The sequence below is a fragment of the Kribbella rubisoli genome, assembly GCF_004217145.1.
Lineage (GTDB): Bacteria > Actinomycetota > Actinomycetes > Propionibacteriales > Kribbellaceae > Kribbella > Kribbella rubisoli.
Window position 1 is genome coordinate 169319 of sequence record NZ_SHKR01000011.1, and the last position, 228326, is coordinate 397644.

General features: G+C 67.6%; 219 protein-coding genes and 1 tRNA gene (1 of these 220 cut by a window edge). 116 read left to right on the top strand and 104 right to left on the bottom strand.

Features of this window, described 5'->3' with window-relative positions:
- Window positions 1-251 precede the first annotated feature (251 nt).
- The 6 genes from EV645_RS03430 (at window position 252) to EV645_RS03455 (ending at window position 9662) form a co-directional block, all read left to right on the top strand.
- Complete coding sequence (locus tag EV645_RS03430; protein ID WP_130439646.1) at window positions 252-2534, top strand: sigma-70 family RNA polymerase sigma factor; 2283 nt, start codon at window positions 252-254, stop codon at window positions 2532-2534.
- A 264-nt stretch (window positions 2535-2798) separates the two neighbouring features.
- A complete protein-coding gene (gene aspS / locus EV645_RS03435; RefSeq protein ID WP_130439648.1) occupies window positions 2799-4082 on the top strand; it encodes an aspartate--tRNA(Asn) ligase in 1284 nt (427 codons plus the stop codon).
- Between the two features lie 7 nt (window positions 4083-4089).
- A complete protein-coding gene (locus tag EV645_RS03440) occupies window positions 4090-4947 on the top strand; it encodes a phosphotransferase family protein (RefSeq protein ID WP_130439650.1) in 858 nt (285 codons plus the stop codon).
- Window positions 4948-4965: 18 nt separating this feature from the next.
- Window positions 4966-6189 (top strand): M20/M25/M40 family metallo-hydrolase, encoded by a 1224-nt coding sequence (locus EV645_RS03445; RefSeq protein WP_130439652.1) that lies wholly within the window; start codon window positions 4966-4968, stop codon window positions 6187-6189.
- 6 nt (window positions 6190-6195) lie between these two features.
- Window positions 6196-8757: an ATP-binding protein gene (locus EV645_RS03450; RefSeq protein WP_130439654.1), complete on the top strand. Its 2562-nt coding sequence runs from the start codon at window positions 6196-6198 to the stop codon at window positions 8755-8757.
- Between the two features lie 125 nt (window positions 8758-8882).
- Window positions 8883-9662, top strand: a complete 780-nt coding sequence (locus tag EV645_RS03455; RefSeq protein WP_130439656.1) for an alpha/beta fold hydrolase — start codon at window positions 8883-8885, stop codon at window positions 9660-9662.
- 48 nt (window positions 9663-9710) lie between these two features.
- Here EV645_RS03455 and EV645_RS03460 read toward each other — a convergent pair whose 3' ends face one another.
- From EV645_RS03460 to EV645_RS03480, 5 genes are all read right to left on the bottom strand, one after another.
- Window positions 9711-10934, bottom strand: coding sequence for a serine hydrolase domain-containing protein (locus EV645_RS03460; RefSeq protein WP_130439658.1), 1224 nt, complete (start codon window positions 10932-10934; stop codon window positions 9711-9713).
- A gap of 33 nt (window positions 10935-10967) precedes the next feature.
- A complete protein-coding gene (locus EV645_RS03465) occupies window positions 10968-11636 on the bottom strand; it encodes a DUF4097 family beta strand repeat-containing protein (RefSeq protein ID WP_130439660.1) in 669 nt (222 codons plus the stop codon).
- Between the two features lie 102 nt (window positions 11637-11738).
- Entirely contained in the window at window positions 11739-12194 is a 456-nt protein-coding gene (locus EV645_RS03470; protein WP_130439662.1) for a hypothetical protein, read from the bottom strand.
- Between the two features lie 125 nt (window positions 12195-12319).
- Complete coding sequence (locus EV645_RS03475) at window positions 12320-14596, bottom strand: ATP-binding protein (RefSeq protein WP_130439664.1); 2277 nt, start codon at window positions 14594-14596, stop codon at window positions 12320-12322.
- Between the two features lie 28 nt (window positions 14597-14624).
- Window positions 14625-15467 carry an aminoglycoside phosphotransferase family protein gene (locus EV645_RS03480; protein WP_130439666.1) on the bottom strand — a complete coding sequence of 281 codons (843 nt, stop codon included), beginning with the start codon at window positions 15465-15467 and terminating at the stop codon, window positions 14625-14627.
- 70 nt (window positions 15468-15537) lie between these two features.
- On the opposite strand from EV645_RS03480, the gene EV645_RS03485 reads away from it, so the two are divergent.
- Genes EV645_RS03485 through rsgA form a run of 4 tightly spaced genes read left to right on the top strand, consistent with a single transcriptional unit; the run spans window position 15538 to window position 19236 of the window.
- Complete coding sequence (locus EV645_RS03485; protein ID WP_130439668.1) at window positions 15538-16269, top strand: DsbA family oxidoreductase; 732 nt, start codon at window positions 15538-15540, stop codon at window positions 16267-16269.
- A gap of 58 nt (window positions 16270-16327) precedes the next feature.
- A complete protein-coding gene (locus EV645_RS03490) occupies window positions 16328-16906 on the top strand; it encodes a DoxX family protein (protein ID WP_130439670.1) in 579 nt (192 codons plus the stop codon).
- A 45-nt stretch (window positions 16907-16951) separates the two neighbouring features.
- On the top strand, window positions 16952-18223 hold the full coding sequence (gene aroA / locus EV645_RS03495) for a 3-phosphoshikimate 1-carboxyvinyltransferase (protein WP_130439672.1): 1272 nt from the start codon (window positions 16952-16954) through the stop codon (window positions 18221-18223).
- On the top strand, window positions 18223-19236 hold the full coding sequence (gene rsgA, locus EV645_RS03500) for a ribosome small subunit-dependent GTPase A (protein ID WP_130439674.1): 1014 nt from the start codon (window positions 18223-18225) through the stop codon (window positions 19234-19236). Before aroA ends, rsgA begins: the two co-directional genes overlap by 1 nt.
- Here the strand turns inward: rsgA and EV645_RS03505 are convergent.
- Window positions 19229-19705, bottom strand: coding sequence for a DUF2231 domain-containing protein (locus tag EV645_RS03505; protein ID WP_130439676.1), 477 nt, complete (start codon window positions 19703-19705; stop codon window positions 19229-19231). The genes rsgA and EV645_RS03505 overlap by 8 nt on opposite strands.
- Window positions 19706-19853: 148 nt before the next feature.
- On the opposite strand from EV645_RS03505, the gene hisN reads away from it, so the two are divergent.
- Window positions 19854-20633, top strand: coding sequence for a histidinol-phosphatase (gene hisN / locus EV645_RS03510; RefSeq protein WP_130439678.1), 780 nt, complete (start codon window positions 19854-19856; stop codon window positions 20631-20633).
- Window positions 20634-20720: 87 nt separating this feature from the next.
- On the opposite strand, the gene EV645_RS03515 is transcribed toward hisN, so the two are convergent.
- Window positions 20721-21917, bottom strand: coding sequence for an RNA polymerase sigma factor (locus EV645_RS03515; protein ID WP_242000185.1), 1197 nt, complete (start codon window positions 21915-21917; stop codon window positions 20721-20723).
- Between the two features lie 16 nt (window positions 21918-21933).
- The gene (locus EV645_RS03520; protein ID WP_242000186.1) at window positions 21934-22281 is read right to left on the bottom strand and encodes a YciI family protein; all 348 of its coding nucleotides are present in this window, start codon (window positions 22279-22281) and stop codon (window positions 21934-21936) included.
- 115 nt (window positions 22282-22396) lie between these two features.
- Between EV645_RS03520 and EV645_RS03525 the strand changes: the two genes are divergently transcribed.
- Together EV645_RS03525 and EV645_RS03530 are read left to right on the top strand one after the other, a co-directional pair.
- Window positions 22397-23695: a M16 family metallopeptidase gene (locus tag EV645_RS03525; protein WP_130439682.1), complete on the top strand. Its 1299-nt coding sequence runs from the start codon at window positions 22397-22399 to the stop codon at window positions 23693-23695.
- Complete coding sequence (locus EV645_RS03530) at window positions 23692-25041, top strand: M16 family metallopeptidase (protein WP_130439684.1); 1350 nt, start codon at window positions 23692-23694, stop codon at window positions 25039-25041. The genes EV645_RS03525 and EV645_RS03530 overlap by 4 nt, the downstream gene beginning before the upstream one ends.
- 47 nt (window positions 25042-25088) lie before the next feature.
- Here the strand turns inward: EV645_RS03530 and EV645_RS03535 are convergent, their stop codons facing one another.
- Window positions 25089-25514 carry a CBS domain-containing protein gene (locus EV645_RS03535; protein ID WP_130439686.1) on the bottom strand — a complete coding sequence of 142 codons (426 nt, stop codon included), beginning with the start codon at window positions 25512-25514 and terminating at the stop codon, window positions 25089-25091.
- Window positions 25515-25652: 138 nt separating this feature from the next.
- Here EV645_RS03535 and EV645_RS03540 point away from each other — a divergent pair, with 138 nt between their 5' ends.
- The 3 genes from EV645_RS03540 (at window position 25653) to EV645_RS03550 (ending at window position 28140) form a co-directional block, all read left to right on the top strand.
- Window positions 25653-26150, top strand: a complete 498-nt coding sequence (locus EV645_RS03540; protein WP_130439688.1) for a GyrI-like domain-containing protein — start codon at window positions 25653-25655, stop codon at window positions 26148-26150.
- Between the two features lie 84 nt (window positions 26151-26234).
- Complete coding sequence (locus EV645_RS03545; protein ID WP_130439690.1) at window positions 26235-27446, top strand: MFS transporter; 1212 nt, start codon at window positions 26235-26237, stop codon at window positions 27444-27446.
- A gap of 19 nt (window positions 27447-27465) precedes the next feature.
- On the top strand, window positions 27466-28140 hold the full coding sequence (locus tag EV645_RS03550; RefSeq protein WP_130439692.1) for a hypothetical protein: 675 nt from the start codon (window positions 27466-27468) through the stop codon (window positions 28138-28140).
- A 39-nt stretch (window positions 28141-28179) separates the two neighbouring features.
- Here the strand turns inward: EV645_RS03550 and EV645_RS03555 are convergent, their stop codons facing one another.
- Window positions 28180-28779 (bottom strand): CGNR zinc finger domain-containing protein, encoded by a 600-nt coding sequence (locus EV645_RS03555; RefSeq protein WP_242000187.1) that lies wholly within the window; start codon window positions 28777-28779, stop codon window positions 28180-28182.
- A 102-nt stretch (window positions 28780-28881) separates the two neighbouring features.
- On the opposite strand from EV645_RS03555, the gene EV645_RS03560 reads away from it, so the two are divergent.
- Complete coding sequence (locus tag EV645_RS03560) at window positions 28882-29733, top strand: SDR family NAD(P)-dependent oxidoreductase (protein WP_130439694.1); 852 nt, start codon at window positions 28882-28884, stop codon at window positions 29731-29733.
- A gap of 128 nt (window positions 29734-29861) precedes the next feature.
- Here EV645_RS03560 and EV645_RS03565 read toward each other — a convergent pair whose 3' ends face one another.
- From EV645_RS03565 to EV645_RS03580, 4 genes are all read right to left on the bottom strand, one after another.
- Window positions 29862-30689 (bottom strand): carbohydrate ABC transporter permease, encoded by an 828-nt coding sequence (locus EV645_RS03565; protein WP_130439696.1) that lies wholly within the window; start codon window positions 30687-30689, stop codon window positions 29862-29864.
- Window positions 30686-31531 (bottom strand): carbohydrate ABC transporter permease, encoded by an 846-nt coding sequence (locus tag EV645_RS03570; RefSeq protein ID WP_242000188.1) that lies wholly within the window; start codon window positions 31529-31531, stop codon window positions 30686-30688. Before EV645_RS03570 ends, EV645_RS03565 begins: the two co-directional genes overlap by 4 nt.
- A gap of 99 nt (window positions 31532-31630) precedes the next feature.
- Complete coding sequence (locus EV645_RS03575) at window positions 31631-33031, bottom strand: extracellular solute-binding protein (RefSeq protein WP_198681444.1); 1401 nt, start codon at window positions 33029-33031, stop codon at window positions 31631-31633.
- A 190-nt stretch (window positions 33032-33221) separates the two neighbouring features.
- Complete coding sequence (locus EV645_RS03580) at window positions 33222-34217, bottom strand: ABC transporter permease (protein WP_130439700.1); 996 nt, start codon at window positions 34215-34217, stop codon at window positions 33222-33224.
- Window positions 34218-34318: 101 nt separating this feature from the next.
- On the opposite strand from EV645_RS03580, the gene EV645_RS03585 reads away from it, so the two are divergent.
- The 3 genes from EV645_RS03585 to EV645_RS03595 all read left to right on the top strand — a co-directional run bounded on the left by EV645_RS03585 (window position 34319) and on the right by EV645_RS03595 (window position 38251).
- Window positions 34319-34915 carry a TetR/AcrR family transcriptional regulator gene (locus EV645_RS03585; protein ID WP_130439702.1) on the top strand — a complete coding sequence of 199 codons (597 nt, stop codon included), beginning with the start codon at window positions 34319-34321 and terminating at the stop codon, window positions 34913-34915.
- 88 nt (window positions 34916-35003) lie between these two features.
- Window positions 35004-35789: an ABC transporter ATP-binding protein gene (locus EV645_RS03590; protein WP_130439704.1), complete on the top strand. Its 786-nt coding sequence runs from the start codon at window positions 35004-35006 to the stop codon at window positions 35787-35789.
- Window positions 35786-38251 carry an ABC transporter permease gene (locus EV645_RS03595; RefSeq protein WP_242000189.1) on the top strand — a complete coding sequence of 822 codons (2466 nt, stop codon included), beginning with the start codon at window positions 35786-35788 and terminating at the stop codon, window positions 38249-38251. Before EV645_RS03590 ends, EV645_RS03595 begins: the two co-directional genes overlap by 4 nt.
- Here the strand turns inward: EV645_RS03595 and EV645_RS03600 are convergent.
- Genes EV645_RS03600 through EV645_RS03610 form a run of 3 tightly spaced genes read right to left on the bottom strand, consistent with a single transcriptional unit; the run spans window position 38241 to window position 40419 of the window.
- A complete protein-coding gene (locus tag EV645_RS03600; RefSeq protein WP_130439706.1) occupies window positions 38241-39026 on the bottom strand; it encodes a class I SAM-dependent methyltransferase in 786 nt (261 codons plus the stop codon). The two genes, EV645_RS03595 and EV645_RS03600, sit on opposite strands and share 11 nt — an antisense overlap.
- Before the next feature lie 41 nt (window positions 39027-39067).
- Window positions 39068-39685, bottom strand: a complete 618-nt coding sequence (locus EV645_RS03605; RefSeq protein WP_130439708.1) for an NADPH-dependent FMN reductase — start codon at window positions 39683-39685, stop codon at window positions 39068-39070.
- 59 nt (window positions 39686-39744) lie between these two features.
- Window positions 39745-40419, bottom strand: coding sequence for a DedA family protein (locus tag EV645_RS03610; RefSeq protein ID WP_130439710.1), 675 nt, complete (start codon window positions 40417-40419; stop codon window positions 39745-39747).
- Between the two features lie 112 nt (window positions 40420-40531).
- Here EV645_RS03610 and EV645_RS03615 point away from each other — a divergent pair, with 112 nt between their 5' ends.
- Window positions 40532-41269 carry a 6-phosphogluconolactonase gene (locus EV645_RS03615; RefSeq protein WP_130439712.1) on the top strand — a complete coding sequence of 246 codons (738 nt, stop codon included), beginning with the start codon at window positions 40532-40534 and terminating at the stop codon, window positions 41267-41269.
- On the opposite strand, the gene EV645_RS03620 is transcribed toward EV645_RS03615, so the two are convergent.
- Window positions 41249-41992 carry an SDR family NAD(P)-dependent oxidoreductase gene (locus EV645_RS03620; RefSeq protein WP_198681445.1) on the bottom strand — a complete coding sequence of 248 codons (744 nt, stop codon included), beginning with the start codon at window positions 41990-41992 and terminating at the stop codon, window positions 41249-41251. The two genes, EV645_RS03615 and EV645_RS03620, sit on opposite strands and share 21 nt — an antisense overlap.
- A 33-nt stretch (window positions 41993-42025) precedes the next feature.
- Between EV645_RS03620 and EV645_RS03625 the strand changes: the two genes are divergently transcribed.
- From EV645_RS03625 to EV645_RS03635, 3 genes are all read left to right on the top strand, one after another.
- Window positions 42026-42586, top strand: coding sequence for a TetR/AcrR family transcriptional regulator (locus EV645_RS03625; RefSeq protein ID WP_130439716.1), 561 nt, complete (start codon window positions 42026-42028; stop codon window positions 42584-42586).
- Between the two features lie 38 nt (window positions 42587-42624).
- Window positions 42625-42930, top strand: a complete 306-nt coding sequence (locus tag EV645_RS03630; RefSeq protein WP_130439718.1) for an ArsR/SmtB family transcription factor — start codon at window positions 42625-42627, stop codon at window positions 42928-42930.
- 63 nt (window positions 42931-42993) lie between these two features.
- Window positions 42994-43749, top strand: a complete 756-nt coding sequence (locus EV645_RS03635) for an AlkZ-related protein (protein WP_130439720.1) — start codon at window positions 42994-42996, stop codon at window positions 43747-43749.
- Between the two features lie 36 nt (window positions 43750-43785).
- Here the strand turns inward: EV645_RS03635 and EV645_RS03640 are convergent, their stop codons facing one another.
- The 4 genes from EV645_RS03640 to EV645_RS03655 form a co-directional block, all read right to left on the bottom strand.
- Window positions 43786-44133, bottom strand: a complete 348-nt coding sequence (locus EV645_RS03640; RefSeq protein ID WP_130439722.1) for a VOC family protein — start codon at window positions 44131-44133, stop codon at window positions 43786-43788.
- A gap of 3 nt (window positions 44134-44136) precedes the next feature.
- A complete protein-coding gene (locus tag EV645_RS03645; protein WP_130439724.1) occupies window positions 44137-44952 on the bottom strand; it encodes a MerR family transcriptional regulator in 816 nt (271 codons plus the stop codon).
- 129 nt (window positions 44953-45081) lie between these two features.
- Window positions 45082-46449, bottom strand: coding sequence for a chitinase (locus EV645_RS42550; protein WP_130439726.1), 1368 nt, complete (start codon window positions 46447-46449; stop codon window positions 45082-45084).
- Window positions 46446-48308, bottom strand: coding sequence for a ricin-type beta-trefoil lectin domain protein (locus EV645_RS03655; protein WP_130439728.1), 1863 nt, complete (start codon window positions 48306-48308; stop codon window positions 46446-46448). Before EV645_RS03655 ends, EV645_RS42550 begins: the two co-directional genes overlap by 4 nt.
- A 235-nt stretch (window positions 48309-48543) precedes the next feature.
- Here EV645_RS03655 and EV645_RS03660 point away from each other — a divergent pair, with 235 nt between their 5' ends.
- A complete protein-coding gene (locus EV645_RS03660; RefSeq protein WP_130439730.1) occupies window positions 48544-49770 on the top strand; it encodes a glycoside hydrolase family 16 protein in 1227 nt (408 codons plus the stop codon).
- Here EV645_RS03660 and EV645_RS03665 read toward each other — a convergent pair.
- A complete protein-coding gene (locus EV645_RS03665; RefSeq protein WP_130439732.1) occupies window positions 49767-50945 on the bottom strand; it encodes an ROK family transcriptional regulator in 1179 nt (392 codons plus the stop codon). The two genes, EV645_RS03660 and EV645_RS03665, sit on opposite strands and share 4 nt — an antisense overlap.
- A gap of 232 nt (window positions 50946-51177) precedes the next feature.
- Here EV645_RS03665 and EV645_RS03670 point away from each other — a divergent pair, with 232 nt between their 5' ends.
- The 7 genes from EV645_RS03670 to EV645_RS03700 all read left to right on the top strand — a co-directional run bounded on the left by EV645_RS03670 (window position 51178) and on the right by EV645_RS03700 (window position 59681).
- Window positions 51178-52209, top strand: a complete 1032-nt coding sequence (locus EV645_RS03670; RefSeq protein ID WP_130439734.1) for a LacI family DNA-binding transcriptional regulator — start codon at window positions 51178-51180, stop codon at window positions 52207-52209.
- A 207-nt stretch (window positions 52210-52416) separates the two neighbouring features.
- Window positions 52417-54099, top strand: a complete 1683-nt coding sequence (locus EV645_RS03675; protein ID WP_130439736.1) for an ABC transporter substrate-binding protein — start codon at window positions 52417-52419, stop codon at window positions 54097-54099.
- A gap of 57 nt (window positions 54100-54156) precedes the next feature.
- Window positions 54157-55170: an ABC transporter ATP-binding protein gene (locus EV645_RS03680; protein WP_130439738.1), complete on the top strand. Its 1014-nt coding sequence runs from the start codon at window positions 54157-54159 to the stop codon at window positions 55168-55170.
- Complete coding sequence (locus EV645_RS03685; RefSeq protein WP_130439740.1) at window positions 55167-56147, top strand: ABC transporter permease; 981 nt, start codon at window positions 55167-55169, stop codon at window positions 56145-56147. Before EV645_RS03680 ends, EV645_RS03685 begins: the two co-directional genes overlap by 4 nt.
- A gap of 1 nt (window position 56148) precedes the next feature.
- Window positions 56149-57192, top strand: coding sequence for an ABC transporter permease (locus EV645_RS03690; RefSeq protein WP_198681446.1), 1044 nt, complete (start codon window positions 56149-56151; stop codon window positions 57190-57192).
- A complete protein-coding gene (locus tag EV645_RS03695; RefSeq protein ID WP_130439742.1) occupies window positions 57189-58202 on the top strand; it encodes an ABC transporter ATP-binding protein in 1014 nt (337 codons plus the stop codon). Before EV645_RS03690 ends, EV645_RS03695 begins: the two co-directional genes overlap by 4 nt.
- Window positions 58203-58283: 81 nt before the next feature.
- On the top strand, window positions 58284-59681 hold the full coding sequence (locus tag EV645_RS03700) for a GH1 family beta-glucosidase (protein WP_130439744.1): 1398 nt from the start codon (window positions 58284-58286) through the stop codon (window positions 59679-59681).
- Here EV645_RS03700 and EV645_RS03705 read toward each other — a convergent pair.
- Window positions 59647-60534, bottom strand: coding sequence for an alpha/beta fold hydrolase (locus EV645_RS03705; RefSeq protein ID WP_157996997.1), 888 nt, complete (start codon window positions 60532-60534; stop codon window positions 59647-59649). The genes EV645_RS03700 and EV645_RS03705 overlap by 35 nt on opposite strands.
- Before the next feature lie 481 nt (window positions 60535-61015).
- Here EV645_RS03705 and EV645_RS03710 point away from each other — a divergent pair, with 481 nt between their 5' ends.
- On the top strand, window positions 61016-62608 hold the full coding sequence (locus EV645_RS03710) for a beta-N-acetylhexosaminidase (protein WP_198681447.1): 1593 nt from the start codon (window positions 61016-61018) through the stop codon (window positions 62606-62608).
- Between the two features lie 429 nt (window positions 62609-63037).
- On the opposite strand, the gene EV645_RS03715 is transcribed toward EV645_RS03710, so the two are convergent.
- From EV645_RS03715 to EV645_RS03735, 5 genes are all read right to left on the bottom strand, one after another.
- Complete coding sequence (locus tag EV645_RS03715) at window positions 63038-65101, bottom strand: NPCBM/NEW2 domain-containing protein (protein WP_130439750.1); 2064 nt, start codon at window positions 65099-65101, stop codon at window positions 63038-63040.
- Between the two features lie 31 nt (window positions 65102-65132).
- Window positions 65133-67109 (bottom strand): alpha-galactosidase, encoded by a 1977-nt coding sequence (locus EV645_RS03720; protein ID WP_130439752.1) that lies wholly within the window; start codon window positions 67107-67109, stop codon window positions 65133-65135.
- Window positions 67106-67921, bottom strand: coding sequence for a carbohydrate ABC transporter permease (locus tag EV645_RS03725; RefSeq protein WP_242000190.1), 816 nt, complete (start codon window positions 67919-67921; stop codon window positions 67106-67108). Before EV645_RS03725 ends, EV645_RS03720 begins: the two co-directional genes overlap by 4 nt.
- Window positions 67918-68772 carry a carbohydrate ABC transporter permease gene (locus EV645_RS03730; RefSeq protein ID WP_198681448.1) on the bottom strand — a complete coding sequence of 285 codons (855 nt, stop codon included), beginning with the start codon at window positions 68770-68772 and terminating at the stop codon, window positions 67918-67920. The genes EV645_RS03725 and EV645_RS03730 overlap by 4 nt, the downstream gene beginning before the upstream one ends.
- A gap of 86 nt (window positions 68773-68858) precedes the next feature.
- Window positions 68859-70142 carry an ABC transporter substrate-binding protein gene (locus tag EV645_RS03735; protein WP_130439754.1) on the bottom strand — a complete coding sequence of 428 codons (1284 nt, stop codon included), beginning with the start codon at window positions 70140-70142 and terminating at the stop codon, window positions 68859-68861.
- Window positions 70143-70359: 217 nt separating this feature from the next.
- Between EV645_RS03735 and EV645_RS03740 the strand changes: the two genes are divergently transcribed.
- Genes EV645_RS03740 through EV645_RS03755 form a run of 4 tightly spaced genes read left to right on the top strand, consistent with a single transcriptional unit; the run spans window position 70360 to window position 73761 of the window.
- On the top strand, window positions 70360-71082 hold the full coding sequence (locus tag EV645_RS03740; RefSeq protein ID WP_130439756.1) for an SDR family NAD(P)-dependent oxidoreductase: 723 nt from the start codon (window positions 70360-70362) through the stop codon (window positions 71080-71082).
- An 11-nt stretch (window positions 71083-71093) separates the two neighbouring features.
- On the top strand, window positions 71094-71819 hold the full coding sequence (locus EV645_RS03745) for a FadR/GntR family transcriptional regulator (protein WP_242000191.1): 726 nt from the start codon (window positions 71094-71096) through the stop codon (window positions 71817-71819).
- Window positions 71816-72961, top strand: a complete 1146-nt coding sequence (gene dgoD / locus EV645_RS03750) for a galactonate dehydratase (protein ID WP_130439760.1) — start codon at window positions 71816-71818, stop codon at window positions 72959-72961. The genes EV645_RS03745 and dgoD overlap by 4 nt, the downstream gene beginning before the upstream one ends.
- A complete protein-coding gene (locus EV645_RS03755) occupies window positions 72955-73761 on the top strand; it encodes a hypothetical protein (RefSeq protein WP_130439762.1) in 807 nt (268 codons plus the stop codon). Before dgoD ends, EV645_RS03755 begins: the two co-directional genes overlap by 7 nt.
- A gap of 2 nt (window positions 73762-73763) precedes the next feature.
- Here the strand turns inward: EV645_RS03755 and EV645_RS03760 are convergent, their stop codons facing one another.
- A complete protein-coding gene (locus EV645_RS03760) occupies window positions 73764-75557 on the bottom strand; it encodes a sialidase family protein (RefSeq protein WP_130439764.1) in 1794 nt (597 codons plus the stop codon).
- A gap of 127 nt (window positions 75558-75684) precedes the next feature.
- Between EV645_RS03760 and EV645_RS03765 the strand changes: the two genes are divergently transcribed.
- Both EV645_RS03765 and EV645_RS03770 read left to right on the top strand, forming a co-directional pair.
- Complete coding sequence (locus tag EV645_RS03765; RefSeq protein ID WP_130439766.1) at window positions 75685-76305, top strand: bifunctional 4-hydroxy-2-oxoglutarate aldolase/2-dehydro-3-deoxy-phosphogluconate aldolase; 621 nt, start codon at window positions 75685-75687, stop codon at window positions 76303-76305.
- Between the two features lie 96 nt (window positions 76306-76401).
- Window positions 76402-77355, top strand: coding sequence for a sugar kinase (locus EV645_RS03770; protein WP_130439768.1), 954 nt, complete (start codon window positions 76402-76404; stop codon window positions 77353-77355).
- Between the two features lie 40 nt (window positions 77356-77395).
- On the opposite strand, the gene EV645_RS03775 is transcribed toward EV645_RS03770, so the two are convergent.
- The gene (locus EV645_RS03775; RefSeq protein ID WP_198681449.1) at window positions 77396-78322 is read right to left on the bottom strand and encodes a GlxA family transcriptional regulator; all 927 of its coding nucleotides are present in this window, start codon (window positions 78320-78322) and stop codon (window positions 77396-77398) included.
- 135 nt (window positions 78323-78457) lie between these two features.
- Here EV645_RS03775 and EV645_RS03780 point away from each other — a divergent pair, with 135 nt between their 5' ends.
- Window positions 78458-79372 (top strand): dienelactone hydrolase family protein, encoded by a 915-nt coding sequence (locus tag EV645_RS03780; protein ID WP_130439772.1) that lies wholly within the window; start codon window positions 78458-78460, stop codon window positions 79370-79372.
- A 39-nt stretch (window positions 79373-79411) separates the two neighbouring features.
- On the opposite strand, the gene EV645_RS03785 is transcribed toward EV645_RS03780, so the two are convergent.
- Entirely contained in the window at window positions 79412-79939 is a 528-nt protein-coding gene (locus EV645_RS03785) for a helix-turn-helix domain-containing protein (protein WP_130439774.1), read from the bottom strand.
- A gap of 55 nt (window positions 79940-79994) precedes the next feature.
- Here EV645_RS03785 and EV645_RS03790 point away from each other — a divergent pair, with 55 nt between their 5' ends.
- The 4 genes from EV645_RS03790 to EV645_RS03800 all read left to right on the top strand — a co-directional run bounded on the left by EV645_RS03790 (window position 79995) and on the right by EV645_RS03800 (window position 82701).
- Window positions 79995-80921, top strand: a complete 927-nt coding sequence (locus EV645_RS03790) for an alpha/beta hydrolase family protein (protein WP_198681450.1) — start codon at window positions 79995-79997, stop codon at window positions 80919-80921.
- 90 nt (window positions 80922-81011) lie between these two features.
- Window positions 81012-81206 carry a hypothetical protein gene (locus tag EV645_RS42140; RefSeq protein WP_198681451.1) on the top strand — a complete coding sequence of 65 codons (195 nt, stop codon included), beginning with the start codon at window positions 81012-81014 and terminating at the stop codon, window positions 81204-81206.
- 275 nt (window positions 81207-81481) lie between these two features.
- Complete coding sequence (locus EV645_RS03795) at window positions 81482-82393, top strand: hypothetical protein (RefSeq protein WP_130439778.1); 912 nt, start codon at window positions 81482-81484, stop codon at window positions 82391-82393.
- A gap of 35 nt (window positions 82394-82428) precedes the next feature.
- Complete coding sequence (locus tag EV645_RS03800; RefSeq protein ID WP_130439780.1) at window positions 82429-82701, top strand: hypothetical protein; 273 nt, start codon at window positions 82429-82431, stop codon at window positions 82699-82701.
- 530 nt (window positions 82702-83231) lie between these two features.
- On the opposite strand, the gene EV645_RS43095 is transcribed toward EV645_RS03800, so the two are convergent.
- From EV645_RS43095 to EV645_RS03815, 3 genes are all read right to left on the bottom strand, one after another.
- Window positions 83232-84698, bottom strand: a complete 1467-nt coding sequence (locus EV645_RS43095) for an ATP-binding protein (protein WP_130439782.1) — start codon at window positions 84696-84698, stop codon at window positions 83232-83234.
- Window positions 84698-86359 carry an FAD-dependent oxidoreductase gene (locus EV645_RS03810; RefSeq protein ID WP_130439784.1) on the bottom strand — a complete coding sequence of 554 codons (1662 nt, stop codon included), beginning with the start codon at window positions 86357-86359 and terminating at the stop codon, window positions 84698-84700. Before EV645_RS03810 ends, EV645_RS43095 begins: the two co-directional genes overlap by 1 nt.
- A 103-nt stretch (window positions 86360-86462) precedes the next feature.
- Entirely contained in the window at window positions 86463-88220 is a 1758-nt protein-coding gene (locus tag EV645_RS03815; protein ID WP_130439786.1) for a chitinase, read from the bottom strand.
- A 107-nt stretch (window positions 88221-88327) separates the two neighbouring features.
- Here EV645_RS03815 and EV645_RS03820 point away from each other — a divergent pair, with 107 nt between their 5' ends.
- Both EV645_RS03820 and EV645_RS03825 read left to right on the top strand, forming a co-directional pair.
- Entirely contained in the window at window positions 88328-88774 is a 447-nt protein-coding gene (locus tag EV645_RS03820; RefSeq protein WP_130439788.1) for a class I SAM-dependent methyltransferase, read from the top strand.
- A 147-nt stretch (window positions 88775-88921) separates the two neighbouring features.
- Window positions 88922-91906 carry a S8 family serine peptidase gene (locus EV645_RS03825; RefSeq protein WP_198681452.1) on the top strand — a complete coding sequence of 995 codons (2985 nt, stop codon included), beginning with the start codon at window positions 88922-88924 and terminating at the stop codon, window positions 91904-91906.
- Here EV645_RS03825 and EV645_RS03830 read toward each other — a convergent pair.
- Window positions 91903-92643 carry a helix-turn-helix transcriptional regulator gene (locus EV645_RS03830; protein ID WP_130439792.1) on the bottom strand — a complete coding sequence of 247 codons (741 nt, stop codon included), beginning with the start codon at window positions 92641-92643 and terminating at the stop codon, window positions 91903-91905. The two genes, EV645_RS03825 and EV645_RS03830, sit on opposite strands and share 4 nt — an antisense overlap.
- Window positions 92644-92740: 97 nt before the next feature.
- A complete protein-coding gene (locus EV645_RS03835; protein ID WP_130439794.1) occupies window positions 92741-93109 on the bottom strand; it encodes a hypothetical protein in 369 nt (122 codons plus the stop codon).
- 165 nt (window positions 93110-93274) lie between these two features.
- On the opposite strand from EV645_RS03835, the gene EV645_RS03840 reads away from it, so the two are divergent.
- The 3 genes from EV645_RS03840 to ligD (EV645_RS03850) are packed head-to-tail and all read left to right on the top strand — an operon-like array spanning window position 93275 to window position 96544.
- Entirely contained in the window at window positions 93275-94393 is a 1119-nt protein-coding gene (locus tag EV645_RS03840; protein ID WP_157996998.1) for a helix-turn-helix domain-containing protein, read from the top strand.
- Window positions 94394-94442: 49 nt separating this feature from the next.
- Entirely contained in the window at window positions 94443-95552 is a 1110-nt protein-coding gene (locus EV645_RS03845; protein WP_130439798.1) for a branched-chain amino acid aminotransferase, read from the top strand.
- Window positions 95553-95587: 35 nt separating this feature from the next.
- Window positions 95588-96544, top strand: coding sequence for a non-homologous end-joining DNA ligase (ligD, locus tag EV645_RS03850; RefSeq protein WP_130439800.1), 957 nt, complete (start codon window positions 95588-95590; stop codon window positions 96542-96544).
- Here ligD (EV645_RS03850) and EV645_RS03855 read toward each other — a convergent pair.
- Window positions 96541-97143 (bottom strand): TetR/AcrR family transcriptional regulator, encoded by a 603-nt coding sequence (locus tag EV645_RS03855; RefSeq protein WP_198681453.1) that lies wholly within the window; start codon window positions 97141-97143, stop codon window positions 96541-96543. The two genes, ligD (EV645_RS03850) and EV645_RS03855, sit on opposite strands and share 4 nt — an antisense overlap.
- Before the next feature lie 83 nt (window positions 97144-97226).
- Here EV645_RS03855 and EV645_RS03860 point away from each other — a divergent pair, with 83 nt between their 5' ends.
- Both EV645_RS03860 and EV645_RS03865 read left to right on the top strand, forming a co-directional pair.
- Entirely contained in the window at window positions 97227-98573 is a 1347-nt protein-coding gene (locus tag EV645_RS03860) for an FAD-dependent monooxygenase (RefSeq protein ID WP_130439802.1), read from the top strand.
- Window positions 98574-98582: 9 nt separating this feature from the next.
- Window positions 98583-99212 carry a nucleoside/nucleotide kinase family protein gene (locus tag EV645_RS03865; protein WP_130439804.1) on the top strand — a complete coding sequence of 210 codons (630 nt, stop codon included), beginning with the start codon at window positions 98583-98585 and terminating at the stop codon, window positions 99210-99212.
- Here EV645_RS03865 and EV645_RS03870 read toward each other — a convergent pair.
- Window positions 99199-99948: a TetR/AcrR family transcriptional regulator C-terminal domain-containing protein gene (locus EV645_RS03870; protein ID WP_242000192.1), complete on the bottom strand. Its 750-nt coding sequence runs from the start codon at window positions 99946-99948 to the stop codon at window positions 99199-99201. The genes EV645_RS03865 and EV645_RS03870 overlap by 14 nt on opposite strands.
- 82 nt (window positions 99949-100030) lie before the next feature.
- On the opposite strand from EV645_RS03870, the gene EV645_RS03875 reads away from it, so the two are divergent.
- From EV645_RS03875 to EV645_RS03900, 6 genes are all read left to right on the top strand, one after another.
- On the top strand, window positions 100031-100930 hold the full coding sequence (locus EV645_RS03875; RefSeq protein ID WP_130439806.1) for an ATP-binding cassette domain-containing protein: 900 nt from the start codon (window positions 100031-100033) through the stop codon (window positions 100928-100930).
- A gap of 10 nt (window positions 100931-100940) precedes the next feature.
- Window positions 100941-101699 (top strand): ABC transporter permease, encoded by a 759-nt coding sequence (locus EV645_RS03880; protein ID WP_130439808.1) that lies wholly within the window; start codon window positions 100941-100943, stop codon window positions 101697-101699.
- A gap of 244 nt (window positions 101700-101943) precedes the next feature.
- Window positions 101944-102141, top strand: a complete 198-nt coding sequence (locus EV645_RS03885) for a hypothetical protein (RefSeq protein WP_130439810.1) — start codon at window positions 101944-101946, stop codon at window positions 102139-102141.
- Window positions 102142-102234: 93 nt separating this feature from the next.
- Window positions 102235-103191: a proline racemase family protein gene (locus tag EV645_RS03890; protein WP_130439812.1), complete on the top strand. Its 957-nt coding sequence runs from the start codon at window positions 102235-102237 to the stop codon at window positions 103189-103191.
- 78 nt (window positions 103192-103269) lie between these two features.
- Window positions 103270-103593 carry a putative quinol monooxygenase gene (locus tag EV645_RS03895; RefSeq protein WP_130439814.1) on the top strand — a complete coding sequence of 108 codons (324 nt, stop codon included), beginning with the start codon at window positions 103270-103272 and terminating at the stop codon, window positions 103591-103593.
- Window positions 103594-103887: 294 nt separating this feature from the next.
- Complete coding sequence (locus tag EV645_RS03900; protein WP_198681454.1) at window positions 103888-104577, top strand: S8 family serine peptidase; 690 nt, start codon at window positions 103888-103890, stop codon at window positions 104575-104577.
- On the opposite strand, the gene EV645_RS03905 is transcribed toward EV645_RS03900, so the two are convergent.
- Window positions 104578-105219: a GPR1/FUN34/YaaH family transporter gene (locus tag EV645_RS03905; protein ID WP_130439816.1), complete on the bottom strand. Its 642-nt coding sequence runs from the start codon at window positions 105217-105219 to the stop codon at window positions 104578-104580.
- A gap of 225 nt (window positions 105220-105444) precedes the next feature.
- Here EV645_RS03905 and EV645_RS03910 point away from each other — a divergent pair, with 225 nt between their 5' ends.
- On the top strand, window positions 105445-106503 hold the full coding sequence (locus EV645_RS03910) for a zinc-dependent alcohol dehydrogenase family protein (RefSeq protein WP_130439818.1): 1059 nt from the start codon (window positions 105445-105447) through the stop codon (window positions 106501-106503).
- A 48-nt stretch (window positions 106504-106551) separates the two neighbouring features.
- Here the strand turns inward: EV645_RS03910 and EV645_RS03915 are convergent.
- Window positions 106552-106628, bottom strand: a tRNA-Met gene (locus tag EV645_RS03915).
- A gap of 104 nt (window positions 106629-106732) precedes the next feature.
- Between EV645_RS03915 and EV645_RS03920 the strand changes: the two genes are divergently transcribed.
- Entirely contained in the window at window positions 106733-107698 is a 966-nt protein-coding gene (locus EV645_RS03920; RefSeq protein ID WP_242000193.1) for a GNAT family N-acetyltransferase, read from the top strand.
- 116 nt (window positions 107699-107814) lie between these two features.
- A complete protein-coding gene (locus EV645_RS03925) occupies window positions 107815-108384 on the top strand; it encodes a hypothetical protein (protein WP_130439820.1) in 570 nt (189 codons plus the stop codon).
- 87 nt (window positions 108385-108471) lie between these two features.
- Here the strand turns inward: EV645_RS03925 and EV645_RS03930 are convergent, their stop codons facing one another.
- From EV645_RS03930 to EV645_RS03950, 5 genes are read right to left on the bottom strand one after another with little or no spacing between them, the layout of a single operon-like run.
- Complete coding sequence (locus EV645_RS03930) at window positions 108472-111474, bottom strand: UPF0182 family membrane protein (RefSeq protein WP_130439822.1); 3003 nt, start codon at window positions 111472-111474, stop codon at window positions 108472-108474.
- The gene (locus EV645_RS03935) at window positions 111471-112088 is read right to left on the bottom strand and encodes a PPA1309 family protein (RefSeq protein WP_198681455.1); all 618 of its coding nucleotides are present in this window, start codon (window positions 112086-112088) and stop codon (window positions 111471-111473) included. Before EV645_RS03935 ends, EV645_RS03930 begins: the two co-directional genes overlap by 4 nt.
- A 46-nt stretch (window positions 112089-112134) precedes the next feature.
- Window positions 112135-113169, bottom strand: coding sequence for a YlbL family protein (locus EV645_RS03940; protein WP_130439824.1), 1035 nt, complete (start codon window positions 113167-113169; stop codon window positions 112135-112137).
- The gene (locus EV645_RS03945; RefSeq protein ID WP_130439826.1) at window positions 113166-113417 is read right to left on the bottom strand and encodes a hypothetical protein; all 252 of its coding nucleotides are present in this window, start codon (window positions 113415-113417) and stop codon (window positions 113166-113168) included. The genes EV645_RS03940 and EV645_RS03945 overlap by 4 nt, the downstream gene beginning before the upstream one ends.
- Window positions 113418-113447: 30 nt before the next feature.
- Complete coding sequence (locus tag EV645_RS03950) at window positions 113448-113873, bottom strand: molybdenum cofactor biosynthesis protein MoaE (RefSeq protein ID WP_130439828.1); 426 nt, start codon at window positions 113871-113873, stop codon at window positions 113448-113450.
- Between the two features lie 286 nt (window positions 113874-114159).
- On the opposite strand from EV645_RS03950, the gene EV645_RS03955 reads away from it, so the two are divergent.
- A complete protein-coding gene (locus EV645_RS03955; protein WP_130439830.1) occupies window positions 114160-115476 on the top strand; it encodes a zinc-dependent metalloprotease in 1317 nt (438 codons plus the stop codon).
- 30 nt (window positions 115477-115506) lie between these two features.
- Window positions 115507-116052: an NUDIX hydrolase gene (locus tag EV645_RS03960; RefSeq protein ID WP_130439832.1), complete on the top strand. Its 546-nt coding sequence runs from the start codon at window positions 115507-115509 to the stop codon at window positions 116050-116052.
- 754 nt (window positions 116053-116806) lie between these two features.
- Here the strand turns inward: EV645_RS03960 and EV645_RS03965 are convergent.
- The 10 genes from EV645_RS03965 to EV645_RS04010 form a co-directional block, all read right to left on the bottom strand.
- Window positions 116807-117448, bottom strand: coding sequence for a response regulator transcription factor (locus tag EV645_RS03965; protein ID WP_130439834.1), 642 nt, complete (start codon window positions 117446-117448; stop codon window positions 116807-116809).
- A 98-nt stretch (window positions 117449-117546) separates the two neighbouring features.
- On the bottom strand, window positions 117547-119499 hold the full coding sequence (locus EV645_RS03970) for a hypothetical protein (protein WP_130439836.1): 1953 nt from the start codon (window positions 119497-119499) through the stop codon (window positions 117547-117549).
- Complete coding sequence (locus tag EV645_RS03975; RefSeq protein ID WP_242000194.1) at window positions 119496-120122, bottom strand: PulJ/GspJ family protein; 627 nt, start codon at window positions 120120-120122, stop codon at window positions 119496-119498. The genes EV645_RS03970 and EV645_RS03975 overlap by 4 nt, the downstream gene beginning before the upstream one ends.
- Window positions 120113-120547, bottom strand: a complete 435-nt coding sequence (locus EV645_RS03980; protein WP_130439838.1) for a type II secretion system protein — start codon at window positions 120545-120547, stop codon at window positions 120113-120115. The genes EV645_RS03975 and EV645_RS03980 overlap by 10 nt, the downstream gene beginning before the upstream one ends.
- Window positions 120547-121752: a type II secretion system F family protein gene (locus tag EV645_RS03985; RefSeq protein WP_130439840.1), complete on the bottom strand. Its 1206-nt coding sequence runs from the start codon at window positions 121750-121752 to the stop codon at window positions 120547-120549. The genes EV645_RS03980 and EV645_RS03985 overlap by 1 nt, the downstream gene beginning before the upstream one ends.
- Complete coding sequence (locus EV645_RS03990; protein ID WP_198681456.1) at window positions 121749-123332, bottom strand: GspE/PulE family protein; 1584 nt, start codon at window positions 123330-123332, stop codon at window positions 121749-121751. Before EV645_RS03990 ends, EV645_RS03985 begins: the two co-directional genes overlap by 4 nt.
- Window positions 123329-124426 carry a type IV pilus twitching motility protein PilT gene (locus EV645_RS03995; RefSeq protein ID WP_130439842.1) on the bottom strand — a complete coding sequence of 366 codons (1098 nt, stop codon included), beginning with the start codon at window positions 124424-124426 and terminating at the stop codon, window positions 123329-123331. The genes EV645_RS03990 and EV645_RS03995 overlap by 4 nt, the downstream gene beginning before the upstream one ends.
- Window positions 124427-124516: 90 nt before the next feature.
- Window positions 124517-124915 (bottom strand): type II secretion system protein, encoded by a 399-nt coding sequence (locus EV645_RS04000; protein ID WP_130439844.1) that lies wholly within the window; start codon window positions 124913-124915, stop codon window positions 124517-124519.
- 242 nt (window positions 124916-125157) lie between these two features.
- The gene (locus EV645_RS04005) at window positions 125158-125772 is read right to left on the bottom strand and encodes a DUF2064 domain-containing protein (protein ID WP_130439846.1); all 615 of its coding nucleotides are present in this window, start codon (window positions 125770-125772) and stop codon (window positions 125158-125160) included.
- On the bottom strand, window positions 125769-126176 hold the full coding sequence (locus tag EV645_RS04010; protein WP_130439848.1) for a winged helix-turn-helix transcriptional regulator: 408 nt from the start codon (window positions 126174-126176) through the stop codon (window positions 125769-125771). The genes EV645_RS04005 and EV645_RS04010 overlap by 4 nt, the downstream gene beginning before the upstream one ends.
- 102 nt (window positions 126177-126278) lie before the next feature.
- On the opposite strand from EV645_RS04010, the gene EV645_RS04015 reads away from it, so the two are divergent.
- Window positions 126279-127199 carry an NADP-dependent oxidoreductase gene (locus EV645_RS04015; RefSeq protein WP_130439850.1) on the top strand — a complete coding sequence of 307 codons (921 nt, stop codon included), beginning with the start codon at window positions 126279-126281 and terminating at the stop codon, window positions 127197-127199.
- On the opposite strand, the gene EV645_RS04020 is transcribed toward EV645_RS04015, so the two are convergent.
- The 3 genes from EV645_RS04020 to EV645_RS04030 are packed head-to-tail and all read right to left on the bottom strand — an operon-like array spanning window position 127188 to window position 131014.
- Window positions 127188-128960: a helix-turn-helix domain-containing protein gene (locus EV645_RS04020; RefSeq protein WP_130439852.1), complete on the bottom strand. Its 1773-nt coding sequence runs from the start codon at window positions 128958-128960 to the stop codon at window positions 127188-127190. The two genes, EV645_RS04015 and EV645_RS04020, sit on opposite strands and share 12 nt — an antisense overlap.
- Before the next feature lie 4 nt (window positions 128961-128964).
- Window positions 128965-130266 carry an MFS transporter gene (locus EV645_RS04025; RefSeq protein WP_130439854.1) on the bottom strand — a complete coding sequence of 434 codons (1302 nt, stop codon included), beginning with the start codon at window positions 130264-130266 and terminating at the stop codon, window positions 128965-128967.
- A gap of 19 nt (window positions 130267-130285) precedes the next feature.
- Complete coding sequence (locus EV645_RS04030; RefSeq protein ID WP_130439856.1) at window positions 130286-131014, bottom strand: 3-hydroxybutyrate dehydrogenase; 729 nt, start codon at window positions 131012-131014, stop codon at window positions 130286-130288.
- Between the two features lie 146 nt (window positions 131015-131160).
- Between EV645_RS04030 and EV645_RS04035 the strand changes: the two genes are divergently transcribed.
- A complete protein-coding gene (locus EV645_RS04035) occupies window positions 131161-133422 on the top strand; it encodes an FdhF/YdeP family oxidoreductase (RefSeq protein WP_130439858.1) in 2262 nt (753 codons plus the stop codon).
- Here the strand turns inward: EV645_RS04035 and EV645_RS04040 are convergent.
- Window positions 133397-134569 (bottom strand): MFS transporter, encoded by a 1173-nt coding sequence (locus EV645_RS04040; protein ID WP_130439860.1) that lies wholly within the window; start codon window positions 134567-134569, stop codon window positions 133397-133399. The genes EV645_RS04035 and EV645_RS04040 overlap by 26 nt on opposite strands.
- Window positions 134570-134631: 62 nt before the next feature.
- Between EV645_RS04040 and EV645_RS04045 the strand changes: the two genes are divergently transcribed.
- The gene (locus tag EV645_RS04045) at window positions 134632-135228 is read left to right on the top strand and encodes a CGNR zinc finger domain-containing protein (protein WP_130439862.1); all 597 of its coding nucleotides are present in this window, start codon (window positions 134632-134634) and stop codon (window positions 135226-135228) included.
- Here the strand turns inward: EV645_RS04045 and EV645_RS04050 are convergent.
- The 3 genes from EV645_RS04050 to EV645_RS04060 form a co-directional block, all read right to left on the bottom strand.
- Complete coding sequence (locus tag EV645_RS04050; RefSeq protein WP_198681457.1) at window positions 135218-135883, bottom strand: nucleoside/nucleotide kinase family protein; 666 nt, start codon at window positions 135881-135883, stop codon at window positions 135218-135220. The two genes, EV645_RS04045 and EV645_RS04050, sit on opposite strands and share 11 nt — an antisense overlap.
- Before the next feature lie 66 nt (window positions 135884-135949).
- Window positions 135950-138139 carry an MMPL family transporter gene (locus EV645_RS04055; RefSeq protein ID WP_130439866.1) on the bottom strand — a complete coding sequence of 730 codons (2190 nt, stop codon included), beginning with the start codon at window positions 138137-138139 and terminating at the stop codon, window positions 135950-135952.
- A 183-nt stretch (window positions 138140-138322) separates the two neighbouring features.
- Window positions 138323-138859, bottom strand: a complete 537-nt coding sequence (locus tag EV645_RS04060) for a M48 family metallopeptidase (protein ID WP_130439868.1) — start codon at window positions 138857-138859, stop codon at window positions 138323-138325.
- A 523-nt stretch (window positions 138860-139382) separates the two neighbouring features.
- Between EV645_RS04060 and EV645_RS42145 the strand changes: the two genes are divergently transcribed.
- Window positions 139383-139541: a DUF5679 domain-containing protein gene (locus tag EV645_RS42145; RefSeq protein ID WP_012922897.1), complete on the top strand. Its 159-nt coding sequence runs from the start codon at window positions 139383-139385 to the stop codon at window positions 139539-139541.
- 94 nt (window positions 139542-139635) lie between these two features.
- Entirely contained in the window at window positions 139636-140949 is a 1314-nt protein-coding gene (locus EV645_RS04065) for an ABC1 kinase family protein (protein WP_130439870.1), read from the top strand.
- Here the strand turns inward: EV645_RS04065 and EV645_RS04070 are convergent.
- Window positions 140936-142402 (bottom strand): MFS transporter, encoded by a 1467-nt coding sequence (locus EV645_RS04070; RefSeq protein ID WP_130439872.1) that lies wholly within the window; start codon window positions 142400-142402, stop codon window positions 140936-140938. The genes EV645_RS04065 and EV645_RS04070 overlap by 14 nt on opposite strands.
- Before the next feature lie 86 nt (window positions 142403-142488).
- Between EV645_RS04070 and EV645_RS04075 the strand changes: the two genes are divergently transcribed.
- Entirely contained in the window at window positions 142489-143274 is a 786-nt protein-coding gene (locus tag EV645_RS04075; RefSeq protein WP_130439874.1) for a DUF899 domain-containing protein, read from the top strand.
- 1 nt (window position 143275) lies between these two features.
- Here EV645_RS04075 and EV645_RS42150 read toward each other — a convergent pair whose 3' ends face one another.
- A complete protein-coding gene (locus tag EV645_RS42150) occupies window positions 143276-143443 on the bottom strand; it encodes a hypothetical protein (protein WP_198681458.1) in 168 nt (55 codons plus the stop codon).
- 18 nt (window positions 143444-143461) lie between these two features.
- Here EV645_RS42150 and EV645_RS04080 point away from each other — a divergent pair, with 18 nt between their 5' ends.
- Complete coding sequence (locus tag EV645_RS04080) at window positions 143462-143986, top strand: NUDIX domain-containing protein (RefSeq protein ID WP_130439876.1); 525 nt, start codon at window positions 143462-143464, stop codon at window positions 143984-143986.
- Between the two features lie 320 nt (window positions 143987-144306).
- Here the strand turns inward: EV645_RS04080 and EV645_RS04090 are convergent, their stop codons facing one another.
- The 3 genes from EV645_RS04090 to EV645_RS04100 form a co-directional block, all read right to left on the bottom strand.
- Window positions 144307-144594, bottom strand: coding sequence for a WhiB family transcriptional regulator (locus EV645_RS04090; protein WP_130383944.1), 288 nt, complete (start codon window positions 144592-144594; stop codon window positions 144307-144309).
- Window positions 144595-144743: 149 nt separating this feature from the next.
- Window positions 144744-144941, bottom strand: coding sequence for a hypothetical protein (locus EV645_RS04095; RefSeq protein WP_130439878.1), 198 nt, complete (start codon window positions 144939-144941; stop codon window positions 144744-144746).
- Between the two features lie 360 nt (window positions 144942-145301).
- Window positions 145302-147419 carry an ATP-dependent DNA helicase UvrD2 gene (locus tag EV645_RS04100; RefSeq protein ID WP_130439880.1) on the bottom strand — a complete coding sequence of 706 codons (2118 nt, stop codon included), beginning with the start codon at window positions 147417-147419 and terminating at the stop codon, window positions 145302-145304.
- A gap of 100 nt (window positions 147420-147519) precedes the next feature.
- Between EV645_RS04100 and EV645_RS04105 the strand changes: the two genes are divergently transcribed.
- Together EV645_RS04105 and EV645_RS04110 are read left to right on the top strand one after the other, a co-directional pair.
- Complete coding sequence (locus EV645_RS04105) at window positions 147520-147759, top strand: mycoredoxin (RefSeq protein ID WP_130439882.1); 240 nt, start codon at window positions 147520-147522, stop codon at window positions 147757-147759.
- Between the two features lie 93 nt (window positions 147760-147852).
- Complete coding sequence (locus tag EV645_RS04110) at window positions 147853-150204, top strand: NHL repeat-containing protein (protein WP_242000195.1); 2352 nt, start codon at window positions 147853-147855, stop codon at window positions 150202-150204.
- Here EV645_RS04110 and nudC read toward each other — a convergent pair whose 3' ends face one another.
- On the bottom strand, window positions 150205-151128 hold the full coding sequence (nudC, locus tag EV645_RS04115; protein WP_130439884.1) for an NAD(+) diphosphatase: 924 nt from the start codon (window positions 151126-151128) through the stop codon (window positions 150205-150207).
- Window positions 151129-151167: 39 nt separating this feature from the next.
- On the opposite strand from nudC, the gene deoD reads away from it, so the two are divergent.
- The gene (deoD, locus tag EV645_RS04120) at window positions 151168-151881 is read left to right on the top strand and encodes a purine-nucleoside phosphorylase (protein WP_130439886.1); all 714 of its coding nucleotides are present in this window, start codon (window positions 151168-151170) and stop codon (window positions 151879-151881) included.
- A gap of 38 nt (window positions 151882-151919) precedes the next feature.
- Complete coding sequence (locus tag EV645_RS04125; protein ID WP_130439888.1) at window positions 151920-152462, top strand: hypothetical protein; 543 nt, start codon at window positions 151920-151922, stop codon at window positions 152460-152462.
- Between the two features lie 3 nt (window positions 152463-152465).
- Here the strand turns inward: EV645_RS04125 and EV645_RS04130 are convergent, their stop codons facing one another.
- Window positions 152466-153107 carry a TetR/AcrR family transcriptional regulator gene (locus tag EV645_RS04130; RefSeq protein WP_242000196.1) on the bottom strand — a complete coding sequence of 214 codons (642 nt, stop codon included), beginning with the start codon at window positions 153105-153107 and terminating at the stop codon, window positions 152466-152468.
- Window positions 153108-153292: 185 nt separating this feature from the next.
- Here EV645_RS04130 and EV645_RS04135 point away from each other — a divergent pair, with 185 nt between their 5' ends.
- Window positions 153293-154099 carry an SDR family NAD(P)-dependent oxidoreductase gene (locus EV645_RS04135; RefSeq protein WP_130439890.1) on the top strand — a complete coding sequence of 269 codons (807 nt, stop codon included), beginning with the start codon at window positions 153293-153295 and terminating at the stop codon, window positions 154097-154099.
- 37 nt (window positions 154100-154136) lie between these two features.
- On the opposite strand, the gene EV645_RS04140 is transcribed toward EV645_RS04135, so the two are convergent.
- Window positions 154137-155354 carry an RNA-guided endonuclease InsQ/TnpB family protein gene (locus EV645_RS04140; RefSeq protein ID WP_242000197.1) on the bottom strand — a complete coding sequence of 406 codons (1218 nt, stop codon included), beginning with the start codon at window positions 155352-155354 and terminating at the stop codon, window positions 154137-154139.
- Window positions 155355-155416: 62 nt separating this feature from the next.
- Between EV645_RS04140 and EV645_RS04145 the strand changes: the two genes are divergently transcribed.
- Together EV645_RS04145 and EV645_RS04150 are read left to right on the top strand one after the other, a co-directional pair.
- Window positions 155417-156559 (top strand): DUF5938 domain-containing protein, encoded by a 1143-nt coding sequence (locus EV645_RS04145; protein WP_242000198.1) that lies wholly within the window; start codon window positions 155417-155419, stop codon window positions 156557-156559.
- 10 nt (window positions 156560-156569) lie between these two features.
- Window positions 156570-158135, top strand: a complete 1566-nt coding sequence (locus EV645_RS04150; protein WP_130439892.1) for an acyl-CoA synthetase — start codon at window positions 156570-156572, stop codon at window positions 158133-158135.
- On the opposite strand, the gene EV645_RS04155 is transcribed toward EV645_RS04150, so the two are convergent.
- Both EV645_RS04155 and EV645_RS04160 read right to left on the bottom strand, forming a co-directional pair.
- Window positions 158121-158801 (bottom strand): GOLPH3/VPS74 family protein, encoded by a 681-nt coding sequence (locus EV645_RS04155; protein WP_130439894.1) that lies wholly within the window; start codon window positions 158799-158801, stop codon window positions 158121-158123. The two genes, EV645_RS04150 and EV645_RS04155, sit on opposite strands and share 15 nt — an antisense overlap.
- 67 nt (window positions 158802-158868) lie before the next feature.
- A complete protein-coding gene (locus EV645_RS04160; protein WP_157996999.1) occupies window positions 158869-159792 on the bottom strand; it encodes a sigma-70 family RNA polymerase sigma factor in 924 nt (307 codons plus the stop codon).
- Between the two features lie 124 nt (window positions 159793-159916).
- On the opposite strand from EV645_RS04160, the gene EV645_RS04165 reads away from it, so the two are divergent.
- From EV645_RS04165 to EV645_RS43105, 5 genes are all read left to right on the top strand, one after another.
- Window positions 159917-160504, top strand: a complete 588-nt coding sequence (locus tag EV645_RS04165; protein WP_130439898.1) for a GNAT family N-acetyltransferase — start codon at window positions 159917-159919, stop codon at window positions 160502-160504.
- Complete coding sequence (locus EV645_RS04170; protein WP_130439900.1) at window positions 160504-162231, top strand: IucA/IucC family protein; 1728 nt, start codon at window positions 160504-160506, stop codon at window positions 162229-162231. Before EV645_RS04165 ends, EV645_RS04170 begins: the two co-directional genes overlap by 1 nt.
- Before the next feature lie 39 nt (window positions 162232-162270).
- Window positions 162271-162792 (top strand): Uma2 family endonuclease, encoded by a 522-nt coding sequence (locus EV645_RS04175; protein ID WP_242000199.1) that lies wholly within the window; start codon window positions 162271-162273, stop codon window positions 162790-162792.
- A gap of 66 nt (window positions 162793-162858) precedes the next feature.
- On the top strand, window positions 162859-163161 hold the full coding sequence (locus EV645_RS43100; RefSeq protein ID WP_277876975.1) for a Uma2 family endonuclease: 303 nt from the start codon (window positions 162859-162861) through the stop codon (window positions 163159-163161).
- Complete coding sequence (locus EV645_RS43105) at window positions 163145-163396, top strand: Uma2 family endonuclease (protein WP_277876976.1); 252 nt, start codon at window positions 163145-163147, stop codon at window positions 163394-163396. The genes EV645_RS43100 and EV645_RS43105 overlap by 17 nt, the downstream gene beginning before the upstream one ends.
- 1 nt (window position 163397) lies before the next feature.
- Here the strand turns inward: EV645_RS43105 and EV645_RS04185 are convergent, their stop codons facing one another.
- On the bottom strand, window positions 163398-163907 hold the full coding sequence (locus EV645_RS04185) for a cysteine dioxygenase family protein (RefSeq protein ID WP_130439902.1): 510 nt from the start codon (window positions 163905-163907) through the stop codon (window positions 163398-163400).
- Between the two features lie 75 nt (window positions 163908-163982).
- Here EV645_RS04185 and EV645_RS04190 point away from each other — a divergent pair, with 75 nt between their 5' ends.
- On the top strand, window positions 163983-164849 hold the full coding sequence (locus tag EV645_RS04190) for a LysR family transcriptional regulator (RefSeq protein ID WP_130439904.1): 867 nt from the start codon (window positions 163983-163985) through the stop codon (window positions 164847-164849).
- Window position 164850: 1 nt separating this feature from the next.
- On the opposite strand, the gene EV645_RS04195 is transcribed toward EV645_RS04190, so the two are convergent.
- Together EV645_RS04195 and EV645_RS04200 are read right to left on the bottom strand one after the other, a co-directional pair.
- Window positions 164851-168087 (bottom strand): ATP-dependent DNA helicase, encoded by a 3237-nt coding sequence (locus EV645_RS04195; RefSeq protein WP_130439906.1) that lies wholly within the window; start codon window positions 168085-168087, stop codon window positions 164851-164853.
- On the bottom strand, window positions 168087-171305 hold the full coding sequence (locus EV645_RS04200) for an ATP-dependent helicase (protein WP_130439908.1): 3219 nt from the start codon (window positions 171303-171305) through the stop codon (window positions 168087-168089). The genes EV645_RS04195 and EV645_RS04200 overlap by 1 nt, the downstream gene beginning before the upstream one ends.
- Window positions 171306-171467: 162 nt before the next feature.
- Between EV645_RS04200 and EV645_RS04205 the strand changes: the two genes are divergently transcribed.
- Window positions 171468-172379 (top strand): hypothetical protein, encoded by a 912-nt coding sequence (locus EV645_RS04205; RefSeq protein WP_242000200.1) that lies wholly within the window; start codon window positions 171468-171470, stop codon window positions 172377-172379.
- A gap of 3 nt (window positions 172380-172382) precedes the next feature.
- Here EV645_RS04205 and EV645_RS04210 read toward each other — a convergent pair whose 3' ends face one another.
- From EV645_RS04210 to EV645_RS04225, 4 genes are read right to left on the bottom strand one after another with little or no spacing between them, the layout of a single operon-like run.
- Window positions 172383-172679 carry an MGMT family protein gene (locus tag EV645_RS04210; protein WP_130439910.1) on the bottom strand — a complete coding sequence of 99 codons (297 nt, stop codon included), beginning with the start codon at window positions 172677-172679 and terminating at the stop codon, window positions 172383-172385.
- Between the two features lie 4 nt (window positions 172680-172683).
- On the bottom strand, window positions 172684-173523 hold the full coding sequence (locus EV645_RS04215; protein WP_130439912.1) for a TIGR03560 family F420-dependent LLM class oxidoreductase: 840 nt from the start codon (window positions 173521-173523) through the stop codon (window positions 172684-172686).
- A gap of 39 nt (window positions 173524-173562) precedes the next feature.
- A complete protein-coding gene (locus tag EV645_RS04220; RefSeq protein WP_130439914.1) occupies window positions 173563-173919 on the bottom strand; it encodes a hypothetical protein in 357 nt (118 codons plus the stop codon).
- Between the two features lie 9 nt (window positions 173920-173928).
- Window positions 173929-174195: a DUF2277 domain-containing protein gene (locus EV645_RS04225; RefSeq protein WP_130439916.1), complete on the bottom strand. Its 267-nt coding sequence runs from the start codon at window positions 174193-174195 to the stop codon at window positions 173929-173931.
- 85 nt (window positions 174196-174280) lie between these two features.
- Here EV645_RS04225 and EV645_RS04230 point away from each other — a divergent pair, with 85 nt between their 5' ends.
- On the top strand, window positions 174281-174934 hold the full coding sequence (locus tag EV645_RS04230; RefSeq protein WP_198681459.1) for a TetR/AcrR family transcriptional regulator: 654 nt from the start codon (window positions 174281-174283) through the stop codon (window positions 174932-174934).
- Window positions 174924-175718 (top strand): maleylpyruvate isomerase family mycothiol-dependent enzyme, encoded by a 795-nt coding sequence (locus EV645_RS04235; protein ID WP_157997000.1) that lies wholly within the window; start codon window positions 174924-174926, stop codon window positions 175716-175718. Before EV645_RS04230 ends, EV645_RS04235 begins: the two co-directional genes overlap by 11 nt.
- Before the next feature lie 4 nt (window positions 175719-175722).
- Here EV645_RS04235 and moeZ read toward each other — a convergent pair whose 3' ends face one another.
- From moeZ to EV645_RS04250, 3 genes are all read right to left on the bottom strand, one after another.
- Window positions 175723-176913 carry an adenylyltransferase/sulfurtransferase MoeZ gene (gene moeZ / locus EV645_RS04240; RefSeq protein ID WP_130439923.1) on the bottom strand — a complete coding sequence of 397 codons (1191 nt, stop codon included), beginning with the start codon at window positions 176911-176913 and terminating at the stop codon, window positions 175723-175725.
- A 174-nt stretch (window positions 176914-177087) separates the two neighbouring features.
- Window positions 177088-179832: a Calx-beta domain-containing protein gene (locus tag EV645_RS04245; RefSeq protein ID WP_242000201.1), complete on the bottom strand. Its 2745-nt coding sequence runs from the start codon at window positions 179830-179832 to the stop codon at window positions 177088-177090.
- A gap of 92 nt (window positions 179833-179924) precedes the next feature.
- On the bottom strand, window positions 179925-180857 hold the full coding sequence (locus tag EV645_RS04250) for an alpha/beta fold hydrolase (protein ID WP_130439927.1): 933 nt from the start codon (window positions 180855-180857) through the stop codon (window positions 179925-179927).
- A 42-nt stretch (window positions 180858-180899) separates the two neighbouring features.
- Between EV645_RS04250 and ligD (EV645_RS04255) the strand changes: the two genes are divergently transcribed.
- The 5 genes from ligD (EV645_RS04255) (at window position 180900) to EV645_RS04275 (ending at window position 183503) form a co-directional block, all read left to right on the top strand.
- On the top strand, window positions 180900-181826 hold the full coding sequence (ligD, locus tag EV645_RS04255; RefSeq protein ID WP_130439929.1) for a non-homologous end-joining DNA ligase: 927 nt from the start codon (window positions 180900-180902) through the stop codon (window positions 181824-181826).
- A 13-nt stretch (window positions 181827-181839) separates the two neighbouring features.
- Window positions 181840-182019 (top strand): hypothetical protein, encoded by a 180-nt coding sequence (locus EV645_RS04260; RefSeq protein ID WP_130439931.1) that lies wholly within the window; start codon window positions 181840-181842, stop codon window positions 182017-182019.
- 82 nt (window positions 182020-182101) lie between these two features.
- Entirely contained in the window at window positions 182102-182731 is a 630-nt protein-coding gene (locus tag EV645_RS04265) for a TetR/AcrR family transcriptional regulator (protein WP_130439933.1), read from the top strand.
- 123 nt (window positions 182732-182854) lie between these two features.
- A complete protein-coding gene (locus tag EV645_RS04270; RefSeq protein WP_130439935.1) occupies window positions 182855-183082 on the top strand; it encodes a DUF3107 domain-containing protein in 228 nt (75 codons plus the stop codon).
- Window positions 183083-183227: 145 nt separating this feature from the next.
- On the top strand, window positions 183228-183503 hold the full coding sequence (locus EV645_RS04275; protein ID WP_198681460.1) for a GlsB/YeaQ/YmgE family stress response membrane protein: 276 nt from the start codon (window positions 183228-183230) through the stop codon (window positions 183501-183503).
- A 326-nt stretch (window positions 183504-183829) separates the two neighbouring features.
- Here EV645_RS04275 and EV645_RS04280 read toward each other — a convergent pair whose 3' ends face one another.
- The gene (locus EV645_RS04280) at window positions 183830-184510 is read right to left on the bottom strand and encodes a ferritin-like fold-containing protein (protein WP_130439937.1); all 681 of its coding nucleotides are present in this window, start codon (window positions 184508-184510) and stop codon (window positions 183830-183832) included.
- A gap of 304 nt (window positions 184511-184814) precedes the next feature.
- On the opposite strand from EV645_RS04280, the gene EV645_RS04285 reads away from it, so the two are divergent.
- Both EV645_RS04285 and EV645_RS04295 read left to right on the top strand, forming a co-directional pair.
- The gene (locus tag EV645_RS04285) at window positions 184815-186728 is read left to right on the top strand and encodes a DEAD/DEAH box helicase (protein WP_242000202.1); all 1914 of its coding nucleotides are present in this window, start codon (window positions 184815-184817) and stop codon (window positions 186726-186728) included.
- 86 nt (window positions 186729-186814) lie between these two features.
- Window positions 186815-187723, top strand: coding sequence for a DUF4349 domain-containing protein (locus tag EV645_RS04295; RefSeq protein ID WP_130439941.1), 909 nt, complete (start codon window positions 186815-186817; stop codon window positions 187721-187723).
- On the opposite strand, the gene EV645_RS04300 is transcribed toward EV645_RS04295, so the two are convergent.
- A complete protein-coding gene (locus tag EV645_RS04300) occupies window positions 187717-188469 on the bottom strand; it encodes a ParA family protein (RefSeq protein ID WP_130439943.1) in 753 nt (250 codons plus the stop codon). The genes EV645_RS04295 and EV645_RS04300 overlap by 7 nt on opposite strands.
- 106 nt (window positions 188470-188575) lie before the next feature.
- Between EV645_RS04300 and EV645_RS04305 the strand changes: the two genes are divergently transcribed.
- Window positions 188576-189409: an alpha/beta fold hydrolase gene (locus tag EV645_RS04305; protein ID WP_242000203.1), complete on the top strand. Its 834-nt coding sequence runs from the start codon at window positions 188576-188578 to the stop codon at window positions 189407-189409.
- Here EV645_RS04305 and EV645_RS04310 read toward each other — a convergent pair.
- Window positions 189406-190440, bottom strand: a complete 1035-nt coding sequence (locus EV645_RS04310; protein ID WP_130439947.1) for a hypothetical protein — start codon at window positions 190438-190440, stop codon at window positions 189406-189408. The genes EV645_RS04305 and EV645_RS04310 overlap by 4 nt on opposite strands.
- Entirely contained in the window at window positions 190437-190961 is a 525-nt protein-coding gene (locus EV645_RS04315; RefSeq protein WP_130439949.1) for an RNA polymerase sigma factor, read from the bottom strand. Before EV645_RS04315 ends, EV645_RS04310 begins: the two co-directional genes overlap by 4 nt.
- Before the next feature lie 341 nt (window positions 190962-191302).
- Between EV645_RS04315 and EV645_RS04320 the strand changes: the two genes are divergently transcribed.
- Both EV645_RS04320 and EV645_RS04325 read left to right on the top strand, forming a co-directional pair.
- Window positions 191303-191974 (top strand): hypothetical protein, encoded by a 672-nt coding sequence (locus EV645_RS04320; protein ID WP_130439951.1) that lies wholly within the window; start codon window positions 191303-191305, stop codon window positions 191972-191974.
- Window positions 191971-192285, top strand: a complete 315-nt coding sequence (locus tag EV645_RS04325; RefSeq protein ID WP_130439953.1) for a hypothetical protein — start codon at window positions 191971-191973, stop codon at window positions 192283-192285. Before EV645_RS04320 ends, EV645_RS04325 begins: the two co-directional genes overlap by 4 nt.
- 7 nt (window positions 192286-192292) lie before the next feature.
- On the opposite strand, the gene EV645_RS04330 is transcribed toward EV645_RS04325, so the two are convergent.
- The 7 genes from EV645_RS04330 to EV645_RS04360 form a co-directional block, all read right to left on the bottom strand.
- Window positions 192293-193246 carry an ABC transporter ATP-binding protein gene (locus tag EV645_RS04330; RefSeq protein ID WP_130439955.1) on the bottom strand — a complete coding sequence of 318 codons (954 nt, stop codon included), beginning with the start codon at window positions 193244-193246 and terminating at the stop codon, window positions 192293-192295.
- 1 nt (window position 193247) lies between these two features.
- Window positions 193248-194063, bottom strand: a complete 816-nt coding sequence (locus EV645_RS04335) for an ABC transporter permease (protein ID WP_242000204.1) — start codon at window positions 194061-194063, stop codon at window positions 193248-193250.
- Window positions 194056-194853 (bottom strand): ABC transporter permease, encoded by a 798-nt coding sequence (locus EV645_RS04340; protein WP_130439957.1) that lies wholly within the window; start codon window positions 194851-194853, stop codon window positions 194056-194058. Before EV645_RS04340 ends, EV645_RS04335 begins: the two co-directional genes overlap by 8 nt.
- Before the next feature lie 244 nt (window positions 194854-195097).
- On the bottom strand, window positions 195098-195937 hold the full coding sequence (locus EV645_RS04345; protein WP_198681462.1) for an alpha/beta fold hydrolase: 840 nt from the start codon (window positions 195935-195937) through the stop codon (window positions 195098-195100).
- Between the two features lie 77 nt (window positions 195938-196014).
- Window positions 196015-196884 carry a RecB family exonuclease gene (locus tag EV645_RS04350; RefSeq protein WP_198681463.1) on the bottom strand — a complete coding sequence of 290 codons (870 nt, stop codon included), beginning with the start codon at window positions 196882-196884 and terminating at the stop codon, window positions 196015-196017.
- Between the two features lie 22 nt (window positions 196885-196906).
- Window positions 196907-197524: a MarC family protein gene (locus EV645_RS04355; protein WP_130439963.1), complete on the bottom strand. Its 618-nt coding sequence runs from the start codon at window positions 197522-197524 to the stop codon at window positions 196907-196909.
- A complete protein-coding gene (locus EV645_RS04360) occupies window positions 197521-198402 on the bottom strand; it encodes a PHP domain-containing protein (RefSeq protein WP_130439965.1) in 882 nt (293 codons plus the stop codon). The genes EV645_RS04355 and EV645_RS04360 overlap by 4 nt, the downstream gene beginning before the upstream one ends.
- A 104-nt stretch (window positions 198403-198506) precedes the next feature.
- Between EV645_RS04360 and EV645_RS04365 the strand changes: the two genes are divergently transcribed.
- Window positions 198507-198905: an NUDIX hydrolase gene (locus tag EV645_RS04365; protein ID WP_130439967.1), complete on the top strand. Its 399-nt coding sequence runs from the start codon at window positions 198507-198509 to the stop codon at window positions 198903-198905.
- Between the two features lies 1 nt (window position 198906).
- On the opposite strand, the gene EV645_RS04370 is transcribed toward EV645_RS04365, so the two are convergent.
- Window positions 198907-199617 (bottom strand): helix-turn-helix domain-containing protein, encoded by a 711-nt coding sequence (locus EV645_RS04370; RefSeq protein WP_130439969.1) that lies wholly within the window; start codon window positions 199615-199617, stop codon window positions 198907-198909.
- Window positions 199618-199702: 85 nt separating this feature from the next.
- Between EV645_RS04370 and EV645_RS04375 the strand changes: the two genes are divergently transcribed.
- Both EV645_RS04375 and EV645_RS04380 read left to right on the top strand, forming a co-directional pair.
- Window positions 199703-200524: an NAD(P)H-binding protein gene (locus tag EV645_RS04375; protein WP_130439971.1), complete on the top strand. Its 822-nt coding sequence runs from the start codon at window positions 199703-199705 to the stop codon at window positions 200522-200524.
- A gap of 17 nt (window positions 200525-200541) precedes the next feature.
- On the top strand, window positions 200542-201294 hold the full coding sequence (locus EV645_RS04380) for a GNAT family N-acetyltransferase (RefSeq protein ID WP_130439973.1): 753 nt from the start codon (window positions 200542-200544) through the stop codon (window positions 201292-201294).
- On the opposite strand, the gene EV645_RS04385 is transcribed toward EV645_RS04380, so the two are convergent.
- Window positions 201270-201680 carry a DUF4267 domain-containing protein gene (locus EV645_RS04385; RefSeq protein ID WP_130439975.1) on the bottom strand — a complete coding sequence of 137 codons (411 nt, stop codon included), beginning with the start codon at window positions 201678-201680 and terminating at the stop codon, window positions 201270-201272. The two genes, EV645_RS04380 and EV645_RS04385, sit on opposite strands and share 25 nt — an antisense overlap.
- A gap of 89 nt (window positions 201681-201769) precedes the next feature.
- Here EV645_RS04385 and EV645_RS04390 point away from each other — a divergent pair, with 89 nt between their 5' ends.
- Entirely contained in the window at window positions 201770-202363 is a 594-nt protein-coding gene (locus tag EV645_RS04390) for a TetR/AcrR family transcriptional regulator (protein ID WP_130439977.1), read from the top strand.
- 77 nt (window positions 202364-202440) lie between these two features.
- A complete protein-coding gene (locus EV645_RS04395) occupies window positions 202441-203421 on the top strand; it encodes a hypothetical protein (RefSeq protein WP_130439979.1) in 981 nt (326 codons plus the stop codon).
- Between the two features lie 25 nt (window positions 203422-203446).
- Here the strand turns inward: EV645_RS04395 and EV645_RS04400 are convergent, their stop codons facing one another.
- Window positions 203447-204043 (bottom strand): histidine phosphatase family protein, encoded by a 597-nt coding sequence (locus tag EV645_RS04400; protein WP_130439981.1) that lies wholly within the window; start codon window positions 204041-204043, stop codon window positions 203447-203449.
- A 95-nt stretch (window positions 204044-204138) separates the two neighbouring features.
- Between EV645_RS04400 and EV645_RS04405 the strand changes: the two genes are divergently transcribed.
- From EV645_RS04405 to EV645_RS04430, 6 genes are read left to right on the top strand one after another with little or no spacing between them, the layout of a single operon-like run.
- A complete protein-coding gene (locus tag EV645_RS04405; protein ID WP_130443495.1) occupies window positions 204139-205182 on the top strand; it encodes a LacI family DNA-binding transcriptional regulator in 1044 nt (347 codons plus the stop codon).
- 11 nt (window positions 205183-205193) lie between these two features.
- Window positions 205194-206489, top strand: a complete 1296-nt coding sequence (locus EV645_RS04410) for a sugar ABC transporter substrate-binding protein (protein WP_130439983.1) — start codon at window positions 205194-205196, stop codon at window positions 206487-206489.
- Window positions 206490-206493: 4 nt separating this feature from the next.
- Window positions 206494-207435: a carbohydrate ABC transporter permease gene (locus EV645_RS04415; RefSeq protein WP_130439985.1), complete on the top strand. Its 942-nt coding sequence runs from the start codon at window positions 206494-206496 to the stop codon at window positions 207433-207435.
- Window positions 207435-208247, top strand: a complete 813-nt coding sequence (locus EV645_RS04420; RefSeq protein WP_130439987.1) for a carbohydrate ABC transporter permease — start codon at window positions 207435-207437, stop codon at window positions 208245-208247. Before EV645_RS04415 ends, EV645_RS04420 begins: the two co-directional genes overlap by 1 nt.
- Before the next feature lie 10 nt (window positions 208248-208257).
- Window positions 208258-209832 (top strand): glucoamylase family protein, encoded by a 1575-nt coding sequence (locus EV645_RS04425; protein ID WP_130439989.1) that lies wholly within the window; start codon window positions 208258-208260, stop codon window positions 209830-209832.
- Between the two features lie 12 nt (window positions 209833-209844).
- Window positions 209845-211641, top strand: a complete 1797-nt coding sequence (locus EV645_RS04430; protein ID WP_130439991.1) for a GH39 family glycosyl hydrolase — start codon at window positions 209845-209847, stop codon at window positions 211639-211641.
- Here EV645_RS04430 and EV645_RS04435 read toward each other — a convergent pair.
- A complete protein-coding gene (locus tag EV645_RS04435) occupies window positions 211553-212350 on the bottom strand; it encodes a FadR/GntR family transcriptional regulator (protein ID WP_130439993.1) in 798 nt (265 codons plus the stop codon). The two genes, EV645_RS04430 and EV645_RS04435, sit on opposite strands and share 89 nt — an antisense overlap.
- A gap of 189 nt (window positions 212351-212539) precedes the next feature.
- Here EV645_RS04435 and EV645_RS04440 point away from each other — a divergent pair, with 189 nt between their 5' ends.
- The 4 genes from EV645_RS04440 to EV645_RS04455 are packed head-to-tail and all read left to right on the top strand — an operon-like array spanning window position 212540 to window position 216919.
- Window positions 212540-213814, top strand: coding sequence for an ABC transporter substrate-binding protein (locus tag EV645_RS04440; protein WP_157997001.1), 1275 nt, complete (start codon window positions 212540-212542; stop codon window positions 213812-213814).
- Complete coding sequence (locus EV645_RS04445) at window positions 213814-214755, top strand: carbohydrate ABC transporter permease (RefSeq protein ID WP_130439997.1); 942 nt, start codon at window positions 213814-213816, stop codon at window positions 214753-214755. Before EV645_RS04440 ends, EV645_RS04445 begins: the two co-directional genes overlap by 1 nt.
- Window positions 214745-215593 (top strand): carbohydrate ABC transporter permease, encoded by an 849-nt coding sequence (locus EV645_RS04450; RefSeq protein ID WP_130439999.1) that lies wholly within the window; start codon window positions 214745-214747, stop codon window positions 215591-215593. The genes EV645_RS04445 and EV645_RS04450 overlap by 11 nt, the downstream gene beginning before the upstream one ends.
- Before the next feature lie 18 nt (window positions 215594-215611).
- The gene (locus tag EV645_RS04455) at window positions 215612-216919 is read left to right on the top strand and encodes an alpha-L-fucosidase (protein ID WP_130440001.1); all 1308 of its coding nucleotides are present in this window, start codon (window positions 215612-215614) and stop codon (window positions 216917-216919) included.
- Between the two features lie 162 nt (window positions 216920-217081).
- Here EV645_RS04455 and EV645_RS04460 read toward each other — a convergent pair whose 3' ends face one another.
- Window positions 217082-217636, bottom strand: coding sequence for a MaoC family dehydratase (locus EV645_RS04460; RefSeq protein WP_338419127.1), 555 nt, complete (start codon window positions 217634-217636; stop codon window positions 217082-217084).
- 46 nt (window positions 217637-217682) lie between these two features.
- The gene (locus EV645_RS04465) at window positions 217683-218213 is read right to left on the bottom strand and encodes a YflT domain-containing protein (protein WP_130440005.1); all 531 of its coding nucleotides are present in this window, start codon (window positions 218211-218213) and stop codon (window positions 217683-217685) included.
- Between the two features lie 75 nt (window positions 218214-218288).
- On the opposite strand from EV645_RS04465, the gene EV645_RS04470 reads away from it, so the two are divergent.
- On the top strand, window positions 218289-219395 hold the full coding sequence (locus EV645_RS04470; protein WP_242000206.1) for a magnesium and cobalt transport protein CorA: 1107 nt from the start codon (window positions 218289-218291) through the stop codon (window positions 219393-219395).
- A gap of 175 nt (window positions 219396-219570) precedes the next feature.
- On the top strand, window positions 219571-220587 hold the full coding sequence (locus tag EV645_RS04475) for an ArsR/SmtB family transcription factor (protein WP_130440007.1): 1017 nt from the start codon (window positions 219571-219573) through the stop codon (window positions 220585-220587).
- Window positions 220588-220666: 79 nt separating this feature from the next.
- On the opposite strand, the gene EV645_RS04480 is transcribed toward EV645_RS04475, so the two are convergent.
- Complete coding sequence (locus tag EV645_RS04480) at window positions 220667-221857, bottom strand: acyl-CoA dehydrogenase family protein (protein WP_130440009.1); 1191 nt, start codon at window positions 221855-221857, stop codon at window positions 220667-220669.
- A 106-nt stretch (window positions 221858-221963) separates the two neighbouring features.
- Window positions 221964-223412 carry a serine/threonine-protein kinase gene (locus EV645_RS04485; RefSeq protein WP_130440011.1) on the bottom strand — a complete coding sequence of 483 codons (1449 nt, stop codon included), beginning with the start codon at window positions 223410-223412 and terminating at the stop codon, window positions 221964-221966.
- Window positions 223413-223544: 132 nt separating this feature from the next.
- On the opposite strand from EV645_RS04485, the gene EV645_RS04490 reads away from it, so the two are divergent.
- Together EV645_RS04490 and EV645_RS04495 are read left to right on the top strand one after the other, a co-directional pair.
- Entirely contained in the window at window positions 223545-224201 is a 657-nt protein-coding gene (locus EV645_RS04490) for a peptidylprolyl isomerase (protein ID WP_130440013.1), read from the top strand.
- Window positions 224202-224242: 41 nt separating this feature from the next.
- Window positions 224243-224854: a VOC family protein gene (locus tag EV645_RS04495; protein ID WP_130440015.1), complete on the top strand. Its 612-nt coding sequence runs from the start codon at window positions 224243-224245 to the stop codon at window positions 224852-224854.
- On the opposite strand, the gene EV645_RS04500 is transcribed toward EV645_RS04495, so the two are convergent.
- Window positions 224851-225813 (bottom strand): HpcH/HpaI aldolase/citrate lyase family protein, encoded by a 963-nt coding sequence (locus tag EV645_RS04500; RefSeq protein WP_130440017.1) that lies wholly within the window; start codon window positions 225811-225813, stop codon window positions 224851-224853. The two genes, EV645_RS04495 and EV645_RS04500, sit on opposite strands and share 4 nt — an antisense overlap.
- Before the next feature lie 96 nt (window positions 225814-225909).
- On the opposite strand from EV645_RS04500, the gene EV645_RS04505 reads away from it, so the two are divergent.
- A complete protein-coding gene (locus EV645_RS04505) occupies window positions 225910-226437 on the top strand; it encodes a hypothetical protein (RefSeq protein WP_130440019.1) in 528 nt (175 codons plus the stop codon).
- On the opposite strand, the gene EV645_RS04510 is transcribed toward EV645_RS04505, so the two are convergent.
- Window positions 226438-227406, bottom strand: a complete 969-nt coding sequence (locus tag EV645_RS04510) for a transcriptional regulator TrmB (protein ID WP_130440021.1) — start codon at window positions 227404-227406, stop codon at window positions 226438-226440.
- A gap of 88 nt (window positions 227407-227494) precedes the next feature.
- On the opposite strand from EV645_RS04510, the gene EV645_RS04515 reads away from it, so the two are divergent.
- A protein-coding gene (locus EV645_RS04515) for a magnesium transporter MgtE N-terminal domain-containing protein (RefSeq protein WP_130440023.1) crosses the window boundary here: on the top strand, window positions 227495-228326 show its 5' portion. It continues 446 nt past the right edge of the window; 832 of the gene's 1278 nt are visible here — the first part of the coding sequence; its start codon is at window positions 227495-227497; its stop codon lies off the right edge, out of view.

Sequence of the window (228326 nt, forward strand, 5' to 3'; positions counted from 1 at the left end):
CGACCGGTCGGCCGGAAGCGTCGTACGCCGAAGAGACAGGCTGTGACGCGGTTCATGACGCGGATTCGCAGAAGTTTTTTCGCGTAACTTCTGCCCTGGTGATCTCGTCAGACAGGGAGCACGGTTTCGCGTCAGGAAGGGTGCGCCGAAATAGTGCGCACAGCCCGTCTCACGTGGGAGCCTTGTCTCCGGCAACAAAGTGACGGACCGTCACGTTGCTGCACAGACAGTCAGAACCCACGGGGAGATCGATGGACACGCCGCCAGGCCAGCCGGATGTAGCCGGCGACGCCGAACTGATCGCGCGCGTCCGCAACGGCGACCTGGAGGCGTACGGCGAGCTCTACGCGCGGCACCACCACGCGGCCGAGCGGATGGCCCGGCAGCTCGTCCCGGCCAACGACGCCGACGACCTGGCCAGCGACGCGTTCGCCAAGGTCCTGGACGCGCTCCGGGCCGGCGGCGGACCGGACATCTCCTTCCGCGCCTACCTGCTGACGACGGTACGGCGGGTGCACGTCGACCGGATCCGCTCCGGTAAGAAGGTGCAGTCCACCGACGACATCGCGTCGTACGAGCGGGAGCCGGAGACGTTCGACGACCCGACTGTCACCGGCTTCGAGAGCGGTGCGGCGGCAAAGGCGTTCGCCAGCTTGCCCGAGCGCTGGCAGGCCGTGCTCTGGCACACCGAGGTCGAGGGTGAGAAGCCGGCCGCGATCGCGCCCCTGCTGGGCCTGACCGCGAACGGCGTGTCCGCGCTGGCCTACCGAGCCCGTGAGGGTCTGCGCCAGGCGTATCTGCAGCAGCACCTCGCCGACGTTGCCGGCGACCGTTGCCGTTGGACGACCGAGCGCCTCGGCGCTTATGTCCGCGGCGGCCTGACCAAGCGCGAGAACCGGAACGTCCGCGAGCACCTGGACGACTGCGCGAAGTGCACCGCGGTGTACCTCGAGCTCGTCGAGGTCAACAGCGCTCTGCCGGCACTGCTCGCCCCGGCTCTGCTGGGCACCGCGGGCCTCGGCTACCTGGCCGCTGCGTCCGGCGCGAAGGTCGGACTGGTCGGCTTCGTCGTCACCGGCTGGAAGAAGGCCACCGAGAACAGCACCCGCACCGCGGTCGGCGCCGGTGCCGTGGTGGTCGTCGCGATCGCCGCCGTACTCGCGGCAATGGCGCTGACCGGCAACGACAAGCCCCAAGCAGCGATCGAGAAGCCGCCGACACAGCAGCCGACGCAGCCGCCCGGGCAGAAGCCGACGGTCCCGCCGGTCGTGCCGCCCTCGGTGAAACCCCCGTCGACCCAGCCGCCGGCGTCCAACCCGACGACGGCTCCGACCACTGCACCGACCACTGCTCCCACGACGGCCCCGACGCAGCCCAGCCAGACGCCCACGCCGACGGCGACCACACCGGTCCCGACGACGCCCACTCCGACGCCCACCGAGCCGACGCCGACGACTCCGGTGCTCGACGAGGCCCTGGTGACGATCAGCATGCCGGGCGGCGGCGGTAGCCCGGCCAACCGGGAGACCGCGGGCGCTGCCAGCGGGATCCGGTTCGTGATCACGATCAAGACCCCGGCCGCCAACGCGAACCCGGTGGTGATCGGACTCAAGTACGGCGCTGAGCTCGACTGGCCGCTGACCGGCAACCCGCCGGGTTGGACCTGCAACGCGACGGCCGGCACGTGTACGGCGAGCAACCCGGCTGCGCCCGCACCGCTGCCGGTGACCTTCGACGCTCCGACCGGTGGATCGGCCGCGGACCGTACGTTCACGGTCTCGGCCAAGACCGGCCGGCTGTACGACGACGACTCGGCGACCGTGCAGGCCCAGCCCAGCACCGACGAGAACCTGCTGAAGATCCTCGCCGGCAAGGCCGACCCGGACGTTCACCACCGGATCATCACCGTTGCCCCGCGCACCGACCGGACCAAGGTGACGCTGAAGCTCAGCTACGGCTCGGAGCTCGAGTGGCCGATCGCCGCGAACCCGGCCGGCTGGAAGTGCTCCTCGTCGACCAAGACGTGTACGGCGCTGAACCCGGACAAACCGGCCCAGCTGCCGGCGAACTTCGACGTACCCGATGACTCGTCGACCGCGGCGCGGACGTTCACTGTCGCCGCGACGGCGGACCTGGTCAGTGACACCGACTCCGAGGTGCTGCCGGAGGTCCAGCAGGACGAGTCGCTGCTGCAGATCCTCACGCCGACGCCGCAGACCGACCCGAACCCGTTCGTCTACAACCGGTTCCTGCAGGTCAACGGCGCCACCGGGCGGAAGGTGACCCTGGACATCTCGTGGGGCCGCAACCTGGTGTTCCTGCCGTCGTGGGCCAACGGCTGGACGTGCGACCGGACCACCGACATCCGGCGCGCGACCTGCTGGACGAACAACTACAAGAAGCCGCTCAACTCGGAGTGGAACGCGTGGCTGCCCGGCACCGGCTCGAACAACGCGATCACTGTCCACGCCCGGCTCGGCGGCCGCGAGGACACCGACAGCGTCCAGATCCCGCCGACCACGTCCCGCCGGTGAACAGTGCTGTTGGCGAAATGGGGTTGCCCGATCCCTTATTCTGGGTTTGTTCGCGCTGACGGAACCGAGTAGCGCCGTACACCACGTTCGAGAGAGTCGCCGGTAGCTGTGAAGGCGACACGTGGAGCGGTGGCGAAGACACTCCCGAGCGACTGTTGTGCAAGAGGCCGGGCCCGTCGGGTCTGGTGAAGGTGTGGTGGCACCGCGAGATTCCCCTTCGCCCACACCTCCGGGGTTCGAGACAAACCTGGAGGTGAAACAGCAATGCGCATTCTCAGCCATGAGATCCCCTCAGCAGTAGGCCAGTCCGTCACGGTGGCCGGCTGGGTGCACCGAAGACGACGGCTCGCAGCCGTCAGTTTCCTGATCCTGCGCGACCGGTCCGGCCTGGCCCAGATCGTCGTCAAGGGTTCTCCGGAACAGCTGGACGAGCTGAGCGAAGAAACAGTCGTGCAGGTGACCGGTACGGTCGCCGCCAACCCGCAGGCTCCCGGCGGCGCGGAGATCGTCGACCCAGTGATCGTTGCGTTGACAGAACCGGCCGCGACACCGCCGATCGAGCTCTGGCGGCCGACGGTCGGCGCGGGGCTCCCCGTCGTACTGGACAACGCACCGGTTGCTCTCCGGCATCCGGTCGTGCGAGCCGGGTGGGAGATCGCCGCGGCCGCTCTGCACGGGTTCCGCGAGGCGTTGAGCGGTCAGGACTTCACGGAGATCCAGACGCCGAAGATCGTCGGTACGGCGACCGAGTCCGGAGCGAACGTCTTCGCGCTGGACTACTTCGGCGGCCCGGCGTACCTGGCGCAGTCGCCGCAGTTCTACAAGCAGCAGATGGTCGGGGTGTTCGAGCGGGTCTTCGAGGTCGGTCCGGTGTTCCGGGCCGAGCCGCACGACACGGTCCGGCACCTTGCGGAGTACGTGTCGCTGGACGCGGAGTTCGGCTTCATCACCGACCATCGCGACGTGCTGGTCATGCTGCGCTCGGCGGTCGCCGGAATGCTTCAAGCGGTCGGTGAGCGAGCCGGCGGCGCGCTAGAGCGGCTGGGCGTTGCGTTGCCGGAGATCCCGGTCGACGTACCGGTCGTGCACTTCAGCGAGGCGCTGAAGATCGCCGGCGCCGACCCGGACGAGCCGGACCTGGCGCCCGCCGACGAGCGTGCGATCGGCGAGTGGGCACGGCGCGAGCACGGCAGCGAGTTCGTCGCGGTCGAGGGCTACCCGATGGTGAAGCGGCCGTTCTACACGCATCCGCAGCCGTCGGACCCGCGGTGGTCGAACTCGTTCGACCTGCTGTTCCGCGGGGTGGAGTTGGTCACGGGCGGCCAGCGTCTGCACCGGTACTCCGAGTACGTCGCGGCTCTCGAGGCACGCGGCGAGTCCGCGGAGGCACCGGCGTACAGCTCGTATCTGCAGGCGTTCAAGCACGGGATGCCGCCGCACGGCGGGTTCGCGATCGGGCTGGAGCGGTTCGTCGCGCGGCTGACCGGTGCGGAGAACGTCCGTGAGGTCACGCTGTTCCCCCGCGACCTGCACAGGTTGACGCCGTGATGTCGTGATGGACACCACCGAGTCGGTTGTCGCCGAGCTGAACGTTGCCCTGGGCGCCGATTATCGGCTTGTCCGGCAACTGACCGGTGGGTTCCAGTCGGGCGCGTTCGAGCTGACCGACGGCGTCGTCCTCAAGTGGACCGACGACCCCGGATGGGCAGCACGGGTACGGCGGGCGGCCGAGCTCGTCCGTCGCGCCCGTGCGGTCGGCTATCCGACACCTGCCTGGTTGACCGTCGGCACGACGGCCGCGGGGTCGCCGTACCAGTTGCAGGAGTTCGTGTCCGGTACGCCGGTACGCGACTACTCGGTCGTCGACGAGGCACTCGCCCGCGAGCTGATCGCCGTGTGCGAGTTGCAGCGCGATCTGGTGCCCGAGTCCGGGATCAGCTGGTCGGCATGGTCGCGCGGCGTCGTCCTGGAGGGCTGGGACGGAGTGTGGGAACGCGTCAGCAAGTACGGCGGTGAGACCGACGAACTGCTCCGCCGCTACGAGTTGCTGTGCCGGCCGTACCGCGACGAGGTCCTGCCGGACGACGACTTCGTCCACGGCGACCTGAACCTCGGCAACCTGATCGTCGAGGACGGACGGATCACCGGGATCATCGACATCGAGGCGGCCGGCGCTGGTTCCCGGGCGTACGACCTGGTCTCGCTGGCGACCTCGGCGGCACGGGACGGCGCCGCACACGGTGTCGATGAGCTGTTCGTGGAGGCGGCGCTGAAGGCCGCGGGACGGGCGACGGTCGCGCTCTGCGCCGGGGCTGCGTACGTGAGCATCGCCGAGTTCGTCCATGACCGGGTGGGATCGGCCGAACTGATCGAGTACGGCGCTCGGAGGGTGCTTGACCTGCTCAGTGCATGAGCTGGGCATGATGTGCGCATGACGAGTGAGGCCGAGCGGGCTGTACTGGGGGCGATCGACGACGAGCGGATCGTCGCGGATCTGCGCGAGCTGGTGCAGATTCCTAGCATCGACGGGACTGCGGCCGAGGGCGTCGTACAGGCGTGGTGTGCTGACCGGCTCGGGGCACTCGGAGTGTCGGTTGATCACTGGCGGCTGGATCTGGAGGGGTTGACGTCCGACCCGGAGTTCCCGGGGATGGAGGTCGAGCGGGACGAGGCGTGGGGATGTGTCGGCGTACTGGGTGGGGACGGGACGCCGGGTTTGATCTTCAACGGGCACGTGGATGTGGTGCCGGGGGACGCCTTCGACGCGCGGATCGAGGAAGGCGTGATGTGGGGGCGCGGGACGTGCGACATGAAGGGCGGTGTCGCGGCGATCCTCGGCGCGGTGGCAGCGATTGTTGCCTCCGGCATCCAGTTGCGCAAGCCGCTGGCCGTGCACACGGTGATCGGCGAGGAGGACGGCGGGCTCGGTGCGTTCGCGACGCTGCGGCGCGGTCATCGGGGCGAGGCGTGCCTGATCGCGGAGCCGACCGCCGGTGCCGTGATCCCCGCCAACGCGGGCTCGCTGACGTTTCGGCTGGAGGTGCCAGGGCTGGCGACGCACGGCTCCACGCGCAGCCGCGGGGTGAGCGCGATCGAGAAGTTCACCGTGATCCAGAGCGCGCTGCAGAAGCTGGAAGCCGCGCGCAATTCCGATCCGCATCCGCTGCTCGCTCACCTCGACCTCGCGAACCCGCTGTCCGTCGGCACCATCTCCGCGGGCGATTGGGCGAGCACCGTGCCCGACCGGCTGATCGCCGAGGGCAGGTACGGCGTACGCCTCGGCGAGCCGGTCGATGAAGCGCGCAAGGCATTCGAGGACGCAGTCGCCGGGATCGAGGACGACTGGCTGCGCGATCACCCGGTGATGGTGAGCTGGCCGGGCGGTGCGTTCGCGTCGGGGGTCCTGCCGGATGGTGACCCGTTGCTCACCGATACCGTGCAGACTGTGATCGACACCGGTAAGCCGGCTCCGGAAGTCCGGGGCGCGCCATACGGCTCGGACCTCCGGCTGTACGCCGCGGCGGGCATCCCGACCCTGCAGTACGGGCCTGGCGATGTTCGGTACGCCCACGCCGCGGACGAGCACGTTGCGCTGGCCGACGTACTGCACGCTGCCCGGACCTACGCCCTCCTCGCTGTCCGTCGCTGCGGCTGATCCACGGTGGCGCCGCTGCGAGGACGGTCTCAGGAGCTCGGACAGCTCCTGGACGCACTGCGCTCGGCCGGCAACGGTCGCGCCTCGCTGGCCGTCGTCAGCGGTGAACCCGGGATCGGCAAGTCGGCGCTGCTGGCGGCCACGGTCGAGCAGGCCGAGCGGCAGGGCTTCCTGGTCGCCAGTGCCGCCGCGCACCAGAACGACAACATCAGTCCGCTCGCGTCCCTCGCACCTGCTCTGCGCGCCGGACCGGAGCCGCTGATCGGCACCGACGACTTCCTCGAACTGGCCTTACTCAACACCCAGCCACTCTGGCTCGCCGAACGCCTCGCAGACCTCATCGGCCGCCGCCTGGCCGGCAGCCGCACGCTGATCGTCCTGGACGACGCCCAGTGGTCAGACCCGCTCACGGCCTTCGTACTGCGGGTCGCGATCGCTCGCCTCTCGGCCACCAAGCTGCTCTGGCTGCTCGGCAGCCGTCCGGGCACCATGGCCGACCAGCTGATCGAGGCGGTCGGCGACCAGGTCCCGGTCCACCATCTCCCGCTTCAGCCCCTGACCGCCGACGCGATCCAGGACCTCGCCGCGGACCGGCTGAATCACTCGGTCGACCCAGCTCTCGCCGTCCAGCTCGCCGGTGTGCAGGGCATCCCGTTCCTCGCCGAGCAACTGGTCGCCGGTCTGTACCTGAGCGACTCCAACGCTTCTGGTCCGCTTCCCGCCGGTCTGGTCGAAGGCGTACGTCGTCGGACCGGCGGCCTGTCCGAGCTGAGCCGTGATCTCGTGCGAACCGCTGCGGTCTTCGGCAGCGAGTTCCGCCTCGAGGACGTCGCCGTACTGATGGCCACGCCAGTCGCCCGGCTGGCAGCGTCTTTGGAGGAGGCGATCCAGGCAGGTCTGCTCACGGACGCAGGTTCGGTACTGCGGTTCCGCCACGAGCTACTGCGGTCCGCCGCACTGGCCGACGTACCGCCATCTGCTCAGCGGGCCTTGCACGGTGCGATTGCCAACCAGCTGATGTCTGCGGGACGTGGTGCGGCTGCTGCGGCGCCGCATGTGCTCGCGGTCGCGCAGTCCGGTGATGTGGCTGCCGTGGAGACACTCCGCGAGGCGGCTCGCGACCTCCTGGCCACGATGGCGACCACAGCCGCGGAGATCATCCACGACGCGTTCGACCTGACGCGCGTGGACGATCCGCTGCGTGCTGAGGTCGGTGTGGAGGTGGTGAGCATCCTGCTCGCCGCACGGCAGTACGACCGTGCCAAGGCGTTCGCCGACGACCTGCTCAGCGGTACGGCGCTGTACCTCGGGCCGATTACCCCAGAGCTGCAGGCGACGGTCCAGCTACACCTCGCGCCGTACCAGTGGGCTAGTCGGCGTCTCGACGTACAGGAGCTCGTCGGCGCTGACCCGCGGCTGGCTGCCTACCGCGCGCTAGCTGGAGCAGAGGTTTCAGAGCCATCAGACGACCCGGTGGCGCAGGCGGTTCTACAGGTGGCTGCGGCGGAGCGGGCGCGTACTGAGGGGCGGTACGCCGACGCCCGCGACCTGTACGTCGCGGCGCGGCAAGCGGAGACCGGTCTGGGGAGCTTGCCCGACACCCTGGTCGAGGTGGGTGAGCTCTACTGCCGGGCCGAGGCTGACGAGCTGCCAGCTGCTCTGGAGCGAGTCCGCGAGCTGATGACCGCAGGCGAGTCCTGGTGGGCGCCGCAGCTCGCGGTCCTGCGTGCCCGACTCGAGTACTCCGCCGGCAACCTGCAGGAGGCGGAGAGCGCCGCCAACTCCGGTCTGCGCTGGATGGATCAGTTGCACGACCGGACACTGGCTCCGGCAGCGGACCAGGTGCTCGCTCTCATCGCACTGGCTCGCGGTCACCTGACGCAGGCCAGAAAGCTGGCCGGGAGCGATCCGACCATCATCACCTTGCTGGCGATCGCGGACGGTGATGCAAACGCCGTACGCCGCCTGGCTGTCACCCGGCAGGACTTCCCCGACCGGATCACGCTGTTGCTGCAGGCCGATGCCGCAGACGAATTGGCACGGCTCAGTCCGTCCGCAGCAAGCCGCGGCGCACTCGCGGTCGTGGCTGCGGGCAACGATGTCACTGAATTGCTGGAGGCTGTTGAAGTGGTACGTACTGCGAACCGACCCCTGCTGCTCGCCCTGGCCGAAGAACGCCTGGGCCGAGCAGCTTTGGCGGCCGGTGATCGCCAGACCGGTGTCCCGGCGCTGGAGCGGGCACTGGACAGGCTGACTGCTCTGGGCGCCACCGCACCGGCCGGGCGGATCCAGGCGGTGCTGCAGGCAGCCGGAGTACGGCGACGACGATGGGCCGCCGTACCGCCGCGAGCGCAGGAGGGGTGGGAGGCGCTCACTCCGATGGAGCGCCGCGTCGCACTGCTGGTGGCCGAGGGGCACACCAACCGGTCTGCTGCCGAAGAGCTGGTTCTGTCGGCCAGCACGGTCGGGACGCACCTGCGGGCCGTGTTCGGCAAGCTGGGGGTCAATTCGCGGGTCCAGCTGACCCGTCTGGTGCTGGAGCGGTTCGCCCCTCCCCCAAACGCATGAGAATCGGGTGCACCGGCGGCGCTCAGGACGTGATCCGGCGCCGACAGGTTCACCTGTTCGCTCGATCCGGCAGGTAGGCGTTCAGCGGTTTCCTTCTACCAAGCAACCACGAAGGGAACCCCGAAATGAAACTCCGTCACCTGATCGCCGTCGCCGCCGCGGCGGTCGTCACGCTCACCGGCGTCACGACCGCGAGCGCTCAGACCGAGCACAAGCCGAAGCCGACCATCGTTCTGCTGCACGGCGCGTTCGCCGACGCGGCGAGCTGGTCCGAGGTAGCCGGCCGGCTCCAGCGCGACGGGTACACCGTCGTCGCGCCCGCCGTACCGCTGCGTGGGGTCGCCACGGACACGGCGTACCTGCAGGGTGTCCTGAACTCCATCCCCGGTCCGAAGGTGCTCGTCGGGCACTCGTACGGCGGTGCACTGGTCAGCGAGCTGGCCGGGACGAGCGGGGTCAAGTCGCTCGTGTACGTCGCCGCGTTCATCCCGCAGGCCGGCGAGACGATCGGGGCGCTGAACGCGCAGTACCCGGGCAGTGAGCTCGGTCCTGACACGACAAGCACGATCGCCTACCCGGGCGGTGTGGACCTGGTCGTGAAGCCGGAGTCGTTCCACGAGGTGTTCTCGGCCGACCTGCCTGCGCGGCAGGCCGCAGTACTCGGTGCGTCGCAGCGGCCGATCAACGCGGCGGCGTTCGACGAGAAGGTCGCGACGACGGCGCCCGCCGGGCTCCCGAAGTACGCCGTGATCCCGACCGGTGACCACGCGATCGCACCGGCCGCCGAGCGCTTCATGGCCCAGCGCGCGCACGCCACGATCGTGGAGGTGCCGGGCGCCTCGCATCTGGTCGCCCTGTCCCACCCGAGCACCGTCGCCCGCGTCATCGAGCAGGCAGCCCGCTGAAACAGCCGTCGGCCGGACCGCTTACCTCAGCGGTCCGGCCGGCTCTGCTCAGATTGCCTGGTAGAGCGTGGTCCAGAAGTCGTTCATGAGGTGGACCGACGACGGCACGGTCATGCCGACCTGCGTGAGCAGGACTCCGACGATCCCGTTGACCGGGTCGGCGTAGGTCGACGTACCGGCGCCGCCGTCCCAGCCGAACTGACCGATAGGCGCGTAGTCGCCCCGGTAGGTGCGCACAGCCATCCCGAAGCCCCAGCCGCCCTGCTGTCCCTGGCCGAACGAGATGTGCACGTTGTCCCGGGCCAGAGCCTCGCGTGACGCCAGCACCTCCGGTGTGAGGCTGTTGCTGGTCATCAGCTCCACTGCAGGCTTCGACAGGATCCGCTCGCCGTTGTGCACGCCGTGATTCAGCAGCATCCGGAAGTACGCGTTGTAGTCGTCGGCGGTGGAGTTCAGCCCGCCGCCACCGCCCTGGAACGCCGGCGGAGCGCTGTGCCGGCCGCCCTCCGCCTCGTCCCACACCTGGAACTCGCCGGTTGCCGGGTCCGGCGCGTACAGCGGAGGCAGGCGGTCGATCTGGTCGCCCGGCACCCAGAAGCCGGTGTCCTTCATCCCGAGCGGCGCGAAGATACGCTCGCGCAGGAACTCGTCGAACGACTGCCCGGTGACCCTGGAGACGAGGACGCCGATCAGGTCGCTGCTGATCTGGTACTGCCAGCGCTCGCCCGGCTGGTACATCAGCGGAAGTGTGCCCAGCCGGCGCATCCACTCGTCCTGCTCGGGCATCGGCACCGGCCCGTTGGGCGTGATGCCCTGCTCGAACAGGGCGGCCATGATCGGCGTACCGATCATCGTCATGTCCATGCCGAGCCCGAACGTCGAGGTGAGCACGTCCCGGACCGTGATCGGCCGCTTCGCCGGCACGGTGTCGTCGACCGCGCTGTCGATCCGCTTCAGCACCTGCCGGTTCGCGAGCTCGGGCAGCCACTGCTCGACCAGGTCGTCGAGCCGGATCCTGCACTCGTCGAGCAGCACCATCGCCGCCGCGATCGAGACCGGCTTGGACGTCGACGCCATCCGGAAGATCGTGTCGCGCCGCATCGGGGCGCCGCCGTCGTGGCGCATCGTCCCGAGCGTCTCGACGTGCGGCTCACCGTCGCCCCGGCTGACCAGGGCGACGACGCCGGGGATCTTCCCGGAGTCGACATGCCGGGCGAGTACGTCGTGCAGCCGGCGTAGACCCGCTTCGGTGAAGCCGTTGGAGGTGGACATCGTGGTGTACTCCTTCGATCGAGAGGTGGAAGATCAGAGGCTGCGGGCGACGATGTCGCCGACGGTGGTGGTCGCGTGGATGGTGAGCTGGGCGCCGGCGCCTTCGGCGTTCTTGAGCGCGTTGTCGATCCGGCCGGTGGTGGTGCCGGCGTTGAGGGAGCCCGAGACGCCGGCGGCGGCGCCGACCTCGATCTCGCCGACGTCGGTGCGCAGTTCGAGCGCGCCGCCGGCGGCCTCGGCGATCCGGATGTCGCCCTTGCTGGTGCGGATCTCCGCGGAGCCGTGGAGGCGGCCGACCGAGACGTCACCGGCGGTCAGGCTGAGCCGGGCGCTCGCGACGTCCTCGAGGTCGATCGAGCCGTGCGCGCTCTTGATCGCCACGTCGCCGAGACGCCCGGTGGACCGCAGCTCGGAGCTGGCGACCTTCACCTCGACCTGGGAACCGGCCGGCAGCTGGACGGTGACGGCAACGGAGCCGGACGGACCGAAGTACTGGTTCTTGGCCGGGATCTCGACCCGCAGGACGCCGGCGTCGTACCCGACCTGGGCCGACTCGGCCGCCTTCACGTCACGGTTCTTCGAGGGGTCGGCAGGCACAACCTCGACGGTGGTCTCGGCCTGGTCGCCGGCGACGAACCGGATCGGGCCGGCGGGGATGTCGAGGATTGCGGAGATCGGCTCGGGGGTGTTGAAAGTAGACATTGTCGTGCCTTTCGGATTCGTTGTGTTTGTTCGACTGGGACCAGCTTCGAAGACCGCCCTGACACCGGGCCGCCGTAGCCCTGACACGGGCACTGACACGTGTCAGCAGCCCAGGCGGTCGGCGATGACAGCAAGTACCTGCTGCAGATCACGTGCCATCCGGGTCCGCATTCCGAGCTCGGCGATGCCAGGCGCGAACCCGGGATGCTCCGGTAGGACCCGCTGCACACGGTGGACGACTCGGGTGCCGGTCGAGCAGGCAGTGACGGCGTGGACACCGCCGTACCAGCTCTGTACTGCGAGCCTGGAGCCGTCCACCTGGATCTCCACCGGCTCGACGAGCCCTGCCAGCTCGGCCCGGAACGTGTGTCCGGCACCTACAACGGTCATCGCACCCTGGCGTGCGGCCGAAGCCCTGGCCAGAACCAGCAGGTTGTCGTCGCCGACCCGACCCGTGGTCACGGCCAGGAGCAGCTCGGCGACCGCTGCGACGGGCGCGGCGACCGTGCCTTGCACCTCCCACAGCGTGGGCAGTGCGTCCAGTTCGTTGAGCAGCATGGTGGAGAGACTGGTCGAGGCGCTCGGCCCGGACCACCCACAGATGTCCCGCCGGGACGCTGAATCGACGGCTGACCTGCGCTTTTGCAGGATCGATGAGCTGTCCCGGGACGGGACGGGACAGCTCAGGACGCACGCGACAAGCCGGAGCGGGCCTCAGGCGCCAGGTAGTCGAGCCCGTGAGCGGTCGCGAGCTCCAGAGCCTTCTGGAAGTGCCGAGCAGCAGTGTCCTGGTTGCCGGTGGCCAGGCATGCCTCCGCGTACGGGAGGTGAACGCGCGCCAGCCGGTCCGGCTCGGCGGCCAGTTCGAGGATCGCGATCGCCTCGGCCTGCCTGGCCGCGGCCTCCTCCGGGCGTCCGAGGTGGAGCAGCGCCACGGCTACGTCGGCGAGGCTGATCGCCTCGAAGAACGCATGGTGGGTCTCCCGGTTGATGTCGACGGCCTGTTCGGCGAGGTCGAGCGCGGTCTGCGCGTCGCCAAGGTCCAGTGCGGCCTGGCTGAGCACGTCCAGGCACATGCGGGCGGTCTGCCGGTCGGTCTCCCGAGTCGTCTCGAGTACGTCGGCAGCAATCTCACGGGCCGCGACATAGTCGCCGTGGCTCAGCAGAGCATGACTGAGGCTGGCCCGCAGTCGCGCGCGTACGGCGACCTCGTGCGGCGGCACCACGGCCACCGCACGCTCCAGGAGCTGCACGGCGCCTCCGGCGTCAGCGAGCTCCCCCCGGACCTCACCCTGCTGGAACAGGCACATGGCTTCGCCGACGGCGTCGCCATCTGCAGCCATCAGGTCGCGGCCGGCCTCGAGTCGGGACATCGCCTCGTCCAGCCGGCCCATGCGCAGCAGCAGACTGCCCAGCAGGTACTGGTGGGAGGCCAGCACGCGGCGGTCGCCGAGCCGTTCTGCGACGGGCAGGGTGACCTCTAGACCTTCGCGCAGCTGCTCAGAACCGCCGCGTCGCGCATGAGCCATCGTAGCGAGCTGTGCAAGTCCGACCGCCGCTGTGTCGACGCCCAGCTGCACCGTGAGTGCGAACGTCACCATGAGGTTGTCCCACTCGGTGTCCAGCCACTTGATGGCCGTGTCGTGCTCGCACAGGTCTGGAAGCGATGGCGGCGGTTGTGACACGGTCGTCGGGAGCGGGATCAAGATCCGGATCTGCTCCTTCACAGCGAGCATGCAGCTCAGGTAGTAATCGGCCAGCCGGGTGATCGCCGGAGCCGGATCGGCAGTCGGGTCGTCTGCCCGAGCGGCCTGTCGCAGCAGGTCGTGCATCCGGTAGCGGCCGGCCGACGGCTCCTGGACCAGATGGACGTCGACGAGGTCTTCCAGCAGCGAGCGCGCGTTCGCCAGGGGGATGCCGGCCAGTGCGGCCGCGGCGTACGCGTCGATGTCCTCGCCGGGAACCAGGCCGAGCAGGCGGAACATGCGGCGCTGCGCTGGGTCCAGCTGCCGCAGTGACATCTCGAAGACGTCCGACACCGCCAGTTCGCCCTCGCGCAGCCGCTCCACCAGAGTGTCGAGCGTCCACGCGGGCCGGTGCCGGAGTCGCGCCGCAGCGACACGGATTGCCAGGGGCAGGTTGCCGCAACGACGCAGTACTTCGTTGACGTCGCCGGGCCGTGCTCCGCCCGCGGACTCGACGAACAGCTGTGCGGCATCCTCACTGGGCAGGACATCCAACGAGATCGGCTGTGCGCCGTCCAGCTCCACCATGCGGCGTCGGCTCGTGATGACGACGAAGATCTGACCGGCACCGGGCAGCAGATCCCGTACGTGGCCGGCGTCTGCGGCGTTGTCCAGCAGTACGATCGCGCGCCGCGTCGCCAACTCCGACCGCCACAGCGCGGCCCGCTCCGCGAGCCCTTCGGGTATCCGGCCCGGCGGCAACCCCAACGCAGACAGGAGCACCCGCAGCGCCTCGGCCGGCTCCACCCGCTCTCGTCCCGGAGTGAACCCGTGCAGGTCCAGGTAGAACTGCCCGTCAGGGAACTCCGCCGTCAGCAGGTGCGCAGCGTGTACTGCGAGCGCGGACTTCCCCACTCCGCCCATTCCGTCGATCGCCACGACCTGCGTGGTCCGGGCAGCACCAAGAAGCGCGTCCAGCTCAGCCCGGCGTCCGGTGAAGGCAGTGACGTCGTGCGGAAGGTCATTGCGTACAGGAGCTGCCGGAGCCGTCTGCGGTCCCTCCTTGGCGCGCTCCCAGATCTCGCGCAGTGGTCGCGGATCCCGACCCGCTGCTTTACAGAGCGCAACGACCGTCGGCCAGGGCGGTACAGCCTGACCGGAGAAGTACCGCGAGAGCGAGGAACTGCTGGCGTCGATGTCGCGTGCGAGCTCGCGCAGGCTCCGTCCGGTCAGGTCGCGCAGCTGTGACAGCTGCCCCGCCAACTCATCGCGCACCCTCAACCCTTCTCCGGAATTCCCCGTATTACAGCAGGCGTTCGAGTGCCGCCTGGCCGGCCGGTCCCCAATGGGTCTTGCCGCCCGGAATGCCTTTCTCGCCGTTGATACCCATTGCGATCAGGAACAGCGCCCGCGTCACAGCCCACCCGCGGGCTCGCCGTACCGTAGCGTCGTCCGCGCCGTAGCGCTCGAAGAAGCGGTCGGCGGCTCCGTCCGGGAGCAGGATCCAGGCGGCCGCGAGGTCGTTGGCCGGATCCCCCGCGCACAGCTCCTCGAAGTCCACGACGCCGGTAAGCGTGCCATCGGCAACGACCACGTTGGCAGGGTGCAGGTCGCCGTGGATCCACAGCGGCGGCCCGCTCCACGCCGGTGCCGCGGCCGCGTCCTCCCAGACCGCGCGGAGCTCGTCGCGGCGGCCGACGTACTCCTGGACCTCCGGGAAGCCCAAGCCCCGCGGCAGACCGGTCCGCTCGCTGACCGGTGCGTCCGCCGGCGCCTCGGTGTGCAGTGCCAGCAGAAAGTCGGCCAGTACGTCGGCTGCGGCTGGGTCCGTGATCGGTGCGTGCTCCGCAGGTACTCCGTGGACCCAGGTGGTGATCAGCCACGGGTTGGGGAAGCGGTCCGACGGTTCACAGAGACGGACCGGGGTTGGGACGGATAGCGGAAGGCGGGTGGCGAGGTCCGGCATCCAGCGGTACTCCTTGCGGAGCAGCTCGGGCGATCCGTGCTCGCGGGGCATCCGGACCGCCAGGTCCTCGCCAAGGCGCCACATCTGGTTGCCCCAGCCGCCGACGACTTCCTCCAGCTCCAGGTCGGCCAGATCCGGGTGCTGCTCTTTCAAGAGGGTCCGCACGAGTTCGTCGTCCATGGGGCGTCAGACGCGTCACACCAGTGCCTGGTTGGGAATAGGTCCGGAGAGTGGTCAGTTGCCGACAGTTATGCGTATTGATGTGTGGTCCGATGTCGTCTGCCCGTGGTGCTACATCGGGAAGCGTCGGCTCGAGGAGGCTCTGACCTCCAGCGGCGAGACCACGACGGTCGTCTGGCACAGCTTCCAGCTCGACCCCTCGTCGACGAACGAGGACCCGCGGGACCTGGCCACCCGGCTGGGCGAGAAGTACGGCCGCGGCCGCGACTGGGCCCTGCAGGCGAACGCCCACGTAACCGGGATCGCCGCGGAGGTCGGTCTGGAGTACCACCTCGACCAGGCGAAGCCGGCCAACACCGTCGACGCGCACCGGTTGCTCCACCTCGCTCGTGACCTCGAGGAGGCCGGTGAGGTTCCCGCGGAGACGCAGGGCCGCCTCAAGGAGCGCCTGCTCAAGGCGTACTTCACCGACGGCCTCCCGGTCGGTGACCACACCACGCTGACCGAGCTGGCCACCGAGGTCGGTCTGCCCACGGAGCAAGTGCGTGAGGTCCTGGCGAGTACGACGTACACCGACGACGTCGCCGCGGACCAGGCGCAGGCCCTGGCGTACGGCGCGAACGGCGTACCGTTCTTCGTCATCGACGAGAAGTACGGCGTGAGCGGTGCGCAGCCCGTGGAGGTCTTCCAGGAAGCACTGCGCCGGGCGAGCGCGGACCGCAAGCCGGTGACGCTGATCACCGCCCCGGGTGCCACGACCGACGGTGACGCCGCGTGCGGTCCGGACGGCTGCCCGATCTGAGCATCCGCATCAGCGGTGGGTACCGGTAGTCGTACAAACCGTGGTGTATGAAGGAGGCATGACTGTCGTGCGCGCACTGGCCAGGCCGTTGCTGTCCGTCATTTTCGTCGCCCAGGGCGCGAACGCGATCCGGAACCCGGAGCCGCTGGTGCCGAAGGCGCAGCCCGTCACCGACCGGCTGGTGCCGATGGTGAAGCGGGTCGCGCCGCCGCAGGTCAGCGACCGGCTCCCTGACACGACCGCCAATCTGGTCCGGCTGAACGGCGCGGTCCACGTGCTCGGCGGTCTCGCACTGGCGACCGGCAAGGGCCGTCGCCTCGGAGCGTCGCTGCTGGCGGCTTCGCTGGTGCCGACGACGCTCGCCGGCCACCCGTTCTGGCTGGAGAAGGACAAGACCGTCCGCAACCAGCAGCGCATCAACTTCATGAAGAACCTGGGCCTCATGGGCGGTCTGCTGCTCGCCGCGGTCGACACCGAGGGCAAGCCGGGCGTCGCCTGGCGGGCAACGCACGGTGCGAAGGCGGCGAAGCGTGAGACCAAGCGCGGCGCGAAGACCGCCAAGCGCGAGGCCAAGCACCTGGCCCGCGAAGCGAAGCAGGCCGCCAAGCTGGCGAAGGCGGAGCTCCCGTTCGGCTGAATGCCCTAGGCTCAGGGCTGTAGACACCTGAGCTGAGGGAGTGGGATGAGCGAGCAACACGGCTGGCCGGCACCGCGGGCCGAAGGTGCTGTGACCGGTACGGTCACGGTCCCCGGATCGAAGTCGATCAGCAACCGTGCCCTCATCCTCGCCGCACTCGCCGACGGCCCGTCACACCTGACCGGCCTGCTGGCGGCTCGCGACACCTCGCTGATGCGGTCCGCGCTGGTCTCGCTCGGCGTCGGCATCACCGAGAGCGGTACGACCGTCACCGTCACCCCGGGCTCGCTCAAGGGCCCGGCCAACGTCGACTGTGGTCTGGCCGGCACCGTGATGCGGTTCGTGCCGCCGGTCGCCGCGCTGGCTGACGGCGTGGTGGCCTTCGACGGCGACGAGTACGCGCGGGAGCGTCCGATGGGCGTGATCCTCGGCGCGCTGCGGACCCTCGGCGTACAGATCGAGGACGGCGGCACCGGGCGGATGCCGTACACGGTGTCGGGTACCGGATCGGTCCGAGGCGGAAAGGTGACGCTGGACGCGTCCGGGTCGAGCCAGTTCGTGTCGGCGTTGCTGCTGGCCGGCGCGCGGTACGACGAGGGCGTCGACATCCGGCACGACGGGAAGCCGGTGCCGTCCCAGCCGCATCTGGACATGTCGGTCGGGATGCTGCGCGAGCGCGGCGTCCAGGTCGACGACGCCGAGCCGAACCGGTGGGTCGTTGCCCCGGGCCCCATTCGCGCGCTGGACACGGCGATCGAGCCGGACCTGTCGAACGCGGCGCCGTTCCTGGCCGCGGCCGTCATCACCGGCGGGACCGTGACCGTCACCGGATGGCCGACCCGGACCACGCAGCCGGGCGGTCAACTGCCTGAGATCTTCACCCGCTTCGGAGCCTCGGTCACCCGGACCGACGACAGGCTCACCGTCAGCGGCACCGGCCGGGTCGCCGGTGTGGACCTCGACCTGAGCGAGGTGGGCGAGTTGTCGCCGGTGATCGCGGCGGTGGCTGCCTTCGCCGACGGGCCGTCGTACCTGCGGGGTATCGCGCACCTGCGCAACCACGAGACCGACCGGCTCGCGGGGCTCGAGACCGAGCTCAACGCGCTCGGCGGGGACGTCACGCAACTGGAGGACGGTCTGGCGATCCGGCCGAAGGCCTTGCACGGCGGGCTTTTCCACACCTACGACGATCACCGGATGGCGCACGCCGCCGCCGTACTCGGCCTGCTCGTCGACGGCCTGGAGATCGAGAACATCGGAACCACGGCGAAGACCCTGCCGGAATTCCCCGATATGTGGTCGGGGCTCGCCGGCTGATGTCGCGGTACGACGAGGAGGCCAAGTACGACCGGCCCAAGCGCCGGACCCGGCCGCGGACCAAGGACCGCCCCTCGTACGACGACGCCGTGATCGGGTTCGTCTTCACCCGCGACCGCGGGCGGTACGCCTGCTGGGTCGACGATCCGGACGGCGGTCGCGAGGTGACCGCGATGAAGGCCCGTCAGCTCGGCCGCACCGGCGTGATCGTCGGCGACCGGGTCAAGCTCGACGGCAACGCCACCGGTGACGAGGGCTCGCTGGCCCGGATCGTCGAGGTCCTCCCCCGTACGACGCTGTTGCGCCGCTCCGCCGATGACGACGACCCGGTCGAGCGCCCCCTGGTCGCGAACGCGGACCAACTCGTCATCGTCGTCGCGGTGGCGAACCCCGAGCCGCGGACCGGGCTGATCGACCGCTTCCTGGTCGCGGCGTACGACGCCGGTATGCGACCGCTGCTCTGCCTGACGAAGACCGACCTGGCCGACCCGGATCCGCTGCTGTCGATCTACCGCCCGCTCGGCGTCGAGTCGGTGGCGACCCAGCAGGCTGGTGACCTGAGCAAACTCCGGGAGCAGCTCGACGACCGGACGAGTGTTCTCGTCGGCCACTCCGGTGTCGGCAAGTCCACGCTGGTCAACGGCCTGATCCCGGGTGCGGATCGGGCCATCGGCGTCGTCAACGAGGTGACCGGCCGCGGGCGCCATACGTCGACGAACACGCTCGTCCTACGCCTACCCGAGGGTGGGTGGATCATCGACACCCCGGGCATCCGCTCCTTCGGCCTGGCCCACGTCGAGCCGGATCAGCTGATCAACGCCTTCCCGGACCTCGCGGAGATCGCCAGGACCTGCCCGCGCGGCTGTACCCATACCGCCGACGCCCCCGACTGCGCGCTGGACGAGGCCGTTGCCGCGGGCCGCGCCGATCCGGCCCGGGTCGACTCGTTCCGCCGACTGCTGGCCAGCCGCGAAGGCCGCGAGCTCCACGACGCCTCCGACGAGACTACTTAGGCGGCAGCTGGCCGCCCCAGACCGCCTTCGCGCCGGCGTCACCGGTACGAACGGTCTGCCAGATGACGAGCACCGCGATCACGACGACGGCTGCCTGGGTGACGAGCTCCAGCGGACGGCTGTTCGTTGCCTTGTCGCCCTTCACGCCGGCCAGCAGGAGGAAGGCCGCGACGGCGACGATCGCGAAGATCAGGCAGTACCAGAACAACAGGTTGCCGCGCTTCTCGTGCAGCGCGACCGCCTTCGCCAGCGTCGGCACCGCGTTGAGGAACGCCCGGCCGCTCTCCTTCGCCACGAACGCACACACCAGCGCCCCGACGCCGAGGATCAGAGCCGGCCAGCGCAGCAGCCGGCGCCATTTCGGCACCACGGCGAACGCGATCAAGGTCAGCGCGGCCACCGGTAGCAGCACCACGGTCAGATGGATCACCAGCACGTGTAGCGGCAGGTCCCCGAAGCGCTCGAACATGGACAGGCCTCCATGGCAGTCGTATGACGTGGTCAGACACTAATGGCACGTTCAACGACCTCGTTCGGTTCAATCTGCGCCGCAACCGATCCGCAACACTTCGCGGACGGCTGAACCGCTCGAGCGGCGCTCAGGTTAGCCTTCCGGCATGCCTTCGCACACGGATGACCTGCGGCTCGCCCACATCCTGGCCGACGATGCGGACTCGACCACGATGGACCGCTACAAGGCGCTCGACCTGCACGTGGCCACCAAGCCCGACCTCACCCCGGTGAGCGAATCGGACAAGAAGGTCGAAGATGTGATGCGCAAGACGCTCTCCCGGGCCCGGCCGCGGGACGCGTTCGTGGGCGAGGAGGACGGCACCAGCGGCTGGGGCGTACGCCGCTGGGTGGTCGACCCGATCGACGGCACCAAGAACTACATCCGCGGCGTCCCCGTCTGGGCGACGCTGATCAGCCTGATGATCGAGGACCAGGTCGTCGTCGGCGTGGTCTCCGCCCCCGCGCTCCAGAAGCGCTGGTGGGCGTCGTACGGCGACGGCGCCTGGACCGGCCGCGCGCTGCACTCGTCGCAGCCGTGCCGGGTCAGCGACGTGAGCAAGATCGAGGACGCCTCGCTGTCGTACGCGTCGCTCAAGGGCTGGGAGAAGCTCGGCAAGAAAAACCAGTGGGCCGACCTGATGGACTCGGTCTGGCGGACCCGCGCGTACGGCGACTTCTGGTCGTACATGCTGGTCGCCGAAGGTGCGGTCGACATCGCCGCGGAGCCGGAGCTCAACCTGTACGACATGGCCGCGCTGGCCATCATCGTCGACGAGGCCGGCGGCAAGTTCACGTCGGTCGAAGGCGCTCCGGGCCCCAACGGCCCCAACGCCGTAGCCACCAACGGCCGCTTGCACGACGAGGTCCTCAAGCGCCTCGAGTAATGCGAGGGGATATCCCCTGGCATGAGGGGTTCTCCCCTGGTGTACCAACGGAGAACCCACAACGCGAGGGGATATCCCCTGAGCGGATTAGGTGGACGTGTCGATTCTGCGGTGCAGGAACTGCGCTTCGACGGGGTTGCTGGTGAAGGCCAAGGCTTCCTCGTAGGCCACTCGGGCCTCGTTGGTGCGGCCCAGGCGGCGGAGGAGTTCGGCGCGGGTGGAGGCCAGATACGGGTACGTCGTCAGCGCCGGGTCGTCCGGTAGTTGATCGAGGGCCGCGGCGGGACCGGCTACGTAGCTGAGCGCCACCACCCGGTTCAACGCCACCACCGGAGACGGCCAACGCTCGAGCAGTACGTCGTACAGCTCAAGGATCTCGCCCCAGTCCGTATCCTCCCAGCGCGTCGCCTCCGCATGGACCGCTGCGATCGCGGCCATCACCGCGAACCGCCCGACGGTCGCCCCCGCTTCCGGCCGGGCGGCCAGTGCCTCCGGCACCAGCTCCAGCCCTTCGGCGATCAGTCCCCGATCCCACCGCGACCGGTTCTGGTCCTCCATCAGCACCAAGCGGCCGCCCTCGACCCGCGCTCCCTCTCGCGCCTGCGTGAGCAACAGGAGCGCGAGCAGACCCGCCGTCTCCGCGCTGTCCGGCAGCAGCATCCGCATCATCCGCGCCAGGTCGATCCCCCGCCGGGCGAGGTCCGGCCGGGTCAGCTCATCGCCGTCCGCTGCTGTGTGCCCTGCCGTGTACACGAGGTGCACCACGTCGAGCACGGCCTCGATGCGCTCCGGGAGTTCCGGCGTACGGGGAATGCGGTAGGGGATGCCCGACCGCGAGATCTTCTGTTTGGCGCGGGTGATGCGGGCCTGCATCGTGGCTTCCTTGACCAGGAACGCCTTGGCGATCTCGGCCGACGACAACCCGCACACCAGCCGCAGTGTCAGTGCGACCTGGGCTTCCTGCGCCAGGGCCGGGTGGCAGCACGTGAACACCAATCGCAACCGGTCGTCCGGAAACGTCCCGTCCGGAACGTCTTCGACCGGCACCAGCAACGGCAGCTTCCGGCGAGCCACGTCGGCCCGCCGCCTCAGCTCCAGCGCCCGCCGCGTGGCGACGGTCGTCAACCATGCGCCTGGCTTTCGCGGTACGCCCTGTTCCCGCCAGTGCACCAGCGCCTTCGCGTACGCGTCCTGTACACAGTCCTCGGCCAGGTCCAGGTCCGCGGCGACGCGTGCGGTCGCGGCGAGCACGGAGGCCCACTCGTCACTGTGAGCCTCCGCCACTGCCTGCAGAACCTGATCAACCACCATTGACCAGCGGGCGGACCTCGACACCACCCATCGGCGACGGCACCTGCTTGGCGATCGCGAGCGCGTCGTCCAGGTCGGCCGCCTCGATGATGTAGTACCCGCCCATCACTTCCTTGGTCTCGGCGAAGACGCCGTCGGTGACGACGTACCCGCCGTTGCCGTCGGAACGGATCGAGGTCGCGGTCTCACTCCCGTCGAGCTGCCCGCCGCCGCGGATCGCGGATCCGTTGGCCTCGGCAAACGCTTGATGGTTCTTGTGGTTCTGCTCCATCACCGATCCGTCGTCCGCGGCCCACTTCGCCTCGTCGTCGTAGATCATCACCAGGTACTTGCCCACTCGGGGTCACCTCTCTCGTCCGCTGCCGGTTACAGCATCTACCACTCCGATGCGCGACCCGAGCCGGAATCGACACGACCTGCCGCGAATTTCGCGAGCACGTATGGTGGCCGGTATGCCCTTGACGTACCCCATCGCGGAGCAGACGCTCGACAACGGCCTCCGGGTCGTCGTGAGCTCGGACCGTGCCGTCCCGATCGTCGCCGTCAACCTCTGGTACGACGTCGGGTCGCGCCATGAACCACCGGGTCTGACCGGGTTCGCGCACCTCTTCGAGCACCTGATGTTCCAGGGGTCGCGCAACGTCGCGTCCGGTCAGCACTTCAGCCTGCTGGAGACCGCCGGCGCCAGCCTGAACGCGAGCACGTTCTTCGATCGCACCAACTACTTCGAGTCGCTGCCCAGCGGCGGTCTCGACCTCGCGCTGTGGCTCGAGGCGGACCGGATGGGCTACCTGCTCGACGCGGTCAACCAGGAGAACCTCGACAACCAGCGCGACGTGGTGAAGGAAGAGAAGCGACAGAGCTACGACAACCGCCCGTACGGCGATTCGTACGAGCGGCTCGTCCGGCTCGCGTTCCCCGAGGGCCACCCGTACGCGCATATGACGATCGGGTCGATGGCCGACCTCGACGCCGCCTCGCTCGAGGACGTGCACGCGTTCTTCCGCAAGTACTACGGCCCGAACAACGCCGTCCTGACGATCGTCGGAGACGTGTCCGAGGACGACGCGTTCGACGCCGCCAAGCGGTACTTCGGCCACCTGCCCGCGATCCCCACCCCGCCGCCGGCTCCGGACGGGACGATCGGGCCGATGACCGACGTACAGCGTGACGACGTGGAGTCCGACGTACCGTCCGACCTGATCACGATGATGTTCCGGCTGCCGGTCGACGGTACGCCGGAGCTCGACGCGGCCGGGCTCGCGCTCGACATCCTCGCGGCCGGGCAGAGCGGCCGGCTGAACCGGCGGCTGGTCCGCGACGAGCAGATCGCGCAATCGGTGTCCGGCGGCGCGCTGCCGCTGATCGGTGGCGTCTCGTTCGGCACGCTGACCGGGATCGCGTCGGACGGCATCGATCTGCAGAAGGTCGAGGACGCACTGCTCGAGGAGATCGAGAAGCTGGCCACCGAGGGCGTCTCATCGGAGGAGCTGGCCACTGTGCAGGCGCAGGCCGAGCGGGACTGGCTGGAGCAGCTCGCCACGTGCGCCGGCCGGGCCGACGAGATCTCGCATCACGCATTGCTGTTCGGCGACGCGAACCGGATCAACAACCGCATCGACCAGGTCAAGGCCGTGACCGTCGAGCAGGTGCAGGCGGCCGCCTCGAAGTGGGTCCGAGCGGCCGGACGGGTGCAGGTCAGCTACCGCCGTCAGGAGTCCGCGGCATCCACGGCAGGAGAGCAGGAATGAGTCAGGTTCTGACCACCCCACCGGCAGTCGGCGCACCGCGTCCGTGGAAGTTCCCGGAGGCCGTGACCACGCGGACCAGCGTCGGTGCGCCGGTGCACGTCTTCGACCGCCCCGGGCAGTATGTCGCCACCGTGCGCGTCACGATCGCGATGCCGTTGATCGCGGAGCCACGTGAGCTCGAAGGCGTCGCGACGATCATGTCGCGGACGCTCGACGAGGGCACCGAGCTGCATTCGGCCAACGAGTTCGCGGCCGCGTTGGAGCGGCACGGAGCGGCGTACGGCGTGGATGTCAGCTCGGACGCGCTGCACGTGGAGATCTCCGTGCCGGTGTCGCATCTCGCGCCGGCCGTCGCGCTGCTCGCCGAGGCGATCACGCGGCCCGCGTTCAACCAGGCCGATGTCGGCCGGCACGTGACGATCCGGCTCGGCGAGATCAACCAGGAGCGCGCCAACGCCGGGTACCGGGCGCGCGAGGCGTTCGCATCGCATCTGTTCGACTCGGCGACGCGTCGTTCCCGCCCGACCGCGGGTACGCCGGACACGATCCGGCCGCTGACGAACGTCGAGGTCGCGGACTTCTACCGCCGGAACATCGGGCCGGAGCGGGCCGAGATCCTCTTCGCCGGCGACGCGACCGGGGTCGACGCGGCCGCGATCATCGACGAGGCCTTCGCGGGTTGGACCTCCGGCGCGGGACCGGTGGGCGAGACGCCAGAGCCGATCTACCTTCCGGGCAACCGGGTCGTGCTCGTCAACCGGCCGGGCTCGGTGCAGAGCCAGCTGCTGATCGGGTGCGCCGGTCCGGATCGGCGGGACCCGGGCTGGGGTTCGGCCGCGGTCGCGAACCACGTGGTCGGCGGGACGATCACCTCCCGCGTGGACACCGTGCTGCGCGAGGAGAAGGGCTACACGTACGGCACGCGGACCAGCTTCGCCGCGCCGCGCAAGGGCGGGACCTTCAGCCTCGGCGGCGCCGTACGCACCGAGGTGACCGGCGCCGCCATCGGTGACGCGCTCCGGATCCTGCGCGAGGCCCGCGACGGCCTCACCGAGCAGGAGGTCCAGGAGGCGAAGGACAGCCTGATCCGCACCGCTCCCCTGCGCTACGAGCAGGCTGATTCGGTCGCCCAGCAGGTCGGCAGCAACATCGCCAACGGCGTACCGATCGACTTCGCCGACACCTACCTGAGCCAGATCGCAGCAACCACCGCCGCCGAGGCGACCGACGCCTACCGCCGCTACGTCGGAACCAACGGTCTACTGGTCGTGATCGTAGGAGAAGCCAAGGACGTCCGCCCCCAACTGGAGGGCCTCGACCTCGGCGACCTGATCGACCTGGGCTGAGCTTCGTCCTCTGCCCCGGGACACGTCCGGGGCAGAGGGTCTTCGGGTCAGCTGCTGATGTAGTTGGAGAGTTGTTCCGTCTCGAACTCGAGTTCGCCGATCCGGGACTTGACCACGTCGCCGATGCTGACCAGCCCGGCGAGGTTGCCGTCGACAACGACCGGGACGTGCCGGATCCGGCGGTCCGTCATCAGTCGCATCAGGTTGTCGATCAGGTCGTCCGGCGTACAGGTGTGTACCTCGGCCGTCATGATCGCGCTCACGCGCACGTCGCCCGCGTCCGGCGTACCGTTCCAGAGCCGCACAACGTCACGCTCCGACACGATCCCGGACACCGTCGACCCGTCCGCACTGACCACCACCGCGCCGATGTTCTTCTCGGCCAGCAGTGCGAGCAGCTCGGTGACAGTGGCTTCTGGGGAGATGGTGACGACCTGATTGCCCTTACCGCGCAGTACGTCATTGATCTTCACGGAGCCTCCTGCAGATCGAGGACCAATACCCCAAGGTAGCGGCATTCCCCCCATCACACCCAGTGACAACGAAGGACATGTAGGTGCAGAGGATTACCTACGCAGCCTGCGTATAGTCGAGCGACGAAGGAGGCGAGCGTGGACCTACTCGAAGTACAGCGGGTGGTTGAGCGACCGGAGCAGCAGTACCTCGGCATCCGGGTGATTACGCCGTTCCGCGGCATGTTGTCCAAGCGGAACGAACTGCTCGACGAGTTGTTCGGTTGGCTCCGGACAACGGGTGTCGACGACTCCGGCATGTTCTTCCTCCGTCTGCATGTGATCGACATGGCCGGGCCGATGGATCTCGAAGTAGGCATGATGACGCCGGAAGCGCTGCCCGGAGACGACCGGGTCCGCCCGGCCACGCTGCCGGCCGGGCGGTACGCGACGCTCACTTACCGCAACCACTCGATGAGAGCCAACCGCGCCCTCCTCGACTGGGTCGCCGACCAACAGCTGGTTCTCGATCGCCGCGAGGTCCCCGAAGGCGATCTCTTCGCGTGCCGGTACGAGGCGTTCCGCACAGATCCCCGCACCGAACCGCGCAAGACCAAGTGGGAGGTCGAGCTCGACTTCCGCCTCGCCGACGCCTAGGTCGCTCTGCTCTCCGAAAACAGCAGGTCAGGCTAGACCGCCAGCCCATAGGATCGCTGGGTTCGGCATGGTGGAGGGGGCGCAGTGGGGTTCCGGCAGGACTTGGCCGTACTGCGGCATCGGGACGTGCGGGTGTTCATCTCCGCGCGGTTCATCTCGATCCTCGGGTCGACGATCGCACCCGTGGCGCTGGTGTTCGCAGTACTGGATGTCTCCGACTCCGCCAGCGCGGTCGGCATCGTGCTCGCGGCGCGCAGCATCCCGAACATCGTCTTCCTGCTGATCGGCGGCGTCATCTCCGACCGGCTCCCGCGCCACCTCGTGCTGGTCGTCGCGAACACGGTCAGCGGACTAACACAGGGTCTCGCCGCGGCGCTCGTACTCTCCGGCCACGCGACCATCTGGCAACTCGCCGCGATCGAGGCTGTCAACGGGATCGCGGCCGCGTTCGTGATGCCCGCGATGACCGGCATCCTCCCGTCGATCGTGGACCGCGGCGAACTCCCGCAGGCGAACGCGATCGCCGGCTTCGCCCGTTCGAGCGCGATGATCGGGGGCGGCGCAGTCGCGGGCGTGATCGTCGGGCTGACCGGCCCGGGCGTCGGACTCGCGGTCGACGGCGCGACGTTCCTGATCGCCGCCGCACTGCTGTCCCGCCTGACCATCCCGCGGATCGAACGCGCCGCCACGTCGATGCTGACCGACCTGCGCGACGGCTGGAGCGAGTTCGTGTCCCGGCAGTGGATCTGGGTGATCGTGCTCGCGTTCGGCCTGCTGAACCTGATCTTCACCGCCTGCTACCAGACGCTCGGCCCGGTGATCGCGGACCGTACGTTCGGGCGCACCGGCTGGGGTCTCGTCAGCGCCTGCTTCGGCGCCGGACTAGTTGCCAGCGGCATCATCATGCTCCGCCTCAAACCTCGCTACCCGCTGCGGACGGGCATGCTCGGCATGCTGCTCACAGTCCCGGTCATGCTCTGCCTGGCGCTCTTGCCGTACACGTGGGCGATGGCGATCGCGGCGTTCCTCCTCGGCGTCGGCTTCGACATCTTCGGCATCAGCTGGGAGACCGCCCTCGGCCAACACGTACCGATCGAGAAGCTCTCCCGCGTCTCGTCGTACGACATGCTCGGCTCGTTCATCGCCGGCCCCGCGGGCCAGCTCACCGTCGGGTACGTCGCTGCGCTGGTCAGCGTCAAAGCCGTCGAACTGTACGGCGCTGCCCTCTTCGTGCTCATCACCGTCCTCACCCTGATCGTCCCCTCCGTCTGGAACCTGCGTCGTCTGGACATCTGAACGTGCGTAGGGTGGAGGGGTGAGCTCAATCGTTCCGGGTCCGCAGAAGAAGCTCGAGCAAGAAATCGACGCGGCCCGCTCCGGCGCCAAGCCGCTGCAGGCGGGCGACCTGAACACGTCGGCGCCACCGCAGGAAGAGCTGGTCGGGCTGGAGGACTGGCCCGAGTCGCTGCGTTCGGCGGTCGAGGCAGAGCACGCCCGCGTCATCGCCCTGGCCACGAACCGCCGAAGGACCGCCGACCGCGTACTCCCCGACGTGGTCCGCGGACTCGACGGACTGTTGGGCGAGATCGCCGACCGTCTTCAGGCCGACAAGCCGCGCCTGTTCGGCAAAGCCGCTCCCGCTGAGCCGCTCAACGACATTGCCGACGTCCTGGGCATCCCCGACGACGAGCTCAGCCCGTCAACCGGTCGGGGCGAACACCGCGCGGCCCTCCGCACGATCAAGCAACTCCGCTCGCAACTGCAAGAGCTCGAGACATCCCACGAGCATTCGAAGCTCACCCGCCTGGTCACCTTCGTCGTCCGCCTGGCCGTAGTCACCGACAGCGCACCAGAATCAACAGCCACGCTGGCGCCGATCGCACTCGACCGGTACGCCAAGTCCTCGCCGGACACCCAATGGGACTGGACTTTCGACCAGAAATTCGCCTTCTGGAAGCAAACCCGCACCGCCCTCACCCCGAACACGTAGCCAACGAGAGGACGGGGGCGGATCCTGAGTCTTTCAGTCCTACTTGTCGTCGGTGTAGTTCGACGTGCCGCCGGCGAGCGCTTCCTTCCTCCGGGCACGGTAGGCGCGCATCGACGCCTGGCTCGAGCACTGGGTGCTGCAGTAGCCGGCCGAGGTGTTCTTGCTTCGGTCGAAAAACGCGAAATGACAAGGCTCGTTGCGACACGCCTTGATCCGAGCCCATTGACCTGACAACGCAAGTTCGGTCGCTGCGGCCAGCACGCCTGCGAACGCGCCTGCCACTCCGCCGCATCCTGGACCAAGACGTGCCTCTGCGCCACTCAGCCGCACGGCGACCGGACATTTGTCGCCCGCTCTCTCGAGTATTGCCTCAGCAGACCGGACCGCCGGGTCCGAGGTAGCCGGGTCATTCGAGTGCGAGAGCAGCACCGTCACCAGCGCGTCCCGAAGCTCTCGCGCCTCGACGACGTCTGAGTCCGCGACGGTTCTAGCCGGCTCGGCCCCGCCCCAGGCCACTTCGCCCAGCCAAGTCGTCAATCCTTCAGTGTCCGTGAACCGCTCTACGCGGTCGCCGGCGTCTGCATGCGTGTTCGCGAACGCCAGCACCAACTCGAGCGCGGGCAACGTCGAAGTACTCACGCTGCACTCCTCTCCGGCGGTTGTGGTCACTCGCACTTCAACCATAACAGAATCTCCTCAAGCCAGCTTGACGTTAGGAGTGAAGCTGTTATGGTCCTAACCATGACGAACTCCTTCGACACCCCGTCCACCCGCACCTGGTTCATCACCGGTGCCTCATCCGGAATCGGCCTCGCTCTGGCCGTCCGCGCGGCAGAACGAGGCGACAACGTGATTGCCGTCGCCCGTCGCGCCGAAGGCCTGACCCAGCTCACCGAGAAGTACGGCGACCAGGTCCTCTCCGCCAGCGCTGACGTCGCCAGCCTCAGCCAGCTGCAGAGCGCCGTCAACGCCGGCCTCCAGCGGTTCGGTCGTATCGACTTCGTCGCCAACAACGCCGGCTACGGCGTCTTCGGCGCCGTCGAGGAAGCGACCGATGCACAGGTCCGCGCGATCTTCGACACCAACGTGCACGGCGTCCTGAACGTCCTTCGCGCAACGTTGCCGACGCTGCGCGCCCAGAAGTCGGGCCACATCCTGCAGGGATCCTCCTACTTCGGGCAGATGGCGCACGCGGGCGTCGGCATGATCGCGGCTACCAAGTACGCCGTCGAGGGTCTGACCGAAGCCCTGTTCGGAGAGCTCGACCCGCTGGGCATCAAGGTCACGCTCGTCGAGCCCGGCCTCACGGCGACGTCCTTCCTGGCCAACCTGGACCACGTCGAGACCATCAGCGACTACGACCAGACGGTGCGCGAAGTCCTCAAGACGATCGGCGGCCTGCCGCCGACGGCGTTCAACACTGCCGACCGTGTCGTGGACGCGATCATCGCCGCCACCGAGGCGAACACCGCGCCGCACCGCATCGCGACCGGCAGCGCCGCCGTCCAGGACATCCGCACCGCACTGGTCGCCCGGATCGCAGAACTCGACGAGTGGGCCCCGGTGAGCAACGCGGTCGACAGCTCCAACTGAACATTCACTCGAGACGGACAGGATGAGCAAACCGGTCCCTGGCAATCGCTACGGGCCGCGGCGAAGCCGGCCAACAGAACAGCCGCCGCGAAACGGTGTCCGTTTCGCGGCGGCTGGTTGTTGGAAAGTCAGCCCTTGATTGCTCCGCCCAGGGCGAAGGCGCCGCCGAGCTTGCGGGAGAGGAGCAGGTACAGGAGCAGGACGGGCGTCGTGTAGATCAGGGAGTACGCCGCCAGTTGTCCGTAGTTCGGTTCGCCGTACTGGCCGAAGAACGTGAAGATGCTGACCGACGCCGGCAACCGCTCCGGCGACAGCAGCAGCATGAAGGGGACGAAGAAGTTGCCCCACATGCCGATGAACGTGAAGATCAGCACGACCGCGATCCCCGGCCACATCAGCGGCAGCACGATCGCCCACAGCGCCCGCATGTTCCCGGCGCCGTCAACCCACGCCGCTTCCTCCAGTGAAAGCGGTACGCCGTCCATGAACGTCTTGGTCAGCCAGATCGCAAACGGCAACGCCGACGTCGCCATGAACATGATCGTGCCGCCCAGCGTGTCCACCAGGTTCAGCTGCACGAACAACCCATACACAGGCACCATGACCGCAGTGATCGGCAACCCCGTGCAGAACAGCACCGTCAACAAGAACGGCCGGTTGAACCGCGTCTTGAACCGCGACAACGGATAAGCCGCCAGCACCGCGCAGATCATCGTCAGCAACGCCGCCCCACCACACAGCACGATCCCGTTCAGAACGGGACGGTACGTCGTGTCGGTGTTCAGCACCGCCTTGAAGTTCCCCAACGTCGCGTGCGTCGGGAACTCGACCCGCAGCCCCGCCGTCCGGTTGATCGATGCGAACAGCACCCACAGCAACGGCAGGACGAACAGTACGCCGATGGCCAACAGCACCAGGTTCGACGCGAGCTTGCTCATCCGGTCGCGGGCAATCATGCTGCCTCCGAGTTCAGTCCACGCAGGTAGATCAGCGAGAAGACCGCGCCGATCGCCAGCATCACCAAAGCGATCGCTGTCCCGTAGCCGATCTGGGAGAAGCTGAACGCCTGCTCGTACATGTACAGCGGCAACGTCTGACTCTTGGTCCCCGGGCCGCCCCGGGTCATCGCGTAGATGAGGCCGAACACGCTCAGCGTCTGCAGCGTGATCAGCATCAGGTTGGTCATCACCGCACGGGTGATCATCGGCAGCGTCACGAACAGCAGTCGCCGCCAGCCGCCGGCGCCGTCCATCTCGGCGGATTCCTCGATCTCCTTGGGGATCTCGCTCAGCGCGGCGGAGTACACCAGCATCGAGAACGCCGTACCGCGCCAGATGTTGGCCAGCGACACAGCGATGATCGGTGCCCCGTACAACCAGTCCTGGCCGGGCAGACCGACGGCGTGCAGCATCACGTTCAGCGTGCCGTCGTCGTTGAAGAACGCGCTCAGCAGGTACGCCGCGACGATCTCGGGCAGCACCCACGCGCCGATGACCGCCGTACCGACGAAGTTGCGGACGACCTTGGTGGACTTCCGCATCAGCAGCGCGAGTCCGAGGCCGAGCGTGTTCTGGCCGATGATCGCGGAGATCAGCGTGAACACGAGCGTCAGCCAGATCGAGTTCGTGAACGCGCCGCTGGAGAACGCCTTGCGGAAGTTGTCCAGGCCGACGAACTTCACGTTCGCGGCGCCGGGGCCGGTGAGCGCCATGTTCGTGAACGCGGCGTACACGCAGTAGATGATCGGGCCGGCCAGGAAGACCAGCATCAGTCCGATGGCCGGCGACAGCGGCAGCATCTTGACTAGTTTGGCCCCCCGCGGCCGCCGGCTGGGGGTACCAGCGGCGGCCGTGGAGGACGGAGCGACAGTCGTCGTCACAGGGGAGAATCCTCCGAGCTACTGGCCAGTGCTCTTCGTCGTCGTACTGTCCTTGCCGCCGACGATGCCCTCGACCGCCTGGTCGTAGTTCTTCGCCGCCGCATCAGGCTGGGACTGACCCGTCATCACCGATTCCATCGCGGTGATGATCTCGTTCGAGACCTTCGGGTACTCCGGCAGCGCCGGCCGGTACACGGTGACCGAGACGAGGTCGGTGAAGAACTGCGTGCTCGCCGAGGAGGACTTGTACGCCGCGTCCGAGGCGACGTCCTTGCGGACCGCGATCTGCGCGCCGTCGGTGGCGTACTTGGCGGCGTTCTTCTGCGTCTGCAGGGTCTTGATGAAGTCCCAGGCCGCGTCGGGGTTCTTCGACTTGGCCGGGATCGCCCAGGTCCAGCCGCCGGAGAGGCTGACCTTGCCCTTGCCGCTGCCGTCCTGCGTCGGCATCGCGGTCTGGCCGAGCACCGTGCTCCACTGCGGCCACGGCTTGGCGCCGGACTTCAGCCAGTTGCCGTAGATCCAGGACCCGTCGAGGTCGATCGCCAGCTTCTGCTGCGGCAGCAGCTCGGTGCCGACCTTGCTGCCCATGTTCGGGCTCAGCGCGTCCTTCGGCGACGGCGCCAGGCCCTCGGAGAAGACGGTCTTGACGAAGTTCAGCGAGTCCTTGAAGCCCTGGCTGCCGACGACCCACTTCTTCTGGTCGTAGTTGTACAGGGTGTCCTTGGTGCCGTAGAGCAGCATCTCGAAGCCCTGCATGGCCGAGGCCTCACCCATCGGCTTGCCGGAGTACATGTTGAACGGGATCACGCCCGGCACCTTCTGCTTGATGGTGCGCGCCGCGCTGAGTACGTCGTCCCACGTCTTCGGCTGCCAGTCGGCCGGCAGACCGGCCTTCTTGAAGATTTCCTTGTTGTACCAAAGTGCCCGAGTGTCCGTGCCGTCCGGTACGCCGTAGGTCTTGCCGTCCTGGCCACGCGCCGCGCCCTTGGCGGTGTCCTCGAACTGGTCCCACTGATCCCACTTGCCGATGTAGTCGTCGAGCGGCTTCAGGTACCCCGCGGTGATGTCGGAGTTGATCAGGAAGGTGTCCTCGTAGACGATGTCCGGCGCCGTGTTGGGCGAGCGCATCATCAACTGGATCTTGGTGTAGTAGTCGTTCTCGCTGGCAACGACCGGAACGATCTCGACCTGGGATCCCGGGTGCGCGGCTTCGTACTCGGTCTTCACGCCGGTGAGGAAGTTCTTCATCACCACGCCCGGACCCCACTGCTGGTACGCGATCTTGATGTGCGCGGGTCCGGAGCTCTGCGAGCTGCCGGCGTCCGGCTGCTTGGTCGTCGAACCTTGACTACAGGCCGAGACCCCCAGCAGCAACGCGCCCGCGGCGGCCGCTGCTATGAAACGTTTCCTTGTCACCATCAGGTCCACCTTCGGGCGATCGTTGTCATACCGGTACCCCAGCCCAAATGCAGCGGGCTTTCCCGCGACCGTAGGAGCCTCGAGCAACCGAAGTCAATGCTTGACAGACAACGTTGTCGCAGCAGTAAGGCGGAAACGCGGTGACCGGGGTGTAACGATCCGATCACCGCGCTGTCATACCTTCACTTTGTCAGGCTGCGACCGCCGAGGCCTCCTGTCGAGCCGGTACGGCGCGTCCTCGCGTGCGGAGTGATCCGAGCGCGCACAGCGCCAATCCGCCGACCAACCAGCAGGCCAGTACGACGAGTGGTCTGGCCGCTCCGGCACCGTCGAAGAAGCTCACGGAACGTAGCGCCGTACCCGCGGCTCCCGGCGGGAGCAGCTGCCCGAGAGTGCTCCAGCCGTTCGGCAGCATCTCCGGTGCGCTCGTCATCCCGGAGAGCGGATTGCCGAGCAGCATCATCGTCGCGCTGCCGAGGGCGAGTCCCGCAGTACCGATCAGCCACTCGAGTCCGAGCAGGGTGAGGCTGATCGCGCCGATCGACAGTGCGATCACGCCCGCGTTGCCGAGGTAGCTGCCTTCGAACGAGCCGAGCCAGAACTGCAGTACGGCGGCCAGCGCGAGCCCACCGGTGATCGCGAACGCAACAGCGCCGATCACCCGCTTCGCCCCGGGCCGCACCAGCTGGGTCAGCGCGGCAGCCGCAATGATCCCGCCGAGGACGAGCGGAAGCGCACCCGCAGCCAGCCCGGCGCCCCGCGGATCGTCCTTCGGCAGCGGGACGATATCCGTGACCTTGGCCCGGCCGTCCAGCTGACCGGCCAGTTGCGTCAGGAGTTGCGCCACGACCGGCCCGCCCGCGGATGCAGTGAGCACCTCAGGTTGTGCCGAGTCCAGCACGATCGCGCCGTACACGTCCCGGTCCTCGATCTGTTGTACGGCGGCCTGCCGGTCCGGTACGGCGGTGATCTCGAAGCCGCCCGGTACCGCCTGGTCGAGCCGGGTCCTGACCTGCTCGACGGCCGGCGTCGGACCGGACACCGCGATCGGGACGTTCCGCGGTTCGGACCGGGCCGACGGCCAGGCGAAGGCGATCAGGAACACCGTGAGGACCGCGGTCAGCAGCACGATGACGGCGATCAGGGGCGGCCGGCGACGTTCGGCGGCGTGCGCCTCAGTGGTCATGACGGAACTCCTTCAACAAAGAAAACCGAATGTCCGTTCTTTATAGACTCCTCAAGGCTCGGCAGCTTGTCAAGAACGGACATTCGTTTTATGTTTCAAGCGTGCCGAAGGTCACCGAGGAGCACCGCCTGGCTCGCCGCGAGCAGATCGTCGCGGCGGCCCGTGTCTGCATGAACGCGGAGGGCTTCCACAAGACGACGATGGCCGACGTGATCCGCGAGTCCCAGCTGTCGGCGGGCGCTGTGTACGGCTACTTCAAGAGCAAGGAAGAGATCGTCGCGGCGATCGCCGAGGACGCGCTCAGCACGGTCGACGAGCTCTTCGAGAACCTGCTCGCCTCCGACGAGCCGCTGACTCCGCTGGCCGCGCTGGAAGCCACCGTCGACCAGGTGGTGCGGGTCGCGGGTGCGCCGGCCGGGGATGTCACCCGGATCGCCGTACAGGCCTGGGCCGAGGCCCTGCGCAACGAGGAGATCCGCGAGATCGCGAAGGGCAAGTACTGCAAGCTTCGCGGGCATTTCCTGGTGATCGCCCGCCGCGCGCAGGCCGACGGGACGCTCGACCCGGACGTCGATCCCCAGCACGTCGCCCAGGTCATGTTCAGCATGATCCCCGGCTTCGTCCTGCAGCGGCTGCTGATCGGCGACGTCACCCCGGCCACCTACAAGGCCGGCCTGCGAGCCCTGCTGCGCTCGTAAGGCCCTCATCCGGGGTGGAGTTTCACCCACCCCGTACGGTGGTCCAGCACCATGGGGCGGTACGCCGTTGCTCCGTAGCGTCGACGGCATGAGAAAGCCGAAGCAGGAAGCAGTCGACGGGACCGGATACTCGGTCGTCCTGCAGGACGTACGACGGGTCTACGGCCGTGGCGGGAACACCGTCACCGCCCTCAACGGGATCTCGATGAAGTTCGCCCCCGGCACCTTCACCGCGGTGATGGGGCCGTCGGGTTCGGGCAAGAGCACGTTCCTGCACTGTGCGGCAGGGCTCGACCGGCCGACGTCGGGCACGGTGCTGATCGACGGCCTGCCGCTGGCCGGGCTGAGCGAGCGCAAGCTGACCGAGCTCCGCCGCGAGCGGATCGGGTTCGTGTTCCAGTCCTTCAACCTGCTGCCCGCGCTGACCGTCTGGCAGAACGTCACCCTTCCGCAGGAGCTCGACGGCCGACGCGTGAACAAGGCCGCGGTCCGCCAGGTCCTCGAACGCGTCGGCTTGTCTGACAAGCAGAGGAGTCGCCCGGGTGAGCTGTCCGGCGGCCAGCAGCAACGCGTCGCGATCGCCCGCGCCCTCGTGGCCCGTCCGGCCGTGATCTTCGCCGACGAGCCGACCGGCGCGCTGGACACGCAGACAGCCGCCGACGTACTCGAACTGCTCCGCGAGCCGGTTCGCACGCAGGGGCAGACAGTCGTGATGGTCACCCACGATCCGGTCGCGGCGTCGTACGCCGACCAGGTCGTCTTCCTGGCCGACGGCGTACTGGCCGGCAGCCTGACCGCGCCGACGGCCGAGCAGGTCGCCGACCGGATGACCCACCTCGGCGCGCGGTCCAACCTGCAGGTGGTGGCGGGATGATGCGCCAAGCCATCCGCACCTTGCGTCATCGCAAGAGCGGATTCATCGCCACGTTCGTCGCGGTCGTCTTCGGTACGGCGATCGTGATGGCGTGCGGCGGCCTGATGGAGACCGGCATCCGCTCCAACGTCGAGCCCCAGCGCCTGGCCGGCACCGCACTGGTTGTCACCGGCAAGCAATCCCACCTCCGGCCCGGCGAAGAAGACGCCACTCCCCTGCCGGAACGCGTCGGCGTCCCGGTAGACGCACTGGCGAAAATCCGTTCCACAGAGGGCGTTTCGTCCGCCATCGGCGACTACACCTTCCCCGCGATCGGTCCGTCGGTTACTGAAGGCCACAACTGGTCCAGCGCCTCTCTGGCCCCCTACGACCTCAGCACCGGGCACGCACCAGGCTCCGGTCAGGTAGTTGTTTCCTCCGGCAAGCCCGGCGATCACCTCACCCTCATCGTCAACGGCGACCCGAAGACCTTCACCGTCAGCGGAATCGCCCCGACAGCAACCAGCAACGCCTTCTTCTCCGACCGCGACGCCACCCAATTCGCCCGCAACCCGGAGCGTTTCGCCGACGTCGGCGTACTGCTTGCCCCTGGCGCCAACCTCGACGACGTGAAGGACCGGCTGAAGGCAATCGACAGCAATCTCACCGTTCGCGAAGGTGTCGACCGCGGCCTGGCCGAGCACCCCGACGCCGAGTCACACAAGACCGCACTGATCGCGGTCGCCGGCTCGTTCGGCGGCATCGCAACCATGACGATGATGTTCGTCGTCGCCTCGACGCTGGCCCTTGCCGCACAGCATCGCGAGCGCGAGTTCGCCCTGCTCCGCGGCATCGGTACGACGCCTGGACAGGTCCGCCGGATGATCCTCGGCGAGGCGCTCCTGGTCTCGCTGCCGGCGGTCGCGGTGGGCGTCATCCCAGGCACCTTCCTAGGGCGATTCCTCTTCGATCAGCTCAGCACGCACGGCGTCGCGTCGCCGGTGATCGAGTTCTCGCAAGGCTGGATCCCGTTCGCGGCCGGCGCCGGTGCCGCCGTACTCGCGGCCATCGGTGCAGGGCTGATCGCGGCCCGCAAGTCCGCGAAGATCCGTCCGATCGAGGCGCTGGTCGAGGCCTCGCTGCAGCGGAAGTGGTTCAGCTGGGTGCGGCTGCTGTTCGGTCTGCTGTTCCTCGGTGGTGGACTCGCGCTGCTGATCGTCACCGCCACGGTGATGACCGGACCGCTCGCCGCCTCCACTGCCGGCCCGTCGATCCTCTGCTGGGCAATCGGTGTCGCACTGCTCGGCCCCTTCTGGACAAAGGCTGTGCTCGCGTTCTGGCGGTGGCCGGTGCAGGCACTGACCCGGGTCAACGGTCGCCTCGCGATCCGCAACCTGTCGGCGCGATCGGTCGCGATGTCCGCCGCGGTGATGCCGGTAATGCTTGCCGTCGGCATCTCGACGGCCAACCTGTACATGCAGACGACGCAAGTACACGCGTCCTCCGAGGCGTTCACCCGGGATCTGCGCGCAGACGCCGTAGTGGTCTCGGATGCCGGTCTGTCGCCGGCGCTGCTTCAGCAGGTCCGCGGGGTACCGGGTGTTGCGAGTGCGTCGGCGTACGTCCGGAGCATCGGTGCGGTTGACGACCCGCGCAACTCGCCGTTCGACGAGGACGGTGCGCCGGTGATCGGCGTGGACGCCCAGGGCGCGAACGGTACGGCGCCGGTCCGGCTGACGAACGGATCGCTCGCCGGGCTGACCGGTTCGACCGTCGCGATCCCGGACTATATGGCCACGAAGACGGGTCGCGGGGTCGGGTCCGAGATCGCGATGACGCTGGGCGACGGGACCCCCGTGAAGCTGCGGGTGGTTGCGACCTTCGCGGCGGAGCGCGGGTACGAGACGATCATCATGCCCGCATCGTTGGTGGCCGCTCACACGACGGACGGCCTGACCAAGCAGATCCTCGTCCGCGCCACACCGGGTGCCGACGTACGACCGGGGCTGGCCAAGCTTGCGGCGGCTCATCCGACTGTCCAGGTCGCAGACCGCAGTACGTTGGTCGCCGCGAATGCGGAGGATCTGCAGACGCAGGCGTGGGTCAACTACATGCTCGTCGGAATGCTGATCGCGTACACCGCGGTCTCGGTCGTCAACACGCTCGTCTCGTCGACCCTGCGCCGCCGCCGCGAGTTCGCCCTCCAACGGTTGACCGGCTCGACCCGACTACAGGTCCTGCGGATGTTGTGGACCGAAAGCACCCTGGCCACCCTCGCCGGAGTCACGCTAGGCACCGCGGTCGCCCTCGCCTGCCTGCTCCCCTTCTCCGCGAAGGTTTCAACCAGCGCGCTCCCCACCGGCCCACTGTGGATCTACGGCGTCATCGTCGCAGCCGCCACCATCCTCACCTTCGGCTCCACCCTCCTCCCCGCAACCACAACCCTCCGCCACGCCCCCACCCAACCCAACTTCAGCGACTAGCCAGACACGTCACCAACAGCGGCAGCGGATCCCCCGGCAGATGCCAGAACCCATCGGCGTCCTGCACCATCTCCGGGCTCCGCTGCCGCAGATCCACAGGCAACTCGTCCAGCCGCTCGATCCGCAGACCGGCTCCGCTCAGCGCATTCACCAATCCACTGACCGTCCACGGCCAAGTGGTCTGCACATGCTCCTTCATCTCTTGCCCGGTGTAACTGCTGGCCACCTGACGATCGACTGCCCCCGTCCGGAAGTACGACGTACGCACCCGGAGCTCTCCATCGACCATCGACAGCATCGGATGGAACTCGGCAAGGAACAGCACCCCGCCGGGCCGGAGCATCCGCGCCACCACCCGGGCGAACTCGTTCAGATCCGGCAGCCAGACCAGCACCCCGTACGTCGCCACCACCACGTCGTACGACGCAGGCTCGAGTACGTCGGCCACGTCGTACACATCCGCCTGTACGAACCGCGCCGGCAGCCCGACCTCATCCGCCAGCCGCCGCGCCGCCGCGACTGCCTCCCCGGAGAAGTCCACGCCGGTGACCTCGGCGCCGAGCCGAGCCCACGACAACGTGTCCAGCCCGAAGTGACACATCAGGTGCAGCAGCCGCTTCCCGCGTACGTCGCCGAGCGCCTCGACCTCGAACTTCCGCAACGAACTGCGCCCGCCGCGGAACCCGTCGACGTCGTAGAACTCCGACGAGACGTGCGCCCCCGCCCGCAGATCCCAGGCGGTGCGATTTCGCTCGACGCGCTCCCGATCGTCCATCCAGCGACGATAGGCGGCGAACGGCCGTCGGCGCGCCGGGTTTACCGTGCAGGCGTTGGTTCGGCCACCGGCTGCAGGGCGATTGTGGTTGCCTGGATGATGCCCGCGTTGGCGCGGATCCAGCTGGAGAGGACTACCTGGAGGTCTTCGAGGTCACGCTCCTCGAGGATGACGCCGGGGACGGGCACGCTGGCGCCGAGTTCGGCGAGGACCGGGCGGAGGTGGTGGTCGGCGAGCAACTTGTGGCTCGGGGCCGCGGATACGGTGACCGGTACGACGACCGCGCCGGCCAGCGCCCCAGGCCGCAGTACGTCGAGGAAGCTCTTCAGCAGACCGGTGTAGCTGCCTTTGTAGACCGGCGTCGCGAGGACGATCACCGAGGCTGAAGACACCAGGTCGATCGCCTGATCCAACGCCGCACGATCGGCGGCACTCTCGAAGATGGCCGGCGCGAACGTCACCAGGTCGATCAGCTCGTCGATCCGGTACGGCGTACCGAGCTCGGAGGCCAGCAACTCCGCGACCGACGCCGCGGCGGCCGCCGTCCGCGAACCCGCCCGTGGATTGCCGACCACCGTGACCACGGACTGCGGCCAGACCGGCGCGTCCTCGGACACGACCTGGGGCACGACCTGCGACTCGAACGCGACTGAGGGCATCTGACCCAACTCCTGAGACATCGGCAGTGATACCTCGAGCGTAGTCAAAGTCGAGCGCGTTACTTGACTTTCTCAGGATCTGAACGCCCGCGCAGCTTCACGACCACGAACCACGCCACCGCGGCGACCGCACCGGCGATCACCAGCTTCTGGAACACCCCGACCGACGACTCGACCAGATGCCACCGCTCACCGAGCTGGTAACCGGCCAGGATCAGCAACGAGTTCCACACCAGGCTCCCGAGTGCGGTCAGCGGCACGAACAGCGCGACCCGCATCCGCTCCACCCCGGCCGGCACCGAGATCAGGCTCCGCACGACCGGGACCAGCCGCCCGATCAGCACCGCCTTGGCACCGTGCCGCAGGAACCACTCCTCGGCCTTGTCGATGTCGGCCACCTTCACCAACGGCAGCTTCTCGGCGATCGCGCGCGTCCGATCGCGGCCGAGCACCCCGCCCACGCCGTACAGGGCGAGCGCACCGACGACCGACCCCAGGGTGGTGAACACGATCGCGCTGATCAGCCCGAGATCGCCCCGGGCCGCCGCGAAGCCGGCCAGCGGCAGGATCACCTCGCTCGGCAACGGCGGGAAGAGATTCTCGAGCGCGACCGCCAACCCGGCACCCGCCGGACCCATCCGCTCCATCAGATCGATCGCCCACCCGGCCACTCCACCGGTCGGCTCCTGCGTCGCCTGCAGCGCGGTCATCATCACCTGATTCGTCGTCATCATGGGTGCGACGCTAGGTCCGCGGACACGCCCCACACACTGGAGCCACCCACCGTACCGACCGGGGGAAAACCCCCGCTGTGCGAGCATTTGCCACCAATAGAAAGGGTTTTGGATGACAGTCGAGCACGCCCCCCGGACCAGCACGTACCCGTCGCGCGAGGAGCTCGGCCGGGCCGCGGGCACCGCAGCCGCCGAGCAGATCCGCGCGGCGATCGCGGCGACCGGACGTGCGCGGATCATGCTGGCCGCCGCGCCGAGCCAGACCGCGACCCTGGCCGCGCTCGCCGTGCAACCGGACATCGACTGGAGCCGGGTCGAGTGCTTCCACATGGACGAGTACGTCGACCTGTCGCCGGACGCCCCGCAGTCGTTCCGGAACTGGCTGCACCGGAGCTTCCTCGATCAGGTGCCTCAGGCAACTTTCCACCCGCTCGCACCCGAAGCCGGCCCGGACAGCTACGCGGAACTGATGGGCGACGAGCCGTTCGACCTCGTCCTGTTCGGGCTCGGCGTCAACGGCCACCTCGCCTTCAACGACCCGCCCGCCGACTTCGACGATCCGCGCGCCGCGAAGATCGTCGCGCTGGATGAGACCAGTCGCCGCCAGCAGGTCGACGAAGGCAACTTCGCCGCGATGGACGACGTACCCACCCACGCCGTCACGGTGACGATCCCCCGCCTGCTCAAAGCACGAGCCCTGGTCGGTTCAGTGCCCGGATCGGTCAAGCGACAGGCCGTCCACGACACGCTGACCCAGCCGATCAGCCCGGACTATCCGGGTACGGCGCTGCGCACCCACGCCGACGTACAACTCTTCCTTGACACAGAATCAGCCGACGCCGAGGTGTAGGCCGCCGGAGGCATCCACGACCTGACCCGTGATCCACCGGGCTTCGGGTGAGGCGAGGAACGCGACCACCTCGGCGACATCCTCACCCGTGCCCAGCCGGCCGAGCGCGGTCTGCGCGACAATCAACTCCGACAGCCCCGGCGTCTCGAAGATCGCGCCGTTGGCCTCGGTCCGCGTCGCGCCAGGCGCCACCGCGTTCACGGTGATGCTTCGCCGGCCAAGCTCCTGCGCCAGCGTGCGCGTCATCGTCTCGACCGCACCCTTGGTCATCGCGAACGAGGTCTGCGTCGGGTTGGCCATCCGGGTCGCGACCGACGAGACCGAGATGATCCGGCCGCCGTCGGCCACCATCGGCAGCAGCCGCTGGATCAGGAAGTACGGCGCCCGCACGTTCACCGCGATCAACCGATCGAACGCCTCCTCCGAGTCCGTTCCGATCGGACCGGCCGGCTGCGCGGCCGCGTTGTTGACCAACACCTCCAACTGACGACCGGACAGCCCCGCGGTCAGTTGCTCGACCACCGCATCGACATCACCCGGGACGCCAAGCTCGGCGCCGATCACGAACCCACGACCGCCGATCCGGTCGAGCGTCTCCTCGGCCCCAGCCTTGTCCTGGTTGTAGTGCACCGCGACGTAGCTCCCCGCCGCAGCCAGCCGCTCCGCGATCGCCCGCCCGATGCCACGCGACGCACCCGTCACCAACGCAACCCTGTCGTTCATGTTAGAAACTATCATGTTGTTAGTATCTACCACATGAGCTTGAGGGACCGCCAGCGCGCCGACACCCGGCAACGCATCCAGCGACAGGCACTCCGCCTGTTCAGCGACCAGGGGTACGACGCAACCACGGTCAACGAGGTCGCCGACGCGGCCGGCGTCTCGGCGATGACCGTCTACCGGAACTTCCCCACCAAGGAAGACCTCGTCCTGTACGACGACTTCGACGAGCAGGCCGCGGCGTCGATCGCCGAGCTCCCCTCAACCGGTTCCCTCACCGATCGCATCGGCCGCGCCGTACTCGCAACCATCGAGCGCGCGAACACCGACCTGCTCCTCGTCCGGCTCCAGCTGATGATCTCGACCCCCGCCCTCCAGGCCCGCCACCTCGACAGCCAGTTCCGCCTGCAAGAGGCGTTCGTCCAAGCGATCTGCGCCGACGATCGAACCGTCGAGTACGCCGCCCGCGCAGCCGCGAGCGCCTGCCTGGGCGTGACCCACACCGCCCTCCTCCGCTGGGCCGCCGACAACGGCAAACCCAACCTCCCCACCCTCTACAGCGAGGCCTTCACCGCAGTCTTCGGCCACGCGCCCTGAGAGGCGTGAAAAGTGAGGAATCGGGTTATATTCCTGGTATGGCAACTACGTTCGAGGTGTTGGCGGAGCCTCGGCGGCGGGACATCCTCGATCTGTTGCGAGCCGGTGAGCGGCCGGTCGGCGAGCTTGTCGACGCGCTGTCGCTCAGCCAGCCCGCGGTGTCGAAGCACCTGAAGGTACTGCGCGACGCCGGGCTGGTGGAGGTCCGTCACGACGCGCAGCGCCGTTGGTACCGCCTCCGCCCGGCGCCGCTCGCCGAGGTCGACGCCTGGCTGGCGCCGTACCGCGACCTGTGGCACAACCGCCTCGACGCCCTCGAAGCCCACCTCGACCAGATGGACTAGGTCAGGTCAGTTCGGGTGCTCCGCCCGGGACACCGACGCAAGAACCGGTGATTGACTGTCCCGATGACAGAACTCGGGCAGGCGCGGGCCGCGCGCTGGTGGGTGCGGGGACGGCGGATCGGGTCGATCGAGCGGGCCCGCGCATTCATCGACGATGTCGGATTCGCCTTGTTGTTTCCGGCACCGCGTGCCGTCGTACCGTCACTGTGGGAGGCGGTCGCCGGCGAGGACGAGGAGCCGTTCGGCTCGGGGATGGGGAAGAACGAGCAACGGGTCTGGACCTGGAAGGACGAACTGCCTCGCCGCGGCCTCGCCTGGTACGGCGCCTACCTCGGCGGCCGTGGAACGTTCCTGTCGCCGGACCTCCTCACCGCGCTCTACCCGGCCGCGGGCCACCCGAGTGACCACCAGTCGCTGGAGCTGTCGCCGGCGGCCCATGAGATCGCCGAGGCCATCGCCGGCGAACCATTGCCGAGCGCAACGCTACGAGCACTGATCGGTGATCGGAGCCGCTACCAGCGCGCGATCACCGAGCTCCAGCGTAATCTCCTGGTCACCACGGCCGGCGTCCACGAGAGCGGTTCCGGCTGGCCCGCGGCGCGGATCGCCTTGACCTGCGAGCAGTTCGAGGTCGGCGGCGGCACCGACCACGCACTCGCGACCGAGCGGTTCCTGGCCACGATGCTGGAGACCACGCCAGGCGAACTCGGCCGCGCCTTTCGCTGGCCCGTGGCGCACGCACGAGCCCGCCTGGACGAGTTGGCCGAGAACGGCCGGGCAAGGGCCGATGGCACCCGGTACTCTCGCAACCACCCCTGAGACGGGGCCGAAGACACTCGACCCCGGTTTAGCGGATCAGTGCTCGGCGACGTCGAAGACGTTGCCTTCCGGGTCGGCGAGGGTGATCCAGTGCGTGCCGTACTCGTTGTGCTCGTCGACGCGCTTGGCGCCGAGTCCGACGAGGCGGTCGACCTCGGCGGCCCAGTCGGTGGCGGCGAGGTCGACGTGCAGGCGGTTCTTGCCGTTGCGCGGCTCGGGGACCTGCAGGAACATCAGCGTCGGCCCGTCCGCGGCGCGGTTCACGGTCGCGAAGAACTGGTTGCCATCAGCATCGACCTCGGTGGAGAGCACGCCGGCCCAGAAGCCGGCCAGCGCTGCAGCGTCGGTGCAGTCGAAGGCGATGTTCTCAAGGGAAATAGACACGTTTCAGCCTTTCAGTACAGGGATCCGCTGGATCGGCCAGCAGACTTCGGTTCGATAGTCAGCCGCATCGGGTACGTCACCCGGGCTGATGTGGTAGAGCTCACGGATCGGTCCGGGTGCGACCTCGCAGTACTCCGCGACGTGGCTGCCCAACGCGCCGTAGGTGCGGTCGAAGTCGGCCATCGGACCGGCGTGGACGGCGATCGCGAAGTACCCGCCGGGCAGGTCGACGAGCTCGACCCCGTCGGCCGGCGCCTGGTCCGGCGCGACCGGATGGAAGGCGACGACCGCACCCTTGTCGTCGGCGAAGAACTCGTCGCTGTACGTCGCTCCCGAGGTCCCCGGGATGTGACCGGCCACCTCGTCGAGCCGGCCGAAGGCGAATTCGCACCACGGTCCGATCTCGTCCCGCAGCACCTGTCCGCGCACGCCGTACGCACGGAACGGCGGGATGAACCGGTACTCGATGTCGAGCACGGGCCGGCCCGGCGTCAGCAGCTCACGCAAGGACACGACCACTTCGCGGGTATGCGCGAGCTCCTGCTCCATCCGCTCGAGATGCGCCCGCAGCCGCTCCTCCCGCGCCGCACCGTCGCCAGCGTCGACCACCGCCTGCACGTCGGCCAGCGGCATCCGCAGTTCGCGCAGCCGCCGGATCAACTGCGCCGTGTCAACCTGCGCAGTGCTGTACCGCCGGTACCCCGACGATGCATCAACCGAGACCGGCGCCAACAGCCCGATCTCGTGATAGTGGTGCAGGCTCTTAACACTCAGATGCGTCAGGCGGGAAAACTCCCCCACCGTCACCGTCGCCGTCATGCGACAAGCTTCCACCCTCCGGTAACCGGAGGGTCAAACCGGATCTCCAGGCCATCACAATCGTCGGTCCGCGACGAGCGCACACGTACGCGCGCCGTCGCGGGCCGATTGTGATGGCCTGGGGATCCCCTACCCCCGGTAGCGCCCGATCACCTTGGTGAAGTCCCACGGGTTCTGGGAGATGCCGGAGCAGCTGTCGGCGCTGCCGCCGGTGCAAGGACGGTCGCGGTTTGTGGACCAGTAGGTGAAGCGGGCCAGGTGGTGCTGTGACGCGTAGGACAGCATCGTCTCGAAGTCGGAGACGTTGACCCGCTCGGCGTTGTCGGTGATGCCGTTCATCGACGAGATGCCGATCTTCCGGTACGCCGCGTCGTCGCTCAGGCCGTACGCCGACTTCACCTGGTTCTTCAGCCCCTCGGCCGCCTGTACGGTCAGCGAGCCCATGTTGGTGGTACCGCCGCCGAAGTCGAACGGCATGATCACCCAGCCGTCGAGGTTCAGCCCGGAGGCCGCACCGCGCCGGATCAGGTCCTGACCGTTCCCGTCCGGACCGGACGTGGTCGTCCCGAAGGTCAGGTACGTCGTGATCCCGGGGTTGTTCTGCTCGATGATCTTCAGCGCGTCGATCACCTTCTGCCGCGGACCGGCCTGCGCGATCTCCTGGTCCTCGATGTCGATGTCGATCGCCTTCAGCGACAGCGCGTTGATCACCTTCTGGTACGCCGCCGCGAGCTCACTGGCCGACCCGCAGCTCTGACCGAGCTTGTTGCCCGACCAGCCACCGATCGACACCACGACATCGCCGCCGTTGGACCGGATCGTGTTGATCGCCTGCTGGTCCACGCCACCGGTCAACGGCCGGCCGCCGTCCCACTGCGGGTTGCAGTACCCGTTGGACAGGATGAACGCCATCGTGAACCACTTCACCCCGGACGCGTTCATCACCGTCGCCGGGTTCGGCGGGTCACCCCAGCCTTCATACAGGTACGGCGCGGCCGCCATCGGCGCACCACCCGCCGGCGGAGGTCCGTCGTCCCCGGCCGGAGCGTTCCACTTCTGGTTCGCCGCGCCCGTGCAACTCCACAGCTGTAGCGGCGTGCTGTTCGCGGAGTTGTTGCCGGTGACATCGAGACACTTGTTCGCCTGCGGGTTCACGAGGTCCCGACCAGACGTGTAGGTCCACTGCTGGGCACCTGACCCGTTGCAGGTCCACAACTGGACGCGAGCGCCGTTGGCCACGGATCCACCCGACACATCGAGACACTTGCCGAGGGCACGCAACGTCCCGTCGCTCGAACGACTCCACTGCTGCGCACCACTCCCGTTGCAGTCGTACAGCTGGACCGGCGTACCGTCCGCGCTGTCCGCCGCCGCCACGTCGACGCACTTGCCGGCCAACCCCGTGATCGCTCCGGTCGCCGCCTGCGCAGGAGTTGCCGTGATCAACAGACCGGCGCCGAGCACCAAGGCTCCGGCTACCGCCGCCACGCGCTTCATGACACGGTCCACTTCTGGTTCGCGGCACCGGTGCAGCTCCACAGCTGCAGCGGCGTACCGTTCGCAGAGTTGTTGCCCGTGACATCGAGACACTTGTTCGCCTGTGGATTCACCAGATCTCTCCCGCTCGTATAGGTCCATTGCTGGGCGGCACTGCCGTTGCACGAATAGAGCTGCACCTTCGCCCCGTTCGCGACGGAGCCGGCGTTGACGTCGAGGCACTTGCCGAGGGCACGAATCGTCCCGTCACCCGGCCGGTCCCACTGCTGGGCCGTCGTACCGTTGCAGTCGTAGAGCTGCACCGCCGTACCGTCCGCATTGTTGGCGCCGGCAATGTCCATGCACTTGCCGGCCAGGCCGGTGATCTGCCCCCCGCCACCACCGCCGCCGCTTTGCGTGCCGGACCAGGTGAAGGTCGCCGAGGTCTTGGTCGGCAGCGTGTAGGTGAAGGACTGCGAGCCCCAGTTCACCCGCACCGACTGCGAACTACCGGTGGTGTTGAAGGCGATCAGTGACTTCGAACCGTCCGGGTTCTTCCAGGCCACGTTCTTCACCGAGCTGTTCGCGGTCGAGTCGATCCGCAGGGCGCCCGGCTTCACGAACTTGGTCAGGTGGCCCATCGTGTAGTACTCGACGGTCTTGGTGACCTGTCCGCGCTGGCTGTCGTTGCGGTGCACGGTGACAAGTCCGGTGCAGACGTTGCAGCCCGCGCCGACGAACGGCAGGTGGTCCTCGTCGAGCGCGATGCCCCACTTGACCCACGACTTGTCCCAGTTGCGGGTGTAGTCGATCAGGTTGTTCATGTCCTCGACCTGCTGGTTCGGGATCCAGGTGCCGCCCGAGTGCTCGGTCATGTACGCGTTCACGTTCGGGTACTGGTTGTGGATCTGCGTCTGCAGGTTCACGTCACCGCCGTACCCGTGCCAGGCGATGCCGCCGAAGTTCGGATCGTTGCGCAGCGCAGCATCCGCGATCGGGACCGACCCGAGGTCGTTGTAGTTGCCCCAGTTGTAGTCGAGGATCAGCACCTTGGTCGTCAGGCCGGCGGCGTGCAGCGCCGGCATCAGGTTGTTCTTGGTGAACTCCAGCAACCCCGAGCCGTTCCAGTTCATCGACGCGTAGCCGGTGTTGTCGTTGCCGCAACACGTCGGCTCGTTCTGCACCGAGATGTAGTCGATGTGGTTGCCCTGGGCCTCGTTCTGCTGCAGGTACTTGACGAAGTACTGCGCGTACATCGGGTAGTACTGCGCCTTGAGCCAGCCGCGGTGGACGAAGTCGTTGTTGTCCTTCATCCACGCCGGCGCACTCCACGGCGAGCCCATCACCTTGACGGCCGGGTTGAGCTGCCGGGCCTGCTTGGTCAGCGGTACGACGTCGGCCAGGTCGTGCTGGATGCTGAAGTCGTTCAGGTCGCAGCACGTGTCGTCGTAGGAGTAGTTGAACCGGGCAAGGTCCGAGGCGCCCATCGGGTTGCGGATGAAGGCCAGGCCGATCCCGTCGACCGGGTCGAACAGGTCCTTCATCACCTGGTTGCGGGTCGCGGCCGAGATCGTGTTGCTGCTGTTCAGCAGCCAGGCGGAGCTGTCGGCGAACGACGCACCGCCGCCTTCGAAGGACTGGTACGTCGTGTTCTCGTTGACCGTGATCGTCTGGTTGGCCGATCCGCCGGCCGGGCCGAAGCTGACCGGGGTCTGCTGCTGCAGGCCGCGGGTGACGTTCTGGCCCGCGCTGTCGTTGGTGGTGGTCAGCCAGATGTTGACCTGCTCGCCGGCGGCCTGCGCCGGTGGAGCTGTGCCGATGCCGAGGCCGGCGGCGGCCGCGCAGAGCGCAGCGACCACGAGCGGCAGGAAGCGTTTCATGGGGCGGTTCTCCCTTTGTATAAAGGAGTTTGGGGCGGTGTAGTTGCCGGCGTCTGCCCGCGCCGCAACTGGTGGTCAGCAAGAGGTAACCATCCGTGCAAACCGGTGTCAACGTCGAAACCGAGACTTTTTTCAGATCTTTTATTTAGTCCCGGGGTTGACCTGAGAGCGTTCTCACGGCACGCTGCGGTCCAATTCCTGCCCTCATTCAGACGCCCCCGGAAATGAGGTACTCATGAAGCGTCCCCGCATGCTCGCGTTCCTCGCGATCGGTGCCGCACTCGCCGGCACCGCCCTCCTCCAGCCTGCCGCCACAGCGCATCAGCAGGCCGCTGCCGCAACCACGGCAACGGTCTGGGAGGACAACTTCGACGGCCCCTCCGGTCAGGCCCCCGACCCCGCCAAGTGGCGGTACGACATCGGCGGCAGCGGCTGGGGCAACGACGAACGCGAGTACTACACCAACAGCACTCGCAACTCCGCCCTCGACGGCAACGGCAACCTGGTGATCACGGCCCGGCAGGAGAACGCCGGCTACCAGTGCCACTACGGCCCGTGCCAGTACACATCGGCCCGGCTGCTCACCGCCCAGACCTTCACCCAGACGTACGGACGGTTCGAAGCGCGGATCAAGATCCCGCGCGGACAGGGGATCTGGCCCGCGTTCTGGATGCTCGGCGGCGGCAACTGGCCGAACGACGGCGAGATCGACATCATGGAGAACATCGGCAAGGAGCCGGCCACCGTGCACGGCACGATCCACGGACCCGGGTACTCCGGCGCGAACGGTATCGGTGCCGCGTACAACCATCCGAACGGCTGGTCGTTCGCCGACGACTTCCACACGTTCGCGGTCGACTGGGCCCCGGACTCGATCACCTGGTACGTCGACGGCGTGCAGTACGAACGCCGTACGCCGGCGGACCTGAACGGCAACACCTGGGTCTTCAACCACCCGTTCTTCATGATCCTGAACCTGGCCGTCGGCGGCTACTGGCCGGGCTACCCCGACGGTACGACGCAGATGCCGCAGACCATGACCGTCGACTACGTCCGCGTCTCCACCCTCGGCAGCACCGGCGGCGGTGGCTCGCAGATCACCGGCCTGGCCGGCAAGTGCCTGGACGTCGCCGGAGCGAACGCGGCGGACGGCACGACGGTCCAGCTGTACGACTGCAACGGTACGAACGCTCAGAAGTGGACCCGCCCCGGTGACGGCACGATCCGGGCCCTCGGCAAGTGCCTCGATGTCGCGAACGCCGGAGTTGCCGACGGCACCAGAGTCCAACTGGCAACGTGCAACGGCAACGCGGCACAGCAATGGACCTACACAGGCGGGCACGACCTGGTGAATCCGCACGCCAACAAGTGCCTCGATGTCACCGGCAACAACTCCGCCAACGCCACCCCGACCCAGATCTGGACCTGCACGGGCGGAGCGAACCAGAAGTGGACTGTCTAACGCGGGAGCGCGCCACCGTCGCGTAACAACCGCACCACGGGGAGGGTCGCGGCGCCGAGTGCTACGGCGTCGCGGCCCAGTTCGCAGAGCACGATGGACACTTGGGCGTACGGCCGCCGGAGGGCGTGTTTGCCGACCTCCGCGCGCAGTTCATCCAGGTGGTTCTCGCCGAGCAGTAGCCCGGCCCAGCCACCGAGCACGATCCGCTCGGGGTTGACGAGGTTGACCAAGTTCGCGAATCCCGCGGCCAGGTAGCCGATCGTGTCCGCGACGATGGTTGCCGCCGGCTCCGAAGTCGACGAGAGCAGCTCGACGAAGGCTGTCTCCTCGTCTCCCTCGACCAGCCCGCCTGCCTCCCGGTACCGGTCCAGGATGCCTTCCGCGCCGACGTACGCCTCGAGGCAGCCCAGCGCGCCGCAGCGGCACTGGCGGCCGCCGTACACGATCGTCATGTGGCCCCACTCGCCTGCACTGCTGCGGGTGCCGCGGTAGCTGGATCCACCCGCCACAAGGGCGGAGCCGACACCGGAGCCGACGAGCGCCACGACTGCATCGGTCGCGCCGCGGCCCGCGCCGAAGTACATCTCGGCCTGGCCGAGCATGTTGGCCCCGTTGTCGACATGCACCGGGATATCGGTGCCCTCAGCAAGCATCTCGGCGAGCGGAACAGCTTCCCAACCGAGCGTCTGCGCGTCGACGACCGCGTTGTCCTCGACCACGCCGGCGACCGCGACACCGAGCCCGAGCACCTGCTGGGGCTGTACGCCGGACGACGCGATGACGGTGGAAAGCCCTTCCAGTACGTGCTTCACGACCTCCGCCGGGGTCGGCGTGCTGATCGGGTGATCGGCGCGGGCGAGCACATTCATCGCCATGTCGAACAGCTCTACCCGGACCCGCGTCTCACCGACCTCGGCGCCCACGACGTACCGGAACGTCGGCGCGACCCGCAGCAGTACGCGCGGCCGACCGCCCTCGGACTCGACCGAGCCGGCCTCCTCGACCACGCCCTCGGCGATCAGCTCCGCGACCAGGTTGCTCACGCTCGCGGCGCTGAGCGACGTCCGCACAGTCAGCTCCTGGCGGCTCAGCGGGCCCTCGCGGTAGATGCTGGTGAGGATCACCGAGCGGTTGGACCGGCGCATGTCACGCACCGTGGTCCGGCGTACTTCCATCCTTACCTCACCCTGCCCGGCCCCGGGCGGGCCATTCGATCCGAGTCCATCATGCCGCCCCGGCACACGGAAGAGCTCCCTTCTTCCAGGTCGTGAACTAAGACCCGATTCGTTACCGCTCCGTGATTGACGGTGACTTGCGCTCTCGGCTTTGATCTACGGAACCGCTTCCGAAACCGGTTCCGACCGCTACACCGCCCAGCACCCCCAACCGCCCGAGGGGAGATTCAGCGTGTCCATCACCATCGCCGATGTCGCCGCCCGCGCCGGTGTCAGCAAGACGACCGTGTCGCGTGTCCTCAACGGCAAGGGCGAGCTGGACCTGCGGACGGCCGAGCGGGTCCGGCAGGTGATCGACGAGCTCGGGTACGTGCCGAGCGCCCGCGCCGTCGGCCTGGCCCGCGGCCGGACCCGGATCGTCGGAATGCTCGTCCCGTCGCTCACCTGGCCCTGGATGGGCGAGGTGCTGCAGGGCGCGGTCGACGTGGTCGAGAGCGAGGGGTACGGCCTGCTGCTGTTCACCTTCAACCGGGGTGCGGAATCCATGCAGCAGTTCGCCTCCCAGGTCTCGTCGCAGTCGTTCGACGGCCTGCTGGTGATCGAGCCCGAAGGCACGCTCACCTTCATCGAGCAACTCCACGCGCGTGGTCTGCCGGTGGTCCTGATCGACGACCGCGACAAGCGCCCGCAGTTCCCGTCCGTCGCCACCACGAACTACGCCGGCGGCGAGTCCGCCGCCCGGCACCTGCTGGAGCTCGGTCGCCGCCGGCCACTGGTGATCACCGGCGTCGAGCGCTTCGGCTGTACCCACGAACGCCTGGACGGCTTCCGCGACACCTACGCGGCCGCCGGCATCGAGCTCGACCCGAGACTCGTGTTCGAAGGCGATTTCACCCATGAGAGCGGACGCCGCGGCGTCCAGTACGCGCTCGACGAACGACTCGACTTCGACGCGGTCTTCGCACACAACGACCTGTCCGCCGGCGGCGCCATCCAGGCGGTCCGGGAGACCGGGCGGAACGTGCCGAACGACGTGTCGGTGGTCGGGTTCGACGACATCCCGTACGCCGAACACACCGAGCCGCCGCTGACCACCGTGCATCAGCCGATGCGCCAGATGGGTCAGGCCGCGGCCCGGATGCTGATGGGCTACTTCGGCGGCACGCCGCTGCCGGATACCCCGCACGTGCTGCCGACGACGCTGATCGTCCGCAGCTCAACCGCCCCGAAACCCGCCCCTCACCCGTTACGTCCGAAGAAATGAGGGCTATAGCCCACAGATCTTCGGACGCAACGGGGTTCTGAGAGCTCCGGCGGCGGGGCAGCTGCCCCTGTTCCGCCGCCGGCGTACTCCCCCGAGATCTATCCGTTAAGGCGTCCGCTCTTCCCATGAGAGCGTTCTCACGCCACGATGCACCTGCTCACGCGGCTCAGGCGTGAGCATCCGCCAACAGATACACAGGAGGAACCGATGCGAGCACGACGTACCGTCGCGCTGGCCCTCACGGGCTTGCTCGCGGCAGCCACGCTGGCTGCCTGCAGTAACGGGGACGGGAAGACCGAAAGCAGCGGGTCGAGCAGTGGCGCGACCGTGCTGAACATCGGTATGCCGAACGGGCCGCAGACCGAGAACCACAACCCGTTTCTCGGCTCCTCCGCCGGCGCCTCCTTGGGCTACCGCTGGATGATCTTCGAGCCGCTGGTGATGATCAACGGGATCAAGCCGACCGAGCCCGGCAAGCCGTGGCTGGCGACCGAGTGGAAGTGGGACGCCAACTACACCAAGCTCTCGCTGACCATCCGGGACGGCGTGAAGTTCTCCGACGGCCAGCCGATGACCGCCGACGACGTCGCGTACTCGTTCGAGCTGCGGAAGAAGTACGACGGCCTGAACCAGGACGCGATCCCGTACGGCACGATCGCCGCGTCCGGCAACAAGGTGGACCTGACCTTCACCCGGTCGCAGTTCACCAACCAGAACAAGATCCTGACCGTCTTCGTGGTCCCGAAGCACCAGTGGTCCACGCTCAAGGACCCGACCCAGGACACGCTGAAGAACCCGATCGGCACCGGCCCGTACACGGTCAAGTCGTTCACCCCGCAGACCACCACGCTGACGCTGCGCGACTCGTACTGGCAGGACCTCCCGAAGGTCAAGGAGCTGCGGTACACGTCGTACAACGACAACAACGCGCAGACCACCGCGCTGGCCAACGGCTCGTCGGAGTGGAGCTTCGTCTTCGTCCCGAACGTGAAGGCCGTCTACCAGGACAAGGACCCGAAGAACCACAAGCTCTGGTTCCCGGCGAACCTCGGTATCCACGGTCTGTGGATCAACACCACCAAGAAGCCGTTCGACAACCCGGCCCTGCGGCGCGCGATGAACCTGGTGATCAACCGCGACGACATCTTCAACCAGGGCGAGGCCGGGTACTTCTACCCGAAGGTCGAGTCGATCACCGGGATCCCGACCCCGGCCGGTGACTCGTTCATCGCCCCGGAGTACAAGGACAAGAAGCACGCGGTCGACGTCGACGGCGCGAAGAAGGAGCTCACCGACGCGGGCTTCAAGCTCGAGGGCGACGTACTGAAGGACCCGACCGGCAAGCCGGTGACGATCACGCTGACCGACCCGGCCGGCTGGTCCGACTACATCACCGACCTGGAGATCATCAAGGACAACCTGTCCACGATCGGCATCAAGGCGACCGTCGACAAGGCCAACCAGGACGCGTGGTTCAAGAACATCGACGAGGGCAACTTCGACGCCGCGATGCACTGGACCAACGGCGGCGCGACGCCGTTCGACATCTACCAGAACATGATGGACGGCAAGATCCTGAAGCCGGTCGGCAAGGGCGGTGTGAGCGGCAACTACGGCCGGTTCAACAGCCCGGAGGCGACCAAGGCTCTGGACCAGTACGCCAACGCCGCGGACGACGCGACCCGGACCACGGCGCTGAACACGCTGCAGAAGATCATGGTCGAGCAGATGCCGATCATCCCCACCTCGGCGTCCAACGTCGGCGGTCTCTACAGCACGAAGAACTGGGTCGGCTGGCCCGATGAGCAGAACCAGTACGGGCCGGCGCAGCCGACCCAGCAGAACGCTCTGCAGATCATCCTCAACCTGAAGCCCGCCGGCAGCCAGTAACTGTGGTTCGCGGCGCCAGGCTTCGGCCTGGCGCCGCGGCTGCACGATTGGAGACCCATGACGGTCACGGAGACCGAGGTTGTTCTGGAGGCCGAGGGCCTCACCAAGCATTTCCCGGTACGACGGGGCGTCCGCGACCTGCTGTCCCGCGAGCACAAGGTCGTGCACGCGGTCGACGACATCAAGCTCACCCTGCGCCGGGGCCGCGTCACCGCGCTCGTCGGCGAGTCCGGATCGGGCAAGTCGACGGTCGCGCGGCTGATGGCCCAGCTGTACGGGCGCACGGCCGGTGACATCCGCCTGCACGGCGAGTCGGTCACGGTGCGCGGCGGCCGCAAGTTCCGTGCGTACGCGCGCCGCGTGCAGATGATCTTCCAGGACCCATTTGCCTCGCTGAACCCGACGCACACCGTGCGCTATCACCTGACACGATCGCTGCGCATTCACGGTCGCGAGGGCGAGCTCGAACAGAATCTCCGCAACCTGCTGGAGCAGGTGCAACTGACGCCGCCGGAGCGCTATCTCGACAAGTTCCCGCACGAGCTGTCCGGTGGCCAACGGCAACGGGTCTCGATCGCCCGCGCGCTTGGCGCCGATCCCGAGGCGCTGCTCGCGGACGAGCCGGTCTCGATGCTCGACGTGTCGATCCGCCTCGGCGTACTCAACCTGCTGCGCGACCTGAAGGAACGGCTCAATCTCGCGATCCTCTACATCACCCACGACATCGCGTCGGCGCGCTACTTCGCCGACGAGACCCTGGTGATGTACGCCGGTCGCCTGGTCGAGGGCGGCGAATCGGAAACCGTCACGCAGAACCCGGCGCACCCGTACACGCAACTCCTGATCGACAGCGCGCCCGACCCCGACCGGCTCGGTGAGCTCAGTACGCCGGAGGACCAGGCCGGCGGCGAACCGCCCAGCCTGATCGCACCGCCGACCGGCTGCCGGTTCCACCCACGCTGCGTGCACGCGATGCCGAAGTGTTCGACCGAACTGCCGCCCCGCTTCGAGCTGCCCGCTCAAGGTCATTGGGCCGCGTGCTGGCTCTACGAAGACGGGGCTGCTCGATGAAGTTCCTTCTGCAACGACTGGCGTTCTACGTCTTCACCGCGTGGGCCGCGCTGACGATCAACTTCTTCATCCCGCGCCTGATCCCCGGCGACCCGGTCACGTCGCTGATCAACAAGTTCCAGGGCCAGATGAGCACCGAGGCGATCAACTCGCTGTACGTGCTGTTCGGCCTCGACAAGAACGCATCGCTCTGGAGTCAGTACGTCGACTACTGGGGCCAGGTGTTCCACGGGGACCTCGGGTTGTCGTTCACGTTCTTCCCGACGCCGGTCGCGGACATCCTCAAGCAGAGCCTGCCGTGGACGATCGCGCTGGTCGGCATCACGACGTTCGCCAGCTTCATGATCGGTACGTCGCTCGGCGTCATCGCCGGCTGGCGGCGCGGTTCGATCATGGACGGCTTGTTGCCGGTGACAACCTTCCTCTCGTCGATCCCGTACTTCTGGCTCGGCCTGCTGGCGATCACGCTGCTGGCCGGACCCAACAGCTTCTTCCCGTCGTCCGGAGGTTATGAGCCCGGCCTGGTGCCCGGCTGGACCGGGTCGTTCATCGGCAGCGCGATCCAGCACAGCCTGCTGCCGGCGCTCACGATCCTGATCTCGTCGGTCAGCGGCTGGATCCTGACCATGCGGAACATGATGGTGACGGTGGCGTCGGAGGACTACATCACCGTCGCGCATGCGAAGGGCCTGTCCGAGCGCCGGGTGATGGTCAGCTACGCCGCCCGCAACGCCCTGCTGCCGAACGTGTCCGGCTTCGCGCTGTCGCTCGGCTTCATCGTCGGCGGCACGCTGCTGGTCGAGATCGTCTTCTCCTATCCGGGCATCGGTTACAACCTCTTTCAGGCGGTCGGTGCCAAGGACTATCCGCTGATGCAGGGCGTCTTCCTGGTCATCACGCTGTCGGTCCTGGTGGCCAATCTGCTGGCCGACGTCGCGTACCTGCTTCTCGACCCGCGTACCCGGAAGGAGGGCTGACGTGTCCGCACCAACCAGCACCATTACCGCGGTCACCCCGGAAGGGCCGGAAGTCCCTAGCAACCCAGCGGCCCCGGCCAAGCGCCGCCGGCTGCGGTTCATCGCCAACCCGAAGGCTGCCACCGGTCTGGTCGTGCTCGCGTTCTTCTGTCTGATCGCGATCATCGGCCCCTGGGTCGCGCCGTACGATCCGTCGGCCCGCAGCAGTGATCTGATCCAGCCGCCATCAGGCAAGCACTGGTTCGGTACGACGCACCTCGGCCAGGACATCTTCAGCCAGGTGCTCGTCGGCACCCGCGGAGTGATGTTCGTCGGCCTGCTGGCCGGTCTGGTCGCGACGGCGTTGTCGATCCTGATCGGTGTCAGCGCGGGCTTCCTCGGCGGCGCCGCGGACGACGGCCTGTCCGCCTTGTCGAACGTCTTCCTGGTCATCCCGGCGCTGCCGCTGATCATCATCGTTGCCTCGACCATCCCATCGGCCGGCGACCTGATGGTTGCCTTGGTCATCGGTTTCACGTCGTGGGCCTGGGGGGCTCGAGTGCTCCGCGCGCAGACGTTGTCGTTGAGACGCCGTGACTATGTCGAGGCGGCCCGGGCAACGGGTGAGAGCACCTGGCGGCTGATCACGTTCGAGATCATGCCGAACCTGACCGCGATCATCGCGTCCGGTTTCGTCGGCACGGTGATCTTCGCGGTGATGTCCGAGATCACGCTGGCGTTCATCGGCATCTCGACGATCTCCGAATGGAACTGGGGCACGATCCTGTTCTGGGCGCAGTCCCAGCAGGCGTTGGCCCAGGGCGCGTGGTGGTGGTTCGTCCCGGCCGGCCTCGCGATCGCAGTCCTCGGGACGGCGTTGTCGCTGATCAACTTCGGTATCGACGAGTTCGTCAGCCCGCGGTTGCGGTCGAGCGGCCACACGAAGGTGAAGACCAAGGACGGGCATTCGGTGCGGATGCGGGTCGGGTTCACGCCGGTTCTGTCGTCGTCGCGTGAGCCGGTGACGCCCGTCGTACAGCGTCGTGCTGAGGAGGAGGTCGCGTGAAGACGCCGGTGCTGGAGATCAAGAACTTCCATGTCGACTACGGCCTCGGCCCCGAAGCTGTCCAGGCTGTTCGCGATGTCACGCTGACGCTGCACCGCGGCGAAGTACTCGGGCTGGCCGGCGAGAGCGGTAGCGGTAAGTCGACATTGGCGTACGGCGTGACGCGGCTCCTGCCGCCGCCAGGCGTGATCAGCGGCGGCTCGGTTGTCTACCACCCGCCGACCGGTGACTCGTACGACGTGATGGCGCTGACCGACGCGGAACTGCGGAAGTTCCGCTGGGCGGAGACGTCGATCGTGTTCCAGGGCGCGATGAACTCGCTGAACCCGGTGCACAAGATCTCCACCCAGATGATCGATGTGATCAGGGCCCACGAGCCGCAACTGTCAGCTTCGGCACGGATCGCCCGGGCGCAGGAGATGCTCAAGCTCGTCGGGATCTCGGCCGACCGGATGGACGCGTACCCGCATCAACTGTCCGGCGGCATGCGGCAGCGGGTGATGATCGGGATGGCGCTCGTCCTCGAGCCCCAGGTCGTGATCATGGACGAGCCGACCACCGCGCTCGACGTGGTGATGCAGAGCCAGATCCTCGCGCAACTGGTCGAACTGCGGGAACGCCTCGGCTTCTCGGTCCTCTTCATCACCCACGACCTGTCCCTCCTGGTCGAGTTCTCCGACCGGATCGCGATCATGTACGGCGGCCGCATCGTCGAGCAGGCTCGCTCGGTCGACCTCTACAAAGATTCGCTCCACCCGTACAGCGAAGGCCTGCTCAAGTCGTTCCCGGCCCTGCGCGGGGAACGCCGGGAGCTCGCCGGAATCCCGGGCTCCCCGCCGGACCTTCGCGGCATGCCTACCGGGTGTTCGTTCCATCCGCGCTGCCCGCAGGCATTCGAGCGCTGCTCGGCGGAGATTCCTGTTCTCGGGGTTCCGGCGGCACGCAACGACCCCACCCGATCCGTCGCGTGCTGGCTCCCCGGCCGCGTTCCCGTTGTCCAGAAGGGTTGACATGAACGAGCGAAGCGAGTTCATCATCAAACACAGCGCATCTCGTGTCTTATCCGCGCCCGGAGCGAAGCGAGGACGTGGATGAGCACAACGTCTGTCTCGGGGGCGGCCGGCCTGGTCGCGGGACTTCCGTCCGGATTCCGCTGGGGCGTCGCGACGTCGGCGTACCAGATCGAGGGTGCGATCACCGCGGACGGCCGCACGCCGTCGATCTGGGACACGTACTGCCGGGTGCCCGGTGCGATCGACAACGGCGACACCGGGGATGTTGCCTGCGACCACTATCACCGGATGCCGGCAGATGTTGCCCTGATCAAGGACCTCGGGTTCGACACGTATCGCTTCTCGGTCGCGTGGCCGCGGGTGCAGCCGCACGGCAAGGGTCCGGTGAACCCGGCCGGCCTCGGTTTCTACGACCGGCTGGTCGACGAGCTGCTTGCCCAGGGCATCGACCCGTGGGTGACGCTGTACCACTGGGACCTGCCGCAGGAGCTCGAGGACGCCGGCGGCTGGCCGGTGCGCGACACGGCGTACCGGTTCGCGGAGTACTCGATGCTGGTGTTCGACGCGTTGAAGGACCGGGTCGGCACCTGGACCACGCTGAACGAGCCGTGGTGCTCGGCGATGCTCGGGTACGCGTATGGCGCGCATGCTCCGGGACGGCGCGAGTACCCGGCCGCGATTGCCGCCGTACATCATCTGCTGCTCGGGCACGGGCTCGCGACGTCGCAGATGCGGGAGGCGGCGCCGCGGCCGTTGGACATCGGCATCACGTTGAACGTCGCTACGGCGTACCCGGCGTCGGATGCGGAGCCGGACGTCGACGCGGCGCGGCGTGCGGACGGAATGGGCCGGCGGATCTACCTCGATCCACTGGTGCACGGCCGCTATCCGGCGGATGTCGTCGCCGATCTGGCGCGTGAGGGCGCGACTCTGCCTGTTGTCGACGGCGACTTGGAGATCATCTCGGCGCCGATCGATGTGCTCGGGGTGAACTACTACTTCAGCCAGAAGTTCACCGGGTACGCCGAGGACGGCAGCACTGTCGACGCTTCAGGGTTGCCGATCAGCCGCGACGTACCGCTGGGCAAGCCGCGGACCGCGATGGATTGGGAGATCGTGCCGGAGGGCTTCACCGATCTTCTCGTGAGCATCGCCCGCGACTACCCCGGCCTCCCGATGGTCATCACCGAGAACGGGTCCGCCTTCGAGGACGTCCCCGACGCCAACGGCTTCGTCGACGACACCGACCGTACGGCGTACTTCACCTCCCACCTCACCGCCGTCGCCGAGGCCATCGCCCAGGGCGCCGACATCCGCGGCTACCTCGCCTGGTCCCTGATGGACAACTTCGAATGGGCCTACGGCTACGTCAAACGCTTCGGCATCGTCCGCGTCGACTACGAGACGCAACAGCGCACCCCGAAGGCCAGCGCGGCGTACCTCAAGGAGCTGGCGACCCAGCACCGAGCGCGCTGAACATCTCGTCCCAGTGAGCGAAGATCGTGCGCCCGTGGCCCTCGCCCGGTCGCACGATCACCGTGGCGTTCGGGATCCGTTGGGCAAACCAACGAGCATGTGAGGGCGGCACCATCCGGTCCGCCTCGCCGTACCAGAGCCAAGTAGGCACGGTGAGGTGCGCGGGATCCACATCCCACGCGCCTCCCCAGGCCACGTTGTCCCGCGCATAACCGTCGTACGACGCCAGCGCCTCGCGCGTGTCGGCCGCCCACACTTCACGCCCCGCCGCGTCCAGCCAACCGAGCTCCTCCCCCGGCACGCCTTCGAAGAACGCGTCGACCATCGCCGCGTCCTCGAGGCTCAGCATCCGTTCGAAGTCCTGCGCCGCCTGCTCGCGAAAGCCGTCCAGTGCACCGATGACATCACCCGCATCCACCAACGCGAGCAGTGGCAGGTCCGGGTCGTCCGGGTCCGGCGGCTCGACCAACCGCCACGGACCGACACCGCCCGCGAGCCCAACCGCCTTCACCCGTTGCGGATCCGCCAACCCGGTGGCGATGGCATACGGCCCGCCGCCGGAAGCGCCGAGCACGGCGAACTCACCGACGCCAAGCTGATCAGCGACCTGCAGCGTGTCATGAGCAACCGACGCCAAGCTCGGCGAGGTGTACGTCGACCCGCCGTACCCGGGCCGACTGAACGAGATCAACCGAACCCCACACCGCTCGGCAGCCCCATCCCCCAGCGCCGCCTGCAACCGGCCAGACGGCGTCCCATGCTGAAAGATCACCGGCGCCCCAGCTGGGTCGCCGCCTTCCCAGGTCTCGACGACCCTGTCGTCCGCAAGCACGATGCGCTCTGCTCCAGGCAAACTAATCACCCACCGTTACCGTTGTGGCGGATCCCTCGGGACCCGGGGGAAGGAATCATCATGTCTCAGCAGTACCCGCGCGACTCGAACGGCAGCGTGAAGTAGCTGCGGACGTGACTTGTGACCTGGGAGCCCGCGTTGTAGGCGGAGACCTGAAATAGCAGGTCTCAGCCGACCGGTTGGGGTCTCAGGTCACCATTCACGCACCACGGGCCGGGTAAGGCCTGCGCGCATGAGCCGGGGCCATCGGAACATGCGCAGAATCGCCCCGTCTGCGGTCGTCGTCGTGCTTCTGGCGATGATCACGCCAACAGTTCCGCCGGCGGTGGTCGCGAGTTGGGCTCCGCCGTTGAGCACTCGCGGTCGGTACGTCGTCGATGCGAACGGCAACCGGCGCCGAGTGCCTCGCCGGCATCGCGTTCACCACCCGAGTCGGATCCAGTGGTACCCCGGATGCCGTGTATTGCCGCAAACTCGTCCCATGAGCCTTCCCGTGATCCCTGCACCCGCTCACCTCACCCTCAGCGACAACACCTTCACCCTCACCTCCTCGTCAGGCGTGACAGCCGAATCACCCGAGCTGACCGAACTCGCCGCCCGCTTCGTCGCGGACGTGCAACTCGACTGCGGCCTCACCCTGACCGGCAACACCGGCATCACACTCGCCCTCGAGAGCCCGCAGGCGGACGACGTACCGGCGGCGGCCGGGGTGCGCGCTGATGGTGAGCCAGTGGACGAACGGCACGGCCTGGAGATCACCACCGAGGGCATCCGGATCTGGGGTGCGACGCCGGAGGCGGTCTACCGTGGTCTCACCTCGCTGCGCCAGTTGATCTCCGCACGTCTGCAGGACGCCGCCGCGGTCCTACCTGCCGCCCGTATCGTCGACGGACCACGGTTCGCCTGGCGTGGGCTGTCGCTCGATGTGGTCCGGACATTCCACGGACCTGACGAAGTACGCCGCATCATCGACATGCTCAGCCTCTACAAGCTCAACGTCCTCCACCTCCACCTCACGGACGACCAGGGCTGGCGGGTCGAAGTGCCGTCGCGACCGTTGCTGACCGAGGTGGGTGCAACGGGGGCGATCGGTGATAGGCCGGGTGGTTACTACACGCAGGCGGAGCTCGCCGAGCTCGTGCAGTACGCCGCCGACCGCTACGTGACCGTCGTACCCGAGATCGACATGCCGGGGCACACGTCGGCGGTGTTCAAGGCGTACCCGTCGCTCGGGCCCGACGAGATCCACAGCGTCGACCTGGGCAACGGCGACAGTCTGCAGCTGAACACTCTCGACCCCGGCCGCGACGAGACGTGGACGTTCGTCGAGGAGGTGCTGGATGCGGTCATCCCGCAGTTCCCGCAGAGCGCGTACGTACACATCGGCGGTGACGAGACGTGGGGCATGGCCGACGAGGACCACGCGGCGTTCGTCGAGAAGGCGGCTGCGCTCGTCCGTGCCCGCGGGAAGAAGGTCGTCGGCTGGCAGGAGATCGCCCGTGCCAGCCTCGACGCCGAGGACGTCGTGCAGTTCTGGCTGGACCTCGACGTCGACTCCATGGTCCAGAACCCCGACCTGCCGACGCCGCCCGAGGACCTGCTGCCGATCCTGGTCGAGGGCCTACGCAAAGCGAAGTACGACGCCCCGAAGGCACTCGAGCAGGGCACCAAGCTGATCGTCTCCCCCGTCACCTGGCTGTACTTCGACCGCCCGCACGCCGACGCGTCCTCGGACCCGGACCAGGAGGAGGCGCGCAAGCACCTCGGTCTCGAGTTCTACGGCGCCGCGTCGATCGAACACGGCGTCTCGTGGGACCCGGTCGACAGCATCCCCGGCATCGACTCCGCCGACCAGGTAGCCGGCGTCGAGGCCGCGATCTGGTGCGAGAGCATCACCACCCCGGAGGACCTCGAACTCATGCTCCTCCCCCGCCTCCCCGGCGCCGCCGAGAAGGCCTGGTCCCGGCCAGGCACCGACTGGCCGACGTACGCCGCCCGCCTGGCCCAGCAATCCCCCACCTGGCGCAACCGCACCTGGACCTGGCTCCACTCCACCGAGGTCAACTGGACCTAGAAGCTTCCTGCCGGTCTTTCCGGAACAAAACTGTCGCCAGGTGCACATTCATCTCCGGAAACCGCCGATCGCCAGGGCTCGGCGGATCTGTGGCCCTACCAACCCCACCGGCGGAAGGGTCGCCGACTCGGCGATCTGGAGCACTCACTAACCCCACCGGCGGTCCGCCGCCGACTCACCGCCGAGCGTGGCCAGGCAGGCCCGGCGCCGGTTGGTGAGTGCTGCACGTCTGGCTCGAGTCGGTGCCCGCAGACAACGGATCGCCAGGCCATCACAATCGCCTTCGCGGGAGCGGTCGCCGCGCGCCGACCGCGGAGTCCGGTGATTGTGATGGCCTGGCGATCCGCCCCTGGCCCGCGGAGGTTGGGTGGACCGTCGCCGGTCCACCCACCTCGTGCAGCGTGTACCGGCCGCGGGTGTGCAGTTCGGTCAGCAGGTTGCGGTTGGTGCTGCCCAGTCGGCGCGGTCGTTGTAGCCGCCGTCGCCCGCGTCGCCGACGACCAGGTCGAGGACGCGTACGCCGGTGAGGTCTACGTCGAACTGCTTCGGGGTGAAGCGGTCGACGGTGCCGCTGTCGAACAGGACCTTGCCGTCGCCGACGACCTGGAAGGTGGACGTGCCGCCTGCCGTGTCGACGTTGCTGACCACGTCGTCGATGCCGGCCACACCGGTCAGCCGCGAGCACGACTTACCGAGGTAGTAGCGAATCAGCGACGGGGATGCCACACCGATACCGGTCGGGTACGTCGTCCCGGTGAGCTTGATCGGGTTTCCGCCGCCGACACTCTCGTCGATGGTCGGGGACATCCACCCACTGGTTGCGGTGATCCAGTCGTGGTGCGACAGCGGCACGGTCCCGCTCGGCGGCGCGGGCGCGATCACGATTGACGACAGCGCAGTCGTCTGCTTCTGCACGCCATACAATACCGTTTGGTATGCCGTCTGCGCGGTGATGCCAGCCGTGCCGGGAGTTGCGCCGGCGGGCAGCTTGACCGTGAAGGTGAAGTTCGCCTGCTGGCCACCAGCAAGGATTGCCGGTGCCTTGGACAACGGCTTGACGGTCCATCCGTTGCCACCAGCAACAGTGACGGTCGGCTGCAGGACCGGCAGTACGCCGTCATTGCGCACGTTGACCTGGACCGTCAGCTCGTCACCACCGGCAACAACCGGAGCAGCATCCTCCGGCTGAGCATCCGTACCGACCTTCGTCACCTGCGGAATCCCGGCGGTCACATGCGGAACCCCCGGTACGCCGCGAGCCGGCTCCACGCGGAACAGCGCCGTACCGTGCGCCGGAACCGCCGCGCTGATCACGCCGCCGCTTTCGGTCACCTTGTTGGTCCATGCGTTCTTCAGCGTGAACCGCGAACCCTGCAGACCGACTGCCGACGCGGTCGTGGTCAGCGTCTTCGCGCTGTCGCCCCGGTTCAGCAGTACGACGGCGCGACTGCCGTCAGCGAGCCGCTTGACCCACGTCTCCGTCGCACCGGCCGCGCCGACCCGGACGGCCTGTACTGCGGCCTTGTCCTGGTTGATCGCGATGACATCAGGATCCGTCAGCATCCCGACGGTCGTCGCAGAGAGCTTCCGTACGTCGCTACCGACGACCAGCGGAGCAGCCGCAACGGCCCACAGCGTGAGCTGCGTCCGGAACTCCTCATCGGTCATCCCGAGCTCCGGCGCGAGGTAGTCGGGATCACCGAACGCACCCGGCTTCACTACCTCCGGGTGCCGAGCGTTCGCGTCGTAGTTACGCAGCACATCCTTGAACTTGATGTCGCCCTGGAAGCCGACATCGGTGTACGTACGCCACGACTGCGCGATCCCCGGCGCGTACGACCAGGAGTTGATCGACTGCTGGGACTCGGGGTAGTTGCCCCAGTCCGGCGACGTGACCGGGTTGCAGAGGTTGAAGATCATCGGCCGGTGGCTCGAGTTGTTCCGCAGCGCCTGGGCGAACTCGGTGTAGACCGTCTTCGGGTCCAGGTTGGCCGCGATGCCACACAGGTAGTCGACCTTGACCGCGTCGAATCCCCAGGCGGCGAAGGTGTCGGCGTCGTGCTGGTAGTAGCCGCCGCTGCCGAGACCGCACTTGCCCGGGATGTACGGACCGGCGTCGGTGTAGATACCTGCCTTCAGGCCCTTGCTGTGGATGTAGTCGACGAGCGGCTTCAGACCGTTCGGGAACTTGGCCGGGTTCGGGACCAGGTCACCGGCTGCACTGCGGGACTGGTCGGCCTGCCAGCCGCCGTCCAGCCAGACGATGTCGTAACCGGCCTTTGCCAGCCCGCGGCTCACCAGCGAGTCCGCGACCGACTTGATCGTGTCCTCGGTGAAGTCGCCGCCGAGACCGTAGTACGTGTTCCACCCCATATAGGGAGTCGGGCTGAGCACCGGAGCTGTGGCCTGAGCCGCCACAGCTGGGGTTGTGGTGGATACGACACCGCCGAGCATGAGCGCAGCGGCGATCACCCCACCGAGGAGTCGCTTCATGTGCCTTCCTTTGCTGCCGTTGAGCGGACGGTCAGTCGAGTGCCTCGACGATCAGGCACTGCGAGTCGGCCGGGCCGTCGAACGCGACCCCGACCTGCAGCAGGTAGCTGCCCGAGCAGGTCTCTGAACCCACCCGGTAGTTCTTCGCCGGATCCAGTCCGGCCAGCGGCACCCGCCGCGGCCGGGTCGGCAGCGTGCCGCGCACGTTGCCGACGCCGGTCTCCCACAGGAACACCACGGACCGCGCCGCGCCGACATACTGCACACCGGCTGCCAGTCCATAGACCTTGCTATCGGCAATCAACTCTCGAAAGCCCTTGTACTGCTCGATATGACGAGTTGCCGTCTTCAACTGCTCGTCGTTCCACCGGGACAGGTCCGCGCCGATCCCGAGTACGCCGGCCATCGCGACGTGGAAGCGGAAATCGAGCGACCGCTCGCGACCGTCATGGGTGCCGACGGCATCGGTCACCCACGAACTCATCAGATGCGGCGCGAACCCGGTCCGGAACCCCTCCTGAATCCTGAGCCGATCCAGCGGGGCCGTGTTGTCACTCGGCCACAACGTGTCGACGCGGGAGGCCATCCCCAGATCAACCCGAGCCCCACCGCCGGCACACCCCTCGACGTACACCGACGGGTGCCGCTCCCGCAGCCGATCCAGAATCGCGTAGAGATTCGTCACCACCCGGCCGTCAAGATCCCGGCGCTGATCGCCGGAGTCCAGCCGTGGCCGATTCGCATCCCACTTCAAGTACTTGATGTCGTACGTCGACAGCAGCCGGTCCAGCGTGTCCCAGATGAACTCTCGGACCTCGTCCCGACTCAGATCGAGCAGCAACTGGTTCCGCACCAGCACCGGCTCCAAGCGGTCCGTCCGCAGAATCCATTCGGGATGTTCCTGGGCCAGCTGCGCCTTCGGGCTGACCGATTCAGGCTCGATCCACAGACCGAAATCAAGACCCACCTCGCCCAGCCGGGTGATGAACCCGTCCAATCCGTCGGGGAACTTGACCGGATCGACGTCCCAGTCCCCCAGCCCGCCCGTATCGTCGGACCGGCCAACGAACCACCCGTCGTCGACCACGAACGTCTCGACCCCGATACTCGCCGCCCGCCGCGCCAACTCGAGTTGATGCTCCGCCCGGATGTCGAACTCGGTCGCAAACCAGGAGTTGTAGAGCACCCGCGGCGTCCGCCGCCCTCGCGATGCCGCGCGCTCATACTCGTGAAACGCCCGCGCCAACCCGTCGGCGCCCTCAGCACTACACGCACCGACGGCCTTCGGCGACTCCCACGTCTCACCCGGCGCAAGCACGATCCCCCGACTCGACGACACGCGCCCCGCCTGAATCCGAAGCAGCCCGGTCGTGTCGACGTCCGCCGACATCTCCCACGACCCGGACCACGCGAGCTGTACGCCGTACGCCACATCCCCATCAGTCGCGAGGAACGGTGAGTACGAATGCCCGGTGATCCCCTGTGCGCTCCCGATCGTGAACCGGCCCCGCGGCATGGTCACGGAGGCCTGCTGGAACTCGCTGTTCCACTCGCCCCACAAATACTTGACCGTGTTCCCGCCGGGCACCACGAACCCGGCCGAGTCGTGCCGATGCAGCGTTAGCTCGTCGGTCCCGTCGTTCTGCACGGTGACCCACCGCTCCAGCACATCCCCCACCATGCGGTAGTGCAGAATGAGCCGGATCGTGTCGCCGAACTCCAGCTCCAACCCGTCGTCCTCACGAGCGTCCACAAAGACCGGGCGGAACTCGTCCGCTCCCCTAGGATCGGAGACAACCAGGTCCACAGGAGCGGTGTATCGGACCCCGCGGACGGCGTACTCCAACGGCTCCACGTCCGCGCGCGGCACGAAGTGTTCCGTGCCGACGATCTCGACGGGAGCGAGACCCTCATGCGGGCCCCAGGCAACCAGCTGCGCCCACTGGCCGTGTGAGGGGACGCCGACGACGTACGACGTCGTCGTACCGCGTAGCGTCCACGTCCTCACTTGACGGCTCCGATCGCCAGCCCGCCTACGAAGTGCTTCTGGAACCGAAGGAAGACCGCCACCGTAGGCACCGCGGCGATCACGGTGCCGGCCGCGATCACGTTCCACGATGACACGAACAGGCCCTGGAGACCGAGCAGCGCCGGCGTGACCGGCATCTTCTCGCCCGACCGGATCACAGTGATCGACCACAGCAGATCGTTGAAGATCCACGTGAAGGACAGCGCACCGAGCGCGGCCAGCGCCGGGCGGGTCAACGGCAGAATCACGCTCGAGTAGATCCGCCCCGGTCCGGCGCCGTCGATCGTCGCCGCCTCCTGGATCTCCCGCGGCAGGTCTCGCATGAACCCGTGCAGCACGAACGTGTAGAACCCGAGTCCGAACCCGACGTGGACGGCGATGAGCGCGATCAGCGTGTCGTAGTACCCGATCAACTCCACGAACCGGGAGATCGGGATCAGCAGGATCTGCGGCGGCAACAGGTTGCCCATCAACATCAGCAACAGGATCGTCCGCCGGAACGGGATCGAGTACCGCGCCAGCCCGTACGCCGCGATCGACGCCAGCCCGAGGCTCAGCAGCACGGCCGGGATCGTCACGAGCAGACTGTTGATCAAGGCCCGGAACTCGTCCGCGTCCTCCCACGCCGACTTGTACGTCGAGAACGTGAACGAATGCGGCAGCGATCCGAGCCCGTTCGCGGCGACGTCGTCGAAGCTGCGGAACGAGATCACGATCACCCAGAGGATCGGCGCGACCCACAGGAACGACACGATCGACATCGCCACGTGGTACCCCGTACGGCGAATCACGATTCCTCCCGGAAGGCGCGGATCAGGTAGCCGAGGATCACGGCCAGGGCGAGTACGAAGATCACCACGGCCAGCGCCGACGCGTAGCCGAGCTGGGTGGACTGGAACGCTGTCGAGTACATGTACGTGCTGAGCAGCTCGGACGAGTGGTACGGGCCGCCCCTCGTCATCGACCAGACGATGTCGAAGGATCGCAGCGAGTCGATCACGATGACCGACAGTACGACGGAGTTGACGCCCTTGAGCTGCGGGATCGTCACGTACCGCGTGCGCTGCCAGGCGGATGCGCCGTCGACCTTCGCCGCTTCGTACAGTGCCGGGTCGACCGCCTTCAGGCCGGCCAGGTACAGCACCATCACGTACCCGATCTGTCGCCAGAGCGCGGGCACGATCACGGCGTACAGCGCGGTGTCGGGGTCGGCCAGCCACGGGCGGACGAAGTTGCCCAGACCAACAGTTCGGAACACCGTGTCGACAAGTCCATCCGGCTGGTAGAACACCCGCCAGATCAGCGCTGTGACGACCAGCGAGAACACGACCGGGGTGAACAGCGCGGCCCGGTAGATGCCCACGCCGCGGCGCTCACGCTGCAACAGCAGCGCCATCCCGAACCCGCCGATGACACTCAACCCACCGAACAACACCAGCCAGATCGCGGTGTTCTTCAGCGCAGTCCGGAAGATCGGATCCGACACCATGTCAGAAAAGTTGCCGAACCCAACAAACCGAGGCGCCGACAACCCGTCCCAACTGGTCAACGCCAACCAGAACCCCTGCAACGCCGGCCAGAACACCCAGACCGCCTCGATGACGAACGGCACGAGCACAAAGGCCAGGATCAAGGGCGACACCCGGCGCATACCATACCGTTTGGTACGGCGGGGGCCGGCAGCCGGACCGTTCCCGGTCCGGCGCCGTGGTTCCACAGCAGTAGCGGTCACGCCTTGAAGACCTTCTGGGCTGCGGTCTGCCAGTCGGCGAGGATCTTGTCGATCTGGTCGGGCTTGTCGAGGAACTTGGTGAGGGCGGCGTCGGCGGTGGGCTGGAGGGCGTCGCTCGAGTCGCGGTTGAAGAACTGCGTGATCTCCGCAGCGCCCTCGATCATCGCCTTACCCTTCTTCACCAGCGGGGTGTCGGCCGACTTACCGTCCGGGTTCGCCGGGATCGCCGTGCCGGAAGAGCTTTGCACGTAGATGTTCTGCGCTTCCGGCGTTGCCAGCCAGGCCAGGAACTTCTTCGTGCCCTCCGGATCCTTCGCCTTCTTCGAGGCGAAGTACCCGTCCGTCGGCGCCTCCTCGGCAACCGGTACGGCGGGATCGATGATCGGGAACTGGAAGAAGTCGATGTCGTCCAGTGCATCCTTAGGAGCCGAGTCCGCGAAGAACGTCCCGATCAGGAACATCCCGGTCTTGCCCGCGAGCAGCGCCGACGTCGCCTCCTGGAACGGGAACGACTTGCCCTTCGGGTCGAAGTACGGCAGCACCTCGCGCCACTTGGTGAAGACCGCCTTCACCTTCGGGTCGGTGAAGTCGCCCTCGCCGGCCAGCAGCTTGCGGTGGAACGGCGCGCCGTTGATCCGGATGTTCAGGTAGTCGAACCAGGCCGACGCGACCCACGGCGTGTCGCCGAGCCCGATCCCGATCGGCGGGATCCCCTTGCTCTGGATCGTCTTGCACACGGCAACGAACTCGGCCCAGGTCTTCGGCGGCGTCACGCCCCACTTGGCGAAGTTCGACTTCCGGTAGAACATGCCCCACCAGTAGTAGCTGGTCGGCACGAAGATCTTCTGCCCGGCGCTGCTCGTCGACAGCGACTGCATCGCCTTCGAGTAGTTGCCCATGCTGTCCCAGACGCTGGTCACGTCGAGCAGCAGGTCCTTCTTCGCGTACGAGTCCGCGACCGACCCGGCGTACCAGGTGTAGACGTCCGGCGGGTTCGCCGAGGTCAGGTACGTCGGCAGCTGGGTCCGGAAGATCTCCGCGGCGACCGTGTTCAGCTTGACCTGCGACCCGCCGGTTTTGTTGTACGCAGCAACGAGATTCTCCATCGCGGCCTTGGCCTGCTCGCTGGAGAGGTTGGACTGCAGCGACAGCTCACTGCTCGCCCCGCCGCTACTGCCCGGACTCTTCGTCGAGGTCGCGCACCCCGGTATCAGGGTCGCTGCCCCGAGCACTCCGAGTCCCTTGAGGAAAGTCCGCCGATCTGCTGCCAGACCCGTCATGCCCACTCCTGAGTTCTGCTCGACGGTGATGCCAGTCGAGTCCGTGGTCCTTGTTGCCGACGATCTTGCGGCGAGCCGTCCCGGGTGTCAATATTAATTCGTAAATTACGAGCAAATCGCTTGACGAGACAGCGCGGTCACGGTCAACTGATGGCTCGTTCATCGTTGGAACGTGCCTGCCTGCGTGCTTGGGTAGGGGTGACTTGAGGAGGCGCGGGTGCGGCTGGCTGGGCGGGTGATCGTGGTGACCGGGGCCGCGTCGGGGATCGGCGCGGCATGCGTCGAACGGGCGCTGACCGAGGGTGCGCAGGTCGTGCAGGTGGACATCCACCCGTGCAAAGAGCTGCCGGGGAAAGCCATCAGCGTGGTCGGTGACGTCGCGTCGCCGGACACCTGGGCGGAGGTCCGGTCCCGCGGCCGCGACGAGCTCGGCCCGGTCGACGGCCTGGTCAGCAACGCGGTCTTCGTCGACATCAAGCCGGCCCACGAGCTCTCGCCGCCGTCCTGGCAACGCCAACTCGACGTCAACCTCACCGCGGCCTTCCTCGGATTCCAGGCGCTGTACGACGACCTCGTCGCGAACGCCGGCTCCGTCGTACTGGTCTCGTCCGTGCACGCGATCGCCGGGCTGCCCGGCCATCCGGCGTACGCCGCGACGAAGGGCGCGCTGATCTCGCTCGGACGCCAACTGGCAGTCGAGTACGGTCGCTCGATCCGGGTGAACACCGTGCTTCCGGGCCCGGTCGTGACAGCAATGTGGGACCGCGTCGACGCCGAGGGGCGCGAACGCAGTGCGCAGGCGACTGCGCTGGGGCGGCTCGGCCAGCCGGACGAGGTGGCTCAGGCGGTGGCGTTCCTGCTGTCGTCCGAGGCGTCGTTCGTGACGGCGGCAAGCCTGGTGGTCGACGGCGGATGGTCCGCGGTGAAGGACTCTGCATGAGGGAGAGCGGTGTGACGGGGATTCAGCGCGGGGTGTCGCGTGGGCTGCACGGACAGATCGTGGAGGTGATGGCCGACCGCATCCTGTCCGGGCAGATCCCGGAGGGCGCGACCATCAACGTGACTGAGCTGCAGTCCGACCTCGGCGTCAGCCTGACTGCGGTCCGTGAGGCCTTGAAGGTGCTCACCGCCAAGGGGCTGGTGGACGCACGGCAGAAGCGCGGCACGTTCGTCCGGCCGCGATCGGACTGGAACCTGCTCGACGCGGACATGATCCGCTGGCACTTCAAAGACGCCGACTCGCGGCCCGAGCTGCTCGAGGAGCTGCACGAGGTGCGCGGGATCGTCGAGCCGGCCGCCGCCCGGCTGGCCGCGCTGCGATCCGAGGATTCCGACGTCGCGGCGCTTGACGAGGCACTCGCGGGGATGGAGTCCGCCGACGACAACCTCGCCGCGGCAGCCGCCGACCTCGCGTTCCACCGGGCGTTGCTGGCGGCAACCGGCAACGAACTGCTGACGAAGATGGAAGTGATCATGGAGACCGGGCTCGCCGACCGCGACCGGCTGGTGCACACGGTCAAGCCGTCGGATGATCCGATCCCGAGCCACCGGCTGGTCGTGGACGCGATCCGCGCGCACGACCCCGAAGGCGCCGAGCTCGCGATGCGCGAACTGCTGGCGAAGGCAGCCGAGGACCTCACCGAAGTACGCGGATCGACTCGTCGGCGGCGCCGGTGAAGATCGAGAAGATCGAGACGTTCCTCGTCCCACCGCGCTGGTTGTTCTGCCGGGTCGAGACGAGCGACGGCGTCGTCGGCTGGGGCGAGCCCGTCGTCGAGGGTCGCGCTGAGGTTGTGCGGGCCGCGATCGACGTACTCGCGGAGTACCTGATCGGCCAGGACCCGCTGCAGATCGAGCGGCACTGGCAAGTGTTGACGAAGGGCGGGTTCTACCGCGGCGGGCCGGTGCTCAGCAGTGCGGTCGCCGGACTCGACCATGCTCTGTGGGACATCGCCGGCAAGGTGTACGGCGCTCCCGTCGCGGCACTGCTCGGTGGGCGGGTCCGTGATCGGGTCCGCGTGTACGCATGGGTCGGCGGGGACGAGCCCTCCTCGATCGGCGACGCCGTCGCGGAGCAGGTCGCGGCCGGTATGACAGCGGTGAAGATGAACGCCAGCGGTCAGATCCAGGCCTCGCCGTCAGTTGCCGAGGTCAACGACATCGTCACCCGGCTCGCCGCTGCACGCGAGGTGCTCGGCGATTCCCGTGACGTCGCGATCGACCTGCATGGACGCGTCGGCGTTGCCGGCGCGCGGCGGATCCTGCACGCGGTCGAGGGTCTGCAGCCGATGTTCGTCGAAGAGCCGGTGCTGCCCGAGCAGATGGCGCATCTGTCCTCGGTGGTGGAGACCTCGACGATCCCGGTCGCGCTCGGGGAACGTCTGTACCACCGGGCCGAGTTCATGGCGCCGTTGAACGCGGGCGTCGCCGTCGTACAGCCGGACGTGTCGCACGCGGGCGGGATCTCCGAGCTGCGACGGATCGCCGTACTCGCGGATGCCCATGGTGCGATGCTTGCGCCGCATTGTCCGCTCGGGCCGATCTCGCTGGCGGCTTCGTTGCAGGTCTCGTTCGCGACACCGAACTTCCTGATCCAGGAGCAGAGCCGCGGCATCCATTACAACGAATCGAGCGACCTCACGTCGTACGTCGTGGACCCGGCGCCGTTCACCTGGGTCAACGGCCACGCGGAGTGGAATCCCCTGCCGGGCTTGGGGATCACGGTCGACGAGGAGGCGGTGCGCGCCGCCGACAAGATCGGTCACTCGTGGCGCAACCCCGTGTGGACCCACGAAGACGGCTCCTTCGCCGAATGGTGACCGAGCACGCGGCCGGCCGGCTCGTGACCGTCGACGCGACCGACGGCGGTCGTTGGACCTCCCTACAGTTGGCCGGACGGGAGTGGCTCTGGGCCGGTCCCGGGCTGGTGACTGGCCCGCGCGCCGGGCTCGCCACGTTCATCGACGCCGGCGGCCTCGACGAATGCTTCCCGACGGTCCGCGGCACCCCGGATCACGGCGGGCTGTGGAACCAGCCTTGGGACGGTTCCGTCGAGTACGACGGCGCGGTGTTGACCCGCGCCTTCACAGCCGGCACGGATACGGTCAGCGTCGACTACCGCCTCGAAGCAGACCCTGGCTATCGGTTCATCTGGGCCGCCCACGCACTCCTCGATTGCGTCGCGGGCACAGTCGTCTTCGCTCCGCCTGGGACTGAATGCAGGCTGTACCCCGAGGCGGCCGGTGAGCTTCCGTGGGCCTGGCCCGACGACGCGCCCTGGGTTGTATCTAGCTGGCCGAGCCCACTCGAGTTGGATACGTACGGCCCGTCGGACGGGACTGCTGCCGGGGCGATTCTGGTGGACTGTCCAACGGTTTCGGTGCGGGATCGCGGCGCCGAGCTCACGATGACATTGAGTTGCCCGGGGCAACCGGTCTCGACCGCGTTGTGGCGGAACCAGGGCGGCTTCCCGACGGATGCGCCGTACCGGAGCCTCGGAGTAGAGCCGATGCTCGGACGGGTGTTCGACCTCGCGGAGGCCGGGCCTGACGACGCCGCGGTCGTGCCGGCGAGTGGTGAGCTGGCCTGGCGGCTCACGTTGTCCGCCAGGCCAGTGTGATGTCACCCGAGCGGCAGGTCGAGTACGACGTCCGGCACCGTCGTGGTGTTGGCGGTGCGGATGCTGTTGAGCTCCGTCGCGGTCAGGGCCCGTTTGTAGAGGCGGACCTCGTCCATCGAGCCGTCGAAGTGATGGGCGCCGTCGAGCCGCTGACCGACGTACATCTTGAACGGGCGGCCGGGGCTGACCGAGCCGCTCGGTGCGGTGACGCTCGCGGCCTGCGCGCCGTCGACCCAGATCGAGAGCGTCCCGGCTTTGCGTTGCAGGGCGACGTGATGCCAGGCGTTGTCGTTGTAGGCCTTGGTCGTCTGCACGGCCGCGGTGTTGCCGCCGGTGGTGATCAGGCCGCGGGTCCGGCCGTCCGCGGGTTCGGCTCGGAGCCAGAACTGCGAGAACTCGTTGATGTTGTAGCCCCAGAAGATCGCCTGCGGGGTGGTGCTGGCGCCGTACTTGATCCAGGCCATAGCGGTGAAGTCGCCCGCGCCGACCGCGAGCGACTCGGCGTACGGGAGTTGGAGGGCGTCGTCCACGCCGTCGAAGTCTCTGGCCTGGCCGAACTTACCCGTGGTTGTGGTGGGTCCGCCGCGCAGGTAGGTGTCGTTGTGCAGGCCGCTGGTGTCCGGCGTCGTCGCACCGAGCGGTGCATCGGGGTGGCCGATGTCGTTCTCGGTGAAGCGGGCGAAGCGGATCTGGTCGCGCGCGTCGACCGTACCGCCTTCGTACAGCAGGCCGATCTCGCCGGTCTCGAGGATCGCCAGATCGGAGTACCCCGACCAGTCGCTGGTGATTCGGGTGCCCTCAGCAACGGTCTGCCAGGTCTTGCCCTCGTCGAAGCTGGATCGGATCGTCATGTATCTGCGGCGATCGGGGTCCGCTGGGGCCGCGAACAGGATCCGGTTGTACTTGTCGCCCTGGTCAACGGCTCGCAGCCTTTGCAACGAGCCCTGCACGACCGGCGTCGTCAGTCCCGCGATGGTGGCAAACGGCGCTGCGAACGTCTGGCCGCCGTCGTTGCTGACCGCGGACATCCGGCTCGCTCCCGACGTACCGGCGTTGTTGCGGGCACCGGCGTACACGCCGCCGTCGACCTTCTCGACGACGCTGATCTCCTGCGGCGTCGCGTCCGAGCGGAGATCGGTCGCGCCCTTGTGCCAGGTCTCGCCGTGGTCGTCGCTGTAGACGAGTTGGCCGGCGTTCTGGCCGGCGCCGTTGTCGTAGTTCGTGCCTGCAACCAGCCGGCCGGCGTGGGCGCCGCGGGTGAGCTGGATGCCGTGCACCGGTCCGGTCGCGTACCAGCCCCAGGCCGGGTCGTCGATCTGGTCGCCGAGGTTCTTCGCCTTGCTCCACGTCTTCCCGTCGTCATCACTGAACTGGACGTACGGCGTTCGCGGGCGGCTCGTCGTGCCGGGATCCATCGTGCTCAGCAGGACGATCCGGCCGGTCTCATAGTCGACGATCGGGGCCGGGTTGCCGCGGGTCGCCACCGCGGTCGGGTCGGAGTCGGTTCCGGACAGTACGGTCTGGGTCGCCGACCAGGTGCGGCCGTCGTCGTCGGAGCGGCGCAGGACCAGGTCGATCTCCTGGGAGTCGGCGCACCACGTACGCCGGGCCTCGGCGAAGGCGAGCAGCGTGCCTGCCTTGGTCTTCACGATCGCGGGGATGCGGTAGCAGCCGTAGCCGGCGTCGCCTTTGTTGAACAGCACGGTCTGGGTGATGGCGGCCTGCGCTTGAGTCGGCATGGTCAGGCTTGCGGCGGTCAGAGCGAGCGCCGTGAGCAGGAGTTTGAGCTTGGGCATGGGCGGATGCCTCCTGAAAGTAAACAACGGGGCGGTTGTTCACTCAGTAATTTAGCCACAGATCCGCCGTCTCGAACAGAGCTCATAGGACGTCCTATCTGTGAAGTTGTCACCTAGGTTGGAGACCATGGACCTGCTTGCCGAACTCCGCACCCGGAAGCTGCTCGCGATCATCCGCGCCGACGGGGCGGATACCGCGCTCGCCTGCGTCGAGACGCTCGTCGAGGCCGGTGTCACCGCACTCGAGATCTCGCTCACCACCCCCGGCGGGGTGGAGGCGATCGCCAAGGCGCGTTCGCAGTACGACCCGCACATCCTGATCGGCGCCGGCACCGTCGTGACCGCGGCGCAGGCCGACGAGGTCGCCGCGGCTCGCGCCGGCTTCGTCGTCACTCCGGCGATCACGCGTGGTGCGCATCGCGCGGTTCAGCTCGGCCTGCCGCTGCTGTGCGGCGCGCTCACTCCGACCGAGGTCGTGGCTGCTCTGGACCTCGGCGCCACCGCGGTGAAGATCTTCCCGGCGAAGCTCCACGGTCCCGGGTATTTCAGTGAGCTGCTCGCACCGCTCCCCGACGCGCCGCTCATCGCCGTCGGCGGGGTTGACGCGCAGTCCGCGCCGAAGTACCTGTCTGCTGGCGCGCTCGCCGTCGGCGTGGGTTCTCCGCTGTTGGGCGACGCGGGCGTTGGCGGTTCTTTGGCCGAGCTCGCCATCCGCGCCAGCACCTTCCGGACCGAGCTCGGCGTCTGACCGACTACGCACGCCCGGAGTACCTGATGACCGACAACGCGCACCCGACCTCTGGGAGTGCCTCATGACTGACGACGCGACCTCTCGGAGTACTTGATGACGGATCTCCTCACGTTCGGCGAGACGATGGTCTCGGTGCGGACCGCTCGGCCGATGCGCCTCGGCGGCGACGCGCACCTGTCCATCGCCGGCTCCGAGAGCAACGTGGCGATCGGCGTCGCCCGGCTCGGCCACGACGCCGCCTGGTTGAGTGCCGTAGGCAACGATGAGCCGGGGCGGCTGATCCAGCGGACACTGCGCGCCGAGAACGTCGACACGACGTACCTGCGGTTCGCTGACGACTCGTTCACCGGGTTCATCGCGTTCGACCAGCCGTCGCACGACATCACCCGCGTCAGCTACCACCGCCGCGGATCGGCCGCATCCACCCTCACCGCTTCAGAAACCACCGCGGCTGTTGAGTCGGCGAATCCGACGCTGCTGCACGTCACCGGCATCACCCCGGCGCTCTCCGACACCGCGCGCGCCGCGACGTTGGCCGCCGTACGCACGGCATCTGCAGCGGGCGTCCAAGTCTCACTGGATGTGAACTACCGGGCCCGCCTGTGGTCCCGCGCAGACGCAGCTACGGCGATCGGCCAGCTCCTGCCTCACGTCCACACGGTCTTCTCCTCGGACGACGAACTCGACCTGCTCACCGACGCGAGCGACCCAATCGCGGATCTCCTCAAGACCGTCGACACCCTCGTCGTCACCGCCGGCGGGAAGGGCGCGTGGGCGCATACCAAAGGCACCGGGTCGGCATCCGACGTACACACCGTCCACCGCCCGGCTCTCCCGGTCACCGTGGTCGACAGCATCGGCGCCGGCGACGCGTTCGTCTCCGGCTACCTGTCCGCCACCCTCGACAAGCTCTCCACCGAGTCTCGCCTCGAGAGGGCCACTACGTCCGGCGCGTTCTGCGTCACGGCGTACGGCGACTGGGAATCCCTCCCTACTCGCGAAGACCTGACCCTTCTGTCGCACTCACAAGGCACAGCCCTCCGCTGAGCACACGCTGTCCGCTGAGGTCACGGGCTGTCTGCTGAGGTCACGCCCTGTCTGCCGGGGGACGCCGGAACTGCGAGCGGTACTCCCCCGGCGCCTTACCGGTGAGCCGCCGGAACAGGCGGCTGAACGAGGCCGGATCCCTGTACCCCACCTCACCGGCAATGCGAGCCACGGTCCGGCCCGTCGTCTCCAGCAGTCGTCCAGCTCGGCGTACCCGCGCCGCCTGCAGGTACTCGAGCGGCGTACCGCCAGTTGCCTCACCGAACCGGCGTAGCAGTGTCCTCGAACTGACGTGAAGCTCACTGGCCAGTCGCTCCAGGTCGTAGGGAGCGTTGAGATGCTGGTCCAGCCAGCGCTTCACGTCGTCCGCGAAGGTCGAGCCCCCGGCCGGAAGTACCGACTGGTCGACGTACGGCGCCTGCGAGGTCCGGGCGTCGTCCACCAGCGCGATCCGGGCGGTCGTCCGCGCGATGGACTCACCGCTGTGCCGGCGGATCAGCGTGAGGGCGAAGTCGTACATCGCGCTGAACGCGGCGGTCGTAGTCACACCCTGATCGGTGACGACCAATTGATCGGCGCGGACCTCAACGGCCGGATACCGGCGCGCCAGCTGGTCGGCGTACAGCCAGGAGGTCGTGGCCGTACGGCGATCCAGCACACCGGCCTCGGCAAGCAGAAATGCGCCGATGCACAGCGACACCACCGCCCCACCACCAGCCGCGTGCGCCCGAATCGCCGCAAGCTCCGGTCCAAGCCGGGACAGCACACCGTCGACATCAACCGGCGACCCGACCTGGAACCCAGGCACAACCAGCACATCCGACGGCCGCAACGGTCCGACATCAATCCGCACGTCACCGGACGCAAGCACCCGCCGCCGAGGCGACACAATCCGCACGTCGTACGCCGCCTCAACCGTCCCGCGCACCTCAGCGACCCGCGTCGCCATCGTCAGCAAATCCGGCACCCCATGCACTTCAGACGCGAAACACCCCGGATAAGCCAGCACCGAAACCCGAAGCCCCACCACCTGGCGAGATTAACCAACATCTTGGCGATCCCGCCAGTAGTCGCCCGCCGGGTCTGCAGACATCCTCAGGTCATGAGCCCAGCCCCCCGCACCCCCGACAAACCTCTCGACGACTCGCTCGAGGACTTCGAGCATCGGGTTGTGGAGGTTGGTGGGGTTGCGAAGACGGTGCATGTGACGGGCTCTGGGCCGGCTGTTGTGGTTATGCCGGAGATGCCTGGGATCAGCCCGGATGTGGCGCGGCTCGCGCGGTGGGTGCGGGACGCCGGCTTCACCGTGTTCGTGCCGTCGTTGTTCGGGGTGGACGGCGCCTACCCGACCGCCGAGGACGGCGAGGCGATCATCCGGAGAGCCTGTGTGAGCGCGGAGTTCAGCGCGTTTGCCGGCGGCGGGACGAGCCCGGTGAGCGCATGGCTGCGCGGCCTCGCCCGGATCGCGCACGACGAAGCCGGCGGAGCGGGTGTGGGTGCGATCGGGCTCTGCTTCACCGGCAACTTCGCCCTCACGATGGCGCTCGAGCCGGCCGTGATCGCGCCGGTCGTCAACCACCCGTCGCTTCCGCTGGACGCCCCGGGCGAGCTCGAACTCTCGCCTGCCGACGCGGACGCGCTGGCGGAGCGGTTCCAGCGCGAAGACCTGCAGGTCCTCGCGTACCGGTTCCAGGGCGACCGCTGGTGCACCGGCCAACGCTTCGCGGCGTACCAACGGCTCCTCGGCGACGCCTTCCTCGGACGCGTACTACCCGCGGACGCCGCAAACCCAGACCCACCACCGTTCTTCCGCGACGTCGTGGGATGCGCGCACAGCGTGGTAGCAGCCCACTTCGTAGACGAGACCGGCCACCCCACAGTCCAAGCCCGCGACGAGATCCTGGCCTTCCTCACCACCAAGCTGCTTGTCACATCCGAGCTGGCCGGCCCGTCGGCGGCCACCGCCGCGCAGCCTGCCGTGGCTACTGGGGACCTGGAGCGGCAACCTGGGACCTGAAATAGCAGGTCTCAGGTTGCTCCATCGGGTCTCAGGTCGCTACTCCTCGACCGGGAACAGGATCGGGCTGAGTAGGTAGCGTGATCGGCCGGGAGTGGCTTCGTTTGTCAGGGCGGGGAGGATTGCGGCGCGCATGCCCTCGATCAGTTGGTGGAGTTCGTCCTCACTCAGCCAGATGCCGTGCTGGCGGTAACCCACGAGATCCGCCAGCGGGTCCGCGCCTTCGTGGTCGAGGTACGTGTTGAACTCGGCCACCAGCGCGGCCATCGCGACGGCGAACGCGCGTCGGTGATCGTCAACGGTCACCCGCTCCAGGTCTGCCGGCGTGATCGACGCACGCTCCTGCTGTAGCCGGAACCGGCGCTCGACCGCACCGCGCACCCGCCGCTCCTCCGCGACCTCGAGGATGCCGCCCTCGGCGAGCAGTTCGACGTGCCGATACAGGGTCGCCTTCGAGACATCGGCGATCCGCTCGCCGAGCTCGCCGGTCGTCAGCTCCCGGCCGCCGCGCAGCGCATGGACGATCCGCAACCGCACCGGATGTCCCAGCAGCTCCAACGGACCCATGGCGCAACGATCTCACGTCGTGCTACCTTTCTCAAACATTGAGAAAGGTGTCGCGATGACCGCTTGGACTCCCCCGCCGTACGCCGACCCGGCGGCCTTCACCGAGCAGGACCTCGTCCTCGAGGCAGCCAACCAGACCGTGCCCGGCACCCTCACGCTCCCGAGCGAGCCGAGCGAGCCGCCCACCATCGGCGTCGTACTGCTGGCCGGCGGCGGACCCTTCGACCGCGACGAGACCGCGGGGCCGAACAAGCCGCTGAAGGATCTCGCCTGGGGCCTGGCCACGCACGGCATCGCCGTACTGCGCTTCGACAAGCTCACCGCGAACCGGCCCGAAGCGATGGCAGCACCCGGCTACACGATGACCGCGGAGTACGTGCCGCACGCGATCGCCGCCGTACGCGCGCTCGCCGAACACGTCGACCGGGTTTTCATCGTCGGCCACAGCATGGGCGGGAAGGTCGCGCCAAAGATCGCCGCCGAAGAGCCGTTGGTTGCCGGCCTGGTGATCATGGCCGGCGACACCCAGCCGATGCACCACTCCGCCGTCCGCGTGATGCGCTATCTCGCGGAGACGGGAGCGGTTCCCCCGGAGACAGTCGACGCGTTCCAGCAGCAGGCCGAGGCCGTCGACGATCCCGGCCTGTCCGCGGAGACCCCGTCGACGCACCTGCCGTTCGGCATGCCGGCGTCGTTCTGGCTGGATCTCCGCGAGTACGACGCGGTCGCCACCGCGGCGAAGCTCGACGTACCGATCCTTGTCCTGCAGGGCGGTCGCGACTATCAGATCACCGTCGCCGACGACCTGCCCGCGTGGCGCGACGGCCTCCCCGACGCGACGATCAAGATCCTCGAGGCCGACAACCACGTGTTCATCCCCGGCACCGGCCCGTCGACCGTCGCCGACTACGCGGTCCCGGGGCACGTAGATCCGGAGGCCGTAAACACCATCGTCACCTGGTTGCCATCAGCAACCAGGTGACGCCGACTCAAGACAGCAGCGCTGGATCGGCCGGGCTCGGACTCGACCCGCAGGTCGCCGTGGTGCTTCTTCACCACAATGCGCTAGGAGATGTCGAGGCCCAGTCCGGTGCCTTCACCGATCGGCTTGGTGGTGAAGAACGGGACGTCCTTCACGATCTCGTACCTTTGCAACTTCCCTGACATCATCACCAGCATCGAATTCAGCAACTCCCGCAGATCACTGGTCTGGTACGGCGCGAAACAACTCGCCGCCGACCTCCGCGCCAGCGAGGCGCGCGCGTGAAGCCCTGAGAGCCGCGTGCGCCCGCGCGCCACCTATCCCGCTCGGCAACTGCTGCCCAAACCAACCCCGTACTCTTCGCCCGGGCCAGGCTGAACCATTCGCTCGGCCGCAAGTGCAGCAGCTATTGGAAGCTTCATACGGAGTTGGTGCTCCAGATCCTGCAGTCCATAAATTGCATGTTGCTGCAATCTCAGCCCCTAGTCCGCATCCGGGCTCGTCACTAGCGTTTTAGGTCCGGCGCAGAACGGTGTCGGATCCGCCCAGGGGAGACTTTGATGAAGTTCCGCAGAATGGCCACACTTTTTCTGGCATCGGCCATCGGCTCGATCGCCTGCCTAGCAACCGCCTCAGCTGTGCCGCCGGACCGCGCGCGACCGTTAGAGCCGTCCTCACAGTCACCGACTGACTGTTCAGCAGCGGCTCAGGCTTCAGGCGACTGCCTCGGTTGGGCCGGCGGAACAGGGGCCGACCGGGCCGCGGCGACGGTTGCCAGCGCGCTTCGACTTGGGAAGACCGACCTCGCCCGCAAATTCTTCGACAATCATCGCGCCGAGATGAGTTCGAGTACCCGAACCTTGGTCACCCAAGCCCTTGCTGTCGCAGCCAAAGACGGCGGTGACGATGCCGCGCAAGTTCTTGCCCCGCTGGTGTTCCCGTCACCGCACAATGCCACCGGCGCCAAGACCTACGGCACCGCGTCCCAGATCGACAACGGCGAGTCCCTCGCGACCAGTTACTACAAGTGGCTGCTCCACGGCTCAACTCAGACGAAGGTCTACTACGGGTACGCAAATTCGTCCGGGTATCACACGCTCGGTTCGCTGAATGCGGACCTCGAAGCCCACACGTACTTCGAAGAGACCGGCGCTCATTGGTACATGGACGTCGTCCAGGCGTCTGGAGTACGCCCGTATCTCAGCAGCAATGTGGTGCGGATCTACCAGGACATAACCTTGGGGTCGGACCCGGTCAAATCAACCCTTCCCTGTTACGCCGCCGGGTACACGCTCGATTGCAACGTGTACAGCAAGCCATCTATGACGACCGGAAACTGGTACTACTTCCAGGTGAACTTTGTGATCGGTGTTTCCGGATATCCATCAACTCAGTACCAGGCGCAGACCAGGCGCTGGAAGGTGGTAACTTCATCGAACTGGCAGTTCCTCGCCTACGGCAACGGCGGCTGAACTAGAACCAATTTGGTCAACCCAAGGAGGATCAGTTGACCGTACCGGATGAGATCGCGAGGGCCGAGCGGGCTCGGCTGGACATGCTTGATGCCGTCTACGCAGGCATCCAGCGCCGAGGTGAAGTGTTGGACGTTGTCAGCAACGCTGACTCACTTGAGGATGCCCGCCGCGCTATCCAGCGGCTCCTGGGACTGACCGAGGAGCACGCCCAGGCGGTCCTCGACCTTCAGTTCGGGAGACTGACGCGTTCGAGCGTGACTCGTATCGAGCGTGATCGAGAGAACCTGCGCGCCGAATGGGGATGATCGCACCGGTCGGCGATGGAGGCGTGCGGTGGACGCTGGAGGAGCGATCACTGCACGCCTCCACTGCCTCAGGCTGGAGCTGGATTGTCGATCGAATTTCCGACACTCTGTGCTCATGAACGATGGTCAGTTGGAACCTGCCGACGCCTCGGACGCTGCGCAGGACGCCGGCGAATGCTTGGGGTGGGCGGGCACAGCCGGCGCTGATCCAGCCGCAGCGACGATTGCCAGCGCATTGCTGCTGGGCAGGTCCGCAGGCGCTCGCAGGTTTTTCAGCATCCATCAGGACGAGATCGACCCGGCGACCAGGGACCTGATCATGGAAGCGTTTGCAATCGAGGCCACTGACGGCGCCAGCGCCGCTGCCCGTGTGCTCGCCCCCCTCGTCTCCCCTACGCCAGCCCCACAGACCCTGCCCTTACCTGGCCACGATCTACACAATTCTTAACCCGGCGGCCTACTGGCTCTCCGGGTAACACACATGGAGCTGGGAGTCGCCGCCGTCCTCGACCGGTTGCTTGCAGCAACTCCTAGGCCAGGAGCGCCGGGTCGGACTCCAGTTCCCGCTCCGGATCGAGCGGAAGCACGATCTTGAACACCGTCCGGCCCGGCTCTGACTCGACCCGCAGATCGCCGTGATGCTTCTTCACGACGATGCGCCACGAGATGTCGAGGCCCAGGCCGGTGCCCTCGCCGATCGGCTTGGTGGTGAAGAACGGCTCGAAGATCCGCCGCCGGATCTCCTCCGGGATACCGGGACCGGTGTCGCCGATCTCGACGACGGCGTAGGCGCCGTCCCGCCGGGTCCGGATCGTCAGCGTCCCGGATCCGCCCATCGCGCTGACCGCGTTGTCGATGATGTTCGTCCACACCTGGTTCAGCTCCGCGGCGTACGCCGGGATCTGCGGCAGCTCGGGATCGAAGTCCTTCACGATCTCGTACCCCTGGAGCTTGCCCGACATCATCACCAGCGTCGACTTCAGCAATTCCCGCAGATCAACGGTCTGGTACGGCGCGCGGTCGATCTGCGAGTACTGCTTGGCAGCACCAACGAGTGTCGAGATGCGGGTGACCGAATCGTCGATCTCGTTCATCAGCGACTCGGTGTCGATCGTGTACATCAACCAGCGCACGGCACCCTCGAGGTACTTCGGCCCGACCGCCGTCAGCACCTCGTCCATCCACGGCACATCCAGCCCGGCCGCGGCCAGCACCGGAGCGATATCCCAACTGGCCTGGACATCGTGGTCGTCCAGCCAGTCAGTCAGCTCGTCCTCCCGGTCGGACAACTCCATCGGCGGGATGTCTTTGTCCTTGTTCTTGTCCAGCCGCTCGACCGCGTCGTCCTGGAGCGCGACGATCTGGTGCAGCTTGGTCGCGTCGAGCGTGCCGTCGGCGAGCATCGCCAGCTTCGACCGCATCCCGGAGACCCGCTGCCGCAGCGTGGCCGCGGCCCGGACCGCCGCGGCGGCCGGGTTGTTCAGCTCGTGGGTCAGACCGGCGGACAACGAACCGAGGGCGAGCAGCCGCTCCCGCTCCCCCAGCGTCTCGTTGGTCCGGCGCATGCCCATCACGAAGCCCTCGATCAGGTGCACCGCCATCGGGAACCAGGTGTTCATCATCGTCGCCATCGTCTCGGCGCTGATGACGAAGAACTCCGACGGCTGGGTCACCTGCATCGTCGCGGTGTACGACTTGTGGTCGTTGGCGCCGAAGAACGCGTTGAAGGCGCCCGAGTACACCCCGCGCTGGCCGGTCCGGTTGATCTCCACGAGCTCGCCGTGGGACAGCTTGCAGAGCCGGATCTCCCCGGTCAGCAGGACGTAGCAGCAGGTCGCCTCGTCCCCCTCGTTGAAGACGATCCCGTCGTGCACGGACTCCACGTACCCGACCTCCGACAGCCACTGCAGCTGCTCGTCGGTGAGGCTCTCGAAGAGGAACAGCGTGCGCAGCTCGTCGGGAGTCAGCCGCCGCGGCTCCACAGCTTGGTCAGTCATCAGAGCATCTCCAGGTATCGGTGCACCAGTGTCACGGCCATCGCTCCGTCTCCGACCGCCGAGGCAACGCGCTTCACCGACTCGGCCCGCACGTCACCCGCGGCGAACACGCCGGGCATGCTCGTCTCCAGGTGGTACGGCTCCCGCTCCAGTGGCCAGCCCGGCGGTCTGCCAGGCAGGTCTGGTCCGGTGAGGACGAAGCCTCGATCGTCGCGGAGCAGGTCACCGGGCAACCAGTCCGTCCGCGGAGCCGCGCCGATGAACACGAACATCCATTCCGTGTCCACCTCACGCTTCTCCCCGGTCTCGCTGTTGAGCAGGGTGAGATGTTCCAGGTGCTCCGAGCCCATGCAGGAAACGACCTGCGTGCAGGTATGCACCTCGATGTTGTCGATCCCGTCGATCTGGTCGATGAGGTACGACGACATCGTCGCGGTGAGCGATGGTCCTCTTACCAGCATATGCACGCGTTTCGCATGCCTGGAGAAATAGACCGCCGCCTGACCGGCGGAGTTGGCTCCGCCGATGATGTAGACGTCCATGCCGGCACACGCCGGACCCTCGGTCGTCGCCGAGCCGTAGTAGATTCCACGACCGCACAGATCGTCGACCCCAGGGGCCTGCAGCGTCCGGTACGAGACTCCGGTCGCCAGGATCACCGAGTGCGCCGAGATCTCGCTGCCGTCGGCGAACCGCAGCCGCCGCGCGTTGCCGAGCGTCTCCAACCCCACGACCTGACGGGTCGTCAGCAACTCCGCGCCGAAGCGGACTGCTTGGCGCCGGGCCCGGTCCGTGAGCTGAGCACCGGAGACCCCGTCCGGGAAGCCCAGGTAGTTCTCGATGCGGCTGGACTGCCCTGCCTGGCCACCTGTCGCCAGCTGCTCGACCAGCACAGTCCGGAGGCCTTCGCTAGCGCCGTACACCGCTGCTCCGAGCCCGGCCGGGCCGCCGCCGACCACAACCAGGTCGTAGAAGTCCTTGGCCGGTGCCGTGGACAGGCCGACCTTGTTGGCCAGCTCGGTCTCGGACGGCGCGACCATCACCGTGCCGTCCGGAGTAATCACGACAGGCAGTGTCGAGCCGTCGACCTCGCCCGCGTCGAGGAGCCGCTTGGCCTCTTCGTCGTCGACGTTGAGCCAGCGGTACGGCACCGCGTTGCGGGCGAGGAAGTCGCGGGCCGCGAACGACGGCGCCGACCAGCGGTGCCCGATCACCCGGGTCTCGTCGCCGGACGGCTCCGGGGTCGACTTCCACAGGTCGAGCATCGCGTCGACCACCGGATACAGCTTCTCCTCCGGCGGGTTCCACGGCTTGAGCAGGTAGTGGTCGAGGTCGACCACGTTGATGGCCTGGATCGCCGCATCGGTGTCGGCGTACGCCGTCAGCAGCACGCGGCGGGCGAGCGGGAACAGGTCCATCGCGGCCTCGAGGAACTCGATGCCGGACATCTGCGGCATCCGGTAGTCGGCCAGCAGCAGCGCGACGGGCTCGCCGCGGAGCTTGAGCTCCTTCAGCGCGTCGAGCGCCTGCACCGGATTCTCCGCCCGGACGATGCGGTTCTCCTCGCCGTACCGACGGCGGAGGTCACGGGCGATTGACCGGGAAACGCCGGGATCGTCGTCCACGGTGAGGATCACCGCGCGGGTCGTTGACGCTGTCATGCCTCCTTCATACCAGCGCCAAGCCACAAATCGGGATCCGTCATCCACAGGCCCTCGTCCGGTTCGCGAGGGGCTGATTCGCGAACCGGACGAGAGGGGCGGCCTACGGGAGGGCGTCGAGGTACGGCGCGTGGCTGTTCTGGAACTCCCAGTTGTAGTAGTGGTCCCAGTTGATCGACCACGTCATCAGCCCACGGAAGCCCGGTGAAGCGCCGCCGCGGAGGCTGTAGCCGCCGCAGTTCTGGCCCTTCACCAAGCAGTCGAGCGCCTCGTGCACGGCTGCCGGGGCGGTGTAGCCGTTGCCTGCGCTGACTGCTGCCGGGAGCCCGATACCGATCTGGTCGTCGCGCAGTCCCGGGAACGTCTGTCCGGTGTTCGCCACCGGGAAACCGGCCTTGACCATGTCGGTCATGGCGATGTGGAAGTCGGCGCCGCCCATGTTGTGGTACTGGTTGTCCAGCCCCATGACCGGACCGGAGTTGTAGTCCTGGACGTGGAGGACGGTCAGCGAGTCCCGCAGCGCATGGATGACCGGCAGGTACGAACCGGTCCGGTTGTCGCCGCCACCTGCGCCGCCGTAGAACTGGTAGCCGACCTGCACGAAGAACGTCTCCGGCGCCATCGTCAGCACGAAGCCGGACCCGTACTTCGCCTTCAACGTCTTCAGCGCCGAGATCAGGTTGACGATCACCGGAGTGGTCGGGTTGCGGAAGTCGGTGTCACCCGCATTGAGGTACAGCGAGTGCCCTTCGAAGTCGATGTCGAGCCCGTCCAGCCCGTAGCGGTCGATGATCGCGCTGACAGAGCTGACGAACGCGTCGCGGGCGGCTGCGGTGGTGAGCTGCACCTGTCCGTTCGCACCGCCGATGGAGATCAGCACCTTCTTACCGGCGGCCTGCTTGGCGCGGATAGCGCTCACGAACTCCGCATCGCTCTCCACATTCGGACACTCGGACGCAGGACACCTGTTGAACCGGATGTCTCCCGACGTGACGCTTGTCGGCTCTCCGAAGGCCAGATCGATGATGTCCCACTGGTCCGGTACGTCGGCCATCCGCACATACCCGGATCCGTTCGCAAAGCTCGCGTGCAGGTAGCCGATCAGCGCATGCTTCGCCAAGCCGCTACTCGTACAGCCTCCTGTCGTACCTGACGTGGCCGCAGACCGAGGCGACTCACCGACGCTGTTGTATGCCGCCACCGAATAGCTGTGGCTACTGCACGCCTGGAGTCCGCTGATGGTGGCCGTAGTTCCGGTGACGGTCTGGACGACGCTGGTGCCTTCATAGACCCGGTAGCCGGTGACGATGCCTGTCGAAGCCGGCCAGCTCAACGAGATGGCGGAGTTGGTCGCGCTGGTGACAGTCGGCGTACCAGGAGCGGCCGGAGCACCCGGCGTACCGCCAGGACCGTCCAGAGTGAAGTCATCCGCCTGGTACGCCGGTTGCCCGTACCAGCCGTGCACGTAGATCTGTGCAGACGTCTGACTCGCTCCCGTTGTGAAGGAGAGACTCAGCTGCGTGAAGCTCGCCGCCGACGGCGTCCAGGTGGACGAACCACCTGTGACCCCGAGGTACACGTACGAGCCGCGCACCCAGCCCGACAACGTGTACGCCGTGTTGGGCTGCACCGACACCGTTTGACTGCACTGGGCGTAATCGGAGCTCGTCACCGCACCGTTCAACGCAAAGCCGCCACTGCGAGTCGGACTGCTGACCACCGACCCACCCGAGCAGCTCCACCCACTCAACGAACCGGACTCGAACCCAGGGTTGCTCAGAATATTCGCCGCCTGCGCCGGCACCGTGACCCCGGCCGCCAGCAATACCCCGACCACCACAGCAAGCCACCGTGCACGCATGGAACCTCCTCGACGATGGATTTAGTAGAGAGCCTCCATAAATCCACGTCAACGCATCAACCACGGCGGGTATCCGACGCTGTCGGGATCCGGCCTAGGGCGAGCGCGTGAGCGACATCGACTGGGGTGACGGAACGTACGAGACCACGGCGGCCGACTTGTTGCCGGCAGCTCGCGAGCTGGTCGACGCCGCCGAGGTCAAACCCGGCGAACACGTCGTCGACGTCGGCGCGGGCACCGGTCAGAATCCCGCAGCCGGCCGCATCGACTGGCATGACCCCGCGGCACTCTCCACCCTCTTCGCCCCGCACGGCTACCAGGTCACCGCGACAACCCTCGAGCTCGAGGTCGTCACACCGTCCGCGGAGGACTACTGGGACACCCGCATCGCCAACCACCCACTCGGCGTCTCGACCTTTCCCCTCCTGCAACAAGCAGGCCGCCTCGACGAAGTACGAACCCGATCCCTCCAGACACTCGCCGACAACTGGACCGACACAACCGGCCAGGTCCGCCTGCCCGCGCAGTACCTGTTGGCGACAGCCACCCGCTGATCGTTGGCAGATTTTCGCCAGCGGCCAGTGTCAGCCAAAACCGTGTAGCCGGAGTCACGGATTGGCAGGCTCTTCGGCGTCCGTGCTCGGGGGCGGGCGGCCGGGGCTACAGCCCACGGCCAGGACAACATGCCGTGGAGGCATCACGTGAACCATCCCAACCTGCGCAGGCGTGCCGCACTCTTGGCGGGCGCCGCGCTGATCACCACCGCCTTGGTGGCTCCACCAGGATCAGCAACCCCTCTCGACACCCCACACGGCCGATCGAGCTTCGCGCCCGGCCGCTACGTCGTGACGCTGGCAGACAAGCCGCTGGCGACGTACCAGGGCGGGGTTACCGGGCTCAAGGCCACCAAGCCGGCCACCGGTCGCAAGGTCGAGGTCAACACCAGCAACGCGAAGGCGTACCGGTCCTTCCTGACCGGCAAGCACTCACAGGTCGCTGCAGAGGTCGGAGCCAAGGTCGACCACGACTACTCGACCACTCTGAACGGCTTCGCTGCCTCTCTGACCTCCAAGCAGGTCAACGAGCTCAGCAAGACGCCTGGTGTCGTATCCGTCGTACCTGACCAGCTGCACGTCGCTCTGGACGACCGCAAGTCGACCGACTTCCTCAAACTGTCCGGCAAGACCGGCGTCTGGAACGCACTCGGCGGGACCGCGACCGCGGGCCAGGGTGTCGTTGTCGGTGTCGTCGACACAGGCATCTGGCCGGAGAGCGCGTCGTTGTCGGGCCCCGAGCTCGGGACGAAGCCGCCGACCGCAGCAGACCCGTACCGGCCGTACCTGTCCGGCTCGACGACCGTCATGGAGAAGGCAGACGGAGGTACCTTCACCGGTAGCTGCGAGGCCGGTGAGGACTTCACCGCCGACCAGTGCAACACCAAGCTGATCAGTGCGAAGTACTTCGGCGACGGGTGGCTCAGCCTGGTCCCACCGGACCAGCGGGCCGACTACGTCTCCCCACGCGACGGCGAGGGCCACGGAACCCACACCGCGACCACTGCGGCCGGGCGGGCGAATGTGGACGTCTCGGTCGGCGGTGTCGGCTTCGGTACGGTCACCGGCGTCGCTCCGGCCGCCAAGATCGCTGTGTACAAGGCACTCTGGTCCGGCAAGGACGGCCAGAACTCCGGCGGTCTCACCTCTGACATCCTCTCCGCCATCGACCAGGCGGTCGCGGACGGCGTCGACGTCATCAACTACTCGGTCGGCTCGATCTTCGAGTCCGCGCACACCGATCCGATCCAGCTGGCGTTCCTGTCGGCAGCGTCGGCCGGTGTCTTTGTCTCTGCTGCCGGCGGCAACTCCGGCCCGGACGCGTCGACGCTCGACAACACGTCCCCCTGGGTGACCACAGTCGGCGCCACCACGGTCGCGCCGTACGAAGGCACTGTCGTGCTGGGCAACGGCCAGAAGTACGCCGGTCTCAGCACGACGGTGGCGATGCCTACGGGCAGCAAGCCGCTGGTCAGCCCGGCCGCGGTCAAGAACGAGAGTGCCAGCGACGCAGACGCATTGCTCTGTATGCCGAACACTCTGGACCCGAGCAAGACGGTCGGGACGATCGTCGCCTGCGAGCGGGGTGTCAACGCCCGCGTGGACAAGTCCACCGAGGTGAAGCGGGCGGGTGGTGTCGGGATGGTGCTGCTCAACCTGTTCCCGCAGGACGTGGTCGGCGACTCCCACGCCGTACCGACTGTGCACGTCAACGCACCGGACGCGCTGTCGATCAAGGCGTACGCCGCGCAGGACGGTGCGACAGCTGAACTCGTACCGGGCAACACGACCAGCACCAAGACGCCGTACCCGCAGATGGCCGACTTCTCGTCGCGCGGCCCTTCGCTGGCGAGTCACGGCAACCTGTTGAAGCCCGACCTTGCTGCGCCGGGTGTGAACATCCTGGCTGCTGTCGCACCGCCCACCAACAACGGCCAGAGCTATGCGTTCCTCTCCGGTACGTCGATGGCCGCACCGCACGTGGCGGGACTGGCGGCGCTCTACCTGTCGAAGCACCCGGACTGGTCGCCGATGGCAGTCAAGTCCGCCCTGATGACCACCGCCGGGAATGTGCTCACTTCGACCGGGTCCGTCGACAGCAACCCGTTCGATGCAGGTGCCGGCGAGGTGCAGCCGTCCAAGATGCTGGATCCCGGTCTGGTCTACGACTCGGGTGACACGGACTGGCTGGGCTACCTGGAAGGCAGTGGCGTCAACACCGGCACCGGAGTGCCTGCGATCAACCCGAGCGACTACAACGCTCCGTCGATCGCGGTCGGCCAGTTGTTGGGCACTCAGACCATCACCCGTCGCGTGACCGCAGTGACCCCAGGCCTGTACCGGGCGACGGTCTCCGTGCCGGGAATGAAGGCAGTGGTGACACCGTCGATCCTGAACTTCACAGAAGCGGGTCAGACCAAGACGTTCAAGGTGAAGCTCACGCTGGACACCGCTGACTCCGGTGCGACGACGAGTGGTTGGCTGACCTGGCAGGGTGGTGGGAAGACAGTGCGCAGCCCCATCGTCGCGGTACCGACCTCCGTGCTCGCTCCGACCGCAGTGTCCGGGTCGGGCGCTGCCGGCTCGGTGTCGTTCACTGCCACCGCTGGCAAGGCCGGCGCACCGATCCACTCGTACGGCGTGGTGTCGGCTCCTCTGGTCGCCGGTGCGGTGCCTGCTGGTGCTGCGGATGCCGATCTGCCGGACTACCCGGTAACGGCCACCGCACAGACCAAGGCGGTGCAGTGGAACATCAAGACCGTGGACCCGGCCGGCAGCATCTGGCTGGTGCTCTACAAGGTCGTGAACGGTCAGAAGCAGTTCCTGTCGTTCGTCGGTGACGGTTCGAACCAGGCGTCCGCCAGCGTGCCTGCACCTGCTGCCGGCGTCTGGGGCGTTCTCGCGATCACCCTGTCCAACCCGCCCGGCGCGGACACGACGGAGTACACGATGCAGACCAACGTCGTGACGGCCTCGTCGGGCAGCACGCTCAAGACGTCGCCTCCGGTGGCTCCGGGCGCGTTCAAGCCCTTCCAGGTCACCGCGTCCTGGTCGGGGCTGCCGACCGACAAGCGCTCGACCGGGTTCGTCGAGTTCCCGAACCGGGCCGGGACGGTGGTGACGATCAACTAGATCCAGCGGCGGCGGGCAGCTTGAACGCCCGCCTGGAACCGGGTCTGCGCGCCGAGCGCATCCATCAGCGCGCGGACCCGGCGCTGGGTCGTCCGGGGACTGATCCGCAACCGCCGGCTGATCATGTCGTCGGTCGCCCCGCCGGCCAGCAGCAACAAGATGTCCCGGTCGGGCTCTGTCAGCGCCGGCACCTCACCGCTCGCCAGCAACGCGGGCATCGGGATCGCCAGTGCCCAGAGCATCTCGAACGTCGCGATCAGCCCGTCCAGCAGGCCCGACGAACGGATCAGCAGGTTCGACTCGGCCGGCGCCCGCTTGGTCAGCCCGATCAACGCGGTGTCGTCGTCCCCCACCGCCATCTTCATCGGCACCTGCGCCAGAACCCGGCTGACCTCACCGGCCGCCTGCAACTCCGGCAGCACGCCCATGATGTCCTCGGACTCGAAGACCTCCGTCCCGTAGATCGCCCGGTACTCGATCCCGTCGGCCAGCCGGTCCAGCTCGAGCTTCTGTTGCGTCGACGGCGGCGTGACGTACGGCGGCCGATCCAGCACCCGGACCTCCCGGCGAGACCCCTTCTGCAGCTCCTCGTACGCCCGCAGCAGCGTCGGCCCGTCCTCGATCAGCTCGACCTGATTCCCTTCCAGGACCGGCGTCCCGCGCCGGCCCCGCAAGTCGTCGGCCACACTCCGCAACCGCGCCAACTGCACATCCAGCTCGTCGAGCGGATCAACCACCACCATCACCCCTCACCGACGCCAAAACGCCCCCACACTAAACCGCGTCAAGTAAGCCGCACAGCCGCATCTCACCGCGTGCTGCCTCTCGAGGGCGCTACGGGCCGCAGGCGAGACAGGGCCAGGGCCTGCCGCAGCGGGAGCATCTGCCGTCGGGGGCGGGGACCGGTAGCCAGATGGCGGGTGCCGGCCTGGTGTGGCCTTCGCGGCCGGTGGAGTCCGGTGCGGCTTCGCGGATGGAGGGCCGGGGATCTTGGGCCCAGTGGAGTTGGGTGCGGCCGCCAGTGCCGTGAGCGGTCAGGAGGGCGTCAATGCCGGCGTCCCAGGTGGAGGTGCCGGGGTGTGGGCCGCGCCAGCGGAGGGTGGCTGCGCCGTCGGACCACTCCACGCCCTCGGCGAGGATCGCGGTGGGGTTGGTGTGGCGGACCAGACGGAAGAGGCGGACCTGTCGCTGCAGCGTGTTCACCGCTTCAGCGTCGCCCAGAACGCACTGCGGACAACAGGTGTGGGCTGTGGGCTGTGGGAACAGCCCACAGCCCACATGCCCTTGTTTTTCACGGTTTTTGTCGGCGAGGGCTTGTAGCGTCGCGGCACGCACCACATGAGCTCGAAGCGTGAACGGGGTGGTCCTGTGACATCTACTACTGAGGCAAGCAGTGCCTTCGGGACGCTCTTGCGGCAGTCCAGGCAGGCGGTCGGCCTGAGCCTGCGGCAACTGGCAGCCCGCGTCGGGTACGACCACAGCTACCTGTCGCAGGTGGAGCGCGGGCAGCGGCCGGGCTCTGCGGACTTGGCGCGGCTCTGCGACCGTGAGCTCGGCACCGGCGACCAGCTGACTGTCACCTTCGAGCGAAGGCCCTCCCACACAGCGCGGCCGGGGCAAACAGCCGACCCGTCGGAGCCGGCTTGGCAGCGGCTGGCCACCGCCGGTGTTGCGGACCAGGCGATCGCGCTCGACGATTTCCGGAGTACGCCGCCGCTTGTGCTGCTGCCCGATCTGGTGAGTGAGCTGCAGCTTCTGCAGGCCCGGGGCGGTGACGCGCTGCAGGCGGTCGAGCTGAGCATCCTGATCGCAGAGACCCTCACCGGACTTGGCCAACGACGTTCGGCGAGGCGATGGTGGTGGGCCGCCCATGCATCCGCAGTCGGCGCCGGAGAGGCGCTCGTGTGTGCGAGAGAGGCAATCAGCGGTCTCGCCGAGCGGCGTCCGTTGCTGACATTGCTGGAGCTGGCCGACAAAGCGGTCGCGCACCAGTCACCTAGCGCGGTGTCCCGTGCAGCGCGGGCGCTGGTCCTGGCCGAGCTTGGGCAGAGCGAGGAGGTACATCGTGCGCTGCAAGAGCTTGTGGGCATCGGCGACGACACCCTCGCCGCGCGGCCGGACTGGATGCCCTACCAGCTGCACTGGGCCGAGGGACGAGTGTGCGCGCGACTGGGGTACGGCGTACCGGGCTGCATCCTGCTCGAGCGAGCGAGAGAGCTCTGCCCGGAGGGCTGGATCGGCGAACGCGCGAAGCTCGACCTCGCCCAGGCCGAGAGTCTGGCTGTCGCCGGAGAGGTCCCAGCCGGCCTGGCCATGGCGCTGCGGGTCCTGGTCGAGCTGCCGCATGAGTGGCGCGACCTCTGGGTGGACGACGCTGCCGATCGAGTGCTCCGCGTAGCGCCCGAGAGCGAGCGCGGTGCAGTGGAGCTACGCAGGCTGCTGGCGACCAAGGGCCGGAGTGTGGGCAGCGGGTCGAGCTGGAGGTGAGGGCAGGGGTAGCGTGCGGTGAGTGACAGGTGAACAGCGGACAACGGCAGTGGCAGACAAGTGGGACTTCGCAGTCGAGCTGCGCAGTGATCCGGCCGGCGCCGAGGCTCGGGCGGCGGTACTCGCGGACCCGGCGTTCGGGCAGTCGTTCACCGACCACATGGTGGTTGCCAACTGGTCGCTGGATCAGGGCTGGCACGACGCCAAGGTGACGGCGTACGCGCCGCTGAAGCTGAGCCCCGCAGCTGCTGTCTTCCACTACTCGCAGGAGATCTTCGAGGGACTCAAGGCGTACCGGCACCCAGACGGCTCGGTCTGGGCCTTCCGACCCGACCGGAACGCCGCCAGGTTCTCCGCAAGCGCGGAGCGGCTGGCGTTGCCGCAGGTGCCGGAAGACGAGTTCGTCGCAGCACTGCGGGCGCTGGTGACTGTTGACGAAGCCTGGGTGCCGTCAGCCGAAGCCAGCGAGACGAGTCTGTATCTCCGTCCGTACATGATCGCCACTGAAGCCGCACTGAGCGTCCGGCCGTCGCACGAGGTGCTGTTCGGCGTCATCGCGTCACCAGCCGGTCCGTACTTCAACACCGGCCCCAAGCCGGTCTCCATCTGGCTGACGACCTCCACCATCCGCGCGACGCCGGGTGGGACGGGCGCGGCCAAGTGCGGCGGCAACTACGCGTCCAGCCTGGCCGGCCTGGCCGAGGCCGTAGCTAACGGCTGTGAGCAGGTCGCCTTCGTCGACGCGGTCGAGCACAAGTGGCTCGAGGAGATCGGCAGCATGAACATGTTCTTCGTGTACGCCGATGGCCGCATCGCCACGCCTGAGCTGAACGGCTCGATCCTCGAAGGCGTCACCCGCGCATCCGTGATCGAGCTCGCCGCCGACCTCGGCCACCCGGTCGAGGAACGCCGGATCTCCGCCGACGAGTGGCGCGACGGCGTACAGAACGGCGAGATCACCGAGGTCTTCGCCTCCGGCACCGCCGCCGTCATCACCCCGATCGGCCGCGTCGCCTGGCCCGAGGGCGATCTGACGATCGGCGACCACTCCGTCGACTACGGCGTCGGCCCTGTCACCGCGAAGATTCGCTCCACGCTGCTCGACCTCCAGTACGGCCGCACCCCGGACACCCGCGGCTGGCTCACGCGCCTGGCTTGATGCCGTTTGTCCCCGGCGCCAGCTAGGTTGGCACCATGGTGGCCAAGTCTCCGGCGATCGAGCTCGAAGTCGGCGAGCGGACGGTCCGGATCTCGAATCCGGACCGGGTGTACTTCCCTGCCCGCGGCGAGACCAAGCTGGACCTGGTCAAGTACTACCTGTCCGTCGGCGACGGCATCGTCAACGCGCTCCGCGAACGCCCGTGCATGATGCACAGGTTCCCCGAAGGCGTCGCGGGCGAGAAGGTTCACCAGAAACGGCTGCCCCACGGTGCGCCGCCGTGGATGGAAACGGTCCGCGTCAAGTTCCCGCGGTACAACCGGACGGCCGACGAGCTGTGCGTCACCGAGATCGCCCATGTGGCGTGGGCGGTGCAGATGTCGACGGTCGAGTTCCACCCGTGGAACTCCCGGCGCGCCGACACCGAGAAGCCCGACGAGTGGCGCATCGACCTCGACCCCATGCCCGATTGCCCGTTCGATCGGATACGCCGGGTCGCGCACACCGTCCACGAGGTGCTCGACGAACTCGGTGCCGTTGGCTACCCGAAGACGTCCGGCGGTTCGGGGATCCACATCTACGTCCGGGTCGAGCCGGCGTACGGCTTCTCCGACGTACGGCGTGCCGCGCTGGCGTTCGCGCGCGAGGTCGAGCGGCGTACTCCGGATGACGTGACGACGACCTGGTGGCGCAAGGACCGCGACCCGAAGAAGGTGTTCGTCGACTACAACCAGAACGCCCGCGACCACACGATCGCGAGCGCGTACTCCGTCCGCGGCAACCCCGAAGGCACGGTGTCGACCCCGATCCACTGGGACGAGATCGACGACGTGAACCCGAAGGACTTCACGATCCAGACCGTCCCGGCGCGGTACGCCGAGCTCGGCGACCTGCACGCGGATATCGACGACCACGTCTACTCGCTGGCCACGTTGATGGAATGGGCGGAGCGCGACGAACGCGACGGCGAGGAAGCGCCACCCGAGGATTAACCGACCAGCCCGTGGTGCAGCAGGTTGGTGAGCGTGTCGATCGCTGCCTGGTCGGTGATCGTCTGGCCGTTCGCCGGGTTCACCACCAGCCAGGTATAGGCGAATCCCTCCATCAGCGCGTTCATCGCCGAGATCGCGACGAGCGGATCAGCCGGCGACCGGGGCAGGTGGGAGAAGTGCTCCACCATGTGCTGGTCGTCATCCGCCATGATCTGCTGCAGCCGCCGGCCGAGCTCCGGATCCACCATCGCGGCCTGTTTGACCGCGATCATCTCCGGTAGATGTGCCTGGTAGAACCGCCAGAACGCTTCGACGTGCCAGCGGATCGCTGACAGCTTGCTGAAGTCGGGGTCGTGCCCGCCCACGTCGACGACGGCCTCGTCCGCCTCCGCGAGCATGTCGCGCAGCAGCGCCTCGAGCAGCTCTTCCTTGCCTGCGAAGTGGTTGTAGAACGACCCCGTCGCGCGGCCCGCGGCCGCGGTGATGTCGGTGATCTTCGTGTTCAGGTATCCGCGCTCGGCGAAGACTTCGCGCGCGGCCTGCTTGAGCGCCACCTCGGTCCCGGCCGCCCGTTGCCGGCGGCTCACCGTGTCGGTCACGACAACCTCCTTGACACCGAACCCTAGCCAGGTTCAAACTGAATCTGAATTCAGTGAATCACAATTCACCCAAGGAGACCACTATGAACGTCCTGATCGCCGGTGCCGGACCGACCGGACTGACCCTGGGAATCGAACTGGCCCGGCGCGGGATCGCGGTCCGCGTGATCGACAAGGCGACCGGGTTCTTCGACGGCTCGCGCGGCGACGGCCTGCAGCCGCGGACCCTCGAGGTCCTCGAGGACCTCGGCGTGGTGGACCAGGTGCTCGAGCAGAGCATCGCGATCCCGCTGATGAAGATCTACCTCGACGGCGAGCTGGTCGGCGAGCGCCGGATGGCCGAGCCCGTCGACCCGACCCCGGACATCCCGTACCCGAACGCCCGCATGCTCGGCCAGTCGCGGACCGAGAAGATCCTGCGCGACAAACTCGCGGAGTACGGCGTGAGCGTCGAGCTGGACACCGCGATCGTCGGCTTCAACCAGACTGACGACTCGGTCACCGCCGAGCTCTCCACCGGTGAGACCGTCGAGATCGACTACCTGGTCGGCGCGGACGGCGGCAGGAGCTTCGTCCGCAAGCAACTGGGCATCGCGTTCGAGGGCACCACCGACGAGTCGATCCGCACTCTGCTCGGCGATGTCGCGGCCGACGGGCTCGACCACGAGGTCGGCTACTGGTTCGCGACCAAGGACAACCCGATGGCCGGCATCGCGATGACTCCGCTGAGCGGCGGCGACCAGTTCCAGTTCGGCGCGCCGCTCGACGCGGACGACGCCGACACCTCGATCGAGGGCCTGCAGGCGCTCGTCGACAAGTACGCCGGTGCAGGTACTGCGAAGCTTCGCGATCTGACCTGGTCGACCGTATGGCGTCCGAACGTACGCCTCGCCGCGAAGTTCCGCGTCGGCCGTGTGTTCATCGCCGGCGATGCCGCTCACGTGCACCCGCCGACCGGCGGTCAGGGCCTGAACACCGGTGTGCAGGACGCGTACAACCTCGGCTGGAAGCTGGCGGACGGACGCGAAGAGGTGCTGGCGACCTACGAGACCGAGCGCCGGACCAACGCGATGCGGGTGCTGGGGATCAGCGAGGACCTGATGCAGAAGCACGTCGAAGGCGACGAGTCGGCGATGGAGCGCGGCGAGAACACTCGTCAGCTGGACGTGTCGTACCGCGACCCGTCGGACACCCGTCCGCTCGTCTCCGGGGACCGTGCGCCCGACGCACCGCTCGTAGATGCCTCCGGCAACAAAGTGCGGCTGTTCGAGCTGTTCCGCGGCCCCCACGAGACCCTGCTGCGCTTCTCCCCCACCACCCCTTCGACCCACGCGCACGCCGTCGACATCACCTCACCGGAAGCGTTCGCGATCTACCACGCGCAGCCAGGCGACGAGATCCTGATCCGGCCCGACGGTTACCTCGCTTAGGATTTTCGGGTGCAGACCCTGGATTCGGCCGCCGCCTACGATCGTGCTGTCGAGCTGGCGACACGAGGGCGGCGCCAGATCCTGGGGATCACCGGCGCGCCGGCCGCGGGCAAGTCGACGTACGCCGAGCAACTCGCCGCGAAGCTAGCCGCTGACGGTCATCAGGTCGCGCTGGTGCCGATGGACGGCTACCACCTCGCACAGTCGGTGCTGGAAGAGCTAGGGCTCGCTGACGTGAAGGGTGCACCGCACACGTTCGACGGCCACGGCTTCGTCGCGTTGCTGCGGAGACTGAAGGAATCGCCGGACGAGCAGATCTGGGCGCCGCGCTTCGACCGCAGCATCGAGGACTCGATCGCCGCGAGCATCGGCGTCCCACCTGCGGTGACGCTCGTTCTCACCGAGGGCAACTACTTGCTCCTCGACGAGCCGCCCTGGACGACCGTCCGCACGCTGCTCGATCAGTGCTGGTACGTCGAAGTACCCGAAGCGCTCCGCCACGCACGACTCGAGGCCCGGCACCGCGCCTTCGGCAGATCACGCGAGGAAGCGCACGAGCGGACCTACGGCTCCGACGAACGCAACGCGCACCTGATCGCCGCGACCGCACCGGCGGCCGACGCGATCATTCGTCCTTGACGCAGACCCGATCGATGAACGCGGCAACACCGTCCAGGTAGAGCTGCAGACCGAAGTCGAAGTCCGCCTCGTTGTCTTCCTCGAAGCTGCCGACCTCGTCGAACACACCGGCCTCGACCGTCCGCGCGACCGCCGGATAGACCCGCGGATCCGCGACCCGCCGCAGCGTCGAGCCGAACCGCTGAAAGGCATCCGGGTTGTCCGCGTACCCGGCCGCCAGGTCGAACGCCATCCGGATCTGGCCCTGCACGTAGGTGATCAAGCCCATCACCACGCCGACCTTCGCCTCCTCCGGCAGGCCGGTGTCCTTCAGCACTCCCAGCGCAGAGTCGAACCAGGCAAGGTTGTTCGGACCGGCAGGCGGACCCGAAATCGGTACCTTCGCGTACCACGTGTGCCGACGGATCGCCGCGAGTACGCCGTCCGCCCAGAACGTCAGCCCGGTCCGCCAGTCAACTCCCTCCGGCATCGGGTCCGGACGCTCGAGTGCGGCGTCCGACATGATCACGAGCAGTTCGTCCTTGCTCTTCACATGCCGATAGAGCGCCATCGTCGAGTTGCCGAGCCGCTCCGCGACGCGAGCCATGGAGACCGCCGCCAGATCCTCCGCGTCGGCGATCGCGATCGCGGCCCCGACGATGTCGTCGAGCGTCAGCGACGGCTTCGGCCCGCGCCGCGGGGTCTCCCGCAACCGCCACATCGCCGCGATGTCAGCCGGCAGCTCATCGTTCTCCACCGGGTCAGTTTAGGGCTTGCTTCGGGATACTGCGTAGATGCTACGCTATTTAGCGTATTCGATACGCAGTAAGGAGGGGCCGATGATCATCGAGGCAATCGGGCTTCGGAAGTCGTACGGCGCGAACGAAGTACTGACTGGAGTCGACCTGAGCGTCGAGGAGGGGTCGGTGCTTGCGCTGCTCGGCCCGAACGGCGCAGGCAAGACCACTGCAGTGCGCATCCTGACCACGCTGACCAAACCTGACTCCGGTACGGCGACCATCGCCGGGTACGACGTACTGCGCGAGCCGGCCCGCGTCCGCGGAGCGATCAGCCTCACCGGGCAGTACGCCGCGGTCGACGAGAACCAGACCGGTCGGGAGAACCTGGTGATGGTCGGTCGGCTGATGCATCTCGGCCGGCGTACTGCGCAGCGTCGTACGGCGGAGCTGCTGGAGCAGTTCGGGCTGACTGACGCGATGGACCGACGTGTGAAGACGTACTCCGGTGGCATGCGGAGGAAGCTCGATCTGGCGATGAGCCTGATCGCCCGGCCGCAGGTGATCTTCCTGGACGAGCCGACGACCGGGCTGGATCCGGCCAGCCGTTCGGCGATGTGGGACGCGATCGTCGAGCTGGTCCGGGGCGGTACGACGATCCTGCTCACAACGCAGTACCTGGAGGAGGCAGACCGGCTGGCGGATCGCGTCGTACTGCTCGACCACGGTCGGATCGTGGCGAGCGGTACAGCTGATGCACTCAAGACGCAGATCGGTGGCGAGCGGATCGAGCTGCGCTTCTCTGACGAAGTACAGCTGCTGAAAGCGACAGGAGTACTGGATGGAGTCGCCGGCGAACTGGTGCTGAACGTGCCGTCGGACGGTACGGCGGCTCACCTGCATCACGTGCTCGACGTACTCCGGGACAACGGGCTGGAGCCGGAGCGGGTCTCGTCGCACCGGCCGACGCTCGACGACGTGTTCCTCGCTCTTACGGCCTGAGAGGTTGCTCATGACACATGCAGTCACTGACGTGGTGACGATGATCGACCGCAGCGTGCGGCTGGCGCGGCGCAATGTCGACACGTTGTTCGCCTCGATCCTGTTGCCGTTGCTGATGATGGCGCTGTTCGTCTACGTGTTCGGCGGCGCGATCAACACGGGCACGGAGTACGTGAACTACGTCGTGCCGGGGATCCTGCTGCTCACCACCGGGTACGGCGCTGCGTCGACGGCGATGGTGGTCGCTGACGACATGAACAGCGGGATGATCGACCGGCTGCGCTCGCTGCCGATCCACAGCTTCGCCGTACTGACTGGACATGTCGTGGCGAGTGTTGCGCGCAACGCGGCGTCGACTGCGATCGTCATCCTTGCCTCGCTCGCCATGGGATTCCGCCCCGGCGGCGGAGTCGTCGACTGGCTCGCGGCTATTGGTCTACTGCTGCTCTACGTCGTCGCACTGTCCTGGCTGGCCGCAGGCCTCGGGGTGATTGCCAAGTCGGTGGAGTCGGCCAGCACTCTCAGCTTCTTCATGCTGTTCCTGCCGTACCTGAGTAGTGCGTTCGTACCGCCGGAGTCGATGCCTTCATGGCTGCAGCCGGTCAGCGAGCACCAGCCGATCACTCCGGTCATCGAGACCATCCGCAGCTTGCTGATCGGGACACCGATGGGCAACAGTGGACGACTCGCTCTGGCATGGTGTTCTGGTCTGCTCCTGTTCTCGGTAGTACTGGCGACTTCGCTGTATCGCAGACGCAACAGCCGCTGAGCGCAGGACTTGTACCGTTCGGCGAAGGTTTAGCGCTGAAACGACCAGGCGTGACCCCTTGGTCGCGTTAACGTCAAACTCCCCCCCAACGTGTGGTGGTCCCACTCCCCCCGGGACCCACACGGACGAGCGCCCCGATCACCGATCGGGGCGCTTTGTTTTCCAGATTTTTGTCGAGGCGGGTGTCGAATCCGGCCCTCCTGGTCCGACGTATCAGTAAGAGCGACCAAGGGAGAGGGTCAGAATGAACATCACCACCGACACCCGGAACATGATCATCAACATGCTGGCCGAGGGCAGCCCGGTCTGGTACGTCGCCGGCATGGTCAAGATGCGCAACCACGACGTCTACGCAGTCGGCCGAGAAGCCGGCTACCCGGACAAAGCGCAGCTGCGGCGAGCCGTCTGGGCCGCCCGGAACCGCACCCTGCAAGCAGCCTGACCACCTGTCCCAGGCCGCTCGAGCCGCTGCCTGCCCCTCTCACCAGGGGCGGACAGCGGCTTTCGTTTGTCAGACAGGACCTAGGGTGTTCGCGTGGATGATGTCAGCGTTGTGGACTACCACACGGCCGGCGAGCCATTCCGGATCGTGACGTCCGTGGAGATCCCGGGCGCGTCAGTGGCCGAGCGCCGGGTCGCGGCGCAGTCGACCGACGTGATCGACGCAGTACGACGGTTGCTGGTGAACGAACCGCGGGGCCATGCGGACATGTACGGCGGATTCGTCGTACCGGGTGATGACGACGGCGCTGACTTCGGCGTGGTGTTCTGGCACAAGGACGGGTACTCGACGGCGTGCGGGCACGGGACGATCGCGCTCGCGACGTGGGCGGTCGACACCGGTCTGGTCCAAGCTCAGGAGGTCGTCATCGATGTGCCGTCCGGACGGGTCACTGCGCGGGTGGATGGTTCGGGCGTTGCCTTCCGCAACGTTCCGTCGTACGTGCTGAAACGTGACGTGCCGGTGTCGACCGCTCGCGGGGACGTGCTGGCGGACATCAGCTACGGCGGCGCGTTCTATGCCTCGGTGCCTGCCTCGTCGGTCGGCTTGTCAGTGACACCGGAGTGCTACGCGGACCTGATCGCCGTCGGCCGCGAGATCAAGTGGGCGCTGGACCCGGTCGCTGTCCATCCCCACGATCCTCGACTGAGCGGTCTGTACGGCACGATCTTGTACGACGATCTCGGGACAGTCGACGGAGGTCCGCACCAGCGCAACCTCGCGGTCTTCGCCGACGGTGAGGCAGACCGCTCCCCCTGCGGCTCAGGTACGTCGGCGCGCCTGGCCCTCCTGCACGACGAGGGACGCCTCGGCCCCGATCAGGTCCTTCGCCATGACTCCATCGTCGGCACGACGTTCCTCGGCCGGGTCGTGGAGCAGACCGAGGCCGGCATCATCACCGAGGTCACCGGCAGCGCCTATCGCACCGGCACCTCCACCTTCACGCTCGATCCCCGCGACACGCTCGGCACCGGCTTCACTCTCCGCTGATCTCAGATTGCGACCGCCCACCGGCGGCGCGACCGCTAGCATCGGTCCCGGTCCCATCGATCCAGCGGAGGAAGCCTGATGATCTTCATCACCGCCAAGTTCCGGGTGAAGCCTGAACACGCCGACAACTGGCCGTCCATCACCGCCGACTTCACCAGCGCGACCCGCTCCGAGCCGGGTTGTCTGTGGTTCGACTGGTCCCGCTCCCTCGACGACCCGAACGAATACGTCCTGGTAGAGGCCTTCGCGGACGACGAAGCCGCCACCCACCATGTCACCTCGGCCCACTTCAAGGGGGCGCAGGAACACCTCCCGCCCCACCTCGTCGAGACACCCCGAATCGTCAACTTCAAGGTCCCCCAGGACGACTGGTCCGAGCTCGGCGAACTCGCCGTAAAGTAACGTCTCGACCCCGTAGGGTGACCGAGTCCGTCGCTCATACAGGAAGAGATCTTGGTCAGGACTGTTGCTGCCCTGGCGGGTTGCGCGGCCATAGCACTCGGTGGCGTCCCGCCGGACCCACCGGTCACGGACACCACACACATCCAGGTTTGGCTCGCGCCGAACCTGGCCGGTGCACCGAAGTCGCTTGAGGCAGCTGTACTCGGTGTGACCGGGCTGGGGACCTCCATGGCGACAGCTGCGCAGACAACGGCCGCGCGACCGGCCCCGTGCTCCCGCTACTGGGCGGAGCACGTGCGTACCTTCAGCCCGGCGTACCGAGGGCTCACCATGGTCGTCGGTGGCGGTTGCGACGACGACCAGGCGCTGCTCAACGCAGTACTCGCGGTACTGAAAGGCGATGGGCATCGACCGAGCGCCTCGATCGTCTCCAACTCCTGGCAGATCCCCATCGGCGACCTATCTCCGCAGACCGTGCATGCGCAACCGGCGTACCAGAAAGGCGTTGTCCCGCCGTCGATGTCGCACGTGCGAGTGGACGGTCGGACGGTGGTCAACAGAGCAGTGCCCGACATCGCGGCCGTCGCCGATCTCGACACCGGCATGCTCGCCGGCTACACGACCGACGGTCGCTATCAGACACAGGTGAATGCCGGGACCAGCCTCGCTGCCCCGCTGGTCGCCGGCATGGTGGCCGACGCACAGCAGGGGCAACGGTCCAGCTTCGGCTTCATCAACCCACTGATCTACAAGCTGTCCGGCACGCGAGCGCTCCACGACGTACTTCCAGTCACGCCGACAATCCCGCAGCAGAACAGGGCTGCCTACACGCCTGCTACCGCCGAGGACAGCGCGACCGTCGACGTCTTCGACTTGAGAGGTCCCGACACCGACCAGGTAACCGCCAAGGGCTACGACACCATCACTGGCGTTGGTACGCCCAACGGTCTCGCGTTCATCCTCGGTCTACGTCTGGCCTCCTAGCTACCGAACCAGCGGCTGTCCGAGCGGAAGCGCCTTGCCGCCGGTCGCCTGCGAACCCGAGCTGAAGAACAAGTAGACGCCGACCGCGGCGAAGACGAACACGACCACGCCGGCCAGCTTCAGCACGCCGGCCGATTGCTGCAGCGTGCCGATCAGGACCAGCACCAACGCGATCTCGATGAGCGCGAACAGCACCGTGTACGCAGCCGGCAGCCGGAGTGTCGCCAGGGTCAGCATGCCGATCACCACGATCCAGGAGATCAGGTACAAGCCCTGTGTATGAAGGACATCCGCGGCAACGATGCCGAACCAGTTGTGCGTCAGACCCAGGACGAGCATTCCGTAGCTCCACCAGAATCCCGCGAAGATACCGAACACTCCCGCCACCGCACTCTGGCCGACGGCTGCCGCCCAGATGGCCGCGATCGCCAGGCCGAGGCCGGTCGCTGCGACGATGATCGGGAGCGAGGCGCCGACGGCCGCGGCAGGCACGTATCCGACCAGTACGAGACCGAGTGCAACCGATCCCACGATGAAGCTCGGGAGACCGATCAGGGCTGGATCTCCGGTCACCGCTGGGGCCGCCGCAGCAGCAGGTTGGGCGAGTTCCTCTTGAGCGCTGTGGGCGTCGATAGTCGTCATGGTGAACTCCCTCTTCGGGGTGCATCCCCGGCTGTGATCAGTTTCACCACTTCGCTCCCGGCAGCATGTCTCGATTTGAGAGCCACCGGTTGGGCCACCGCTGAGCGAGCTGTCTCAAGATGAGATCCGCGCCGGCCTGCTGCGGTGTGACCATCCGTTAGGTGCCGGTACGCGCTCCTCGGTGCCGATCGAGTCACCCGCGTGGCCGACGAGATGGGAGTACAGATGAAGGCTCTCGTGTACCACGGACCTGGCCAGAAGGCATGGGAAGAGGTCCCGAACCCCACCATCAAGGACCCGACCGACGCGATCGTGAAGGTCGAGGCCACCACCATCTGCGGTACCGACCTACATATCCTCAAGGGCGACGTTCCCGCGGTGACCGATGGCCGGATCCTCGGCCACGAAGGCGTCGGTGTGGTCACCGAGGTCGGCTCCGGCTGCAAGAACGTCAAGGTCGGCGACCGGGTGATCATCTCCTGCATCAGCAAGTGCGGGACGTGTGACTACTGCAAGGCCGGCTTGACCTCACACTGCAAGACCCTTGGCGGCATCGGCTGGATCTTCGGGCATCTGATCGACGGGACCCAGGCCGAGTACGTGCGCGTACCCTTCGCCGACAACGGCCTGATCCCGCTGCCCGAGGGAGTCTCTGCCGAAGCAGGAACCATGCTGAGCGACATCCTGCCCACCGGCTACGAGATCGGCGTCCTGAACGGCGCCGTCAAGAGCGGGGACATCGTCGCCGTCATCGGCGCCGGACCTGTCGGGCTTGCCGCGATCATGACCGCGCGCACGGCCGGCGCCGCGGCCGTCATCGCCGTCGACACCAACAAGTTCCGGCTCGATCAGTCACGTGATTTCGGGGCGACCGAGACCCTCGAGGTGAGCTCCGGCCAGGACGTCGCAGCCGCACTGCGGGAGCTCAGTCCGGACGGGCTGGGCGTCGACGTCGCCATCGAGGCGGTCGGCCTGCCTGCAACCTTCGGTGCGGCCCTGGAGTCGGTCCGCCCCGGCGGCCATGTCGCCAACGTCGGCGTACACGGCGAGAGCGTGGAGTTCCCGATCGAGCGGCACTGGATCAACAACCTCACCATCACCACCGGACTCGTCAACGCCACCACCGCCCCCGAACTTCTCGAAAGCATCAAGACGGGCGCCATCGCCCCAGAGAAGTTCGTCACCCACCGATTCACCTACGACCAGTTCGACCAGGCCTACGACACCTTCTCCAACGCCGCCGAACAAGAAGCCCTCAAGGTCATCATCACCAACACCCAGTGACCCCTGGCACAAAGGCGAAGGCCCGGACCTGATGGTCCGGGCCTTCTGTGGTAGCGGGGGCAGGATTTGAACCTGCGACCTCTGGGTTATGAGCCCAGCGAGCTACCGAGCTGCTCCACCCCGCGCCGTTGTGTCTTTAGTTTAGAGGATCTGGGCTGAGCAACCAAATCGGTTCCCGGAGTGCCGAAATCCCGTGTTCGTCGGAGGCGGATCGGCGTACCTTCCGAGTATGTCCCGACACGTCATCCGTCCGTTCGAGGAGGCGGATCTGGCAGCCGCCGCCAGTCTGCTCGCCCAGCGGCACCGGGTGCACCGCAAGCGTCACCCTTTGCTTCCGGCGGACTACGAGGACGAGCGACTTGCTCTCGTCGAGGTGACCGCGGCCTGGGAGAGCGAGGGCGCGTCCGGCGCGGTCATGCTCGAGGGTGGCGAAGTCACCGGCTACCTCCTCGCTGCGCCCAAGCCGTCAACGACCTGGGGTCCGAACATCTGGGTCGAAGCCGCCGGCCACGCCGTCCGTGAGCCGGAACACATTCGCGACCTGTACGGCGCTGCCGCCGCGAAGTGGGTCGACGATGGCCGCATCGCGCACTACGTGCTGGTGCCCGATGACCCCGAGCTGATTAACGCCTGGTTCCGCCTGGCCTTCGGCTCGCAGCACGCGCACGCGGTCCGCCCGGTGCCCGACACTCCGTTGCCCCCGACACGCGATCTCGTCGTACGTCGTGCTGCCCGCGCGGACATCCCGGTACTCGCGGAGCTCGATCTTGTGCTGCCTCAGCATCAGGGTCTGTCGCCGGTGTTCTCGTCGGGTGGGATCCCGACGCTCGAGGAGGCGGTGGCGGACTGGGAGGAGTCGATCGACGACCAGGACTACGCGACCTTCGTTGCCGAGTACAACGGTCAGGTGATCGGGTCGGCGATCGGTTGCTCGCTGGACAAGTCGAGCGCGCACAACGGGCTGGCCAAGCCGGACAACGCCGGCTTCCTCGGGTTCGCGGCCGTACTGCCCTCGGCGCGCGGGCTCGGTGCCGGACGCGCGCTGGGCGAGACGGTGCTCCAGTGGTCGGCCGACACCGGCTACACGTCGGTCGTGACCGACTGGCGGGTGACCAACCTGTTGTCGTCACGGACGTGGCCGCGGCTCGGGTTCCAGCAGACGTTCCACCGGCTGCACCGGCTGATCGGTCACTGATTCCTGGTTGTCCACAGGATCGAATTCGCGTGTTCCGGCGCGGGCCGATCGCTGCATCTTCTTGGGTGTAAGGCGTCTCGCAGCAGGCGAGGCGTCCCCTTCCCCAGGAGGCAGTCATGTCGCGTTCACCGCTTCGTTCCCGAGTCGTGCCGTCCGCCCGTCGTATCGTGATCGGGAGCGCGGTCGTCCTGGCCTCACTCGGGCTCTCGGCGACCGTCCCTGCCTCAGCAACTTCGACGTACTCGATGGCATCTCCATCGACCGAGCAGAGGGCTGGCACCTTGGACGGCTTCGTGATCGAGAACCTCCCCGACGGCATCGGCACGCCGAGCGACTTCGCGTACGAGTGGGAGGACGTGTCCTTCCACAGCCGGCTCTGGGAGACCGGCCCGGATCCGGACGGGGCGTACAAGGTCGACCTCACCGTCAAGACGATCCGCGGCGAGAAGCTCACCGACCTCGAGGCCCTGCACAACTTCCTCGTCGAATACGAGGAGAAGGAGCCGGGATCGTGGCAGCTGACCCCGGTCAAGGTCGGTGGGTACGACGGTCTGTTCTCCGGCGACGAGGTGTTCTACTTCATCGCGCCGGGTGTCGCGGCCGAGGTGACGATCGACCACGACCGCTTCACCGACGAGGACGTGCTCGACACCGCTGCCGGCTTCCACCCGAAGTCCACGACCTGATGCCCTAGGCAACGGACTGGTGGCAACGGAACGGGGCGGCGACGTCGACTGGTGTCGGTGTCGCCGCCCCGGGAAGTTCCCTGCGACTCAGCCTGACGGCGAAGTCGGCGGACTCGTTGGTGTCGATGCCGGTGGAGACGACGGTGTCGACGGGCTCCCGGACGGCTTCGCGGTGGGTGTCGGCGTCGGGCTCGTCGTAGCTGCAGCAGCAGCCGCAGCCTTGTCGAGTGCCGCCTTCATCTGGTTGACGTTGGCCTGGTAGCCCGCGAGATCACCCTTCGTGAGGGCAGCCTGCGCCCGGGTGTACGCCGCCTGTGCGTCGGCCAGCGCCTGCTTGACGGTCTGGTTCGGCTGGTTTGCCGGCGGCGTCTTGGTGCCCGGTGGTTGCTCGCCCGTGTCGACGTTGGTGTTGAAGACCTTGCCCAAGGCTTCCCCGAGCGTCGAGCCGTAGGCGACCCGATCACCGAAGGACACCAGGACATATCTCAGCACGGGATAGCTACCGGGCCCGCTGGTCCGCACCGAGTAGACCGGCTGGACATATAGGAGACCACCGCCGAGCGGCAGCGTCAGCAGGTTGCCGTACTGCGCTCTGGCGCCGCTGCTCGGCTGGTTGATCGGGAGCAGCGCCTGTCTGATGCCTTCGTCGGTCTGGAACTTGTTGTAGACCTGGCCCGGCCCAGGTATCTGCAGGTTGCCGGGCAATCGCAATATTCGGAACTTGCCGTAGTCCGGAGATGTCGCCTCGGAATCGACGGCCATGAAGGCAGTGAGGTTCTCCCGTTCGGCGTTCGGGACGTAGACCGACGTCAGCGAGAACTTCGGATCGGTCTGATCGGGCATCCGCAACGAAAGATAGAAAGGAGGCTGGCTGATATGAGTCGTCGAGTCGCCGCCGGACGAGACCGCGGTCGGGTCGTCCGGGACGCGCCACAGGTCGCTGTTCTGGTACCAGGTGGTGGCGTCGGTGACGTGGTACTTCGCGAGCAGATCGCGCTGCACCTTGAACATGTCCTCCGGGTACCGCAGGTGCGACAACAGGTCCGGCGAGATGGCCGAGCGCGGCTTGACCGTGCCCGGGAAGGCCTTCATCCAGGTCTTGAGGACCGGGTCGCTCTCGTCCCACGCGTACAGCTCGACCGAGCCGTCGTAGGCGTTGACCACGGCCTTGACCGAGTTCCGGATGTAGTTGATCTTCTCGCTCGGCTGCTGCGCGATCGTGCCGCGGCCGGTGGTGGTGTCGCGGGTGCTGACATCCAGGGCGACCTTCTCGGAGTACGGGTAGTTGTCCGAGGTGGTGTAGCCGTCGACGATCCAGACGACCTGGCCGTCGACGATCGCCGGGTACGGGTCACCGTCCGGTGTCAGCCACGGGGCCGCCTTCTCGACCCGCTCGCGCGGGGTGCGGTCGTAGAGGATCTTCGAGTCGGAGTTCACCCGGCTCGACAGCAGGATGTTCGCGTCCCGGAACTTGGTTGCGTAGAGCAACTTGTTTCCGAACGACCCGATCGAGACACCACCCTTGCCGTGGTAGGTGTTCAGCGTCGGGTCGCCGCCGGTCTTGCCTTCCGGAGTGTCGAGCTCTACCGGCTGGCCACCTTCCGGGCCGCCGACGATCGAGTAGTCCGGCGACTGCTCGCCGAAGTAGATCCGTGGCTCGTAGTCTCCGAGCTGGCCGGTCGGTGGCAGGTCCTTCTCGGTCCAGACCGGCGTACCGTCCGCGGCCCGCTGGTTCCCGTTCGCTGCGACGACGCCGTACCCGTGGGTGTAGACGGTGTGGTCGTTGTTCCAGTTGCGCTGGCCGGCCGGCAGCCGGTCGACCTGGACCTCGCGGACGGCGATGACGGTGTCGTTGACCTTGCCACCGATCTTGTACCGGTCGACGTCGAGATCGGTCGGGAACGAGTAGAAGCCGCGCACCTGCTGGAGCTGCTCGAAGGTCGGCCCGACAACGCTCGGGTCGATCAGCCGAATACCTGGCAGCACTTCGGTGTCCTGCACCAGTTCGGCCGGCGTCGCCGTCGTCTTTGCCGGGTAGTCAGTGATCTCGGTCGCCGCGAGCCCGTAGGCATCACGCGTGGCCTCGATGTTCTTGGTGATGTAGGGCCCTTCCTTCACCGGCTCGCTCGGCCGCACCCGCAACTGCTGGAGAGCGGCCGGCCAGAGAGCGCCGAGGAGGATTGCCGACAAGATCAGCACGACCGTGCCGACACCGGGCAGCAGCCAGGTCCGGCGGACCACATTGGCGAAGAACAGACAGGCACACAGGACTGCTATGACGGCCAGGATCTCTTTGCTGGGCAGGATCGCGTTGTCACCGGTATAGGAGATACCGGTGAAGAGCCGACTGTCCGAGGTTGTGAGGCCGAAGCGGTCGAGCCAGTAGCTGAAGGCCTTGAGCAGCACCAGCAGACCGAGCAGGACGGAGAACTGCACCTGCGCCGCGCCGGAGGCCTTCTGCCCCTTCGCGGACGGACGGAAGCCGCCGTACAGGTAGTGCGTGATGATGGCGGCGACCAGCGACAGCAGGACGATCGAGTAGCCGAAGCCGAGCAGGACGCGCAGCCATGGGTAGTCGAAGACGAAGAACGCGATGTCCTTGTTGAAGTGTTTGTCGGTGACTCCGAAGGGGGTCCGGTTCTTCCAGGCCAGGAAGACCTTCCACTCCCCCGACGCGGCAGAGCCGCCGAAGACCAGCATGAGGGTCGCGACCACGCCGACCGCGATCTTCCCGTGCTGCTGCAACAGGTCGCCGTACCGCTCGAAGCCGGGGCTGGGCGACGGCGCCAGGGCGACGCGGGGACGGGTACGGAACGCGACGATGATGTTCGCGACGACAGCGGCGGCCATCAGCAGACCGACGATCACGAACAGCAGCACGCGGGTCCCGAGCACGGTGCTGAAGACCGAGCCGAGGTCGACCGAGCGGTACCAGAGCCGTTGGGTCCAGACATCGGTGAAGACGCTGAAGAGGATCAAGAGGACGATCAGGGTTGCGATCGTCGGCAGCAAGGCCCGAGGACGTCCGCCTGTTCGCCGCGATCTGCGGGCCGGTGGCTCCTCCGGCATGTCGTAGACGCCGTCGCTCATCGTCGCTTCTCCTCGTCGTCACTCATGCCGTCGACCCCAGGACCATCGGCCGGCCGGCTGCCGACCGAAGGTTCGAATGTCAAAGACAGTACTTCGCACAGCGTGGGGACCAAGTCGACGCCGGAAAGCACCGCGCCGTCCTCGTCGTGCTCACGGAGCCTGACGGCGCCGAACCGCCCGCCGTCCCGCAGCACCGCCGCGACCATCCGGACCTCGTGCCGGCGCGGATCGCTGCCGGCCAGCTGGGCCAGTTGGGAGTCCGACTCGACGCTGGACAGACCGGCTTCGGCCGAAGCCGGGAGCACGATCCGCTCGATCGCCAGCGCGCAGCCGGCGACTCCGTCGGGCCATTCGATCCGGCCGAGCGCATCGGCCAGGTTGTCGTCCTCGAGAGCGCCGGGAAGCTCACCCTGCGCGACCGGGGTGAGCGGCTGGGAGGCGTCATCGGCGCCGAGCTGCTCGGCCAGCTGCGGTTCGGCGCGGAGCAGCTCCTCGGTCGGGACCAGCGCGAACAACTGCGCGGGCTGGTCCCAGCCCGCGCTGCTCACGTGCTTCTCGATCTCGATCACCGCGCGGTTGAGCGCGTCAGGAGGCAGCGTGCCTACGGATTCCATGCCGGCAGGTCTTCCCTTCGGGTCACCGGGACGTACGGGTCCCTCATCAACTGCACGACGGAACATCTCCCTTGCCGCTGGCGACAGCCTGCAGCGCGCTGATCGCGCCGGTCAGCGTGCTGATCTTCACCAGCCGGATGTCCTTCACACCGGCATGCAGTGCGGCTTCGCAGTTCGGCGCCGGAACCAGGAAGACCGTGGCGCCGTCGTTCCTGGCGCCGGCGATCTTCTGCTGGATGCCGCCGATAGCACCGACCTCGCCGAGCGCGTCGATCGTGCCCGTGCCGGCAACGTGCTTGCCGTCCAGCAACGGGCCCGGGGTCAGCTTGTCGTAGATGGCCAGCGCGAACGCCGTGCCGGCGCTCGGGCCGCCGATGTCCTGGCCGAGGTTGACCGTGACCTTGACCTGCGATTCGACGCCGATCGAGATCCCGACCATCGGGCGGGTCGCGTCGCCGGGAGTCGCGGCGGTCTTCAACTGGACGGTCTGCTCTTCGGTGCCGCGGCGGATCAGGAAGACGACGTTCTCGCCGACCTTGTGCTTGCGGACGAAGTCACCGACCTGCGGGACCTGGGTCACGGCCTGACCGTCGACAGCCAGCACGATGTCGCCGGGCTTCAGCTTGCCCTGGGCCGGCGTCTTGTCCGCGACCGTCGACACCTTCGTATGGAACGGGACCTTCGCCGCCTGCAGCGCGGCCGCGACCGCGCTGTCCTGCGAGCCGGTCATCTCGGCGGTGTTCTGCTCCTGGACCTGGTCGGCGCTCTGGTCCGGCGGATAGATGATGTCGCGCGGGAACAGGTCGTGGTGCGGGTCGAGCCAGTTGCGCATCGCCTGCGGCAGGGTCAGCTGACGATCCGGCGAGGTGACGGACACCGTAGTCAGGTCAAGCTGCCCGGTGGTCGGGAACGTCTCGTGCCCGGTGATCTCGATGACGGGCTTGTTCTTCGCCGATCCCAGGGTGTCCTTGACCGGACCGGGGCTGAACGAGACGAACGGCACCGGGAACGCGGTCACCAGCCCGAGCGAGACGAGAAGCACGACGATCGAGGTGACCAATGTGGCGGTACGACGTGTCACGAACCCTGCCCTGCGATCTTGGTGGAGGCCTGCTGATGATTACGACGACCCAGGCCCCTGCGACGTTCCGGAGTGGCCCGCGGACCGGGCGCGGCGATTGCGGCGTTGAAGCGCCGGAAGTCCTCGACCGAGGCGAAGGCGCCGCCGGACCGGGGCCGCTCGCGGCTGCGCCAGCCACGCCAGGCCGCCCAGCACATCGCCAGCAGCGTGGCGACCAGCGGGAACGCCAGCCACGCCAAAACCTTCATCCGGCCACCTTCATGCGCCCAGCGTACGGGTCAGTGAGCGCCGACCCACTCGCTGCCACCGTCGATGAAGTGCTGGTGTTTCCAAATCGGGACCTCGGCCTTGAGATCGTCGATCAGCCGCCGGCACGCGGCAAAGGCCACATCCCGGTGCGATGCCGCCACCGCGACGATCACGGCCGCGTCACCGATCTTCAGGTCGCCGGTCCTGTGGACAGCGGCCAGCGCGGTCACCGCGGGGTCGTCACAGATACGCTGCGCAACCTTCCGCAGGTGCTCCAGCGCGTCGGGATGCGCCTCGTAAGCCAGTTTGTCGACCGGCTGCTCGTGGTCGTGGTTGCGCACAGTGCCGATGAAGATCGCGGTTCCACCCGCCGTCGGATCAGCAACAGCCGCCAGCACCTCGTCGCTGGACAACGGACTGTCCCGTATGTCCAGCAGCCTGATCGCGTCGCTCATCTGTCCCTCATTCCCGCCGGTCCCCCGTGCTCACACGCACACCATCCCATCCCCCGTCGCGCAATTCTCCCTCCCGAGCCACCCTCTCCACACATCCCCTCCCCTCATTACCGGCATTTCGGCGTACCAGGCGCTTCGGTGCGTGGTGTGCCGCACACCCGGAGAGACTGTTGCCTTCCTCACCTACCGGCGAACACGAGCGGTGATGCGTTCGCCGGTGGAGGAACTCATGGACGGAACCAGTACGTTGGAGTTGTACGCCCCACCCGCACAGGAAGGCCCTCCGATGAGCGACGAACCGGACAACCCGGACAACCCGTTCAAGGGAACGCCGTTCGAGGCCATGTTCCAGCAGTTCTCCGGCGCGGCCGGCGCGGGCGGCACCCCGGACCTGAACGCGATCTTCGCCCAGGTCCAGCAGTTGCTCAGCGGTTCGACCGACGGCAAGCCGGTGAACTGGGACCTGGCCAAGGACATCGCCCGCAAGACCGTCGCCACCGCCGGGGACCGGTCGATGACGTCTGCCGACGGCGATCGCGTCGCCGACGCGGTCCGGCTCGCCGAGCACTGGCTGGACGAGGCGACCACGCTGCCCGAGGTGTCTGCCACCTCTGCGGCCTGGAGCCGCGCCGAGTGGGTCGAGAACACGCTTCCGGTGTGGCAGACGGTGGTCGACCCGGTCGCCGAACACGTCGCAGGTGCGATGGGCAATGCACTGCCCGCCGAGGCACAGCAGTTCGCGGGCCCGATGGCCGGGATGTTGCGGCAGTTGGGCGGTTCTGTCTTCGGGGCCCAGGTCGGCCAGGGGCTCGGGGAGCTCGCGAGCGAGGTTGTCAGCTCGTCCGACATCGGGCTGCCGCTCGGGCCGACCGGCCAGGCGATCCTGCTGCCCGACAACGTCGCGAAGTTCGCCGAGGGACTTGGGCTGACCGACGAGGACGTTCGGCTGTATCTGGCGCTGCGCGAGGTGGCGCACCAGCGGCTGTACGCGGGCGTGCCGTGGCTGCGGCAGCACCTGCTGGCCGCGGTCGCCGACTACGCGGCCGGTATCGAGGTCGACACGGGCAAGATCGAGCGCGCGATGGCCGACATCGACCCGCAGAACCCGGAGGCCATGCAGGAGGCGCTCGCGGGCGGCCTCTTCGAGCCCGAGGACTCCGAGCAGCAGAAGGCGGCACTCGTCCGGCTCGAGACGACGCTCGCGCTGGTCGAGGGCTGGGTGGACGATGTCGTACGCGAAGCGACCAGGGACCGGATGCCGTCGGCGATCCAGCTCTCCGAGACAGTACGGCGCCGTCGGGCGGCTGGTGGTCCGGCCGAGCAGACGTTCGCGACTCTCGTTGGTCTTCAGCTTCGGCCGCGACGGCTGCGCGACGCGGCCAACCTGTGGGCCGCCGTTCGCGACGCTCGCGGAGTCGACGGTCGCGACAACCTGTGGTCGCACCCTGACCTGATGCCGAGCACTGCTGACCTCGATGACCCCATCGGGTTCGCGCAGCACGCGGGCGAACTCTCCAACATCGACATCTCCGACTTCCTGACCGACGAAGACAAGCCGACCGACTCCACCTCGGACGACGACGGCGACAACCCCACCAAGTAGTCGTTCCCGGGTCGCGGGGAGACTGGCGGGGTGCTTCTTGGGAATGCGGTTGAGGTCTTAGAAGGCTGGAGTGCGCCCGACGCGGAGCAAGAGGAGCTGCGGGCGCATTACCTGCGGCATCTCGCGGCGCATGCAGACGGGATGTGGCGGAGCTGTCGGCCGGAGCATGTGACGGCTAGTGCGCTGCTGGTTGACGGTGCGGGGAAGAACACGCTGCTGACGTTGCACAAGACAGTCGGGCGGTGGCTTCAGCTCGGCGGACATTGCGAGCCCGGCGACACGACGTTGCCGGGTGCGGCGCTGCGGGAGGCGGCGGAGGAGTCCGGGCTGTCGGGGCTCACGATTGGGCGGGAGCCGCTGCAGCTTTCGCGGCATTTGCTTCTTGGTGGCGGGTGCGCGGGGGCTTATCACCTCGACGTGCAGTTCCTCGTGACCGCGACGGCCGGCACGGAGTACGTCGTGAGCGAGGAATCGCATGATCTTGCGTGGTTCCCGCTCGATGGGCTCCCCGTGGACACGGATATCTCCGTGCAGGAGCTCGCGGCCCGAGCGCGGCACCAACTTTCGCGCGCCTGACGGTCTTTCGCGCGCCTGACGGTTCGGAGCACTGCGGCCGGCCGGCAGAACTGTGGGCCGACCCGAATGGCCGGCCCACCTCCCCACAGCAGGACATCAACATTCCCCAGCCCTGCTACCCCTCGCCCCACACCCCGTAATCCCCGCTGATACTGCGTTCCTGCGTCCCCGTTGGTGCTGCGTCCGTGCTTGTCCTTCGTTCCCTGCTTGTCCTGCGATCCCCGTTGTACTGCGGTTCCGTCGGTGCTGCGCCCCGTTCGCAACGCCCCCGTTGTTCTGCGTCGCTGCGATCCCCCGTGATCCCCCCGGATCACCGTGCCCCCGAACCCCCCATTGCTACAGCTGTTCCCCGGGTTCCCCGGGCCCTGCGAATCCCCCCGTTGGCCCAGCAGGTCCCCGTGATCCCCCGGCCTTGCCAATCCCCCGTTGGTACAGCTGTTTCCGTGATCCCCCGGCCTTGCCGATCCCTCGGTGGTACGGCCGTTCCCGTGAGCCCCCCGGCCCCGTGGGTGCAGCTGTTCCCCCGTGATTTGTCCTGCTGTGTTCGTCCCCCGTGCGATCCCCGTCGTACTGCTGCGCCCGCCGCCGAAGCTGGCCGCATCCCCCCGGGTGCGGCCGGCAGTGGGCTGATGTCGGGTGCCGCCCCTGAACGGCATCGGCTATCAGCTGGACTTCCCCCGAAGTCCCCCGCCGCATGATGAAACGAGCCGCGAGCAAGAAGGTGACGGGTCAGACATGAAGAAGTTTCGAAAACTCACGACTTCGGCTCGATCAGCCCGCGCTGGAGGGCCGTCATGATCGCCTGAGCCCGGTTCGACACCTCAAGCTTCTCGTACAGACGTTCGACGTACGTCTTCGCCGTGGACACGCTCACCGACAGCGCAACCGCGATCGCCCGGACCGACAGCCCCTGCCCGAGCAACTCGAGCACCTGCGATTCACGCGGACTCAGCAGCGCCTGCGCCGACGACTGATCGCGGCGAGCCATCGCAGGCCCGAGCCCGGTCGCCGTGAAGGAGGTCGGCGCTACGGCAGCGTGCCGGATCGCCGCCAGAATCTCCTCCGTCGGCGCAGTCCTCGCGACGAACGCGGACACTCCCGACTCGAGGGCCTCGAACAGCACGCTGTCCTGCCCTTCCGGCGCCAGCAGGACGATTCCGAGCTCGGCGTACCGGTTGCGGAGTTCGCGGGCGATCCGCAGACCGTCCTGGTCGGGCGGTGTTACATCGAGTACGACGACGTTCGCGCGGGTCGACAGCACTATGCCGACCGCGTCGGCGCGCTGGCCGGTGTCGCCGACGATCTCCAGATCCGGTTCATGGTCCACCAGACCGGTCAGGCCATAGCGGACCAATGTGTGATCGTCGATTACGACGACCCTGACGAAATCATGCATGGCTCCCCCCGCGGACCAAACTACGCAGCGTGACGCAGTTGCGATAGGGACTGTCGTCTCTACCGCCTGAAGATCTGGTCGCACCAGATACAACCCCATCAGCCCGGCCGCCACCATCCGAGCACCGTGACCGCGCGCCGACCCGCGACAGGCGAGGACGGATCGGCGTCGACGAGCCCGATCCTGGCCTGCAGCGCCGGGCGGCCACTGGCCGGGCAGACCAGACCACCAGGGCAGATGTACGCCGTGAGTTGCACCCCGAACGTGAAGGCGGGCGAATCAACGGGCAAGTCGATCGCCACACCGGACAAAGCCCCAACGGCAGTGAGACGCAACGCGCGAACCACCGCACCGGCTCCCACTACCGGCGTCCCCGGACCAACGCTGAGATCAAGCACAGCGGCGGGCGTGTACACCGTGCCCAACACCAACAGTCGGCCCGAGACCATCGCGCAAGCGCTTGTATTACTGGGATATGGCCCCTCGACCACACACCCGTCAGCAGCGCGCAGAGCAGGCGGCGTGTAGCTGAGCTCCAACCGCACCGCATCGATGTCCTCGGTGTCACCCTTGACCGGTAGCCCCGCAGTGAGAGCCAAGCTCGCCCCGGTGAACGTCCCCGCATAGACGGCCTGCGCCAACGATCCAGTGCGACTGGTGTCAAGCGGCACGGTCTCGGTCTGGTACGACGTTCCGCCCGCGGCCCCGGTCATCGACGCGGTCAACGGCGTACCTGAGCCGACATCGAGCGACACGTCGAGCTTGTCCGTCGACGTGACGTCGCTGTGCCGATGGGTGATCTTCAACGCGGCGGACCGTAGCACCGAGCCGGCCGGAATCGGAGCAGGCGGAGCGAAGCCGTTGATCGTGACCGGGGCGGTGTCGTTGGCCACCGTGCTCTTCCAGGTGGCCGCGACGCCGTCGGCCGTGGACAGACGGGACGGCGTCGCGGTCAGCCCGAACTTGCTCACCAGCGAGACCGCGGTCGGCTTCAACGCGCTCGCCCCGCTCGAGTCGACCGAAGACTCGGCCCCGCTGGTGAGTCCTCGGAGGGCGATCGGCGGCTTCGTGGCGGAGTAGCTGCCACAGAGCTCCGCCTTGCCCGATTTCACGTCCAGCCGGCTGTCGCCGCCGAAGATGAACTGCACACCGGCGGTCGCACCGTCGAGCGGACTGGCACACGAACTGCCCGACAGCGTGCCGCCGACCAGGTTGCCGCCGTCGACCGTCCAGACGTTGTCCCCGCTGTCGAGCAAGGGGTTCGACTCGTTGTGGAAGTCGAAGTAGTAGATGCCCGGCTTGAACCACCAGGTGCTCCCGTGGCACGGGCTGTCGCTCTTCATCATCGCGCTCAGCCCGACCGCGTCGTCGTAGTAGCCAGGCAGAAACGCGACGACCGAGCCCGGCGTCGTACACGCGGGCAAGGCTCGCAACGGAGGCACACTGGTCAGCGGAGATCGGTACGCCGGATCGTCGCCACCGGGGAGCGCAGACAGGTTGCACAGCGGATTCCCCAGCAGCTCGCCCGAGCAGCCTCCCCGCGCAGACAGTGCACCGGCGCTCAGCTTTCCAGCAGCCACGGCGACGGACGAATGGGATACGACCTTGCCGCGGATCTGCAGGGTGGAGCCCGCCGGCTGTTGGACCGTCAGACCGTCCTCGCCGGGTATCTGCCCGAGAGTGAGCAGCGCGTTGTCCGGCCGATTGCACTCGCTCGCGTCCTGGCAGTGGACCACTACCTGCTTCGGATCCGGCTTGCACGTCACCGCGGCGGAGTCGAGCCCGTTGAAGAGGATGAGCGAAAGCGTGTCGGACAGTCCGAAGCATCGCTGCCCCGAGTTCCCGTTGTACCCGCTGTTGCGCAGGTTGTTGATCGCAGCCTCCATCGCGCCATCAGCCGCGTACGACGCCTCGGTCTGATCGCGGAGACTCGCAGACACCCGTTCCGCGGTGTCGGTCCGGGACAGCAGAGCCGAGAGCGCCAGCCCGATCACGGTGATCACCACAAGGACCAGTAGCAACGAGGACCCACGTTCGTCCCGGCGCCTCACGACTGTCTCCGCAGACCGCTCAGTGCGACCTCGTAGTCGCCGGTGGACGGCCTGGACATCAGCAGTCGCAAAGTGATGCCCTCTGGAAGCTCAGCAGAGTCACACGCAGTCGAGCAGGTGACCGTAAGGCTGCCCGACTTCACATTCGACGCAATCCGTCGATCAGAAGACGGTGTCGTACTCGGACCCAGGCAACGCGCCCGGTGCAGCTCCCCGGCCTCATTCACGTAGTACGCGACGACCGCCGTACGCCGGACTGCCGGCGTGACCGAGGTGTCCCAGTAATCCGACAGCAGCCGAACCGCGGCAGCCGGCAACGGACCGCAGACCACCCCGCCGGCCGAGTCGACGGCGTCGAGCTGCACCGATGGTGAGAACGGCAGCGATCCGTCCAGAGCGACAGCTCCGTAGTCGCGCAGGCCAACCGCCGCGACATCGCGGGCGAAGTACGTCGCGCCGAGCTGGGCATCTTGCGCCATGTCCAACCGGTCCGACGTCGCACTCATCTGGTGCAGCGCGTTGACCACGAGATCAGCCAGGCCGACCGTGACGACCCCCATCAGGGTCATCGTGATCAGCAGCTCGATCAGCGTGAAGCCTTGCTCGGTACGTCTCAGCCGCACGGCGGATCCCCGAGCCGGCACGGCTTCCGCAGTACGACGTCCAGCGTCTCGGCAGCACGCCCGTCCGTACTCGCCACTGACACCCGCAACCGCTGCAGACCGCGATCCGGCAGGCAGAGCGGCAACCACAGCACACCGGTCCAGTACTGCACCGATCCGCTCACCACTCGAGCCGTGAACCCGGCCGGCGGAGTGAAGCCCGGTACGGCGTACGACGAAGCGCACGGGACGTAGTGGCCGTCAGCGACGTACTGCTGCAGCGCTTCGGCGTAGTTGCGTACCGTCGTCACTGCGGTCGCCTGTTTGCGCTGGGTGTCCGACATCAGCACGGTCGTCGTCAGACCCGCCATCACTGCGACGACCGCGACGCCCATCAGGGCGATCGCGACGACCAGTTCCAGCAGGCTCTCCCCGCGTTCCCGCATCAGCCCTGCACCTGCCGGAAGATCCCGTACATCGCGGATACCAGCGCGATCGCGACGAAGCCGACCACACCGCCCATCAGCACGATCACCGCCGGCTCGAACAGGCCGATCAGCTTCTTCAGCTTGTAGTCCAGCTCACCCTCGTAGTACTGCGCGGTGACCTCGAGCTGGGCGTCCATCGTCCCGGTGTCCTCACCGACCCGGATCATCTGGGCCGCCGTGGCCGGGAACAGCTTGGTGGCCGCGAGCGGCCGGGCCAGCCCCTCGCCCTGCAGCATCGCCTCCATCACACCCGCAAGCGACCGGCGATAGACGCGGTTCGGCAGTGAGCCGGTCGCGACGCGCAGCGCCTGGGGCAGTTGGACGCCCGCACTGACCATGGACGAGAGGATCCGGCAGAAACGCTCGACCAGAGCGAACTGGACGGTCGGCCCGATCACCGGCACCGCGAGGACCAGGCGGTCCCGCAGGTAGCGGCCGGGTGTCGTGCTCAACACATAGACGAGCAGGAGCGTGAGTACCCCCAAGCCGATCATCAGTGCCCACCACCAGCCGGTGAGGAAGTTCGTGATCGCGAGCAGGATCCGGGTCGGCAAGGGCAACCGGGCTCCGAGGCTGTCGAAGAACGCCTGGAACCGCGGCAGCACGAAGCCGGCGAGGACGACCAGCGTCACGACGGACATCGCCGCGACGACCGCCGGATAGATGGTGGCCTGCTTGATCCGCCGGCGAGCTTCGAGATCACGTTCCAGGTAGCGGGCGAGCTGGCCGAGCGCGGTGTCGAGACGGCCGCTCAGCTCGGCCGAGCGGAGGATGCCGCGGTAGAACTCGGGGAAGATCCGCGGATGCCGGTCGAAGCAGTCCGACAACCGCTCGCCATCGCGGAGGCCGTCCTCGACCTCGAGCATCATCCGGCGTACCGACGAGTTCTCCGCCTCGCGGCCCAGGCTGTGAACCGACTCGGTCAGCGGCAGCCCTGCACCCACGAACGCGCCGAGCTGCCGGGTCAGGTGCATCACCTCTTCCCGCTTCACCCGTCGGGCGGTGATCTCCAGCTGGAGCAGGCCGGGCTTCTCGGACAGCCGGATGTTCCGCAGCTCCCGCTCGTACAGGGCCAGCTCGGCCTCCTCCCGGCTCTCGGCCCGCGTCGTACCGCGCTTGGTACTCCCGTCGGGCTTGGCCGCGACGTACGCATATCTGGTCATCGCATCCCCACCGTGTAGATCGACCGGAGCACCTCGGCGACCGTGGTGACCCCTGTCTGCGCCAGCCGGGCGCCCTCCTCGTGCAGCGTCCGCATGCCCTCGTAGCAGGCGACCTTGCGGATCTCGGCCAGCGGTGCGCGATCGACGATCAGCTCGCGGATCGGATCGGTCACCGGCAGCAGCTCGTACACACCGGTCCGTTCGAGGTAGCCGGTGTGCGCGCAGAAGTTGCACCCCGCGCCGCGGATCAAGCCGCCGACCGGGGCCTCGGCGCCGGTACTGCGCAGGAACGCCAGCTCCGCGGCCGGTGGCTCGTAGTACTCGCGGCAGTTCTCGCAGACCTTGCGGATCAGCCGCTGTGAGATCACCGCGCTCACCGACGACGCGACGAGGAAGTTCTCGATTCCCATGTCCAGCAGGCGATGCAGAGCTGTCGCGGTGTCGGTGGCGTGTACCGACGAAAGCACCAGATGCCCGGTCAGGGCGGACTGTACGGCGATGCGCGCGGTCTCCGCGTCCCGGATCTCACCGACCAGGATGACGTCGGGGTCCTGCCGCAGGATCGACCGCAGCCCGGTGGCGAACGTGATCCCGGCCGCCTCGTTGATCTGGATCTGGTTGATCGAGGCGTAGCTGTACTCGACCGGGTCCTCGATCGTCATGATGTTGCGCTCGGGGCTGTCGATCTCGCCGAGCGACCCGTAGAGCGTCGTGGTCTTGCCGCTCCCGGTCGGCCCCGCACAGATGACCATCCCGTACGGCGTGCGCAGCAACGCGGCGTACCGCTCCGCCAGCTCGGGAGGCATCCCGAGCTGCTCGAGCCGGAACAGCGGCCGGCTCTTGTCGAGAAGCCGCAGGACGACCTTCTCGCCGCCGACGACGGCTGCGGTCGAGACCCGGATGTCAACGTCGCGGCCCTCGACCTGCATCCGGATCTGGCCGTCCTGGGAGCGGCGTCGCTCGACGATGTTCAGGTCGGCCAGCACCTTGATCCGGCTGACCACCGCAGGCCCGATCGCGCCGGGCAGGTCGAGCTGGTCGCGCAGCGCCCCGTCCACCCGGAACCGCACCCGGACCCGGTCGTCGTGCGGCTCGATGTGGATGTCGGAGGCCCGGTCGCGCAGGCCCTGGGTGATGACCAGCTGGACGACCTGGACGACGGGCGCGTCCTCCTTCACGACGAGTTCGTCGGACTCAGGCGCCGTACCGCGGGCCTGGAACTGCTTGAGTGGCTCATCGATGCCGGCCAGCGCACGGAAGCTGTTGTCGATCGCGCGGACGATGTCGGGACCCGCCGCGAGAGCGAGCCGAACCGGCCGGCCGAGCGCTTCCTGGACCTGCAGCCCCCGCGCCGGGTCGGCGAGTACGACGAGCACCTCGCCCTCACGGATCGCCAGCGGTAGCGCCGTCAGCCGTCGGGCCGTCTGCTCGTCGATCAGCGCGGTCGCACCAGCCTGCGGGGTGACGGTCCACAGGTCCACCAGCGGAATGCCGTGCCGCTCGGCCACCTGCGCTGCCCGGCGCCGTTCCGCTGGAAGATCGACGGACACCGGCTGCTTCCCCTCCCCACGGTGCCTCACGCCTGCACCGCCCCGGAGCGCATCCTCGGCCGGAGCTCGATCTCGTTCGGATGGGAGGTGCGGGAGTAGGCATCCTCCGGCCGGATCTCGCCGGCGACGATCAGCTCCGAGAGGGACTGCTCGAGCGTGATCATGCCTTCGCGCCGACCGGTGACCAGGGCGTTGCGCAACTGGTGCGTCTTGCCTTCCTGGATCAGGTTGCGGATCCCGGCGTTCGCGACCATCACCTCGAACGCCGCCACCAGTCCGCCGCCGACCCGCGGGATCAGCCGCTGATGTACGACGCCGCTGAGCGCCGCGGCCAGCTGAACCCGTACCTGCGACTGCTGCTCGGGCGGGAACACGTCGATGATCCGGGCCAGTGACTGGGCCGTGTCGTTCGTGTGCAGAGTCGCGAAGACCAGATGACCGGTCTCGGCGATGGTCAGAGCGAACCGGATCGACTCCAGATCTCTCATCTCACCGACCAGCAGTACGTCGGGGTCCTCACGCAGCGCAGCCCGCAAGGCATCAGGGAACGACGCCGTGTCGCTGCCGACCTCGCGCTGGTTCACCGCCGAACGGCGATGCTCGTGCACGTACTCGATCGGGTCCTCGATCGTGATGATGTGGCAGGCCCGATCGGTGTTGATCTGGTGGATGACCGAGGCCAGCGTGGTCGACTTGCCGGATCCGGTCGGCCCGGTGACCAGGACCAGGCCCTGATGCAGCCGGGCGAACGTTTCGACCACCGGCGGCAGCCCCAGCTCCGACATCGTCGGGATGCTGCGCGGGATGACGCGGAGCGCGAGTGCGGTGTCGCCGCGCTGGGTGAAGGCGTTCGCGCGGATCCGCGCGTTGTCCCGCCAGGAGAACGAGAAGTCGTGCTCGTACGTCGTCTGCCAGACGTTCGAGCGGTGTGGGTTGAGGATCTCCGCGAGCATCGCGTCGGTGTCCCGCCGGGTCAGCGGGGTCTTGTCCGCCGCCGGTCGCAGGACACCGTGGACACGCAACTGCGGCGCCATTCCGACCGTGAGGAGCAGGTCGGTGCCGCCGGCGTTCCAGAGTTCTTCGAGCAACAGATCCACCCGGCTGCCAGGCACGGGAATTCTCATGACGCCCCTTCGGCATGATCGTCTGACCGGAAACGACGCGCCGCGGACGGGCCGGTCCTCCTCCGACCGGTCCGTCCTCGCGGTGCGGGGTTACGTGCAGGCGCCGGCCGCGGTGACCAGACCGTTGACGCCGAGGGTGATGGTGTAGCCGTCGCCGACCGGACGGCTGCGCAGCAGCTGGTTGACGCCGACGGTGAGCTCCAGCCAGCCCGGGTCACCGGCGGGTGGGTAGGTGCCGTTCTTCGCGTAGTACGCCTCGACGGCGACCTCCACGCTCTTCTTGTCGGTCTTGCAGGCGGCCGCGTTACCGCGGTCCTGGATACCGGAGACCGCGAAGACGACGACCCCGGACAGCACGCCCAGGATGACGATCACGACGAGCAGTTCGATCAGGGTGAAGCCGGACTGGTTTCTGGTGCGGGTCCGAGCCGTGCGGTTGCGGGCACGCCGGACTGTTCGGGCGGCAAAGGCCCGAAGCGGGTAATTCATGCTGCTTTCCTTTACAGATGCTCCGGCAAGCGACGGAGACGGGGTCTTCCAGGCGCGGCAGCCGCGAACGAAGACTCAGCTCGACCCCTGTAAATCCAGCCGGATCCGCCTCACACATCCCCCCGGATGATGCTTGCTGCCGCGTCAAAGACTCGCCTCTGCAAGCCCCGCGTCACAGCGGGTGAACGCCCGACGTCCCTGGCCACCCGACCGACAGCTGTCGGTCGTTCTACCGACAAGCCTCAGGAATGGCGCAACAGTGACCTGGTCGCGTCCCAGCCCTCCAGACCGGGATCCAGCCGCGCGATGTCAGCGGCCGATCGCAGTCGATGCCAGCCAGGGCCGATCGCCACCGCGTGGCGGCGGGGTTTGCGCGCTTCCAGGACCGACAGTTCCGTGTCGAACGTCGGCGCGACCTCGGCAACCCAGTCCGCGACCGGCGTCTTGGTCCCGATCGCCGCCAGGGTGCCGTCCTCGGCTGGAGTGACAGCGATGTCGGCAGTGCTGAGGGCGCGGAAGAGCTTGCCGATCAGCAGGCCTGGCAGGTCCGGTACGTCGTGCGACACCGCAACGACCGCGGCGGCCGGACCGGCCAGCTCCACCGCATGCAGGACGGGCCGATCGGGGTCCACGGCGTACGTCGGTGTGCCCGGCCAGGTCAGCGCGCGGACCTCGGCGACTGCCTCCTCGTCTCCGCCGGCGACCGCGACCGCTACCTCGACGCGATCCAGGCCGGCGAGTACTTCGTAGGTATCCTCGGCCAACGCCAACCGCCACGCGTCAGGGTCCCGGCCGGGCGGCGCCCAGGTCCCCGCAGCCGGTACGACGACAACGACAACGCGCCGGTCGCCGGTCATGCGGTGGTGCTCACGTTGTCGTAGCAGGAGCGGGCTGCGTTCACCTGGGGCATGTGGTCTTCGGCCCAGGTCTTGATGGAGGCGATGAGCGGCATCAGCGTTTCGCCGAGCGACGTGAGTTCGTAGTCGACGCGGACCGGCACGGATGGCGTGACCGAGCGGGTCAGTAGGCCGTCGCGTTCGAGGGATCGGAGGGTCTGGGTCAGCATCTTCTGGCTGACGCCGGCGATGCGGCGGGACAGATCGGAGTACCGCTGTGGGCCGTCGGCGAGGGCGGTGAGGATGAGCGTCACCCACTTGTCGCTGATGCGGTCCAGGAGCTGCCGGGCCGGGCAGGTCGCCAGGAACGCGTCGTACTCGCGGGCTGCCTCTTCGCGGAGCTGGGCGGCGGTGCGGGTGGGCATGGCTCTCCTCGTCGTACGGTAGGCACCCTGGAGTGCGTACTTCCCGATAGAGAGTAACTCTCCCACAGTGATTGGGAACCCAATCCTCAAGGAGAGAACGATATGCGCGCACTAGTCGCCCGCCGCCTCGACGGGCCGGACGCGATCGAGCTGATCGAGACCGCCGTACCCGAGCCCGCCGAGGGCCAGCTCCGCATCAAGGTGGCAGCCGCAGCAGTCAACCCGGTGGACCTCGCAGTCAGCGCAGGTCTGGCAGTGGAGTTCGGACTGACCGCAGCGCGCGAGCAATTCGGGCTCGGCTGGGACCTCGCAGGCACTGTGGATGCGGTTGGGCCCAACACCGAGGCGCCGGCACAGGCCGTCGTCGGTGTGGCGGATCTGCTGGGCCGGAGCCTCAAGACACACGCGGAGTACGTCGTGCTGGACGTCGACGCAGTGGTCCGCGCACCGGAAGGCGTGAACCTCGCGAACGCGGCAACGTTCGGACTCAACGGCCTGACCGCGCTGCAGGCCGTCAACACGCTGCAGGGACAGACCGTGCTCGTCACCGGAGCCGCTGGCGGCGTCGGTGGGTACGCCGTCGAGCTGGCCAAGCACCGCGGGCTGACAGTGATCGCCAGTGCCGGACCCGCTGACGAAGAGCTGGTACGGCGCCTCGGCGCGGACCACTTCGTCGACCGGAACGAGGACCTGGCTGCAGCGGTACGGCGGATCGTGCCGGCAGGTGTGGACGGCGTAGTCGACGCGGCCGTGGTCGGAATCGGCGCACAAGAGGCCGTCCGCAACGGTGGTCGCCATCTACATCTGCAACCAGGGCCGCGACCGCCCCACCTCCGGGGCATCACTGTGGACCAACTGTTCATCCACACCAACCGACCGGACCTGGAAGAACTCGTGCGCCTGGTCGAGGCCGGTGTCCTCTCGACGCGGATCGCCGATACCTACGGCCTGGAGGACGCAGCGATTGCCTACAAACGCCTCGCTGCGGGAGGTGTGCGCGGCCGGGTGGTCCTACTGCCCTAGGCCAAGTGCGGAGTGGAGGCGCAGCGCCACCTGAATGTCCAGCGAGTGGTCCGGAGCCAGCCAGCCGTCGCCGAGCAGAGCCGTGACGCGGTCCAGGCGTTGCTGGACGGTGTTGGGGTGGATATGCAGAGACGTGGCAGCTCGGGTAGGGCTCTGGCCGGCGGCGAAGTAGGCCTGGAGGGTGCCGATCAGATCGGTACCGCGTTGCGTGTCGTAGTCAATGACCTTGCCGAGCACATGGTGCACGTGGCTGCGAACGTCGACGTCGGAAGCACCGACCAGACCAGCAACGCCTAAGTCGTCAGGTGTGGCCGACTCGCTGGTGCGGCCTAGCCGGAGCATGGTGGCAACCAGCCGGGCAGCCTGGCGGTGGGCTTCAACGAGAGGCTCACCCCAGGCTGCAGGACCCGTCACGGCGATGGTGACGCCAGCACGCTTCGCCACCTCCGCCAGATCGCGTGCCGCGCTACCAGGAATCGTACGAGCGAACAGCAGCACCAGATCCCCGCCGTACGGACCCGACAGCACGAGTCTGTCCTCCAGCGGTGCAGAGAGTCGCGCGCGTACGGCGGTGTGGTCGCCGCGGCAGACTGCGATGACTAGGCGGTCGTGGCGATGGTTCGGTGCGAGCAGCCGGAGTCGATCGGTCAGTGTGCGTGGATCGGCGCTCCCACTCAGCACGTCGGCCAGCAGGTCGGCCTGTGCGCGTTGGGATTGCTCAGCGGACTGCCGCCGGAAGAGCAGGACCAGTGCGGTGACAACAGCAGCGCGTTCGACGATGCGCCGGTCCGCGGCGGACAGGTCGTCGGCGCCTCCGATGACGAGCGCACCGAGCCGTTCGCCCTTCGCGGTCGCCGCGACGACCCAGCAGTCTCCGATGCGAGTCAGGCGACCGGACTCGGACTCCTGCCAGGGCACTGATTCAGGCACTGCTCCGGCGACCGCAAGTTCGTTGCCAGCGGCATCGAACAGTACGACCCACACGTCGAGTAGCTCGGCCAATGCGGCGGCGATGGCGTCCACATCGCCGCCGGACAACACGATGTCGGCGAAACGGTCATGCGCGGCGGCAGCGTGTTCGACACCGGCGTGCGCGGCAGACAGTTGGTCCAGCGCAGCAGCTGTCTCCGCGGCCGCACGTACTTGGACGATCGTCACCGCCGCCAGCATGGCGAGTGAACCGAGCAGCGACACCTCGTCGCGACTGAAAGGCCGCGCTGTCCGGTTGGACGCGAACAGCACGCCGACGAACGCTCCGTCGACGATCAGCGGCGTACCGCAGATCGCCACGAGCCCCTCCTCGCCGACCGCATCGTCGATCGGCATGGTGTGGCGGAAGCGTCGGTCGGACGGGTAGTCCGCGGTCCAGTACGGCCTGTACGTCTCCGCGACCAGTCCGCCGAGTCCAGCACCCAGAGGCAGTCGCAGTTGCTGGAATGCAGCCGAGACGGAGCCGTCGGTGGCACGCATGTACGTGTCGCCACGCGCCTCGTCGTACAGCGTCAAGTATGCGACGTCCGTGCCGATCAGCGTGCGGGCGCGGTGGACGATGGTGTCGAGTACGCCGCCTGGATCGCGCGCCGACGCCAACTCGCGCGCGACGTCGACCAGTGCGGACAGCTCGGCCTCACGCTTCTTGCTGGCGTCCATACCGGCCCGGATGCGCAGGGCGAGGTCGCGTGCCACCGCGTCCTCGCCCGCCGCCCGGGCCAGCTCGCCCCCGGGCGCATCCTCGGCCAGTAGCCGCAGAAGCTCCTCCATGGTTCTACAGAGTAGTGAGATCGCGCCGGTGTGTTTCGGAGTACGACGTCACCGCGATCACCGAGATCACCGCACACGCTGCGACGTACACAGCGATCGCATAGCCCGAGTCGTACGCCTTCAGCAGCGCTACCGCGATGAACGGCGCCAGACCGCCCGCGATGATCGACGCGAGCTGGTAGCCGACCGAGACACCGGAGTACCGCACCCGCGTGCCGAACAGCTCGGTGAAGAAGGACGCCTGCGGTCCGTACATCGCACCGTGGAAGATCAGCCCGACAGTCACGGCCAGTGTCGCCAGTGCGAAGTTGCGAGTGTTGATCAGCGCAATGAAGACGAACACCCAGACACCCACGCCAACAGCACCGATCAGATAGACGGGCCGGCGACCGATGCGGTCCGACAGCGCACCCCACGCCGGGATCGCGAAGAAGTGGATGGCAGCACCGATGAGAACTGCGTTCAGAGCGAACGACTTGCCCATCCCCAGCTGCTCCTTCGCGTACGTCGCGATGACGATCGTGAAGATGTAGTAGCTGACGTTCTCCGCCATCCGCGCACCCATCGCAGTCAGCACCTCACGCGGGTACCGCGTGATCACCTCGAGCACCGGCAGCTTGTCCGCCGGCTCCTGCTTGGCCCGGGCCTCCTGGAACACCGGTGACTCCTCGATCCGCAGCCGTACCCAGAGCCCGACCAGCACGAGTACTGCGGACAGCAGGAACGGAATGCGCCAGCCCCACGCGTTGAAGTCGGCGTCCGACTGGAACGCAGCCAGCCCTGCCAGTACGCCGTTCGCGATCAACTGCCCAGCCGGCGCACCAGCCTGCGGCCACGACGCCCAGAAACCGCGACGAGCCGGGTCACCGTGCTCGGACACGATCAGTACGGCGCCACCCCACTCGCCGCCGAGCGCGAACCCCTGGATGAGCCGCAGCACCGTCAGCAAGATCGGTGCGAGCGCACCGACTTGTGCGTACGTCGGAAGCAGGCCGATGGCGAAGGTAGCGAGCCCCATCATCAACAGCGAAAGCACCAGCAACTGCTTGCGTCCCAGCCGGTCGCCGAAGTGCCCGAACACCACACCGCCGATCGGCCGCGCGAAGAAGCCGACTGCGAACGTGGCGAAGCTCAGCAACGTCCCGCTGAGCTCCTCGCCCTTCGGGAAGAACAGGTCGCCGAACACCACCGATGCGGCGACGCCGTACAGGAAGAAGTCGTACCACTCGACCGTCGTACCGACGAGACTCGCGCCTACCACCCGGACGATCGAGGTACGGGTGCGGACCGGTTCTGTAGCTGTCATGGGCGGGCTCCTGTAGTAGCTAGTGGGCGGTCCAGCCGCCGTCGAGTACGAACGAGCTCCCCGTGATGGAGGCGGAGGCCGGGCCGCACAGCATGGCCACCAGCTCCGCCACTTCGGCCGGTTCGATCAGCCGCTTCACCGCGACCGGCTCGAGCAGGACCTTGTCCAGCACCTCCGCCTCGGACAGGCCGTGCGTCGCGGCCTGGTCAGCCAGCTGTGCAGTGACCAGCGGCGTACGGACATAGGCCGGGTTGACGCAGTTGCTGGTCACGCCATGAGCCGCGCCTTCCAGCGCGACGACCTTGCTGAGGCCCTCCAGCCCGTGCTTCGCCGAGACGTACGCCGCCTTGAACGGACTGGCCCGGAGACCGTGGACCGAGCTGATGTTCACCACACGGCCCCAGCCGGCGCCGTACATGTGTGGAAGCGTCTGCCGGATCAGGCGGAACGGCGCCTCGAGCATGAGCCGGATGATGTAGCTGAACCGCTCCGGCGGGAACTGCTCGACCGGTGCGACCTGCTGTACGCCGGCGTTGTTCACCAGGATGTCGATGTCGGTCGGCAGGTCGGACAGCCGGTCAAGGTCGGACAGGTCGGCCAGAATCGTCTCGACGCCGTCCAGCGCCTCCAGACCGGCCTGGTCGAAGTCCACGGCGATCACGTGGACGCCGTCCGCGGCCAGGCGTTGGGCGCAGGCGGCGCCGATGCCTGACGCGGCACCGGTGACGAGGGCTCGACGGGTCTCCATGGCCGATGACTGTAGAAATCCGGGCCTGCGCACACTATGGGATGGGCCCACACAACCTGCGGGCTCTGTATGGCGCGACACGCCACTTATCCACAACCGTGCCTATCAAACCTGCGGCTGCCGATAGCTGGACCTATTGTTGAAACATGGTCGATATCGAACACCCGAAGAAGAAGGCCGCCGGCGTCCCCGCGGTGCTCTCGTCGTTCAAGTTCGGTTTCCGGGAGATGGGTCCCGCGCGGACCGGCAAGGTGTTCCTGAAGATGAACCAGGACGGCGGGTTCGACTGCCCGTCCTGCGCCTGGCCGGACCCTGACCACAAACGCAAGCACGCGGCCGAGTTCTGCGAGAACGGCGCGAAGGCGGTGGCCTGGGAGGCGACGCGCAAACGGGTGCCGCGGGAGTTCTTCGCCGAGCACCCGGTCGAGGCGATGAACGAGATCTCGGAGTTCGACCTCGGCAAGCTCGGCCGGATCACCGAGCCGATGCTGCTGCGGGCCGGCGCGACCAACTACGAGCCGGTCGGCTGGGACGAGGCGTTCCAGGTCGTCGCGCGACACCTGAAGGCCCTCGTCGACCCCGACGACGCCGTCTTCTACACCTCCGGCCGGACCAGCAACGAGGCCGCGTTCCTCTACCAGCTCTTCGTCCGCGCCTACGGCACCAACAACCTGCCCGACTGCTCGAACATGTGCCACGAATCTTCCGGTACGGCGCTGTCGCGGGTCATCGGCAGCGGCAAGGGTGCCGTCACGCTGGAGATGCTCGAAGAGGCCGAGCTGATCGTCGTCGTCGGCCAGAACCCTGGCACCAACGCACCGCGGATGCTCAGCCACCTGGAGATCGCCAAGCGCAACGGCGGCGACATCGTCGCGGTCAACCCGCTGCCCGAGCCCGGCCTGATGAACTTCAAGAACCCGCAGACCGCGCGCGGCTGGATCGGCAAGGGCACGAAGCTCGCCGACCAGCACCTGCAGATCCGGATCGGCGGCGACCAGGCGCTGTTCCTTGCCATCGGCCACCTTCTGCTCGAGGCCGAGGCGACCAACCCCGGCACCGTTCTCGACAAGTCCTTCATCGACTCGCACACCAGTGGATTCGAGCTCTACGCCAAGCACAACACCGAGATCGACTGGCCGGCGGTCGAGCAGGCGACCGGGCTGCGGCGCCCCGAGATCGAGGAGCTCACCCAGCGGTTCATCAAGTCCAAGGCCACGGTGATCTGCTGGGCGATGGGCCTCACGCAGCACCGCGAGGCCGTCGCGACGATCAGCGAGATCGTCAACGTCCTTCTCCTGCAGGGCAACATCGGCAAGCCGGGCGCCGGCCCGTGCCCGGTGCGCGGCCACTCGAACGTGCAGGGCGACCGCAGCATGGGCATCTGGGAGAAGATGCCGGAGACGTTCCTGGACAAGCTCGACTCCGAGTTCTCCTTCACCTCGCCGCGGGAGCACGGCATCGACGCGGCGGAGACGGTGAAGCGGCTGCGGGACGGCGCCGTCCGTGTGTTCTTCGCGATGGGCGGGAACTTCGCGTCCGCGACGCCGGACACCGAGGTCGTGCATCGCGGCCTGCGTGAGTGCGATCTGACCGTGCACGTGTCGACGAAGCTCAACCGGTCGCACACGATCACCGGCCGCGAGGCGCTGATCCTGCCGACCCTCGGGCGGACCGACCACGACCACACCGCGGCGGGTCCGCAATCCGTCACGGTCGAGGACTCGCAAGGCGCCGTACACCTCTCGACCGGGAACCTGATTCCGCCCGGTCCGGAGATGAAGTCGGAGATCGGCATCATCTGCGGGCTGGCGCAAGCCGTGGTGCCATCAGTAGGCGAGATCCCTTGGGCCGACTTCGCGGACGACTACAGCCTGGTCCGGCAGCGGATCGGGCGGGTGGCCGACGGGTACGAGAACTTCGAGGACCGCTTGCGGGCGAACGGCGGTGGGTTCCTGCTGGCGCATGCGGCGCGGGACAAGCGCGAGTTCAAGACGTCCGACGCGCGGGCGCAGTTCACCGCCAACGACCTGGTCTGGTTGCCGACGGAGCCTGGTCGGCTGCTGCTGCAGACGCTCCGCAGTCATGACCAGTTCAACACCACGATCTACGGCCTCGAGGACCGCTACCGCGGCGTCCACGGGACGCGCGAGGTCGTCTTCGTGAACCCGGACGACCTGGCCGAGCTCGGTCTCGAGGACGGCGCATACGTCGACATCGTCAGCGAGTTCCGAGGCGTCGAACGGCGCGCCTCGCGATTCCGGCTGGTGTCCTACCCGACGGCTCGCGGTTGCGTGGCGGCTTACTACCCCGAGACCAACGTGCTGATGTCGGCCGACGACGTCGCCAAGGGCAGCAACACGCCCGTCGCGAAGGGCCTCACCGTCAGGCTGGAGCCAGTCGCTTCCTGAACCACGGCTGGAGTACTGCGAGCGCGACCGCAACAGCTGCGCTTGTCAGCCAGAGCCCTGTCGGGCCGGAGTTCTCGAGTAGTTGGGTGACTGTGAGCGGGGCGATCGTGGTCGCGATCCCCCAGCTCAGTCCGAAGACGGCCAGGTACCGGCCGCGGGCCTGATCAGGCGCCAGGCCGGAAGCTTGCGTGAGGTAGCGGGTCAGGAGGAACAGGTCGCCGAGGCTCCAGAGGATCGCGGCGATCACGAAGACGGCCAGCGTTCCTGCGACTGCGCAGACGACCAAGCCGGCGGCGAGAAGCACGTAGCCGATGGTGATGGATTGGAAGTCGTCGAGGTGCTGCACGCGGAGCAGGCGTTGCGCGGCGATCAGGGTGATCGCAGAGATGGCCAGGATGATTCCGATGCCGGACTTCGGCAGACCTTGCTCAAGCAGCGTTAGTGGCAGTCCGATGATGATCTGCATGTAGATCGTTGCGAAGATCGTGCCACCGGCCAGGAGCAGGAGCAGTCGGCGATCGCGCCATACCGACACCGTCGCAGCAGGCGCTTCCTCTGCATGCTGCACGTCGGTTCGAAGGACAAGCGCGACCAGAGCGGCGCAGGACAGGCAGGTGATCGCGTCGGCGACGAAGAGCCAGCGGAGATCCCAGTGGCTGAGCGCGGCGGCGAGGAGACCGGCCAGCACACCTGCGGCTGCCAGTGCGGCGCTGTAGAGACCGTAGGCGGCGGGACGACCAGCAGGCTCAGTGACGTCGGCGATCATCGCCTGGCTCGGCGGCTCGTAGATCTCGAACGCGAGGCCGAGCAGGATCGTGGCGAGCACCGCCGACCACAACGTGTGGCTCAACGCGATCCACAGCTGGGCGATCGCACAGCCGGTCAGACCGAGGACGATCGTCCGGCGCCGGCCGAGTCGGTCGGCCAGTTGGCCACCCAGCAGCCGGGACGGGATCGTCGCAGCGCCGAACACCGCGAGGATCAGGCCGGTCTCACCGAGCGAAGCACCGAACTCGACCGTGAGCACCACGCCGAGGAACGGCAGCGTGAACGCACCGATCCGGTTCACCGCGCGGGCGACGACCAGGATCCAGACAGTCCGGGACAGCCCACGCCAGGGTCCGGTCAGCGTGGCAACAGCGCTCATGACGACTCCATGACTATCTAAACGGATATGATCGGTCACGCGAGAGCCTATGGAGAGGACCCATGACCGGTCAAGTGTCTTTTGATAGTCACGCGCGGAGCGTGCTGGCCGCGTCGGTCGAGTACGTGAACCGGCTGACCCCCGGGTACTCCGGCGGCGTCGCGTACGCCGCGCCCGCCGACGACCCCGAAGCAATCACCGAAGCCGTAGCCCAGGCCCTGACAGCGATCGGGCATCCCCCGAAATCGGTGCCGGTGAACGACGCACGCCGGCTCAAGCAGTTGGCTGGACGGATGCGAATGGTGTTCGAGGCCGCCGCAGCCGACGACCTGGACACCGCCGCGACGGAGATCAACGCACTCCTCGTGGACACCAACGCCCGTCCGCAACTCGATCGCGGCCGGGATCGCCCGTGGAGCCTGCACTTCCACGGCCCGGACGAGCAGCTCGCCAACGGGTGGGCGGCCGGCTGCGCCGCCGGTCTAGCTCTCGCCGTCGGTAGCGACCTCGCCGGCCGGCTAGGCGTCTGCGCGGCACCGCAGTGCGACCGCGTCTTCGTCGACGTCTCGAAGAACGGTCAACGCCGCTTCTGCTCACCCCAATGCCAGAGCCGCGTCAAAGCGGCCGCCCACCGCGCCCGCCAGGCGGCTACCGAATAAGGACCGGCTTGGCCGGATCCTCGTTGTCGACCACGAGCTGCGCACGATCGGCGGGATGAATCTCCTCGACGTACCTGCGCTCGCCCGGGATGTACCTGTTCAGATAGCGCTGCTCAGCTGCCGCGGCCGACTCCATCCACGCCTGGTCGCGGGCAGTTCCTCGCCGCAGGACGGTGTCGAAGCCGACGTACACGTAGATCCGGAAGTCCCAGTAGTCGTCGAGCTCAGGTCGTTGCAAGAACGCGCCATCTGCAACCAACACCGCGTCCGGCGCGGCGGTCCGCACAGGTGAGTCGAGGACAGAGCGCGCGGAGGTGTCGCGTATCCCGACGACATAACCCCGGTCACCATCCGGCCCGAGCGGCGCCAGCAACCGGTCGCGAATCGCGTCGTTGTCGTACATCTCGAAGTAGTAGCTCTCCGGCGAATCGATCGGGTACGACGTCCGCAGCTCCGGCGCCCGCTTGAAGTAGTCGATACCGGCCCGGATCACCTCACGATCGCTCCGCGCCCGCAGTACGTCGGCCAACTCGTCGGCGAGCGTCGTCTTGCCGGCCGCCGAGCATCCGTCGATCGCAACCCGCACCGGATGTGATCGCTGGACCGCGAGTACGTCGGACGCCAATTCCCCCAGGACCTCAGCTCGGTCTGCCACGGTCAGCATCCTCCAGCACAACGGCGCCCCACCCGAATGGATTTCGGGTGGGGCGCCGAGCTGTCGTCAGCCGACGGGAGTCAGCTCGCGGTCCTCCTCCGGGGCGGGTGGGGTGGAGGCGTGCTTGGCGGACTTCGGGCGGAGCCACTTCGGGGCCCACCAGTTGGCGTCGCCGAGCAGGATCATCACGCTCGGCAGGACGACCGCGCGGATGATCGTCGCGTCGATCAGGATCGCGACGGCCAGTCCGACTCCGAGCTGCTTCATGTCCAGCGTGCTCAGCGTCGCGAAGACCGCGAACACCCCGATCATCACCGCCGCGGCACTGGTCACCACGCCGGCCGAACCGGTGATGCCCTCGGCGACAGCCTGCCTGGTCGGCACGCCCCGCAGCACGGCCTCACGGATCCGGCTGACGACGAACACGTGGTAGTCCATCGACAGACCGAACAGCACCACGAAGAGGAACAGTGGCAGCCAACTGACGACCGCGCCGTTCGACCGGAAGTGCAGCAGCCCTTCGGCCCAGGTGTTCTGGAAGACCGCGGTGACGACGCCGTACGCCGCTCCCGCGCTCAGCAGGTTGAGCCCGATCGCCGTGACCGCGACGACCACCGAGCGGAACGTCACCATCATCACGATCATCGTCAGCAGCAGGACGAACCCGATCACCAGCGGCAGCTTGTCCCGCGTGTGCGCCGCATAGTCGACGTCCGCGGCGACGAACCCGCCGACGGCGTACTCAACACCCGGCACCTTGCCGACCGTCTCCGGCATCAACTCCTTGCGCAGCTTGGTCAGCGAGTCCCGAGCCTGCTGGCTACCGCCCTCGTACGGCGTGGCGACCTCGAGCGTCGTGACTGTGCCGTCCTTGGAAACCCGCGGCTCCTCGAGACCGTCCGACGCGAACAGCTTGTCGTCCTTCGTGCGCTGCATCAGGTCGGCCAGCGCAGCCTTGACGGCAGGCGCCTCGTTGGCCGGCGCCCGTACGGCGACCTCGTGGCTCGTGCCCGTGCTCGGGAACGCCGCGGTCAGCCGGTCGTACGCCTTCATCACCGACGTCGTCCGGGGCAGGTCCTCGGTCCCCGGGAACTTCAGCTGCATCCCCAGCGCCGGCGAAGCAACCGCGAGCAACGCGGTCACGGCGACAAGCAGCGTGGCGATCGGGTGCTTCAGCGCCGGCTTCAGCACGGTCGGCCAGAACCGCGGCTGACCCTTCGATGCCGTCAGGCGCCACACGAACGGGATCCGCGGCCGATCGACCCACCGGCCGAGCTTCGCCAGTACGGCGGGGAGCACGGTGAGCGAACCGACGACGGCAACCGCGACGACGAGGATCGAACCGACCGCGAAGGACGAGAAGACCGCATCGCGAGCAAGGAACAGACCCGCCATCGAGATGATGACCGCCGTACCCGAGACGACGACCGCGTGTCCCGAGGTCGCTGCGGCGATCTCGACCGCGTCGACGTGGCCGCGGCCCTTGGCGCGCTCCTCGCGTTCACGGCGGAGGTAGAACAGCGAGTAGTCGACGCCGACCGCCATACCGATCAGCAGGATGACGCTGTTGACCGCGTCGACCGCGGGTACGAGCTGTGATGCTGCGGCCGCCAGGCCGATCGCTGCGGCTACTGCGGACAGCGCCAGCAGCAACGGCACCGAAGCGGCGATCAGTGCGCCGAACGCGATCAAGAGGATCGCCAGCGTCACCGGCAGGCTGAACATCTCCGCCCGCTTGAAGTCCTTGCCCAGCGTCTCGTTGAGCGCCTTGTCGATGGACAGTCCACCGACCTCTTCGATCCGGAGGTCCGGATACTGCTTCTGCACCTGGGCGGTGGTGTCGAGCAGCGGCTGAACCCGGCCGTCGCCGTCACCGTCCTTGAGGGTGACCCTGACGATCACCGCGTCCTTGTTCGGCGACGGCATCGGCTGCGCGACTTCCGCGACCCCACCGAGGGCGCGCATGCGCTGGATGACGACGCCGGCGGCCTTGTTCGCCGCGGTTTGGTCGAGCTGTCCGGACGGCGCCGTGATCAGCACGCTCTCCACGTCCGGGTCGTCGAAGTTGCCGGACTTGACGATGTTGTCCGCCCTGGTCACCTCACCGATGTCGCCCTCGTTCTTCGACTCCTTCGTGCCGGTCATCGAGCCGAGCGCGAAACAGGCGGCCACGACGACCACCCACATCGCGATCGCCCGCCACGGATGGGTCGCGCTCCAGCGCGCCGCCCGTACCGTGATCTGTCCCCTGGCCATGCTTCCCTGCCCCTCTGCGCCCCCTCGGGCACCCCACCCAGCGCTCCTGGCGTGACGCTGGCTACGGGCAAAAGCCTGACTGGCCGGGGCAGGCCGCGGCCATGGAGGAAGCCACCCAGTCGACCCTGGGGCTAGCCCTACCCCACCCTTTCCCGTACGCCCTACGGGCCGGGGTGATCGACGTCAGAAGTCCTCGAAGTTGAGCGAGGAGGCGGCCGAAACGCCCTCCAGATACCCCTCGGCGCGCTCGGCCTTCGGGTACCGGTGGACGAGGTCCCAGAAGGTGGCGTTGTGGGTCGGCTCGATCAGATGAGCGAGCTCGTGGACCAGCACGTAATCGACGACCCAGGCGGGCATCGACTGCAATCTGGTCGACAAACGGATCGATTTGTCCGCCGGAGTGCAGGATCCCCACCGTCTGTTTTGGTTCGAAACCCACCTCACAGACGCAGGTTCGGGCACTTCTGGGAGGTGGCGACACGCGAGTTCGTGTGCTCTGGCCAACAATTTTTCGTCCGACACGCGCGATCGGCTGCGCTGCTTCTCGAGTCGCGCCAGCATGGTCTCGACCCAGCGCGCCTCCTCGGCGGCGGACAGCCGGTCGGGCATCAGTACGACCACCCGCTCACCGTCGCGGTACGCGCTGACCGTGCGCTTGCGGCGCTTGCTGCGCCGGATATCCACATACGGCGGGATCGGGCGCGGTGGGGAGTCGGCCATGGCTCAAAAATGTACCCCCCGAATCCGACAACTTTCTTCGGTCCACATCCTGTGCATCGGCGTTTCCGCAGGTCAGACGCCAGATCTTGAACCCGCCGACCCGCGTTGTTCACATCCTGTTCCCCCGCCCGTCCACAGCATCGAGCGGCGCGCCCCACAGGTTGCGCACAGAGTTATCCACAGGGGTGGACAACGCGGGCTTGCCTGCACGGCCGTCGCCTCTTAGCGTCATCTGCAACAGGCTCCCGGACCGCCTCCGGGGCCGCTCGGAGGGGAAGCCGAGCCGCTCCGGAGGCGGATCACCGGGAGCCTGTTCCGTGCCGGCGAAAGTTTCGGTAAGGGCTTTCCCCCCGGGATTCAGGCGGCGCGCTGACCGTGAGGTGCGCTTGAGCCTGCGCCAGGAGGCCGTAGGGTGAATCCCGACTGGGCCGCACGGCCTACGGCAGGACGGTCTGCCGTTCAGCATCCAACGACTGCCCGGGGCGAGACCCCGGGCTGGAATTCAAGCAAGGAGAGGGCCCTCATGGCAGAGACCTGGAGCGGCGAGTTCTACTGCGTCAAGTGCAAGGCCAAGCGCACCGCCGACGGCGAGGTCAAGGTCAACGACAAGGGCACGCGCATGGCGAAGGCCAAGTGCCCCGAGTGCGGTACGAACCTGAACCGGATCCTCGGCAAGGCCTGACGCACAAGGTCGTAGGGGCGGTGCTCGGCACGATGTCTGTGCCGGGCACCGCCCCTGGTTCGTCCCGGCTTGGGCGACCGGACAGAATGGAGGCGTGTCGGACCTTCCTCGCAAGGCGCTGAGCCGGACCGCGAAACTTGCCAGCCTGCCCCTCGGTGTCGCCGGCCGGGCGACGGTCGGCCTGGGCAAGCGCATCGGCGGTGCTCCCGCCGAGGCCGTGTTCGCCGAGTTCCAGCGCCGGACGGCCGATCAGCTGTTCGCCGTGCTCGGCGAGCTCAAGGGCGGCGCGATGAAGTTCGGGCAGATGCTCAGCCTGATGGAGTCCGCGATGCCGGAGGAGCTCGCGGCGCCCTACCGGGCGACCCTGACCAAGCTGCAGGACTCCGCCCCGCCGATGCCGGCCTCGACCGTGCACACGATCCTGTCGCGGGAGCTGGGCAAGCGCTGGCGGGACCGGTTCGAGGAGTTCGACGACGTGCCCGCGGCAGCCGCGTCGATCGGTCAGGTGCACCGCGGCCGGCTCAAGGACGGCCGCGAGGTCGCGATCAAACTGCAGTATCCGGGCGCCGCGGAGGCGCTCCGCTCCGACCTCAGGCAGCTCGGGCGGTTCGCGCGGACGATCGGCGCGGTGGTGCCCGGTCTCGAGGTGAAGCCGCTCGTCGCGGAGCTCCAGGAGCGGATCGGCGAGGAGCTCGACTACGACCGCGAGGCGCAGGCCCAGCAGCAGTACGCCGACGCGTTCAAGGACCACCCGGAATTCGTCGTACCTCGGGTCATCAAGCACTCCCCCACGGTCATCGTGTCCGAGTGGATCGAGGGCCGGCCGCTGTCGTCGTACATCACCGAGGGGACGAAGCAAGAGCGGGACGCGATCGGGCTGAAGTACGTCCGGTTCATGTTCAGCGGCCCGAAGTACGCCGGTCTGCTGCACTCGGATCCGCATCCGGGGAACTTCCGCGTGATGGCTGACGGGCGGCTCGGCGTGGTCGATTTCGGGCTGTGCGCGCGCCTCCCGGACGGTCTGCCGCCGGCGATCGGGCGGCTGCTGCGGATCTCGCTCAGGGGCGACGGAGAGGCGGTCCGGGACGGGCTCAAGGCCGAGGGCTTCATCAAGCCGCGGATGGAGATCGACCCGGAGCAGCTGATGGACTACCTGGCGCCGTTCGCGGAGCCGGCCCGGGAGGAGACGTTCCAGTTCAGCCGGGCCTGGATGCGCGCGCAGGCGAACCGGACGGGTGACTTCCGGTCGCCCAACGCGTCGCTAGCTCTCCGCCTCAACCTGCCCCCGTCGTACCTGCTGATCCACCGCGTCTGGATCGGCGGCATCGCCGTGCTGTCGCAGCTCGACGCCGAGGCCCCGTTCCGCAGCGTGCTGGAGGAGCTCCTGCCCGGCTTCACCGACGGCTGAGGGCCGGGATCGCGCGCAGCGTCACGGCCAGCAGGACCGCTACGGCCGCCAGGGCCACAGCGGTGATGCCTGCGGCCAGGTGGAGACCGCTGGTGAAGGCGTCGCGCGCTTGGTCCAGCAGGTCGCCAGTGGCGCCCTGAGCGATCGCCTCGCCGAGTGAGTTGCCGCCCTGGCCGTCGATTTGGCCGCGGTACACCGCAGTCACCACACTGCCCAGCACTGCGATGCCGAGCGAGTAGCCGAACTCGTTGCTGGTCTGCGTCAACGCTCCGGCCGAGCCGGCCTTCTCCGGCGGGACCGAGCCGATGACCAGGTTCGTGCCGAGCGTGACGAGCGGCGCCGGGCCGACGCACTGGATCGCGAAGGCGATGACCAGAACCGTCGTGGACGTCGCCAGCGACATCACGACCATCCCGACGACCGTGAACGCGATCCCCGCCGGGATCAGCACGCTCGGTCGGATCCGCTGGGCCAGCCGGGGTGCCATCTGGAAGGCGACGGTCGTCGTGAGCATGCCCGGTACCAGCGCCAGCCCGGCAGCCAGCGGAGTCATCCCCTGGACCAGCTGGAAGTACTGCGCCACGAACACCATCACGCCACCGGACAGCATCGAGAACGCCAGCATGCTCCCGAGCGTCACGCTGAACGTCCGCCGCGTGAACAGCCGTACGTCGACCAGCGGGTCGTCCAGGCGACGCTGCCGCCGTACGAAGATCCAGCCGAACACCCCGCCCACCACCAGCGCGCCGATCGACTGCACACCCGCGCCGTGCGAGGCGAGGTGCTTCAGCCCGTGGATCGCCGGCAGGATCGCGGCCAGCGACAGCAGCACACTCGGTACGTCGATCCGCCCGGCCTTCTCGTTGCGGTACTCCGGGAGCAGGAACGGTCCGACGACGAGCAGCACGACCATCGCCGGTACGCCGATGAGGAACGCCGAGCCCCACCAGAAGTGGTTCAGCAGGATGCCGCCGACGATCGGACCGACCACGGCGCCGACCGTGAAGCAGCCGGCCCAGACGCCCAGCGCCTTCGCCCGCTGACCCTCGTCCGGGAACAGCGTGGAGATCAGCGACAGGGTGCACGGCGCGATCGCTGCACCTGCGATGCCGAGTACGGCGCGGGCACCGATCAGCATGCCGGGGTTCACGGAGTACGCCGCGACGATCGAGGCGATCCCGAAGACGGCAGCCGCGATCAGCAGCAGCCGACGGCGACCGAGCCGGTCACCGAGGTTGCCCATCGTGATCATCAGGCCGGCCACCATGAACCCGTACACGTCGAGGATCCACAGCTGCTGGCTGCTGGTGGCGCCGAGCGCCTCGGTCACGGCCGGGACCGCCAGCAGCATCACGAACAGGTCCAGCGACACCAGCAACGTGGCGAGGCAAAGGACGCCCAGCGCGATCCACTGTCGTCTGCTGGTCGCCACCATGTCGGCCTCGAGGGTCATGATCCGGTCCTTCCGCAGGGGTGTTGTCACCTACGCGTCGAGCGGACCGGTCTGGTATCGACACCAGCCCGGACTATCTTCGAACGATGGCGACGTTCGGAAATCTGCCCGAGATCGTTACGTCGGAGGACTGGCTCGCGGCCCGTCTGGAGCTGCTGAGGCTCGAGAAGGAGGTGACGCGGGCGCGCGACCGCCTGAACGCGGAGCGCCGACGGCTCCCGATGGTCCGGATGGACAAGCCGTACGTCTTCGAGGGGCCGGACGGGGAGGTCGGGCTGCTGGACCTGTTCGACGGGCAGGACCAGCTGGTGATGCACCACTTCATGTTCGGTCCGGACTGGGACGAGGGGTGCCCGAGCTGTTCGTCCGCCGCCGACGAGATCGGCAACCTCCGCCAGTTGCACGTACGCAACACGTCGCTGGTGGCGGTGTCGCGGGCGCCGTACGCGAAGATCGCGGCGTTCAAGGAGCGGCTGGGCTGGACGTTCCCGTGGTACTCGTCGTACGGGAGCGACTTCAACTACGACTTCCACGCCACGCTGGACGACCGGGTCGCGCCGGTGATGCTGCACTTCCGCACACAGGAGCAGCTGGCCAACGAGAAGGGAACGCCCTGGTCAGGCGGGCCCTGGACGGCTGACATGAACGGCGAGGAGCTGCCGGGGATCAGCACGTTCCTCCGGGTCGACGACGAGGTGTTCCACACGTACTCGACGTTCGGGCGGGGCATCGAGGACTTCCACAACTGCTACCGGTACCTCGATCTCACCGTCCTCGGCCGCCAAGAGGTGTGGGAGGAGCCGAAGGGACGCGCGGAGCCACTTGGGCTGCACGTGGGCGGACCCGCGATGCGCGTCCCCGATCAGTACTGATTCACCAGTAGACCGAGTCGAGCTTGCCCTCGATGCTGCGGACGTTCTCCCGGGCACAGCGGTCGCAGTACACCAGCTTGCGGCCGTCCTCGATCGAGGTCATCCAGGTCAGCGGCACGTCCTCCGACTCCGCCTGCTGACCACACAACGCACAGGTAGCTCTTGCCATAGGTCTAGTCTGCACCGGGTGCGATGGGTGATTCACGGCGAGGCTGAGGTCTGGGGTAATCGGTGGCTGAGCGTACGGCGGTTGGACGTCCAGCAGCCCGACGAGAAGCGGTTCGACTATCACGCCGTACGCCTGAAGGACATCGCCGCCGCGGTTGTCACCCGGGACGACCAGGTGCTGCTGATGTGGCGGCACCGGTTCCTGACCGACACGTGGGCCTGGGAGCTGCCGATGGGGATCATCGAGGCCGGTGAGAGCCCGGAGGCCGCGGCGGCGCGCGAGCTCGAGGAGGAGACCGGGTGGCGGGCCGACGGGCTCACCGAGCTGATCCGGTCGGAGCCGGCCGCCGGGATCATGGACTCCCGGCACTTCGTGTTCCGGGCCCGCGCGGCGGTTCGGGTCGGGGAGCCGACCGAGCAGAACGAGTCGGACCGGATCGAGTGGATCCCGCTGGCCGACGTACCCGGGATGATCGCACGGCACGAGATCGTCAGCGGGATCACGCTGGTCGGGCTGCAGCAGCTGTTGATCCAGGAACGCTGAAGGGGCGGCACCCCCTTTGGGTGCCGCCCCTCAGTTGTTTCAGCTGGTCAGGCTGTGATGCTGGGTGGATCAGACGAGACGGGCGAGTGCGAGGCGCGCGCGTGCGCTGGCCCTCTCAGCTCGCCGGCCTGCCCGTTCGGCCTGCTTCTGCGCCTTCTCGATCTGGTGAGCGAGGCGGAAGCGCCGGTTCTGCTCTGCGGCCTTCAGTGAAGCCCGACAGTGAGCACGGGCGAGATCTTCTTGAAGTAAATGCATTTCGGTGCTCCTAGAGAAAGTCTGGGTCGTCATCGTTCGGACTCGTTTCGGATGGTTGGTTGTCGTCAGGCTGCGGTAACGGTGTCGCTCTTACGGGGACGCCCTCGGGGCCGCTTGCGCGGAACCACCACACCTTGGACGAACAGCTGGCCACCCCACACGCCCCACGGCTCGGAACGCTCGAGCGCTCCGGCCAGGCACTCGGCCTGCAACGGGCAGGTCGTGCAGAGAGACTTTGCGTACTCGACGTCCGCCGGCGATTCGGCGAAGAAGAGTTCTGGCGCGTAGGACCGACAGGGCAGGTCCTGCGACGTTGCCACCTCGGTGAAGACATCGAGGAAGCTAACGCTCATTCCGGTCACCTCCCAGTGACTTTTGGATGCTGGTCTCTTGTCGTCGGTGACGATTACCGGTTGGTAGTCGCCAAATCTGTGGACAAACAAAAGGGCCGCGGGACCCTTTGTGGGTTCCGCGGCCTTGGAGGTGCCGGCTCTGACGCTTGTCAGACCGGTGGACTCCATGCTCGAGAACCCGAACCGCCGAACTTCACATCGCCGACAGCTCCGCCCTTGATCTGGGCAAAGCCGGTGGCCATGAGCACAACGGTCGCGACGTGCGGTCGCGGCGAGGCACCCTGAATCGGGGCGCACGGCAGCGCTACAGCGTCGCTGAACGGCTTCTTAACCGTGTTGGTGATCATTTCCAGGGCACCTCCTCTCGTTGTGGCGAAGCGGGCGGTTAGCTCGATCGCTATGGTTGTTTGAAGTTTTCGGCCAGGCTTCGACCGCAGAAAGAACAGTACGCCGTCCGCGTCGGAGCCCGCAAACTATTTATCGCCAGTTTGCGAAGTTGGCCGGAAGTTGCCGCTGCGGCGACCGGATCTGGTTGCCGACGCAGCGTTCCGGCACGCTCCGGGTCGCCATCCGCACGCTCCGGGATCGTTGCCTCTGTCACCTAACTGCCACGTCTGCCAGGAGCAGAACACGGCACGTCTTCCAGGGTGCGCCCTGGATCCCGTGCCTGGCAACAGATTTCTCCGGCCACTTGCCCGAACGGGCAGTCAGCGGGTGCAGAGGTTGAGGATCTGTTCGCCGTACTTGGCCAGCTTGGTGTGGCCGATGCCGGGGATCTGCCGGAGGGCCTGCGCGTCCTCCGGGCGGGTCTCGGCGATGGCCGTCAGCGTGGCGTCGGTCAGGATGACGAACGCCGGCATGCGCTCCGACTCCGCCTGCTCGGTGCGCCATTCGATCAAGGCGTCGTACAGCTTCTGGTCGATCTTGGACGGGCAGTCCTCGCAGCGGCCGAGCTTGCGGGCCCCCGGGTCGAGCAGGCCGCGGCCGCAGACTCGGCACTTCGGGATCGGCCGGCTGGAGCGTGGGGCGCTCGACGGACGCTCGAAGCTGGTGGGTGACGACGGGGTCCATTCGGTCCGCGCCGTACGGACGCCGATCGGGTCGAGGAAGCGGGTCGGACCGCGGGTCCCGCGCCCGCCCGGTGAGCGCGACGTGGACCAGCTGACAGACAGCTGCTGCTTCGCGCGGGTCACGCCGACATAGAACAGCCGCCGCTCCTCCTCTACCTGGGCCGGCGTCTGGGCATAGGTGATCGGCAGCGTCCCCTCATGCGCCCCGACGATGAAGACGCACTCCCACTCAAGGCCCTTGGCCGCGTGCAGCGTCGCCAGCGTGACGCCCTCTGCCAGCGGCGCGTGCTGGATCGACGCCCGCCGGTCCAGCTCGTCCATCAGGTCCGACAGCCGAGCCTCAGCATGAGCGGCGGCAAAATCGGACGCCATCGTCACCAGCGCACTCAGCGACTCCCACCGATCCCGGACCGCACCGGTCCCGGTCGGCGGCTCCTGCGTCCACCCGGCTCCGCCCAGCACGCCGGTCACGGTGGTCACCAGGTCGTCCGACAGGTCCCCCGCCTTGGCCTGACCCCGCAGCAATACAGCTGCCTGCCGGATCTCGGCCCGCTCGAAGAATCGCTCCGCACCCTTCAGCACGGTCGGGATCTTCCGCTCGGCCAGCGCCTGCTCGAAGTTCTCCGACTGCGCATTGGTCCGGAACAGTACGGCGATGTCTCGCAGCGCCATGCCCTCGTCCCGCAGCTTCACGACCGCCCGTGCCACCGCGTCCGCCTCCGCGACCTCATCGGAGTACTCGCGGTAGACCGGAGTCGGACCCGCCTCCTTCTGCGACCGCAGCATCACCCGGCCCGGCAGCCCGGTCGGACCGGCCGCGTCGAGGATCTTGTTCGCCACGTCGACGATCTGCGGCGTCGACCGGTAGTCACGGACCAGCTTGATCACCGTCGCGGACGGATGCCGGGAGGCGAAGCGCACCAGGTTCTCCGGCTCGGCGCCGGCCCAGGAGTAAATAGTCTGCGCCGGATCACCGACTACGCAGACGTCCTCCCGGCCGCCCAGCCACAGGTCGAGCAGACTCTGCTGCAGCGGCGAGACGTCCTGGTACTCGTCCACGACGAACGTCCGGTACTGCCGCCGGATCTCCGCGGCCACCCGCTCGTCCTCCGCGAGCAGCGCGACCGCGCAGAGCAGCACGTCCTCCAGGTCGATCCGCCCGCGCTCGAGCTTCACGTCCTCGTACGCCGCGAAGATGCGGGCGATCGTCGGCGGGTCGAAGGCAGCCAGCGTGCGGGCCGACTTCGGGGCCAGCCGCGCGTAGTCGTCGGGGCGCACGTTGCTCACCTTGGCCCACTCGACCTCACCGGCCAGGTCGCGCAGCGCGGGCGTGTCCACCCGGACCCGGCAGCGGGACGCCGCCTCGGTCAGCAGCGGGAACTTCCGGTCCGCGATCGGCGGCAGCTCCCCGCCGTACACCTTGGGCCAGAAGAAGCGGGCCTGGCGGAGCGCGGCGGAGTGGAACGTGCGGGCCTGCACCCCCTGGACGCCGAGTTGTGCGAGCCGGCCGCGCATCTCCCCCGCCGCCCGCTGCGTGAACGTCACGGCGAGCACCCGGACCGGGTCGAACGTGCCGGTCTGGACGCCGTACGCGATCCGGTGGGTGATCGCCCGCGTCTTCCCCGTCCCGGCGCCGGCCATCACCACGACCGGGCCGTGCAACGCGGACGCGACGGCCCGCTGCTCCGGGTCGAGAGCCTCCAGGAGGCCGTCGGCGGATGCAGATCGTGTGAGGTCGCTCACGGGTTGAGACACGCGGGAACAGCACCACCTACGGCATGGTTCGAATACGTCGAAGGCAACCCTAGACGGGTGGCCCGACAGAAACCCCTCCCACTCCCATAGGAGTCTGCCGATGTCGGCATTCACGATGTACTCCACGCCTTGGTGCGGCTACTGCCACCGCTTGAAGGGTCAGCTCAAGCGAGCAGGCATCGAGTTCACCGAGGTCGACATCGAGCAGGTCCCGGACGCCGCCGAGCTGGTCGAGAAGATCAACAACGGCAACCAGACGGTCCCGACCGTGGTCTTCGCCGACGGCACCGCGATGACGAACCCGTCGCTGGCGCAGGTCGCGGAGAAGCTCGCCGCCTGAACAACCCGGGCTCAGGTCATATCGCCTGAGTTATGGACATTACGGTCATGACCGTTATACCTTGCGATGAACTACGTCGCAGGGAGTCCGCCCATGTTCTCGCGCCGTCACCTTCGCGCTGCCTTGACGACTGTCGTCGTCTCGATCGGTCTGCTCGCCGCAGGCGGACTGCACGCCACAGCGGCACCACCGCTACCTGATCCGTTCCCGTCGGAGACCTGGCCGCTCGGGCCCCCGACGAAGCCGTTCGCGCCGGCCGACGACGTCATCAAGGACCTCGGCTCGCCGGTCAGCTCGCTCACCGTCATGGAGGGCGCGGTCGGCCACACGCCGGACGGGCGCGACGTCGTGTACGCCGTGCCCGCCGGCGAGAACGCACGTCTCAACGTCGTGGACCTGCACACCCGCGAGCTGATCCGCACCGTCCCGCTGCCGGGAGCCGCCGGCGGCTGGGCGATCGTGGTGACGCCGAACGGCGACGTCTACCTCGGCACGTATCCGTACGCGCACCTCTACCGCTACAGCCCGGCCACCGGCGAGGTGACCGACCTGGGCCAGCCGATTCCTGGTGAGTCCCAGATCTACGGCCTCACCGCCGACGCGGAGGGCAACGTGTACGCCGGGACGTACCCGACCGCGCACGCGTTCAAGTACGACCCGTCGAACGGACAGGTCACCGACTACGGCTCGCTCGACCCGGTGCAGCAGTACGCGCGGTCCACCGTCTACGACCCGGACCACCGCAAGCTGTTCGTCGGCGTCTCGACTCCGAATGCCCGCCTGCTTCGGATCGACGTCGACACCAAGGCGGTCGAGGACATCACTCCCCCGGGCACTACGGCCAAGGACTTCATCGACCTGGACTACGCCGGCGGCAGGGTGTTCGCGAACGCCAGCAGCCGGCTGGTGGTGGTCGACGCGGTCACCGGGGAGCAGATCAAGTACACCGACGCCACCACCGGCCAGCAGGTGATGGACTACCCGATCGCTGCCCGCGGCGTCTCTGCAGCCGGCCCCGGTGGCGTCTACTTCACCAACAACACGCTGGCCCTCACGCACTACGACCTGGACACCAACACGGTCGGTCCGGTCTCGCCGCCGCGGACGCTGACGCGTGGCGCATCCATCGGCTACGGCTGGGTGACAGAGAACGGCGTACCGGTTCTCTATGGCCTGGCTGGCAACTACTCCGGTGGGACGTTCCGCTACAACCCGGCCGACGGGACGCTGGCGCAGTGGAGCTCACCGTTCCAGTACGTGCCGTCGCCGCTCATGCATGAGCTGGCCGACCCCGTCACGGGCAAGGTGTTCGTCAACGTCTACCTGAACGGCTCTACGGCTATCTACGACCCGGCGACCGGCAAGTCCACCGTCACCACCCGCCAGGGGCAGGTCGAGGGTTGGGCGTGGGACGGCACCGGCAAGATGTACGTCGGCATCTATCCGTACGGCCGCTTGTCACTCTGGGATCCGGCGCTACCGGACAGCACGACCAACCCGAAGGAACTGTTCAGCCTGGTCGACAGCGACCACCAGAACAGGCCGGTGTCGGTCGTCCCCGACGGCAACCACGTGTACGTCGGCACCACGCCGGCGTACGGCGAGTACGGCGGCGCGCTGACCGTGTACGACGTACCGACAGGCAGCCACACGGTCTACCGCAACCTGGTGACCGACCAGACGATCGCGTCCATCCTGCCCGCGGGTGCGAACGTGTGGGCCGGCTCCAGCATCGAAGGTGGTCAGGGCACCGACCCGAAGGCCACTGAGGCCCATCTGATCAAGGTGAACCCGGCGACGGGCGCGGTGCTCTCCGACATCGTCCCGGTGTCCGGTGCGGCCAGCATCAACGAACTGACCTACGGACCGGACGGCAACATCTGGGGTCTGGCCGACGGCATCGTCTTCGTCGTCAACCCTGCGGCCGGTGAGGTACTGCGCCTGCTGCCGGTGTTCAGCGCAGTCACCGGCTCACAGGACGGCGCACTGTCCTGGCGGGACGGCTACTTGTACGGCGTGACCGGCGGACGACTGTTCGTCGTGGACAGCCTCAGCGGTCACACCACCGTCCTGCGCGACCACGGCCTCAACCGGCTCACGCAAACGCCGGACGGCACCTACTACACATTGCTGCGGCCCGACGGCTTCACCAACCCGACCAACCTGGCGTCGTACACCCCACCGGTCGACTCGTGTCCGCAGTCCGACGTCAGGCCGACAGTGTGGACCGGGAACATCGACAGCCATGTGTCGAACCGCTTCCTGACCTACGGCTGCACGCTGACCGACACACTGCCGAGCGCCAAGGCGGACTGGCCGAGCCACGCAGCGTACGTCCTCGCGGTCGACCGGAAGCTGCGTGAGCTCGAGAAGGCCGGCTCGGTCGAGCGCTGGGAAGGCGTCCTGATCAGGGTCGCGGCCGCCCGGTCCGACGTGGGCCGGTGATCACCAGCTCCCGGTGAGGCTCTCGCCGTACCAGCCTTCGATCAGGCGGCGGGAGATCGAGATCGCACCCGGGAGGGCCATCGTGCCGGCTTCGACCAGCACGCGGATGTCCTCCCGGGTGAACCACTTGGCCTCGGCGATCTCGTCCTGGTCCACGTCGATGTCGAAGCTCGACGCCTTTGCGTAGAACCCGAGCATCAGGCTCGCGGGCAGCGGCCACGGCTGGCTTCCGGCGTACTCGATCTCTTCGCCGACGATTACACCGGTCTCCTCGAGAACCTCACGCCGTACGGCGGCCTCGAGCGACTCGCCCGGCTCGACGAAGCCGGCCAGCGTGGAGTACCGACCGGCCGGCCAGGCCTCGTTGCGGCCGAGCAGGGCGCGGTCCTGGTCGTCGGTGACGAGCACAATGATTGCCGGGTCGCTGCGCGGGAAGTGCGAGAGACCGCAGTTGGGGCAGCGTCGGACATGGCCCGCCTCCACCACCTCGGTGTGCTCACCGCAGTTCGCACAGTGGGTGTGGACGGCGTGCCAGTTGGACAGGCCGATCACGTTGACCGCAATGCCGGCCTCACGGTCGTCCAGTAGCGCGCCGAGCTCGCGCAGGCCGCCGTACGACTCGTCTGCCTCGTCCTTCACCAGCACAGCGAAGACAGCGCGGCCCTCTGCGGTCATGCCTGCTCCGGACTCCCGGTCGATGCCCAGGAAGATCCGGATGCCCTCGGGCGCCGCCGACGGGGGCACGAACCGCAGTGCGGAGCGGTCCTCGCCCACCTGGATCTTGTCACCGGACACGACGACCACCTGGGTGTCATGGGCGGCCCACGCCTTCTCCAGCCAGTCGTCGTCACGGCGGCGGTCGGCGGCGCGGTCCAGGACGGAGCGAGACAGGGCTAGCGAACCAGGATCAATGGAGTAGGCCACGTGCCTCAACCTACCCCGGCATCATGAGAGCATCCCCGCATGAGTATTCACATCGCCGCCGAGAAGGGGCAGATCGCACCGCGGGTGCTGTTCCCCGGGGATCCGCTGCGGGCCAAGTGGATCGCGGAGACCTACCTGGACGACGTGATCTGCTACACCGAGATCCGGAACATGTTCGGGTTCACCGGCACCTACAAGGGTGAGCGGATCTCCGTGCAGGGCTCCGGCATGGGCCAGCCGTCCGCGTCGATCTACGCGAACGAGCTGTTCGCGGAGTACGACGTACAGACCCTGATCCGGGTGGGGACGTGCGGTGCGCTGACCGAGGCGGTCCGGGTCCGCGACGTGATCGTGGCGATGTCCGCGAGCACCGACTCGCAGATGAACCGGCTGCGCTTCCACGGCATCGACTACGCGCCGACCGCGGACTACCAGCTGCTCCGTGCGGCAGTGGACGCGGCAGAGGCGGCCGGGCTGAACGTGCACGTCGGACAGGTGTTCTCCGGCGACCTCTTCTACAACGACCGGGCCGACCTGGTCTCCCGCACCGCGGAGTACGGCGTACTGGGCATCGAGATGGAGGCGTCGGCGCTCTACACGCTGGCGGCGAAGTTCGGCCGCCGGGCGCTCGGCATCATGACGGTGTCGGACCACCTCATCACCAAGGAGGAGACGACCGCCGAGGAGCGCCAGACGACGTTCTCGGAGATGATCACGATCGCCCTCGACGCGGCGATCGAGGTGCCGGTCTGAACCCGCGGCACGGCGCCGCCGTACTGGCCTGCGCCGTGATGGCTCTCGGTACGGCGGCGTGCTCGGGCAGCAAGTCCGACGACAACAAGCCGGACGCGGCGGGTAGCTCCAACGGCTCCAGCAGCTCCACCGCGCCGAGCAGCGGGGCCAGTGCGTCGTCGTCCGGTCCGGAGGAGAAGCTGCCGGACCTCACCGCCGCACAGGTCGTCACAGCCTTTGCCGGCAAGGGCTACCAGTGCAGCACCGATGAGGCGTACCAGACGTGCGCTCAAGGCACCACGTCGATCCAGGTGCTGATCGGGAAACAGCCGCGTCCTCCGGTGATCTCACTGCAGGCGACGGGCGTCGCGGCGGAGGCGACGACCAAACTGTCCGACTTCGCGCCTCAGGCACTGGAGCTGGCCCACGTGAACCCGCGCGGCCAGATCGCCGACTGGCTCAAGCAGCAGCAGGGCAAAGCGGGGCAGACGACCGCGGGCAACTGGACCGTGGAATTCTCGACCGAGGCGGACACCGATCAGCCCGGAGCGATCCTCACGCTGACCGACAAGCTCTGCAAGGCCGACTGCGGAGCCGAGTAGTACTTACGCCGCGACGAGCTTGGGCAGGACCTGCAGGAGCCGATCGGTCAACAGGTCCGGGGTCTTGTCCGGGTTCGCGGCGTAGCCCACCACGGCCTGCTCGAACAGGCCGTCGATCAGCGCGTATGCCGTGGGCGCGTCGACGGTCGGCGTGGTCGCGGTGAGATCGGCGTACCGGCCGAGGATGCGCCAGATCATCTCTTCGAGCAGCTTGTCGATCGCCTCGACGTCCGGACGCAACTGCTCCTCGAACATGCTCTGCGCGCGCAGGTCGTACCAGAGCTTGTGCATCGGGGTCTCGTCGACCAGGGTCTGCGTCATCTTCGCCAGGAACCCCGTGACCAGCTCCTCCCCCGACGTCGCGGTCTCGACCACTTCGTCGTACCGCCGGGCGCACTTGGTCTTGTAGTAGCGCACGCAGTAGCTGATCAGGTCGATCTTGTCGCGGAAGTAGTAGTGCACGACGCCGTGGGTGAACTCGGAGTTGTTCGCGATCTCCCGCAGGCTGGTCCGCGCGTACCCGAGCTCGCCGAGGGTCTTCAGCGCGGACTCGGCCAGCGCCACCCGGCGTCGCTCGATCTTGTCGATCCCGGAGACCCGGGCGGGTCGCTCCTGCTCGGCCGCGTTCGCAGACGTCACAGCCACCACCACCCCTCCTCATCGGGTCGTTGCGTCAGGGTACCCCGCCCCGGGCCAGGCGCGTCCCGGTGCGGGGAGATTTCTTGACAAGTGTCAAACAAAGTCTTGACGACTGTCAAAAGGCTGGCCAGAGTGTGAACAGCCAGCCCGTACGGCCACCAGCAGCCAGCCTGTCAGCAAAGGAGCTACAGATGGGTTCTCTCGATCTCTCCGGCCGCAAGGCCCTCGTCACCGGCGGCGCCCAGGGGCTGGGTGAGGGCATGGCGAAGGCCCTCGCGGCAGCCGGTGCGAAAGTCGTGATCAGCGACCTGCAGAAGGATGCCGGCGAGAAGGTCGCCGACGCGTTGGACAGCGAGTACGGAGCGGGCAACGGCTTCGTCGCGCACGACATCACCGACGACGCCCAGTGGGAGAACGCTGTCGTCGCGGCCAACGACATCATGGGCGGCCTCGACATCCTGGTGAACAACGCGGGGATCGAGATCACCAGCCTGCTCACCGAGGTCACCGCCGACGACATCCGCAAGATGCTCGAGGTCAACGTCCTCGGCACCACGCTCGGCGTCAAGTGGGGCCTGCGGACGATGCGTCCTGAGGGTCTGGCCGGTCAGGGCGGCGCGATCATCAACGTCGCCTCGGTCGCCGCGACCATCGCGTTCCCGGGGATCGCGGTCTACTCCGCGACCAAGTCCGCGGTCGACCGCCTCACCAAGGTCGCCGCGATGGAGTCCGGCAAGCTCGGGTACGGCGTCCGCGTGAACTGCCTGTACCCCGGTCTGGTCCCGACCGCGATGGGGATGGGCCTGGCCAACGACTGCGCGCAGCTCGGGCTGTTCGAGTCCCCCGAGGCCGCTGTCGGCGCTGTCATCGCACTGACCCCGGCCGGCCGGCTCGGCGAGGTTGCCGACATGGCCGACGCGGTCGTCTTCCTGGCATCGGACGAGGCCCGGTTCATCACCGGCATCGGCCTGCCGGTCGACGGCGGCATGGGAATTTGACGTCCTCCCCAGCTATGAACGCCGGGGATTCCAACTACTACGCGGAGGTAGCGTGTTGAGGTTCACGCTTCGGCGAGACCCGTACGGGCGTCTCTCGACGTGCTCCGACGGCCCGCCCGGCCGCGATGTTCGTTGCCGCGTTCGCGTCGGCATGCGCCTGGTGTCCACAGGCCACGCACCGGAAGACCGCTTGGCTCTTGCGGTTCTCCGGTGTGCAGTGCCCGCACACGCTGCAGGTCTGAGACGTATATGCAGGACGGACCTTCTCGACCCGTCCTGGAGCCTTCTGCTCCAAACGACGTACCAGTGCTCCCCAACCGTTGGCGAGGATGCCGCGATTGAGACGGGCCTTGGCGCGGCGGCGGTTGGGCAAGTAGGCGCCCGGTCGCTCTGGGTCGGGCTTGGGCTTGGGGCGCCTGGTCATGTGGGGGATATGGAGGTCCTCCACGCGGATGACGTCGAACCGTCGCGCCAGGTCGGTGCTGACCTTCTCCGCCCAATCCTTGAGGCGATCGCGGGCACGCGCGTACAGCTTCGCGATCGCCATTTTCCCACGCAGGCGCCGGTTGGAACCCGGGCGACACCGGGCGAGACGGCGTTGGAGGTGCTTGAGCCGTTCCAGCTCGCGGTCCGAGAAGCCGGGGCACGACAGGAGCTCACCCGTGGACAGGGCAGCCGAAACTGCAACGCCTCGATCCACACCGACGATCCGACCGGCACCGGATGCCCGGATCGGCTCCGGGATCGCGGCGAACGCGAGGTGCCACCGGCCCGCCCGATCACGCGTCACGCGGTACGACTTCGCAGCGGGGATCGCGCGCGACGTTCGGAACCGCACCCAGCCAACCTTCGGGACGAGAACCTGCGCCCACTTACGGCTCACCTGTTCAATACGGATGGCCTGCGCACCGACGATCCGGAACCCCTCATGCAGCCCGGCCTTGCGCCAGGTCGGCCGACGGTGAGTGCCTGCGTAGAAGGATTTGACGGCCTGGTCGAAGTCTCGCAACGCCTGCTGCTGCACAGTGTTCGACCCCGCTCGCAGCCAACCGAACACGGCCCGCGCCTCGGTCAACTGGCGGCACTGCTCAGGGAACCGCGGCGTCGGTCCTTTGTCGCGGGTCCACATCGACCATTGCTCAAGGGCAAGGTTCCATACGGACCGAGCGTGCCTGCATTGATCTATCAGCGCGTCCTGCTGCGCTGGAGTGGGATACATCCGGAACCGAGACACGGCGCTTATCCAATCAGCCATGACCGACAGTCCCCGATGCCCGAAGGGAGGGAGTCGCGGTTCTCCACCTTGAGCAACCTGGTGTGCCCGCGACCACCCCGATGACCACCAAACCTGTAGTCGTGTACGGCGCGTCCGGGTACACCGGGCGGCTGGTGTGTGAGTACCTGCGGCAGTATCACGTGCCCTTTGTGGCCGCCGGTCGTGACGAGGCCAAGTTGAAGGCTTCGATGGATGCGCATGTGCCGGGAATCGAGACAGCTGACTATGAGGTCGCCACAGTCGACCATGACGTCGCTGCGCTGACCGATCTGTTCAAGGGCGCATCCGTCGTACTCAACACGGTCGGACCGTTCAGCGAGCTCGGTCCGGCCGCAGTAGAAGCAGCACTGGCGGCGGGTGCGCACTACACCGACACGACCGGTGAGCAGGACTGGCTGATGACCTGCGACGAGAAGTACGGTCCGCAGTTCGCCGAGGCCGGTCTGGTGCTGGCGCCCGGCATCGCGCAGATGTACACGACCAGTGAGATCGCTGCGCAGCTCTGTCTCGAGCAGCCGGGGCTGGACACGCTGGACATCGCAGTGTTCTGGGGCGGCAGCCCGACGATCGCCTCCACGCGCACGATCCTGGTGAACGCAGCGACGTCGAAGGCGCACTACCTGGAGAACAACCAGTACGCCGAGTTCCCCACCCAGGGCCTGGTGCAGCTGGTCGTTCCCGGGCAGCACGAGCTGGCGCTGTCGCTGCCGTGGGGTGGCATGTCGCACCCGGTCTGGTTCAAGCGCGATCCGCGTGTCGCCAACTGCAAGGCGCAGGGCGGCGTCTTCAACGCGGCGCTGATGAACGGCGTACCGCAGATCGTTGCCGCAGCGCTCGAGGCGACCAAGGACATGGCGCCGGACGAGCGCAACGAGGCACTGACCGCGACCGCTCGCCAGGTGATGAACGAGATGCCGCCACGCGAGAACCCACGGGTCAACAAGACTCTGGACTCGGTGCACGCTTCCGGACCGCTCGGTCGGGCGCACTGTGTCATCCACGGCAACAGCAACTACCAGCAGACCGGTCTGCTCCAGGCGTACGCGGCGTACTCGCTGCTGCAGACGCCGCCGAAGCGGGTCGGGTTCGCGAGTGGCTGCCAGGCGTTCGGTCACCGCGAGCTGCTCGGCGTACTGCGGAGCTTCGGGCTGGTCTCCGAGCCGCAGCTGACTGTGCAGCACTAGAGGAGCTGTCGTGCGACTGGTCGACTACCTGGACAAGGGCGCCTCGCTGGGCCCGGATGCGGCCTGCCTCACCACGGACGGCGAGACCCTCTCGTACGCCGAGGTGCAGCAGCTGTCGTACCGGATCGCCGGCGCGCTGGAGGCGACCGGCGTACGGCCTGGTGGGAAGGTCGCGATCCTGTCCGCGAACGACCCGATCGCGTTCAGCTGCGTGTTCGGGATCAGCCGCGCCGGTGCGATCTGGTGCCCGATCAATCCGCGCAACGAGGCCGCGGAGAACCGTGAGCTGCTCGACCAGTTCGACTGCCAAGTACTGATCTACCAGTCGGCGTTCGCGCCGCTGGTGGACCGCATCCGGGACTCACTGCCGAAGGTGCACACGTTCGTGTGCCTCGACGGGGAGCCCGCAGACTCCGGCCCAGACCCCCACCCCAGCGGTCGGAGAATTGTCGGTTGGGACGCGTTCTGCGGGGGCGCGTCCCAACCGGCACCTGATCTGACCGATCCGGACGACCTCGCGATGATCGTCGGGACCGGCGGTACGACGGGCCGTCCCAAAGGGGTGATGCTCGGCAACGCCAACCTCGAGACGATGACCGCGCTGACGCTGATGGGGTATCCGTTCGGCGAACGGCCGGTCTACCTCGCGCTTGCGCCGTTGACGCATGCGGCCGGGGTGCTGTGCTTCCCCGTACTCGCATCCGGCGGGGAGATCGTGATCATGCGAGTCCCCGACGTACATGCCTTCCTGGAGCTGATACCGCGACACGGGGTGACGCACACGTTCCTGCCGCCGACGTTGATCTACATGGTGCTCGCGGCGCCGGAGCTGGACTCCACGGACCTGTCGTCGTTGCGGTGCTTCTGGTACGGCGCGGCGCCGATGTCGGTCGCGCGGCTCGAGGAGGCGCTGCAACGGATCGGTCCGGTGATGGCGCAGCTGTTCGGGCAGACCGAGGCGCCGATGATGATCTCGATCCTGCCGCCCACCGCGCATTTCGATGCCGAAGGCAACATTGCGCGGAGCCGGCTGTCGTCGGCCGGGCGGCCGTCACCGCTGGTCACGGTGGCAATCATGAGTCCGGACGGCGGTCTCCTTCCCTCGGGCGAGCGAGGTGAGATCGTCGTCCGCGGCTCTCTGGTGATGCGCGGGTACTACCGCAACCCGGACGCGACCGCGGCGGCCTCGGCGTACGGCTGGCACCACACCGGCGACATCGGCTACCTGGACGGCGACGGCTACCTGTACATCGTCGATCGCGCGAAGGACATGATCATCACCGGCGGCTTCAACGTGTACTCCACCGAGGTCGAGCAGGCCCTGATGGCCCACACCGACGTTCAGGACTGCGCAGTGGTCGGCCAGCCCGACGAGAAGTGGGGCGAGCGGGTTGTCGCCGTCGTACAACTGCAGCCTGGCAGCCTGGTCGGGCCGGAAGAGCTGATCGCGTTCGCGAAGACACGCATCGGCAGCGTGAAGGCCCCGAAACAGGTCCTCGTCTGGCACGACCTCCCCCGCTCCAAGGTCGGCAAGGTAGTCAAGCCGGAGATCAAGGCCCGGCTAGCTACCGGTTGAGGCTCCTGCGGTGGCGGAGACGACGATGGCGGCGGTGACAGCCGCCTGCATCTCTGCGACAGCCTTCTTCACCGCATCCGCAGCCCAGTCCGAGTCGGCTATCTCTTTCGCACGCCGCTTCAGCGCCCTCTTGTCCACGGCGTCGGTAACAACCTTCGGTACGACGTTCAGCGCACTCATCAGGGCGATCAACGCGCCGGTGCGCTCGTCCGGCGTCGTACCGACCTTCAGAACACTTTCCAACTGCGCACGTACTTCGGCCTCGTGCCGCGCGTCCTTGGCGGGCCAGCGCGTCACCGGGAACAGACCGAGCACCCGGCCCTGCTCCGCCTGCAGAACACCACGCTCTGCGAGCCGAGTGAGCAGCTGGTCGCGCAGGTGTTTCGACAGCTTGCCGATCTGGTCCTTCGGCTTCTTCCCCGGCTTGCTGACCACGTACGACAGCCGCTCGTCCAGGATCGCGTCTCCGGTCGGCGCACCGTCCAGCACCTTCAGCCGCCCCGGCTTCTCCCCGCTGTTCGGCCCGGTGATGTCCAGCTTGTGCTGCAGCGTGAGCTCGATCAGCACGGCACCGGCCAGCGCGTAGTCCAGGCCCGGCGACCCGGTGACTGGCTTGCCGGTCTCGTCGTCGTACAGGAGCAACAGCAGGTCCTCGGCGATCAGCATGCCACCAACGTAGGCAGCCTCGGCTCGCCCGCGCATCCGCCGCGCGGGCTACCTGGGGTATCCGCCTTTAGTAGTGGTGGCCGTTGAGTTCTGCTGGCTCGCCGAGGGTGGCGGCTACCTCGGTGAGGAAATTTGGGGAGAAGTAGTACCAGCGGATTGAGCGGATCTTGCCGTTCTCGGTGGTTAGGCGCATCAGGTCGTTCACGGCCCGGTGGCCGTTGCGGACTATGTGGATTACCAGGACGGGCTCGCCCCAAAGGTCTACGACGTCGGCTGTGTAGCGGTAAGGCTTGGACGGGTCCAGGGTGTGTTCGATCGAGCCCTGGCGGATGTTGTCGGCGCCGTACTCCGTCAGCACGCCGAGGATCTCGCTGTCGGCGTCCGCCAGCAGCAGCGCGGTCAGCCGAGGTACGTCGTACGCCGTGAACGCGTCGGCGACCGCATCGAGCAGACGGCGGTCCGGGGCCTCACGGCTCTTCAGCGAACGCTCCGGGTCGGCCAGGCGTCCGCGTCCGCGGTGGAGTGCTGCTTTGACGGCTCCGACCGAGGTACGCAGGACGTCGGCGACCTCGGTGAGCGTGAAGCCGAAGAGGTCCTTCAGCGCGAGTGCGGCGCGCTCCTGCGGCGGGAGGAGAGTCACGAGCTCAGCCCAGGCGTCACGGACCTCTGCGGGGTCAGCTGTGTCCGGTGCTGCCTGCTCCGGCGCATCGACGAGCACGGGCGACTGGCGGCGGTAGCTGTCGACGTTCGCGTTGGTGGCGACCCGAAACAACCAGGCGCGAGGGTTGACGATCGGGCTGTGCGCCTGCGCCGCCTGCGTGAACGCGCGCGCCAGCGACTCCTGGACGAGGTCCTCGGCGTCGAACGCGTTGCCGGTCAGCCGGCGGCAGTACTTGTACAGGTCGGAGCGCAGCGGCTCCAGGCGGTCGAGGAACTCCCTGCGCGCCTGCCGGGTCGCCTTCAGCTCGGGAAGGTCGAGTGCGTCGGTCATGGTCATACCAGTTTGGACGGACGAGGCGGGCGCCAGGATACGGACCCGATTCTTCGGGGTGTTGAGGATCTAGTAAGGTAAGCCTTAGCTAACAGGCTCGCCCACCTTGAAAGCAGAGTCCGCCATGACCAGAGCACTGCCCGAGCCGACGTACCGGCGCCTCGTCGCCGGCCTCGGCACCCTCAGCCTCCGGCCGTTCGACCTGACCGAGGACGTGACCACGCTGCACGGCTGGGTCACCCAGCCCTACGCGCAGTACTGGGGCCTGCTGAACGCGTCGGTCGCCGACGTACACGCGGAGTACCTCCGGATCTCGCAGAGCGCGCACCACCGTGCCTTTCTCGGCGAGCACGACGGCCGGGCCGCGTTCCTGATGGAGCGCTACGAGCCGGCGTACGACGCGGTCGGCCGGGTGTACGACGTCGCGCCGGGTGACATCGGCATGCACGTCCTGGTCGGACCGGCGATCACGCCGATCGCCGGATTCACCGCGGCGGTGTTCGAGACGATCATGGACAGCTTGTTCAGCGATCCGCTGGTCGACCGGGTCGTGGTCGAGCCTGACGTACGCAACGTGAAGATCCAGGCGCTGAACGCGCGGATGGGGTTCCGCAAGCACAGCGTCGTACAACTGGCCGACAAGCAGGCGTGGTTGAGCTTCTGCACCCGCGACCAGTACGCCGACGCACACCGAATGAACGAGGCAGGCTGATGATCTCGCACTTGAACCCCGACGTCTGGGCTGTGGTCAACCGCGCGCTGGTGCGGAAGGCGCTGGCCGAGTTCGCGCACGAGCGCATTCTCATTCCTGTTGCTGTCGACAACGGGTTTGCGGTCGACGGGTATCGGTTCACGGCGCAGCTGTATCCCTTGAATCATTGGGAGATCGATGCCTCAAGCATCGTCCGGGACGACGGCGGGCCGATCGATGCGCTCGAGTTCATCACGACGTTCCACGAGCGGTTGGGGATCGGCGCGGAGATGCTGCCGGTGTACCTCGAGGAGATCAGCAGCACGCTGGCGTCGGCGGCGTACAAGCTGTCGAAGCCGGATCTGACCGCTGCGGACCTGGTCACGGCGGACTTCCAGGTGATCGAGGCCGCGATGACCGAGGGGCATCCGTGTTTCGTCGCGAACAACGGGCGGCTCGGGTTCGGGGTCAGCGACTATCTGGCGTATGCGCCGGAGACCGGTGCGCCGGTGCAGCTGACCTGGATCGCTACTCGACGGGATCGAACGACGCTTGCCAACAGCAACACGTTGTCCTATGACGAGCTTCTTCGCGCCGAGCTGGGCGATGACGGGTTGAGGCGGTTCTCGGCGGAGATTGTTGCTGTGGGCGCTGATCCTGCGGACTATGTCTATCTGCCGGTGCATCCCTGGCAGTGGGAGAACAAGACGTCGATCACGTTCGCGGCGGATATCGCTCAGCGGCACATCATCCACGTCGGGTCGACCGACGATGTCTACCAGCCGCAGCAGTCGATCCGGACGTTCTTCAACCGGTCGCAGCCGGCGCGGTGCTACGTGAAGACGGCGTTGTCGGTGCTCAACATGGGATTCATGCGCGGATTGTCGCCGTCGTACATGGCTGCGACGCCGGCGATCAACGACTGGGTCCACTCGGTCGTCTCGAACGACCTTGTACTGAAGCGCCACGGCTTCAGCGTGCTGCGCGAGATCGCGGCGGCCGGGTATCACAACCGCTACTACGAGAACGCGACGGACAAGACGTCGCCGTACCGGAAGATGTTGTCGGCGCTGTGGCGCGAGAGCCCGCTGCCGTCGCTCGAGCCCGGGGAGCGGCTCGCGACGATGGCATCCTTGCTGCACGTCGATCGACACGGCGCATCGCTGGCGGCCGGGCTGGTACGGGCGTCGGGTCTCGCGCCGGCGGACTGGCTGCGGGCGTACGTCGACGCGTATCTGATCCCGTTGCTGCACAGCTTCTACGCGTACGAGCTGGTGTTCATGCCGCACGGCGAGAACCTGATCCTGGTCCTGCGGGACGCGATCCCGATCCGCGTCATCATGAAGGACATCGCCGAGGAGATCGCCGTACTCAGCCCGGCGACGCCGATCCCCGCTTACGCCGAGCGGGTCCGCGCGGAGGTCCCCGACGACGAGAAGCTGCTGTCGATCTTCACCGACATCTTCGACTGCATCTTCCGGTTCCTGTCGCCGTTGCTCGACCGCGAGGGTCTGCTGACACCTGACGAGTTCTGGTCGGTGGTGGCGGATGCGGTGCGCGACTACCAGTCCGCGACACCGGAGTTGGCCGAGGCCTTCGCGAAGTACGACATCTTCACGCCTGAGTTCGCGCTGTCCTGCCTGAACCGGCTGCAGCTGCGCAACAACCAGCAGATGGTCGACCTCACCGACGTCGCCGGCTCCCTGCAGTTCGTCGGCACCCTGGAGAACCCGCTGACCTGTGGATAACTTCCGCGGCGGTACGACGAAATCGGTCAAGCTGTTGGCGTGACCACCCTTCAACCATCAATCGACGGCCGGCCGCCTGACGCCCCTGCGCGGGACGGCAGGCGGTACGAGGTGGTCGACGGTCGTCTCCTCATCACCGGCGCCCAACCACCCGCTCACCACGCGGCCGTCATCGCCCTCATGGTGCAGCTGAAACACGCCTGCCCACCGGATCTCCTGGTCTCGGTGGGCTCGCTCGCCTTCCGCCCCACGCCCCACACCACCCTTCGCCCTGACCTCCTCGTCTGCGCCCGCAACTACGCCGCCACGCAGCCACCCGCCCTGGTCGTCGAGGTCCTCTCCCCCACCACCCGCACCACCGACGTAGTCCTCAAACGATCCCTCTACGAAACCCACCAAGTCCCGTCGTACTGGCTCCTGGACCCCACCACCCAAGAACTGACCATCCTCGCCCTGACCCCCACCGGCTACACCTGCCAAGCCGTACTCCAAGCCGAAGAAACCTTCCACACCACCACCCCCTTCCCCGTCGACCTATGCCCAGCCACCCTCACCAGATGAAGGGCATCCCGGGGCAGATGCCGATCTGCCCTGCCGCAGCGGATCTGTCTGGTTCACAGTCGGCGCATGAGACCGATCGAACCAGGTGAATTCACGGTGGCCGACCTGGAACTGACACCAGACGAAGGCCCGCGGTACGAGCTTGTCGACGGGGTGCTGCTGGTGACGTACATGTCGTCGGCGATTCATCAGCGAGCGCTCGGCGAACTGATGATGCAGTTGGTGTCAGCCTGTCCTGAGCATCTCGAGGTTTTGCCAGGGCCGCTGGAGTTCCGGCCCGACAACCGGCTGGCGCTAGTCCCCGATCTGCTGGTGCTGCCGCGCGGGGACTCCAACGCGGTGGGTCGAGGAGTTGGCGCTCGCTGTTGAGGTTGTTGTGTCGACGACGCGCACCGTCGATCAGGTTCTCAAGCCCGTGCTCTACGGGAGGGCTGGTGTCCCCGCTTACTGGATACTCGATGCGGAGGAGACGAAGCTGACTGTGCTCGAGCTCGTGGATGGGGTGTACGTCGAGCGGGATGTTGTGGTTGGCGAGAAGGTGTTCGAGGCGACGTTGCCCTTTCCTGTGGAGATCGTTCCGGCGGAGCTGCTTCGGGAGCGGTGAGTCAGTTGTAGTAGCGGCGGGCGCTCGAGCCGATGCGGGTGACGTCGGTGCCGTAGATGTGGATGGAGATGGCGGTGGTGTCGGAGGTGTTGTTGACTCGGTGGATGTCGCCGGGTGGGGCGAAACCGCTGACGTCGCCGACGTGGTTGTCGCTCTGGCCTACCAAGCGGAGGTCGGCGTCGTAGAGGTCCTCGTGTTCGAGGCCCTGGATTACGCCGAAGACGCACCAGGTCACGTGGTCGTGGATCCGGGTCAGCTGGCCAGGCCTCCAGACCAGCGCGATGATCGAGAACGAGCCGTCAGGCTCGACGTGGAGCGTGTGGCTCTGGTAGCGGTCCGCCGATCCGAGGCGCTGCTCGGCTGTGAGTACGTCGGGGGTCGGCAGGTGGCGGCGTAGTTGTTCGGCCACCAGCTGTGCGGTGTCGTGCCAGTCGGCGTGCTGGTCGATCGCGGTACGAACGCCCGCGGCGAGGTCGGTCAATTGGCTGGTGGAGATCGTTGTCGTCGTCATGTCTTGAGCGTGCGCCACCTCAACCCATAACGTCTAATGCCAAGATTCGTCCTCACCTATAGACAGGTTTGATACATGCTCGATGTCACGAAGTTGCGGGTCATCGACGCCGTCGCGCGGCACGGATCGGTCACCGCCGCGGCCCGCGAACTGCACTATTCGCAGCCGTCGGTCACTCATCACCTGTCCCGGTTGGAGGCCGAGACCGGCGCGCAGTTGGTGCAGCGCGCCGGCCGCGGCATCCGCCTGACCGAAGCCGGCCTGATGCTCGCCGCCCGGGCTGCAGAGATCATCGGCCGGATCGACGCGGTCGACGCCGAGCTCGCCGCCCACGTCGGCCTGCGGGTGGGACGGATTCGGCTCGCCGGGTTCTCGTCGGCGATCGGATCGCTCGTACCGGCAGCCGTTGCAGCGCTGGCCGCCAAGCATCCAGGGCTCGAGGTGAGCCTGACAGACATGCACCCACCCGAGGCACTCGAGCTGCTACGGACCGGCAAGATCGATGTCGCTATCGTCTTCCGGTACGACGAGACCGAGCCGGAGCCGAGCGGCGTACGGCTGCATCACCTGCTGGACGACCCGCTGTATCTGCTGTCGAAAGACCGGCCGGTCACGCTCGCGCAGCTCGGCGACGCGACCTGGATCGCCGGCTGCGATCGTTGCCGCAGTCACCTGACTTCGTTGTGCGCGGTGGAGGGCTACGAACCGCGGGTCGGCTACACGTCCGACGACATGGTGGTGATGCAGGCCCTCGTCAGGTCCGGTCTCGGGGTGACGACCATGCCCGGTCTCGCCCTACGCAGCCACCGGGTCGACGGCATCTTCGCAACCGAGATCCCGGGCTCGCGCCGGCACGTCTACGCCGCGACGTACGGCGAACCGCCCGACCCACCCGCGATCGCAGCCCTGCTCACGGCGCTGGACGAGGCCGCCACGCTCTAAATCATCCGTTGAGAAGGTGGGCGAGTTCGGCCTTGTCCGGAAGGTCTTCCGGACGGACGATGTCGCCGGTGCGGACGTAGTAGAAGGCCGCGGTGATCTGGGACAGGGGGATGTTCAGCAGCTCGGACCAGGCGACTCGGTAGATGGCTAATTGGAGGGGGTCGGCGGTTTCGGAGCGGTGGGTCTTCCAGTCGATGACGTCGTAGCCGCGGGAGCCGTCGTCGCGGACCACCTGGTAGACGGCGTCGATGCGGCCGCGGATGACGCGGCCGTCGAGGGCGAGGGCGAAAGGGGCCTCGATCTCGTACGGCGTGGTCTCGCCGAAGGGTCCGTCGCGGAACGCGTCCATCAGGTCGGTGAGGTCGGTGTCGTCGACGATGTCCTCGTCCGCGGCGCCGGGGAGGTCGTCCGGGTCGAGCAGGAGTTGCTGGCCGAAGTAGCTCTCCACCCAGGCGTGGAAGCGGGTGCCGAAACGCGCCGCCCGGTTGGGTTTGCGGGGCATCGGGCGGGCGAGCTCGGCGGCGAGACCGTCGGGGTCCTTCGCCAGTCGCATCACCTGTGTCGCGGACAGCGCGGCCGGGAGCGTCACCTCGTACGCCTTGCGGCTCCGGCTTTCCCTTGCCTCGGACAACAATCGCTCGATCTCCGAGTCCCACCGCGCGACCGTCGCCTGCTCGTCGAGCAGCAACGACTCCTCGGCCTCGACCGACGGGCCTTCCGTCCGCGACTGCTCCACGAGAGCCGCCGCGTCGAGCCGCCGCTGGTACGACTCCAGGTCGTACGCCGTCGGCCAGGGTGCCTGTGTCTGCTCCGCGAGCTCCGGGTTCTCCGCGGTCAGCTCCGGCTGCTCGGCCCACTCGATCACACGCTCCCCCGCATGCTTCTTCAGCACCGAGAGGTACGACGACGGGCCGCGCGGGCGCTTCTGCGTCGGACCCCACCAATGCCCGGTCGCGACGAGCAGCTCCTTCGCACGCGTGAAGGCGACGTACCCGAGCCGTCGCTCCTCCAGCGCGTTCACGTCCTTGCACTCGTCCGCGAACGTCTTCAGCCCCGCGTTCGACAGGTCATGGATGTCCGGCAGCGTGTCGGCGTCACCGCGCAGCGGCCACGGCAGCACCTTCGCATTCGTCGTCCACTTGTCCCGGCCGCGATCCGACGGGAACACCTTGGCGACCAGCGTCGGAACGAACACGACCGGCCACTCCAGGCCCTTCGACCGGTGTGTGGTCAGCAGCTTCACCGAGTCGGCCTCACTCGGTACGGCGAGGTCGAGGCCGGCGGCGTACTCCTCCTCGGCGGCCAGGTAGGCGAGCAGCCCGTCGAGCGAGCCGTCCGACTCGGTCGAGACAAAGTTGCCGACGGCATCCAAGAACGCGGCGAGGTGGTCACGTCGGCCGGCGTCGACGTGGTCCGGCGTCGAGGTCAGCTCGACGTCCAGGCCGATCGTGCTGATCACACGCCGGACCAGATCGAGCAGCGGCTCGCTGGCGTGGGCACGCAGTTCGCGGAGCTCGGTGGAGAGTTCCTTGAAGCGGACCAGTGCTTCCGGCGCGTACTCCGCGCGGCCCGGATCGTCGACCGCCTCGGCGAGCGAGATGACCTCGGTCGAGTCCATCCCGGCGACGGCCGCGTCCAAGGCGGCGACCAAGTCGTCGGCCGCCGGTCGTTCGCCCGCGTCGGCGAGGCTGCGGGCGCGGTTGGCGAGCAGCGCGAGGTCGCGGTGGCCGATCCGATAGCGCGGACCGGTGAGGATGCGCAGCATGGCTGCGTTCGCGGTGAGGTCGTTGACGGCTTGGAGCGTTGCGACGACGTCCACGACCTCCGGGAGCGCGAGGAGCCCGCCGAGACCGACGACCTCGACCGGCACCTTGCGGGCGATCAACGCTTCGTGGACCGCGCTGAGGTCGACGTTCGTCCGCATCAGGATGCCGATGTCTTTCCAGCGGCGGTTCCGGGTCTGGTGCGCGGAGACGATCGCGTCGGCGACCCACTCGATCTCCTGCGAGCGCGTCTCGAACAGCCCGACGGTGATCGCACCCTCCGGAGCATCCGGCGGGGCTTCGAGCGGGATGACGCCCGGATGCTGTTCGTACAACTCGGCGGCGTGCTGGTTGGCGGCCGCGAGGATGCGACTGCCGCAGCGGCGGTTGATGCTCAACACATACCGCTGGGCCGGAGTGCCGTCGGCCTGCGGGAAATGGACCGGGAACTCGTCCAGGTTCGCGACCGACGCACCGCGCCATCCATAGATCGCCTGACACGGGTCACCGACGGCCGTGACCGGGTGGCCTCGACCGTGAGCCGGATCTGCGCCGGCGAAGAGAGCCCTCAGCATCCGCCGCTGCGAGACCGAGGTGTCCTGATACTCGTCGAGCAACACAACCTTGTACCGAGCCCGCTCGACGGCCGCGACCTCCGGACACTCCTCCGCAAGCCGCGCGCCCAACGCCATCTGATCGGCGAAGTCGACAACACCACGCTCAGCCTTGTAGGCCTGATACTCCTCAACAAGCTGCAGAATCTCGCCACGCTTCAACGCAGTCTCGGCAAGCTTGCGGACCTCTACGGTCTGCTTACGAGCAGCGGCGACTTCGAGTCGCACAGCCTCGTCATGGTCGCGGATGTCGTCCGTGCGCAGCAGATGATCCGCAAGCTCACCATCCAGCGAGAGCAGACTGTTGACCAGGGTCGGCACGTGGTGCGACGCAAACCGGATCGGCCCCACAGACCGCCGTACCACTCGACCGGCGAGCTGAAAACGCGTCGCATCAGCAAGCACTCGCGAGTCCGGCTCGAGACCGAGTCGCAGCCCGTGCTCCGCGATCAGCGTGCCGGCGAACGCGTGGTACGTCGAGACAACCGGCTCACCCGGCTCTTCGGGCTCCCAGTTGGGGATGTTGCTCCGCAGATGCGCCGCCAGCAGCGGATGCTGATCCTTCGGCAACGTCGATCCGAGTACGCCGGCCTTCGTCAGGTCGTCACGAATCCGTACGTCGAGCTCGTTCGCAGCCTTCTTCGTGAACGTCAGCCCGAGCACTTCCTCCGGCTTCACCTGACCCGTGCAGATCAGCCACACCACGCGCGCAGCCATGGCTGTCGTCTTGCCGGATCCGGCTCCCGCCACGATCACGCCCGGCGCGAGCGGCGCGGTGATCGCGGCCAGCTGCTGATCGGAGAACGGGATCCCGAGGAGGTCACACAGGTCTGCGGTTGTCTGAAGTTGAGCGGACGCCATCAGACGATCTCCCGGCCTTCTGGCTGGATCGGACAGAGGGCTCGGGCTTCGCACCGGTTGCAGCCGTCGTTGCGTTGGGCGGTGAACTGCTCGGTGCGGATCATCGACTCCGCGTCGTCGACGGCTTCGTCGAGCCAGGTCCGGCCGTCTTCGTCGGCCTCCAACGGGCCTTGATGCTGCACCTTCGGGAAGCCGCCGTTGTCGTCGTGACGCAACTGGACCAGCTCGGCGCCACCCGCCACCGCATCCTCGCCGAGCTTCTTCATCTGGCGCGAGTTGATCGCCCGTTGGTAGATCGCAAGCTGAACATGCCGCTCCAGCGCCGGCTTGGTCGGGATCGTGCGCCCGGTCTTCAGGTCGACCACCCGCACCGTCCCCTCCGGATCCTTCTCGACCCGGTCCATCCGGCCCTTCACCCGCACCGCGGGCTTGTCTTCATCCGGCAGCAGTACGTCGAACTCCATTTCGGTCCCCACCAGCGTCCGGTCCGGCCGGCCCTGGTGCCACGCGACGAACCGGCGGAGCGCCTGCTCAGCCTCGGCTCGCTCCCGGTCGGAGATCCAGGCGGACTCGAACTCAAGCTGTGTCCACACCTTGTCCAGCCAGCCGTTCAGCTCCTCGACCGACGGCGGCAGCGTCCCGGTCGCGACCGCGTCGGCCAGCGCGTGCAGCACCGAGCCGAACCCGAGCGCCGACGTACTCGGTGTCTCGCCACCAGCGCGCCGCGTCAGGAACCATCGCAGCGGGCAGTCCACGATCGTCGTCAACGCACTCCCCGACAACGGCACCGGGAGCGAAGGATCCGCGATCGGCCGCTCCGACCGGGTCCGCTCCCGCACGCCCCACCAGCGTGACGGATCGGCCGTCGACACCAACTGATACTCACGGTCGTCGACGGCATCGGCCAACTGCGCCAGCCGATCGGCCGCCACCCGCTTTAACGCAGGTGACGACGACGGGTCCGCGAGTACGCAGCGCAGGTCCGCGACCAGCCCCGGCAAGGACAGCGGCCGCCGCGGCCGCCCGGCGACCAGTTTCAAAGGAATGTCGAGCTCTGCGAGGAATCGGGACGGTTGGTCGCCATCGGCCTCTGGCGCCTGCACCGCCGTCACGATCAGCCGCTCCCGGGCCCGGGTGATCGCGACGTAGAACAACCGTCTCTCCTCGGCCAGCAACGCGCCGGCCGACAACGGATCGATCAGCCCGTCCGGCCCCAACCGGTCCGGCTCCAGCAACGACCCACGCCGCCGCAGGTCAGGCCATTGCCCCTCTTGCACGGAGGCGACCACGACGAGCCGCCACTGCAAACCCTTCGACCGGTGCGCCGTCATCAGCTGTACGCCGGCCTCGCGGTACGTCCCGTCGAACCGGTTGTCCGCCGCGATGTCCAGCGACTCCAGCTCCGAAAGGAATGCCGACACACCCTTGAAACCAACCTGTTCCTCGGCCCGGCCGGCCGCGTCGAACAAGGCACACAGCGAATCCAGATCCCGGTTCGCCGTCCGCGCCTGCTCGCCACCGGAATGAGCCTGCCCTCGCAACCGTCGCAACCACGGCGACTCGGACCACAGCGACCACATCACCTCGTCCGGCGCGGCGCCCGCCGTCACGATATTCCTTGCCTTGAGCAACCGTTCACCCAGCGCCGCGAACCGCGCCTCGGCCGGTGACGCCTCCTCGTCGAGCAGGAGCGGATTCATCAACGCTTCTCGCAGCAGCTCGTCCGACGAGCGCGGCAACCGCTGACCGCCCGCAGCATCGCGGTCGCGCCGGCGCAGCACCCGGGCCAGCCGCCGCAACTGCCCAGCGTCCATCGCCCCCAACGGCGACAACGCCAGCGCGCGCACGACATCGACGGTCAGCGTCTCGGGATCAGCCACCGCTCGCAACGCCAGCAACATCGGGCGTACGGCGGGCTCACGCGACAACGGCAACTCGTCGCCCGCGACGTCCACCGGGACGCCGGCCGCGGCCAGCGCACGCCGCAGCGGCGGGATCGAACGACTGCCGGACCGGACCAGCACAGCCATCTCGTGCCACCCGACGCCGTCCTGCACGTGCGCCCGCCGCAGCAGGTCCGCGATGTGCTCGAGCTCGGCGCCACTCGTCGAGTAGAGATTCGCCTCGACCTTCCCCGGGCCGAAAACACACGACGATGCATCCGGGTTGCGGAACCGCTCGAACGTCTCCCGGTCGAGCGACCCCGGCACGCCGAGCCGGTTGACGACGTTGCGCGACACGCGCTGCAGCGTCGTACCGAAGCGGCGCGTCGTGCCCAAGGCGATCTGGGCGGCCTCGGCACGATCCCGAGTCCGGAACTCGTCGGTGAACCGCAGCAGGCCTCGGACGTCGGCTCCGCGGAAGGTGTAGATCGACTGGTCCGGATCTCCGACGACGACAAGGTCCCGGCCGTCGCCCGCGATCGCCTGCAACAGCTTGGTCTGACCGGGATCGGTGTCCTGATATTCGTCGACGAATACCGCTTTGAACTCTGCTCGCAACTTCGCCTGCACCGACGGCTGCTGCGCCAGGATCACCGCGCGGTGAATGAGCTCGGAGTAGTCCAGCACCTGCTCGGCATCAAGGACCTGCAGGTACTCCTCGAAGAAGTCGCCGACCGCGACCCACTCGGCCCGCTCCGCGGACCGGCCGATCGCGGACAGGTCCTCCGGGTCGAGCCCGAGCTGCCGCGCTTTGCCGATCACCGCCTGCACCTCGTCGGTGAACCCGCGTGTCTTCAACGCCGGATGCAGACTGCCCGGCCAGTGCACCGCACCGACCTCACGACTGCCCGACAACGCCTCGGTCAACCGCAGCGACTGCTCCGGCCCGGACGGCAGGCGCAGCGGCACGTCGAACGCGTCGGCCGGTGTGAACCGCCGAAGCAACGCGTAGCAGAAGGAATGGAAGGTCATCGACGGCATCGCCCGGGTCGTCCGCCCGAGCCTTCCGGTGATGCGATCCCGGAGCTCGGTCGCCGCCTTCCGCCCGAAGGTCAGCACGAGCACCTCGTCGGGACTCAGTCCGCGGTTGCGCACCCGGTCGACGACGGCCTCGACCAACGTCGTCGTCTTCCCGGTCCCCGGGCCGGCGAGGACCAGCAACGGGCCGCCGGGATGATCCACGACGGCCTGCTGATCAGCATCCAGGACCGGCGCCGCCGCGCTTCGTCCTTCGGCCCGGACCAATCGATACCGGGACCCCTGTCTGCTGACCATCGACCCATCTCAACAGACCCCACCGACAATCTGCGACGAGCCACCCCGAGCCACGGCCCGATAGCCGGAAACCGGACAACACCACCGTAGCCAGGCGATAACTTTCCGCACCCGCGGCGCATCGAGTACCTCGGAAGCAACACCAATTATGAGGAGCACCGAATGAGGACGATGCGACGCACTGCCGCCCTCCTGGGGGCGGCTGTTCTGCTGGCAGGTCTGGGGACCGCCACTGCCTCCGCGGCGAAGACATCGAATCCGAAGATCCAGTCGATCTGCTCGCTGGACCTCGGCTCGATCACCGCGAACGGCAACTATGTCGACCAGGTGGTGTCCGCCGCCAGCCCGCCAGTTGCGAGCGAACGCCGGGTCGGTCCGCAGGTCGCCCAGCCGGGCGAGACGCGGGCGAGCGCGACCTGGGAGTTCAAGCCCGAGCCCGAGGGCGGCAGCTCCGACAGCGGCTACGCGCTGTACGGCGACACGCTCTACAGCACGGTCATCAACAACGTGCCGGACGGACCGTGGTGGGGTCGCGGGCTGGCGATGGACGATATGAGCGCGTACACCTCAATCGCACGGGCGGCGTACCCGAAGGGCGCCTCGCCGACGCGGCAGTACTTCTACGCGCTGCGCAACGACGGCTCGCTGGTGCGCTGGAAGCGTGACGCCGAAGGGTTCCACCCGCTCGGGACGTACGCCGGCTTCTCGGCCGTGAAGACGATGACGCTGATCAGCACGACGTCGACGTACGACACCTTCCTGGCCACCACCAAGGCCGGAGCGCTGTACACGATTCACATCCCGACCACATCGCCGCTGACGCCGGTCGTGAAGGTCGTCCGGTCGTCGACCTGGCAGGGCTTCGAGGCGATCGTGGCCGAGAAGTGCGGCACACAGTCCACGCTGCTCGCCGCGATCGACACCGACACCGGATCGGCGTACCTGTACGCCATTGGTCACGCCAACGGTACGGCCACCGTCATCCAGAGCCTGGGCAAGGTCCCGGGCACGTTCAACGACCCGGTCTACTTCCTGCGCACCTCGCAGGCAGGCACGCCGCTCAACGGCGAGTAAGGGTCAGTCCTGTGGATCCCAACGGGCGTCGCGGAGGTTCACGCGCCCGTTGGTGATCCGCACCCCGTCCGAACGCAGCCGGTGAAGCTGCTCGTCGCCGACCTCGTCAGCCGGTACGCCGGACGCGCGGATCACCCGCCACCACGGCACGCCCCCGCCGTACTCGCGCATGATCGCGCCGACCTGACGTGGCCCGCCCTGCCCGACATACTCGGCGATGTCGCCGTACGTCGCGACGCTGCCCTCGGGGATCGACTCGACCGCCCGCAGAACCGCCTCGACGTACTCCTCCCTGTCCACGGGCCTAAGCGAGCGGTGCGAGCGCCCTGGCGAGTGGCTCCAGCACGGACGGCCCGGCGTCCAGCGGCAGGTTCATGATGACCAGGTCGACGCCGGCCTCGCCGTACGCCGCTGCGTCGGCGACCGCCTTGTCGAGCGGGCTGTCCGGGTCGACGCGGACGTTCACCGAGCAGGTGATCTCGTTGACGTCGCGGCCGACCTCGTCGCAGCGCTGGACCAGCACGTCCTTGAGGGGCTTCCACTCCTCCGGGTTCGGGACGATCACGTTCCACTGCTGCGCCCACCGCGCGACCGCGCGGAGCGTCCGCTTCGGGCCCTTGCCGCCGATGGTGATCGGCGGGTGCGGGGTCTGCACCGGCTTCGGGTTGCAGTACGCCTCGGTGAGCTTGATGTACTTGCCGTCGAAGTTCGCGACCTTCTCGGTGAGGAGCTTGATCATCGCCTCGGTGCCCTCGTCGAAGCGGTCGAAGCGCTCCTTCAACGGGTACAGGTCGATGCCGTACGCCGCGGTCTCCATCTCGTTCCAGCCGGCGCCGATCCCGAGCTCGAGCCGGCCGTTGCTGATGATGTCCGTGGTCGCCGCCATGTTCGCGAGGACGGCGGGATGCCGGTAGATCATCCCGGTCACCTGGCAGCCGAGACGGATCCGCGACGTCGCCTGCGCCAGCGCGGCGAGCGTCGTCCAGGCCTCCAGGTTCGGCCCCTGCATATCACCGCTGAGCGGGTAGAAGTGATCCCAGTGCCAGGCGGACTCGAAGATCTCGAACTGGTCCGCCGCGACCCACACGTCCCGCATCTGCTGCCAGGTGGTGTGTTCCGGCCTGGTCTTGATCGCGAACCGCATCCCGCGCCTCCCTAGTGTCCCGGAAGGCGACACTACCAACTAGCCGATGCACAGAGACGTGATCGGACGGCTCTGCTGGAGGACTGTCACCAAGGTGAAGACCTCGGAGACAACCGCGGCGACTGCGGTCCAGAACAGGATCAGCACGAGGGTCTGCCGGCTGCGTCCGAACCAATGCAGCAGCAGGAACAGCGCAACTGCCCCCACGGCGACACCGGTGAAGCTGAGCACGAACGCGCTCATCGGCAGCGGGAGCGTGCCGTCGCAGGCAGCATGCCGGCGACGGGACAACTCGGTCTCCGCGTTGGCGCTGGTCAGCGACACCAACACACCGGCAACGATCAGGCCGAACACCACCCCCTGGTGCCGGCGGGCCGGACGAGCCTCGTCCCCCACGGGAGGCTCTTAGTCGAGACCGAGGCGCGCGCGAACTTCCGGGCGCCGCAACGGTGGGACGGTCTGCGGCGGGGTCCGGCGGGCCGGCATCTCCTCCAGCAGTTGTTCGGTGATCCGCGCGACCTCGGTGGCCGCGCGCTCGATCGGGCCGCGCGTGGTCGCACTCAGCGAGCCGACGCCGGTCACCTTCCGCACGTACTGCAGCGCCGCCGCGTAGATCTCCTCAGAGGTCGCGGACGGCTCGAGTCCCCGGAGCACGGTGATGTTTCTGCACATGTGTCGACAGTACGTGGCGGGAGGGACAGGAAGGAGAACCTACGAGGTATTGACTTCCCTAACGGTCTTAGGTTTTCCTCATGGTATGAGCACTACCGTGCGGGACCGCCGGACTCGCCGTCGTCAGGAGACGATCGGGGAGATCCTCGATGTCGCCGTCGAGTTGATGGAGGCCGAGGGTGTGGCGGCGCTGAGTCTGTCTGCGGTCGCGCGCCGGCTGGGGATGCAGCCGCCGTCGTTGTACCAGTACTTCCCGTCGAAGATGGCGATCTACGACGCGCTGTTCCAGCGGGGTGCCGAGTTGTTCCTGGCCGCGCAACAGGAGGCGATCGCCGCCGCCACCACCGACGACGTCGTGGAGCTGCACCTGATCGGCACCACGGCGTACGCGCGCTGGAGCATGCAGAACCCGATCTACTCGCAGCTGATGTTCTGGCGGACGATCCCCGGGTTCGAGCCGAGCCCGGAGGCGTACGCGCCGGCCCAGGAAGCGCTCGGCGTACTGAAGGAGGGGCTGCAGGCGGCAGTGGACGCGGGCCGGCTGCACCCGGACGCTGCGAGCGAGGAGGGTCTCGCAGTGTTCACGTCGATCACGGCCGGGGTGCTGTCGCAACAGATGGCGAACGAGCCGGATGCGACCTTCGAGACGGGGCGGTTCACGCGGCTCTTCCCCGTCGTACTGGAGATGTTCAACCAGCACTACGCACCTAGCAGGGGGAAGAGGAGAGATGGGGGCTGAAGAGATGAGTGCAGTACTCGCGGAACAGATAGGCCGAGCCGACCGGCCGCGGTGCCGGGTCCATCGGGACGCCGAGCTCCAGGCGTGGCACGGCTTGCTCGCGTCGATCGAGGGGGACGAGTGGCAGCGCCGTACGGTCTGCGACGAGTGGGATGTCGCGGACATCGCGGGCCACCTGATCGGGCAGGCCGAGGATGTCAACCGGCCGCTCTCGTTCCCGCGCCGGTACCGGAAGGCCAAGCGGGTCTATCCCGACGTACCGCGGATCGACGCGCACATGATGATCCAGGCCGACGAGCACCGGGGTACGCCGCCGGCGGAGTTGCGGACCGGCTTCGACCGGACGTGGGCGAAGGCGACGCAGAAGATCTCGAAGAACCCGGAGCTGATGCGCCGGATGTCGATGACCTTCAACGGGTACCGGATGAATCTCGGCTACATCCACGACATCCTGCTCGCCCGCGACCTGTGGATGCACCGCGACGACGTGAGCCAGGCACTCGGCCGCCCCTTCGACGCCGGGCCGTACGCCGAGGAACTGGTCGCGCAGGTGATGTACGACGTGATCGACGGACCGTTCTGGGGCGAGCGGCCGGCGGTCGAGGTGGAACTCACCGGGCCGGGAGGCGGGACCTATCAACTCGGGAGGGGTGAGCCGGTAGGTCGCGCCGCGGTGGACGCCGTCGCCTACATGCGGACGTTGTCCGGACGCGACGACGCCCCAGTGGTTACGGGTGACCCCGTCGCCACTGAGGCGGTCGCATCCTGCCGGATGCCGTTCTAGTTCGTCAGTACGAGGGCTGGCTCGGGTCGATCTGGTCGACCCAGGCCACCACTCCGCCGCCGACGTGGACGGCGTCGGAGAAGCCTGCGCCCTTGGCGATCGCGAGGACCTCGGCCGAGCGGACGCCGGACTTGCAGTGGAAGACCAACTGCTTGTCCTGCGGCAGCTTCTCGAGTGCGACGCCGGTCTGGAAGTCGGCCTTCGGGATCAGCACCGAGCCCGGGATCTTGTTGATCTCGTACTCGTTCGGTTCGCGGACGTCGATCAGGACGAAGTCCTTCTCGCCGTTGTCCTTGAGCTTGATCCACTCGCTCAGCTGCTTCACCGAGATCGTCGAGCCGACGGCCGCGTCGGCCGCCTCCTCGGTGATCGCGCCGCAGAAGTTCTCGTAGTCGATCAGCTCGGTGACGGTCGGGTTCTCGCCGCAGATCGCGCAGTTCGGGTCCTTGCGGACCTTCAGCGAACGCCAGTTGAGGTCGAGCGCCTCGTAGATGTTCAGCCGGCCGAGCGACGGGTCGCCGATACCGGTGAGCAGCTTGATCGCCTCGGTCACCTGGGCCGCGCCGACGGACGCGCAGAGCACACCCAGCACGCCGCCCTCGGCGCACGACGGGACCATGCCGGGCGGCGGCGGCTCGGGGTAGAGGCAGCGGTAGCACGGACCGTTGTCGGCCCAGAACACGCTGACCTGGCCGTCGAAGCGGAAGATCGAACCCCAGACGTACGGCTTGTGCAGCAGTACGGCGGCGTCGTTGACCAGGTAGCGGGTGGCGAAGTTGTCGGTGCCGTCCACGATCAGGTCGTACTGCTCGAAGATCTCGAACACGTTGTCGTTGTCCAGCCGGGTCTCGTGCAGGACGACGTTCGTGTACGGGTTGGCCTCGAGGATGGACTCCTTGGCCGACTGGGCCTTGGACTTGCCCACGTCGGACTGGCCGTGGATGATCTGGCGCTGCAGGTTGGACTCGTCGACGGTGTCGAACTCGACGATGCCGAGCGTGCCGACACCGGCGGCGGCCAGGTACAGCAGGGCGGGGCTGCCGAGGCCGCCGGCGCCGATGACCAGCACCTTGGCGTTCTTCAGCCGCTTCTGCCCGGCCATCCCGACCTCGGGGATGATCAGGTGCCGCGAGTACCGTCGCACCTCGTCGATCGTGAGCTCGTCGGCCGGTTCGACCAGCGGTGGCAGTGACACGTTGTCGGCTCCTCAGGAAGACGTCGGACGGGATCTCCGGTTTTCAACCATCTCTCCCACCCCCAATGTTCCCGCACATCCCAAGCGGCCCCCGGCGGAGTCCACATCCCGGGCCTGTCGTCTCAGAAACGAGACGTGCCGGGCGCCCCCAGGGAGCCCGGCACGCCGGTAGTACTAGTCGTTGTCGATGATCGTCGCCGTGAGGGTCATCGGCACCTTCAGGTCGGCCCCGTCGACCTGCTGGATGATCGCGGCGAAGGTCTCGGCCGGCTCCTTGAGCTTGTCGTCGAGGATCTTGACCGACAGCTCGCCGGTGGTCTGCCCCGGCTCGACGTACCCGCCGATGGAGCGGTCGACCGGGCCGGTGCCCTCGTCGTTGGCGGACGTGTAGTCCTTGCGGATCACCGCCGTACCGTCCTTGAGCACTCCGCCGAACGACACGAACTTGTCGCTCGGAGCGGACAGTTTGACCCCGAAGTTGACCAGGCCGGTCTTCTCGGCCGTCTTCAGGTTGCTCAGGGTCAGCGTCGGCGTCGGGTCGTCGTCCAGGACCAGACCGTGGCCGAAGGACTCGTTCAGCAGCCCGTCGTGCGGCGCGGACAGCACCAGGCTGAACGGCAGGTCGTAGCTGTCCCGCGTGTTCCCGGTGATCGGCACAGACACCTTCTGCCGCACCTGTCCCGGCTCGAACATCAGCTGCCGTCCGACGTCCCCGACGCTCTCACCGAGCTCGCCGTTCGTCTCGACGTACACGCTGACCGGCCGGATGCTCGGCCGCGACATGGTCACCCAGAAGTCGACCGCGTGCGTGCCCTTGTCGCCTTCCTTCACAGTGACGCTCGACGCGGACAGCTTCGGCAGCAGCGCCGCAGGCACCGGCCGGCCCAGCCCGGGGGACGAGAAGGCCAGATCGCTCACGTACGCCGACCCGCTGGCCACCTTGTCCGTATGCAACTCCACCGCACGTACATCGCGCAGGTCGATGCCCTTCAACGACGACACCGGGATGCGGACCGTTCGCAGCAGGTTCTTCGGCAGACCACTGTCGTTGCTGCCCGGCATGCGCACCAGCGCGTCGCTGACAGCAGACACTGGTACGACGGCCGCCCGCCCGTGCCCGTCGACCACGTGAACGCTCAGGTCGGTCCTCGGTGCACCAGCCGGGTCCGGTGCGGCGCGGAATGTCAGTGCGGCAACCCGCCGTACGTCGCGCTGCCCTGCCGGCACGCTGACTCGCACGACCCCGTTTGTCCCGGTCCAGTTCAGCTTTGTGACCGCAGTGGTCGGCGTCTTAGCTGCAAACCACGCAGCACCCCAGTGCGGTGCGTTGGACCAGTCGTCCGTCGCCATACAGGTGGGTGTCGATGCTCGTAGACCTGTCGTGGTCACACCGGCGCAGACCGTCGCAGTCACTTTCCCAGTAACCGCGCCGGCCGGCAGCGCCTTGTCGAGACGGTTCACATCCCGCCCCTGCGACACCACTCGTACGACGGCCTTGCCCGCAGACGCCGCCCGCGAGTCGGAGCCGTCGAACTGCGGCAGGAACTGCTTCTCACGCCCCAGCTGCAACCGGAAGAACCCGGCGACGTACGCCGTACCGACGGCCTGCTGCTCCTTCGGCGTCAGCCGGCCCGGGTACTTCGCACCGCAGGGTGACGCCTTCTCGTCGCCGAACCAGTCGTCGTTCGACGGCGCGACGGACTGCCCCGGCGTCCACTCGGTGTTGAAGAAGTTGTGGTTGGCACCCATGACGGCCACGGTCGACCGCGCTGCGTTGTCGCCGTCGACGGAGTACCTCGTGTCGTCGTAGAACTTCTGTCCCTGCAGGTCGGACACGTCACCGTCGCAGTACGGCAGTACGACGCTCATCGCCACGCCTGGCACGGTTGCGCGCGCGAAGTCGGTCGGCGCGAGCGGAAGCACCGCACGGATGCCGTACTGACCGCCGCGGTCCGCGTTGAGCACCGCGGCGCGCGCGACCCCCTCACCGCCTCGCGAGTGGCCCATCAGGCCTACGTTCCGCAGGTCGACCTTGCCGACGAACCTGGTGCCGAACGGTCCGCCGCCGGTCGTCGACCATTTCCGCCACAACGCCAGGTGGTCGAGGATCAGCTCGGCCCGCGCTTGCGCGCCCGCGTCGTACGCCTCGCTGTCCCAGGCGTTGATCGCGTTGGCGCTGATCGACACGACCTGGTACCCGTTGCTGGCCAGCGCGGTCGCCGGTCCGTCGTACCCGCGGTAGCTCGGAATCGCCTTCATACCAGGCGGGCACGGCCACGGCTTGTCGTCATCTGACGGGTGGGTCGGATCGCCGTAGCAGACCTCGTGACGGCCGTGCAGGAAGACAACCAGCGGCCGCGGACCCACCGCTCCACGCGGCGAGTACACCTTGCCGAGCAGCTCCGAGCGGTGGCCTAGACCTGGCAGGTAGACGGCCTCGTTGCCGAGGTTGTACTCCGCGGTGTCGACCTTGTACTTGCCCAGCGCACCAGGGTCTGCCGGCAGCAGCGGACCACGCCGCGCCTTCAACCAGTCGGCGTCGGTCGGGCCGGCCGCAGTGATGCCACGGCTCATCCCGGACTGCTTACCCAGGTCGCCGGACCAGACCAGGCGTACGTCGCGGGCTCGCACCACGGCCGGGTCAGAGCTGACCAGTGTCAGCGACTTGCGGTCCGGCGACTGTTTCGCGACGCCCAGCGGTTTGCCGTCGACCTCCAGCAGCGGAAGCGACGCGCGCATCGGCGCAGGTGTGTCCAGGTGCAGCGTGAGCTGATAGCCGCCGGTCACCGCACGCACGTCCCATTGGTTGCCTTTAGCAACCGATGGTGGTGTTGTCGGAGCGGCGGTGGCGGTGAGTGTCCCCACACCGAGCAGTGCGACCATCCCCAGCGACAGACTTCGGGCGGTTCTGCCGATCACTCGCACAGTGGTCCTCTCGTTCGTTCGACAAGTCATCTGTAGTACCTGTCAGGCGAGAGGAAAGTTGACCGGATCCGTCGCTCAGTCGTGTCTCAGTCGGGCGTCGGATTCGACTCGATCAACTGGCGGAAAGCCCTAGCTACCTCAGCCGGGTGCTCCATCTGTGCCACATGCCCGGACTGCGGCAGGTAGAGCAGCCGTGCGTTCGGGAACGTGCGCTGGGCCTTGGTGCGGATCCTTGCGTCGACCAGCCGGTCCCTGCCGCCATAGATCAACAGCACCGGGCGCTCCACCTTGGCAGCGTCCGCCCACAGCGACCGGCGCGGTCTGGCCAGCGACGACCGCAGAATGCTCCGAGCGCCGTCCACTGTCGCCTGCCGGCCCCACGGGTCCGTGTCGCGCCGGTGCAGCTCCGCCTCGTACGCCGCCCGTACCTCTGGCGCCAGCGATCGCGGATCACCGAACACCATCGCCAGCGAGGCCTGGAACCGCTGCTCGAACGGCAGCCGCGCCGACCTCTCCAGCACTGCGGGGCCGAGCCGCGGCGTAGCCAATGCGGTGAACCAGAGCGCACTGGCCGATACCCGCGGATGCGGCAGCGCAGGCGAGACCAACGTCAGCGAGGCCACCAGATCAGGACGCAGCGCAGCCAGCGCGACCGAGGACGCCCCGCCCATCGAGTTCCCGAACACGTGCACCGGCTGGTCGTACTCCCGCTCCAGCAGCTCGACCAGTACTGCGGCCTGCTCCGAGATCCCGGCCGCCCCCGACAGCGGCGTACGACCGAATCCGGGGAGGTCGGGGGCGATGCCGCGGATCGTGTCGTTGAGCATCAGGCCCAGGGCGGTCCAGTTCAATGACGATCCGCCGAGGCCGTGCACGAACAGCGCGGGCGGGAGGTCCGGCGCCGCACCAGGTAGGTCTCTGACCAGCAGATCCACCCCTGCCACCGGCACCCGCCGCTCTGGCCACTGATTCAGCTCCGGGGGTTCGGCCTCCCCGGTTACTGGTCCGTAACTATCCACGACACCCATGTTAGGACTGTCGCCGGGTGGAGACTGGGACGCATGGCGGGCGCGCAGCAGCAGCTGACGACCGAGGTGGACGGGCAGACCATGAAGCTCACCAACCTCGGCAAGGTGCTGTACCCACAGACCGGGTTCACCAAGGCCGAAGTGATCGACTACTACCACCAGGTGGCCGAGCTGCTGCTCCCCCACCTGAGCGATCGGCCACTGACCCGCAAGCGGTGGCCCGACGGCACCGAAGCGGCGTACTTCTTCGAGAAGAACGCTCCCCGCGGTACGCCGGCTTGGGTGCGCACGGAGACGCTGCCGACCCCTGGTAGCTCGACCGGACGCGACGAGATGAGTTTCGTGGTGTGCGACGACGTACAGACCGTGGTGTGGCTGGCCAACCTGGCCGCGCTCGAGCTGCACGTACCGCAGTGGCGGATCGGGTTGTCCGACAAGGGCAGGGACCCGCAGGCGGACCTGATCGTGTTCGACCTGGACCCGGGGCCCGGGGCGACGATTGTCGAGTGCTGCGATGTGGCACTGGCCCTCCGTGAGCTCCTGAATCACTTCGGGCTGGAGGGCTGGCCGAAGACGTCCGGGAACAAGGGCATGCACCTGTACGTGCCGATCGAGCCAGCGTCGTCCCGGCAGACCAGTGCGTTCGCCAAACAGCTCGCTGAGCAGCTGGCGGAGGCCCTGCCCGAGAACGTGACCGCCAACATGACCAAGGCGCTCCGGCCGAACAAGGTGTTCATCGACTGGAGTCAGAACGCCAGCGCGAAGACGACGCTGGCGCCGTACTCGCTCCGCGGCTCCGACGAGCCACGGGTCTCCACACCGATCGACTGGGACGAGGTGGCGTCGGCCACGTCACCGGAGGATCTCCGGTTCCTCCCGCACGACGTACTGGCCCGGATCGAGGAGTACGGCGACGTGCTCGAGGGCCTGTACGACGATCCGCAGCCGCTACCGACCTGAGCCAGGAGGCGACATGTCAGACACCGACTTCGAAGGCCCGGACTACGACCCGGCCTTCGACACGGAGTACGACACCGAGCGGGACCCTCTCGAGGAGGTCACCGAGGAGGACGTGCCTGCCGACGCCAACCCCGCGGACGTGGAGGAACAGCGCCGTGAGGTGGGCGACGACGAGGAAGACGATTACCGCTGACCGTCCCGGTTCGGCGGGGAAGCTACTGGTGAGGAGGACTGCTGGGTAGGATTCGGTGAACACCACCCGAAGGAGCGCCACCGTGTCGACCACTCCGGAGACAGCACCCAAGCGTGGGAGCCGCCTGCCCCGGCTGGCTCGGCGCGCGCAACTGCTCGAGGCGGCCCAGGAGGTGTTCGTCGCGAACGGCTACCACGCCGCCGCGATGGACGACATCGCCGACCGGGCCGGCGTCTCCAAGCCGGTCCTGTACCAGCACTTCCCCGGCAAGCTCGAGCTCTACCTGGCGCTCCTGGACACCTCCTGCGACGCGATCGTCGCCTCGGTGCAGGACGCGCTGAAGTCGACCGAGGACAACAAGCTCCGGGTCGCGGCGACGATGCACGCGTTCTACGACTACGTCGCGAACGCGCAGGGCGCCTTCCGGCTGGTGTTCGAGTCCGACCTGACCAACGAGCCGGCCGTGCGCGAGCGGGTCGACCGGGTCACGCAGGCCTGCGCCGAGGCCGTGTCCGAGGTGATCAGTGCGGACGCCGGCCTGAGCCGTGAGCAGTCGATGGTGCTGGCGGTCAGCCTGGTCGGCATGGCGCAGGTCAGCGCACGGTACTGGCTGGGTGAGGGCAACCCGTCGATCCCGCAGGAGCACGCCGCCGACCTGGTCGCTTCGCTGGCCTGGCGCGGCATCCGCGGCTTCCCCCGGAGCGACAGCTGAGGTTCTGTACCGACGTTCGAGGTTCTGCTCTGGGCGGACGGGTGAGAGCTCGGCTGCGGCAGCGGATAGGCTCGAAAGCGTTACCGGCGAGAGCCGCCGGTCGGAACGTGCCCGGAGGGTTTCGTGGAGGTCAAGATCGGCGTCCAGCACGCCAATCGCGAGTTGGTGCTGGAGAGCGAGCAGAGCCCGGAAGAGGTCCAGGAACTGGTGGCTGAGGCCCTCGCCGGCAAGACCGGTCTGCTGCAGCTGACCGACGAGAAGGGCCGCCGGGTGCTGATCCCGGCCGACCGGCTGGCGTACGTCGAGATCGGCGAGGTATCGACCCGCAAGGTCGGGTTCGGCGCGATCTGATCCCGGTCCGGACACGTTAGAGCGTGTCCGGGTTGCGGAGCGCGGTCGAGAGGGCACGATGGCGGTAAGACCTGCCGCGTGATTGGTCTGGTTGTCACGGGGCACCAGGTGCGCGCAGGTCCGCCATCCCTCACAAGGAGGAACCGTGTACTGGGTCTGGATGATCATCGTCAGTCTCATCGCGGGCATCATCTTCGGGCCGCTGGCCCGGCTGGTGCTCCCCGGCAAGCAGAACATCAGCCTCGGCTGGACCATCCTCGGCGGCGGCATCGGCGCCTTCATCGGTGGTCTGATCGCCAAACTCCTCGGCGTCAAGGACACATCGGGCCCGGACTGGATCCAGTACCTGATCCAGATCATCTGCGCCGCGATCGTCGTCGCCATCATCTCGTCGCGCAACAGCAAAGCCAAAACCGCCTAGCCCCGGCACCACCAAACGGCCGCCGCCCCACCCGGGGCAGGCGGCCGTTGCCATCCCCCAGCAGTCCCCAGCATCCCCACCAGTCCCCAGCACTCCCCCAGCACTCCCTCTGCCGGCGCGCCCGAATCAGAGGGACGGATAACCCCCGGTGTTGCCGGTTCTCCCCCTTTCACAGGGACGGAGAACCGGCAATTCGAGGGGTTATCCCCTCGAATTGCCGGGGGTCAGGCCCGGAGGCCGGGCGCAGTCATGCCGGGGTCAGGCCCGGAGGCCGGGCGCAGTCATGCGGGGGTCAGGCCTGGAGGCCGAGCGCGGTCATGCGGGGGTCAGGCCTGGAGGCCGAGGGCGGTCATGCGGGCCGTGTGGGCCTCGGTCAGGCGGGTGAACATCCGGCCGATGGCGGCCAGGTCGAGGCCGGGGCGGTCGACGCTGCCGGCGAGCAGCGCGGTCAGGGAGTCGCGGTCGGCGGCGATGCGCTGCGCCTGGCTGAGAGCTTCACCGACCAGCCGGCGGCCCCAGAGCGCGAGACGGCCGCCCAGCTTCGGGTCCTCCTCGATCGCGGCGCGGACGCGGTCGACGACGAACTCGGCCTGGCCGGAGTCGCCGAAGACATCCAGCACCAAGGCCCGGGTCTCCGCGTCGACGAACGAGGCGATCTCGCGGTAGAAGTCGTTCGCCAGGCCGTCCCCGACGTACGCCTTGACCAGGCCCTCGAGCCAGTCCGACGGCGCGGTGTGGTCGTGGAACGCGTCCAGCGGCGTGACGAACGGCCGCATCGCGTCCATCGGGTCCACGCCGAGCTCCACCAGCCGGTCCCGGAGTCGCTGGAAATGGCCGAACTCGGTGGTCGCCAGCGCCGCCAGCTCCGCCTTGTCGTTCAGCGTCGGCGCCAGCTTGGCGTCCTCCGCCATCCGTTCGAACGCGGTCAGCTCGCCGTACGCGAGCACTCCCAGCAGATCCACCGCCGCGGCCCGGTAGGCGGGATCATCAAAGGCCGTCTGCTCCATGCCCGGCACCCTATCGGGCCAGGCCTGCGAGTGGCGCAAACCACACGAAGCGGCGTTGACAGGTTGAGCGGTTACACTGGTGAGCGATTCGCCGGTGACGCGCCCAGATGGGCAAGCTGGTGCGAGGTGCTTGCACAGTGTCCCCGCGCCTCACGTAACAAGGCGCCCGGCCCCTGAGCAATCTGTCCGCACAAGCATGTGAGAGGCGATCAGCCTGACCACCTTCCGAGAGCTCGGCGTGCTGCCCGAGATCTGCGACGCGCTCGACCGCGTCAACATCGTGGAGCCGTTTCCGATCCAGGAAATGACACTCCCTGTCGCCCTGATGGGCACCGACCTGATCGGCCAGGCCCGGACCGGGACCGGCAAGACGCTCGGCTTCGGGATTCCGTTGCTGCAGCGCACCATTTCCCCCGGTGAGGCCGACTACGAGGAGCTCGCCGCTCCCGGCAAGCCGCAGGCGCTGGTCGTCACCCCGACCCGCGAGCTGACCATCCAGGTCGCCAAGGACCTCACCACCGCGTCCACCGTGCGTACGGTGCGCGTGCTGACCATCTACGGCGGCGTCGCGTACGAGCCGCAGCTGGACGCGCTGAAGAACGGCGTCGACGTCGTCGTCGGTACGCCGGGACGCCTGCTCGACCTGGCGAACCGCGGCGTTCTCGACCTCGGCCACATCAAGGTGCTCGTCCTCGACGAGGCCGACGAGATGCTCGACCTGGGCTTCCTGCCCGACGTCGAACGCATTCTGCGCAAGACTCCCGAGCTGCGGCAGACAATGTTGTTCTCGGCAACGATGCCGTCGGCCGTCATCGGCCTGGCGCGCACCCACATGCGGCACCCGCTGAACATCCGGGCCGAGTCGCACGAGGACACCCAGATGGTGCCGACCACGGCACAGTTCGTCTACCGGGCGCACGATCTGGACAAGCCCGAGGTAGTGGCGCGGATCCTGCAGGCCGAGGACCGCGGCCGGGTGATGATCTTCTGCCGGACCAAGCGCGAGGCCTCCCGCCTCACCGACGACCTGCAGGACCGCGGGTTCAAGGCGGCCGCGATCCACGGTGACCTCAACCAGCAGGCGCGTGAGCGGGCGCTGACCCGGTTCCGCGGCGACAAGATCGACGTACTGATCTGCACCGATGTCGCGGCCCGCGGGATCGACGTCGAGGGCGTCACGCACGTCATCAACAACACCTGCCCCGAGGACGAGAAGGCCTACATCCACCGGATCGGTCGGACCGGGCGCGCGGGGGCGAGCGGCATCGCCGTCACCTTCGTCGACTGGCCGGACCTGACCCGGTGGAAGGTGATCAACAAGGCGCTCGACCTGCCGTACGAAGACCCGCAGGAGATCTACTCCACCTCGCCGGAGCTGTACCACGACCTCGGCATCCCGACCGATGCCAAGGGCCGGATCCGCGCACCGCAGGCTCGCGAAGCGCGGGAGCCGCGCGAGGACGCGCCGCGGAACCGTCGCGGCGGTACGGCGGAACGGTCCGAGGGCCGTTCCGAGAAGAGGTCCGAGAGCAGGTCGGAGAACCGGTCCGAGGGCGATGGGGCGCCGCGGTCGGGGCGGAAGCGGAACCGGACGCGCAAGCGCACCCGGGCCGGCCAGCCGGTCGAGGAGTTCGCCGACGTCACCACCAAGACCGAGGTCCCGCCGGCCTCCGAGGCGGTGGCGGTACAGGACGAGGAGCGCAAGCCCCGCAAGCGCACCCGCAGCCGCAAGCCCGCTGACGCATCGGCGACCGAGACACAGACGGCGGAGCCGCAGGCAGCCGTGGCCGGGGCATCGGAGGTTGTGGCCGAGGACGTGACCGAGGCGCCGGCAGAGAAGAAGCCGGCCAAGCGGACCCGCACCCGGAAGACCGCCGAGGCGAAGCCGGCAGCCGAGGTCGAAGCAGCCGAACCGACCGCCGACGTGAATGCCGGTGAGGCGGGCGAGAAGCCGGTGAAGCGGACGCGGACCCGGAAGGCTGCCGCGGCGAAGGCGGCAGCGCCGGCTGCTGAAGCGTATGTAGCGGAGCCGGCCGTGGACGCCGACGAGAAGCCGGTCAAGCGGACGCGGACCCGGAAGACCGCCGCGGCGAAGCCGGCTGCTGAGGCGAGCGCCGATGGGCCGGTGGAGGAGAAGCCGGTCAAGCGGGTTCGGAAGGCGGCTGCGAAGAAGGCTGCTGCGCCGGCTACGACGCCGATCTTCAGTGCGCCGGAGTGACTGTTTCCGAACGGTGATCTGAGCCTGCAACACCCAGCCCCGCATGGGCCGTCCTAGGGCGGTAACCACGAGAGAGGGGCTGGGTGATGGGGCGGATCAGAGCGGTAACAGCCGTGCTGGCCACAGCGGGGATCGTGCTGCTGTCCGGCTGTGGAGCCGGCGGCAACAGCGACAGCAGCGGGACGAGCGAAGCCGCGCCCGTGCAGAAGCAGGGCGAGGCAAGCGACGGCAACGCGAGCAATGCGAAGCCCCCCGCGCAGCCACAGGCCGGGAAGTCCCAGGCGAGTGGCACCGACGACCCGACGATCACGCGGGCGATCATCAAGACCGGTTCGCTGACCGTCGAGGGTGACGACGTCTCGGACATGCGCCAGAAGGCGGTCCTGGCGATCGCCGGCCTGGACGGTCAGGTCTCGTCCGAGGACACCGGCAGCGACCCAGACGGCAAGGTCACCCGGGCGAACCTCGTCCTCAAGGTCCCGACCAAGTCGTTCGAGACCGCGATCCAGCGGCTGTCCGATCTGGGCAAACGCCTGCAGATCCACCAGGAGTCCACCGACGTCACCGAGCAGGTCGTCGATGTCGCCAGCCGGATCGAGTCCCAGCGTGCCAGCCTCGAGCGGATGCGCGCGCTGATGACCAAGGCGAACACGATCGCCGAGATCGTCTCGGTCGAGAGTGAACTCACCCGCCGCGAGTCCGACCTGGAAGCGCTCCTGGCCAAGCAGAAGAACCTCTCTCTGCAGACCGATCTCGCGACGCTCACGCTGACGCTGACCGAGAAGGGCAAGCCGCCGGTGGAGACGGAGCCTACGCAGGACAAGGGTTTCCTGGCCGGTCTCAAGGGCGGCTGGAACGCGTTCACCGCGGTGTTCTCCGCACTCGCGACCGCGGTCGGTGCGATGCTGCCGTTCCTCGTGCTGCTCGCGATCATCGCCGTACCGCTGTGGCGCTTCCGGCACCGACTGCGCAAGCAGCCGACAGCGGGTCAGTGAAGCAGTGCGCCGGCCAACGCCCGGTAGGCCTTCGCGCCGGGCGAGGCCGGCGCCGTACTGAGCACGGTCTCGCCGATCGCCGGCGCCTCCGCGAACCGGATCGACTTCGGGATCGCCGGCTGCAGCACGTCGAGCGAGTACGTGTCCGCGATCGTCTCCAGTACGGCGCGGGCGTGTGTCGTGCGTCCGTCGTACAGCGTCGGGAGTACGCCGAGCACCCGCAGGCTCGGGTTGGTCAGCTGTTGTACGTCGTGCACGGTGTCAAGTAGTTGCCCTACGCCACGATGTGCCAACGTCTCGCACTGCAAGGGAATCAGTACGTCGGACGCCGCCGACAGCCCGTTCACGGTGAGCAGACCGAGCGTCGGCGGGCAGTCCACGATGATCCAGTCGTACGACGAACGCAGCGGCCGCAGAGCTGTCCGCAGTGCCTGCTCGGGACTGCTCTCGCGGGCCAGTTGCACCTCGGCGTTGGCCAGCTCGATCGTGGCCGGCACCAGGTCCGGCGCATCGTCGAACTCGACCAGCACGTCACGCGCCTTCACGCCGCCGAGCAGCACGTGGTGGATCGACTTGTCCAGGTCCTCGGGGTCGATGCCGACCGAGAACGTCAGGCACGCCTGCGGGTCCAGGTCGACGAGCAGCACCCGTTGGCCGAGCTCGCCCAGGGCTGCGCCGAGGGTGGCGACGGTGGTCGTCTTGGCCACGCCGCCCTTCTGATTGGCAACCGCGAGAGTGCGAGGCACCCGGCCATTGTGCCGCACCGCGGAACGGCCTGATACCGGGGAGCGGTTACCCTCTTTACTTGTGAGTACGCCGCGTACGCTAACGCTCCCGCACGGGGTGCGTCCCGTGACCCTCGAGACCGACCGTGGCTCGTTCGCCACGCTGACTGCGGTGCCTGAGATCGGTACGCCGCTGGGCACTGTCCTGCTCGTGCCGGGGTGGACCGGGAGCAAAGAGGACTTCACTCCGCTGGTCGACCACCTCTGCCGGTACGGGTGGCGGACTGTGGCGGTCGACCAGCGCGGACAGTACGAAACGGCCGGCCCGGCCGACAAGTCGGCGTACTCGCTGGCTGAGCTCGGCGCGGACGTGGTGGCGATGAGCAAGGCTCTCGGCGGGTTCAGCCAGCTGGTCGGGCACTCGTTCGGCGGACTGGTTGCGCGTGAGGCCGTGCTGACGGACCCGTCAGTCTTCTCCACGATCACACTGATGTGCTCGGGGCCTGGCGCGTTCACGGACCAGCAGACGCTGCAGAGCCTGCAGATGCTCGCGTTCGGGCTGGAGAACCTGCCGATCGAGCAGGTGTACGACCTGAAGCTCGGACACGACCGCCAGAACCCGGGGTACGTCGCTCCGCCGGAAGACATCGCCGCCTTCCTGCGGACGCGCTTCACCAGCAACGTGCCGATCAGCCTCGCCGAGATCACCCGCCGGTTGACGGATGCCGAGGTGAAGACGGATCAGCTCGCCAAATCCGGCGTACGCACACAGGTCCTGCACGGCGAGACGGACGACGGCTGGCCGATTCCGGTGCAGGAGGCGATGGCCGCGGAGCTCGGTGTCAAGGCGGAGGTCGTCCCCGACGCCGGTCACTCACCGGCCATCGACCAACCGGCCGCGACCGCCCGCCTGCTGGTCGACTTCTTCCACGACTACCCGAGCCTGACCACCCAGGTCTAGCTCACCGGTCGGACGTCGGGGTGAACGTCCAGCAGGTCCAGGCCGACCGGAGCGAGAGCGGCCTTCACCTGCTCGGTGTAGACGAGTAGCGAGATCGGTGCGCGGCCGCCGGCTGGACCGGCGCCGCCGTACTGGTACGCACCGAGGTCCCGCTTGGGGAGGATCTTGTCCAGCTCGGTCCGGACACGGTCGCTGTCGGCCTCGCTCATCAGGACGGGGACCACGCAGAGGTTGCCGCTGTAAACCTTCTCGAACGCCTCGCGGAGCGCCGCTGGATCGCCGTGCGCCACGCCGAGCACCATCACTACCGGGGCGTTGCGGGAGGTGCCGTTCGGATAGTAGGTGGTCGGGCCGTACACCTGGCCGGCGTTCGCGGCGAGGAACGACTGCACCGCGGCGGAGTAGATGTTGCTCGGCTTCGACAGCCAGCCACCGGCCGGCGCCGCGCACGGAAGCTTCGGAAGCGGGGTCGGCACAGGCGTGACCGGAGCCGACTGCTGCTGTACGTCGATCGCGCCGTCGCGCCACAGGCCGGTCACCGTCGCGCTGCCGGTGCGGACGCCCTTGATCGTCGTCATGCCGCTGATCTGGTCGAGGTCAAGGCCGTTGAGCTTGACCGCGAACTCGTCGGGGCAGCTCGGCGCCGGCTCCTTGCCAGGCGGGTAGCCGATGGCCGTGGACGCGAGCGGCGCGCAGAAGACCGGGGTCTTGCCCGGGACCGCGATGATCCTGCCACTCACCTGGACCTTGTCGCCGGGCTTGACCAGCAGCTCGTCGTTCGGCTCGTGGTTGCCTTGGGCAAAGGACTGCGGCGGGCTCTGCGGCTGGCCCTGATGGTTCGGGAGTACGGCGATGATGCCCGCGGCAACGACTGCCACACTCGCGGCAGCGAGCGCCGGCACCCAGCGGCGGGGTTTGCGGCCGCCGCCCAGCATGTACTCGAGATCGGGCTCGGGCGGTGCGTCCTGATCGGCCCGCCACCGAGCGCCCGCCCGCGTCAGCAGGTCGTCGATCTCGTCGGTCGGCTTCATTCTGTGACCTCCAGCAAGGTGCGGAGCCGGGAGCGGGCGTCCGAGAGGGTCGACTTGACGGTGCCTTCGGAGCAGCCCATGACTGCTGCCGTGTCGGCGATCGACAGGTCGGCGAAGTAGTAACAGTCGACCGCGAGCCGCTGCCGGTCGGACAGCGACATGATCGCGTGGTCGACATCCATCCGCGCGTCGAGATCCGGACGGGACACCGGTGCGGCGTCGGGCGCTTCGATCAGCGACAGGTTCGGACGTGTCCGGCGTACCGCTTTGCGGGCTTGGTCGGCGGTGATCGCAAGCAGCCAGGCCGACGGCGTGCCGCGGCTCGCGTCGTACTGCGAGCGCTTGGACCACGCCCGCGCGAGCGCCTCCTGCACGATGTCGTCCCGATCCGCCCCGACCGCCAGCCGCGCCGCCAGCCGAGACATCGCCACCAGATGCGGCCGCACCCACTGAGCGAACCCAGCCCCGTCCCCCGGCGGCGCCGTCACACCGCCCACCGGCTCACCCGTCATCGTCGGCATACCTTCTCTACCCCCGAATCACCCGCCCGGTTGGGTCCCTACCGCATTTCAACGACCCCACCACCCCAACGTCACCCCCACCCCCCTTCCGTAACCCACCCGAGTTATCCACAAATCCCAAATCCCACCCCACAGCCCCCACCCATTTCCCTACGGTCGAAGAAACCCACAAAGAGATCAAGGGGGACCAGATGCCATCCGGACGGATCGACCTGCCGGAGCCGGCGGACCTCCACGCCCGGCTGTCCGATCGGCATCCACTCGACTGGGGCGATCCGATCCCGACCCGCGCGGAGATCTCCGCGGAGTAAGGCGCCGAACCGACCGCCCGCAGCATCCATTTGCTGTCCAAGGCGGCCGCTGTCGAGCCGGAGATCACCGACGCGATGATCTCGGCGATCGGAGCCGGGGCCGAGGTCTATCACCTCGAGAACAGGCTGAAGTCGCCGCAGTCGCTGGCCCGGAAGCTGGTCCGCTTCGAAAGCTACTACCGCCGTCCCGACTCGGCCCCGGACGACATCCTGCGGTACACAGCAGCGGTGAAGCACCCGGACGAGCTCACGAAAGCCGCTGTCAGAACGATCGATCGCCTCACGAACGAGGGCTGGCAGATGGAGAACGCACATCACTCGTACGTCGACGGCAGTCGGTACAAGGGTCTGCACACCCACCTGCGTAGCCTCGGCGAGCAGGTCGAGGTGCAGGTGCACTCCGCCGAGTCGATCGAGGTCAAGCGACGTACGACGACGCTGTACGAGATCGAGCGAGACCGCGAACAGGGGTCGGCGGCACGCGACGCTGCGCGGCGCGAGTGCATCGCATTGTCGGATCAGATGACGCAGCCTGCCGGCATCGACGACCTCCAGGAACTCGGCGGAGTGAAGGTGAAAGCCATTAGCTACGGTAAGAAACGTCAGCAACGCACGGCTCCGGATCGTGGAAGCGGACCGAGCGCCACTCAGCAGCACACCCACCAGCAGGTTCAGCATCGGCAGAACGGGACTTCACGATGACGCGGTTGTTCTTGGTCAAGGACGGGGAGAAGGAGCTGTGGGTGGCGGCGTTGGTGGATGAGGACGTGTGGACGTACGTCGGGAACACCGGCAAGTTCCACTACAACGAGGGTGCTCGCCACGACTACTACTTCCTGAACGAGCTGCGGTACGTCGATATCGGGATCGCCGAGGCGAAGCGGCTGATCCGCGCCGGGGTGGGGACAGTCGACGGAGGCGAGCTGCCGGGAGCGGTGCAGCGCTGGCGTGAAGATCCGCAGGGCATGGATCCCGAGGTCGTCTTCGCCTCGATGGCGGCCGACCTCCGCTAGTCGCGGGTTATGAGGGGGTTGGGGCGTAGAGCTGGGTGATGACGGATTCGATGGTGGGTTCGGCTACTGAGAGGTCGACCAGGGGGTAGTTGGCGGCGATCTGGGCGAGGAGGGGGGCGGCGCTGGTGGTTGGGGGGAAGCTCAGGTGTTGGCGGGGGCCGTCGACCTTGGTGACGGTGGCGCCTTCTACGACGATGGGTGGGAGTGAGGTTGCGAGGTCGACCACCAGGGTGCGCGGGGCGGACTGGCTGGATTTCAAGCCGTCCAGGGTGCCGTCGAAGATCTGGTGGCCGTGGTCGATGACCATGACTCTGGTGCAGAGGGCTTCGATGTCGTCGAGGTCGTGGGTGGTGAGGATGATCGTCGTACGGCGGGCCGCGTTGATCTCGGCGAGGAATTCGCGGAGCCGGGCCTTGCTGATCACGTCCAGGCCGATGGTGGGCTCGTCGAGGTAGACGATCTCGGGATCGTGCAGCAGCGCGGCCGCGATGTCGCCCCGCATCCGTTGCCCCAACGACAGTTGACGAACGGGTACGTCGAGCAGGTCGCCGAGATCGAGTAGCTCCACGAAGGTCGCCAGGTTCTCGCGATGGCGAGCCATCGGTACGCCGTACATCTTCTGCAGGACCGCGAACGAATCCTTCAACGGCAGGTCCCACCACAGCGTCGTACGCTGACCGAACACCACGCCGATCCGCTTCGCCAGCTTCAGCCGGTGCCGTGACGGGTCCACGCCGGCGACCCGGATCGAGCCGCCGGACGGCACCAGGATCCCGGTCAGCATCTTGATCGTGGTGGACTTCCCGGCGCCGTTCGGCCCGATGTAGCCCATCACCTCCCCCGGCTCGACGGTGAACGACATCCCGTCCACCGCGCGCACCTCACGTTTCGTACGCCGCAACCCGGCCCGCGACGTGACTGTGAACGCTCGCGACACATCCGACAACTCGATGACAGGCATCTCAGCTCCCTGTACTGCGATAGCGACGAAGACCGCCGCGCCAGGCCAGCGACGCCAGCGCCACCATGACGACCGCGACCAGCGGCGACAGCAGTCCGATCCAGGACGGCAACCCCAGCGGGGCCGGCTTACCCAGCAGGTACAGCACCGGGTAGTAGTTGACAAAGGCAAGCGGTACGACGAACGTCACGGCCCGCACGATCTCCTTCCCGAAGACCGCCAACGGGTACTGCGTCAACGTCTGGCCGCCGTACGTGAACGAATTGGCGAGCTCCGCCGAATCCACCGACACGAACTGGAACGCCGCCCCGAGCACGAAGATCGCCCCGAAGATCACTGTCCCGGCAGCGATCGACACCACCAGCATGATGCCGCGGGCAACCGTCCAGTCGACGTCGAGCCGGCTGAACGCGAACACCATCACGACCAGCGCCTGCAACGGCCGGCCGATCCGCCGCAGCGCGAACCCGTCGGCCGCGGTCTGCAGGAACGCCGGCACCGGCCGGATCAGGTACGCGTCGAACGTCCCGGTCCGGATCCGCTCCCCGACCCGCTCGATCGACCCGGTGAACAGGTCGGCGATCCCGAGCGTGATCGAGGCCGTTGCGTAGAGCAACGCCATCTCCGCCAGCGAGAACCCGCCGAACGACGAGATGTGGCTGAACATCAGCACGATCGCGACGAAGTCCATCACCGTCAGCACCATCGAGCTGAACAGCATCAGCACGAACGACGCCGGGTACGCCATCGACGACCGCACCCACATCATGATCAGCATCCAGTACTGCGACGGCGCCCGGAGGATCGGCTCAACCACCCTGGATCACCACCTTCCGGGTCGCCACCGACGTGACCAGTTGCGCGCCGAGCAGCAGCACCACGATCCAGCCGAGCTGGAACAGCAGCGCCGAACCGGTGCCGCCCGGGTTCCGGCCGAGCCAGATGTCGATCGGGACCTGCATGGTCGCGGCCCACGGAGTCGCCCGGGCGATGGCTCCGATCGCGCCGGGGAACACCACCAGCGGCAGGATCATCCCGGAGAAGAACGTCGACAGCACCAGCGCCAGCTGCTCCATTCCCCGCGTATCGGTGATCCAGAACCCGGACAGCGCGACCAGGTAGCGGATCCCGAAGCTGACCAGGATCGCCAGGAACACGCCGGCCGCGACCGCGAGCCAGGCCTGCGGTGTTGAAGGGAACTTGAGGTCGAACACCAGCGCTCCGACGAGCAACGGGGCCCCGCCGCGCACCACCAACTGGAACATCGCCCGCCCGAGGTCCACCGACAGCCACCAGAGCAGCAGGTGCGTCGGCCGGTACAGATCCACCGCGATCTCGCCGCTGCGGACCCGCTCCCCCAGCTCCCCCGTCGTCGTGGCGCCCCAGATCCCGACCGGCATCAGCAGTCCCTGCTGCAGCCAGGCGAATGTCAGCGCGTCCGCGGTGTCGTACCCGCCCAGGCCGGGTCGCTCGTGCCACAGCGTCAGGTAGATACCGCAGAGGATGAACCCGAAGACGGTGTTCGTGAACGCGCCGGACGCGGTGGCGATCCGGTACGTCGAGAACCGCCGGAGGGACCGCACTGCGATCGCCCAGTACACGCCCATCTGCTACCTCCTCTCGCACTTGTGATGGTGTCCGAGAGCCGGTCTTGAGCACAGCGGCACGCGAAACCGCCCCGGATTCATCAGGACCCGGGGGTACGGACACCACTGTGAAGGCATGGATGAACCACACCGATTGTCAAGGGCAGAGAACGGACGGTACGCCGCGGCGCGCGGAGGCGTCAACACAAATAACCGGCCCGGGTGCGAGACCCCTCAGACTCGCACCCGGACCGGTGGCCGCAGGTCAGACCGTGTCGGTCTTGAGCAGATGAGCCAGGTGGGTGGCGAACGGACCCGGGTGACTCGAGTACCCGCCGTGCCCGCCGGGAAACAGCACCACCGGCCAACCGAGGTGGTTGGCGATGACCTCGATCGGCCGCCCCGGCAGGTGCGGGTGCGAGTCCAGGCCGGCCGCCGGCACGATCCGGTCCGCGACCCGCTTCAGCGCGTCCAGGTCCGGCTCGTAGCGGGTGAACGGCAACAGCTTGTGCTCGTAGAAGTTGGCGGCGTTCGCCTGCATCCGCTCCGCGAGCTCGCGGTACTCCGGCAGCAGGTCCTCCAGCGGCGGCATCGCGTCGCCGTCCATCCCGGTTCCCATCATGAACACCACGTCGGCCGCGGTCAGCCCGTCCGTGCGGTAGGTCTCGTACACCTCGCCGAAGAACGCCCTGGCATCGTCCGCATCCGGCAGGACCTCGGTGCACGGCGGCTCGTGCGCGACGAGCATCCGCACCTGGTTCGGGAACCGCGTGATCAGCTCGAGGCCGGTGATCGCGCCGGAGCTGCTGCCGAAGACGTACGCCGGCTCATGACCAGCGACCACGTCGATCAGAGCGAGCGCGTCCTCGGCCGACTGCTTGACGCGTTCGTCCGTCGCGTCGCCGTCGTACCGGCTGCGGGAGTTGCCCCGAGGGTCGTACGTCACGACCGTGTACTCCGCCGCGAGCTGACCGACCATCCCGGAGAACACTCCGGCATCGGTTCCGCCGCCGGCGATCAGCAGCAGCACCGGCCCTGAGCCGGTGACCTCGTAATGCAGCGTTGCCCCAGGCACCGCGAGCTTGTTCACAGTCTTCGCACCCATCACGCGAACCCCTTTCATCCACCCTCAGGGTTCACCGCACCGCTGGCACCACACGCACACGCCACTGACACGACCAGTCAGCCGGCCTCTTCCATCGGGGTCCGGTTGCCGTCGTCGAGGCCTGCCCACGGGTCGCGAGGTGGGGATTCGCGGCGGCCTTGGGGGCAGATCTTCGCGAAGTCGCACCAGCCGCAGAGCGGGGACGGCTCGGGTGGGAAGGCTTCGTCGGCCTCGGCGGGGGTCAGGCCCTCGCGCCAGCGAGCCTCGGCGGCCGCGGCGTCGTCGGCCATCGACTCGGCGCGGCGCTGGTGGCGGCCGAGGGACGCCTCGTCGTGGTCGGCCGCGGCGACGGTGTTGGTCGGGAGGTGGTGGAGCTCGACGCGGGTGCACGGTTTGTGCAGGACGCGACGGGAACCGAGGACGTAGAGAGCCATCGCCAACGACGACCGCGCATCGTCGGCGGTCAGCGGCCGCCGGCCGGTCTTGTAGTCGACGATCGCCAGCTCGGTCCCGCCGCTGCCGTCGCGGGCCGGGCGCTCGTCGATCCGGTCGACCCGTCCGCGCAACGACGCCCGTTCGGTGGTGAAGGCAACGGTGCGCTCGACTCCGCGCGGCTCGTAGTACGGATCGGTGTCCCGCAGGTAGCCGAGGACCATCTCGGTCGAGCGATCGCGCCAGTCCAGCGACTGCTGCTCGTCGCGGAACCCCTCGCTCCGCCAGCTCGATCGCATCTTCGCGACGACCTCGTCCGGCGTACGACGGGCCGCCGGCCAGCGCCCGAAGAAGTCGGCGAGCACCTCGTGGACGATCGCACCGACGGTGTTGTGCGCCCAGGGCGGACCCTTCGGCGGGCGCGGAGTCTCGAGGTACGTGTACCGGTACTTGCGTTTGCAGTCCGCGAACGTCAGCAGCTTGGTCGGCGTCGCGACGAACAGCCGCGTCGGCATCCCTGGAAGTATGTCGTTCACGTCAGCCCGCCTTGATGAAGTCCGTGACGGCGTCGGCCACGAGCTGTACGGCGATCGCGCTCAGCAGCAGACCGGCGATCCGGGTGACGAGCAGTACGCCGTTCTCGCCGAGGATCCGCATGATGATGCCGGAGAACCGCAGCGTCAGCCACATCACGATGTGGATCGCGATGATGCCGACCGAGATCGCGACCACGTCCGGCAGCGATCCGTTCGCGCGCTGGACGAACACCATCGTCGCGACGATCGCGCCCGGTCCGGCGAGCAACGGCGTACCGAGCGGGACGAAGGCGATGTTCACGTTCTTGGTCTGGACCGGGTCCTCAGCCGTGTCGGTCAGCAACTGCAGCGCGATCAGCAGGAGCAGCAGACCGCCGGCGCACTGCAACGCGGGCAGCGTGATCCCGAGGTGCTGCAGGATCTGCTGGCCGAACGCCGCGAACACGACGATCACGCCGAACGCGACCAGCACCGCCTGCCACGCCGCCTTCTTCCGCGCCGCGCGGGACTGACCCGCGGTGAGCGAGATGAAGACCGGCACGGTGCCCGGCGGGTCCATGATCACGAAGAGCGTGACGAAGACCGAGCTGAACAGACCCGCGTTGATGACACTGTTCACGGAAGGTAGGCCTCGGGAACCTGTGCACCGGAGGCAGCGGCGTTGTTCTTCGCGGTCTCGAGCAGCCGCTCCAGCTGCTCCGGCTCGGTGCTGTTGACGCCCAGATCGTGGTCGATCTTCCCGGCGCCGTGGTGATCGCTGGAGCCGGTGTAGAAGATGCCGAGGTTGTTGGCGATCGCGCGCAACGCCGTACGGGATTCGGGTGAGTGGTCCTGGTGGTCGACCTCGATACCGGCCAGGCCGTGGTCCTCGACCAGGTGGGCGAGGTTCTCCTCGGTCATCACCTTGTAGCTGGACCGGCCCCACGGATGCGCGATCACGGGTACGCCGCCGGCCTCGCGGACCAGATCGATCGCGTGACCGGGCTCGAGGGCGTAGTGCGCGACGTGCCCGGCGCGGCCGTCGGCCAGATACCGGTCGAAGGCCTCGGTGCGGTTCGCGACCGTGCCGTTGGCGACCAGCGCGTCGGCGACGTGCGGCCGGCCGACCGACGGCGTACCGGTCGCCTGGGCCAGGACTTCCTCGACGGTCAGCGGTACGCCGATGCTGTTCAGGCGGGCCACGATCGTCGGGATCCGGTCGGTGCGGCCGTCGCGGATCACCTGCAGGTCCTTCGCCAACGGCGCGTACGACGGATCCGGCAGGTACGAGAGCAGGTGGACGCTGATCCCGTTGAGCTTGCACGAGATCTCGAGCCCCGGCACGAACCCGATCCCCAGCTCCTCCGCGGCCTGCCGGGCCTCGACCCAGCCGTCGGCCGTGTCGTGGTCGGTGAGCGCGATCACATCGAGCCCCGCCTGCTGCGCGTGCGTCATCAGAACGGGCACCGGATCGGTGCCGTCCGAGCGGTTCGAGTGGGTGTGCAGGTCGATGCGCACGGGGTCTACGGGTCCCTTCGCCGGGCAAACTGTCACCGCTGATGCTATAGGCGTTCAGCAGTTGGCCCTGGTACTTGTGCACAGAACCCCTATCCTTCGGGTGCATGGAGCGCGTCGACTGTGTGGGAGCCCTCGTGTACGACGAGGAGCGCCGGCTGCTCGTGGTGAAGCGGGCGCACGATCCGGGCCGGGGGTTGTGGTCGATTCCGGGCGGCCGGGTCGAACCCGGTGAGGACGACCCCACGGCTGTCGCACGGGAGGTCGCCGAGGAGACCGGGTTGACGGTCGAGGTCGGGGATCTGGTCGGCGAGGTCGAACGGCCCGGTCCGCGCGGGCAGCTGTACGTGATCCGCGACTACGAGGCAACAGCAGTCGGCGGCACGCTCACGGCGGGTGACGACGCAACGGACGCGCGGTACGTCACACGGTCGGAGTTCCTGGCCCTGTCTACGACGATGTTGCTCGTTTCCACGTTGGAACAGTGGAACGCGCTACCGGGCTGATTCAACAACTGCTGAGCGGGACCTGGCCGGCAGCGAACGCTGTCGGCGTGACGCCCATCAACGAGCGGAAGTCCGCGATCAGATGCGACTGGTCGGTGTACCCGGCGTACGCCGCGGTGTCGACCCACGGCCGACGGGCCTGACCGATCAGGCTGCGCACCCGCGCGATCCGGGCGAAATGCTTGGGTGACACACCGACGTCCTCACGGAACACTCGCCGCAGATAGCGCTCACTCACCCCGAGTCCGGCTGCTGTCTCGGCCACCCGCGGCTGCATCCCGTCAGACAGCTCAGCGACCGCATTGGCCACCAGATCCAGCCGCCCAGGCAGCCGAGACGGCAAGTGATCCACCAGGAAGCCGCGAAGAGTCTCAGCTGCCTCGGCGGGCCGATCGCGATAGGCGACCAGGCGCTCCGCGAGGTCCGTCGGACCGATGACGTCCTCGAGCGGGACCGTCCGGTCGACCAACTCGTCCGCGGCCGTGCCGAGCAACGTCATCACGCGCCCCATGCGGATCCGGAGCCGCACGCACACCGGCAGCTCCTTCGTCACGTGGTACGACGCCTTCGTCCGCGGTCCTGCGACGAGCACGTCGCTCTCCCCCGCTCGCGTCATCCGCCACACCACCGTGGTCGCCGGGTCGGGCGGCAGCACGGTGACGGGGGTGATCGCAGGTTTCAGGGTGACAGTCTCGATCCACGGGTCGTGCACGCTTCGAGCGTAGCCAGTCGGTCGGGCGGACCGTAGTACCGAAAGTTCCTATCCCGCGGCAGTCCGGGGCGGTCAGGGTGGCGGCATGATCCTGGTTACGGGTGCGACCGGCACCATCGGCAGTGAGCTCCTCCGTCAACTGGTTGCCCGCGGCATCCCTGCCGTCGGGATGACGCGCGGGGAGTTGCCCGGCTTCGTGCAAGCAGATTTCGAGCACCCGGATTCGTTGCGGAAGGCAATCGATGGCGTGGGCACGGTGTTCCTGCTCAGTGCGCCGGGACCTCGAGTACCAGAACACGATCAGGCCATGGTGGCGGTCACGGTCGGCAGCAGCGTGGGCAAGATCGTCAAGCTGTCGGCGATCGGGACGACCGACGAAAAGATGCCTGGGAACTGGCACGCGGCCGGGGAGAGTGCGGTGCGGGAGAGTGGGCTGGCGTGGACGATCCTGCGGCCGGCCGGTTTCGCGTCGAACGTACTGCGGTGGCTGCCGGCGATCCGTGCCGGGCAGCCGATCCCCAACCAGACCGGGGAGGGCGAGCACGCGTTCGTCGATCCGCGTGATGTCGCGGCGGTTGCGGCGGCCGCGTTGGTCTCGGGCGATCACGACGGGCAGACGTACACGTTGACCGGGCCGGAGTTGCTGAGCGTGCCGGATCAGGTCGCGGTGATGTCGGACATACTCGGCCAGGCGTTACAGGTGGTCGACGTACCGCTGGACGTTTATGCGGAGCAGTTGCGGGCGGCGGGGTTGGACGAGGGATTCGTGTCGGTTGCGGTTCGTGGGGCCGCGCTGGTTCGGGATGGCGGGGAGCGGACGATGACGAAGGACGTCGAGCAAGTGCTCGGGCGGCCGGCGGGGACGTTCCGCGCGTGGGTGGAAAGCAATCGCGCTGCGTTCGCGTGATCGGCGAGACTTGGCGGATGGACGACGCTGAGCTGGTGCGGGCGATCGAGGACAACGCGGCCGAATTGCTGATGGCGATGGGGGCCGCGGGCGGTGGCGAGCAACGGGATGACGCGGTCGCCCGGTGGACGATCGGTGGGTCGCCCATCGATTATCACAACGCGGTCGTGGCGGCGTCCGACGTACGAGCGGTCGCGGATTCCCTTGCGCTGTTGAAGAAACACGGGGTGCCGGGCAACTGGCACGTCGGTCCGTCGATGAAGATCTCGCGTGACACGATCCTGGCCGGTTTTGCGGCGGCCGGCTCGGAGCCTGGGATGGCTGTGCGGATCGACGAGCTGGTCCCGGCCGAAGTGCCCGGGTTGTCGTTGACGCGGGTCGGCGATGACGACGCCTTGGCGGTGTGGGAGGCGACGCTCGGCCAGGGCTTCGGTGAGGGTGAGCGCGAGGCCAGGTGGGTCGCGTCGGTCTACCAGAAGCTCGGGTACGACGACCCGTGGCAGCATTACATCGGCCGGCTCGACGGCGCACCCGTTGGCACTGCGACAGTCTTCCTCGGCGCGGGCGTCGCCGGGCTGTACTTCGTGATGACGGTCCCGGAGGTACGCCGCCGCGGGATCGGGGCCGCGATCACGTACGGCGCACTCCGCGACGCAGGCACGGAGTACGCCGTACTGGAATCATCGCCGGCCGGGCGGTCGGTGTACGAGCGGCTCGGGTTCCGGGAGTACTGCACGATCGAGCTCTACGAGTGGGCTCCGACGGGCTGAGCAGCCTCGACGGCCTCAACAGTACGGCGCTCGCGGAGCAGGAGGCTCGCGTCGACCAGCATCACGAGCGCGGTCAGACCGTGGACACCGAGCGCGGTGGCGACCGTGCCGCCGTGGCTCAGGACCGTGATCATGTCCACGATCGGGACGAGCGTGGTGATCGCCATCAGTACGCCGGTCGCGCGGCGCTGCTTGAGCGCGAACAGCGCGAGGATGTTGAGGCCGAGGACGATGTCGCGGATCCCCTTCGCCACGAAGAAGCCGCCGGCGGCGGCCGTGATCCCGTACCCGGCTCCGGCACCGGGCCCGTCGAAGAGGAACCGCACGCCGAAGGTGAGCGGGAAGATGCCGAGCAGGACGGTCAGGACGGTGGTGAAGCGGCGCATCAGGGTCTCCTTGATCTAGCATCGCTAACTTTCCTAGCAACGCTAACACTGCCGTTGCTAGATTGTCTAGCAGTGCTAGGATCTGACCTATGCCGACCCAGACACGCCGCGAGCGGGCCCGCGAGGAGCGCCGTACGCTGATCCTTCGCGCCGCCCGCGACCTCGCCGAGTCCGAGGGCTGGGACGCCGTCACCACCCGCCGCCTGGCCGAAGCCGTCGACTACAGCCAGCCGGTCCTCTACGGCCACTTCAAGAACATGGACGCGATCGCCGACGCGGTCGCGCTCGAAGGCATCGAGGAGCTGACCGACGTCTTCCGCGCGGCTCGCTCGAGCGCGAAGGACGACACGGCCGGACTGCGTGCGCTGGCGCACGCCTACCTCGACTACGCCGACCAGCACCCGGCCGTCTACGAGGCGATGTTCGTCCGCCGGACCGACCTGCAGTTCGGCCGGTCCGAGACGCCGGCCTCACTCATCGACGCCTTCAACCAGATCCGCTCCGCGGTGGAGCCTTTCGGCACTGGCGACGCGGAGACGCTGACGGAGGTTTTCTGGAGCTCCCTCCACGGCCTGGCCACCCTCACCCACGGTGCCCGCCTCCGCCCCACCCACCGCGAAGCCCGCGTCGACCTCCTGGTGGCCCGGTTCTCCGGAACTTTTCCGCCAGCTGCCGCCGAATAAGTTCCGGAAACCCACTGCGCACGAGTTGTCCACAGGGTGCTGTGCGCGGATGGCGGGATTCGGGCACGCTGGGGTGGATGGACTGGTGGTGGAGGACGCGACTCGAGGATGGGGGAATTGATGCGCTGATTGACGACCAGGTGCAGATCGTGTCGCGCGTTCAACTGCTCGCCGCAGGCTGGTCGGAGCCTGGCATCAGGCGGCCTCTGCGGAACAGGCGTTGGCGGGCCGTTCATCCTGGTGTCTACGTCACCCACACCGGACCTATCGGGTACGACGAACGCCTGCTGGCCGCGTTGTTGTACGCCGGGCCTGCCGCGGCGTGGAGCCACTACACGGCCGCCGAGCAACTCGGCCTGCTCAAGCCGAACCCGAGCGGTCCCGTCTTCGTGACCATCCCAGAACATCGAAAGGTCCGCCCGCGGCCCGGAGTTGTCGTGCACCGCGACGAGCATTGGGCCGATCGACTCGCACCGGTGGCTCCACCTCGGCGTACGCCGGCGGACGCCGTGCTCGACATCGTGGGCATCAGTCCGTCGCTCGATCACGCAGCCGCCGTGATCGCCGAAGCGTGTCAGAGCGGCCGGGTGGCTCCCGCGGACATCCTGAGCTCGTTGGCCGATCGTCCGCGGCTGAGGCACCGCGGCCGGCTGCGGCCGATCATCGCCGATGTGGTTGCGGGATCACACTCACTGCTGGAGATCCGCTACCTGCGGGATGTCGAACGCCGGCACGGGCTGCCGCGCGGGCAGCGGCAGCGCGCGGTCGACCACGAGTTCACCGATGTCTTCTACGCCGGGTTCGATCTGGTGGTGGAGCTCGACGGCCGGCTCCATCTCGTGCCGAGGCAACGGTGGCGGGACCTCGATCGCGACAATCGCGCGACACTGCGCGCCGAGGCCACATTGCGCTACGGGTGGTTCGACGTCACCAATCGCCCGTGCGACGCCGCCGTACAGGTGCTCCGGGTGCTCCGCCGTACGAACCCGTCCCTCGCCGCGACCCCGTGCTCCCCATCCTGCCCCGTCGCGGCTTTCCGGAACATTTCTGCCGTCTAGTGCGGAGTATGTTCCGGAAAGGTGGCTAGCTGTTCCAGTGGAGGATCGCGGGGGAACCGCGTTCCCAGCCGAGGGTCGAGAGGGTGGCGGTGTTGAGGACGAAGTGACGGCCTTCGGTGACGTCGAGTTCTAGCCAGCGTGCGGTGAGGCCGCGGAGTGCGTGTGAGTGGCCGAAGACCAGGACATCTCCCGGTACGGCGGCTATGCGGGCGGCGACCCGGTCGAGCCGGGTGGTGAGCTCGGCGGGCGTTTCGCCGTGGGGTACCGGGTCGTCCCATACCGTCCAGCCCGGGACGGTCTTGCGGATCTCCGCGGTGGTGATGCCTTCGTAGTCCCCGTAGTTCCACTCGACGAGGTCGTCGTCGACCTCGGCGTCGGGGTAGCCGGCCAGTTCCGCCGTACGCCGCGCGCGCTGCCGCGGTGAGGTCAGCACCAGGTCGAACGACTCCCCCGCCAGGCGCTCCTTGAGACCCGCCGCGACACGCTCGCCCTCAGGCGTGAGCGGAAGATCGGTGACGGACGTGTGCCGACCCGATCTGCTCCATTCGGTCTCGCCGTGCCGAACCAGGAAGACCCGGTCGTCCCGCTCCTGTGTGGTCACGCTTGCATCCTCGCAGACCATCGGCCGATGACGGGTGAGCCCTTGACCGTTTGAACGATCCAGGGCAGGGTATCCAAACTGTAAGCGCTTCCACTTTCCCTCCAGGAGTGAGCACCGTGGCATCCGGACCCACCGGCCGGCCGGCGACGATCTACGACGTCGCCGCCCTCGCGAAGCTGTCGATCGCGACGGTTTCGCGTGTCCTGCAAGGGACCGGACCGGTTTCGGCGAAGGCGCGGGCCCGCGTGGACCAGGCGGCGCAGGAGCTCAACTACGTACCGTTGCGCGCCGCCCGGAGTCTCGCCGTACAACGGCACGAGGCGCACGGGCTCGTGCTGCCGGACCTCGCCGGTCCGTTCTACGGCGATCTGCTGATGGGGTACGAGCGCTGGGCCGGCGAGCACGGGCAGAGCGTCATCATCACCGTTACCCACGGCAACCCGGATCCGCGGCGCAGTGTGATGGATCTGGCCGGCCGGGTCGACGGGATCGTTGTCCACGGCAACGCTCTCGAGCTGGCGACGATCCAGGCGCTGCAGAAGGCCGGTGTGCCGTTGGTGCTGATCGCGCATCCTCCCATCCGCAGCTGCGACTCGGTCCGCACCGAGTCGGCGGCAAGCGCCGAAGCGCTGACGACACGACTGCTGGACCACGGCCGCAGCAGCCTGCTCTTCGTCGGCGACCCGTCCAGCGGGTACGACGTCACCGAGCGGTACGCCGGATTCGCGAAGGCACTCGAGGCCCGCGGGCTGCAGGTGCCGAAGGCGATCCAGGTTCCGTTGACGGAAGAGGCCGGCCGGGCAGTCGCCGAGCAGTTGCTACAGGCAAGCGGTTCACGGCCGGACGGGCTGGTTTGTGCGAACGACGAGTTGGCGTTGGCGGCGATGAGTGTGCTGGCAGCGAACGGGGTCGGGGTGCCCGACGAGGTTGTGGTTACGGGGTGGGACGACGTGATGGCGGCTCGATACGTGTCGCCCGGGTTGACGACGGTGCGGCAGCCGATGGCCGAGCTCGGCCGGCTGGCGGCGCAACGACTGCATGAGCGGGTGACCGGAGAGCGGTCGCGCGCACGGAACGACGTACTGGCGACACAAGTGGTGCTGCGGGACAGCTGCGGCACCAACCGGGGGATGCAGAAGGAACTCCGCAGTAATAGATGAGGAGACAACAGATGTTCACCCACAGCATCCGCCGCCGGCTGGTGATCGGCAGCGCTGCGCTCACCGCCACAGCACTGGCACTGGCCGGCTGCGGCCGGTCGAGCGACTCCCCCGACGCGGGTTCCCAGGCCACGACGACCGTCAGCCAAGGTCCCGCGACCGGGAACCTGACCGTCTGGGCGATGGGCACCGAAGGCGAGAACCTGCCCAAGCTGATGGAGCAGTTCAAACAGGCCAACCCCGGCGTGAACGTGACCGTCACGCCGATCCCGTGGGACGCGGCGCACAGCAAGTTCACCACCGCGATCACCGCGAACACGCTGCCGGACGCCGCGATGGTCGGCACCACGTGGATGGGTGAGTTCGCCGACCTCGGCGCGCTCGACCCGACACCGCAGGGGTTCGACAACTCGGGCTTCTACCCGGGCGCGCTGGACACCACCAAGGTCGGCGGCACGCAGTACGGCGTTCCCTGGTACGTCGAGACGCGGCTGGTGTTCTATCGCAAGGATCTCGCCGCGAAGGCCGGTTTCAGCACTCCCCCGACGGACTGGGACGGGCTGAAGGCGATGGCCAAGGCGATGAAGGACAAGGCCGGCGCGAAGTACGGGATCAACCTGCAGCCGGGCGGCACCGGATCGTGGCAGACCGTGATGCCGTTCGCGTGGTCGGCCGGGGCGAACATCACCGGTGACGACGAGAAGTCGTTCACGTTCGACACGCCGGAGATGCAGGAGGGGCTCAAGTACTACCAGAGCTTCTTCACCGACAAGCTCGCCGGGACCGACCTGCCGCCGAACCAGACCGAGGCGCAGTTCGTGAACGGGCAGGTGCCGATGTTCATCTCCGGTCCGTGGATGGCAGGCTCCGTGGCGAAGGCGGGCGGGGACGCGATCAAGCCGAACATCGGCGTGTTCCAGCTGCCGAAGAACAAGACCGCGACGTCGTTCGTCGGCGGGTCGGACTTCGTCGTGTTCAAGTCGTCGAAGAACAAGGACAGCGCCTGGAAGCTGGTCAAGTGGCTGTCCGACGCGAAGACCCAGGCGTCGTGGTTCAAGATGTCGTCGGACCTGCCGGCCGTGAAGAGCGCCTGGCAGGACCCGAGCATCGCCTCCGACCCGCTGCTGCCGGTCTTCGGCAAGCAGCTCGACGACGCGAAGGCGCCGCCGGCCATCGTCAACTGGGAGCAGATCGCCGCCCAGTTCGACACCGAGGTGGAAAAGATGACCAAGGCCGGCCAATCCCCCGCCGACACCGCCAAGGCCATCCAGACCAAGGCCACCCAGATCGGCGCCGGCGGCAGCTGATCACATGACTGTCGTCACGGAGACGGAAGCCCGGGCGGTACGACGTACGCCGCCGCCCGGGCGTCCGCGCCGCAAAATCAGCCGCGAGTCCGCAGCAGCCTGGATCCTCGTGTTGCCGTTCGTCTTGCTGTTCCTGGCGTTCACGGCGGGGCCGGTGCTGGGCTCGTTGGGGATGAGCTTTACCGATATCAAGCAGCGGGATCTGCGGACGCCGTTCTCGGTGAACGGGGTCGGGTTCGGGAACTACGTCAAGGCGTTCGAGGACGAGACGTTCCGCAAGGCGGCGTTCAATACGGCGTACTTCGTGGTGCTGGGCGTGCCGTTGACGCTGGTGGTGGCGCTGGCGGCCGCAGTACTGCTGGATCGCGGGGTCAAGCGGTTCCAAGCCTTGTTCAAGGTCGGGTACTACCTGCCGGTGGTGACGTCGATCGTCGCGATCGCGGTGATCTGGCGGTTCGTGCTGGCGCCGGACTCCGGTCTGCTGAACACCGTGCTCGGCTGGGTCGGGATCGACGGACCCAACTGGCTGGCGTCGAAGACCTGGGCGATGCCGTCGCTGATCGCGATGGCGGTCTGGCGGAACTTCGGCTCCGCGATGATCATCTTCCTGGCCGGGCTGCAGGGCATCCCGCAGTCGGTCGAGGAGGCCGGCCAGATCGACGGTGCGGGCTCCTGGCAACGATTCCGGTACCTGATCCTGCCGTTGCTCAGGCCAACCATCCTGTTCACCAGCGTGACGACCGGGATCGGCTACCTGCAGTTCTTCGAGGAGCCGTTCGTGATGACCCAGGGCGGGCCGCTGAACAGCACGATCTCGGTCTCGATGTACACCTACAACCAGTTCGGCTTCGGCAACTACGGGCTGGCAACGGCGATGGCCTACATCCTGTTCGTCGTCATCGCGGTGATCACGTTCATCCAGTTCCGGCTGCTGAGGGAGAAGTGATGCGCCGCACCTGGTGGATCTACCTGATCGGGGTGCTCGGCCTGGTGGCCGTGGCCGCGCCGTTCCTCTGGATGGTGCTCGGCAGCTTCAAGACGCAGGGCGAACTGCTCCGCGTCCCGCCGACGTGGTGGCCGCAGGACGCGACCACGCAGAACTACGACGACCTGTTCAGCAAGGCGAGCTTCCCGCGGTACTTCGTCAACTCGGCACTGGTCGCGCTGGTCGTGACGGCCGGGAACCTGACGTTCTGCTCGATGATCGGGTACGCGCTGGCCAAGCTCCGGTTCAAGGGCCGCAACGCCCTGTTCATCGTGGTGATGGCCACGCTGATGATCCCGGGCATGGTCACATTCGTTCCGTTGTTCGTGCTCGTCACCAACGCCGGGCTGGCCAACAGCTACCCCGGCCTGATCCTGCCGTTCCTGGTCTCGCCGTTCGGCGTGTTCCTGATGCGGCAGTTCTTCCTCGGGCTGCCGGACGACCTGATGGACGCCGGCCGCGTCGACGGCAGCGGCGAACTGGGCATCTTCGCCCGGATCATGCTGCCGCTGACCAGGCCCGCGCTGGCCACGCTCGGCATCCTCACCTTCCTCGGCTCCTGGAACAACTTCCTCTGGCCGCTGGTGATCGCACAGACCGAGGACAAGTACACCCTGCCCGTCGCCCTGGCGCTGTACTCGACCGGACAGAACGCGCAGAACTACGGCCTGCTGATGGCCGGCGCGGTCGTGGTCGTCCTTCCGGTGCTGGTGATGTTCCTGGCCTTCCAGCGCCACGTCACCAAGGGCATCGCAATTACCGGACTCAAATAGGAGAAATCTGATGACCGCCAACATCAGTCGCCGGACCTTACTCGCATCGACCGGAGCGCTTGCGCTGACCGGAGTCGCAGCACCCGCATTCGGAGGAACGCCCGATCCCGCCGCTTTGCTCAAGGGCGGATGGAAGCCGAGCCGCGAGGACAAAGCTCTGGCCGGGCGGTGGGCGCGCGACACGTGGCGCAGCCTCGTCGCGATGACGGACGAGCACACCGGACTGCCTGCGGACAACATCGGGGAGTCCGTGACCAGCCCGGTGCGGAGCAACTACACCTCGCCCACCAACATCGGCGGCTACTTGTGGAGCACGGTGGTCGCCAAGTACCTCGGGATCATCTCGCCACAGGAGTCGTTGCGTCGGATCACCCAGACGTTGACGACGATGAAGAACGCCGTACATCACGAGCCGAGTGGGATGTACTTCAACTGGTACGACGAAGCGACCGGTGAAGTGCGGTACGTCGATCCGGACGGCACCAAGCCGATCACACCGTTCGTCTCGAGCGTCGACAACGCCTGGTTCGCCTGCGCGCTGATGGTCGTCCGCAATGCCGAGCCGCGTGCTCGCGCCCTGGCGGACTCCGTGCTGGGCCGGATGAACTTCAAGTTCTACTACAACCCCGACGCCCGGCCCGGCGGCCTGATGCGCGGCGGATTCTTCGAGACTCCGCCGCCGGACGAAGAGACCGACAAGGGCAACCACGCCGGCGTCGGCCCGGACGTGTACTACCGCAAGTTCCACTACGACACCTGCAACACCGAGGCACGGATCGCCGGCTACATGGGCTTCGCGCTCGGTCAGGTCCCGCACACGCAGTACTTCGCGACGTACCGCACCTTCCCCGACATGTGCGACTGGTCGTGGGTGGAGCAGAAGCCGAAGGGCGTGCACCGGACGTACCTGGGGCTCGACGTCTTCGAAGGCACCTACTCGTACCGCGGCATGCGGATCGTCCCGTCGTGGGGCGGCGACATGTTCGAGTCGCTGATGCCCGACCTGTTCATCCCGGAGGCGACCTGGGCGCCGCGCAGCTGGGGCGTCAACCACCCGCTCACGGTCCGCGCGCAGATCGAGCACGGCCTCGACGACGCTCGCTACGGCTACTGGGGCTTCTCGCCGGCGTCGAACCCGAAGGGCGGGTACTCCGTCTACGGCGTCGAGCCGCTCGGGATGGATCCGGGCGGCTACCCGTCCGACCTCGAAGGCACCAACTACGACGGCGGCTTCGAGGGCTGCCGTGAGGGCACCAACCCGAACCCGACGTACGGCGACGGCGTCGTCACCCCGCACGCCGCGTTCCTCGCGATGGCGTACGCACCGCGGCAGGCGATCGACAACCTGCACAAGATCGAGACGGACCTGCACGCGTACGGCGGCGGCGGCTTCTACGACTCGGTCGCGGTGAAGTCCGGGCTGATCGCGAAGCGGTACCTCTCCCTCGACCAGGCCATGGTGATGGGTGCCATCGGCAACGTGTTCGGCAACGACCTGATCCGGCGGAGCTTCAGCAGCCGGACGGTGGAGAGCCGGATCCGGCCGCTGATCGCGATGGAACAGTTCGAATCCGGCCTCGAATAGGAGACCTCTTTTATGCAGAACGACGCCAAAACCGACTGGGACGAGCGGATCGCGCTCCGCAGTGACGAGGAGCGCGAGTTCGCCTTCCCGGACCTCGATCCGCCCAAGGAGGTCAGTGCGGTCGGCGGTGTCGGTCAAGTGACGATCGACTGGTCCCCGGTCGACGGCGCCGCCGGGTACCTGATCCTGCGCGGCGCCGGCGAGCACGGTCCGCTGGAGCCGGTCGATCACCACAGCCGCGACATCCTCTCGATCCCGGCGCCGCCGTACGTCGACACGACCTGCACGCCGGGCACGCCGTACCGCTATGCGGTGGTGAGCGTGCCGGAGGTGACGGCGACGAACGGGCGGCCGAGCGGCACGGTCGGCGCCGTACCGCTGGTTGCCGACGGCACGGATCCGGCGGTGTCCGTGGTCGTGGATGTGGTTGCCGAGGGCGCCGAACTGCACCGGCCGTGGGTGCCGATGATCGGCAGCGAGCGGCTCAGCCAACTGCTCTGCACCGACCGGACCGGCGGGCACGAGATCGGTGCGGAGCTCGAGGACGCGCTGCGCAGGATGCACGACGAGATCGGCGTACGCACGGTGCGCGCGCACGCGATCTTCCATGACGACACGCAGGTGATCACGGAGTCCGGCTACGACTTCTCGGTCGTGGACACGATCTACGACAAGCTGCTCGCGATCGGGCTGCGTCCGGTGGTCGAGCTGGGCTTCATGCCGCGCGAGCTCGCATCCGATCCGTCGAAGACGGTCTTCGAGTACGGCGCGATCATCTCGCCGCCGGCCTCGTACCAGCGCTGGCACGATCTGGTCCGGGCTCTCGTGCAGCACCTCGTCGACAGGTACGGCCTCGACGAGGTGCTGACCTGGGACTTCGAGGTGTGGAACGAAGCCAACCTCGAGGTCTTCTGGTCCGGCACCAAGGCCCAGTGGATGCAGCTGTACGACGTGTCCGCGGCAGCCGTGAAGTCCGTGGATCCGCGGCTCGCGGTCGGCGGGCCGTCCTCGGCGGCGGCCGGGTGGGTGGACGACCTCCTCGACCATGCCAAACGGTATGGTATGCCGGTCGATTTCGTATCGACGCATACGTACGGGTCGCCGCCGCTCGACGTACGGGCGTCGTTGGAGCGGCACGGGTTCGGGGACGCGCGGGTGCTGTGGACCGAGTGGGGCGTGACGCCGACGCACTTCAACCCGATCAACGACTCGGTCTTCTCCGGGGTGTTCCTGCTCCGCGGGATGAAGTCCGCGGCCGGCCGGATCGACGCGCTCTCGTACTGGGTCGCGTCGGATCATTTCGAAGAGCTCGGTCGTCCGCCGCGTCTGCTGCACGGCGGCTTCGGCCTGCAAACCCTTGGCGGGTTGGCGAAACCGCGCTACCACGCGATGACTCTCCTCAGCCGGCTCGGCCCGGTGGAGCTCCCCGTCACCCTCACCGGCGACGGCGCCGACAGCCTTATCGAGGCGTGGGCATCGCGTGACCGCGACCGCATCGCCGTACTGCTGTGGAACCTCACGCTTGATCAGACGAAGGCGGACGGCGCACCGGACCTGGCCAGAAACATTCGCCTCCAGCTACCAGGCGTCGACCCGTCCTGGCGGGCGACCGCAACAACGCTGGCCATCGGCGCCGGTGACATAGCGATGGCTGCGGAAGGTTTACCTGACTGGCCGACCGACGCTGAGCTCGTCGAGTTGGCCGAGCGCAGCCGGATGGTCAGTACTCCACTGGAGTTGCTCGACGGAGCGGTCGAACTGTCCCTCCCGATGCCTTCCGCAGTTCTGGTTGAGCTGCTGTACCCCTGACTTTCCCCACCCCACCGCCCCGGTCAGGCTCATCGAGATTGACGGCGTCCTGGATCCACCGCTCCACCCCGGCGATGTGCACCGTCGCCCAGGACCTGGCCACCTCGGGCTCGCGCCCCTCGATCGCATCGAGGATGGCGCGATGCTCGGCCAGCGTCCGGGTGACGGCATCGCTCTGCGTCAGCCCCCGCCAGATCCGCGCCCGGTACGTCGGTTGCCGCAGACTGTCGATGATCGACGCCAAGGCCCGGTTGCCGCTCCCCAGCGCCACCACCTTGTGGAACTCCACGTCGCTGGCCAGCAGATCCTCGACCGACGGCTCCGGGCCCAGCTCGTCGAGCATCTTGCGCAGCGCCGCGATGTCGTCGTCCGCCATCCGCAACGCCGCCCGGGCCGCCGCGGCCGGCTCGAGAATCCGCCGTACCTCGAAGAACTCCAGGACCGACGCGTCCTGATGCAGGTCGAGGACGAAACCCATCGTCTCCATCAGCAGCGACGGATCGAGACTGGTGACGAACGTGCCGTCGCCCTGCCGGACCTCCAGCACCCGGATCAGCGCAAGCGCCTTCACCGCTTCACGTAGCGAGTTCCGGGACAGGCCGAGCCGGGCGGCCAGATCGGCCTCCCGCGGCAAGCGATCGCCCGGCCGCAACTCCCCGGCCACGATCATCTGCTTGATCCGATCGATCGCCTCGTCGGTGACGCGCATCGCCTCACCTCCTGAATCTGCTGAGACATCCGATGTTCCAGCACCATACATCGGATGTCTAGGGCTGAATTGCCGGTTCAGGTCGTGAATTATGGCTCTGAGGTGTTGACTGCGCCAATTGTCTCCGACTATAGATCGGATGAATCAGTACGTTCTTTGAATTCAAGCACTGTCCCCTGGAGGTCAGCGATGAAAGCAACACCGGCGCGGACACGCCGATGGGTCACCGCCGCTCTGTCGGTCCTGGCCCTGACCGCCGTGGCCGCCTGCGGGGGCAACAACGGCAGTGGCGGTAGTGGCAGTTCGGGATCGGCCGACAAGGCGGACCTGACCTGGTCGTTCTGGATCGCCGGCAGCGAGGACCAGGCCGCCTGGCAGAAGGTCGCCGACCAGGCCCACACCGATCACGCCGGAATCACCGTCAAGCTCCAGGGCGCCCCTTGGGACAGCTATTGGTCGAAGATCGGGACCACGCTGGCCGGCGGCAAGGCACCCTGCATCATCGGCATGCAGAGCCTGCGGATGGCGTCGTACGCCAGCGCGATGCTGCCGCTGGACGACCTGATGAAGAAGTACGGGCTGAAGGTCGAGGACTTCGACAAGCCGATCATGGACGGCCTGAAGGCGGACGGGAAGCAGATCGCGATCCCGTACGACTCGGGCCCGATGGTGATCTTCTACAACAAGGACATGTTCAAGGCTGCCGGTGTAGCGGACCCGAAGCCGGGCTGGACGATGGACGACTTCAAGGCCGCCGCGAAGAAGCTGACCGCCGCCGGCAAGACCGGCCTGGTGACGACCCCCGGTGACCTCGGCACGATGTCCTGGGTGCGGACGATGACCGGCGCCGAGCCGCTGTCCGACGGCAAGCTCAACTTCACCGACTCGAAGTTCGAGCAGGGCTTCTCGCAGTACGTCGACTTCGTCAAGACCGACAAGATCGCCCCGCAGGTGCCGGGCGGCAACCCGGACTTCGAGACCCAGCAGTTCACCGGCGGCAAGGCAGCGATGCAACTGAACGGTCCGTGGTCGCTGATCGACACCAAGGGCAAGGTCAAGTTCGACCTCGGTATCGCGCCGATCCCGGCCGGTCCGGACGGATCCAAGACCTACACCGCCGGCTCGGGCTTCGGCATCTCCCGGTCCTGCAAGACGCCCGACGCGGCCTTCCAGGCCATCATGTCGATGACGAGTGAGAAGCCGCTGACCGTGCTGGCCCAGGCCGGCCGCGCGTACCCGGCCCGCACCGTGGCGCACCCGGCCTGGTTCACCGCCGCAGGTATCGACGGTGCGAAGGAGACCATCGACTACGCCTCCGAGAACTCGATCCCGCTGGTCACCTCGAAGAACTGGGTCCAGGTCGCCGACCTGCTCAACCGGTTCGGAACGCAGGCGCTGAACGGTGAGATCCCGCCCGAGCAGGCGCTGAAGACCATCCAGGACCAGGCAGGCGCTGGTTCCTGATGGCAACCGATACAACCTTTGCTCCCCCGGGCGCACCTCCGCGTGCCGCCCGGGCGGGGCGCCGGCCCGCGTTGCGCCGGGACGGTCGGTACGCGTCGGTCTTCCTGGCGCCGAGCCTCGGCGGGCTGGCCCTGTTCACGCTGTTCCCGACCGCGATGGCGCTCGGCATCAGCCTGTTCGACTGGCCGGTGTTCGGAACCCGCTCGTTCCTCGGCTTCGGCAACTACTCGCATCTGCTGCACGACCCGGTGTTCCGCCGGGTGGTGCTCAACACCGTGCTGTTCGTGGTGCTGTACGTCCCGCTGAACGTGGTCGTCTCGCTCGGGCTCGCGGTCTGGCTCGGCCCGCAGATCAGGGGCCGGCAGGTGTTCCGGGTGCTGTTCTTCATCCCGGTGATGACGCCGATGGTCGCCAACGTGATGGTCTGGCGGCTGCTGTTCCAGCCCGGCGGGCTGATCGACGGCGGTCTGCAAGCCTGGTTCGGCATCGACGCGCCGAACTTCCTCGGCTCGTCGAACTGGGCGATGCCGGCGATCGTCGCGATGTCGATCTGGCAGGGCTTCGGCTACAACTTCCTGGTCTTCTCGGCCGCGATCGACCAGGTGCCGCAGTCACAACTGGAGTCCGCGCAGATCGACGGCGCCGGGCCGTGGCAGCGGTTCCGCTACATCACCTGGCCGATGATCACCCCGTCGATGTTCTTCGCCACCACGATGACCCTGATCACGTCGTTCCAGGTGTTCGCGCAGCCGTTCATCCTGACCCAGGGCGGCCCGGGCGTCGCCACCCAGACCATCGTCATGTACGTCTACAACCAGGGCTGGCAGTTCCTCCAGATGGGGCTGGCGTCCGCGGCCGGCTGGGTGCTGTTCGTGATCATCATGGGCATCACCGCGATCCAGTTCTTCGGCCAGAAGCGGTGGGTGAACTATGACGTCTGAGACCAACAGCGCCGTCCGCAAGGTTCGCAGCGGCGTCTCGCACACCCTGCTGATCATCGTCGCGATCGTCTTCCTCGGTCCCTTGGTATACGCCGTGTCGACGTCGCTGAAGCCCGCCGACGAGGTGTTCACGCCGACACCGCACCTGTTCGGCTCCGAGATCCGCTGGAAGAACTACGCGGACGCGTTCACATTCGCGCCGTTCGACCGCTACTTCCTGAACAGCCTGTTCGTCGCGGTGGCCGGCACCCTGGTGGTGGTCGCTGCCTCGAGCCTGTCGGCGTACGCCTTCGCACGGCTGAAATTCAGGGGCCGTGAGCAACTGTTCGTGCTGTTCCTCGGCACGCTGATGGTGCCGCAGGAAGTGCTGATCGTGCCGATGTACTGGCTGATGCAGTCGCTCGGCTGGGTGGACAGCTACTGGGCGCTGATCCTGCCCTGGGCATTCACCGCGTTCGGCACGTTCCTGCTGCGGCAGTTCTTCCTGACCGTCCCGGCCGAGCTCGAGGAGGCGGCCCGGGTGGACGGGTGCGGTCCGTTCGGCTCGTTCTTCCGGATCATGCTCCCGCTCGCGCGGCCGGCCATCGCCGTACTGACCGTCTTCACCTTCATCAGCTTCTGGGGCAGTTTCCTGTGGCCGTTGATCATCATCAACAGCGTCGAGGACAAGGGCACGGTGCCGTTGGGCCTGGCGCAGTTCGTCGGCCAGCAGGGCACCCAGTGGAACCTGATGATGGCGGCCTCGGTGATGGCGATGATCCCGACCGTGCTGCTTGTCGTCCTCTTGCAGAAACACCTTGTCCGCGGCCTGCTCGTCACCGGACTCGGCGGCCGTTAAATCTAAGGAGAAACTTGTATGACTGATACGCCTCCCGCGGCTTCTGTCGAGCGGTTCCGCGACTGGCGGTTCGGCCTGTTCGTCCACTGGGGCCTGTACTCGCTCCCGGCCCGGCACGAGTGGGTGAAGAACCGTGAACGGCTGACCGACGAGGACTACCAGCCGTACTTCGACCACTTCGAGCCGGACCTCTACGACCCGCGCAAGTGGGCCGCTGCCGCACGTGGCGCCGGCATGAAGTACGCCGTACTCACGACCAAGCATCACGAGGGCTTCTGCCTGTGGGACTCCGAGGTGTCCGACTACACGGTCGCGCACACCGCGTGGGGTGCGGGCAAGGACCTCGTGAAGCAGTTCGTCGAGGCGTGCCGGGCCGAGGGGCTCGGGGTCGGGTTCTACCACTCGCTGATCGACTGGCACCACCCGGAGTTCCCGATCGACGTCGTGCACCCGCAGCGGTACGACGAGGAGGCGCAGGCTAAGGCGGCGGGACGCGACGTGCAGGTGTACGCCGACTACCTGCACGCGCAGACTCGTGAGCTGCTGACGAACTACGGGCCGATCGACATCATGTGGTTCGACTTCTCGTACCCGAACCGGAACCGGGAGGACGGGCTGCCCGGACCGGGGAACGGCAAGGGCAAGGACGAGTGGCGGTCCGTCGAGCTGATGGCGATGGTCCGGGAGCTGCAGCCGGACATCCTGATCAACGACCGGCTGGACATCCCGGGCGACTTCGTCACGCCGGAGCAGTACCAGCCGGACGGTCCGATGGAGCGCGACGGCGTACCGGTGCTGTGGGAGGCCTGCCAGACGCTCAACGGCAGCTGGGGTTACGACCGGGACAACCTCGACTGGAAGTCACCGGAGACGCTGGTGAAGATGCTGGTCGACTCCGTCTCCAAGGACGGCAACCTGCTCCTCAACGTCGGTCCCACCGGGCGCGGCGAGTTCGACCCGCGAGCACTGGCGACGCTGGCCGACATCGGCGAGTGGATGCGGCTGCATGAGCGTTCCATCCGCGGCGCCAGGCCGTCGGAGTACACGCCGCCGACCGACGCCCGCTACACGCAGAAGGGCAACCGCCTCTACCTGCACCTGTTCTCCTGGCCGATGGGCCAGGTCCACCTCCCCGGCCTGGGCGGCAAGGTCAAGTACGCCCAACTCCTGAACGACGCATCCGAAATCAAACGAATCACCAACGACCCCAAACAAACCGCCCAAAACACCCGCATGGGCGGCGTCTCCCCCGACACCCTCACCCTCAAACTCCCCATCCAACGCCCGAACGTCGAGGTCCCGGTCATCGAGCTCTTCCTGACCTGACCGCCCCGCGAGTCCGACGTACCGCCGGCTCTCGCTCTCGCTCCCCGTTTGATGGGTTCACCTATCGCGTTGTGGGTTCACGCCCCTCCCACCGATGGGTGAACCCACAACGCGGTAGGTGAACCCATCAAACGCGGGGCGGGGCGCGGAGGGCGGGGTGGGTTAGGTGGCTGGGGTGGGGCGGGCGGGTTGTTCGCCGCCGCGGGCTTCTAGGTAGGTGTTTTTGGGGACCATTACCTTGCGGCGGAAGAGGCAGACCACTGTGCCGTCTTGTTTGTAGCCCTTGGTTTCTACGTGGACTATGCCGCGGTCGTCCTTCGACTTCGACTCCCACTTGTCCAGTACTACGGTCTCGCCGTAGATGGTGTCGCCGTGGAAGGTCGGGGCGATGTGGCGGAGGGACTCGATCTCCAGGTTCGCGATCGCCTTGCCGCTGACGTCGGGGACGGACATGCCCAGCAGGATCGAGTAGATGTAGTTGCCCACCACAACGTTCTTGCCGAACTGGGTGGTCTCCTCGGCGTAGTGCGTGTCCAGGTGCAGCGGATGATGGTTCATCGTCAGCAGGCAGAACAGGTGGTCGTCGTACTCCGTCACCGTCTTGCCGGGCCAGTGCTTGTAGACGGCACCGACCTCGAACTCCTCGTAGCTGCGCCCGAACTGCATCGCGGTTCCTCCTCGGTCCTGGATTCCCCATGCTGCCGGGTCCAGGCGCATCCGGACCGTGGTCTGGCTCTCACCGACGCGAGAGATACGTCACTGATCAGTCCTGGGTGGGCTGCTGCACCGGGAGGTCCGGCATCCGCGGGTGGACCTCGCCCTTCAGCGCCAACTTGGCCAGGTGGTTCCGGGCCTCTTCAGCGAACTTGAAGTCGCACAGTACGTCGTACGTCGTCGCCACCACGGCAGTCCGCGAGGTGAAGTCACGCCGGCCGGCGGACTGCGCGTAGCTGAGCCCACCGAACACCAGTCCGAAGAACGCACCGAGCACGACACCAGTCAGCAAGGCCGCGAGCCAGTTGCCCGTGGTGAACAGGCCCAGCAGCAGACCGACGAACAGACCGAACCAGGCGCCGCTGGCCAGACCCGCGGTCAGCGCGCGGCCCCACGTGAGCCGGCCGGTGATCTTCTCGACCTGGCGCAGGTTGTTGCCGACGATGGTCGTGTGCTCAACCGGGAACTTCTCGTCCGAGAGATAGTCGACAGCTCGCTGCGCCTCCCGGTAGGTGTCGTACGTCCCGATCGTCAGACCGGTCGGTCTGGGGTCCATCGAGGGCATGCCCTGCGTGGTCATCGTCGTTCCTCTCCACGTGCGTCCACCCCCATCATTGCCGACAGCTGGTTACCGCGTCTTGATAGCCTCGCCGTGATGGCCGGGCGACGGTGGGACATGGGCGCGACACGCCGAGTAGGACGGGTCTTCGCCCGCCGCGGTGGCGCTGACGGCCGCCCGCCGGACGACGTGGTCACCGGCAAGCTCGAGGGCGCCCTGATCGACTGGGGCCTCTACCGCGACGGCGTCCGCGACCAGCGGGTCAATTCGTACACCGATGCGCTGGCCAAGGCCCGGCGCGGCCAGGGGTTCGTCTGGATCGGCCTGTTCGAGCCGACCGACCACCAGCTCGCCATCGTCGGCCACGAGTTCGGTCTGCACCCGCTGGCGCTCGAGGACGCGTCGGAGGCACACCAGCGCCCCAAACTCGAGCGGTACGCCGACACCTTGTTCGCGGTCTTCAAGACGGTCACATATGTCCCGCACCGGGACCTGACCGCGACGAGCGAGGTCGTCGCGACCGGCGAGGTCATGGTCTTCTGCGGACCCGGATTCGTCGTCACGGTCCGGCACGGTGAACACAGTGAGCTGACCGGACTGCGCCAGGAGCTGGAGAAGGAGCCGAAACGACTGGCCTCCGGTCCGGGCGCAGTACTGCACGCGATCGCCGACCACGTCGTAGACCGGTACCTGGAGGTCGCGGACGCCGTACAGGCCGACATCGACTCGATCGAGACCGGCATGTTCACACCGCGTGGCTGGCGGAACATCGACAAGGTCTACCAGCTGAAGCGCGAGGTCCTGGAGCTCAAGCGGGCTGTAGCGCCGCTGACCGGCCCGATGCGCGCGCTGTCGACACTGCGGAACCCGCTGATCGCCGACGAGACCAGGAACTACTTCCGCGACGTCGACGACCACCTGCAACGAGTGAAGGAGCAGGTGATCTCGTTCGACGAGCTGCTCAGCTCGATCCTGCAGGCCGGACTGGCCCAGGTGCAGGTGGCCGAGAACGAGGATATGAGGCGCATCTCGGCCTGGGTTGCCATCCTCGCGGTGCCCACGATGATCGCCGGCATCTACGGCATGAACTTCGACTACATGCCCGAACTCCGCCTCAAGTACGCGTACTTCGTCGTACTCGGAGTAATGGCGTCGGCGTGTTTCGTCCTTTACCGGTTGTTCAAGCGGAACCACTGGCTGTGACCCGGGTGTTCTCTACCGTCTGACGGACGACTTGGCAACCTTTTGCCATGGCCGGGAGTACTTGCGGATTGGAATGTTCAAACGGTTGTGGACCAATCCGCTGCCTTGATTGAATTCTGCCGTCGCGTTCGGTCAGGAATCGAGCACGTTCTGCGACCAAGGGGAGGGACTAGCGGTGCTTCGAATCCACTTCACGCCACGGGACCTTGCCCGCGTCACTGTCGCGACCAAGCCGGCGCCGCTGTGGGAGGTGCTGCTCAGCCTGCACATGCTGCAGCATTCGGACGGCCGGCTGATCTTCGAGGACTGGCGCCGCCAGGTGCGGGCCAGGGTCGCGCCGGACCAGATGCGGCTGCTGCTGGAGCTGACCCCGTCGAAGGGCTACTCCCCCGACTTCCTGACGCCGGCGGAGTCCGCACCGGACTTCGACTCGGCGCTGGAGCAGACACTGGCGACGCCGCGGCAGCAGCTCCAAAGCCAGCTCGACCTGCTCGGGACGTACCGTCCGGCCTCGCCGTGGACCAGAGAGCTGGCGCAGGGCGGCCGGACGTCGATGCACAAGCTCGGCCGGGCCACCCGGACGTACCACGACGCGGCCATCGCGCCGTACTGGAAGTCGATCGGCACGCATGTGTCCGCGGACCACGCCCATCGTGGGGAGGCGTTGGCCCGTCACGGGGTGGACCGGCTGCTGTCGTCGCTGCATCCGCGGGTCCGGTGGGTGGCACCGGTCCTGCAGGTGCTGGACATGAACGACCGCGATCTGTATCTCGATGGCAGGGGAATCGAGTTGCAGCCCTCGGCGTTCTGCTGGCAGGTGCCGACCAAGCTGCGGGACCCGGACCTCAAACCGATCCTGGTGTACCCGATCCAGCACGCGCCGGGGATCCTGCGGCAGGCGTCGGCGGAGCCTGCGCTCTCGAGTGACCCGCTGGGCTCACTGCTCGGCTCGACCCGCGCGGCCGCGCTGGAGGCGACTGTCAGCGGCTGTACGACGACCGAGCTGGCAAAACGCTGCAGCATCTCCCCGGCCGCCGCCAGCCACCAAGCGACGGTGCTGCGGGAGGCCGGCCTCATCACCACCCGCCGGGCCGGTGCGTCGGTGCGCCACGAAATCACCCAGCTGGGCATCTGGCTGCTGTCCGGCTACGGCTCCGGCCACACCCGGCCACCGGCGCAGACACCCGTCTAGCCCCCACATCCCCTGCCCCGCCACACGCTGGGCCGACCGGCACCGCCCCGCCTGTCGACCCAGCGTGCCGGTCGGTTCGTCAGAGCTTGTAGTCCTCGAGCAGGCGTCGGCCGATGATCATCCGCTGGATATCGGCCGTACCTTCACCGATCAGCAGCATCGGGGCCTCGCGGTACAGCCGCTCGATCTCGTACTCCTTGGAGAACCCGTACCCGCCATGGATGCGGAACGAGTCCTCCACCACCTGGGAGCAGTACTCACTCGCCAGGTACTTCGCCACGCCGGCCTCGAAGTCGTTGCGGGAGCCGCTGTCCTTCTTCCGCGCCGCCTTCACCATCAGCTCGTGCGCCGCCTCGACCTTCACCGCCATGTCGGCGAGCCGGAACAGCACGGCCTGGTGCTCGGCGATCTTCTTGCCGAAGGTCTCCCGCTGCTGGGCATAGGTGATGCCCAGCTCGAACGCCCGCCGCGCGACACCGCACCCGCGCGCCGCGACGTTGACGCGGCCCACCTCGACGCCGTCCATCATCTGGTAGAAACCCTTGCCCGGTACGCCGCCGAGGATCTGGGCGCCGTCGATCCGGTAGCCGTCGAAGACCAGCTCGGTCGTGTCGACGCCCTTGTAGCCCATCTTCTCGATCTTGCCGGGGATCGTGAGGCCCTTGTCCACCTCGCCGAACCCGGGCTCCTTCTCGACCAGGAACGTGGTCATGTTCTTGTAGACCGAGTCCTGCCCCTCGTCGGTCTTCACCAGGACGGCGACCAGGTTCGACGAGCCGCCGTTGGTCAGCCACATCTTCTGGCCGTTGATCACATAGCCGTCGCCCTCGCGAGTGGCCTTGGTCTTGATCGCGGCCACGTCGGAACCGCAGCCCGGCTCGGACATCGAGAACGCGCCGCGGACCTCACCGGTGGCCATCCGGGGCAGGTACTTCTGCTTCTGCTCGTCGGTGCCGTGCTGCAGCAGCATGTACGCAACGATGAAGTGCGTGTTGATGATGCCGGAGACGCTCATCCAGCCGCGGGCGATCTCCTCGACGCACAGTGCGTACGTGAGCAGCGATTCGCCCAGGCCGCCGTACTCCTCGGGGATCATCAGCCCGAACAGGCCGAGCTCCTTGAGGCCCTCGACGATCTCGGTCGGGTACTCGTCGCGGTGCTCGAGCTCGGTGGCGACCGGAAGGATCTCCGCCTCGACGAACGCGCGGACCGTCTTCAGGATCTCCTCCTGGACGTCGGTCAGCCCGTCGGTCTGCTGCAGCCTGCTCATCCTCGGCTCCTTCGGTCGGCTTACCCGCGAGTATCGCGGTTCTCAGCATCCCGGTGCGAGGGTGACACCCGCTGTGACATCGACCACCTGACGGAGGTCGCGTGGCTCACTCGTTGTTGTCGTGGTCCGGGCGTGGGAGTGCCTGCCCGACTGTCTGGAACAGCGCAGCGATCTGCGGCGTCGCCTGCCAGCGGTGATGCTGCTGTGCCTCGAACAGGCGCTGCCGGGCCGCGTAGAAGTTCCGCGCCGCTGCGTCCGTGTCGCCGTGGTCGAGCGCCTCGGCAGCCCGGTCCAGCTGCTGCGCCGCGTCGCGTGGCGCCTTGCTGCGGCTGCCCTGCTGAGTCGCGCGGACCTGTGCGGCCAGCGTGCGCAGGTTCTGCACCAGAGCCGCCTGTGGGTTCTGCTGCGTCGGCTTGGTGGTCGGCTTCGGCGTGGGCTTCTTCGACGGAGTCTTCGACGGCGTCGGCTTGGACTCTGGTGTGGTCTTGGGCGCGCTGGTCGCCTTCACCACGGGTGCTGACGGCGTACCACCGGCCTGCGCCGGCGGATCGGTCGCCACACCGGCCCGGAGCAGCAGAGCAGCTATTACACCGACTACGACGACAGCGGCCGCTACACCGATCTTTGCCAGTGGGAGAGCGCGTCGCGACGCCCGGTGTCCGCTGGTAGCAGCCTGTTCGTCGTCGTCCTCCCACTTGCCGACACCGAGAACGTCCTCTGCTGCAGGCGGTGTAAACGCCAGCACCTGGGTCTGGCTGGCCGGTGTGAGGAGTGCAGCCACATCAGCGGACGACGACGGCCGGTCTGCCGGGTTCTTCGCCAGCAGGTGCGTGACGAGGTTCGACAGCTCCGCCGGTACGTCGGTACGCGTGATCGGCGGCGGTGGTACGTCGAGGTGCTGGCGCATCACCACATCGACAGTCGGCCCGGTGAAGGGCGGCGTACCGGTCAGGAGCTCGTGCAGGACACAGCCGAACGAGTACCAGTCGCTGGCCGGCGTGGCCGGTTCGCCACGGACCTGCTCCGGCGACACGTACGACGCCGTACCGAGCAGAACGCCCAGTCCGGTCGTCTCGTTGCCGGCGCGCTTGGCGATGCCGAAGTCGGTCATCTTGAGCGTGCCGTCGGGCGCCAGCAGGAGGTTGCCCGGCTTGACGTCCCGGTGGACGATCCCGGCCTCGTGCGCCGCGTCCAGAGCGCGTGCGCCCTGGATGGCGATGTCCGTGACCAGCTCGGCTGTCGGGAGCCCCGCAGTACGCATGAGCTTCTGGAGGTCGGGGCCTTGGACCAGCTCCATCACCAGGAACACGTGGTCGCCGGCCGCGCCCACGTCGTACGTCGCGACGACGTTCGGATGGCTCAGCCGCGCTGCGGCCTGCGCCTCCGCCTGGAACCGCTGGACCGCGTCCATGGGGTCGCCGTCGAGACTCCTGAGGAGTTTGACCGCCACCTGCCGGGCGAGGACGGTGTCCTCGGCCTGCCACACCTCTCCCGCACCGCCCCTGCCGAGCAGGGACACCAACCGGTACCGACCTGCCAGTACCTCGCCGTTCACAAACCACACCTTCCGCAGTGGACCGCAACACCTTAGGCGGGAAGCGCCGGAGGATCGAGTCCGCGGCCGAAACCTTCAGAAAGCCTTCCCGGAACCTCTGCAGACTGCGATCGGAGTACTACGGTGTGTCGCATGAAGCGATCGATTCCCGCCCTGATCGCGGCCGTCCTCGTCGCCGCGACGCTGACTACGACTACCGCGTCCGCCGCCCCGGTTCACCGCCCGAAGCCGGTGGTCAAGTGCGAGTTCACGCCGACGCCCGAGAACCCGGCGGCCAAGCCAGTGCGGATCCCGTCCGCGACGGCGCGCGCGAGGGGCACGGTCGACGTGTTCTTCGTGACGAACTACGGCCCGTTCGTCGTCCGGATGGACCGCGCCAACGCGCCGTGCGGGGTACACAACTTCGTCCACCTGGTACAGAGCCGGTTCTACGACTCGACGCAGTGCTTCCGGCTGACGAACTCGACGCGCCTCGGCGTACTGCAGTGCGGCGACATCTACCGCCAGGAGGAAGGCGGGCCGGGGTACAAGTTCCCGGACGAGGTGACGGGCCAGGAGACCTACCCGCGCGGCACTGTTGCTTATGGCAACCAAGGCCCGGGCACCAACGGCAGCGAGTTCTTCGTCGTCCATTCGTTCGCGAACATCCCGCCGAACTACACCGTCCTCGGCCACGTGATCGCCGGCATGTCGACGTTCGACCGGATGGTCGCCGCCGGCATCGCCGACCCCGACCAGGACGGCCCGCCGGTGAAGCCGATCCGCATCTACAAGGTCTGGAGCTTCTGAGGGGAGGGTAATTCCCCGCCTCCCGGCCTTACCGTGGCGACGTGGGCACCCGCGGACGACCGAGACATCCCGACGTACTGACGCCTGCCGAGTGGCGGGTGGTGCACCTGGTGCGCCACGGCATGTCGAACCGCGAGATCGCGCAGCGCCGCGGGGTGAGCGTCGACGCGGTCAAGTTCCACGTCGCCAACGCCTTGCTGAAGCTTGGCCTGCACCGGCGGGCCGAGCTCCGCAGCTGGCGCGGCGTGCCCGCTGACAGCGCGCTACAACGATCGGGAGGCACGGACATGCTGCAACTAGGTTCGATCGGGCAGATCGCTCGCCCGGTGAGTGATATCGAGAAGGCGGTCGAGTTCTACGGCGACGTACTAGGTCTCCCGCACCTCTACACCTTCGGAGACCTGGCCTTCTTCGACTGCGGCGGCACCCGCCTGTTCCTCAGCACCAGCGAAACCGCCGCCGAGCCGTCGATCATCTACTTCCGCGTCGACAACATCCAAACGGCGTACGACGAACTCTCCGCGCGCGGCGTCGACTTCGAGCAAGCGCCCCACCTGATCCACAAACACGACAACGGCGTCGAAGAATGGATGGCCTTCTTCCCCGATCCCGACGGCCACCTACTCGCGATCATGGCGCAGGTCGGGCCTTAGTCCGCCGGGGGTTGCCAGACGTCGGTGCGGGAGAGGCCGGCGGCGCGGCCCTTGGCGGAGATGACGAGGGCCATTTTGCGGGAGGCCTCGTCGATCATTTCGTCGCCGAGCATGACTGCGCCGCGTCCGCCGCCGGCTGCCGACGTGTAGTGGTCGTAGGCGTCGAGGATGTTCTCGGCGTGGTCGTAGTCGTCCTGGCGGGGCGAGTAGACCTCGTTGGCGGCAGCGATCTGGTCGGGGTGGAGGACCCACTTGCCGTCGAAGCCGAGGGCGGCCGAGCGGCCCGCGACGCGGCGGAAACCGTCGACGTCCTTGATCTGCAGGTACGGGCCGTCGATCGCCTGCTTGCCGTGCGCCCGCGCGGCCATCAGGATCTGCATCAGGATGTAGTGGTACGCGTCGCCGACGTCGTACCCAGGCGGTTGTTCGCCGACCACCAAGGACTTCATGTTGATCGAGGCCATGAAGTCGGCCGGGCCGAAAATGATCGTCTCGACCCGCGGCGAGGCCTGCGCGATCGCGTTCACGTTGGTCAGGCCGAGCGCGTTCTCGATCTGCGCCTCGATGCCGATCCGGCCCGGCTCGTAGCCGTGCACCTTCTCCAACTGGGTGAGCAGCAGGTCGAGCGCGACCACCTGCTCGGCGGTCTGCACCTTCGGCAGCATGATGCAGTCGAGGTTCGCGCCGGCGCCGCCGACGACCTCGATCACATCGGCGTACGTCCACTCGGTGGTCCAGTCGTTCACCCGGACGACGCGCAACTTCGTGCCCCAGCCGCCCTCGTTCAGCGCGGCGACGATGTTCTTCCGGGCGTCCGCCTTCGCGATCGGCGCGACCGAGTCCTCGAGGTCCAGGAACACCTGGTCCGCATCCAGCCCCTTCGCCTTGGCCAGGAACCGCGGGTTGGACCCGGGCGTGGCCAGACACGACCGCCGACTGCGCAAAACCTGTTCCGACATGTGACCTCCACTCGGTTACCCACCGGTCACCGGCAGCGTACGGCGAAACGCACGCGACCTGCCCGGTGACATCGCTCACTGTGACACTCTTGGCCCGTGGAGAACGCGGACGCTGTGACGGAGATCGCCGGGGTGATGAAGAAGGCCGGTCTGGTCTGGCTGTCCTGGAACGGCGGACGCCCCGCCCCGGCGTGGTTCGCGACCGTCGACGGGCAGTACGTCGTACTGGCTGACGCCGCCGGCAGCGCCGAGCAGCCGCTGCCCGGATTGGCTACGGCCGGCATGGCGCAGGTCGTCGTACCGGCCAAACCGGCAACCAACCGCCTGGCCAGCTGGACCGCGACCGTCCGGCGGCTGGAGCCCGGGACCGACGAGTGGACGGCGGCAGCCCAGGTACTGCGGACCGAGCGCCTCAACGCGGCCGGACTGGCCACTCAGCTCGACCGCTGGCAGACGGAGGCCGACATCCTCGTGCTGGAGCCGACCGGCGAAATCACCGAGACACCGGGACGCTACGACGCCACTCCGCGCGCCGAGGCCCCGATCCCGACCAGTGCGACCACCCGCGGCAAGGCACCCATCACCCTGCATCGCCCGATCCGCCGTCGCCCCAAGCTGAGCTGACTACAGCCAACCGCGGTCGCGTGCGTGCCAGCCGAGCTGCAGACGTGAGCGTGAGTGTGTCTGCTCCATCAACTGCTGCACGCGGCGCGCCACCGTGCGCCGGCTGATCCCGAGCCTCGCACCGGCCGCGTCGTCGGTCAGACCGGCGACCAGGAGAGACAGCAGGTGCCGGTCCTCGGCCGACATCGCCTCCTCGGCCTCCAGACTGTTCGTCTCGGTCACCGACAGCGGGCTGGCACGGTTCCACACGGTCTCGAACAGTGCGACGAGGGCATCGAGCAGACTGCACGGATGCACCAGCAGAGCGGCGTCCTGCGCCGGTGTAGCCCAGTCCAGTGGGAGCAATGCGAGCTCCCGGTCCGCTACGGCGAGCTTGGTCGGCAACAGGTCGGCAATACGCGCCTGCTCCCCGGCCCGCACGTGACTGACCGCGCTGGCCGCCAGTACGGCGTCTCCGAGCGCTGAGCTGTCGTAGACGACCCGATACGCCACACCAGCGCCCTGCCTCGCCAGCTGAGTGCTATTGACCTCAGCCGAAGCGACGTACGGCGGTGCAACCAGCTCACGCATCTCTACCCGGGCCGTCCGCTGCACCCGATCGAACGCCAGCCCTACCGCGGGCTCACCAGTGACGATCTCGATGAGCTCCTCGGTCCGCCGCGCCCCGCCCTGCCTGGTCGCCTCAGCTGCCAGCCGGTACGCCGCCTTGCGGATCCGCTCGAACTCCTCCTCCTGCCGCTGCACCAGCTGCTCCACGGCAAGCTCCGGCGGCACCGGAACGATCAGCTCGCCCGGCGCCGGCGTACGGTGCACGAACCCTTCGCCCTGCAGTACGTCGACCGCTCGCTGAACCTCCTCCACCGGCCACCCCAGCCGCGCGGCCAGCTCCGCCGGTGAGGCAGCGCCCCACCGGATCAGGTCCAGGTAGGCCGCCTCGCTCTCGGTCCCGAGCCCGGTCGATCCCAGCATGTCATTCCCCACTTCACCGTTGCCCGAGGTAAGAAGTCTACGAAGCGTCCTCAGCTGAGACACCGGCTCCGCGGGTTAGCCTTCGGACATGACCGGATCACCGTCGCGCGTGTACGTCGCCCGGTTGGCGGGGTTGCCGGTCTACGACCCGAACGGCGACCAGGTCGGCAAGGTCCGCGACGTAGTGGCGATGATGCGCCAGGACGACCAGCCGCCCCGCGTGCTCGGCCTGGTCGTCGAGGTGTTCACCCGGCGCCGCATCTTCCTCCCGATGACCCGTGTCACCTCTGTGGACGTCGGCCACGTCATCACGACCGGCCTGCTCAACGTACGGCGTTTCGAGCAGCGTCCGACCGAAGTACTCGTGCTGGGAGAGCTGCTCGACCGGACTGTCACCATCACCGACACAGGTGCGACCGCAGTGGTCTACGACATGGCCATGGAGCAGTGGCGGACCCGCGACTGGCTGCTGACCAAAGTGGCAGTCCGGGAGGGCTCCAAGCGGTTCCGCAGCCGCGGACAGACCTACGTGCTCGACTGGAGGGACGTCACCGGGTTCACCCAGGACGAAGAGGGCCAGGGCGCCACGCACATCCTGGCCGCGTTCGAATCGATGCGAGCCGCGGACCTGGCCGGCGTACTGCACGATCTGTCCGCCAAGCGGCGCAAGGAGATCGCAGCCGCGCTGGACGACGAGCGGCTGGCCGATGTGCTGGAGGAGCTGCCCGAGGACATCCAGGTCGAGATCCTCGACGGGCTGGACACCGAGCGAGCCGCCGACGTACTGGAGGAGATGTCCCCGGACGACGCGGCCGACCTGATCGCGGAGCTGCCGACCGAGACCGCCGAGCGCCTGCTGACGCTGATGGAGCCGGACGAAGCAGAGGACGTACGGCGGCTGCTGACCTACGAGGAGCACA

Bases quoted from the DNA above. Each gene is read 5' to 3' on its own strand.
- EV645_RS04460 (WP_338419127.1), bottom strand. From the start codon at position 217,636: ATGCGCCTGGACCCGGCAGCATGGGGAATCCAGGACCGAGGAGGAACC.
- EV645_RS04345 (WP_198681462.1), bottom strand. From the start codon at position 195,937: ATGGGTGCGAAGACTGTGAACAAGCTCGCGGTGCCTGGGGCAACGCTG.
- EV645_RS04235 (WP_157997000.1), top strand. From the start codon at position 174,924: ATGGGGGCTGAAGAGATGAGTGCAGTACTCGCGGAACAGATAGGCCGA.
- EV645_RS04005 (WP_130439846.1), bottom strand. From the start codon at position 125,772: ATGACCGGCGACCGGCGCGTTGTCGTTGTCGTCGTACCGGCTGCGGGG.
- EV645_RS04450 (WP_130439999.1), top strand. From the start codon at position 214,745: ATGACGTCTGAGACCAACAGCGCCGTCCGCAAGGTTCGCAGCGGCGTC.
- EV645_RS04185 (WP_130439902.1), bottom strand. From the start codon at position 163,907: ATGACGACGACAACGATCTCCACCAGCCAATTGACCGACCTCGCCGCG.
- EV645_RS04365 (WP_130439967.1), top strand. From the start codon at position 198,507: ATGGAGCGCGTCGACTGTGTGGGAGCCCTCGTGTACGACGAGGAGCGC.
- EV645_RS04075 (WP_130439874.1), top strand. From the start codon at position 142,489: ATGGCGACGTTCGGAAATCTGCCCGAGATCGTTACGTCGGAGGACTGG.
- EV645_RS03505 (WP_130439676.1), bottom strand. From the start codon at position 19,705: ATGTTCGAGCGCTTCGGGGACCTGCCGCTACACGTGCTGGTGATCCAT.
- EV645_RS03995 (WP_130439842.1), bottom strand. From the start codon at position 124,426: ATGAGAATTCCCGTGCCTGGCAGCCGGGTGGATCTGTTGCTCGAAGAA.
- EV645_RS04490 (WP_130440013.1), top strand. From the start codon at position 223,545: ATGAAGCGATCGATTCCCGCCCTGATCGCGGCCGTCCTCGTCGCCGCG.
- EV645_RS04110 (WP_242000195.1), top strand. From the start codon at position 147,853: ATGTTCTCGCGCCGTCACCTTCGCGCTGCCTTGACGACTGTCGTCGTC.
- EV645_RS04285 (WP_242000202.1), top strand. From the start codon at position 184,815: ATGACACTCCCTGTCGCCCTGATGGGCACCGACCTGATCGGCCAGGCC.
- EV645_RS03955 (WP_130439830.1), top strand. From the start codon at position 114,160: ATGAGCGACGAACCGGACAACCCGGACAACCCGTTCAAGGGAACGCCG.
- EV645_RS03700 (WP_130439744.1), top strand. From the start codon at position 58,284: ATGAGCACAACGTCTGTCTCGGGGGCGGCCGGCCTGGTCGCGGGACTT.
- EV645_RS04055 (WP_130439866.1), bottom strand. From the start codon at position 138,139: ATGGCCAGGGGACAGATCACGGTACGGGCGGCGCGCTGGAGCGCGACC.
- EV645_RS03880 (WP_130439808.1), top strand. From the start codon at position 100,941: ATGACACATGCAGTCACTGACGTGGTGACGATGATCGACCGCAGCGTG.
- EV645_RS03620 (WP_198681445.1), bottom strand. From the start codon at position 41,992: ATGAACGACAGGGTTGCGTTGGTGACGGGTGCGTCGCGTGGCATCGGG.
- EV645_RS04470 (WP_242000206.1), top strand. From the start codon at position 218,289: ATGGCCGGGCGACGGTGGGACATGGGCGCGACACGCCGAGTAGGACGG.
- EV645_RS03810 (WP_130439784.1), bottom strand. From the start codon at position 86,359: ATGACAGCGTCAACGACCCGCGCGGTGATCCTCACCGTGGACGACGAT.
- EV645_RS42550 (WP_130439726.1), bottom strand. From the start codon at position 46,449: ATGAAGCGCGTGGCGGCGGTAGCCGGAGCCTTGGTGCTCGGCGCCGGT.
- EV645_RS03485 (WP_130439668.1), top strand. From the start codon at position 15,538: ATGCGTATTGATGTGTGGTCCGATGTCGTCTGCCCGTGGTGCTACATC.
- EV645_RS04195 (WP_130439906.1), bottom strand. From the start codon at position 168,087: ATGGCGTCCGCTCAACTTCAGACAACCGCAGACCTGTGTGACCTCCTC.
- EV645_RS42150 (WP_198681458.1), bottom strand. From the start codon at position 143,443: ATGGCAAGAGCTACCTGTGCGTTGTGTGGTCAGCAGGCGGAGTCGGAG.
- EV645_RS04230 (WP_198681459.1), top strand. From the start codon at position 174,281: ATGAGCACTACCGTGCGGGACCGCCGGACTCGCCGTCGTCAGGAGACG.
- EV645_RS04440 (WP_157997001.1), top strand. From the start codon at position 212,540: ATGAAAGCAACACCGGCGCGGACACGCCGATGGGTCACCGCCGCTCTG.
- EV645_RS03760 (WP_130439764.1), bottom strand. From the start codon at position 75,557: ATGCCCAAGCTCAAACTCCTGCTCACGGCGCTCGCTCTGACCGCCGCA.
- EV645_RS04340 (WP_130439957.1), bottom strand. From the start codon at position 194,853: ATGGGCGTGTACTGGGCGATCGCAGTGCGGTCCCTCCGGCGGTTCTCG.
- EV645_RS03770 (WP_130439768.1), top strand. From the start codon at position 76,402: ATGACGGATCTCCTCACGTTCGGCGAGACGATGGTCTCGGTGCGGACC.
- EV645_RS03675 (WP_130439736.1), top strand. From the start codon at position 52,417: ATGCGAGCACGACGTACCGTCGCGCTGGCCCTCACGGGCTTGCTCGCG.
- aspS (WP_130439648.1), top strand. From the start codon at position 2,799: ATGCGCATTCTCAGCCATGAGATCCCCTCAGCAGTAGGCCAGTCCGTC.
- EV645_RS42145 (WP_012922897.1), top strand. From the start codon at position 139,383: ATGGCAGAGACCTGGAGCGGCGAGTTCTACTGCGTCAAGTGCAAGGCC.
- EV645_RS04225 (WP_130439916.1), bottom strand. From the start codon at position 174,195: ATGTGCAGAAACATCACCGTGCTCCGGGGACTCGAGCCGTCCGCGACC.
- EV645_RS03755 (WP_130439762.1), top strand. From the start codon at position 72,955: ATGGTGACCGAGCACGCGGCCGGCCGGCTCGTGACCGTCGACGCGACC.
- EV645_RS04190 (WP_130439904.1), top strand. From the start codon at position 163,983: ATGCTCGATGTCACGAAGTTGCGGGTCATCGACGCCGTCGCGCGGCAC.
- EV645_RS03610 (WP_130439710.1), bottom strand. From the start codon at position 40,419: ATGATGACGACGAATCAGGTGATGATGACCGCGCTGCAGGCGACGCAG.
- EV645_RS03565 (WP_130439696.1), bottom strand. From the start codon at position 30,689: ATGATTGCCCGCGACCGGATGAGCAAGCTCGCGTCGAACCTGGTGCTG.
- EV645_RS04415 (WP_130439985.1), top strand. From the start codon at position 206,494: ATGACTGTCGTCACGGAGACGGAAGCCCGGGCGGTACGACGTACGCCG.
- EV645_RS04400 (WP_130439981.1), bottom strand. From the start codon at position 204,043: ATGGTCTGCGAGGATGCAAGCGTGACCACACAGGAGCGGGACGACCGG.
- EV645_RS03590 (WP_130439704.1), top strand. From the start codon at position 35,004: ATGAGAAAGCCGAAGCAGGAAGCAGTCGACGGGACCGGATACTCGGTC.
- EV645_RS04025 (WP_130439854.1), bottom strand. From the start codon at position 130,266: ATGACAGCTACAGAACCGGTCCGCACCCGTACCTCGATCGTCCGGGTG.
- EV645_RS04395 (WP_130439979.1), top strand. From the start codon at position 202,441: ATGGACTGGTGGTGGAGGACGCGACTCGAGGATGGGGGAATTGATGCG.
- EV645_RS03665 (WP_130439732.1), bottom strand. From the start codon at position 50,945: ATGGAAGTACGCCGGACCACGGTGCGTGACATGCGCCGGTCCAACCGC.
- EV645_RS03965 (WP_130439834.1), bottom strand. From the start codon at position 117,448: ATGCATGATTTCGTCAGGGTCGTCGTAATCGACGATCACACATTGGTC.
- EV645_RS03580 (WP_130439700.1), bottom strand. From the start codon at position 34,217: ATGACCACTGAGGCGCACGCCGCCGAACGTCGCCGGCCGCCCCTGATC.
- EV645_RS04000 (WP_130439844.1), bottom strand. From the start codon at position 124,915: ATGAATTACCCGCTTCGGGCCTTTGCCGCCCGAACAGTCCGGCGTGCC.
- EV645_RS04420 (WP_130439987.1), top strand. From the start codon at position 207,435: ATGCGCCGCACCTGGTGGATCTACCTGATCGGGGTGCTCGGCCTGGTG.
- EV645_RS04020 (WP_130439852.1), bottom strand. From the start codon at position 128,960: ATGGAGGAGCTTCTGCGGCTACTGGCCGAGGATGCGCCCGGGGGCGAG.
- EV645_RS03455 (WP_130439656.1), top strand. From the start codon at position 8,883: ATGAAACTCCGTCACCTGATCGCCGTCGCCGCCGCGGCGGTCGTCACG.
- EV645_RS03470 (WP_130439662.1), bottom strand. From the start codon at position 12,194: ATGCTGCTCAACGAACTGGACGCACTGCCCACGCTGTGGGAGGTGCAA.
- deoD (WP_130439886.1), top strand. From the start codon at position 151,168: ATGAGTATTCACATCGCCGCCGAGAAGGGGCAGATCGCACCGCGGGTG.
- EV645_RS43100 (WP_277876975.1), top strand. From the start codon at position 162,859: ATGAGACCGATCGAACCAGGTGAATTCACGGTGGCCGACCTGGAACTG.
- EV645_RS03985 (WP_130439840.1), bottom strand. From the start codon at position 121,752: ATGACCAGATATGCGTACGTCGCGGCCAAGCCCGACGGGAGTACCAAG.
- EV645_RS43095 (WP_130439782.1), bottom strand. From the start codon at position 84,698: ATGACTGACCAAGCTGTGGAGCCGCGGCGGCTGACTCCCGACGAGCTG.
- EV645_RS04315 (WP_130439949.1), bottom strand. From the start codon at position 190,961: ATGCCGACGATGACGGGTGAGCCGGTGGGCGGTGTGACGGCGCCGCCG.
- EV645_RS04035 (WP_130439858.1), top strand. From the start codon at position 131,161: ATGGTCGATATCGAACACCCGAAGAAGAAGGCCGCCGGCGTCCCCGCG.
- EV645_RS04480 (WP_130440009.1), bottom strand. From the start codon at position 221,857: ATGAGCAGGCTGCAGCAGACCGACGGGCTGACCGACGTCCAGGAGGAG.
- EV645_RS03680 (WP_130439738.1), top strand. From the start codon at position 54,157: ATGACGGTCACGGAGACCGAGGTTGTTCTGGAGGCCGAGGGCCTCACC.
- EV645_RS03795 (WP_130439778.1), top strand. From the start codon at position 81,482: ATGAAGTTCCGCAGAATGGCCACACTTTTTCTGGCATCGGCCATCGGC.
- EV645_RS04095 (WP_130439878.1), bottom strand. From the start codon at position 144,941: ATGATCACCAACACGGTTAAGAAGCCGTTCAGCGACGCTGTAGCGCTG.
- EV645_RS03885 (WP_130439810.1), top strand. From the start codon at position 101,944: ATGAACATCACCACCGACACCCGGAACATGATCATCAACATGCTGGCC.
- EV645_RS03635 (WP_130439720.1), top strand. From the start codon at position 42,994: ATGACAGAACTCGGGCAGGCGCGGGCCGCGCGCTGGTGGGTGCGGGGA.
- EV645_RS03570 (WP_242000188.1), bottom strand. From the start codon at position 31,531: ATGCTGCCGCTGTCGCCGGCCATCGGACTGATGCTGGTCTTCCTGGCC.
- EV645_RS04385 (WP_130439975.1), bottom strand. From the start codon at position 201,680: ATGCGCCGCTTCACCACCGTCCTGACCGTCCTGCTCGGCATCTTCCCG.
- EV645_RS03685 (WP_130439740.1), top strand. From the start codon at position 55,167: ATGAAGTTCCTTCTGCAACGACTGGCGTTCTACGTCTTCACCGCGTGG.
- EV645_RS04215 (WP_130439912.1), bottom strand. From the start codon at position 173,523: ATGCGGTTCGCGATCAAGACCAGGCCGGAACACACCACCTGGCAGCAG.
- rsgA (WP_130439674.1), top strand. From the start codon at position 18,223: ATGTCGCGGTACGACGAGGAGGCCAAGTACGACCGGCCCAAGCGCCGG.
- EV645_RS03615 (WP_130439712.1), top strand. From the start codon at position 40,532: ATGACAGTCGAGCACGCCCCCCGGACCAGCACGTACCCGTCGCGCGAG.
- EV645_RS04380 (WP_130439973.1), top strand. From the start codon at position 200,542: ATGGACGACGCTGAGCTGGTGCGGGCGATCGAGGACAACGCGGCCGAA.
- EV645_RS03445 (WP_130439652.1), top strand. From the start codon at position 4,966: ATGACGAGTGAGGCCGAGCGGGCTGTACTGGGGGCGATCGACGACGAG.
- EV645_RS03440 (WP_130439650.1), top strand. From the start codon at position 4,090: ATGGACACCACCGAGTCGGTTGTCGCCGAGCTGAACGTTGCCCTGGGC.
- EV645_RS04455 (WP_130440001.1), top strand. From the start codon at position 215,612: ATGACTGATACGCCTCCCGCGGCTTCTGTCGAGCGGTTCCGCGACTGG.
- EV645_RS04045 (WP_130439862.1), top strand. From the start codon at position 134,632: ATGACCGGTCAAGTGTCTTTTGATAGTCACGCGCGGAGCGTGCTGGCC.
- EV645_RS03815 (WP_130439786.1), bottom strand. From the start codon at position 88,220: ATGCGTGCACGGTGGCTTGCTGTGGTGGTCGGGGTATTGCTGGCGGCC.
- EV645_RS03655 (WP_130439728.1), bottom strand. From the start codon at position 48,308: ATGAAACGCTTCCTGCCGCTCGTGGTCGCTGCGCTCTGCGCGGCCGCC.
- EV645_RS04125 (WP_130439888.1), top strand. From the start codon at position 151,920: ATGGCTCTCGGTACGGCGGCGTGCTCGGGCAGCAAGTCCGACGACAAC.
- EV645_RS04070 (WP_130439872.1), bottom strand. From the start codon at position 142,402: ATGACCCTCGAGGCCGACATGGTGGCGACCAGCAGACGACAGTGGATC.
- EV645_RS04425 (WP_130439989.1), top strand. From the start codon at position 208,258: ATGACCGCCAACATCAGTCGCCGGACCTTACTCGCATCGACCGGAGCG.
- EV645_RS04010 (WP_130439848.1), bottom strand. From the start codon at position 126,176: ATGCCCACCCGCACCGCCGCCCAGCTCCGCGAAGAGGCAGCCCGCGAG.
- EV645_RS04310 (WP_130439947.1), bottom strand. From the start codon at position 190,440: ATGAAGCCGACCGACGAGATCGACGACCTGCTGACGCGGGCGGGCGCT.
- EV645_RS03765 (WP_130439766.1), top strand. From the start codon at position 75,685: ATGGACCTGCTTGCCGAACTCCGCACCCGGAAGCTGCTCGCGATCATC.
- EV645_RS03895 (WP_130439814.1), top strand. From the start codon at position 103,270: ATGATCTTCATCACCGCCAAGTTCCGGGTGAAGCCTGAACACGCCGAC.
- EV645_RS03715 (WP_130439750.1), bottom strand. From the start codon at position 65,101: ATGAAGCGACTCCTCGGTGGGGTGATCGCCGCTGCGCTCATGCTCGGC.
- EV645_RS03785 (WP_130439774.1), bottom strand. From the start codon at position 79,939: ATGGGTCCGTTGGAGCTGCTGGGACATCCGGTGCGGTTGCGGATCGTC.
- EV645_RS03860 (WP_130439802.1), top strand. From the start codon at position 97,227: ATGAACGTCCTGATCGCCGGTGCCGGACCGACCGGACTGACCCTGGGA.
- EV645_RS04165 (WP_130439898.1), top strand. From the start codon at position 159,917: ATGACCAGAGCACTGCCCGAGCCGACGTACCGGCGCCTCGTCGCCGGC.
- EV645_RS03430 (WP_130439646.1), top strand. From the start codon at position 252: ATGGACACGCCGCCAGGCCAGCCGGATGTAGCCGGCGACGCCGAACTG.
- ligD (WP_130439800.1), top strand. From the start codon at position 95,588: ATGGTGGCCAAGTCTCCGGCGATCGAGCTCGAAGTCGGCGAGCGGACG.
- EV645_RS03600 (WP_130439706.1), bottom strand. From the start codon at position 39,026: ATGGACGATCGGGAGCGCGTCGAGCGAAATCGCACCGCCTGGGATCTG.
- EV645_RS04135 (WP_130439890.1), top strand. From the start codon at position 153,293: ATGGGTTCTCTCGATCTCTCCGGCCGCAAGGCCCTCGTCACCGGCGGC.
- EV645_RS03780 (WP_130439772.1), top strand. From the start codon at position 78,458: ATGAGCCCAGCCCCCCGCACCCCCGACAAACCTCTCGACGACTCGCTC.
- EV645_RS42140 (WP_198681451.1), top strand. From the start codon at position 81,012: ATGTCGAGGCCCAGTCCGGTGCCTTCACCGATCGGCTTGGTGGTGAAG.
- EV645_RS04350 (WP_198681463.1), bottom strand. From the start codon at position 196,884: ATGCCGACGCGGCTGTTCGTCGCGACGCCGACCAAGCTGCTGACGTTC.
- EV645_RS04330 (WP_130439955.1), bottom strand. From the start codon at position 193,246: ATGCCTGTCATCGAGTTGTCGGATGTGTCGCGAGCGTTCACAGTCACG.
- EV645_RS04280 (WP_130439937.1), bottom strand. From the start codon at position 184,510: ATGGAGCAGACGGCCTTTGATGATCCCGCCTACCGGGCCGCGGCGGTG.
- EV645_RS03575 (WP_198681444.1), bottom strand. From the start codon at position 33,031: ATGGTGACAAGGAAACGTTTCATAGCAGCGGCCGCCGCGGGCGCGTTG.
- EV645_RS03945 (WP_130439826.1), bottom strand. From the start codon at position 113,417: ATGAAGGTTTTGGCGTGGCTGGCGTTCCCGCTGGTCGCCACGCTGCTG.
- EV645_RS04030 (WP_130439856.1), bottom strand. From the start codon at position 131,014: ATGGAGACCCGTCGAGCCCTCGTCACCGGTGCCGCGTCAGGCATCGGC.
- EV645_RS03560 (WP_130439694.1), top strand. From the start codon at position 28,882: ATGACGAACTCCTTCGACACCCCGTCCACCCGCACCTGGTTCATCACC.
- EV645_RS04260 (WP_130439931.1), top strand. From the start codon at position 181,840: ATGTCAGACACCGACTTCGAAGGCCCGGACTACGACCCGGCCTTCGAC.
- EV645_RS04435 (WP_130439993.1), bottom strand. From the start codon at position 212,350: ATGCGCGTCACCGACGAGGCGATCGATCGGATCAAGCAGATGATCGTG.
- hisN (WP_130439678.1), top strand. From the start codon at position 19,854: ATGCCTTCGCACACGGATGACCTGCGGCTCGCCCACATCCTGGCCGAC.
- EV645_RS04170 (WP_130439900.1), top strand. From the start codon at position 160,504: ATGATCTCGCACTTGAACCCCGACGTCTGGGCTGTGGTCAACCGCGCG.
- EV645_RS03605 (WP_130439708.1), bottom strand. From the start codon at position 39,685: ATGCCCTCAGTCGCGTTCGAGTCGCAGGTCGTGCCCCAGGTCGTGTCC.
- EV645_RS04090 (WP_130383944.1), bottom strand. From the start codon at position 144,594: ATGAGCGTTAGCTTCCTCGATGTCTTCACCGAGGTGGCAACGTCGCAG.
- EV645_RS03460 (WP_130439658.1), bottom strand. From the start codon at position 10,934: ATGTCCACCTCCAACGGCTTCACCGAAGCGGGTCTACGCCGGCTGCAC.
- EV645_RS04015 (WP_130439850.1), top strand. From the start codon at position 126,279: ATGCGCGCACTAGTCGCCCGCCGCCTCGACGGGCCGGACGCGATCGAG.
- EV645_RS03950 (WP_130439828.1), bottom strand. From the start codon at position 113,873: ATGAGCGACGCGATCAGGCTGCTGGACATACGGGACAGTCCGTTGTCC.
- EV645_RS03465 (WP_130439660.1), bottom strand. From the start codon at position 11,636: ATGTCTACTTTCAACACCCCCGAGCCGATCTCCGCAATCCTCGACATC.
- EV645_RS04140 (WP_242000197.1), bottom strand. From the start codon at position 155,354: ATGGCTGATTGGATAAGCGCCGTGTCTCGGTTCCGGATGTATCCCACT.
- EV645_RS04160 (WP_157996999.1), bottom strand. From the start codon at position 159,792: ATGACCGACGCACTCGACCTTCCCGAGCTGAAGGCGACCCGGCAGGCG.
- EV645_RS04410 (WP_130439983.1), top strand. From the start codon at position 205,194: ATGTTCACCCACAGCATCCGCCGCCGGCTGGTGATCGGCAGCGCTGCG.
- EV645_RS04510 (WP_130440021.1), bottom strand. From the start codon at position 227,406: ATGCTGGGATCGACCGGGCTCGGGACCGAGAGCGAGGCGGCCTACCTG.
- EV645_RS03935 (WP_198681455.1), bottom strand. From the start codon at position 112,088: ATGGAATCCGTAGGCACGCTGCCTCCTGACGCGCTCAACCGCGCGGTG.
- EV645_RS03625 (WP_130439716.1), top strand. From the start codon at position 42,026: ATGAGCTTGAGGGACCGCCAGCGCGCCGACACCCGGCAACGCATCCAG.
- EV645_RS04325 (WP_130439953.1), top strand. From the start codon at position 191,971: ATGACGCGGTTGTTCTTGGTCAAGGACGGGGAGAAGGAGCTGTGGGTG.
- EV645_RS03875 (WP_130439806.1), top strand. From the start codon at position 100,031: ATGATCATCGAGGCAATCGGGCTTCGGAAGTCGTACGGCGCGAACGAA.
- EV645_RS03920 (WP_242000193.1), top strand. From the start codon at position 106,733: ATGTCCCGACACGTCATCCGTCCGTTCGAGGAGGCGGATCTGGCAGCC.
- EV645_RS03630 (WP_130439718.1), top strand. From the start codon at position 42,625: ATGGCAACTACGTTCGAGGTGTTGGCGGAGCCTCGGCGGCGGGACATC.
- EV645_RS04060 (WP_130439868.1), bottom strand. From the start codon at position 138,859: ATGGCCGACTCCCCACCGCGCCCGATCCCGCCGTATGTGGATATCCGG.
- EV645_RS03925 (WP_130439820.1), top strand. From the start codon at position 107,815: ATGTCGCGTTCACCGCTTCGTTCCCGAGTCGTGCCGTCCGCCCGTCGT.
- EV645_RS04200 (WP_130439908.1), bottom strand. From the start codon at position 171,305: ATGGTCAGCAGACAGGGGTCCCGGTATCGATTGGTCCGGGCCGAAGGA.
- EV645_RS03660 (WP_130439730.1), top strand. From the start codon at position 48,544: ATGAAGCGTCCCCGCATGCTCGCGTTCCTCGCGATCGGTGCCGCACTC.
- EV645_RS03525 (WP_130439682.1), top strand. From the start codon at position 22,397: ATGCCCTTGACGTACCCCATCGCGGAGCAGACGCTCGACAACGGCCTC.
- EV645_RS03490 (WP_130439670.1), top strand. From the start codon at position 16,328: ATGACTGTCGTGCGCGCACTGGCCAGGCCGTTGCTGTCCGTCATTTTC.
- EV645_RS04445 (WP_130439997.1), top strand. From the start codon at position 213,814: ATGGCAACCGATACAACCTTTGCTCCCCCGGGCGCACCTCCGCGTGCC.
- EV645_RS03530 (WP_130439684.1), top strand. From the start codon at position 23,692: ATGAGTCAGGTTCTGACCACCCCACCGGCAGTCGGCGCACCGCGTCCG.
- EV645_RS04465 (WP_130440005.1), bottom strand. From the start codon at position 218,213: ATGACCACGCAGGGCATGCCCTCGATGGACCCCAGACCGACCGGTCTG.
- EV645_RS03980 (WP_130439838.1), bottom strand. From the start codon at position 120,547: ATGCGGGAACGCGGGGAGAGCCTGCTGGAACTGGTCGTCGCGATCGCC.
- EV645_RS04040 (WP_130439860.1), bottom strand. From the start codon at position 134,569: ATGAGCGCTGTTGCCACGCTGACCGGACCCTGGCGTGGGCTGTCCCGG.
- EV645_RS04105 (WP_130439882.1), top strand. From the start codon at position 147,520: ATGTCGGCATTCACGATGTACTCCACGCCTTGGTGCGGCTACTGCCAC.
- EV645_RS04430 (WP_130439991.1), top strand. From the start codon at position 209,845: ATGCAGAACGACGCCAAAACCGACTGGGACGAGCGGATCGCGCTCCGC.
- ligD (WP_130439929.1), top strand. From the start codon at position 180,900: ATGGCGGGCGCGCAGCAGCAGCTGACGACCGAGGTGGACGGGCAGACC.
- EV645_RS03645 (WP_130439724.1), bottom strand. From the start codon at position 44,952: ATGACGGCGACGGTGACGGTGGGGGAGTTTTCCCGCCTGACGCATCTG.
- EV645_RS03930 (WP_130439822.1), bottom strand. From the start codon at position 111,474: ATGAGCGACGGCGTCTACGACATGCCGGAGGAGCCACCGGCCCGCAGA.
- EV645_RS03905 (WP_130439816.1), bottom strand. From the start codon at position 105,219: ATGACGACTATCGACGCCCACAGCGCTCAAGAGGAACTCGCCCAACCT.
- EV645_RS04295 (WP_130439941.1), top strand. From the start codon at position 186,815: ATGGGGCGGATCAGAGCGGTAACAGCCGTGCTGGCCACAGCGGGGATC.
- EV645_RS03595 (WP_242000189.1), top strand. From the start codon at position 35,786: ATGATGCGCCAAGCCATCCGCACCTTGCGTCATCGCAAGAGCGGATTC.
- EV645_RS04375 (WP_130439971.1), top strand. From the start codon at position 199,703: ATGATCCTGGTTACGGGTGCGACCGGCACCATCGGCAGTGAGCTCCTC.
- EV645_RS03910 (WP_130439818.1), top strand. From the start codon at position 105,445: ATGAAGGCTCTCGTGTACCACGGACCTGGCCAGAAGGCATGGGAAGAG.
- EV645_RS04155 (WP_130439894.1), bottom strand. From the start codon at position 158,801: ATGCTGATCGCCGAGGACCTGCTGTTGCTCCTGTACGACGACGAGACC.
- EV645_RS03480 (WP_130439666.1), bottom strand. From the start codon at position 15,467: ATGGACGACGAACTCGTGCGGACCCTCTTGAAAGAGCAGCACCCGGAT.
- aroA (WP_130439672.1), top strand. From the start codon at position 16,952: ATGAGCGAGCAACACGGCTGGCCGGCACCGCGGGCCGAAGGTGCTGTG.
- EV645_RS03710 (WP_198681447.1), top strand. From the start codon at position 61,016: ATGAGCCTTCCCGTGATCCCTGCACCCGCTCACCTCACCCTCAGCGAC.
- EV645_RS03735 (WP_130439754.1), bottom strand. From the start codon at position 70,142: ATGACGGGTCTGGCAGCAGATCGGCGGACTTTCCTCAAGGGACTCGGA.
- EV645_RS03790 (WP_198681450.1), top strand. From the start codon at position 79,995: ATGACCGCTTGGACTCCCCCGCCGTACGCCGACCCGGCGGCCTTCACC.
- EV645_RS04205 (WP_242000200.1), top strand. From the start codon at position 171,468: ATGAGGACGATGCGACGCACTGCCGCCCTCCTGGGGGCGGCTGTTCTG.
- EV645_RS04500 (WP_130440017.1), bottom strand. From the start codon at position 225,813: ATGTCGGAACAGGTTTTGCGCAGTCGGCGGTCGTGTCTGGCCACGCCC.
- EV645_RS04390 (WP_130439977.1), top strand. From the start codon at position 201,770: ATGCCGACCCAGACACGCCGCGAGCGGGCCCGCGAGGAGCGCCGTACG.